This window comes from Affinundibacterium fentianense (genome assembly GCF_018139545.1).
GTDB classification, from domain to species: Bacteria; Pseudomonadota; Gammaproteobacteria; order Burkholderiales; family Burkholderiaceae_D; genus Undibacterium; species Undibacterium fentianense.
On sequence record NZ_JAGSPJ010000001.1, the window covers coordinates 785,677 to 1,016,362 of the forward strand.

Below are 230,686 nucleotides of genomic sequence, written 5' to 3' on the forward strand. Positions count from 1 at the left end.
GCAGGCGACCTGTGCTGCTCACAAAAAAACATCGCCCCTGCAATAATGTCTGTACTTGAATTTGGTTGACGATTTTCTGAGCACTTCCTATGTTGACACCCAAAAAAGGTAGATTAACTTATTTTATCGGATCGCCGATTTTTGGCGTATATCTGCTGGAATCGCATCCTTGTGAACCATAAAATAAATCGTTTTCATTCGAACATAGTTTCTACTCATATGCAAATGACCCTCGAATGGACCGCTGCTCACCCCATAGCTATTTTTTGTCAAGAAAAATGGATTACCTTTTTCATCTTTACTTAGGCCTACGATATGCATACTATGATCATCTGTACTGCGCCAGTCATCAAAAGCGTCTTGCCTAAAATCTTGCGTTATCAGCTTCGATTCATCGTCTAACACGGCATAACCTTCTTTCACGTTGAAACCTTTTTCGCTCGTATCGCCACCCCAGGAGATCGTGTATCCATTGCTTAGTGCATGATTCATAATTCTCTCCATATCATCAATCGGGACGTTGAGATACCGACTATCATGTGACCAATTGTCAGGAATTTCCAATCGAATGCGCTGATAGTAAGGGTGATGGCTAAAACTTGTTACCTCCACATAATCATCAGGATTCAATTTCAGTACCTGATCGCGGAAGGTTTGCGGTGTATAAACTCTGTTCTCAAATACAAAATTGCTTGGCGGCTTGCCAATATACGCGTCCAAAATTCCCTCGAAGGCAGCTCGCCAAGATTTACTGGGGCGCCCAGTTTTAATCACCGCATCTAAAAAAGCTTTGGTCGTTGCAGCCAACTCGGCATGATCGAGTTTTGTTTCCCCTTCTTTCAAACCCGTGTAATACGCTTTGGGGACTGCGCCATAGCGCTTCAACATCTCCATAGCGTCATGATTATTTCCCCCCTCCCAAAAAGTTGCTTTTCCCTGCACACGCAAGTAAGCATCTGCTTTCAAGGGATAAGCATGTCTTACCCCAAAAACTTCAGACAGTTCGATAAGCTTGCCACCTTGGCGAGCAACTTCACTTTCCATAAACGAGGCTGTCGCAAAATTCCAGCATGTATTCGTGCGAGCCTGATCCTTTGCCGCTGTGCGTTGCGCTTCGTGGGTGATTGTAAATACTTTCTTATTGGCGTTTGCAGCACTGCTTGAACTTGCTGCATTCGCACTATTCACAAGCGTACTTTGCGCAAAGCAAGTCGATGCAAATAGGTTCAAGACGCCCAGCACAAGCACGACAGATAAGGGTTTGGTATGCATTTTCTATCCTTGTTAGCAGATCTTTCAATTCGTTCGATTGCTGCAATGGCGTTTTCATCTCGTTTTATCGTCATTGCTTGCAACGACCGCTTCGCATCATAGCTTCGATCTTAAATTGAAAAAAGGCCTTAATTGAAAAACTCTTTCAATTAAAGAATGGTTTCTCATTTCTCGAAATTAAAAGAATCACGTGACGCACTCATCGGCTGAAATATCACGTTCAGACGAAGGTTCATGACAAAGTTTTTCTCTTGTGATAATTTGTGTCTATTCATCCAAGTATCCCTCACCAATACCATTGCAAAATTACTTTATATGCGCGTTCCTATGAAAAAAATACTCGGTTTCTCACTTTTAGAAGCAATGGTCGCGGTGGCAATTATTGCGATCTTGGCTGCAATGGCCCTCCCTTCCTATTTATTTAAGATCATTCGCGAACAAATAGAAACAGCAATTCCGCTTATCGAAATCGCAAAAACACCGATTGCAAACTCATGGCGATCCGACAAGATTTTGCTGGCTGATAATGCAGCTGCAATGCTTCCTCCACCAGACAAAATTGTGAACAATTTCGTTAAAAGTGTCACGATTGAAAATGGTGCCATTCACATCAAATTTGGAAATCGCGCAAACAAAGCAATCCAAAATAAGATCTTAACTTTCCGACCTGCAGTCATTGATGATGCCCAAGTTGTGCCTATCACTTGGGTATGTGCCAATGCGGGTGCACCGGACAAAATGACCTTAAAGGGAACAGATAGAACAAATATCGACCCACAAAACCTTCCACTAATTTGCCGTCCACGCGACAAAACACAATCAAATAACTAATTTCCATCCCATAAAAAAAGCACAGCGACTCTGACGTCGCTGTGCTTTTTTCACAAACAAATAGGCTATCCCTAGATTAGTAAATCCGCGATTAGAATTTGTATTCGTAGTTTAGTCGTAATGCTAAATGCGTTTCTGAAACATTTGTTCTAACAACAGAACCTAAACTATCTGTGTAAGTGCTCGAAGAAAGATTATCTTGATGCAGCGCGTTCCCGATTGCGACGCGTAAGTTCGATTTATTATCAAACTTCCAAAGTGCATAAACATCTAGGACGCGCTTAGGAATACCATAGGTTGTTTGATTAATCGATACTCGAACGGGGCCAGCACTTTGAAAACTCAAATTGCCACCAAGAGTTAATGGCACATCATCTAACTTGTAATCCAAACCCAAATTTGCACTTACAGGTGTTTGTGAATCAAGCCGATTATTCGGACCAGGCACGGAATTAACCGTTGACGAATTAAACGCCAAATTTGCACGGAAATCGATCGCTGGTGCATCTGCCATCAAACTGCGTAATGGAAATTTCGCATCAAATTCCACACCGCGTGTATTCGCCAAACCGTCATTGGTCGGCATCATCACCCAACGCCCATCATTCACAATTGAAGTACGTGTAAAGTCATCAATTCTGCGTAAGAAGAAATTCACGCTCAAGATTCCACCATCATTGAGATAGTGTTCAAATCCCGCGTCTAGTCCCCATGCAAGCTCAGGTTTCAAGTTCGGGTTACCCATCATATCTGGGTTGATTTCACTATTATTGGTCGATGTGAATCGACGTGGAATCAAGCGCCCAGTATCAGGCGCTTTATAAGTGCGAGTGAGCCCTAAACGAAGTTGATCATTTTTGCTTCCAGGAATCTTATACAAAGTTTGTAAGATCGGACTTAAAACACTGGATCGGTTATTGATTTCAGCATAGGTCGTTCCTTTGCTACTGGTATCGATTCCTTCCCAGCGTACCCCTGCATAAATCGACAATGCCTTCGAATAATTCCACTCGTCCTGTATGAACAAAGCAAGGCGATTGACATTCGCATCATACGACTCATCCGTTGGAATCCCGCGAATTGGGCCAGTTCCAGTAATGACGTCGTTACGTTTCGCACTATCGGTGCGCTTACTTAAGCCACCATCCCAGCCTGCAGCAAGTGCATGGTCTTCGACAAATGGTGCGGTATACTTACCACCATAGGTGAAACCATTATCCGTGCTCTCGGAGTAATAGGAACGATTCAAAACTTGCTTGCTTGTATTCGCGACCAACACATTTTCGCCATCACGTTGATTATAGTTGGCGCCCAATCGCACATCGAGCTTTGCACTATCAGCTAACTTGTGTACATAGTTTAAGTTAGTACGAATTGACGTGCTATCTGAGGTATTGCGGGAACGCTCATCCAGAAATAAAGCATCATTAGGTTTATCCGTCGATGTCAGGTTTGTACTCCGATTTGAAAAGCGATTTGCATTGACAAAACTCTGTGAAGTCAACACATCGCCGTTCTCCAACATCCAATTGATACGCGGCGAAATTCCAATCGATTCAAATTTTCCTTGTCCTTCGGTCTTCGTATGATTTGCGTAAACTGGCTTACCGGCTGCGTCATAGCGAATTTCTGAACTTGTATCAGGACGCTCAAATTCTCCATAATTGGCATTTCCTGAAATCGAATACGACATCTTTCCAACTTTGTCGGAAAGCTGCAAGCTGGCATTTACACCATACTGTCCGTTTTCCTCACTAGCACCCAACTTCAATTCGCGCTGCGCGGTCACAATCGCTTTTTTCAAAACGATATTAATTGCACCGGCAATCGACTGTGTACTTAATTCGGCCGTCGCAGCACGAATCACCTCGATCCGTTCAATATTGTCTGGCGAAATAGAATCGAGAGAAAATCCAGGAGGACTAGGTTCACCATTCAACATTATTTGCGTATAGCCAGCACCGAGTCCCCGCATACGAATTGCACCACCACGCCCTTGTACACCGCCAATCGTCACTCCAGGCAAACGCTTTAAGACGTCACCGATATTGGTGTCGCCATAGCGGACGATATCTTCCTGGGTCACAACAATCTTACTTGCCGTATCTTGGCGACGTTCGTCATATCCTTTTGCGCCACTGATTTCGACTTTCTGAACTGCGGCAGGTGCCGATGGTTTTACGGGTGCAACCTGTTTCTGCTTTGTCTTATCGACTTCCTCCTGAGTTTGTTGCGCATGAGCAGGCGCGCCATATGCCAACATGAGGGAAAGAGGAATTAAAGCCAAACGATAATGCGATGGGAGAAAAAACATAATGATTTCAAAAAGTTGATAAAGATGGTGCTTCGACTCAATCGAAATATCGAAAGTTCAGCATATAGCTAAAAGGAAACACTTTGATACATTAACAGGGAAATACACAGTACTTGGAGGGGTATCGAACCTGCAACTTCGTGGTTTGCAATTCGAGCGCGCGCATTATAACGTGAGAAAGCCAATTCGGTTTCATCGCCATCTTTTTGCAAAATAGGCAAAGTTTAACGAAATATAAATGCTAATATAACAACAAAATTGCATTACTAAGCAAGAATCGATTACAATCTCTTACTTAAAAGAAACTACTCAGTAAGGTTTGATGACATGGGTTCATCGTCTACCCAAATTAGCTTTTGCACGTCTTGCTGCAATCGGCTCTGGCAATTGCGTCAAACACTGGCACAAAACTTAGAGCAAATTCCGCAACCCCACAACATCGCTCTCGTTGATTTTGGATCAACCGATGGTTTGAGCGAATGGGTTTGGGGAAATTTCCGACGACAAATCGACAATGGGCATTTACATTTTTTTGAAGTGGAAAACAAGGTGCGTTGGAGTAGCCCTGTCGCGAAAAATCTCGCCCACCGAATCGCACCTGGCGACTATCTTTTTTCGCTCGATGCAGACAATTGGGTAACCGAAAACGACCTATCAGAAATTTCGAAAGCTGCGTCACAAAAGATCGCATCGCATCAATGGACAGAAACACATGGTGACGGCACATATGGTCGAATTGGACTAAGCCGAGAACTGTTCTATCAGCTGGGAGGCTATGACGAAGGTTTACTTCCGATGAGTCAACAAGATGTGGATTTACTCAAACGCATCATCAAATTGACTGGTGCGGTAGCAAAACTCAAGCCACCCGAGAAGCGACCGATTCAAAACGAACTAGCGCATAAAATTCAGTCAGTCGGAAAAATAGCAGCAAGCCCTTCCGATTTTTTTAAACATTTGAATCAAATCAATGCCGTTATTTCGCGCCTAAAAGAAGAATACGAAGGTCCAATACGGGTCGGTGGCTTTGCGACGTTTAAAGGCAAACTCAATGGGCAATCCGTCATTATTGACGGACTCAATCATATTCATCGACTTTGATCCTTAAAGTATCACCCACTCTCAATCTGCAATATCATACCTCACAATTTTTGCAGCGAGTCGAGCAAGGGTATGCAGGCGTCCGCAATTCTATCGATATTCTTCTCTCGCATTGCATTCAAATCGATCTGTTGATCGGACTGCAATCCGGCCCATTGCAAGATTGCTTGGCAGGCTTCGGGGTGATCGAACAAACCATGCAAGTAACTACCCATAATTAGATTATCCGGCGACACACAACCTTCCTCGTTCTTCGTGCTATCTTGCTCTAACAAAAACGCTGGGCGCGTGTTACTGCTCGCATAGCTTAGTCCCATGTGAATTTCATAGCCACGCACCCGCGCCGTCCCATGCGCATGAAAAGCGCATATTCCATGGACTTCCTGCAGACGCTTTTCTCGACTTAACTCCGTGGTGATATCTAGAAATCCTAAGCCTTCAGAGTCGCCCGGATGACCTTCTACTCCATGCGGGTCGCTGATCAGTTGCCCGAGCATCTGATATCCACCACAAATACCGATCAATTTTCCGCCATAGCGCACATGCCGTTCGAGAACTTGTTCCCAACCACCCGCTTTAAGAAACTGAAGGTCTTCACGCGTATTCTTACTACCTGGAAGAATAATCAAGTCGGCTGCAGGTATCGGTGAATCAGGACCGATAAACTGTAGATCCACATCAGGATGGGCGCGCAAGGCATCAAAGTCTGTATGGTTGGAGATCCTTGGGATCGCTGGAACGAGAATCTTGAATTTACCCTGTTGATGTTGATGCAAATGAATCGCATCTTCTGCATCAAGTATCAGGCCATGCAGATAAGGCAAGACAGCCAAAACTGGCTTACCAGTTTTTTGCTCTAGCCATTCCAAGCCGGGCTCTAACAAACTGATATCTCCCCGGAAGCGATTGATCACGAAACCGATAATTCGTTGTTGTTCAGACTCAGACAAGCACGCCAGGGTTCCGATAAAATGGGCAAAAACACCGCCACGATCAATATCAGCAACCAAAATCACGGGACAATCAACCGCTTCAGCAAAACCCATGTTCGCAATGTCGCGTTCGCGCAAATTCACTTCGGCTGGGCTTCCTGCCCCCTCAACAATGATCGCCTCATAATTTTGTTGAAGACGAGCATAAGACTCCAAAACCGCGCCCATCGCAATACTTTTATATTGGTGGTAATCGCGCGCATCCATATCTGCCCTTACCCTACCATGCACGATAATTTGCGCCCCAGTGTCGGAAGATGGCTTAATCAACACAGGATTCATGTCCGTATGTGCAGCAACTCCTGCTGCTTGAGCTTGGAGTGCTTGCGCCCTTCCTATCTCGCCCCCATCGATCGTTACTGCGCTATTGAGTGCCATATTTTGTGGCTTCATCGGTGCGACTTTGACGCCTTGTCGCTGCAATAGGCGGCATAGTGCAGCCACCACGGTCGTTTTACCTGCATCAGAGGTCGTCCCCTGCACCATGAGGGTTTGAATTTTCATCTTAAATTTTCCGTTGAATTGGGGTCTAGAAAAAGCCTCGCAGTCGCCGCTAAATTGGAGGGAAAGTAAGCGTGAAAATAGCTCGCTTGGATATTACCAAGACGATAAATGGGTTCGCCAGTTTGCTCAGTGTGTTGACGCAATGCATATTCATCGGACACGAGCGTCGTATCGAATCGCGAATAATGGAAAGTATGTCCACGCAATACTCCATGCCGCGTCACCCATGTTTGCATTCCTAAAGCCTGCAACTTTTTTTGAACGGACACAGTTCCCGGTAATAGACCCGCCATCGGCCAAGACATTCCGTCCAAATCGCATAAGGTATCAACCAAACTAATCATGCCGCCACATTCCGCATAAATAGGAGCGCTGCTTTGCGCAAACTCACGTAGGGAACCTAGCCAACAGCTCGCTTGAGTGAGAACCTTAGCATGAAGCTCAGGATATCCTCCGGGCAAATATAGCGCATCAACATTGTGCGGAATGGTTTGATCTGCACAAGGCGAAAAAAAGACAAGATCTGCGCCAAGGTCCTTTAGTGCTTGGATATTGGCGGGATAAATAAAAGCAAACGCATGATCACGCGCAATCGCAATACGCCTTCCCTTCAACCGACAATCAAGCTGTCCAGGCTTTACTATTTGTTGATAGGGTAGTCTCTCAGAACACAAAGGCTTCAAGCACTTCCAATCCTGACAATCCAATTGAAGCGAGTCAGCAAGTTTCTGAATAATTTGATCGAGTTGATCGATTTCGCCAGGTATGACTAGACCCAAATGCCGCTCTGGCAAGACCTCAGTTTGAGGTGGCAAACTCGCCATTATGGGGATATCCCCCAGTGCGCTCTTGATCAATTGTAAATGCGCGGAAGATGACACACGATTGGCAATCAAACCTGCCATGTGGACTGGGCCAAAATCGCGTAGCCCGTATACAATGGCGGCTGCTGTTTGCGCCATCGCCGAGGCGTCAATCACTGCGATCACTGGCACTTCAAGCGCATTCGCTAAATCTGCTGAGGATGGCGTGCCATCATACAAGCCCATCACACCTTCAATTAACACCAAATCAGATTCTTGTGCGGCTGCAATTAGCATGGCGCGACATGCTGCCAACCCGACCAACCATAGATCGAGCGACAGTACCGGCGCACCAACCGCTGTTTCCAACAACATAGGGTCGATAAAATCAGCGCCAGTTTTAAAAATCCGCACGCGCCAACCTAGATCACGGAAGTGCCGCGCCAATGCTGCAGTGACGCTCGTTTTTCCTTGTCCTGATGCGATCGCTGAAATCATCACGACCGGCGCGAGCTGAGTCTTCATTACCATTCAATGCACTCCTGCGCACCGACTCCACACTTGAATGCATGTTTCACTTCCCGCATCTCCGTGACAGTGTCTGCAATCTCTATGAGCGAGGGTAAAGCGCCCCGACCGGTCAGGATCACATGTTGCATCATCGGTCGATTCTGTAGATCTGCGATCACCATATCGACATCGAGATAATGGTATTTCAAAGCAATATTCACCTCGTCCAACAAAACCAAGGAAATAGAAGGATCACGCAAAAAACGCTGCGCTTGCAACCAAGCTAAATTGGCCTTCAACACATCGCGTTCACGATCCTGTGTATTCCATGTATAGCCTTCTCCCATCGCATGAAACTCGACTTCATCAGGAAATCGCCTCAAGAATTTTTCTTCGCCTGTCGACATTGCGCCTTTAATAAACTGGACTACGCCCACTTTTTTTTCATGCCCTAAAGCACGCATAACCATCCCCAAGCCACTCGAACTTTTGCCTTTTCCATTCCCGCAATTCATCACAATCAAACCGCGTTTTATGGTGGCACTTGCGATTTTTTCGTCGATTATTTTCTTTTTTCTCTGCATGCGAAGTTGATGACGTTGATTGGCGTCATCAACTTCAATCTCCGACGCTATGTTCTGACTCGAATCAGGTGTGTTTGATGGCATACATTATTCGCCTTAATTTTTTTTGACTAGATGGGTTGGAGCAAGGATCGAAGATCATTAAACGAAACACCTGCCCAACTTACATCTGAGGCAAGAACAAAACCTGTTGATGATGTTGTATAAGTTCGATAGGGTGGCCTAAACACAAGCTCAAATTATTGACTTGCATCATTGATTCTTTCAGACCACAAAGATACGACCCATCCGGCATGAGTAGTAAAGCGTGAGTCGAAATACTGTAAGATAAATTCAAATCATGACTCACCATAATCACGGCACTTTGTTGACGTCGACATTCGCGCGCCAAAATTTGCATGACACTGACTTGGTGACTTAAATCCAACGCATTAGCCGGTTCATCTAATAAGAGTAGCCGCGCGTCTTGTGCAATTAAGGCGGCGATAGCAACACGTTGCCGCTCACCACCGGACAAACTCCGAACATCGCGCTGAGCCAACTCGGCAACATCGAGTAAGTTCAACGCATCCATCGCAATTTCATGGTCTGCAGCGGACTCCCAATAATGGGTATCATGGTATGGATGGCGGGCACTTAGTACGGTTTCGATGACTCGATAACCAAACGCATCGACTCTGGATTGCGCTAAAAATGCACGCTCACGCGCCAATGCTTCCAAACTCCATTCGGAAAGCTCTTTTCCACGCAAGAGAATTTGCCCCTTGGAAGATTGATTCAAACCAGCCAAACAACGTAATAATGTGCTTTTTCCCGCACCATTGCGACCAATCACACACCAGCACTCTCCCGCATGCACTTCCCATTTCAAGTCCTGAATCAAGGTACGCTGGCCAGCGCGCAAGGTCAAATCCACCGTGCTTAACATGTTTGTCTGATTCATCTGCTTCTCCGCAACTGATGCAATTGCACAAGGAAGACCGGTACACCAATCATTGCGGTGATCACACCGACGGGTAATTGCTGGGGAGACATCACGGTGCGCGCCAAAGCGTCGGCAAAAACAAGGAAGCTTCCACCAGCAATACTTGCCACCGGAATCAATAATCGATGATCAGGTCCCAAGGCAAAGCGGCATGCGTGAGGAATGATAAGTCCGACAAATCCAATACTTCCTGCTGCACTGACCGCACTCGCGGTTAACAGCGCTGCGCAAACAAACAAAGTTTTGCGAAGACGACCAATATTAATCCCCAGTGTGCTCGCATTGTCTGCATGCATCGCTGCAATATTGATGGCTCGCGCGTTCTTCATCATCCATACACCGACACAAAAAAGTATCACCCACGATACATATCGAGGTTGCGTATTCGACAAATCGCCGATCATCCAAAACACCATCCCGCGCAAACTCGTATCAGGGGCGATGGACAATAAAAGAGTGACGATGGCACCACAACCGGAGGCCACAATCACTCCAGTTAATAACAGCAATGGCGCACTACCCTCTGAACTTCCCGCTCCCCGCAAATCACGATAGGCGAGCGCGAACAAGATGCAAGCAACTGAAATTGCCCCGCCAAATGCGGCAACATCAACCATGACGCCCGCCCCCCAAAACAGTATCGTGGAAAGCGCACCCACCGAAGCCCCACCGGAAAGGCCTAATACATAAGGATCCGCCAGTGGGTTACGCAAGAGAGCTTGCATCAACACACCAGACAAGGCTAAGGTCGCACCAGTCACGAAACCAGAAAGCGCTCGAGACAAACGTAGATCCAAGACACTACTTGCCAAGGTCCGAGGCTGATCGTTGATCAAATTCCAAGTTGCCTCTTTTAACTCTAGCAGTGATAACGGCACTGAGCCAATTAGACAGGCAAAAAGTAAGCTCGCGCAAGCCATCGCAAGCATGCACGTGATCAGATTGAATCTCGACTTTCGAGTATCTATCACCACTTCACTGTCCTTCACTGTTGACTGAGCGCCTTCGATCGACGGTATCGAGTATGAACCATTGTTGCACTGTGACATGTCACAATGGTTCAAGCCCAACAAACTAACATCACTTCTACTGGTTATTTCGCCCCGTAAGACAATCCCAAGAAAAAGTTCGATCCCGGAGTTCGATAATTCCGTGCCAATTCATAGTCTTTGTTGGTCAAATTATTCCAACGAGCTAGCAAAGACCAATCCGCCGAAAGTGGGTACTTGGCAATGAAATTCAAAATACCATAGCCTGCAAGTCGGTTACGGTTGGCCGCATCGTCAAACCGTTCCCCTGACACCAAACTTTCGAGACCCAGCGTCAAATCAGCGAAACGATAATCCATTCCAAAACTAGCATGTCGCTTCGCCCGCCGTGCCAAGCGTTTTCCAGTGGTGTCGTCTTGTGGATCTTGAATATCAACACTGGAACGTAAATCCCAGGTGCCGAGACGCACGGAGGCTCCCAGAGTTAATCCAGAAAGTGTCGCTTTATTCACGTTAAACGCACAACCATAACGGTGGGTAGAAACCTCCACGGGGCAAGGATTTGTGCTCACCAAGAGATCGGTAATTTTATTTTGGTAATAGACTGCGCTAAATTGTAGAACGTTGTCATCGTAGTAAACGCCAACTTCCTTATTTTTACCCAGCTCAGGACGGTTCGAAGCAACACCAAATCCCGGATAATATAATTCGTTAAAAGTGGGCGCCCTAAAGCTCGTGCCGTAGCTTGCATTCACACGCAAGGCGTCGTTCAACTTATATCCGTAGGCGATACCACCGGTTGAATGACGACCATATTGAGAACTATCATCCAAACGTGCTGAAATACTTGCTAAATGCCCATCCTGTTTCAATGTGTAACCAAGCGCATAAGACTGCGTATCGCGCTTGCCGTTCAAACCAACGGTATTGGTACGCACATCCTCTTCACGATCTTCGACTACAATTTGCAACACGTCTCGTCCAAAGTTGACATCATTTTGCCAGGTCCAGCCGCGCTGTGCTGTATCAGCCTGTCCTTTTCCGTAAGATGCATCGGTATAAACGCGATCGGTATTGCGTGAAAATTGCAAACTCGAATTCCAATTCGATGCCAACTTCCCTTTTACAAAGGTCGCCACATTGTCGAATTTTTGCTGTCCTCTATCGTTGTATGACGGACCTGCGTCAAAGTTAACGTCCAGTGTACTTTGCACAAAATTCACGCCAGCGGTTAACTCTGGGGTGAGTTTCCACGCGAGATTACCGTTAAAACTTTTTTGAGTATAACCATCATTATCGGCGTTATAGGTAAAGGCACCTGCTCCCGGTTTCGACGCAGAAAACCCGTCGCTACTCTCCTTAGCCGTGTTCAAACTATATTGGAAGTTGCTTGCCGAAGAACCAAAAATACCTATCTCAACTTTACGAAGATGATGGCTGCCTATCCCTGCGCTCAAACTGGTTCGCGACTGCGCACCGGATTTTTTTGTGAATAATTGTATGACACCGCCGATTGCATCCGCGCCATATAAACTAGATAATGGACCGTAGACGATTTCAATGCGCTCGATTTGAGACAATGGAATACTGCTCCAGGTTGCCCCGCCAGTCGTCGATGAGCCAATTCTCACGCCATCGACAAACACCACACTTTGTGAATTTGCGGCACCACGAATAAACACGGAAGACACCGAACCGGCGCCGCCTGTGCGGGAAATTTCAATCCCTCTTTGTTGCGCTAAAAGGTCGACAATACTGGTGGCACCGGAACGTAAAATTTGTTCTGAGCTAATCACAACATTGTCTGCCAACACATCTTTTGCTACTTGGGGTTGGCGCCCAGCAGTGATGATCACTTGCGGTTGAAGTTCATTGCTTTGTGCAAAAACAGAAGTCGAAAAACAAGAAGCCACAGCAAATGCAAGGCTGAGAGGTTTAGAAAATTGATTCATCATTGATTTCACTAGAAACGTCATGGCGTAGGAGCACATGAAATGTCGCAGGCCATCGAGATCCCCGTTGAGGCCTGAATACAAAGTAAACGAATACGACGATGTCTTAATTAGTCAGACCAATCGCAATGTGAACAAATTTAATGGAACTCAATTTTTTGAAAAAATCAGCGCAAGAAAATCATCACGGAACATCCCCGTTCGCAATACTTCACTTATCTTGGCCGGTATCCGGGCTGACAAACCTCACCATTTTACCTTCCCATGCAGCAAGCACAGTGGTTTTGAAGAATGGCTGACCTAGAGAGTCTCTAGTCGTTTGTACACCGTTGCGGGGGCAGCACACGTATGTTAAATCACATCGTGTTTCCCGTTTAACCGCCAGCATGATTATGCCAGCGAGCACCAAAACGCCGTCATTTTAACGTTTATCGGAGCGCGGGACAAGTTGTTCAATAAAAACTAGCGTTTTAGCTTGGCGGTGAATATTAGCGCCGATGATTTTCCTGTTTATTAGCCAGCGATACCCATGCGTTCAAAAGATCTTTGTGGAGTTCAGTTAATTCAATAAACCTGACCCCGACACGAAAATAGTCTCCACTTAATACCGAATGCAGAACCACAACTTTACAAGGCACTTTGTGCGGTGCCTGCCGCATATGGTCAATATTCGGCACTTCGAGCATCATTTGAAATTCGGCATTCAGCGGCAACGCTTGCGCACTTAATATCAGCACTCCTGACTCGGACACATTGATCACGCGTATCGGGACTATTTGACTCCCGCCCATTTTCATCAGGCCGCGCCATGTGACATTTATTCTAGGGCTTTTACGCAGTTCAATCATGGAATACTAAAGAAAGGAGTTCGACAAAACAGGACACAAAATACGATCGCATACTTGATATCAATCAATATTTTACGCTAATTTTGCCAATAGTCGCGTGAACCCGTGCCAGCACAGAATTCGATTCTGTCAAACTCCTTCATATCGAGTCGTCTCAAAATAGCCAACTCGCAAATAAACCCTATCTTGCACGCCAATGTGTGTAGACATAACCCACCAATAATACAATCAAGCCGATAACAAATTGAAGTTGTGCGTTGAGGTAGGTTGCCACGCCATTAAAGCCAAAAGTATCCATCAGCCCAAGCTTCGACGTTTGCGACACAATATACAAACCAAACAAATACAAAGACAAGAATGTCTTGGAAGTCAACGACAACTTCCCGAGTAGGCTCGCGCATGCTGAGTAACAGGCTATTCCCGACAGTAAGGTCAAGGCCAAATGCGGTGAGGTGAAACACAGTCGCCCCACAATGATGCCGACAAAAATCAAACCCAAACACCCTGCGCTTGCTACATGACGTAAGAATTGACGGGATGCACCTCCTGGTGTCGACGCCGTCATACTCTCTATCGCTGACTGAAAATCCCGCGTACTGATATCGCTGACAACAATCCCCCAACACAGCACTGCGAAGACCGTCAATCCGCTCAGCGAACTGATCGGTAAAAAAATAGACATTAAATTGACAACCAGAACAAGCAAAATAACAAACGGTGCTTGTACAAAACCGAGCGCGACATCGGCTAATACTTGTCCCATAAACCCGCGAGACCTCGCAGCAAAGACAAATAAAGGATGCACATATTTTGCCAATGGCTTGGTCCATTGATTCATGACCTCAAGTGGTGTACGGCGTCGACTAGCTTGTGAAGGTTTAATTTTGTCGACTGAAAATCGATGAAAAAAAACAAATGCCGGCAGCATGAGACTGAACGCTGTCAATGCTGAGCAAATCCGGATTAACACAAACTTTCCATTCCATAGATAGTTGGGTAAAGTGATCGCCGCTAATTTAGGATCAAATGAACTCGCACCAATCGAGATGTGATCGACCAACATATGCATTTTGAAAATCAAAACCGTCGTCACAAGGCCGCTAAAATCGACGAGTAGCCAAGACGAAATGGCTCCTGCAGCTAATGACTCAATTTTCGACAAGATCGAAATTTGCGCCATCCACATAAAGAAATAAAGAATGTCACCTAATTTCCCCAATAGAAACGGCACGCTATCAAATAATATCGCTGCACTGACAGAAAATACGATCATGGGCCCCATGATCAATAAATACGTCTGCAAATAGATCTGGATTTGTATCGGCCCATCGCCACGCAACAATTGCAAAAGCATGATCGAAATCATCGCAGTCAAAATTAGCGCAACCATATAACAGATACCACCGAGCCAACGACTAAAAAGAAACGCAACATTGCTCACTGGCGTCGCAGCGATTACTGCGCCTATGCCGCTACGCACATCCTCTGCTACTCGCCCCCTGACAAGATAAAAACCAATCAAGGCCATCAAGAAACAGAGCAAACTCGCACTCCCCATAGCGAGTGCAGAGCTCGTGTAGAGCACGCGTGCATTTTGTACTGATAGTAGACTCATGCCAGATTGCGGATCGACGATCATGGCCCAACTCAGTACAACCATGAGCATCACGGCAATCAAACTGCTCAAGCGACGCATACGCAAACGAACTTCGTTAAAACTCAATACGCCGATAAGATGAAAATAATTTGCCCAAGCATACGCGGACACTTTGTATGAGGCATTGCCCCCGACGATTGTTTGTCCAGACGGTACCGGTGTATTCAGCGAAGGTGCATTTCGCATCATGCCACCTCTTGGACTGAATAGCGTTGTGCCATCAAAGCATCTTCTAATGACGGAGTAAGCATCTGTGCATCCGGATAAGGTTGTTCTGAATGAGCAATTCTCACAACGAAGGCTTCACCTTGGCGTTGCGCATGTAAAACTTGCTTATGCTTTCTCGCTAACTCTAACTCAAGGGCGCTTAATTTCGTTACCCAGATTTTCCCGTGAGCAGAACGAATCACTGCCTCAGGCGTATCAAAGCCGATCAATTTTCCTGCACGCATAATAGCAAGTTCCGTCGCGACGCTTTCCACATCAGAAACAATATGGGTCGACATCAAAACCAGTTTACTTCCACCAACCTCTCCCAATAAATTTCGAAACCGCAAACGTTCTTCTGGATCTAAGCCCGCAGTTGGTTCATCGACGATCAAAATATCTGGATCATTCAGCAGTGCTTGCGCGATACCCAAACGCCGTCGCATTCCTCCCGAGAATCCTGCGGCGGAACGTTGCGCATGCTCAGTCAAATTAACCAAATCGAGAAGATAACGAATTCGACTCGGATCACGTACTCCTTTTAGCGCAGCAAAATACTGCATAAATTCCAAAGCGCTCAAGTTGGGATAAACACCAAAATCTTGTGGGAGATATCCTAATCGCGTCCGTATCGCATCGGGCGATTTCAAAATATCGACGCCTTGAAAAAAAATCTCTCCACTGCTTGGGCGACTCAGAGTCGCGATCATTTGCATCAAAGTCGTCTTACCTGCACCGTTGTGGCCAATGAGTCCCACAACTCCTTGCTTTAAATGCAGGCTAACATCGTTGACTGCGACGACATTTTGTCCGAATTTTTTTACGACATGGCGGATCTCTAACATCTCTCTTCTCCCGAGAAGCACTGACAAATTAGTTTGAAAGGTTTTGAGCGCGTTGAATTTGCGATCTGATGGGGAGTAGAATAAGAGCAACGGTGAATCAAGTCGTGCGATTTGAGATAAACCGCAGAAATGATAGCTCAGGCAGCAAAAAAAGCGACATCAAAAAAAATGAGATGAGCTCAGATTGAGATTCAACATGAGAAGTTTCATCCAAATTGTCGCTGATGGCATCCAGGCCAAGTGATCACAACATCAAAACAATCATGGGCAGGCGTCGAGGCAATATGCGTTCTAGTGGCTACGCCCTAGCGGTCGGTGCGAGTATAGACCCAAACTCGGTCGCATCAATCCTGAAGAATTGAATGGGATATCGCACCCAAATCGTGCGCAGGGACAGGAATTCAATGCTTTGCTATCTATTTTTTCTGCATAGACTACTTACATACAACATTTCAACGAGGAAATAACGCGAGATCGAGACATCCTTGAATGGATATGTTTGAATCTTAGAAATTCGTTTTTCTCGACTCCTATGAACTTTCCCTCACCTCGCCTTCTGGAACATGAGTCTCCAATTCGTCGTGCCTTGGCGCGCATCTTGCCAATCATTGTCTTCCTCGGGACAGGACTAGCAACCGAATTGATTTTATTTGAGGAGCAAAGTCGCCAAGACAGTGTCAACAAACAAAATACCCTCAGCCATGCTGGTGAAATTCGCGCACTCATTGAATCAGAACTCAATGCAAATATTCATTTGGCCTCGGGACTTGTCTCCTATATCAAAACACATCACGGCATTTACCAAACAAGTGATATCGAGCCGTGGCTCAATGAGTTACGTGGTCAACAGCAAAGTATACGCAATATTACTTTGGCACCCGGCAACAAAATCCAAACCGTCATTCCGCGCGATGGCAATGAGAGTGCGATCGGACTTTACTACCCAGATAACTTGCAGCAATGGCCAGCAATTGAAAAAATCATGCTGCAAAAAAAGCCCGTTTTGGTGGGGCCATTCGAGCTTAAACAAGGTGGCACGGGGATGGCTTATCGTGTCCCAATATATTTGCAAAATGGCGCATATTGGGGAATGCTGAGTACCGTCCTCAATGCGGATCTTGTTTTTGCAAATGCAAACAAGCGTGCACGCGAGCTTGATCTTAGCTATGCCATCGTTGATCTTGAGTTACCTGCAAATAGCCTTCCCATCTATGGTTCATGGAAAAACGCCAAGCAAGCAATCGAAAGATTAAATATCGACATTTCCGGTAGAAAAATCGAGCTACAGGTTGCGCATGATTCCACGCCCACACTAGATCCACAAATCATGACCCAACGGTTTGCGGGATGGGGCGTAGCGCTTTTACTTGGTTTCTTGATTGCGCGTACTTTTCATTCATACCGCATTCAGACTCGCTCTTATCTAGCTTTAAAGGAAAGCCAAGAACGATTTATGCGGATGTTCAATACGGCGCCACAAGGCATGGCGCTGGTTGATGAGGATGGGACTTGGCTGAGTGTGAATCCTATGCTTTGCAGCATTCTTGGCTACTCAGAATCCGAGCTGAGACAACTTCCGCTAGCACGTCTCTCGACCCAGCTCACCATTGATTCATTACAATCGAAATGGAAAGGAAAACATCAGACCAACCTGCAGTTCGAGCTTCATCTCGCCCATCGAGATGGGAGTGCCGTCACTTGTATAGTCAGCCTTGCCTTAATCGATCATGACAAACTCGAGAAGGCCTATTGGATTTTTCAAGTCATCGACATCAGCCGCAGCATCTCCGCAGAGAATTTAGTGCAGGACAAAGCGCAATACACACAGACTATTCTGGACAATCTAGAAGAAGCGATTCTCAGCGCAGATCTACAAGGCAAAGTTCTACGCTGCAACCCCGCTGCGATGGGCATTTGGAAGCAATCTGAAGCGGCACTGCTATCGACAACTATTTTTGCGCTCCTTGATAACAAGGATAGCAATGATGGCCTCGACTGGCGTGAAGATCTGGAGGCTTTTATTGGCTCGATCAATGAACAAATACGCCATCAAAAAAAGGTCGAGTCACGTTATTTTAAACGTGAAGGTAAAGTCATTGATCTCAACGAGAATATCATTCATATTGAATATAGCATTTCTGCAATTCAGCAAATCGAAGGCGTTGAACTCATCCTTGTTGTGCGCGATGTGAGTGAACGTAAACGCTTACAAATGATGCAGAGCGAGTTCGTTTCTATGGTTAGCCACGAACTGCGAACTCCTTTGACTTCGATCATCGGCTCACTGAAACTCATTGAAGGCGGAATATTCGGTCAACTTCCTGAGTCGCTCGCCCGAATGATTCATATCGCGCTTCAAAATGGCCAACAGCTCGCGCTAATTATCAATGACATTCTTGACATGGATAAATTGGCCGCAGGGAAAATGGATTTCCATTTGCAAGCAATGAGCCTAAACGATCTCATTCGAGAGTGTCTAGAGAATAACCAAAGCTATGCTCGACAATACCGAGTGCAGTTTGATTTCGTACCGGCTGAGGAGGATATTCTCGTTCGAGGTGATAGCATGCGCTTACAGCAAGTCATGTCGAATCTTCTATCCAATGCCGCAAAATTCTCAAAGTTGGACGATACGATTGATATCACCTTACGCAAAAATCAGGAGCACGCAACCGTGATCGTGCGTGACTATGGCGACGGCGTACCAGAATCACACCGCAAAAAATTATTTAAAAAGTTTTCTCAAGCAGACAGTAGCAGCACGCGTCAAAAAGGTGGAACGGGTTTAGGTTTAGCGATCTGCAAAGAATTAATGGAAGGGATGCATGGGTCGATTGGTTTCGAAGCCAGCGTCTCGCCTGGCGCTTGCTTTTACATCACGATACCGATCCAAAAATAAAGTTTTTGTGACCCATTGCCATGACATGAGCATGGGCGGGAACAAAAAAAAAGCGGTTCACCTGACCGCTTTTTTTAGATTGCAATCGACCTAAAGATTCGTCTGCTTTGCGATCCAAGCTTTGATCGTATCAACGTCGGGGGCCATGACTTCGAATCGTTGCGGCAATGTTTCGATATTTTCAAAGCCCACAGGACGCTCAGCATCACGGCCTAAGGCTTCGCGAATCGTTTCATTAAACTTTGCCGGCAAAGCCGTTTCCAACACTAGCATGGGAATATTTTCCTGCAAATGTTCGAGCGCAACCTTGATGCCATCTGCAGTGTGGGTATCAATTGTAATACCGTAATCTCTTTGCACATCTTGTATCGTTTTTAAGCGATCGATATGGACTGATTTTCCGGATACAAATCCAAATTGAGCGATCTTCTTGAACTCATCACCATCGCTGCCAGGCCCACCAGACAGATCAAATCCACCCGATGTTTCTACCTTTTGGAACAATGCCTTAACGCGTTGCGTATCACCATCCAACAAATCAAAAATAAAGCGTTCGAAGTTTGATGCCTTGGAAATATCCATGGATGGACTGGTCGTGTGGTAGGTTTCTGCTGATTTTCTTACACGATAAATTCCAGTACGGAAGAATTCATCCAACACATCATTCTCATTCGTTGCAACGACTAATTGGGCAATCGGCAAACCCATCATACGTGCGATATGCCCCGCACAAATATTGCCAAAATTTCCGGACGGAACTGTGAACGAAACACGTTGATCATTGTTGGTCGTAGCAGACAAATAACCACGGAAATAATAAACAACCTGTGCAACCACACGTGCCCAATTGATCGAATTCACAGTACCAATTTTGTGTCTATTTTTGAATTCAAGATCGTTAGAAACGGCTTTCACCATATCTTGGCAATCATCAAACACGCCGGTCACGGCAATATTGAAAATATTTTGGTCTTGCAAACTAAACATTTGTGCGGTTTGAAATGCACTCATTTTTTGATGGGGCGAAAGCATAAACACGCGAATACCCTGCTTTCCACGCATCGCATATTCCGCGGCGCTTCCTGTATCGCCAGAAGTCGCACCAAAAATATTCAGTTCAGCGTGTGTTTTCGCCAAAGCGTACTCAAACAGATTGCCCAGTAATTGCATGGCCATATCTTTGAAAGCCAACGTCGGGCCATTGGATAAAGCTTGGATGATCATTTTCTTGCCATCGCGTTCGAACAAAACACGAAGCGGTGTAATTGCTTCCGAAGCTTCATCTGGTCTGGCATTTTTATAAACTTCGGCAGTATAAGTTTTGCTCGTGATCGTTCGCAAATCTGACTCAGGAATATCGGTCGCAAATTTTCGTAGAACTTCAAAGGCCAGTTCCGCATAACTCAACGTACGCCAACGATCCAATTCTGCCAAACTCACTTGAGGGTATTGTTTAGGCAAAAATAAGCCTCCATCTGGAGCCAAGCCGCCTAAAAGGATTTCAGAAAATTGAACAGACGAGTCAGAGGATGCCGCGTAGCCGCGCGTTGAAAGGTAATGCATAATTAAATTGGGAAAGATAAAAATAAGCAAAGAAGGGATTTCGCTTAATTATATCTTGCAACGCAGCAGAAAGCTTGTCCAACTATGAATTTCAGAGCAAGATCGAGCAAATTTTCGATGGAAATAACGCGAATATACCAAAACCACCGTAATTTTGAAATTTTTTCAAACATGTCGGCAGAACAACCGCAGGAAAATTTTCAATTTTCATCTCCATATTTTCTTCTCAGGCGGTACGCCTGCCGCCGCATCGCGAGCCTTGCTGACACTACCGATGCGTCACCACCATCAACGCCTTTGCTTCTGTTTTACCCAAATTGCGAATAGCGTGAGGGCGATCGGCCTCGTATCTTGCAGTTCCGCCTAGTTTCATTTTTTTCTTGCTTCCATCCACTTCAACTTCGATACTGCCGGCAAGCACGGTTAAATGTTCGGATGTTCCTGGATCATGCGGATTTGACACCAAAGCGCCGCCCGGCGCTAGGCTGAGTTCATACCATTCAAACCGCCCAGCCAGCTCCATCGGGCCTAAGATGCGCAGCACGTAGCCAGAGTGCTCCCCTGGCAGAGTCGGCGTTTCGTGGGGTTCTAGAACACGAATCAGATCCAACTTAGGTGTTCCTGCTGTGAGCAGCTCAGCCATGCCTATTCCCAAGGCATTTGCCAAACGCCAAGCGACTGCAATCGTTGGGTTAGCCTTTTCTCTCTCGATCTGCGACAACATCGACTTTGAGACTCCCGCAGTGCGGGATAAGTCTTCCAAAGTTAACCCTCTTTCCAACCGTAAACGTTGCAAGCTGGCCCCCACTTCGGGTGGCGCTGCTGGCGTTATCAAATTTGTCTTTATTGCAATTACTTTTTTCATAGTTTCACTTGCCAAATCAAATAAGCATCGATAATATTCGTTATATTGAATTTTAGTTCAATATATTGAATATCAAAATATTGATTGAATTTTTTAAAACATCGCTTTACCCTTCATTATTCGATCATAACAGAACCCCAAAGATAAACCGTCACAGTAACCACAAATACTCTGTACTAGGAGACTAACTCATGAGCACAAACACAAAGAGAAGCACTTTCTTTACCGAATTGGCTGGCAAACTAGATGGTTTGCGCGAACAAGGTTTATACAAACCAGAACGCGTGATCTCGTCACGTCAAGGTTCCTTGGTGCAATGCGATGATGGACGTCAACTGATTAATCTGTGCGCTAACAATTATCTCGGTCTATCAGGTGACGAAGAAACGGTGCAAGCTTCAATTCAAGCAACCGAGCAGTATGGTTATGGTCTATCTTCCGTGCGTTTCATCTGCGGTACACAAACTGTACACAAACAATTAGAACGTGCAATCGCTGACTTCTTAGGGATGGAAGACACGATCTTGTATGCGGCGGCATTCGACGCCAACGGTGGTGTATTTGAACCGCTTTTTGACGAAAACGATGCGATTATTTCCGACGCCTTAAACCATGCCTCGATCATTGACGGCATTCGCCTATGCAAAGCAGCTCGCTTCCGATACACCCATAACGATATGGCCGACTTAGAGAAGCAATTGCAAGCAGCGGCAGACAAGCGTCACCGCATTATCGTCACCGACGGTGCTTTCTCGATGGACGGTACGATTGCCCAATTGGACAAAATCTGCGATCTGGCAGATAAGTATGATGCCTTAGTCATGATCGACGAATGCCACGCCTCTGGCTTCCTCGGCAAAACGGGTCGCGGTACGCACGAACACCATAACGTCATGGGGCGTATCGACATTATCACAGGTACCTTAGGCAAGGCATTGGGTGGTGCGATGGGTGGATTTACAGCTGCGCGCAAAGAAGTGATCGATACCTTGCGTCAAAAATCTCGTCCTTATTTGTTCTCAAATACCTTGGCACCATCTATCGCAGGTGCTTCCTTGGCCGTGTTAGAACGCCTTTCCAAGTCAACAGAATTGCGTGATCGTTTGCATGAAAACACTGCTTTCTTCCGCAAAGAAATTGCCGAACTAGGTTTCACGATAAAACCAGGTACCCACCCTGTTGTACCAGTAATGCTGTTCGATGCCCCAGTTGCGCAGAAATTTGCCGCGCGTATGTATGAACTCGGCGTTTTGGTGACGGGTTTCTTCTACCCTGTCGTACCAATGGGCCAAGCACGCGTGCGAGTTCAACTTTCGGCAGCGCATACCAAAGAACAACTACAGACAGCCTTGGCTGCTTTTGCGCAAGCGGGTCGTGAGTTGGGCTTAATCAAGTAAGCGACATTCAAAGCAAAAGATAATCAAAATTTTAAAAAATCAGGAAGTGATATGGAACGTATTTTAGTCATCGGTGCCAATGGTCAAATCGGTAGCGAATTGGTGGACGCTTTAGCGGCAAAACATGGTGCAGACAATGTAATTGCTGCTGACATCAGCCCAACAAGTTTATATGGTGCCAAAGTATATGAAGTAGTTGACGTATTGAACGCAGAACGTTTGGCTGAAATTCATGACAAGTATGAAATCACCCAAGTGTATCAACTTGCAGCACTGTTATCCGCGACTGGTGAAAAAGCACCATTGAAAGCCTGGACCTTGAACATGGATGGTCTGCTCAACATTCTCGAACTCGCACGAGTACGTGGTGAAACAGGTAAACCGTTAAAAGTATTCTGGCCATCCTCGATTGCCGCATTTGGCCCGAATACGGAAGCGGTCAATACGCCGCAATACACAGTCATGGATCCGAACACGATTTATGGTATCAGCAAATTAGCCGGTGAACGTCTGTGCGAATACTACTTCCAAAAATACAATGTCGACGTACGTAGTATTCGCTACCCAGGCATAATCAGCTACAAATCGCCTCCAGGCGGCGGCACCACGGACTACGCGATTGCGATTTTCCATTCTGCATTAAAAGGCGAGGCCTATTCCTGCTTCCTCGAAGCGCAGCAAAGTTTGCCGATGATTTACATGCCAGACGCAATCCGTGCCACGATCAGTTTGATGGAAGCGCCAGCAGAAAACGTTAAGATTCGCTCTTCTTATAACGTCAGCGGCATGAGCTTTAACCCACAAGAACTCACAGCTGAAATTACAAAAAATGTACCAAACTTTAAGGTACACTACGCGCCAGACAGCCGTCAGGCAATTGCAGCGAGTTGGCCTCAAAGTTTGAACGATGAGGCTGCGTTCAAAGACTGGGGCTGGAAAGCAGAAATCGATCTCGCTTCCTTGGTAAAAGACATGCTCAAGAACGTGCGCGTTACCAACTGAACAGCGCTTGCAACAGCTGTTCAGTGAGGTCGAAAAAAAAATATTACAGCTTTAACTTCTACCATCGTGATCGTAAAGAGCGATGGTAGAAGTCAAGCAGATCTCAAGAAAAAGGATACAAGTATGGACATGCGCGTTTTTGATTTATTTAAGATCGGTGTTGGGCCTTCGAGCTCTCATACGGTTGGCCCCATGATTGCGGCTCGCCGGTTTCTGCAAGAATGTCCCGATCTACAAAACGCGCAGCAAGTTCAAGTCGCTTTATATGGTTCTTTAGCCTTAACGGGTTTGGGCCATGCAACAGATAAAGCTGTATTACTCGGCCTGATGGGAGAAACACCACAAGATGTGGTTCCCGATACTGTTGATCAAAAACTCGAAGACTTAGCGCGCTCCGGCGTAATGTTGTTACTGGGCGAAGTCGAAGTCGATTTTGATATTCTCAATGATGTGCTATGGCATAAACAAGAAGTCTTACCGGGCCACCCTAACGGGCTGCGTTTTACGCTAACGCGCAAAGATGACAGCACGTATAGTAATACCTATTACTCAACGGGTGGCGGCTTTATCTATTCAGAAGCAGAACTTGCTCATAACGCGAATAGTGCGAGCGTTGCCAATGCAACGGTAGTCGCTTTACCTTACCCGTTCGCCACCATGGCCGAACTACTCGCACATGGTAAGCGCACCGGCCTCTCTTTGGCTGCCCTGTTACGCGCCAATGAGCTCTGTCATTGCAGCGAAGAAGAACTCGATGCTGGCCTCGACAAGATCTGGTCGGTGATGAATCAATGCATACAACGTGGTTTGAAAATTACGGGTGAACTACCCGGTGGTCTGCATGTACAGCGTCGAGCTGCCAAACTCTGGCTCACGGCCAACGAGTCGCACAATAGCTTGCCGCACGACGGCATGCATAAAGTCAGCTTGTACGCCATGGCAGTCAATGAAGAAAATGCGGCGGGTGGTCGTGTTGTGACAGCGCCAACCAATGGAGCAGCCGGTATTATTCCCGCCATCATTCAATACTATTCTCAAGATTGCCACCCTAGCGATCCGGTCAAAGGCATACGCGAATTCTTATTAGTCGCTGCCGCAGTTGGTATGCTGTGCAAGAAAAACGCATCCATCTCTGGTGCGGAAATCGGCTGCCAAGGCGAGGTCGGCGTGGCTTGCGCGATGGCAGCCGCTGGCTTAACTGCAGCATTAGGTGGCAGCAATGAGCAAATCGAATCCGCCGCGGAAATTGGTATCGAACATCACTTAGGCATGACCTGTGATCCGATTGGTGGCTTAGTGCAGATCCCATGTATCGAACGCAATGGTATGGGGGCAGTCAAAGCGATTACTGCAGCTTCGTTAGCCTTGAAGAGTGATGGCACTCACCACGTGAGTCTGGATCAAGTGATCGAAACCATGCGCGTAACCGGTTATGATATGCAAGCGAAATACAAAGAAACCTCGTTGGGCGGACTTGCCATTCACGTGGTCACGGTCAATCACGCTGCTTGCTAAAGAAAGCTCAAGTATCGACTGCTAGTTCCGCACTAGCAGTCAAAGGAATTTCAATCACAAACTCGGTTCCCTGACCTAATTGGCTCCGTACCTCAATACGGCCGCCCAACATTGCAGTCACAATATTATAGGCAATACTAAGGCCTAAGCCCGACCCGCCTTGCCCCAACTTCGTGGTAAAAAAAGGATCAAAGATTTTTTGTAGATGCTGCTCGCTAATGCCTATTCCATTGTCGGAAAATCGGATACGCACCCATTCATCATCAAGCAATTCTGCCCCTAAACGCATGATCCCGTTCACTCTTCCTTCGAAGGCGTGACGCAAAGCATTGTTCATCAAATTCATCAAAACTTGTTCTAGAGGACCAGGAAAACTATCCATCAAAATACCTTCGGGAACCTCATTCAGTACACGGTGCGTCGTCTTCTTCAAAGTTGGACTTTGCGTCACAATCACTTCATGTATGACATCATGTAATGCAAAATGTCTGCGTTGCTCACTTGTTTGGTCAACCGCAACTTGCTTGAAACTATTAATTAGGTCAGCTGTTCTACGCAAGTTCCGACTGAGAATATCGGAGGAATCTCTCACGGACATCAAGAAATGATTGAGTGCCGAGCGCGACAATCCAGATTCAAGGCCAGTTTCGAATTGAACTTGCTGGTCGACCAAGGCACTTGAAACCATTAATGCATTGCCGACTGGCGTATTAAGTTCATGCGCAATTCCTGCCACCATGGAGCCGAGCGATGCAAGCTTTTCAGACTGCACCAATTCACCTTGAGTGCGCTGCAATGACTGCAGCGCCTCGCTCAGCTCCTGTGTTCGAACCGCCACACGCTGCTCTAATTCAGCATTGAGATTTTGCTGTACCTGCTCCGCAGCTAAACGATCAGTCTGATCCAGGAACGACGCAACAAACCGCCAGCCACCAGATAACTCAAACGCGGCTGTACTAATAAGAAAATGGCGGATTTCACCGTTAGCTAATCGCAACATCACTGGATAGCCAACAACCCCCGTTTCCAAAGTGCGTTTGGCGATTGAACGTCGTTCTCGATCTTCGACAAATAGCCCCAAATCACCGACAGATTGACGAATTAATTGCTCACGCGAATAACCAAAACTACTGACAAAAGCATGGTTCACGTCGATCAAACGACCATCAATATCACCCGAAATGGAGGGTAATGGATTGGATAAAAACAAGGCTGAAAAGGATGCCTCAGAACGTTCTAACTCTTGCGTATTGCGTTGTAATGAATCGGCCAATTCACGTACCCGTGCAAATTCCAAACGAAGAGCACGAACCCCCACCAAGCCTAACAATAGAGCAATGATCGTGACGCCAACCAAAATGGTGAGTCGCGGCAATAGCTCTGGCTGCACTGGGACAATAACACCATACGTAATGAGAAAATAATAGGCAATGCAAGCGAGGCAAGCACAAAAAGTCATTGCGATTGCATGGCGCACAGACAAAGCCCAACTTGCTGCCATGATAGAAATTGGCAAACAAATGATGCCAGGAGCGTTAAATCCAAATGTTCGAAAACCGAAAACAATGGGGATGAGTGCAAATCCCCAGAGAATTAAACTTAATGCTAGTTTGAGCCGCCGATAGCGGACCAAAAAGACGATGATTGCTGCAACAACCAATCCCGCCATCGCCCCACTACTGCCAACCCCTTTACCAAAATATACATTTGCAATGAGCGCAATAAGGCAAATAAAAAAAGCGACAACACCGATACCCATCAACAGTTTGACGCCAGCCTCGTTAATTTGAATGCGATCTTTGCTTTCCTGTATCGTCAACTCATTACCTGATGGTAGTTCAGTTTGCATCAATGCCTCACTTTGGAATGATAGCGTTCAAGCCTTGCGACGAAAAATTACTGATTCGAAAAATTCAAACATTGAAATTGCCTATCAGCCCTCGTCGTTCACATCTAATAACTGGTCGCACCGATCGTTACCAAAATACTGTTCACAAAAAAAACATCCAAGATCTACCGCACTAAATTTTTGATCGTCGGCCATTGACGGCGAGAAATTGGTAAGCGTTCAGACGTTCCACGTAAGATAACTTGCCAAGACTCAGCTCCGCGCTCATTTTCTGTTTTATCTGCTGTTGCCACATCGGAAATGAGCGTCGCCCGCTCGACGCCTATAATTAATTCACGTGCAACTAGAGCGTTACGATGCACGCGAACAAATATCTCCCCGAGTTCAGACTCAATCGACACCAAAGACTCTTCTGTCAAATAAGCACGGTCTCGTGTTTGTATCGTTACATATTTTTGTTCGGCTTTTAAAAACAGCACATCCCGTACAGGAATTAGTAGCACTCTATTCTTTTCTAGCACGGAGAAATTTTGCCGCTGTTTGGGAAGTCCTCGGAGCGCCGACTGCAATTGCTCCTGCTGTTGATCGAATGTTGCCTGTTGACGAAATAATTGAATTCTCGTAATCGCTTCCTGCAATCGGGCAGCTCTCACTGGTTTCAGCAGATAGTCCATCGCATGTACTTCGAATGCTTGTACCGCATATTCATCGTAAGCGGTGACAAAAACAATTGAAGGTCGAACATCCATTTCAAGACTCGCAATGTGCTGCGCTAGTTCGATGCCGGTCATACCTGGCATTTGCACATCCAATAATAAAATATCGGCTTGCTCCGCAATTAACACATCTAAGGCTGCTTGACCATCACTTGCCTCAGCAATCAAAGAGAAAGGGCATGCGTCTTGAATATCAGCGAGCAAAGTTTTAAGTCGTTCGCGTGCAGGTGCTTCATCGTCGACGATTAAAATACGTGAACCAGTCATAGTTTTTGCACTTAAATATGCACAGGAAAAATTAATTGCACAACAAATTGACTATCAATCTGCTTAGTTTGCAATAGGGCTTCAATATCATAAAGCAAACGTAGACGCTGCCGTATATTGTCCAGGGCCATATGATTACCTTTTGAGAGTTGCGCATGAGGATAATAAAGATTGCTCACTTGAATTTCAATTTTATCCAGCACTTTTTGTATAGAAACATCAATCACACCGCCGGCGGCAGCAGGTTCGACGCCATAATGAATCGCATTCTCGATTAATGGCTGCAACAATAAAGTTGGTATTTTCGTTGCATTAAGTGTCTGCGTATCGAGGTTTTCGATTTGCCAATTAACCTTCAGACGTTCGCCAAGACGAATTTTCTCAATTGCTAAATACTGTTGGCAAAGCGTAATCTCCTCGCGTAAAGTCGACATATTCCGCGTATCCCGCATCAAGACCCGAAATAGATCGGCCAAGTCTTCCAGCGCAGTCTCGGCGCGTCGTGGTTCAGTTCGAATCAAAGAGAGAACCGCATTGAGACTATTGAATAAGAAGTGCGGCCGAATCCTAGCTTGCAGCGCTTGCAAACGAGCCTCTCCCAACGCAGGCGAAAACGCTCGCGTGCGCATTTCAAAATAATGTTGAAGGCCAATTCCAAAACAAAAGCAATACAAAACTGCCATTCCAATATTTAAGTTCGGAAAACTATATGCAAACCATTCGAATTGATTGAATACTAGGAAAACCATGAAACATACAATTGCCGGGACAGTGCCACAAACGACGCGCTGCATCCAAGCAAGCGCTGACTCGCGCTCTATCATTCGTCGAAATCCACAAAGTATCACCAAGGACAAAAGGCTAATCAATTCCACAAGCATGGATGCCTCAACGAACTCTTGAAAATTCTGTGCCAAACTTTGCCCACGCGAAAGCACAGCCAATAAAACCAGTAAATTAACCGACAGCAAGACACGGACGACGATTCCCAAATTGCAGCAATCTGGAATGAGTATCTCAAACTCAGAACTAGTCTTACTTTGCTTGTGCATGTGCGCTGTATTTTTTAAAGAGGAGTGGGAGTCTTTTACGTCTATCAAGCGAATCGCAGCATAAAGGGGCGATGAAAAACAAAAGTCACTAGCTTGTCGCGGTATAATCTGTGCTAGCTTAGCAATACCTAGCAATGATGTCATGCGGAAGTCTATTAATTGCGACACAATCGTCAAGACTTCGTCCCATATCAGAAGAACTTATCAACTCGACTGATCGTATGAGTCAGAAACATGACAGTCTGCCATTATCAAATCCATTTTCAATTCGAACAACACCATTATGACATCACAATTCTCAAAAAAAAGCGAGGCATGGTCGGCACGCTTTTCCGAACCTGTTTCTGATTTAGTTAAACGTTATACAGCGTCCGTATTTTTCGACAATCGGATGGCGACGTTTGACATTCAGGGCTCTTTAGCCCATGCAGAAATGCTTCAAGCGCAAAGCATTATTAGTGCTGAGGACTACGCCGCTATCCAAAAGGGCATGGCACAAATTAGCGCGGAAATTGAAAGTGGTCAATTTGAATGGTTGCTTGATTTAGAAGACGTCCATCTGAATATTGAAAAACGACTGACAGAGTTGGTCGGCGATGCAGGCAAGCGCCTGCACACTGGACGCTCCCGCAATGATCAGGTGGCGACAGACATTCGTTTATATATGCGCAATGCTATTGACCAAATCCTTGAGTTAATCACGCAATTTCGACTTGCTTTACTCGACTTAGCGGAAAAACACAGCGACACAATCTTACCTGGATTCACCCACATGCAGGTAGCACAACCGATTACTTTTGGTCATCACATCCTTGCTTACGTCGAAATGTTTGGCCGTGATGCGGAACGTATGCTCGACTGCCGCAAACGTGTTAACCGTTTACCACTAGGAGCTGCGGCCTTAGCAGGAACAAGCTTTCCGATTGATCGCTTGCGCGTTGCCAAGACGCTTGGTTTTGAGGATGTTTGCCACAACTCACTCGATGCAGTGTCCGACCGTGATTTTGCAATCGAATTTTGCGCAGCCGCTTCATTAATCATGACCCACATTTCTCGTATGTCAGAAGAGCTCATTATTTGGATGAGCCCACGGATTGGCTTTATTGATATTGCAGATCGTTTTTGCACTGGCTCTTCTATCATGCCGCAGAAAAAAAACCCGGATGTTCCAGAGCTCGCGCGAGGCAAAACTGGACGCGTCAACGGCAATTTAATCTCCTTACTTACTTTGATGAAGGGTCAGCCTTTGGCCTACAACAAAGACAACCAAGAAGACAAAGAACCCCTGTTCGATACCGTCGATACTTTAGTCGATACCTTAAGAATCTTCGCAGATATGGCGACCGGAATTAGTGTCAAACCTGATGCCATGCGTGCAGCGGCTTTGCAGGGCTACGCAACTGCCACGGATTTGGCCGATTACTTGGTGAAAAAGGGCTTACCTTTCCGTGATGCACATGAAGCTGTGGCATTGGCAGTCCGAACTTGCGTCGAAAGAAATCAAGATCTGAGTGATCTTTCCGTCGAGGAGTTACAAGTATTTTCACCTCTCATTACGCCAGATGTCTTCGCAGTACTCACGCTTGAGGGCTCCGTCGCCGCACGCAACCATATTGGAGGAACAGCACCTTCTCAAGTGCGTCTTGCTATTGCACGCTTACGTCAACAACTATCGAAGTAAGCTTCACCGTGGGCGCTAGGTTGGAATTATCAACCTAGTTGCCCAAAATTCAATTATCATTCCATTCCACTCATATTGGTGCATGTACCGAACTCGACATTGGATGGCGTTTTCCCCGAGACATTAGCCCTCGATCACGCCGACAGTCTCGCGAAATTCATACATGAACTAAGTCATTAAAATCGCTTCACCCAGAACAATCAAAAAAAGATCGGAAACATCTGAATCGATCGTCAACAGAGACAAAGGAGAGTGATCATGCATTTTCTGATTTATCTAGCCAGAAAAATTGATCAATTAAACGAGAAAATTGGCAGCCTGGTCAATTGGGCATTGCTGCTTGCTGTTTTAATTTGTGCCGGCAATGCAATTGTCCGTTATACGCTAAATAATAGTTCAAATGGTTGGCTGGAAATACAATGGTATCTTTTCGCAGCAGTATTTTTGTTGGGTGCACCATACACCCTACGTCGTAACGAACATGTCCGAATCGATGTGATCACAGGTCGGTTTTCAAAACGTACACAGGTATGGATTGATCTGTTTGGTTTTATTTTCTTCTTGCTGCCGATGGCTGGACTTATTCTCTTTTTGGGAGCCCCGTATGCTCTCCACTCATTTACGCGCAATGAGATGTCCAGCAATGCAGGCGGACTTATTGAATGGCCTGCCAAACTCTTAATCCCGCTAGGATTTGCCTTATTGGTATTGCAGGGCTGCTCAGAAATTATCAAACGAATTGGTTTCCTACGCGGTCTCGTGGATGCGAGTGAATTTGAAAAACAAACCAAAACACCAGAAGATGAAGTCGAAGACATGAAGCGCCAAATCGCTTCTACATCGGAGGACCGCGAATAATGGAAGCGTTTTTGATCGCGAACTTAGCACCGATTATGTTCGCTGCCTTAGTTTTATTCTTGTTGTCGGGTTTTCCTGTTGCATTTGCACTCGCAGCCAACGGGCTATTCTTTGGCCTGATTGGTGTCGAACTGGGACTTTTGCGTCCGGAATTGATGCAAGCTTTGCCAAATCGAATTTACGGCATTATGTCGAATGACACGCTACTTGCGATTCCATTCTTCACCTTCATGGGTTTGATCTTAGAGCGTTCAGGCATGGCGGAGGACTTGTTAGACACGATAGGTCAATTGTTCGGTCCCTTGCGTGGTGGCGTCGCCTATGCAGTAATTTTTGTTGGTGCGCTACTCGCGGCAACGACAGGTGTAGTGGCAGCCTCTGTTATCTCAATGGGATTGATCTCCTTACCGATCATGCTGAAATACGGCTACGACAAAAAAGTGGCATCAGGTGTGATTGCCGCATCTGGCACCCTTGCACAAATCATTCCCCCGTCGCTCGTTTTAATTGTCATGGCCGACCAACTTGGCCGATCTGTTGGCGATATGTATCAAGCTGCATTCCTGCCTGGTCTCTTGTTGACCGTTATGTATGCAGGCTATATTTTGATGCTGTCGATCTTGCGCCCCAAATGGGTTCCTGCACTACCACCCGAAGCGCGCAATTTGCGGCAATCAAATGGCGATAGTGGCGTCATATCATTACTCCTATTAATTGGAGTAAGCATTGCCGTTGCTTACGGATTTGCCCACCATTTCAAAAATGGACACCCAGAAATGGCCTCCGATGAATTGGGAATCTATGGTGCTTCTGTTGGAATTGCTTTTGCCTTCGTATTTGCATTGATCAATCGGCGCCTGAAAATTGGCTTGCTGTCACGCATGGCAGAACAAGTCACTTTCGTTTTGATTCCTCCACTGGCACTTATTTTTTTAGTCTTAGGCACTATTTTCCTTGGTGTCGCAACACCAACTGAAGGTGGTGGAATGGGTGCAGTCGGCGCAATATTGCTTGCTTTGATGAATGGTCGACTTGATCGCAAACTCACCAAGCAAGCACTCGATTCGACAACCCGCTTGTCAAGTTTTGTCATGTTCATTCTGATTGGCTCAACAGTCTTCTCACTCGTGTTCCGCGGCATCAACGGTGACTTGTGGGTTGAGCATTTGCTGACAGGATTACCCGGGGGGCAAATCGGTTTCCTTATCGTTGTCAATATTTTGTTCTTTGTATTGGCGTTCTTTCTCGATTTTTTTGAACTTGCTTTTATTCTTGTACCTCTAGTTGGCCCCGTTGCAGAAAAACTAGGAATTAATTTGATTTGGTTTGGCGTTTTACTTGGCGTCAATATGCAAACCTCGTTTATGCACCCTCCCTTTGGATTCGCACTATTCTATTTACGCTCGGTTGCTCCCAAAAGCGTCAAAACCAGCGATATCTATTGGGGCGCGATCCCTTTTGTGGTGGCGCAAATCATCATGGTCAGCCTAATCATCGCCTTTCCCAAACTGGTTTCGGTTGATAGCAAAGAAGCGCAAAAACAGGAATTACAATTGGAGCTCAGTGCCCCCCATGACCTCGATAACGAACCGCTTTTGTTGGATCCGCCAGCAGAACCCCATCTCGAAGAACAGATGGAAACACAATCGACACCTATTCATTCTTTAGAATAGAGTAAGGTTCAATAAATCAAGACAATAAAAAAGCATGATGACTTCAATCATCATGCTTTTTTTATGACACCATTTACCACCGAGGACTATTTCAATTTATGCATACTGTTAAAGCGTGAAAAAGTGTCTTCCGCAAAACTAAACCAAGTCGTTTGATTTTGTCTAAAAGCGACCCAATCAGTGTAAATCTTCTTAAACTTTGGATTTCCCGCAGCTTCTTCAGCAAAGACTTCTTGCGCCGCATTGAAACACGCTTCCATGACTGTTTGTGGAAATGGCTTCAAAACGATTTTACTTTGATTCAAACGCGCTAAAGCAGATGGATTACGCGCGTCGTACTTCGCTTGCATATTCAAGTGTGCTTCAAGGCTCGCCGTCTCGATGGCCGCTTGGTATAACTTCGGAAGTTTTTCCCATTCCTTTTTACCGACGTAAAACGACAATTGTGCTCCGCCTTCCCACCAGCCCGGGTAATGATAGACTTTGGCAACCTTATTAAATCCTAATTTTTCATCGTCATAAGGTCCTACCCATTCAGCTGCATCAATTGCGCCTTTTTCCAACGAAGTATAAATTTCGCCGCCAGCAACTTGCACTGGAACCACGCCCAATTTGGCTAGTACTTTCCCTGCAAATCCCCCAACGCGGAACTTCAAGCCCTTTAAGTCTTCAACACTCTTAATTTCTTTCCGAAACCAGCCGCCCATCTGAGTGCCCGTATTGCCTCCTAAAAAATTCACAATGTTATGGTCTGCGAAAAATTCACGCATTAATTTCATGCCATTGCCGTGCAACATCCAAGCGGTTTGTTGGCGTGAGTTCAGACCAAAAGGAACGGCGCAATCAAACGCAAACGCCGCGTCTTTTCCATAATAATAGTACGACGCAGTATGGCCCATTTCGACGGTACCATCTTTCACGGCATCCAACACTGCATTAAACGGAACTAACTCGGGTGCAGCGTAAGGGCGGATATTCAACTTGCCTTCAGTCAGCTCTTTAACCCGGTTACAGAAGGTTTCGGCAGCACCATAGATTGTGTCCAAATTTTTGGGAAAACTCGACGCCAAACGCCAATTTAAACTAGGCAATGCGTCCGCGGCCTCGCTTACACTCGGTGCTGCAGCACTTGCGATCGTTGCTCCGACTGCGGCTTTTTTCAAAAACGAACGACGTTCCATGTGATCTCCATTTATCTATTTTGTCTAATCATATCCAAGCTGTATCCAACTTCGCCCCAAGCTCCAAGCAAGCTATTGCCAACCACAGCGTTTGCCCCTTTGCACCACAAACACAACGTCCCTTCTAACGAATTCCTTTTAAGAATCGTCGGGTAGCGCATAGACCTTACATATCGTCCCTACGCATTTTATGAATAAATTACCAGTTTCACAATAGCACAATGTACTAGGTCAACTCGTCAATTAAGTCCCAGCAATCGTCATTGATTCAATCAAAATCGAACCGGTGGTTTTGGTTCCACGGGTCAAAGTGTCATTTCCGATCGTAATGATCTGTTGGAACATATCGCGCATATTGCCAGCGATCGTGATCTCTTCAACGGGATATTGAATCACACCGTTTTCAACCCAAAAACCCGATGCACCGCGCGAATAATCGCCAGTCACGTAATTCACACCCTGTCCCATGAGCTCGGTGACTAGTAAACCTGTTCCCATTTTTCTTAACATCTGTACGAAACCATCGCCGCGTTTCGTCAAGTTTGAAGTCAAAGTAAGATTATGTGAACCGCCAGCATTCCCAGTCGTTTGCATTCCTAGTTTTCGGGCCGAATAAGTCGACAAAAAATAGCCATTCACCACCCCGTTACTCACAATTTGGCGTTTCGAGGTCTTTACTCCTTCGTCATCAAATGGTGATGACCCCACTGCGCCAAGAACGTGCGGATCTTCGACAATTTGCAAATGTTCAGGAAACACTCGTTTTCCCAAACTATCTAATAGAAAACTCGATTTACGGTAAAGCGCTCCTCCCGAGACGGCTTGAACAAATGCCCCCAATAGTCCCGCTGCTAACGGCGCCTCAAACAAAACTGGGCATTTTCGAGTATCAATTGCACGTGCATTCAGGCGTGCCAAAGCGCGTTCCGCGGCGTAGCGTCCAATGGCCTCGGCTTCTGCAATTTTCTTCGGGTTACGGTGTGAACTATACCAATCATCACGTTGCATTTTTGCCCCCTTGCCTGCAATCGGAGCGACGGAAATGGTGTGGCGTGAGAACGGATAACCGCCGATAAATCCTCGCGAATTTGCCGCAACAAAATGAGATTGTTGCGCATGAACACTGGCCCCATCACAATTGCTGATACGTTTATCCACTGCGTAGGCAGCTGCCTCAGTACGGCAAGCCAAAGCAATGGCTTCTTCCGCGCTAATGCGCCAAGGATGAAATAATTGCAAATCGACGGGATGCATTTCCAACATTTCGGTATCAGGCAAACCGGCACATTCATCTTCTGCTGTAAAGCGTGCGATATTGTAGGCAGCCTCTACCGTATCTTCCAAAGACTTGATAGAAAAATCACTTGTGCTGGCATTTCCTCGCTTTTTGCCGACATAAACTGTTATTCCTATGCCTTTGTCGCGATTTTGCTCTATCGTCTCAACTTTGCCTTTCCGCACACTGATCGACAAACCACCACCTTCACTGACCTCGACCGCAGCATCCGTCGCACCTTTTCCCCGTGCGATTCGTAACATATCTTGCGTAATTTGTTTAAATTGATCCTGTGTATGGGTAAAAACTGGTTTGCTCATAGCTTCTGTTTCTTTAGCTGAAAGGATAAAAAGAGTATCATAGCAGTCGTTTCAATAAGTTTATAGAAGATTTACCAATGCCAAATCCCAATCGAGGCTCTTGCGGCTACCAGTCCAATGAGTTTGAACAAGAATACGACCGTCCCTCAAAATCGGAACTGAAGCGTCAAATGACCGCGCTGCAGAAGCTCGGACAAGAATTAGTGGACGCGCCACGCGACCGCGTCAAACGCGTTCCCATGCCGGAAGACGTCCGAGACGCCATTCTAGAATGTCAAACTATCACTAACCACGAAGGTCGACGTCGGCAAATGCAATTTGTCGGTAAGAAAATGCGGACTCTAGATGAAGAAGAAGTGGCGTTGATCCAAAAAACGATCGATAGTTGGAAAGGCGCGTCGAAAGCTGAAACCGCTGCCATGCATTCATTAGAACGCAAACGTGAGAAATTACTCACCGATGGCACCGCATTAACAGATCTATTAGCAGAGAATCCCGAACTTGATGTACAGCATCTCCGCACTTTGATCCGAAACGCGAAGAAAGAGCAAGCCGAGAATAAGCCACCGAAAGCCTATCGAGAAATTTTCCAAATTCTGAAAGAAATTCAAGCAAAACAGAAAAAGGCAAATGCCTCGGCGGAGAGTGAAGATCAAGATCAGAACGAAGCAGATGACGACTACTGATCTCGACCGCCCGCTGCGCATCGGCCTCGTTTCGATTTCTGATCGTGCATCGAGTGGTGTTTATCAAGATCAAGGCATCCCAGCTTTGGAAACTTGGTTTAATGCTGCTCTGGCTACACCTTGGGTGCTGGAAACCCGTTTAATCCCTGATGAACGCTCCGCAATCGAACATGCACTGATCGACTTGGTTGATCTTTCGCACTGTGATTTAGTTATTACGACAGGTGGTACTGGACCGGCTCGACGCGATGTAACCCCAGAAGCGACACTCGCTGTCGCAACGAAAGAGATGCCTGGTTTTGGTGAACAAATGCGCCAAATTAGTTTGCAATTTGTTCCGACCGCCATACTTTCTCGTCAGGTTGCAGTCATCCGCGAAACCACTGAACATGCAGCGCTAATTTTAAATCTACCTGGGCAACCGAAATCGATCAAAGAGACCCTAGAAGGTTTAAAGGATGTGGAAGGCAAACAAATTGTCGCCGGAATTTTTGCGGCGATTCCCTACTGCATCGACCTCATTGGAGGTCCGTACATCGAAACCCACGAATCGGTTTGCCAAGTTTTCCGACCCAAATCTGCTCTGCGAAAATAGCCCCCACCCGAACAACACAGGTCGACAGAATAATTCAACCATAACAAACTATGACAACAATCTTAGAAACCGTGGAGATTGAAAGCGGTACCAATCCCACAGCGGCAATTATCTGGATGCACGGCTTAGGAGCCGATGCCAATGACTTTGTACCCATCGTCAAAGAATTAGATTTACACCATTGTCCGGCGATTCGTTTTGTATTTCCAAACGCGCCGCAGATCCCAGTCACCCTCAATGGCGGCTATATTATGCGCGCTTGGTATGATATCGCAGCAGCGGGAACCGACATCAATAAAAGAGAAGATGAATCAGGTCTCCGCCACTCACAACAACAAATTGAAGCGCTGATTGCACGCGAAAATGCTCGCGGAATTCCCTCAGACAAAATAATTCTTGCGGGATTTTCGCAGGGATGCGCAATGAGCATTCAGACTGGCTTGCGCTATTCACAAAAGCTCGCCGGCATCATGGGCTTGTCAGGCTATGTTCCTCTAGCAGACAAAGTGAGCACCGAACGCCATGTCGCCAATCAAAACACATCCATCTTCTTGGTACATGGCACCGTCGATCCCGTCATTCCGATTCAACGTGCACAACAGTCAAGAGATCTATTGACCAGTTTAGGATATCAGGTGGAGTGGCACGACTATTGGATGCAACATTCAGTCTCACCACAAGAAATAATCGACATCGGGAATTGGCTGCGAAAAGTCCTTACTTAATTTGCCTTAATCGGCCACAATAAATATCTTCTATCAGCAATAAAAATGGCGCACGAATGTTAGTGCGCCATTTTTATTTTGACCGTTCACAAAATTCAAACTTTGAATTTCGGAATTTCCCAATAAGTGATTGCCCGCCACAACCATTCCACGGGACCAAAACGGAATTTTGCTAGCCACCAATGACTCAATGCAATTTGAAACAGAACAACCACAAACACAACCGCCACTTGATCAGCCCGCTGCATCCCATAGTATCCGAGTCCATAGCTGTAAAAAAGCAAGGAGCAGATGATCGACTGTGATAAATAATTCGTCAAAGCCATACGCCCATAGGGTGCTAGCACGCGAACTTTGGATAAATATCCACGACTATTAAACATTAAAATCAGTAGGCTCACGTAGGCCATACAAGCAGGCAAATTGCCCAAGTAAAGTAACGCCATTGAAATCAGATATGGATCTTGGGCTTGACCTTCCAAAGGCGCAGTACTCAGTAAACTTCCAGCAATCCCCATTCCCAATCCAATCGGCATTCCAAGCAAAACGATTTTTTTGAACATATCGCGATGCGCATGCGTATTCGCCATCACACCTGAACGTACAAACCAAAAACCGATCAAAAACATACAGTTAATCAGCACACTAAATATCGCGACGTCAGCCCACTTCCCTGCGAACTCATTCGCCCGAAAGAGCAACGCGTCCTTGTAACTACCTTTTGTTAAAATCTCCACTTCTCTTAGATTCGTATCTTTTTTCTTTTTTAGCCGTTCCGCTTCCTTTTGTTCCTGAGTTTGCTTGACGTCGCCTTGCTTTGTCGCGTCCGATTGCGTGAGAGTTTGAGAGTTCGAAGAACTACGCGTGTTATTCAACGCGGTTCCCTTCAATTCGCTTGCTGCAGGCGGATGCGATGCAGTGAGCGGATCAACTTTTTGATTGACCGATTGAGCCGGATCACTGACGGCAAAATATTGAGCAATGCCCCCCATTAACATCGATAGAAATAAACTCAAATAGATCAAACTACCGAGTTTCCACGGTCTATTCTCGATGGGCTGATGCAAACGCTGAAACACATAAGCACCCCCGACGCAAATCAGACTAAAGAGTAAAGCTGCTCGATATTTCATCAAGAATGGAACGACAAAGGCGAGCAATCCTAGGATGAACAAAAGCACTGCCAATATCACAAATGCGACACTCATAATTGCGATCGGTCGATGGAAAATGATCAGCGTTCTTTCACTTCGCAACAACCAAGCAATGCATCCATAGATCGCAAATGCAATTGCAAAAGTCCCAACAGAATGCATTGCTGGGATCGCAGAAAGGAATCCGACAACAATTGCCGCACCAAAAATCCAGCGCGGCTTCCCAAACAAAATCAACAAAAGGCCACACGCTGCAACTGCATAGCTATACAAAATATCGCCTGGCCAAATGAATATGTGATGCAAGATTCCAAATGCCGCCAAGGCGAATAGTCTTCGTAAATAAGTAGGAATAAACTCTTGGGTCTTTTGTTCGCTTCGACCTAACATCAATGCGAATCCCATCCCAAACAAGAGAGAAAATATCGTCCAAAATTTACCCGCGACAAAATAAGCGATCAGATAGCTCGCCATCCAGTTCCCACCACTCAGCCCCACTGGCATACCATCCCCTAACTCGCCAACAGGTCTGTTGAAGAATTCGATATTCATAAGGAAAATGCCTATCAACGCAAAGCCACGAATCACATCAAGGACAGCGATTCGTTCACCAGCTTGAACTGGTCTCAACGATCTCGATTCGTCTTCATTCGCGTGCGTTTCTGTTATCGCCGACATCATATAATCTCCCCCTAAATAAACCAAAAGCGCCTCAATCTAAATTGAAGCGCTTTCTCTATTATGCCCGAACAAGCCTAGCTTATACGGATTGAATTCAGCCTAACCAATTTGGGGTTTCAATTCCGGGGTTGCGATTTTCATCGCAGGGAATTGCCAATAAGTGATCGCACGCCATACCCACTCCATCGGTCCGTAACGGAAACGACCAAGCCACCAATGACTGAACAAGACTTGCATACAAATCACGCAAATAGCAAATCCCAACTGCTGTGCTCTGCCCATACCAAAATTACCTAAGCCCCACCCATAAAAGAAACTCGCCTGTACCAAAGATTGCGTCAAATAATTGGTCAAGGCCATACGACCAAACGGCGCCAATACCCGTATTTTCGAGAAGATTGAATTGCTATTCACCATTAGTACAATAATACTGACATAGGCCAAACACGCAGGCAAGTTACCCAAATTTAGCAACATCTGTGTTAATTGCCAACCATCACCAGAAACGCCAGGTGTGTGTGAAACCAAAATGCTGCTGGCGAACAGACTCAAGCCCCATCCTATAGGTAATCCGAACAGGGCGATCTGACGGAACAAGCCAAGATTGGCAACTGCATTGGTGATTATTTTTGCTCGGACAAACCAAACGCCCATGAGAAACAAAGCAATTGCAGAAAATGCCTGACCTGAGGCATTAAATGGACCATCAATGAACTCTTCCCAACGATGTTTAACAACATCCACATAGCTACCTTTGGTCAAGACCTGCACATCCTTTGCAATTTTCTCTTGATTTTCAGTGATACGATTAATGGTATCGGCATCGCGTTCAAGTTTCTTTTGCTCCTCTGTCTTTGCTTCCTTTTTATCGTCTTTCTTGTCATCTTTTTTCGGAACAACTTTACCGCTTTCCTTTGCTACTTTTTCGGCGAGTTCTTCCGCTTTTTTGATTTTCATTTTCTCCGCCGCGAGCTTGACAGCCTCTGGCGAATTGAACACGTTGCTAAGCGGCTTTTGATAGGCAATCATGCCAAACACGACGCCAATTGCAAACGGCAAACTGTAAATTAACGCGCCTGCACGCCAAAACCTTGCCTCGGCAGGTTGATGAAATTTAACCGACAACAAGGCAATCACAAAAAATGCCGCAGAACCACCAGTCAATGGATTGCGCGCTTCCTTCATGGCAGGAACAAGCCAACTTGCTATTGCGGCAATCAGCATTAAGACAGTCACGGCCGCCACAATGACAGAGAACAAAGGGAATTTCTTTCCAAACACAGTCACTTGTTTTTCATTCCGGATAAATAGTGCAATCAGCCCCATAAAGCCAATACCACTCACAACTGCCCAAATAGAATTCATACCCGGAATGAACGACAGCAACGCCAGTCCACCCATACTGGCTAATATCCACTTCCACTGTCCGAACAGAATAATGAGTAGGCCCGCCGCGGTAAAGGCATAGCTATATAAAATATCCCCAGGCCATAGCAACACGGTATGCAAAATGCCGAAAACCGCAAGCGCTAAAATTCTGCGAATATAGGGACGAATAAAAGCTCTCCCTGTCTCCTCAGACCGAGTCAACATAACGGCAAACCCCATACCAAACAAAAGTGAAAATATGGTCCAAAATTTACCCGCCACAAAAAAATTCACGAAATAAGTTGCCAACCAATCGAGGCCTTTCGCATGTGCTGGAATACCTGATCCAAAATCGAGAAACGATCGGTTGAACCATTCGACATTCATAAAGAAAATCCCGATCAATGCGAATCCGCGAATGACGTCCAAAGCCTGAATTCGTTCACTATCGGCAACCGGACGAAGCGCCGGAATACTGCTTGAAGCGGAATTGGATCCTGCTTCATTGGTCAAATTATGTTCCATATTGTTCATTTTCGTTGTTAGGTTGAACAATGACGCATTCTCTCAAACTTCGAGAACCCAAATCCGCGTCAGCGTATTGATCGCATACTAAACAGGCACCGTGATTAAAACAAACGAGATGCGACGAAATGCAAAAAATGCAGCACGAAGTTCAAATAAATCGCCTTATACTAGGATCACTTTGAATCGACTACACGAGTTATTAAGCGTCTAGGCTGTGCAACATAGCAATGACACCCTCAAATAATTCGCTTTCTTGAGTATCCATTTATGCACCGTCTAATTTCTTTAAGAATCATTCAGCCACTCCAGCTTAGTCTAGCCTTTCTTTGTTTGCAAACCGAAAGTTTTGCCCAAAGTCCACAAACAGCCGAGTTACCTGCAATCAAGCAGGAGTGGCGAATCGACCAGATTCAAAGTCCAGTGCAAATTCTCGTGGATACTTGGGGTGTTCCGCACATCTATGCGGAAAATGAAGCCGATTTGTTTTTTGCTCAAGGCTTCAATGCAGCACGTGATCGCTTATTTCAACTCGATCTTTGGCGTCGCCGAGGGCTAGGACAACTAGCGGAAGCCTTTGGATCAAGCTATCTTGAACAAGATCGTGCTGCGCGCCTGTTCCTATACCGAGGCGATATGCAAAAAGAGTGGAATTCTTATGGTAAGCAAGCAGCGACCTTAACCCAACATTTCGTCGCAGGTATTAATGCTTACATTGACTATGTCAATGCAAATCCTGAACGCCTTCCTAACGAATTTAAGATACTCAAATATCGCCCAGCAAAATGGCTCGCCACAGACGTAGTTCGTATTCGCAGCCACGGATTAACTAGAAACCTCAACTCGGAGGTTGCGCGTGCCAGGATGGCGTGTTCAGGCGACCTTGAATTAGACGAGGTAAGACAACGCCTTGCACCAGCCTGGAAAACAAAGATTCCTGCAGGTCTTTCCCCTTGTCTGCCCAATGAAGTCCTACGTCAATTTACTTTAGCAACACAAAATGTCAGCTTTGATGGATTGAATAGTCGTTTGAACGCTGCAATAGAGAGTAGCGTTTCAACCACTGACAACCTTCTCTCTCAAGCTTGGTTAGAAAAAAACACCGAGATTGATTCTTTGGAAGGTAGTAACAATTGGGTTTTAGCGCCCTCAAAGACAAGTACAGGTCGCGCAATAATGGCAAATGACCCGCATCGAGCATATTCTGCGCCTTCACTACGCTACATCGCGCATTTAAATGCTCCCGGCATCAATGTCATTGGCGCCGGCGAACCTGCATTGCCAGGCATCTCAATCGGACACAACGGAAGCATTGCATTTGGGCTCACAATCATGAGCATCGATCAAGAAGATCTTTACGTCTACGAGATGAATCCCCGCAATCCTATGCAGTACAAATATCGAGGAAAATGGGAGAATCTTCAAACTCAAAAAGAACTTTTTTTGGTCAAAAATCAAGCCGAGCAAAGTAGTGAACTCCTCTTCACACGTCACGGCCCATTGATCTATCAAGATAAACTCAACAATCGAGCCTATGCTGTTCGGACCGCTTGGCTGGAACCCGGTATGGCCCCCTATTTCGGCAGTGTCGACTACATGCGTGCAAAGAATTTTAGTCAATTCAAGAAAGCTATGTTGCACTGGGGCGCTCCCACTGAAAATCAGGTCTACGCAGACACCAAAGGCAATATCGGGTGGGTTCCCGGCGGTCTGACTCCCATACGCCCAAACTGGGATGGTTTGTTACCGGTGCCAGGTGACGGTCGGTTCGAGTGGGCTGGATTTTTATCAGGTGACAAACTGCCCTATAGTTACAATCCTAAATCCGCTTGGTTTGCCTCCGCGAATGAATTGAATCTGCCAGCAAGTTATCCTTATCAGCTTCGTAAATTAGGTTTCGAGTGGCCGCACGATGCCCGCTATCAAAGAATTGCATCTGTGCTTTCACAATCAAAGAAATTCTCCATTGAAGATTCCTTGCAATTGCAGAATGACATCGTTTCCTTACCGGCTACCCGATTAGTCAAACTGCTCATGTCGTTGCACAGCACAGATGAGACGGCGAACAAAGCCTTAGCCCTTTTCAAGACTTGGAATTATGTCGAATCGACTGATTCAGCGGCGGCTGGATTATTTCAAGTATGGTTGACACAAACACTGGCGCCTGCATACAAAGACTTGATGCTTGGAACCCGCGCCCATCTTGTCAATAGTATGCCAGACATGACCCGTATGCTGGACAATCTTGATCGCTCTAGTGCTTTCCCACGGCAATTTGGCAATACACTACAGCAAGCACAAAAAACCCGCGACCAACTTTTACTCAACAGTTTGTCACTGGCCTATCAACGCATGGAACATCTGCTAGGTAAAAATAGTCAGGAGTGGCGTTGGGGCAATATTCAAAAAACCGAATTTACCCATCCTTTGAGCAAGCTGTTGGACGCAACACAACGAGCACAATTCGACATTGGTCCTCTACCACGAGGAGGCAGTGCAAATACAGTCAATCAATCCACCTATCGCTTGAGTGACTTTGTGCAAATTAATGGGCCTACTTTTAGGGTCGTCGTTGACGTAGGAAATTGGGACAATTCAAGAGCAATCAATGCACCGGGACAATCTGGCGATCAAGATAGTCCTCATTACCGCGATTTAACGGAAAAATGGTCCAAAGGTCAGTACTTTCCTTTGCTCTACTCGAGAAGCGCAATCGAGAACAACACAAAGCAAAGCTTTTTATTGACCCCCAAGAAATAGGCAAATCGCGAGGTCGCGGTCCGCACAAATAATGCGATTAGTACAAATAGCGCGAGATGACCTTTTTCAATTCGCCAACCAAAATAAAGCCATCTTCACCCCTATCAAGCGCGACCACGTCCTTTCAATCATGCAATTCTCTCGCTTTCACTGTTAGTGGAAATTGAGAACGACTGGTCGCACTTATTTGCGCAGTGCCAAGGGCTTGTGTCCTTGTTTTCATATAAGAATATGCACTTATATTCTTTTGAGTTTATTCGCGTCTGGCTTATCCTGCTCTTCACTCAAGGTTTGCTCAATTGTACGCACCGAATTCGGGCGACTTCTTGCAAGCCATCGATTTTCAAAATACTTTTCCTTAACGAGGAACTTATGGCAATTTTCCAAAACAATGCGGACTCTATCGGTCGAACCCCACTGATTCAACTCAATCGTGTTATCGACGGCGCGAAAGCGACGGTACTCGCCAAGATAGAAGGACGCAATCCCGCCTATTCCGTCAAATGCAGAATTGGCGCTGCCATGGTTGCTGACGCTGAGGCGCGCGGCCTCTTAGGTCCTGGCAAAGAATTGATTGAACCGACAAGCGGCAATACAGGTATTGCATTGGCATTTGTCGCCGCAGCTAAAGGAATTCCATTAACGCTAACCATGCCTGAAACCATGAGTATTGAGCGACGGAAACTCTTGGTAGCATTTGGTGCAAAATTAATTTTGACTGAGGGCGCGAAAGGGATGAATGGCGCTATTGCCAAAGCGGAGGAAATCCGTGCAAGCGATCCAGAACGCTTTGTTCTACTCCAACAATTTAAGAACCCGGCGAACCCTGCCATCCACGAGAAAACGACAGGCCCGGAAATTTGGAACGATACGGATGGGACGGTTGATATTTTCGTCGCCGGTGTTGGAACTGGAGGCACAATTACAGGTGTTTCACGTTACATCAAACAGACACAAGGTAAAGCCATCCAAACCGTTGCAGTTGAACCAGCGACAAGCCCAGTACTAACGCAAAAACGTAACGGTGTGGAAATCAAACCAGCACCGCATAAGATACAAGGCATTGGTGCTGGCTTTGTTCCCGATGTTTTAGATCTTGCATTAGTCGATTCGATTGAACAAGTGACCAATGAAGAGGCTGTCGAGTTTGCGCAGCGACTCGCAAAAGAAGAAGGTATTTTGGCGGGGATCTCCTGCGGTGCAGCGACAGCAGTCGCTGTACGGCTAGCAAAGTTACCGGAAAATGAAGGAAAAACCATCGTCGTCGTCCTACCCGATTCCGGCGAACGCTATTTGAGCTCAATTCTGTTTGATGGCTACTTCGACGCAAGTGGGATTGCAGTATAAAACTGTGCAGAAGCAAGGCCAATTGTCTCCTAACTGCTGGATGAATTTTTTCAGCAGTTAGGCACATCAACTTGCGATTGTTGGATGAGCCAACTTCGATATCGGATCTTTGATTGCCGACGATGTAGCCATCCGATTACGCAACTACTGAAACGGGTGACTCGTTCGACTGTTAGTCGTGTTAGCTATACACTCCCTTTTTCTTCGACAAGCCCACTTTTGCGCTCTGGTGCGATTAATGGCAACACAATTTCAAATTGCGCCCCTAAACCCGGCTGACTTCTCACTGCAATTCGACCACCAAGCACAGAATGAATGATGTTGTAACAGATGTGCAAACCTAATCCACTGCCTCCCTGCCCTAATCGTGTCGTAAAAAACGGGTCGAAAATTTTACTTAAGTTCTCTTCTTTAATACCGTGACCGTTGTCACTAAATACCAGACTAACTTGTCTTTGGTCGATTAACTCAGCAGTCAAATTGAGCAGGCCTTGCTTGCGCCCATGAAAAGCATGGATGATTGCATTCATAATTAAATTACTGATCACTTGTCCAAATGGACCGGGAAAACTATCCATCACAATGGTTGCGGGCATATCGATCTGCAACACATGTTCCTCGCGTTTCAAACGATTCGACATCGTTAAAGCAACCTCTTCGCACACTGTTCGCAAATTGAATTGACGTCTTTGCTCGGAAACCTGATCGACCGCAATTTGTTTGAAACCAACAATCAAATCCGATGCCGAAGTCAGATTACGAAGGAGTAACTGACTTGAGGTTCCCGTCGCTTTTGCAAAGACCTCCAAACTTGAACGTCGCATCTTTCCAGTCTCAATTTCTTGCAAAAATTTTTCGCTCATTTCCATCATCGTTGTTGCTGTCAGGAGACTATTTCCCAAGGGCGTATTAAGCTCGTGTGCAACCCCAGCGACCAAGGAACCTAAGGCCGCCAATTTTTCTTGTTCGACCAATTTAGCCTGAGTCATTTGCAGGTATTGGTAAGCATCGGCATTATCAAATGCAATCGCTGCGTAAGCACTTAATGTCTTTAGAATATCGACTTCTCGTGTATCAAAAGCGTTTGCCTCAGCGCTCAATAATGTAATTAGGCCGAGTGTCTTGGATTGAACAATAAGAGGCGCAAACAAACCTGACAGGGTGCGCTCGTCAGACTCAAGTGAAAGATTCTTTCTATCTTGAATTGTCGGGCTCGCTTCTCGAAGCTTGATCAAACGTGATTCTGTCACGCAAGTTATCGCCGGCTCTACCCATTGTCGAGGCAAAATCGCTTGTGCTATCTGCGTACTGCCATCGAGTTTAAGCTGAAAACTCTCTAAGCTTATCCCTTCACGTACAACGAATTTAAATTCAATGAGGGTTTTGTCTAGATTTAATGTCCCAATCGCAAAGAACTGCGTTTGTATCAACTCCGACAAATGTTCATAAAGCACTTGTTGAATTGTCGTTGGATCTAAACTAGCGGTAATCTTCCGACCGATTTCACTTAAAAGTGCAATATCTCGTCTGGCACGTTCAGCAATCTCACGTTGTTCCACAACTTCGCTAGTACGATGCGCGACCTCTTGCTGAAGGTAAGCTTGATTTGCGTGAAACGACCTTACACGCAATCGATAAGATATCCAAATTAGCGCGCTTCCAAGCAGAAACGCGGTGGTGTACCACCACCAAGTACGCCAAAATGGCGGGGCTACGTCGACTTCCAAAAGGAGGACAGGATCACTCCAAACGCCATCTGGGTTCGCCGCTTTCGCATAGAAGCGATAATTCCCTGAACTTAGGTTGGTGTAGGTTGCCGTACCTTGTTCCGCTAATCCGTCAATCCAATCTGCATCTGATCCCTCTAATTTCCACGCATAGCGATTTTGCCCACGGTTGTAGAACTGCAATGCCGATAATTGAAAACTGACCATTGTGTGGCGGTGGGTCAAATAAATTTTCTTTGCCAAGTGCAAAGCCCCATGCACCCCTATATCCTCTAGTGTTGCATGGTCTGCACCCGTAGTCGAAAAGACATCCAACCCAACATCATTCATGCTGAGTTTAGCTTGTTGATCCTTTTCAGGCAGTGACTTACCTCTTTTTTGGCCAGGAGCAGTTTGAGTGCTCTGTAACGATCTGTTAAATAAGAGAATATCGCTCAAAACAACTTTGGGTGGAAATAAATTGTCTTTCAACTGCTCGGGATGAAATCGAATCAAGCCTTTAGTTCCAAAATACAGACTTCCATCTGGACCTTGAGCACTCGCGCCGAAATTGATACCTGCCCCGAAATGAGTCAGTGCAGGATAAAAGCGGGCTTTCTGCTGTTCCGGAATTAGTCTTGTCAGTCCGAGATCATTACCTAGCCAAATCTCTCCATTACGCGCAATTTCGATAGAATCAAAGCCACCTTGTGGCATGCCTTTTGTTTCAGACCATGAGTGCAAAGTCCAATATTGGTCTTGCTCTGTCAAATCAAATAATCCTGCCTCAGTTGCTAGCCAGAGCCGATGACGTGCATCTTCGCGCATCGATTGAATCGCTAGTTTCTCGGGATGAGGGACTATACGATCTGGTTGGATCATTTGGTCGAATCGATAATGCTCGGGTCGCCAAAGATATAAACCTCCTTTGGTTCCAATCCACAAACGCCCTCGGTGATCAAGCAACAAGCTATCAATCACGTCATGCCCAATCGCACCTCGCACTTGGCTGTCTGTTCTGAAGGTATCAACCGCCCACTCTTCCGTGAGTGATCGTCCCACTGCACTGCGGATTCGATATAAACCCAATGCACTTCCGGCCCAGACATCTCCATTTCGATCGGCGACAATCGAGCTAATTGAAGCCCCCGCTGCAATTTGACTATTCAGTGCAATCTCTCGACTCTTTCTCGACGTAGGATCAAATACAAACAAACCACCGTCACCGCCTATCCATAACTTTCCATCAGAGGCAAGAAACTGCGCTTTAATTTTAGTCAAGGGCATTTCACTGGGAAGTATCCTCTGAACAGCCCCCGATTCTAAATTTAATCTCACTAAGCCGTTGCTATACGTTCCGACCCATGCAAATTGATCAGATACAAAACTAATTGCCATCACAACAGGCGAAGCTAAATTTTTATTGTCAATTGCCTCATTCAAATACAGATTAAAACGTTTACTACGCAGATCAGCCTGAGCTGCACCTCCATCACTTGTGCCAACCCACAAACTACCATTGCTGTCTTGTACTAAACTTTGAATTGCCCCTGAATTCAAACTACTTGCGACAGCGCGACTGTGTGTATATGTTTCTAACAATTTCCTTCCGTCAGTCCACTTACGTAAGCCCGCATCGCCGCCAAGACCTATCCATATCGCGTTGTCTGTATCACGTAACATGGAGCGAATAACGCCTTTTGGTAAATCAAAATCACTTCCAAGCTGTTCTCGATCCATTTTTTCACGATCAACTTTCCAGATCTGTAGACCGTTTTCCATACCGACCCAAATTCGGCCTTGGACGTCGAGAACTAAACTACGCACTTGAAATTGAATAGGATCGAGCAATTGTTCTGCCACTCGACTCTGCGTATTAAAGAAATGCAAGAGCTGACCGTCCTTACTCACATGGGCGACGAATTGACCTTGTCCTAGCCACACTCCGCCGAGGCCATCAGCAATGATCGTGAACACGCGCCCTTGAAGTTCGGGGTCGGGACTGTCCCAACGCTCGAATTGTGCTCGGCGGGTATCAAATCGATATAAGCCACCATACATTGCCACCCATAATTTTTCGTTGGTATTCAAAACAAGCCCGCTGACACGTCGATTCTGCAGAGAAATATCAGCCGGCATCACCTGCCGCTGTATCGTTTCTGACTGAAGATCCAATCGATCGAGTCCAGCTCTCGTTCCTATCCAAAGAAACTTACCTTGATCCTGTAAGATCGCTGTCACCAAAGGATTGCTGATACTTGCTAAATTATTCTCTTGATACTCGAATGTTTTGATCTGCCGACCATCAAAACGCGCTAGGCCGTTTGCGGTTCCTAGCCACATAAAGCCCTGCTTATCTTGAAACATACTCATCACGCTGCTACTGGGTAGACCATGTTCCTGCGTCAAATGACTAAAACGTAAGGACTGAATGTTGTCAGCCAGGGCAAAATTTGAAATTGAGAGAAAGATGAGAGGAAAGAGATGGAGCAGGCATTCTTTAAAACTAAATACCATCCTAGCAGCGCTATGCAAAAGTAATCGGGATCGATTCACAACACGAAATGAATAAGCAAAGCGACGCATCGACTAGCCTTTTCTCGAAATTGCTTTTTTGGTTGGCACTACATTATTAGAAGAAATGCGATAGAGCGGTCGCATCATTGTTCGCTAAACATACAATGTATTAACTTTACAGTCGAGAATACAGCAGAACACGAATCGACTGCGAATCAATCACGGTTTGACCAACGTGGTTCGAGCACATTGTAGGCACAAACCAAGCATCTGTGAAACAGCTTAGAGCAATTCTCACTTTTTTGCGACAAAACGCAATTGACCCATATTTTTTGACCTCGACGATATTTTCTTGTTCTTCTATATCGAGAACGTGTTCAAACACCTCGATTAAAATACTCGACATTAAATTTCAATACGACGAGTTGATTAGCCGAATTCTTTAAAAACTTCCAAATCAATTTGAACCGATTTGTCGCCAGCTGACATCCAAATTTGTCCATCTTGAATAGTGCATTGCAACTGCATGGTTCGTTCTGCAAGTTTAGCCAATTCTTGACTTGCCTCGGATGCGATATTTTTTACACACAAATTTTTTGCACGATCCAAACGGCTATTCATTTGTTTCCACCAAATTTGGCTCGCATGAGCAAAGCTGTAAACAAAAACCTGTTCTGCACGGCCACATGCCTTCAAGAGGCGCCGATCATCCGGCTGTCCCACTTCGCCCCACAGCAAAATCGCGTCTGTATAGTCTTTTTCCCAAAAATCTGGCTCTTCCGTGTCCGAGATTCCTTTACCAAATGCTAAACGCTCACTCGCATGAATTGCAAATGCCAGCACTCGGACCATCATCCTTTCATCCGTCTCAGAAGGATGTCGAGCAATCGTCAAACTATGATCTGCATAGTAGCCGCGGTCCATATCAGAGATATTCAATTCCGCTTTGTAAATTGTTGATTTTAGTGCCATTCAAGTTCTTCAAAATTATTTAAAAACGACTGTCTTGTGACCATTCAACAAGATTCGATGTTCAACAAAATAGTTGACTGCCCGTGCAAGTACAACACATTCAACATCTCGTCCGATTGCCGTCAACTTTTCGGGGTCCATAGCGTGATCGACGCGCTCAACATCCTGTTCAATAATCGGTCCTTCATCCAAATCAGCTGTCACAAAATGTGCGGTTGCGCCTATCAATTTAACACCACGTTCATGTGCCTGATAATAGGGTTTCGCACCTTTAAAGCTTGGCAAGAATGAGTGGTGAATATTAATTGCTCTTCCATTTAGCGCGAGACACATTGGGTTCGACAAAATCTGCATATAGCGTGCCAGAACCACCAATTCCGCATGATGATCATTGATGACATCAAGCACTCTACGTTCTTGCTGAAGCTTTTCTTCTGCCGACGCTCCCAGCGCAAGGGGAAAATGATGAAAGGGAATATTATAACTCGCGGCTAATTGATAAAACTCGGTGTGATTCGAGACGATAGCCTTAATTTCCACTGGCAACAAACCACTCTTATAACGAAAAAGTAAGTCGTTTAAACAGTGTCCAATTTTCGATACCAAAATCACGACTCTGGGCTTATGGTGGGCATCATGTAATTGCCAAACCATCTTCATAGAATCGGCCACCTGTCCAAACGCGATCCGTAATTCGGCCTCAGTGATGGCTTGGCTCTCCATTGCAAAATGCACTCGCATAAAAAAAAGCTGTGAGTGCGCATCGCCAAATTGGGCTGAATCAATGATGTTGCAGCCATTCGCAGCCAAAAATCCGGAAACCCCATGAACAATGCCGCGTTGATCGGGGCACGACAAAGTCAAAATATATTCTGCTTGCATCACTCTTCGGACCGTAAAGATTTTATTGAGAACACCTCCATTGTCTCACGCTTGGAGCAATTTATGCCGACGCAAAATAAAAGCACGTTCGTACTTTTTGAGATATAGTCACGGTGCTCAAATAAACTTAGAGGAAACTCATGTCAGATCACATTATCAACCGTCAAATTCGTTTGGCAGCACGTCCAATTGGTTATCCGCAAGCGAGCGACTGGCGCCATACGGAGGAAGAGTTAAGAGAACTCGAAGAAGGAGAAATTCAAGTCAAGGCTTTATATCTTTCTATTGACCCAGCAATGCGAGGTTGGATGAATGGTGGCAAATCTTACATACGACCTGTAGAAATTGATGAGGTGATGCGTGCAGGTGGGATAGGACAGGTCACTGCGACCAAGTCGGATCGCTTCAAAGTTGGTGACTTTGTCTCGGGCAGCATCGGTGTTCAAGAATTTTGGACAGGCCAAGCGGACGACAAATACGCAGGCTTCTATCGCGTCGATCCAGCGTTGGCTGCCTTACCCAAATATCTAAATGCTCTCGGTATGCCTGGCATGACTGCGTATTTTGGCTTACTCGATGTTGGCCAACCGAAGCCGGGTGAGACAGTCGTCGTTTCGGGTGCAGCAGGCGCCGTTGGGCAGACGGTAGGACAAGTCGCCAAGCAAAAAGGCTGTCGCGTAGTTGGTATCGCTGGTGGCAAAGAAAAATGTGACTTCGTTGTGAACGAACTCGGATTCGATGCCTGCATTGACTACAAGAATGGATCAGTAAAAGACGGCTTGAAAGAATTTTGCCCGAATGGCGTGGATGTTTACTTTGACAACGTTGGGGGCGACATCCTCGATACAGTGCTGACGCGCATCAATATGAAGGCGAGAATTATTATTTGCGGTGCGATTTCCCAATACAACAACACGACACCAGTCAAGGGGCCTGCAAATTATTTATCCTTGCTCGTCAATCGCGCACGTATGGAAGGGATCGTCGTCTTTGACTATGTTAAACGTTATCCGGAAGCTGTCCGTGAAATGAGTGCTTGGATGGCGCAAGGACAATTTCAAACCCGCGAAGACATTGTCATTGGATTAGATCGCTTCCCCGATGCACTTATGATGTTATTCAAAGGTGAAAATTTTGGCAAACTTATTTTGCAAGTTGGTGACACAGAGGAATTGAGTAAGCACTAAAATTTCAGCATCGCGATAAACCAAAATAAATACGGCGACGGCGCGCAATCATTCCCTTGCTCGCTGTCGTTTTCCTCCAATATGGAAAAAGAAGAGATTGCCAGCCTAGTTTCTACTGTGTAATATGAATCTGGGCATATTTGACATTGAGCAATTTTGTTCCATGTGAGGGGTGATGCGAGACACTTCAAACCACGGTTGGCATCGTTTGCGATTTGCCTCGGCTTACGCGCCCGCAATTCAACTTTTTCGCTCGCGCCTGAATTTCAAACAGGTCGCTCTTGTTTTGCTCCTGCTCATGACTAGGTTCCCTGTCAATGCACAAGAAGCAATCGAGCACTCTCAATTAGAAGAAAAACCTATCCAATTGAGTGGATTTGGTAGCCTTGGTTTTGCCTATAACACGAGCCAAGATTTTGACTATTTGCGCGACTTACTGCAATCAAAGGGCGTAGGGAAAACTCATCAATTTGGTTTTGGTTTAGATTCACTGATTGGCTTGCAAGTCGTAGGCAAATACAACGATGCATTAGAGGCGAGTCTACAAACCATCGTGCGCCATCATGAAAACAACTACCGGCCTGAAATCAACTGGGCATTTCTTAAATATCTACCTGACGACAATCTTGACTTACGGATAGGTCGGTTGGGCTTTGATGTTTACCCACTTGCAGATTCGCGGAATGTGGCTTTCTCTTACATTTGGGTGCGCCCACCAGTCGAATATTTTGGCGGTTTAATAGTCAGCTATCTCGATGGTGCTGACGCGGTGTATCGATTTGATCTCAAGGACAGTCAAATCAAAATAAAACTATTTACCGGACAAGCGAAGGAACGGGCGATCACCAGCAAAGACAACTCTTATTTTTCGCTGAAAGGCTCTCGCATTATTGGTGGGCACGTGGAATATCAGAGGCAAAATTGGCTAGGACGCTTGGGCATATCGCAACTCCGATTTAAGAATGACTTTCCCGATATTCAAGGGCTCATCGCCGCGTTGAATTCAGCAGATATCCGAAATCTAAGCCCGACTGCCGCTAATTTAGCAACGCAACTTTCTTTCAAAGACAAGACAATACAATACTTATCCGCTGGGCTAGTGTACGACGATGGGCCATTTCAAGCACAATTCATGCTCAGCAAATTAGACTCGAAAACCTTAAGTTTCGATTCAAACTTGGCTGGCTTTTTTACCGCTGCATATCGAGTTAAAAACTGGACACCCTATTTTACGCTTGCGAAAACCCGTCCTCGTGACCAGTCAATAACCAGTCTAGGCATTCCGCTTGGCATCAATCCTGAAATCGATCGAGTTGACGCTGAATTTAAGAGTTTTTTAAAGGCAACCCGTAACGAGCAAAGCTCAATTGCAATTGGTCTACGCTATAACCTAAACGCCACTAGCGACTTGAAGGTACAAATTGATCACATCCATAATCAGCAACGTTTAATCGTTCGCAGTGCGTCACCCAACTGGAATGGTAAGGGAACGATACTTAGCGCCACCTACAACTTCATTTTCAATTGAGGTCGATTGACGATGAAAGGCAAACGCGGCATTCACCTAATTAGCTCCCTTCTGATGTTGGGCTGGAGCATCTGTTCAATTTGTTACGCGACGGGTGACTTTGTTGTGATCGCGAATTTGCAAGCGGAAGTCGACAAAATGAGTAAAGATGAGGTGATTAATGTATATATGGGGAGAAATCGACGACTGCCATCGGGTATTAAAGCCTTACCCATCGATCTTGAAAATCCTCTAGCAGAGAAAGCAAATTTTTATAATTTTATGGTCAACAAAGAGCTAGCTGAAATTAGCTCGTATTGGGCTCGCCTTATGTTTTCAGGCCAAGGCTCACCGCCACGTCAAGTGATGAGCGTCGAACAAGCCTTAGAAATCGTAATCAATGAGAAAGGCGCCATTGCTTATATCGATCGAAGAAAGATCGATAAGCGGGTCAAAATTGTTTTTGACCCAAGCAAATCTTAATCGCCATATCGACTTCTTCTACCACGACCAATCCATGCCCAATTTACTTCGAACTAGTATCGTTTACCGAAGCAGCGCACTGGTGCTGGGTATCGCGCTCTTCGTCGGTAGTATTTTTGCGGCCTTTACCTTTTTTTCAGAAACCAATTCCGAGCAAGATCACGTCAAAATTCGCATGACGAGTTTGCTTAGCACAGTTGAAAACACGGTCAGTATCGCTTGCTACCTATCCGATGCGAACTTAGCGAAAGAAGTCGGACAAGGTTTATTAAAGAATGACGAACTCGCGAGTGTGAAGATTTTTTCTGCCAATACTGTCCTCGCAGATCTTCAAAAAAAACATTTCTCGCCCCAAGTTAAAAAGCTCACGCCGCTCATGAGGGCAAAGCTACAGATTCAACGGCAGGTTTACTCTCCATTCAATCCCCAGGAGGAAGTCTGCCAAATTGAAGTGATTCCAGACATCGAATTCATTCGCCACCAAGTCAATCAGAAAGCGCTTTTTACGTCCTGCCTTTTGATGCTGCAAACACTCATCATGGCAGGCACTCTGGTATTGATAGTCATGAATCTCATCACACGTCCCATCAAAAATATCTCAGATCGATTACATCATCTCGCGCCCGATGCCAACGCTAGCCTACCGCTACCACCTGGAAATGAGAGAGATGAAATCGGTCAACTAGTCCGAGATGTCAATACCCTGTTTTCGAAATTATTTCATATTCTTGAAGATGAACGTGATTTGCGAATCCGACACCAAATCGGCGAACGCAAATTTCGAGCTATTTTCGACAATTCTGAAACTGGTATTTTTCTCTTGAATTCGCGTGGCGAAGTCTTGTCCTCAAATCCAGCCTATGCCCGTCTGTTCGCCCTACCCAACACCCCGGACGCAGCTACCATGCAAGCAAGTCTCATCAGTCGCTTAAGTGACTACGCTCTTCGCTTACAAACGATGATAGAACATGCCGCCCATGAAGACGTCGTTTCATCAGAAGATTTTGCAATTGAGGTTGGTCAACCGCCTCAGCAAAAATGGATTAATCTCGTCTTGAGTCGGGTTGAAAACGACATTTTGCAAGGTCTTGTGAACGATATAACGGAGCGAAAAATGCGCGAGGAATCCGCCAATCAGTTGGCGATGACTGACCACCTCACTGGCATTGGCAATCGTCTCGGATTTGAAAAAGCGATCGCTCGCATACAATTTGAAATGCACGCAACCTTGATCAAACAATTTTACATCTTGATGATCGATCTTGATGGATTTAAACAAGTCAATGACCAACATGGACATGAAATTGGCGACCAAGTATTGATACGCTTCACTCAAATTCTCACTAAGCTAGTTCGCCGTTCAGATTTCATCGCACGGACAGGTGGAGATGAATTTGTTGTGCTTTTGAAGAATATAGAGGATGTAGAAAAAGTAAAAAGCATCGCTAACAAAATCATCTTCGAGGCGGGCCAAACAATCACGTTTAACGGCAATGTCCAGATTAGAATCGGCGCGAGTATTGGCATTCGCAACGTCGACATGGCTGACTTCGACTTGGCGAAAGTCTTGCATCAAGCCGATGAGGCGATGTATGAGGCAAAAAAATCTGGCAAGAATCAGTTTTGTTTTTACAAAGAATATTAGAAAAGGCGCATTAATCAATACAACTGGTCGCACCGAACGAGCCTTTTCAAAGTTGACTGGAGCAGCTTGGACTTATTTAGAATAACGCTTATGCTAGCGATTTGTCGAGTAGTCCCATTCCTATTTCAGTTCGCATGACATTACTCCACCTTACCGCTCCTCAGGAATTTCAATTCAGTTCAATCACGCAACATCTCGTTGCAGCGATCAGCGCAATCGCCATGACTGCCCTATTTCTGATTCAGTTGAACTTAAATTTCGTTCGACCTAGCGCAGTGACGCGCTTCAACATGCAATTATTCAATATCAGTTTGCCAAAAACTATTGAACCTAGCGTTGCCGAGATCCCCCCAAAAAAGCTCGTCGATAACAAAATTCAAAAAGTAGACTCTGGAAAGCGCATAAAAAAGACAGAAACGGCGAGCACACCTCCACCCACTTCCCATGACTCTAGTAATACGCCAACGCCTACGGACACAACCGCACGTTTGGACAGTCCTTTTGATACAGCCGGATCTGCAAATACATTCAAGCCTGATGGCGCAACTGTTCGCGACGCTTACCACGCCAGTAAATCCGACATCCAAAAAATGGCAGAGAAGCGAGGGCTTGCTCTGAACGACCCTAAAGCGAGCAAGTATGAAAAGTTTCAGGACGCAGCGACGAGGGCTGCGAAGCCGGATTGTCTGCGCCAAGGTGGCAGCATCCTCTCATTGTTTGTCGTGGCATATCAAGTCGCGACCGATCACTGTAAATGAGCACTTTACATGAGGCATCTTCGAAATTCGCCAATTTCACCAAGCTTCCCTTCCAATGAACCAGTAATGCGTTTCTTTCTGCGCAGCGCTGTAGACGCAGCACAAACGCCGATATGAAAGACATGATTCGAGCAGAACAATGCACGCGAACAATGCATAGAAAACGACGAATTGATTTCATCGCTTAAGACTAGTACAGTGATGCAGCACATACTTCAACATGACTTACATAAGCGTACTCCTCGAAAATGGATCTCCAGCACATACTGCAATCAGGTTTTGAATTACATCAAGCTGGACAACTCAGTGAGGCGCGCGCCAAATATCAAGACGTGTTAAAGCACGATCCAGCAAACTTTGATGCCTTACAGCTTTCTGGTGTCATTGCGGCGCAGTTAGGCGAACTCAATCTCGCACTCGAACTCCTTATAAAAGCCAATGCAATCAAACCACAGGATCTCGCTGTGGCGACCAATCTCGCAAAAGCTGCTTCTGATTTGGGCAACTATGCCGTCGCCATTCAAGCACTGCGCACTATTCTGCAGACAAAGAATAATGATCCCCATCTGATTTTTGCTTTGGCACTGAATTACTTTCATGTACAAGACTATCGTCAATCTATCCAGTATTTTGACTTCGCATTACAATTGCGCCCCAATTGGGCCGAGGCCCATTGCAATCGCGCTAACGCCTATGATGAAATGCATGAACATGAGAAGGCGTTAGTTGACCTTAATATGGCGATTGAGCTCGATCCAGACTACGCAATTGCACATTTTAATCGCGGCAACATCCTACAAAAAATGCGCCAACTCGACCTTGCACAAAGTAATTTCGAACGCGCCATCAACATTCAGCCTTCACTCAAACAAGCTCACCTCAATTTGAGCCAACTTTACTTTCATCGCGGCGACTACCATGCTGCCTACGCAGCCAGCGATACCGCGCTTGCGCTCGATCCACACCATGTCTCCGGATATAACTGTCGAGGCCTCGCAGCGATGGAATTAGGAGACTACGCCACAGCACGGAAAGATTTTGAATCGGCAATCGCGATCCAACCAGATTTTATTCATGCCTACACCAATCTTGGAAAACTTTTTCGTTACACCAATCAACATGCAGCTGCAATCGCCAGCTATCGGACCGCTTTGGCGATCGATCCAACATCCGCAATCGCCCTTTTCGGATTGGGTTTGTGCGAGCTACAAATTGGCGACTTTTTTAATGGATGGGCACACTACGAGGAGCGTTGGCATCCTGACGTTCTTTCCGACCCTAAGCTAATAAAAAACTTCAGCCAAACTCGTTGGGATGGGCATCGCACACTGAGCGGAAAATGCATATTACTCTATGCTGAACAAGGCTATGGCGACACTATTCAGTTTTGTCGTTACGCACGCAAGATCAAAGCACTCGGTGCGCACGTCGTGCTTGAAATTCCCAGCGCGCTATTCGCTCTCTTTGAAAACTTAGAAGGCGTTGATCAATTGGTCGCGCGTGGAGAAGCGCTACCCCATTTTGACTTTCATCTCCCACTGATGAGCTTACCGTACGTACTACGGTCTAACATTGCCGGAATTTTTGCATTACCCCCGTACTTAAGCGTATCGCAATCGAAGAAAGACCAGTGGCAAAAACTATTGAGCGATTGTCTCGGCAAAGAAATCGATACACGTCATAGAAAAAAGCAAAAAAGAATAGGCCTCGTATGGAGCGGCAATCCCCAATTTAAGAACGATAGCAGCCGCAGCATCTCGCTCGAACAACTGATCCACTATCTACCGCAAGAAGCTGTCTATTTCTGCTTGCAAAAAGAAGTCTCCATCAAAGACAAGGTCTACTTAAATACGCGTCCTGAAATCCAACAATTCTCAAACCAGCTACACGACTTTTCAGATACCGCCGCGCTCTGCTCGCACCTCGACCTCGTGGTCACCGTAGATACGAGCGTTGCTCATCTCGCTGGCGCTTTGGGTATTCCAACCATAATCTTACTTGCGGCAAATTCAGATTGGCGTTGGTTGCTCCATCATGACAAAACACCTTGGTATGAATCTGTCAGCCTAATCAGACAAGCACGCGTAGGTCAATGGATAGAGGCACTCAGTATGCTCGCGAACAAACTGCGAGATTTTATTCGTGCGTGAATCTGAGCATCGAATTTGATCCTTCTCGACCTCCTTAGGTTTTGTCGACCTCAGGACCAAACGCACCATACCGATTTTGGCCGCCTCGTCGTAACAAGCTTATTGCGAATCGACGTCACACTTCACTACCATCACTGACATCTTCAATTCCCAGCACACTTTTCGCTGTATCATTCGGCAGCACTTCCACCATTTTCAATTTTCTCGTCATCTGACGCGTACGCACTTCAGCTTTATCAATATTGTCGGCTGCTTTCACTAATGCACTTTTCGTCGCTGCCAACACATCCCCAAATTTACTAAATTCGGTCTTAACTGCGCTTAGTACTTGCCAGACTTCGGACGAGCGTTTTTCAAGAACCAAGGTTCTAAAACCCATTTGTAAGCTATTTAATAAGGCAGATAAAGTTGAAGGCCCCGAAATCGAAACCCGATAAACACGTTGTAATTCATCCGCCAAGCCTGGCCTACGCATGACTTCCGCATACAACCCCTCTGTCGGTAAAAACATAATGGCAAAATCGGTCGTCAATGGCGGTGACAAGTATTTTTCCGCTATCGTCTTCGCCTCATTGCGAATCGCACGTTCCAACTCTTTCCCAGCCTGCGCTAACGCTTCCGCATCTGCACGTTCAGCGGCATCGATTAATCTTTCGTACTGTTCTTTCGGAAACTTCGCATCAATCGGCATCCAAACCGGTGCGCGATCGTCTTCTTTTCCTGGCAATTTGATAGCAAACTCAACTCGCTCTCCACTATGCGGTATGGTCTCGACATTTTTTGCATATTGGTCAGGCGTGAGCATTTGTTCCAAGATCATTTCCAATTGCACTTCACCCCAGGTGCCGCGCGTTTTCACATTGGTCAAGACCCGCTTCAAATCACCCACTCCGATTGCAAGCTGCTGCATTTCGCCCAAACCTTGATGCACTTTTTCCAAGCGCTCCGATACTTGTTTAAACGACTCGCCTAAACGTTGCTCCAGAGTTGCATGTAATTTTTCATCGACTGTCTTCCGCATCTCCTCCAGCTTGCTTGCATTGTCGGCTTGCAGTTGTTGAATTTTTTGTTCGAGTGTGGAACGAATTTCGAGCATACGTTGCGCGTTCGACTCTGTCATATTCGACAGCGTTTGATTCAAAGTCTCTGCAAAGCGTTGAAGACTCAAACCTTGTTCATCCCGCGCAGTTTGACTCTGTTGCACGAGGGAAAAACGCATTTGTTCGAGTTGCTGTGCATTGCTCTCATTGAGTTTCACTAGTTGCTGCGAAAACGTATCAATCTGTGTGTTTTGTATTGTCGCAACGCTCGTTAATTGCGCAGTCAAACTTTGTTGAAATTGCGAGAAATTCACACCAATCTCTTGCCGTGTCGCTTGGTTTGTCGACTGGAGTTGCTCACGTAGACTGCGTTCAGATCTTTCATCCGTTTGCTGTTGTTGCAAAAAATTTTGCTGCAACTGGGCTTGCAATGCCAAGATTTGAGCGTTGCCTTGAGCGTGTTTTTGACGAACAAGGAGCATTACTTGAAGAATCAAGATAATGACGCCGAACAGGAATAGGAATATTTCTAGTGTGCTCATGAATGGAAAATCCCGAAATAATGATACAGATCATGCAAAGCACGCGATGCGCAAATTCTACTAACCCGGAGTATTCCGCATCCAATCTGCCGTTTGGTAAAACGAGTGCATTAAATGTTCCTGCAAAGACTGCGCAAGTCCAATATCCTGCATCGCCCAAGCCATACATCGTAGCCACTGATCGCGCTCAGCGATACCGATCGCATAGGGCAAATGCCGAGCGCGCAAGCGCGGATGACCGAATTGACTAATGTATAAATCCGGTCCTCCCATCCAACCGGACAAGAACCAAAACAATTTATCGCGTGAACTGTCGTTTGGTTGCGGATGCAATTGATGAATACCAGCGAACTCTTGTTCAAGCTGCATCAAGTCATAAAACCTGTCCACTAATTCACGTAGTTTGTCTGCGCCACCGATTAACGCATACAGATTCGATTTTTCTTCTTCCATTTTTCAAGAAAACAAATAAGCGTCACGATTGATAGGATTTGGCCTCCCGGATTGAAGCATCCCGCGACCAAACTTGCCCCCTTGCCTCTAGCTATTACGCAACGATAGCAGAGGTGGTTGATTTAAAACATTCCGCAATCCCAACCATCCGCCCAATAAGGCACAAATTGCTCCAACCCCTACACCTGCAATCATTACCAATGGAGAAAAAGACCATGCGAACTTAAAAGCATAGGTAGCGAGAGCCCAACCAATAACCGTAGCTCCACTCGCAGCCAATAAACCAGCTAAGCCCCCCACTAAGGTGAACTCCAACCACTGTGCTTTCGACAGTTGCGAGCGTGTCGCACCGAGCGCACGCAACAAGGCTGCTTCGCGCATGCGCAAATCTTGCGATCCCGCCAATGCTGCATACAAAACCAACACGCCTGAGGCTAAGGTGAACATAAACAAAAACTCTACCGCCAAAATAACTTGATCAAGAATGTCTTGAAGTTGTTTCAAAATGGCGCCGACATCCATCACGGTCAAGTTCGGATAATCCAAAGTCAATTGATTAGCAAACTGCTTTTGATCGTCGGGAATACGCATTGCCGTAATATAAGTTGCGGGCATATTACGCATCGCATTCGGGCTTATCACGACAAAAAAATTAACACGCATTGAGCCCCAATCCAATTTTCGCAAACTCGTTATTTTGGCGCTTACTTTCTGTCCAGCGATATCAAAGCTCATGATGTCACCTAGTTGCAACTTCAGGGTTTTCGCCAGCCCTTCTTCGACCGAGGCCTCTGCCTCCGTTTGGCCATTTGCTTGAAACCACTCGCCTGCTGTTATTTTATTCAAAGGCGGCAACTCGCTCATCGTTGATAAATTAAACTCCCGTTCGACGAGCGCGTTGGCCCTTTCTTCTTGATAGCTATCCGGCTTTAAGACGCGATCATTTATCTGTATCAAGCGGCCGCGCATCATGGGATAAATTTGTGGCTGAGAAAAATCATTGATGCGTTTCGCGATCGCATCTTTTTGGTCAGGTTGAATATTGATGACAAAATGATTGGGGGCATCCGCTGGGGTCGATTGCTTCCACGCAGCGATCAAGTCACCTCGCACAACTGTGAGTAACAAAAGTGCCATTAGGCCCAATGAAAGTGAAACGACTTGGATGACGGTCGCGCCAGGTCGTCTCTGCAATGCAGTCATGGCGAAACGCCAAGCAGCAAAATTAAAACTCGACCGTAAATGTTTGAGTAAATAAATACTCGCACGTGCGATCAGCGAAAACAACAAAAGTCCGAGCATAAAGCCCACGGCGACCATCAGTCCGACTTTAATATTGCCAGACTGCCACAGCATGATGCCAACAAAAACCAATAAACCAAAACCATAGGTCAATATCGCCATTGGCTTAGGCGCATCTTGTTCACGTCGAATTACTTGATTATGAGGCACGTTCCGTAATTGCAATATAGGGGGCATTGCAAACCCAACTAGCAACAGAATGCCGATCAATACCCCTTGCCAAGCAGGCAGGATTGTGGGTAAAGGAAGGTCGTTGCTGACCAATTTACCCAACCATTCTAGTAATAGAAAATGACTGAGGTAGCCAAAAAGAACACCAAGTAAACTTCCCAATAAACCCAGCAACAAGAATTCGATCAAGTACATCTTAGTGACTTGATTTTGTGTCAGTCCAAGACAGCGCAACATTGCGCATGCATCAATATGCCGTAACATATAACGACGCGCGGCCATCGCGACGGCAACCGCTGCCAGCATGGCCGACAACATACTCACCATCGCCAAGAATTGTTCGGCGCGATCGAGGGTTGCACGCAATTGTTCATTGCCATTCTCTATCGTCTCAATCCGAACTCCTTTTAACCCAGCCACATCGATTTCTTTTTCCAGTTTTGTCTTGAAATTCACCACGGCAGTCTGATCACCTGCGACAAGCAGTCGATAGGTGACTCGCGAACCATCCTGTACCAATTCCGTCGCAGCGAGATCATCAAAGGCAATCATCACGCGCGGTGAAAATCCGAGGAACCCGGAGCCGCGGTCTGGTTCAGAGGCGATACTTTGTTCCACCACAAATTCTCGTTCCCCTAAACGTAGCGTGTCACCCAAACGAATATTTAAGCTACCGAATAATGCTGGGTCGATCCAAGCCGTGCCTCGCCTTGGAATTGATGTCGTAGCGACTTCGCGTGTACCTTGCTGAAGTTTGAGTTGACCGCGTAAAGGATAGGAATCGGTAACGGCTTTGAGCGTGACCAATTTCGCACGGCCAGATTCTCCGGTTCCTGTTAAAGCCATACTTGGGAACACCACCGTCTGGGCTTGACGCAACTGATAGGTACTGGCTAATTCTTTCCAACTAGTCGGAATCTCCTTCGTCGATGTCACGAGTAAATCTGCTCCGAGAACTTGATGTGCATCGCGTTCCAAGCCGCTACGTAAGCGATCAACAAAAAAACCGACTGAAGACAAAGAAGCGACCGCGACAATCAGCGCTATCAGTAAAAAACGCAATTCCCCTGCACGCCAATCTCGCTGCAACATCTTCAGTGCAAAACGCCAAATTGAAAATTGCATATCGTCCCTCATTTTTCACACACACTATCGACTGAAAAAATTGCATTTTTGGTCGTTGCAACCGCAGACTCGTGGTCAATGCAATCCCAGAACTGGTTGATTGTCAGAGATTAAAACTGTGCAAGTGCACGTCCAAAATCCGCCATCAAATCCTCGGTATCTTCAATCCCAACAGAAACGCGGATCAATGAATCAACAATACCCATCTCGGCTCTGCGCTCTGGTCCCATCTCGAAAAATATCGTATGCGCAACTGGAATCACCAATGTTCGGGTATCCCCCAAATGGGTCGCATTAATTGCCAATTGCAAATGACTGAGGAAGTCAAAGCAATCTATTTCAGGTTTTAATTCAAAACTGAGCAATGCGCCAAATGCACGAAACAATCGTTTCGCTAACTCATGTTGGGGGTGAGAATGTAAGCCTGGATAATGCACGACTGCTACGCGTGGATCGGATTCCAACATTTGCGCCAACGCCAATGCATTCGCGCTTTCACGCTCCATCCTTAACGCAAGTGTCTCGGCACCCACCGCAATTTGATGTGCTGCTTCAGGCGACAACGATGCACCGAAATCCCGTAACGCCTTTGCGCGAAGTTGCGCCATGCCCTGTTGGAATCTATCCAGCTTACGGAAATTCGCAGCGATATGCGGGTATGCACTCCAATCAAAAACACCGGTATCTGTGATCGCACCACCGAGTACATTGCCGTGGCCCGCAATGGATTTTGTTAATGAGTTGATGACAAGTCCAGCGCCCACTTCTTTTGCACGAAATAGATACGGTGAGGTCATTGTATTGTCTACGACATACAAAATACCCCGAGCACGGCATAGCTCACCGATACGCAGCAAATCTGCCACTTGCGTACGCGGATTTGCGATTGTTTCCGCGAATACCATGCGCGTCTGTGGCGTGATCGCAGCTTCGACTTCCGCGACATTGGTCGCATCGACCAACGCTAATTGTATGCCTTGCTCAGAACAAGTTTGCCAAACACTGTTCGTGTTCCCAAACAAAAACCGTGAGGAAATAATCTGATCACCCTGTCGCAATAGACCTTGAAACACGGCACCAATTGCGGCCATCCCACTTGCAAAACAAAGACTTGCCACACCGTCTTCCATTTTACTAATCTTCTCCTCCAACGCAGCAACCGTGGGATTTCCTTGGCGGCCATAGCGAAATCCAGGTTTTTTACCTTGAAAGACATCGGCTAACTCGCGGGCATTGTGATAACCATAGGTTACCGAAGTGTGAATTGGCTTGTGGGGAGAACCATGTTCAATCTCTTTTTGGCGGTCGCTATGCAAAATCGTGGTGGTAAAGCCGTAGTTGGATGAAGTGCTCATATTCTATGAATGACAAAGGATTAAAACGGATCAAACTAAAACGAGAGTTTAACCTAGTTTAAGGATGTCAAAGTGGAGCACATACTGATTTTCAGTTTTCTTGGCTAGACTCGAGACGAAACAATAAAACACAAAAAAAAGGCGAATTGACCGCCGGTCAATTCACCTATGCTTTGGCTAAGCAAAATAAATCCATTTTTAAAGGAAAACGAAGAAAATTACTCGATCAAGGAAATAATTAGTTGAGATCGTTTTTTAATTAGTAAATTCTATTTTTTTTCAATTTTTATCTCGCGCTCTATCTTCATTTCTTTTTCGCCCTTTTCGTTGAGATCGAGGCTTACCCCTTTTGACGTCATTTTTCCTAAGTCACGAATCTTGTAATCTGACGGCACGACAAACATGGCAGCTGGAATGTCATCGCGTTTGAGATTATTCAAACGATAAATTCTCTCACCACTACGAGGATCACTATGTTTCGAATACACGGTGATTTGCAATTCCGGTGATGTCCAGACTTCATCGCTGACCAAAATAGCTTGGGTATTGCCGATTTCTCCAGCAGGAATTTCATAACTCGTGACTTTTCCTTCGGACTTAATGCCATCAATTTCTTTGCTGCCTAATGATTTCGTTTGACGCTTCGCTGCCCATTTAGCATCGCCAAAAAACCGCGCGAATCCTGGTTCCAAGGCCCCATTCGAAAACATTTCAATCCTAGGCGCGCCTTCCGGTCCTCGAACGTCAACCGTCACAGTTTTGAAAGCATCACCATTCACTTTGCTCTCGTCTCTTTCAACGCGCCGAACGAGCACATGCCGCTCATTCTTTTTGTCACCGCTCTCCGCTAACTTCAGTTCAATGACGTTTTTTCCGTCCTTTGATTTCGAGATGTTTTCGGTCACGATATCCATCGGCATTTTATTGCCATCTTTTCCAAGAATGTGAATACGCGTAGCAAGTATCGTTGCAGTCTTTGACCTTGGATTTAAGATGATTCGACGATCGGCCTGGTCTGAAATCACCACCTCCCGCACCTCACCTTTGGCATCGCGGATATCTTCTCGGGTGCGTCCCTGCGTGTCTCGATACCAGTTACTACTTATTTTGCTAGATAGAGTATTTCCATCTGCTAGCCTCTGAATCGATTCGACGATGACTTCGGCACTATAGGGTGCATTCTTCACGGTCTTGTCGCCCATACGAATAATTTGTGCACCGTGCGATAAATTACTCATCCCAGCCAAGTCAGTCCCTAAAGGCAATCGATTCAAGATCACTTCACGGCGGATTTCCGTTTTTTTCGCGCCTTCTTTTGTCACTCTAAGCTCCGCATTTTCTTGATCGAGGTCTTGCATTGAAGAACCCAAAACAAGATGAGTCTGTCCTCCGCTCTCAACTTGTCGTGCATACACTTGCGGTACAGATGACAAAACCAATCCTGCCAACACTGTGGCCAACAAACATTTTTTCGTATTCAACATATTCCATCTCCTCTTACACAAAATGACAATGCAATGATCGTTCGATTGCGACTCAATTTATCGCTTTCGAGACCAGAATAAACCCTACTCACTCGGAACAAAACGTACAGCGAGATATTCATCATCCTCACCAATTAACACTTCCGCCCTAGCGTATTCACCTGCCGTTTGAGGGCTAACAGATACGCCGTAGGATGCCAAAAATGATTGCGGCACCTCGGTCTCAACGATTCGCATTGTTCCTTGCTTTAAAATCGCCTCGCCGCTATTGAGGGCAATAAACGGAATTTCTTCATAATCACCAAGATCAGACCTAGACACGTCGCTATCATTGTGCATGGGGGAAACAGATCGACCAGTGAGGCTCATTGGATCTGCCAGAATAAGCATCAACACCAAGCTCGCGATCACCGTCAATCCGGCTAACTGCGAAGGTTCGCGCCACCATCTTTTCCACCAAGGCTTGCTTGGAAATTGTTGAGAAAAAGCCGCAAGAAGTCGCGCCTCGACTTCGATTGGCGTATTGAGTTGCAACATTTCCTGTTTCAAATTGCTTAAAGCTGGTCGCAAAGTCTGATTGATTTGGTCGGTAGTTAACATTGACTTTCCCGTATTCACTAGCAATTTTTTATCGTTCCAAGATCACGTGAGCGATAGGTCTGCATCTTATCCGCAAGTGCCGCACGCGCCCTCGCAAGACGCGATCGCACTGTTCCTACATTGATCTCACATATGTCGGCAATATCGAGATAAGATAATTCTTGTATTTCAAAGAGAATCAAAACATCGCGATAATGTGGAGCCAATCCCGCGATCGCCAACCGTAAGTCTTCTGCCATTTGATTGGTTAACACGCGTTCCAATGGCCCTTGTTCATCACTTGGGATTTCGACTTCATCCACGTTTTCCAAGCTGTCCAATTCTTCATCGCTTGACGGCAATTTGCTCAAGTGACGAAGTGCTATCGCATCGCGTTTCATTGACAAATTTCTTACAATACCGAACAAAAAATTCAAGAACTGCCCTTTCAAAGCATCAAATACAAACTTCCCTGTTAAGAGTCCCATGAAGACATCTTGCACAAGATCCGCTGCGCTCGCAGCTGATCCGCAGCGAAACAGCGCATACCGGTACAGTGCAGCTTGGTGACGGCGATAGAGTTCTGCGAAGGCTACTTGTTCACCTTGGCGCATACGTCTTACTAATTCGGTGTCGCTGATTAGTTCATTCATTCTTCATCAGTTCGCAAATCATGCCTCGATTGGTTATACCTATATTCCCATCAAGAGGTCGAAAAGTTCCCACCTATTTCGTTATTTTTTAAAAAAATTTGAAGATCACTGACAATCTCACGACAAAAAAAAGCCAGTGCTTTATTCGCACTGGCTCTTCAATCCAAAAATTTTTCCTTATTTTGTCACACTATCTTCACGTAGAAACGCCTCTACACACTGCGCCAAAATTTCCGGTTGATCATGATGCAGCATATGTCCTGCATCAAGAATTACTTTGGTTTGTAACTTGGGAATGAATTGCATACGACGATCAATTTCAACTCTCGCCTCATCCTTAGAACCAATCATGCGCCAAATATCAGTCTCGCTTGCCTCTACCCACAAGACTGGTGCACTAATATTTTGCCAACATTCCAAGACCTCATCGACATGATAAAGCAAAGGGCTAGAATTTTTATGCGCTGGGTCAGCCAAAAGCTCCCATCGACCCGCCTGATTTTGACGCGACCAGTGTTGCGCGAGAAAATCGGCACGCACATCTGACAAACGGGGATTAGTCTTTTGTAAACGTCCCGCAACTTCAGACAAATTAGCGTAATCACGCAAAGTGGGCGTTTCACGCAATTCATCCAACCATTTGCGATAGCGACCCGGTGCCTGTTTGGCTTGTGTCATTGGCATCCCAAAGCCTTCCAAATTCACCAAACGTGCGATCCGCTCAGGTCTCACACCAGCATAAATCATCGATATATTCCCACCCATGCTGTGCCCCAATAAATTGACCGCTTGCTCAGGAGAGTAGTGCTGCAAAATCGCATCAAGATCCGCGATGTAGTCTGGAAACCAATAGCTCTCCACTTTAGGATATTCTGTTAAACCAAACCCCCGCCAATCTGGGGCAATCACATGCCATTCTTGTGCCAAGCAGTCAACAATGAATTGGAAAGAGGCTGCGACATCCATCCAGCCATGAACCATAAATAAAATGGGAGCGTCGGGATTTCCCCAATGACGAACGTGCATGTTCAAACCGCGCAAGGCGATAAATTCAGAACGACTGGATTTCATAGCATTAACCTTTAGACAAAAATAGTACGACCGTTCGATAATTATAACTGAATCGTTCCATTTTGCTGCAGTACACAAAAATAAAAAGGGAATGCTGCCTTATTCACGTCAGCATTCCCTTTCATTTTTTTGACTTACTTCGGTTTCGGCGACTAAGATGATGCTTGCCCCACTACAAAGCTTTGATCGCAACGCAAAAAACCAAGGCTATCCCTAATTTGCTTTTAATGCATCAAATCGAATGACGTCACCGACTTTGACTTTCACAGCCTCAATTTCCGTTTCACCAAGCAGTTCGGCAACGGCGAATTGCATTTGCACCTGATGGATTTTAATTTTACCCATCGTCGCTTGCGGGATTCCCAAATTTGCTGGGCGCGCTTGTTGCGAACTGAGACCTAATACTGGCAATTGATCAAAATCCGAGAGGAGCAAAGCTTCATCACCGACCATCAAATTTGACGTCACCCCAGTATCTAACACAATTTGCTTCCCATTCACCTGTAAAATTTTTGCCATCATGGGCATCGGTGCCAAATCTTTACGTATCCACGCGACCGATTCCTCAACTAACAAATCGATTGCTTTACCAAAATTGGTCGCATAGAAAGCCACACTGCCAAACGGTTTATCACGCCCCACTTTACTGTCGTCCTCAGAAGGCCGATACAAGTGATGTCGACTCAAAAACGCGCCACTGATACCATCATAAATAGAAAACTCAATTTCTAAATGACGTTGCCGATTTTCCCACAGTCCCCAATACTTTTTATCAGCACGCACACCCGCATTCTTGATTTCACCAGCGATCACAAATTGCGCATCATTTTCCGCTGCGACTTGTTGGACTAATTTTGCCGATGGCGTACTTTGTTGATAATCAAACGATAACAATCCTTTTGACTGACGCACTAAAAAATTTCCAGACCGGTCAAGGCGATTCAACATCTCACGAGGCAGTCCTAGCGAAATATCGTCTAAATCCTGAACTTGCATAGGAACATTTACTGCAAATCCTGTGATAACGACTTTTTTCTTCAAAATTCTCTGCTCTGGCAATGGAGCTGGCTTTGCTTTTGAGAATAAGCCGCAACCAGTTTGAACTGAACTTAGTATTAAGATCAGCAAGCAAACACAAATAGTTTTGGTAGACTCAAGCCAAGTAGCAGCAAGCATTTGTCGTCTGTTCTCAGCATGAAAAAGCATTCCGGTTCCCTTCGTCAATTAAGCGGAAATTAGTTTATTTTCATCGCATGCAATTCTTCTGCTGTAAATCCCGCTGCTAAACGCGCAGAGACATTAAAAGGAGCTCGAAGTTGCGGCGCTCGATATTGCTCTGCCAATTTTGCAAAACACACGATTGGGTCCAATTGTCGCATCTGGCAGAGAAATCCAAACCATCGATTACCGATGGCAACATGGCCTATTTCATCACGTAGAATAATGTCGAGGATTTCAGCCGCCGCGAAATCTTTGGCTTGCGCCAACTTCGCTCTTAGCGCCGGTGTTGCATCAAGTCCTCTTGCCTCCATCGTGCGAGGAACGAGCGCCATTCTTGCTAACACATCTGACTGCGTCTTTTCAGCCAATTCCCATAAACTATTGTGGGCGGAAAAATCACCGTAATGAAAACCCATGGTTTCCAAGTGATTGGCGAGCAGACTGAAATGATAAGCTTCTTCTTGGGCCACTTGTAACCAATCCACATAGTAGGCTTCAGGCATATCGGTGAAACGCCACACCGCATCAAGTGCTAAATTAATCGCGTTAAATTCAATGTGAGCCAACGCATGAATCAAACTTGCACGCCCTTCATGGGTATTCATTGCACGACGTTTAACATCCAGAGGAGGTACCAATTCTGGCTTTTGCGGGCGTCCTGGAATACTGGCTGGCGCGTCAATTGCTTGTACATTATCGAGACTCAGTTGTCCCTCTAACCAAGCAGTTCTCAGTGCGGTAACCTTATGCGCCTTCACTTTCGCATCGGACTCCTTCAAGCACATTAATGCCAGTTGGCGTAGCTCTCGCTCTTTAATCGATAGCAATTCAATATCAAATATATGTTCAGGGGTCGGTGAATTCATGCGTTGAGCGTTAAAATAGCGATTATTTTGGAATACCTCTATTTTACGGAAGATTCATGGCTATTTATCAGTTAGGTGAGATTTCTCCTGAAATCGACCCAAGTGCTTACATTACCGACAGTGCAAAGGTCATCGGTCACGTCAAAATCGATGCGAATGCGAGTATCTGGTTTGGCAGTGTCATTCGTGGCGACAACGAACTCATCCACATCGGTGAAAACAGCAATGTGCAAGAATCATGCACTTTGCATACCGATCCTGGATTTCCGCTCACAATTGAGAATAATGTCACGATCGGACACCACGCAATGCTACACGGCTGTCGTGTCGGAGAAGGAAGCCTAATTGGCATTCAAGCAGTGCTATTAAACGGTGCAAAAATCGGAAAGAATTGTCTAGTTGGCGCCGGTGCATTGGTCACTGAAGGCAAAGAATTTCCCGACAATTCTTTGATCGTCGGCTCGCCAGCCAAAGTGGTACGCACACTGACACCAGAAGCGATTGCTCAAATGCATAGCAATACCCAAAACTACGTCGATCGCGCACGAGCGTATCGCGTCAATTTGAAGCGCATAGACCAAGAATAGGAAAACGCAGTGAAAGATCAATTACAAAAATTTATGTTTGAACACGCGGGTGTGCGTGGCGAGTTAGTCGAGTTACCCAATACTTGGCAAGAAATTCTATCGCACCAAGACTATCCAAAGCCAGTCGCAGCAATGTTAGGCGAATTGTTGGCAGCCGCATCTTTACTTAGTGCCAATTTGAAATTTAACGGTACGATGGTGATGCAGATTCACGGAGACGGCCCAGTCCGACTCATGGTGGTGGAATGTGATGCAGAACTAAAACTTCGAGCAACAGCGAAGTTAGCACCAGACATGGTGATTCAAGACGATGCAACGCTGACTGAACTTGTTCATCGGCATGGACAAGGACGCTTTGTTATCACTTTGGATCCCAATGACAAATTACCAGGACAACAGGCTTATCAAGGAATAGTTCCGCTCGATGGGGATTCGATTTCTACGATTATTGAGAATTATATGATGCGTTCTGAGCAACTTGATACTAAGCTCTGGCTCGCTGCAGATCAGCACCAAACCCGCGGACTTTTATTACAAAAACTCCCTAAACATGGCGGTACTGAGTCGACGGTCGAAGACGAAACTGAAGCATGGAACCGAGCGGTCATCTTAGGAAGTACCCTTAAAAGGGAAGAGTTGCTGAGCACGGATATTCAAACGCTCATGACTCGGCTATTTTGGGAAGAAACGATTCGCGTCTTTGATCCCGTGTTTCCGCAGTTTCATTGCAGTTGTACGCGCGAAAAAGTGGGCGATATGTTGAAGATGTTAGGCGAAGAAGAAGTCTCAAGCGCGCTCAACGAACTAAATAAACTCGAAATCAACTGTGATTTTTGTGGTCAACATTACAGCTTCGATCAGATCGATTGCGCACAGTTATTCAAGGCATCGACCTTAAGTGAAGGTGTTGTTTCACCGAGTCAACATCAGCATTAGCCACAACCTCCCTCAAAGCACAGCCACAGCGACAGTCTGGCCTTACTCCAACTTATATTGGAGCCTGCCTTGACTCAGCGCTGTGGTGATCGCCCCCCCCTGAAATCTCATCGCACGATATTCAATAGTCAACATTGTAAGCGTAGGTAAAATATTTAACGCGAACGATGATCACTCCCTACAATCACTTTCACATTTATTTTGAATTTGCCAATTTCTGTGACATCCAAATTGAGGTCGAGTGCGTTAGCACCCTACAGGTAAATTCACATCGCTCTTTCAATCGATACAGAACTCGAAAGACCTATCATGACTAAATTCAAACCAGCGAAAACACTATTACAATTGACCACAGTGGGATTGGCTGCCTCACTCTTAATTCATACAGCACAAGCGCAATCTGTGTCTCCAGCAAATCCTCCTATCGAAGCTGAAAACAATGACCAATACGAGCCACCGGGTAGGATTGCTCGTATCGGCTATGCATTCGGCACCATTAACTTTGCTGACGCAGGAAGTAATGAATGGGTTCCACTTTTGCCAAATCGACCGATTTCTAGCGGTGACAGTGTTTTTGTCGCTGATGCAGGTCGGGCGGAATTACAAGTGGGTGCCAATGCTTTAAGAATGCATGAACGAACACGACTCAGCTTTATCAGCCTCACCGACGACAACACACAAATCCAACTATCACAAGGAACAATTGTCGTGCGAGTCCGTGCACTGCAGGACCGTGAAAATTTTGAAATTAGTACACCAAACATGCGCTTATCGATCCAAGAACCAGGTGAATATCGGATCAATGTGAATGACGACCAAACAACTTCGGTCATCGTACGTCGCGGGGTCGCGGTTGCGCAAGGGGATCGCGACATCATCACCTTACGTGAGAACGAACAAACTCGCTTTTCGGGCACCAACCTCAACCACACCCAAATCACTCGTGTTCCACCGTTCGATACTTTCGATCAATGGGCATCAGACCGCGATCGAGCGGAAGACAATTCAATTTCAGCGCGCTACGTTCCCCGTGATATGGTTGGTTACCAGCAGTTGGACGAATATGGCAATTGGGAAACGCATCTTGAATACGGTGCTGTTTGGTATCCGCGTGGACTGTCCGTTGGATGGGCACCTTATCGAGATGGTAAGTGGGTATGGGTTTCGCCTTGGGGATGGACTTGGGTCGATCGTTCCCCGTGGGGATTTGCCCCCTACCACTACGGTCGCTGGGCCTATGTTGGGCATCGGTGGGGTTGGATACCTGGACGCTATGAACGGCACCATCGTGCCATTTACGCCCCAGCCCTAGTCGCGTTTGTCGGGGTTGGAAGTGGCGGCCTAAGTGCGGGCATTAGTTTAAGCAATCGACATACTTTTGGACCGAATGTATCGTGGTTCCCGCTCGGACCTGGGGAAGCCTATCGCCCTTATTACACCCGCAACTCCCGCTATGTTCAGAATATCAACCAAACTGTCATTATCAATCATACGACAGTTGTACAGCGCGATCGTCGTACGGATAAGTATAGGCAAGAAGATGAACGCGGGCATACAAATTATCGCAATCAATATGTTCACAATGCAATTACATCGGTCCCGACACAAAGCTTTGTGCGTGGCGAACACGTGTTTCCGGTGTCAACCAGCATTCGTGCGAATGAGGTCAAGAATCTTCGCGTCAACGACGAAGTGAGCAAACTCACTCCCGATAGAAATAATCGATTTGGTGATGCGCGTCCAAGAAATTGGCAAGAAAATGACCAATTCCGAGCTCGCCCCGTAGTTTCGGGCGCAAACATCAGCGATCACAACCGCCCCGAAATCAATCGGAATGATGGCGGTCGTCGTTCGGACGCCGTGAGCAATCGTGTTGGAAACAATCATCCTGCTGGATTCAATACGCCACTCACTCCAATTCAAGATCAACCTAGGCCTACGAACAATGCGATAAACAGTGGCAATGGCGCAATCACGACACCACCAAATCGTAGTAGCAGCGAGCGAAACACGAATCGCTTTGAACGAGCCATTTCGTCGGATCCCCGAAGCACGAATTCGGTGACGAACAACGCGGACTCAACCAGCACCATTAGCGCACCGAATAACGCACAAATTAACACGGGAATTCGCACCACCGATGAAATGCAGCAGGAACGTAACGCGAATCGTATTCGTACTGAACGCTTTGACCCAACTAGCCCGAATTCACCTGAACGCTGGAATGAGACCAACCGGGGTAATTGGAATTCAAACAGAATGGATACAAATCGTGAACTTAGGGGCAATAATGTTCCCACTTCGAGCAGTTCTGGATCAAATAACACCATAATTGCGGCACCCATCGCTCGCCCCGTGGAGAACAGCAACGAGCGTCCAATTGAGCGGAATATGGATAGGTTTGAGCGTAGGAATGAACGAACTGTTGATCGCCCAGCCACAATAATCCGCGAAGTACCGCAGTCAAACTCACGTGAGACCGCTATGCCTCGCCCCATCGAACAGAAAATAGCAACGCCTGAGCCACGTCGAGAGTCTGCCCCCATCAAGGCAGAACGCCATGAGCGCGAAAAATCGTCTGACGAACGCAAAGAATCAAAGCGTGAAGTTCGAGAGCGCTAAGCAAGTCATTCGCAACTTAAAAAAAGAAAAGACTTCGCTCGGCACGAAGTCTTTTCTAACTTTTGGCGTCCGCATTGAGCTGGCCGAATAAGATATACCTCTCTGGCACCAAGATTTACTTTGGATTATTCGTCGAAGATATCTGCAATGCATCTCGAAAAGCAGCCGCACCTCGTGCTAATCCTAATGGATATTCATCAATCCAACTCGCAACGATTAACATAAAATCATCGCATCCAACTGCGCGGTGATAATCGGATAGGCCATTCGGATGTTTACCTCCCTGCAAAATGGGCAACATCGGTTTTTTTATTGTTTCGCGCGAATCACGACAAGCCGATAAAAATTCTTCGCCTTGATAGTTTGCTTCGCCAAAGTTACCTGGAGTGACAAACATATCAGCACCGAGCGCTCGCAAACATTTAAAAATCACACGATCACTTACTCGCCAATCAGGATGCCGATTAAATATTTCAAGAAATGTATTGTGTGCCAAGATGAACATCTTTTTTTGTTCAGCTAAATATTGTAAGAAACCGAGTCCCTGTATCCAGGGAGCAATCAATACACCGTCCACCCCCTGCTCACAACAAAAATCCCAGCGCTCTTGCAATTCCCAAGGCTCACACAGTAAATTCGCAATGTAGAGTTTCTTCTCGTTGCTTGCAGCACGTGCACGGTCGCGAGCAGCCAACATTGCAAGCACATGGACTTTAAATTTTTCAAAATTTTCGAACAGCATGAGTTCATCATCTTTTACCAGATGAAAACCACCTACTAACGTATCCTGATTCAACGCGGCCATGGTTTCCGTGTCCAAGCCAAGCGCTGGTCGCATCGAACGACACAATAAAGGGCCATGCTGTACCCCACTCAATTGACGAATTCCTTCTATCCCAAAAGCGGGGCCTGGACCAAAGTCATCTCCGAGTTGTATGTCCTTGAACCGAAATCGCGTGAGGAATCCAAGGCGAGGCAATTCACCAACCAAAATATTCCAAAATTGAACTGGCTTATTCATTAATATTTTCTTTGGAATCGCCAATCGAATTGCATAAGTGTGCTGATCACGCGCCTCTTGTGGATACACTGCCGTGACCAATGAATAGGCGGATACAGGAGAACAGACCTCCTCTGGCAATTGCTCAATATCTCGAACACGGATCGTAAATGTACTTAATTCAATCCCGTCTAAATAGTGTTGAATCTTACTAGTCCCAACACTCTGTTCCATTGCCATCGCAACTGCCGCGTGTTGTGGCTGAATATTCGTTGTGACTTCGTATTCGGCAATGATGTAATCATCTAAAGGAAGCGCATCATCCCACAAGTAGAGCGCGATATTTTGTTGGTCTATTTTGCCTGCAGAACTCATTGCAAATAATCCTTTAAAATCTGTGCCCGTTGCCAATCGGTCTCAGTCGTTATTTTGATGTTTTCGCGCTCACCCATGACAGTAGCGATTTGGATACCTTGCTTGCTTGCGATTTCCAAAAACGACTGGCACTCCCAGTCTTGCGCATTCATTTGACCCATCATCTTTAAAAATAATCCGCGCTGATACGCATTTGGCCCTTGCAAGATACCGCTTATGTGACGAGACAAGATACGTGTAATCTTACCGTTTCTTATTTCTGCCACCGGCAAGTCAGGCGGCATATACGCTGCTGCGACACCATGCAAGCACGCTGCCTCATAAACAGAGCGAATTAATTGACGACTCATCATTGGCATCGCGACGTTCAAATTAATCAAAAATTGTCGCGTACTTGCCATCACCAACTCGCGCATCGAAAGTAAATGTGTATCACCACCTGCAACCACACGACAATCTGGATACTCGTTTCGCCATTGCTCCACAAAACGCAAAGGTGCAGCAATCACGACTTCTGAAGATATCGATAAGGCTTTTCGGCTAAGGTGTCGCAACAGAGTCTCGCCATCTATTTCAAGCAATGCTTTGGGACCTCGCCCAAGACGCTCGCCAATCCCACAGGCTGGGATAAGGATACTAAGATCCGCGATTAAGTTATGCGTCATTCATGACCTTCTGCCCCTGGCACCAGGTTGCAATATCTTCCAAAATAGCGTCTTGATTTCGAGCGAGAAGCTGCCGACAATACGCCGCAGCTCGCAAGTAATCGCCAGAACTTAAAGCACCACACAATTTTGCATATCCATAGCATAAGACGACGGGAATCGCGGCTTGCACACGTCCTGGATTCGAAATCATCGTATCAAAATAAGGGTCCGGCTTACGCCAATCTTTACCATACACATCTTGCAGATACTGTTCGGGCTCCGACGGAACAGACCAACTTGCATCTTTCCAACGAATTTGTTTGAATTCAAAACGTCTAACCCGCGCTAAGACATCCTGACCAATATGCTCCACGCCCGAAATAAAATGATGATCGCCATCAGGTCGCAAGAAAAAACAATCGATCACGATTTTCGATGCTTGATGCACCAGACTCATAGAACTCATATAAGGACGTTCATTATTCATCTTCCGCGATGGCAAAACACGAAAAACATGGCGTGCCATTAAGATTTGCATCAATCTATCGCGGTCAACATCGTAGTGTATTGCGATATCAAGATCCTTGTCACCCTCGATCAACGCGCCGTCGCGCACAATACCCAACAAGGTTCCTGCATATAAACACCACTCGATTTGCGCATCTTGTAAGCATCTCCTCACATCACCTAAGGCCTGCAATGCAAGATCTGGGTCGAGGATCTTTGTTTTCGGGATAAACAATTTAGGCGACACTAGTACCTGACTGCCATCCGATTTCAATTTAAAAAACTGAATTCTCAATGCGTTGCGGATTGAATGAAGGCTCTCAGCAAATCGACCTAAGTCTTTCAAAGCCAGACCCAAGTTCAACAACAAATGATCTGAATCCTTCAGCATGGGAATTAATTGCAAATAAATTCTTGCAGCCTCTTCCACATGATGATTCGCTCGCAACGCGTCGGCACGGTGTAATTGCATGGTTGGATTCGAAGGAAAAACTTCGCAAGCTTTTTCGAAAAAATCGAGACTTTGTTGTGCTTTACCTTGTTGCATCAAACCTAGGCCAAAGGCGAAATAGGCTGGCATTAGCTCGGGGTTATCGAGAATCGCCTGATGCAGTAAATGGTCTGCTTCTGGATATCGGCACTGCCGTTGACGCAAGACGGCGAAATTATAGCGAACGGTTGAGGCAGTCTTGTCGTGCTCTAGCGCCTGTAAGAATAATTGTTCTGCAATCACAAACAGATGATGATTTAAGTAGGTTACCCCCAATTGCTCTAATACTGCCGTGTCGTTTGAGGGCAGTAAATAATTTGCTAGAAACTCGAATATCGCCTGTGACTTATTTTGTCGTATCAAGGATTGCGCTAGCCATTTCCACAAAACCGTATCATGTCCATCGTGCTTCAAAAGCTGACTGACCGTTTCTTCCAAGCGAAGATAGTCCCCTCGCTGCCATAGCATCTGCAGCAGATCTCGATCATATTGTTGCGATACAGTGGACAATGTGGATTCTCAAAAACACCAAAAAAGAAACAAATAATCGACGATAAACTTACAAAAGATACTCTTAAGCAATTTTGAACGCTATTATAGTGTCTGCCTGTTCGATCAATCTCTTAGCGTTGTCTTTTAATTACAGTTTTCGTTGAAGCGAACTCAATACTGATACGCTAGCTCCCCAAAATGCCTCATTTTCTACAGGGAAAATATGGAAACCAACAGTCTGAGCTGCCCAGAATTTCTTGCGATGGAACGGACCATCATCGATGACTTCGTCGCATGCACAAGAGAAAGTTGTGCGGAAACGGAAATTTGCGTCAAGGCTTTAGACCAAGGTGGCAGCAATGATCATGTGCATCGATTATTTAGAGCCCTCCACTCCCTGAAGGGCAATTGCCAGATGGTTGGACTAACGCCCTTCACAGAACCTCTACATAAAGTCGAAGACATCGTCGCAAAAATTCGTTCAAACCAAATTCCCTATGCTCCCGCCGTCGGTGAATTTCTCTTGTTGGCTTGCGACGAAATTGAAGACTTGTTAGCGGAACTCATCAACACACGTCAAACAAATAACGCGCGCCGCCTCTTGCTGTGTGAAGTCAGCTCCGGTCTTTTGAGTCGGTTAAATCCTTTCAATGTTGTTCCCGAGTTTCAGCAAGCTATTCTCCAGCTCGATAAAAAAGATCGGAATATCGCGCCGGAAAGCAAATCAAGAAAAATCCTGCTTGAAGTTCCTCCTGATTTAGAGCTCATGCGCAATTTATCGGAACATATCGACAACTTAAGCATTTACAGGAAAAATCGCAGTGATCAAGTCGTCCAAATGACGGAACAATTGAATCAAGCATTGGGATTACCTGTCGATCCCGTTCAACTACAGGCAGCGTCATTAATGCATGATGTAGGGATGAGTTTTATTCCACATAATATTTTTAATAAAGAAGGCTCACTCTCCAAAGAGGAGCTCAGAAAAATACAAGAACACGTCGTCATTGGTAGCCAGTTTTTACTCCGCTTTGGCGGATGGGAGCAAGCTGCCAGAATGGTTCTCGATCATCATGAACGCTTTGACGGATCTGGCTATCCGAATGGTGCCAAAGCGCATCAAATCCATCCGGGAGGTCGCATGCTTGCAATCGTCGACACATTTTGCTCAATCACAACTGAACGTTCAGATCGCACGTTCAAGAAAAGTTTGCTCAGTGCGATTTCGGAAATTAATGCGAACAGCGACACCCAGTTCGATCCGGACATGGTTCAAGTATTTAATGATGTCGTCCGAAAAATCATGTTGCGCCCAACGACTTAGGGCTACCATTTGGTTGATCGCGACATGAATTGATTGCCCAACAAAAAAAGCACAGGATGTGATCCTGTGCTTTTTTTACGCTTTGCTTATTAATACTTCGCGGCCTGCCCATTCGCAGGCGTGGCTTTTTTAATGAACTCGCGGATATGCTCATTCGACGTGGCCAAATCCTCCGAGCGCAAGTACATCATATGACCACTACGATACCCTTTGAACTCCATACGGTCTTTCATCTTGCCACTTGGATCGACTTGCCACATCGTATATTTGGCGTCAAAGTAATTGGTCGCACCATCATAGTAACCTGATTGAACCATCAAACGCATATACGGATTTTCCGCCATCGCCAATCGCAGATTTTCGCCAGTACGGTCATTACTATTATCCCAAGGGTGAACTGGTCCAAACATATTGTATTTCACATCGGTTTTATACTTCAAAACGTCGCGAAGATAGTAATTGATCGCTGGTGTGAACGAATGCAACCAAGAGGTCAACTCAGCATTGTAGTCAGGTCCAGTCCCTGCATCCATACGATCTATGCCGAGATAACGGGAATCCAGTCGCCCTACGGTTTGTCCGCGAGTCCGCAACAGCTCTTTCCAAAAGAATGATGGTGGCATCGCTAAATTATGCTGCAACACGGCGGTCTCAGATACACCTGCATAACGCGCAACTTTCGCCGCAATTTGCTGACGTTGTTGTGCATCGATGAAACCACCTTTTGCCAATGCAGGAATGAATTCGTTCAAGGTGAAATTTTCGACTTCTGGCAATAGCTCATTCAAATCACGTTTCTGCAAATCCGCCGGCAACACTTTGTGATGCCATGCAGTCGCAGCATAGTAAGGCAAGCTGAGCGCATCATTCACTGGACCTTCGCGTTTGATACCTAAACCAGTCGGAGACACCAATATCACGCCATTAAGATACATCCAATGGTTATTTTGCAACTCTTTCGCCAAACCTGAAACACGTGCAGTTCCATAGCTTTCGCCAATCAAATATTTTGGTGAATTCCACCGGCTGCTACGCGACACAAAGGTATTGAGCCACTCCGCCAAATAAGCGATATCTGCGTTAACACCAAAAAATTGCGTACGATCCGCTTTCGGATCCAGGACCCGAGAAAAACCGGTATTGACGGGATCGATATACACAATATCAGCGACATCCAGCACAGAATGGGGATTATCGCGAATGCCATAAGGCTGCACCGGATAACCTTCATCATCGATGTTCAACATTTTTGGTCCAGTATAAGCGACGTGCATCCATACCGAGGCAGAACCTGGCCCGCCATTAAACGAAATGAGCAATGGACGCTTGTCTTTGTTCGATACATCACTACGTTGATAATAGGTATAGAACAAGGAAGCAATGACCTTTCCGTCTTTGTCCCAAACTGGCTGCGTCCCCGCTGTCACTTTGTAAGGAACCGCTTTTCCTTTGATCATCACCTGACCATTTGAGTGAACCGCCGATTCCGCCGACAGGATACGCTCATTTGCGGAAGCGACCGATTTACTCTTTTCGACTGGCGTCGGTGGTGGATTGGATGCCGAATTATTCGAATCTTGTGCATAGGCATTGGCCACGCAGAGCGCCATGCTTGCAAGTATCAGTTTTGAAAATTTCATAGTATCGGAATGTGTCTATTGTCGTTATTCTTAAAAACGAAATGGCAATCGCTGTATTTAAAAAGCCAATTTAGCCTATTATTTAGCCTATTAAATACTGACCATTGCCGCCCAGAGTTTCTGCTCTGCTTTGAGCAGCGAATGCGCTAAAAAGTTCAACACTATGCCGCTGAATATCGGCCAACAAAGGGGGATTTTACGAGGCATCAATGATCTTGCGTATAATCCGTATCATTAGCTAGAAGATTTTCACATTGAAGCACTTGCTCAAAAGACAAAGGATAAGATGATGAGTGAAAACAACGATATTGAAATTAGTGGAAGCTTTACAGTGCAAGACGGCAATGGCCGCGAACAGATCGTCAAATCCATTCGCATTTATGACGAAACCTACGGGGTGATTGATGTCTTTGTTGACTTCACCGTGGCATTGGAGAAAGGCAGTTTTCGAGACCACAAACTCATTAGCGGAATTCTTAATCGGCTACGTAGTTTAGGCTACGTCGGGCCTGATTTTGGTGCAACCGATCCGACGATCCAAGAACGCAAAATGATAGTTCTCGAAGCGACAGAAGAATTTTGCCAATTCGCAAAAACCAAGGGCTGGAAGAATTTAGCAGAAGAGTACGAATAATATCCAATGACATTCACGCCCGAACGAATGATGTAAATGACCGTCGGGCTACCCACAAAAATACATCACTTCTCAAGATTCCATGCTGTGTGGAGTATTGATAGAACTTAAGGAACGGTGTTATTTGCTGGTTCAAGCGACAACACCGCCTTACTTAGAATTTTTCTTTCAGCGCTAAACTTTCCCATTAGGATTGCCATTTCATTCTCCGACTGAAAATTATGTTCCGCATTTATCTCCGTGCTTTCGCAAGAATTCACACTACCCGTTGATGGCATAGCAGCGCGGATGAATGACGCACGTTGAGCATCTCTCGCCAGCCACAATCGCGAAGATCAATCAAACATGTAAAGTTTACTTGACATTTTATTTGAAAAGCCTGATGATTCCCGTATGTCTTCAAGCAAGCATGACGTAAGCTTGGAACGTGTCCAGACGACTATTAATGTTGATGCAGACCAAACAGAATCACCGTGTTTGGAATGGAAGACATGAAACAATAGAGATAACTTTGTCAGAAACGAATGAAATGCCCGATCTATTTCTTCCTTGGATAACGGAGTAATGATGAGAAGAACAGCTCATTCTTTTCGCGACACAAATTAAAAACAGAAAGAAACTATGTTCAAACAAGACTATTCCAAAAAAGACCGCGCAGACGCGAAGATCTATTTGAATGAACTCGGCGTCAGTATGGTTTTGTATATCGTCACACTTTTCGTTTCGATCTATTTCGGAAAGAAAACGGAGCCTGGGCTCATTCAAAACCTGATTGTGATGACACCAACTATCCCTGCATTCGGAGCGCTTTGGGCAATTATTCGCAGCTTCAAACGAATGGATGAGTATATGCGCATATCCCTGCTTGAGGTCATGGCGATTGCTGGCGGTTGTACGGCATTTTTTAATTTTAGTTACGGCTTCCTCGAAGGGATAGGCTTCCCACGGTTGAGTGGATTCGCCAACTACGGCATATTTATGGGCGTTTGGCTTCTCGTGCAATGCGGAAGAAAACTCATGATGGAGCGTGAATGATGCGAAACATCGTCAAAGAACTAAGAACAGAAAAAGAATGGAGTCAGGCAAATTTAGCCGACCATTTGGCTGTTTCGCGTCAAACAGTGAATGCGATTGAGACAGGTCGATATGATCCTAGTCTACCTCTCGCTTTTACAATCAGTAAGATATTTGGAAAGCCGATCGAGAAGATTTTTTTCGAAGATGAATAAATATTGCTTAACCGCGACATACCAAGACACAGAATCAAACACCCCACAATTCGAACGAAATGAACGGCAATTTCGTTCGACAGTCTAAGTAAAATTCTGCCATCAGAGCTGGTTGCGAATTAAATGGATCGTGAAGCAACATCGCTCATTTTAGCCAATGAAATTAGGCTAAGTGAGCGAATTTGGTATCTTCATTTTTGATAATCAAAATTCCCTCACACAAGATACATTGCGCTTAAAAAATAGAATGACGCAAAGCATGGCTCATGCCATTCAATCTAAAGCCACATTGTGGTTAAAGTGCTGCTGACAATTTCCTTTCAGAACAATTTAGCATAAGCTAAGTCCTCGACGCATTCAACAAGGAATTAGTTGTCTATGAATAATCGATTGCAACGTTTGGAAGCTGTACAGGACATGGTGTTGGAAATAGGAAAAATTTCATCCAACACCAACGACATCCGTGAATTTTTACAAGCCATTCATATGGCATTAAGTAAAATCATGTATGCAAAAAATTTCTATATCGCGCTCTATGACGCAGACGATGAATCGATTCAATTCGCATATTTTCTGGATGAAGTCGATCCACCACCTAACCCGACTCAAAAATTTAAACTTGAGGCACCAGGCTCATCCTTCACGAAATGGGTAATTCAAAATCAAAAACCGCTGGTCGCCGATGCCATTGAAATGTCCAGAATTACTGAGGATGAAAAGAATACCGTCTCGGGAGCGCCATCAGAGCATTGGATGGGATACCCACTAATCGATCACCAAAAACGAACACTTGGTGCAATGGTCATACAGAGTTATGACAAGCAAGCGATGTATAGCAACGAAGATCAAGCTCTCTTCGAGATGATCGCGCATCACGTATCCAATGCACTAGAAGCCTTCCAGAGCGTCGACCGACTCGAGCGCGCAGTGCAGGAGAGAACTGCCCTACTCGCGCATGAAATAGCAGAACGACGACGTTCAGAAAAAATTCAAAGTGCATTGTATGCAATCGCAGAATTATCTTTTTCCGGTGAAGAAGGCGACCTGCTTTATCGAAAACTCCATTGGATTGTTGAGAACCTGATTGTTGCAAAAAATTTTTTAGTTGCGCTGTACCACCCTGAATCAGAAGAGATCAGCATCCAGTACTTCATTGATGAAAAAGATCCAATCCCTAGTCATGAAAGATTTCCGCTGGGGGTTGGCATGACTTCTTACGTCGTGAGAACGGGACGCGCTCAATTAATCGACAAAGATAGACTAAAACAGTTAATTCAAGACGGAGAGATAAAGCAAGTATTGGGAGATCAAGATATTGAAAGTTGGCTCGGCGTGCCCATCCTCATCAAAGACAAGATATATGGCGTAATTATCGTCCAAAGTTATGACTTACATCATACCTACGGTGCCGGCGATCTTGAATTACTCGCTTTTGTCGCCAACCATATTGCAGTCGCGATTTCCCGAATGAATGCAGACCGCGAATTACGTCAAACCAAAGTCAATCTTGAACATCAAAACAATGCTATTAACGATGCGTTACTCGCACTAAAAGAAGCTCAATCTGAACTAGTTCGACAAGAAAAACTCGCTTCACTAGGTAGTTTGGTCGCTGGGGTCGCACACGAAATTAACACACCACTCGGAATTTGCGTCACTGCGACTAGCCATCTTGTCGAAGAAGTGCGATTAACAAGGAAAGATATGGCGGATGGTAAATTTGAAGTCAGCCAACTCGAACCCTTCTTAGATATCGTCGATCAAAGCTTGCGCATACTTAGTACCAATACAAAACGTGCCGCATCGCTAGTGCGAAGCTTCAAACAAGTGGCTGTCGATCAAACTTCAAACGATCGCCGTCAATTTCAATTACTGCCTTATTTAAATGAAACCCTTGTTTCACTACAACCAAAATTAAAAGGTAGAAATATCACGATTGATATTCTTTGCCCAACAGATCTGGTGCTAGACAGTTATCCCGGAGCCATATCGCAAATATTAACGAATTTCATCATGAATTCCCTGCACCATGGATTCGAGAATCGTCCAAACGGACATATCACGATCAAGTTCGAATTGAGTGATGGTGAACTCATATTTGACTATCTCGATGACGGCAACGGGATGAACCAAGAGTCACTCGGCAAACTATTTGATCCCTTCTATACAACCAAACGCGGACAAGGTGGCAGTGGTCTAGGCACGCACATTGTTTACAATCTCGTTACCAGCTTACTTGGCGGCACGATCAAAGCGCAATCCTCACTGGGAAATGGCCTCGCCTATTCGATTCGTTTCCCCCTGCTTTCGAAACAAGTCAACGCTCCTCAAAAGGCTAATCAGGATACCTTAAGTTGATTTCAACAGCCTTGTCGACATGCTGAATCATCAATTCGACGAATTCAGGATCGAGATGGCTGCCGCTGACATTTTTCAGATGTGCAATCACTTGCTCAACGGGCCAAGCGGATTTATACACACGCGCATGCATAAGCGCATCAAATACGTCAGCTACGGCGACAATACGTGCGTAGACATGTATGTTCTTTCCAACGAGTCCTTGCGGATAGCCAGATCCGTCAAATTTTTCATGATGTTGGTGAGCAATAATGGAGGCCGCGCGCAATATAGGGCGTTGCGACCCATCTAAGATAGACATACCCACTTCTGGATGCATCTTCATGATATCCCACTCACCTTGGTCTAATTTTCCAGGCTTCAGCAACACTGCATCAGGGGTCGCAATTTTTCCGATATCATGCATCGGCGCAGCTTGTTTTAAGATTGCCGCCTCTTCTGGATCCATACCTGACGCAATTGCGATGAGATGACAGACTTCTGCCATCCTCCGTACATGATTGCCCGCTTCCGGCGAACGTGATTCAACGACATCACCTAGACGCATAATCAGTTCACCTTGGGTGTCACTGATCTCCTGATTTAGCAAGATATTGTCGAACGCAATTGCGACACCCGATGAAAATACTTCCAATAATTTTGCATCAATTTCACTCACGCTCTCCACACCCTTCAATACCAACAACGATGCTTTGCCACTCTCGTTGGGGAAATAGCCAACATAGGTGTCGCCAAAAAGATGGGATATGCGATTCACCGCAACTTGATTTAGATGCTCTAAAAGTTCTGGGCTGAATAGTTGTTCATTCTCTTCAAAATCGCCAATCTTTGCTAACACTTCGTAACTATTTTCGCCAGATACGCCACTTGCACCACGTAGCCGTAGCAGCATGCTCTTTTCAAGTCGCAATAAGGCCACAACTTGTTGTAGCAAACCATTCGCAAAATCATGCATGTTCCTTTGCTGATGTATATGCGCAGAAGCCTCAATCACCCGCTCTAAGCCTTCTCGATAAGTTACTTGAAAGCGACGGGCTTCTTCAACAGTATAAATGTCGCGATAAGCACGCAGTGCTGCAAACGTCGTGGTGAATAATTTCGTTCTATCTAATTCTGTTTTTTCTTTATAGTCATTGATATCATAATCAACAATTACACTTTCTTCGGGTGCTTGACCAGGCTGACCTGTTCTTAGCACGATGCGCGTAAACTGATTTTTCAAATCCTGTCGCATCCATCGTGCAACTTCCAAGCCACTGTTTTCGGCTTCCATCACAACGTCCAAAAAAACGAGCGCGATATCGGGTTCGCGGCTCAAAATCTCCTTCGCCTCCGGACCACTGTAGGCATCAAGAAATTGCAAACGACGGCCATCCAGCTCAAAACGATGGAGCGTCAATTTGGTGACATCATGGATATCTGGCTCATCATCCACCAACAAGATTTTCCATGGGTTGGACTTGGAGGATACCAGCGGAATATTCGACATAGACGGCACTTCCCTTTTTATCAAATGAAGCGACAAAATGACTGAAAACGGCGTTTCAAAAACTTGGGATTGATTCGACCATCATTCACTCCTTTATATTACACCGAAGCAATTACTAAGCGTCAAAATTATTGTTTCTCGTACTGACTAAAGCGAAATCGAATGAATAAAAAAGCAATCGTTCTAATCGATCCAGATCACCATCGTGCGACAACCGCAGCAACGAAGTTAAAAATTAGAGCCACCAAATCAACACAGAGATTTCACATCATGGTATAAAGAGATTTATTGCAATGCACCATTCACATTATGAAAAACGATCTCCCGATTTCTGCCGAAAAAACGTCGATTCAGGTCATCGAACGTATGGTTTCTTTGTTAGATGCGCTCTCTCGCTATCATGATCCTGTCAGTCTAAAAGAGCTCGCCAGTGTTACAGGCCTTCACCCGTCAACAGCCCACCGTATTTTGAACGATCTCTGCATTACGAGATTTGTCGACCGCGCGGATACGGGGACTTATCGATTGGGAATGCGCCTATTAGAACTCGGCAATATCGTCAAGAGTCGACTTGATGTGCGCGAAGCAGCACTCGAGTTTATGCGTAATCTGCACCGCATCACCAACCAAACAATTAACCTATCCGTGCGCCAAGGAGATGAAATCGTCTATATCGATAGAGCATTTTCTGAACGTTCTGGAATGCAGGTTGTTCGCGCAATTGGCGGACGAGCGCCCTTGCACTTAACCTCAACTGGCAAATTATTTTTGTCGATAGACGAGCCCAAAGCGCTGCGTGCTTACATTACACGGACGGGTTTAGCTGGCCACAATAAGAATTCAATCACCGACGTAACGAAGTTTGAACGTGAGCTAGCATCAGTGCGTATGAACGGCTACGCTCGCGACAACGAGGAATTAGAACTGGGTGTGCGTTGCATGGCTGCTGGAATTCATGATGACACTGGAAAAATGATCGCTGGACTATCAATTTCAGCACCAGCGGATCGCCTACAAGAGGCTTGGCTTGGCGATTTAATTAGCACCGCCGAACAGATCTCAGCGGCGCTCGGTTATGTCGCAAAATCAAAATAATGATCTGACTAAGTGATTTCCTTCTACATCAAGGATTCAATTTTGCGCCGATTCTGTCAATTCTCGGCATGTAGTAATTGTCGTAATCCAATGAAAACATCAAGCGGCTAACGCGACCTGTGATCAACTCTCGCTTCACGAAGCCATAAAAACGTGAATCATTGCTGTTATCTCGGTTATCACCCAACATCATATAATGTCCGAGTGGCACCGTAACAGGATCGAAAGAACGCAATGCTGAACGTTCTGGCATCACGATAATATTGTGTTGAAAACTTCCAAACGACTCGGTAAACATCAATTGCTGATTCGGGTATTCACGTTTTGGCGTGAGAAAATTTGGATCGGGTTCTTGTATTTGCGCATAGTCGGCTGGCTGACCATTAATGATCAATTTTTGATCTCGCATTTCGACCACATCGCCAGGCAAACCAATAACGCGTTTAATCAAACGTACGCCGTCCGCTGGTGAACTAAATGTCACAATATCGCCCCGTTGTGGCTCCCCAACATGCTTCAAAATGACATCGGTAAATGGCACTTTGATATCGTATGCAATCCGGTTCGCAATCACGCGATCGCCCTCCAATAAATGTGGATACATCGAACTGGAAGGGACGACATACCAATCAGCAAGCGCGCTACGCATCAATATCATGCCAGCAACAAATAACAAGAAAGTCTTATTATCAGCAATTAATTTACGGGGATTTAAGTCCATCTCGGATTCCTATTGTTCAAACAAGAACGTTTGACATACAAAAGCCCCGAAAGTTCGGGGCTCCTATTTACATCGATACTGCGGCCAAACTAAAAGAATACAAATTACTTCGCACTCATCAATGCAACAGTGGTATCCAACATACGGTTGGAGAAGCCCCACTCATTGTCGTACCAGCTAGATACTTTGACCAAACGACCATTTACTTTGGTCAATGTTTCGTCATATGTAGAAGATGCTGGGTTGTGGTTGAAGTCAACAGAAACCAATGGTGCTTTGTTGTAATCCAAAATACCTTTCAAGGCGCCTTCGGATGCTTCTTTCAGTACTTTATTGATTTCTTCAACAGTAGTGTCGCGCTTAGCGATGAACGTCAAATCAACTACGGACACGTTGATCGTTGGTACACGCATTGCGTAGCCGTCCAATTTACCGTTCAACTCTGGCAATACCAAACCTACCGCTGCAGCCGCACCAGTTTTGGTTGGGATCATGCTCATGGTTGCAGAGCGCGCACGACGCAAATCTTCATGCATCACGTCTGTCAACACTTGGTCATTGGTGTAAGCGTGGATCGTTGTCATCAAACCGCTTTCGATACCGATCGCGTCGTTCAATGGTTTCGCTAATGGTGCTAAGCAGTTAGTGGTGCAAGATGCGTTAGAAATAACGGTATCAGTTGCTTTCAATACGCCGTGGTTCACGCCATAAACTACGGTTGCGTCCACATCTTTGCCGCCTGGTGCGGAGATGATGACTTTCTTTGCGCCGCCAGCCAAATGCGCAGATGCTTTTTCTTTGGTAGTGAAGAAGCCTGTGCATTCCAACACGACGTCTACATTCAATTCACCCCAAGGGATATTCGCTGGATTACGTTCTGCGAATACTTTGATCTTGTCGCCATTAACGATCATCGTGTCGCCTTCAACACTCACCGTGCCAGGGAACTTACCGTGTGCTGTATCGTAACGTGTCAAATGCGCGTTCGATTCTGCGTTACCCAAATCGTTAATCGCAACGATTTGAATTTCATTTTTAAACTTACCACCTTCGTAATGTGCACGTAGGATGTTACGACCGATACGGCCATAGCCGTTAATTGCGACGCGAATCGTCATGGTTCAATCTCCAAAAAGACAAACAGCAACAAAAAATAAAACACAAAAAAACTTAAAATCCTTTGAACGAGGTTTATAGAAACCTCTTAGTCGGGATGCAGCGCTAGGCCGAGTCTCCAACCCTCCTGAGCAATAAATCGATATTGCGAGGAACGTGGTTACAGCGCCTACGACGCGATGCGCCCGAATATGAGGTTTATAAAAACCGCTATTGCATAGCACGCGGAAACGGCAGCGCATCCGCCGATGCCATCATCACGCTCAAATCATTCCAACCGTAACCTACTTCGGTCAGATCCAATCCATCCCAACTAAAATCTTGCTCGATGAGGATCTCTCCACCGAGCTCTTCGTAAAAATTGCGTGCTTGTGCATTGCCGTCAATCACCCAAATCACGCAACTGGTGCAGCCCATCGCTTGTAGAGAACGGGCTGCCTTGTGCAACATACGTTTACCGATCCCACAACGTTGCCATTGCGGACGAATATAAATCGCATTGATTTCACCATCTTTGCCCAGCTTAGGCTCGGGCAACTTCATTGCCGAGACAAACCCAACAATTTCATCTTCACTGACGGCAACATACACGCACAGGCTGTCTTCTTTTGCTGGCAATGCCTGCAAAATTGTACGCCAGTGCAGTACATTTTCGTTCATGTCCATCTCATCGAGATAGCTATCAGGAATCATGCCACGATAAGTCGTGCGCCAACCCTCGATACGGATCGCGGCAATCGCTTCCGCATCTGCGACTGTGGCACGACGTAATTGGATTTCCTTGATTTTATTCATATGGATTTAGGCTTACTTGCGCAGCGTCAAATTAAGCAAATTTAAGCCAAAACAGCTTTAACTTTAGCCACCACGTTTTCTACCGTGAAGCCAAAGTGTTTAAACAGGACAGGAGCAGGCGCAGATTCACCGAAAGTATCAATACCCACTACCGCACCTTCTAAGCCAACATACTTATGCCAGAAAGCAGTCACGCCTGCTTCGATCGCCACACGTGGCAAGCCTTTACCCAACACACTCAATTGATAAGCTTTATCTTGACGATCAAACACGTCAGTCGAAGGCATAGACACCACACGCGCTGGAATACCTTGTGCAGCTAATTCAGCAGCTGACTTCACCGCGAGTTCAATTTCAGAGCCTGTTGCGATCAACACGACTTTCGCATCTGCTGCGTCCTGCAAGATATAGCCGCCGCGAGCGATATCAGCAACTTGCTGCGCGCTACGTTCTTGGAAAGGCAAATTTTGACGGGAGAAAATCAAAGTCGATGGACCATCTGTACGCTTGATCGCTTCTGCCCAAGCGACTGTGGATTCTGTTGTATCGCATGGACGCCAGTTATCCAAATTTGGAATCAAACGCATACTGGAAATATGCTCAACCGATTGATGCGTAGGACCATCTTCACCGAGACCGATAGAGTCATGCGTGAAGACAAACAAACTACGAATCTTCATCAAAGCCGCCATACGAATGGCATTACGACTGTAATCAGAGAAGGTCAAGAAAGTGGCGCCGAACGGCAAGTAACCACCATGCAAAGCGATACCATTCATGATGGCGCTCATACCAAATTCGCGCACGCCGTAGTTGATGTGATTGCCTGCTTGGTTAGCGCGCACCGCGACACATTCTTTCCAGTTAGTTAAATTGGAACCAGTCAAATCAGCAGAGCCGCCCAAGAATTCTGGCAAGCTTGGGGCGAATGCTTGAATCGCGTTTTGGCTGGCTTTACGTGTTGCAATGGTTTCTTTTTTCTCTACCACAGTGGAAATCACTGCTTTGACTACTTCATCGAAATTCGCTGGCAAGCCATTGTTCATACGACGTTTCAATTCAGCAGCTTTGGCTGGATGCGCTGCGCTATAGGCAGCAAATGCGGCATTCCATTCTGCTTCTGCTTTTGCACCATCGGCTTTCGCGTCCCATGCGCTATACACATAGTCTGGCACTTCGAATGGTGGATAGTTCCAATCAATGTTTGCTCGTACAGCAGCGACTTCTTTATCACCGAGTGCAGCACCGTGTACGTTGTGTGTGCCTTCCATATTTGGAGAACCTTTACCGATCACGGTACGGCAACAGATCAAAGTTGGCTTATCCGATGCTTTGGCTGCGATGATTGCTTGATTGACAGCAGCGACGTTATGACCATCCACACCGCGAATCACATTCCAACCATAAGATTCAAAACGCGCTGGTGTATCGTCGGTGAACCAGCCTTCAACATGACCGTCGATAGAAATACCGTTATCGTCCCAGAATGCGGTTAATTTGTTCAGCTTCCATGTGCCTGCTAGGGAACAAGCTTCATGCGAAATACCTTCCATCAAACAGCCGTCGCCCATGAACACATACGTACGATGGTCAACAATATTCGCACCATCCACATTGAACTCTGCAGCGAGTAATTTCTCTGCTAATGCCATACCAACCGCATTGGTGATGCCTTGACCAAGTGGACCTGTGGTTGTTTCCACGCCTGGTGTGATGTGCACTTCTGGATGACCAGCCGTTTTGGAATGCAATTGGCGGAAATTGCTGATTTCAGACATCGGCAAATCGTAACCAGTCAGATGCAGTAAAGAATAATGCAACATCGAGCCATGGCCGTTAGACAAAACGAAACGATCGCGATTCACCCATGATGGATTGGTCGGATTGTGACGATAGTGCCCCGCCCACAATGCCACTGCAATTTCCGCCATGCCCATAGGCGCACCTGGATGACCAGAATTGGCTTTTTGAACAGCGTCCATAGACAATGCGCGAATGGCATTGGCCATCTTAGAGGTATTTTCAGGCTGGAATGTGGATGTCATAGCGGCAGAGGAGAAAAGTTTATAAAAATCGTGCGGGGGACAACGATGTCATTTTGAGGCTATGACTAGGCTTTAGTCACAAAACATTGCCCAAAATCATCGTTTTATTCATCAAAAGTCCGTTATTTTACCAGAGCAGCGCGCCTCAGAATACAATTGCGACTTTCACATCATTTTTAGACGAATTTATGGAAGGTTTACACCTTACTGCGGATTGTTACGCGTGCCAATGTGATCATGAGCTTTTGATTGACCAAACAAAACTAAGCGACTCAACCCGCGCAATGGCATCTGAAGCGGGTTTAACTATTGTAGGAGAGAAATTTTATCCTTTTAAACATGCCGATGGCGCGCCCGCTGGCGTCACTGGGGCATTGCTCTTAGCAGAGTCACACATTGCCATTCATACTTGGCCCGAACGCCGCACCGTCACGTTAGACATTTACGTTTGTAATTTTGAGAAAGACAATAGCGACAAAGCAAGGATCATTCTCCAACAACTCATTAATCATTTCCAACCCGAACAGATATCAAAAAACGAATTAATGCGCGGCTTGCCTATTCAATCATCCACTCCGGCGAGTCCAATTGCCATTGAACATCTCAGCGCTAATACTTCGATGCAAACGAAAATTAGTGCAACGCTCGTCCAGATTCAAAGCGAATTTCAATTGATAGAAATTGCAGAAACACCAGAATTTGGAAAAATTATGCGGATTGATGGCGCAATGATGACCTCTGAAGCCGATGAATTCTACTATCACGAAAGCCTGGTTCACCCAGCAGCTATAACACATGAGAAGCTCGAGACGGTACTAATTATTGGCGGTGGAGATGGAGGATCAACTGAAGAATTATTGAAGTATCCAAGTATTCGGTCGATCACGTTATGCGAAATTGACCCGATGGTTATTGCACTCGCCAAAGAGTATTTTCAACAGATACATCGGAACGCCTTTGATTCAGAAAAAGTTAGCGTTATTCATACGGATGGTTACGATTTTATCAAAACACAAGAAGCACAATTTGATCTCATTGTGCTAGATCTCACCGACCCCATCTCGCCAAACGGGAACAATATTGCCGAATCATGCTCAAGCAAAGCATTTTATGAAAGTTGCTATTCGCGCCTCAAGCCAGGCGGTTCGATAGTCCTGCATTTAGGCAGTCCCTTTTACCATCAGGAGCGTTACCAAGCGACACTTTCTTGCTTACATAAAGTGTTTGATCTCGTCCGTCCCTATTCAGTCTTCATACCAATTTATGGAGCGCAATGGGGAATGGCGATCGCGTGCAAAGCAAACATTCGCAATCAATGCTTCGACCCTAAAAATATTGACCGCCAGACTGTCGATACCCGTCTAACTGCACATAATCTTCGCGAACTGCAGTTTTACAATGGCGCCGTGCACGTTAACTTTTTCAATTCCTAATTCGATCCTGCAACACGATCCAGATTAAATACAACGGAACTTCAGCAACGGTAAAACAAAAATGCAAAGACCATCACAAGTCGGCAACCCAGCATTACAATAAGCCAGCAATGAACCAATCAAGCTAAAATTTTCAGTCGAATTAGGGTTGTTAATGAGTACTAAATTAAAACCACAGCGCCGTGTCTCGCACTCTCTTCCACTCGTTTTGGCGACCTCTGCGGCGGTCGTCGGTTTAACAAGTTGCAATCGAAATGAATCGAATGGAAGTCTGACCAGCGTTAGAGATGAATACAACAGTCTCGAAGACTGTCAACAAGATTGGGGCAGTTCTGACCCTTGTCAGCCACAGCCAGCCTCAGCCAATAGCAACACCATAGCGCATACCGGAAACACCTCAGGTGATCATGTCTATACAGGCCGTTATTGGGGGCCACAATATAGCGAAGGTCAGCGCGATATAGCACAGCGTAACTTTCTTGGAAGTCGCTATTTAGGCGGCACCTCGCAGTTGACCGATCGAGCGGTTAGTCGCAGTGTCACACGTAGCATTAGTCGCGGTGGTTTTGGATCCAGTTCGCGTGGCTTTTCTGGTGGAGGATAAGCAATGGAACGCGAATCGCTCAGCCCACGACTGGGCTGGCAAAAACAATTTGAAGAACTGGGCTTTAGCTATCACTCGATCGACGGACTATACTGGGACGAGCGCTACGCTTATCGATTTACCTCGCAACAAATCGACCTACTGGAACAGGCGACGATCGAACTTCATCAAATGAGTCTTGAAGCGGTCGATTTTGTTATTCGACATGGTCAATTTGAACAGTTTGCCATTCCTAAACAATTTTGGTCACAGGTGGAGGAAAGCTGGAGAGAGAAAGAGTTTTCCTTATTTGGGCGTTTTGATCTGAGTTGGGATGGGACTGGCGCGCCGAAAATGCTGGAATACAATGCGGATACCCCAACAGGCCTAGTAGAATCATCTGTGGCCCAGTGGTATTGGTTGCAGGATGTGCATCCCAATGCGGATCAATTTAATTCAATTCACGAAAAATTAATTGGCCAATGGGGTCGTTTTCGTCAAAAGGGTTTGGTCCATTTTGTTTGTGCAGACAGTGAAGAAGATATAGGTAACTTAAACTATCTCAGAGACACGGCGATTCAAGCCGGTTTAACGACCAAGCAATGCTCGATCAACGAACTTGGTTGGGACGACAGCAATGCGGAACTCGTCGACAATAACGACATCAAGATCGAAAACCTATTCAAACTTTATCCTTGGGAATGGCTTTGCCGTGAACAATTTGCACCGCATCTGCTAATTCGCCCAGCCAACATCATCGAACCAGCATGGAAAATGCTATTGTCGAACAAAGCAATTCTCCCCGTTCTTTGGGAAATGTTTACTGGTCATCCTAACCTCCTTCCAGCCTTCCACGAGGCGTGGCGAATAAACGGCAATTTTGTTAAGAAACCGCTACTTTCCCGTGAAGGCGAAAACATCTCAATTTATGCGGATGGTGAGGTGATTCGCAGTGCTGGCGAATACGGTAACGAGGGATACATTTATCAAGCCTTTGCGCCCCAACCGAAATTCGATGACGGCATCACCCCCGCCTATACGTCGATTGGTTCATGGGTCATTGGCGATACAGCAGCGGGCATTGGCATTAGAGAAGACGAAACCTTGATTACCAAGAACACTAGCCGTTTTATCCCACACTATTTTGTCGATTAATCCTTTTAACGCTTGACCGAAGACGAGGTCATTTTTATCAATCGCTATTCAATGAAAGCGCCTATGATTGCTCAATATTTCAATGACGGATTCATCGCATTTATTAGCCATTTTGGAACTGCCTTGGCATTCCTATTCATTTTTATCACCATTTATATCCGCATTACCCCCTACAAAGAAATAAGCCTTATTCGTCAGGGCAATACCGCCGCCGCGGCGAGCTTGTCAGGCGCAATGTTGGGCTACTGCGTCGCACTTGCTTCGTCCGTCGCGCACAGTGTCGACCTAGTCGATATGTTGATATGGGGCGGTATCGCTTTGCTCATTCAATTGCTCGCATTTTTTGCAGCGCGGCTGATTCTCCCCGGATTAATAAGTGACGTACCTGAAAATAAATTATCGTCTGGAATTTTTCTCGGTGCCCTGAGCCTTGGAATGGGTATACTGAACGCAGCCTGTCAAACTTATTGAAGACAACCAAACAACATCTAACATGCCTCGTTTCTATTACCCACACGCCATTCAAATCGGACATCATATTGATTTACCGAGCGCCACGGCTCATCATATTCTTGTGCTTCGTCTGAATCTAGGTGATCAGATTGAAATCTTCAATGGCGAAGGCGGCAGCTATATCGCGACACTTGACCACATCAATAAAAAGCAAGTGTGTATTACGGTGAAAGCTTATCATCCAGAAGAGGTTGAGTTGCCGTTTCAACTTGGATTAGCGCAAGCATTGCCCGAAGCTTCGAAGATGGACTGGATTATAGAAAAGGCTGTTGAGCTCGGGGTTAGTTACATTCAGCCGCTTGCAGCACAACGTAGCGTCGTCAAACTGAGTCAAGAGCGGGCAGAAAAGAAAATTCTACACTGGCGAGGAATTGTGCAAGCAGCGACCGAACAATCGGGTCGAACTCGGCTAACAAGCATAGCAGAACCCTGCGATGTAAAAAAATGGTTGGCGCAAACTGATTTACATAAACGTATTCTGCTGTCACCACGAGCACATCTTTCACTTGCTGATTGGTCGCGTCATCATCCTGCCCAAGCGATTACTTTAATGGTAGGCCCAGAAGGTGGCTTTTCGGACGCTGAGGAGGAGTTGGCGATCGAACAAGGTGCGATTGCTCTAAAAATGGGACCAAGAATTCTACGTACCGAAACGGCAGGACTTACTGCGATTAGCATCCTTAGCGCAAATTGGGGCGGCATATAGCGGTATCCTTGGTTGGTATTTTCGACCGCTAACGTCTTGGTTAACTAGCTTAAATTGTTACAACTTGGAACATTTTTCACACGATTTTATTCATTTGCTCTAGTTGTTCATCGCTATAATGGCGCTTTTGCACCATCAACTTTGAGCATAGCACAATGAGAAAACAACTTTTTAACCGCCTATTTATCAGTGCAGCATTAGGCCTCTGTTTAACCCTTGCGGGCTGCGGTGGTGACAATCAAACAAGTACGAATGCAGGCGTGTCGGTAGCCATGCCCCCAAGCGCCGCACCTGCAGAAAGCACAATAAATTTTCCTAAAACGCGCGACTCCTTCCTTATTAAACGCACGAGTACGAGCTATGCCGTTACTGACAAAGGTATTGCTGGAACTGTCACCAGTTTGCAAACGAGTCAAACAAGTATTAAGTTCACCGACTTTACAGTCAGTTTGCTGGCCGGCGACAAATCCAAGACGATCGCAGCAGCAGATTTAAATTCTTTAATTGAGCTATACATCGCTTTTTTTAATCGGGTTCCTGACGCGGAAGGTATGATCTATTGGATAAGTGAAATCAAGGCGGGTAAAACGATAGAACAACTCGCGGACAATTTTTATTCAGCGGCAATCACCCTAACCGAGGTAACAGGCTATTCAGATAGCATGTCAAATAGCGATTTTGTAAAGAAGATTTATAAAAATGTACTAGGGCGCGATGAAGTTGATCAAGAAGGCCTCAACTACTGGACCACCGAATTAAATCGAGGAAGCAAGACTCGCGGAAACTTAATTCGCACTATCGTTGGCGTCGCGCATGGCTTTAAAGGCGATAGCCAATATGGATGGGTTGCCGATTTACTCGACAATAAAGTCACGATCGGAACCTATTTTTCGATCCAACAAGGACTCAACTATAACACCCCAACGGAATCAATCACGAAAGGCGTGGCAATTGCAGCTGCAGTGACTCCGACCGATATCAGCTCTGCAAAAAATCTGATTGGCGTTAATGATAGCCAGTTTGACCTACGTAATGCCGCGCCCGCGCCACAAGTCAGTATTAATACATCCGTTGGTAATGTGATCGTCGAACTCAACCCAAGCAAGGCACCGATTACGGTTGCCAATTTCTTGCGCTATACCGATGTTGGCTTTTATAGCAATAAAATATTCCATCGCGTCATTAGTAACTTCATGATTCAAGGTGGTGGCTTCACCGTGGATATGATCCAAGCTTCGACCTATGCCCCCATCCAATTAGAAGTCAACAATGGTCTTAGCAATGTGCGCGGCACAATAGCAATGGCGAGAACCAGTGTATTAAATTCTGCTACGTCGCAGTTTTTTATTAACGTCGTTGACAATGTTTTTTTAGATACAAGCGGTGGCGGTTATGCTGTATTTGGCCAAGTAATCTCGGGGATGGACATTGTGGATAAAATTAAGGTGGTCTCAACCACGACAAAGAGTGGTTATGCAGATGTCCCGGTCACACCAATCATTATCACTTCAGTGACGCGTGTCAATTAATTACTCAAAGTAATAGGAGACTCGAAGGCGCTTCGGCGCCTTTGCTTTTTCATAATTTAAGCTATCAGCGATAGCGAACTAACCGCACTCTTGCTTGTTTCAATATATCAGAGTTACTTGAGGTTACTTTGATACACTGCGATTTCTAGTGAATCAGATTTCAATTCACACTTCGATTTTTTACTCCATTCAAAAGAAATCAACAATGACTACACTTAACTCGACGCTAAACTGGGTTGAAAATGACGCTCAGCAAAGTCTACTTTGGCGTTCTGAAAATCTGCAACGTGCACCAAAACAAGTGCAAGTTGCCGACGACACCATGAAAGCAGAAAATGCTTATCGACTAGCCTGTGAAGGCACAGCGTTACTTTGGCGAGGCGACTTTCAAAACGCAAAGAATCTTTTACAGGCAATCGCGCGTCGAATCGATCGTCGCCCATCAAAAACAAAAGTAAAGCCAGAACACGAGACTTTGCATCCGAGCCAAATTTTTCATTTACATCGACAAGCGCAAGCGCATCGCGCTCGTGTGCTTTCCATGCTTATCATTCCAATTCAGGCTGATTTTTTCATACCACTAAGAAGAGCACCAAATGTCGTTGAAGCTTGTATCGAGGCATATGGAAGTAGCGCGGAGGATTTCGCCATTTCATTGCGCGAATTACTAGGTGTAATCGGTGCGCATGAATGGCGTAAAAACGGTGTTCATATCCCTGCATTGAATGCAAAGATACACCCGCATTACGCTGTATTCTCCCCAGTGCGAGGTGAATATTTAGACTTAATTTCAAAGGCGCCACTCCCCTCTTTGGAACTGGCATTTGATATTGGGACTGGATCAGGAGTCATCGCTGCTTTACTTGCCCATCGCGGTGTAAAGAAAATCCTCGCCACCGACCAAGATCAACGCGCTCTCGCTTGCGCTGAAGAAAATCTAAGTAAACTAGGATTATTGGCGCAAGTTGAGCTATTGCAGCAAGACATGTTTCCTGAGGGACTAGCACCACTGATCGTTTGCAATCCCCCATGGATTCCTGCAAGGCCTAACGCACCGATCGAATACGCAATTTACGATCCTGAGAGTCGTATGCTCAAACGATTTCTACTGGAAGTTGGTAAGCATTTGGAAAGAAATGGCGAAGCATGGCTTGTGATGTCTGATCTAGCAGAACATTTAGGATTGCGAACAACCAGCGATCTATGGACTTGGATTGATGCTGGGGAACTTGAAGTCATCGGCAAACTAGACATACGTCCAAGTCATCACAAGAGTCAGCAGAGTCAAGACCCACTTCAAAAGGCACGCCAAGCAGAAATCACTTCACTTTGGAGACTACGTCGAAAACAAAATCGATAGGTTTCACAAACACGACAAAAGAGCATGCGCAAAATCAGGGACAGAAACGGCACAGACAACAACGAGAATCAACAACAATCCATTACCAAATAAAAAGAGCTACCGAATTAACGGCAGCTCTTTTTGCAGTTTCAATTGAAGTTCAAGATGCTCACGAGTTACCAGCATCTTGAACCATCATCAAATCGAACAACTAAGTTAATTCAACAAGAATTAATCCTAATATTACTGCACAACTGCTTTAACACTTGCACCGCTTACTGCAGCATAAGCATTCACTAACAAGTAGTAAGTACCAGCTGCAGGTGCACTGAAAGTAATAGTCTCAGTATTCGATGCGCCATCAGACTTCTTCGTGTAGCTAGTTGTTGTTGGCGCTGTCGTCATACGTGCATACAAATCACCGTCACCAGTTCCACCAGATAATGTGAAAGTCAGGCTCGTTTTGCCAGATGGAACAACAATACTATACAACTTGGAAGCATTTGTTGCTAAAGCGACAGATTGCGCAACACCGCTTACCAATACATTACCGCCTGTCGAACCTGTTTGGTAACTCGCAACGATGGATGCACCACTTACCGCAGCATCTGCCCGCGCCAACAAGTAATACGTACCTGCGGTTGGAGCGGCAATCGTAATTGTTTCGGTATTTGTCGTACCATCAGATTTTGCCAAGTAAGAAGTCGTTGTTGGTGCAGAACCTAAGCTTGTATAAATATCACCATCACCGGTACCACCAGACATTTTGAAAGTCAAGTTGCTTGCACCAGTTGGGACCACAAACGTGTAAGTTGCGGTTTGACCTGTACCAGCGGCAAAACTCACAGCAACATCCTTGGTCAACACGCCACCACCTGATGGAGGCGTTGTACCACCGCAACCACCAGTGACACCCACCGATGCGAAAGCTGCGGTTACGTCAGCAACAGTGTAACCACGATTAATTGCTGCTTTTTCTACACCGCAGGCGCCTTGGTTAAATGTACTATTTGCAGTCCAATACAAACGGTTCGCGTCTGCCATAACTTCGAATGCTTTGCGTACTGTCCAGCCCGATTTCGTTGCCAGCAAATAGAATGCCTTATTGAATACGCCGCTTGTATGATGCACGTCCATGCTGCTGGTGTACTTGCTAGCATTGCCAATCGAAATACCATCTAACTCTGGGTTGTACATGTAACGCATCGCACCAGAACCTTTTTTGATATCGTCACCGACCATAAAAGTGCCAGTACCACGCATGTACCATGCCGCAGCCTCGCCTGCCATGTCGGAGAACGCTTCGTTCATGCCGCCAGACATACCAGAATATACCAAACCAGAATTTTGCTCGGTAAAGCCATGACTCACTTCATGTGAAGTCACACCCAAAGAGACCAAAGGATGGAATGTTGAACCACCATCACCGTAACTCATTGCAGTACCATCCCAGAATGCATTTTCGTAATTCGTACCGTAGTGAATACGCATTTGCAATTTTTGAGAAATTGGACGTAAGCCCAACCAAGCTTGATACATGTTGAAAACAACATTTCCAAAGAAATGTCCATCATTCAAAGGTGAATACGCACCATTAATCGCTTTATATGTGTTTGTTGGGCATGTGAATTGAAACAAGGAGCCTGATCCAGATGTCGCACCATTCATGTTGTATGTATCGACATTTGTGCTCGTCATTTGGCATGAACTAGACACGACCAAAGGACCATAAGTCGCGCCACTGCCTGCTGGACCATAAGTATATTGACCAATACGTTGGTTTCCGCCTGGACCACCTGCATCTAAATGTGTAATGCCTTCCCATTGTTCGAGAACCGCACCAGTGTTCGCATCAATGAACGCGTGAGGACGGCTAGGATTGCCTTTGGAATCTATAGTTACGTAAGAAGTCAAATAGACCAGCTTTGCAACATTGTTAGCACCCATTTTTACGAACAATTTAGATTGTTCGTTATATGAATTGTTTGGATTTTTTAAATTTTTTGCTAAACCCAAAGCTTGCGTTGCATTGTATAAAGGTTTAACAGATGGCAAATCACGAGATAAGTTACTCAACAATGTACCGTGGAAAGAACGTGCAGCGTTCGACGCCAACGATTTTGTGCTATCCACATGCTCAACGATTGCTTCGCCCCAAACTGGCACGCCTTGATGCAATTGTTCATAGCGGGTCACCGATTTCGTGCCGTACTTTTGACTACGCAAAGCCTTCAGATCATTCGCGCCCAAACCCAACAATTCATTTGTTTTTGCCGATGTGCCGATCAATGATTTATTTAAACCAGCACCGACAGTGCTCAGATCAACTCGGTCCGCAGCCGCAACGCCAAAAGATGTTGCAACCAAAGTGGCCAACAATGTTGGACGAATGACAGCTTGCAATTTGATACTTTTTTTCATCTTATTTCCTACCTTCTAGTCGAAAACTCCCTAAGTATTGAATCGACCAAAGCTTATGGCTCAGGTCCCCATTTTTATTATTGCCAGTTTAACTACATAAAGTATGGGCTGTAGCGGCAACACGCTCTTCTTATTTGAGAATGTCCTTACTTCTAGGAATCTTTGACTAATCTCAATTGGCGTGTGCAAGTAGAACAGAGCCCGCTTCACTTGAAAACATATAAAATTAACTATACAAGTAGCTTTTTTTCTTAACCTTTAAGCAACAACAGAAGGAAATTCGGCAGAACTCGATAAACTTAAATAAAAAACAGCGAAAAATGCAGAAAACTAAGTTTTTAAATTTAGATTAACAAATAAAATGTATCAGCTGTTTGCACATTTTGTTACGGATTAAAAATACAACACTATGAGTGGTATCTACTAAAAACAAGAGAAGAATTTATTTCCCATAGAGAACAATATCCAGACTTAAAATTAGAAAGAGAAAGTGGTATTAGAATTCTTCAATCACTGCAACGAAGAATTTATCTTCAACAAACAAAAAAAAACCGCCAAATAATTGGCGGTTTCCAAAATATGCTGAGGTAAAACTATCGCTGTGCAACGGCATCTACAACACAAAGCGCTGTCATATTTACAATTCTTCGAACCGTTGCCGACGATGTGAGTATATGCACTGGTTTTGCACAACCCAGTAAGATCGGTCCAATTGCGATGTTATTGCCAGCTGTTGTCTTCAATAAATTATATGCAATATTGGCAGCATCAATATTCGGCATAACCAATAAATTTGCATCACCTTTTAATGTCGACATGGGCATCATCTTTTGGCGATAATCAGAATCAAGCGCGGTATCACCATGCATTTCGCCATCAATCTCCAGATCAGGTGCATCTCGCTGAATAATCGCCAAGGCTGCGCGCATTTTCTTCGCGGATTCGCTATTGCTCGATCCAAAGTTGGAATGTGAGAGCAAAGCGGCTTTGGGTTGCAAACCAAAACGTCGCATTTCCTCTGCCGCCAAGATCGTAATTTCTGCAATTTGTTCAGCACTAGGATTCTCATTAATATGGGTGTCCACCAACACCAATTGACGATCAGGCAAAACTAGCCCATTCATCGCTGCATAGACATTGACACCCGCCCGCTTACCCAGCACTTGATTAATGTAAAATAAATGCAAGCTACCGATTCCAAATGTCCCGCAAATCATGCCATCCGCATCGCCTTTGTGCACCATCATTGCCCCAATCAAAGTGTGACGACGGCGCATTTCTAACTTCGCATATTGCTCTGTAATACCTTGTCGACACGTCATTTGGTGATAAGTTTGCCAATAATCACGATAACGAACATCCATTTCCGGATTAATTGCCTCAAAATCTATCCCTGGGCGCAAACGCAAACCAAACTTCTCTATCCTTTTTTCCAGTATATGCGGCCGACCTACCAAAATTGGCTTTGCTAATTTTTCGTCAACAACGACTTGTACTGCACGTAACACACGTTCCTCTTCACCCTCGGCATAAACGATACGCTTACGGGCATCTGGCGCTTTCTTTGCTATTTGGAAAAGCGGCTTCATGAAAGTACCGCTGTGATAGACGAACTGCTGTAACTTATCACTATAAGCTTGCATGTCTTGGATAGGTCGGGCAGCCACGCCACACATTTCCGCAGCCTTTGCAACAGCAGGTGCAATTTTAATCATCAACCGCGGATCAAACGGCTTGGGGATAAGGTATTCAGGACCAAAAGATAAATTCGAAATGCCGTAAGCGGACGCCACCACATCGGACTGTTCCGCTTGCGCCAACTCGGCGATAGCGTGAACAACCGCAATTTCCATCTCGCGCGTTATGGTCGTCGCACCACAATCGAGCGCACCTCGGAAAATATACGGGAAGCACAGCACATTATTCACTTGATTTGGGAAGTCAGAACGGCCAGTGGCCATCACTGCGTCGTCTCGTACTGCTTTGACTTCTTCAGGCAAAATTTCAGGCGTAGGGTTAGCGAGTGCCAAAATCAAAGGCTTTTGCGCCATGACGCGGACCATTTCTTGCTTAAGGACTCCGCCAGCGGACAACCCTAAGAAAATATCTGCATCTACGATGACTTCTTTCAAACTCCTCGCCGTTGTATCTTGCGCAAATCGCTCTTTGTCTGGATCCATCAACTCAGTGCGTCCCTTGTAGACGACGCCTGCTAAGTCTGTAACAAAGATATTTTCGATTGGAAAACCAAGATCAACGATAAGATCAAGGCAAGCCAGCGCCGCGGCTCCCGCACCGGACACCACCAACTTACATGAGCGAATATCTTTTTCAACAACTTTGAGTCCATTTAGAATTGCAGCGCCAACGATGATGGCCGTACCATGTTGATCGTCGTGAAAAACGGGAATTTTCATCCTATCCCGCAATTTACGCTCGATATAAAAACACTCAGGCGCCTTTATATCCTCTAGATTAATACCGCCAAAAGTTGGTTCCAAAGAAGCAATGATGTCCACCAATTTGTCAGGATCTGCTTCATTAATTTCTATATCAAATACATCGATTCCAGCAAATTTCTTGAACAATACGCCCTTTCCTTCCATCACAGGCTTTGAAGCAAGGGGCCCGATATTGCCCAATCCAAGTACTGCAGTTCCATTTGTAATAACACCGACCAAATTTCCTCTCGCAGTATATTTAAATGCTGCCGCAGGATCGGCAACGATTTCTTCGCAAGGAGAGGCGACACCGGGGGAGTATGCAAGCGCCAGATCACGCTGATTTGTGAGTTGCTTAGTTGGAGTGACGCTAATCTTGCCTGGTGTTGGGAACTCATGGTATTCCAAGGCGGCTTGACGTAGTTGTTGACGTAATAATTCTTTTTGATCTGGCGAATCCATGCGTGTCGATTCCTTCAATAGCTAACAAAATGGGGTAGATGATTCTAGCAGACAGGCAACACTTGCTTCATACGTATTTTTACGTGTTCCATTACTTTTTTGCATAAGTAAGCAAAATAGGTCTCCAAAACATGCGGTAAATCCTTAGTGATTTGAACATGAACATCAGTTTATAAGCTGAATCCGCCATCTTTTCGATACCGATATGCCACATCTATTCGAAAAATAACCGATTATTCGAATTGAAAGCTAAGTGGAAATTGCCTACGACGACAATTTGCAGTATTTTTGCGAAGCAAATCCAGCTTAATAAAAACGTAATGGGTGAAATTCATCATTTAAAAACGCGGATCGTATTTCTAGAATACCTTCTTGGATTAAGCATTACACAGATGAATTGGCGGAACAAAAATAATAAAAAAATAAAAATAAGAGGGACAAAAAAAAGATGGCAAAACTATTTTCAGATGAGAAAAATCTCGATGCATTCATTGCAGCGAGCGCGGACGAAGCCCAAATTGCCAATATGTTACATAACTCAACTTGGCGTTTAGGGGAGGAAAAATCTTGGCATCTCGATCAAAACAGCGGGCAATTGCTGCTCACCTTTGATGATGGTACCTTTGCCTTGGCCCCTGCCCAAATCATTGGCACTTTTCACCATCAAAATGAAACTTTTATGTGGGGGTGGGATCACCCATCGGTCGTTCCAGCTTTACAGCGAAATGCAGCTGCGGTCAAAACATTTGGAAAGGAGCAGAGAGTCAAAGAACTCACCAAGAGCCAAGTGACATGCACAGAACAACGAGCTTGGGAGTTGACCGCGCTGGCAATGCGTCTCAGCCATGCAAAGGGAGCTTACCGAGTAGAAGTGAAGCCCGGGGTCAGCTTGTTTTTAAATTTCGGCGATGTTCAACTCGCCCAAGAGGCACTGAACGCAACAATTTCTTGACCGACACGTGATGGCATTCGATACAATGCCACATGCTCTCTGAATTTGACCTTATAAAGCGGTATTTTCATCGACAATACCCATCCGACCCTCGTTTTGCCTTAGGCAACGGTGATGATTGCGCCCTGATCGCGCCAACAAAAGGGACACAATTAGCCATCTCTAGCGATATGCTGGTTTCTGGGCGTCATTTTTTCGCCGACGCAGACCCTGCAATGCTGGGACATAAATGTCTTGCAGTGAACCTCTCCGATTTGGCAGCGATGGGTGCAAAGCCATTAGGATTTACTCTAGCAATCGCGCTCCCCGAAGCTGATGAATCATGGCTTGCCCCATTTTCTGAGGGGATGCTACGTCTTGCAGATCAATACCAATGCCGCCTCATTGGAGGAGATACAACGAAGGGACCATTGACGATATCCATCACAATATTTGGCGAAATACCGCCAACAACAGCAATGCGGCGCGATGCCGCCAAGGTTGATGATGATATTTGGATCTCAGGCACACTAGGCGATGCTAGACTCGCCTTAGCAGCCTACTGGAATGAACTGGCACTGAGCGATTCGGCACATTTAGCGGCAGCTAGACGGATGCACATGCCGGCACCAAGAATCGAACTGGGTATGGCTTTACGCGGAATTGCGCATGCTGCCTTAGATATTTCGGATGGTTTAGTCGGCGACCTTAACCATATTCTCACAAGCTCGCAAGTGGGTGCGAGTTTGGACGTAGATACCCTACCCGCTGGACCCATATTAACCCAGCAGACGCAAGAAATCCAAAGACAATTCTGCTTAGCTGGTGGCGACGACTACGAATTATGTTTTACAGCACCGCCTGAACTGCGCGAAGCGGTATTGGAGGCGGGCAGACGTTCCCAAACACCCGTTACTCGGGTCGGTAAAATTCTCGCGAGCCGAGGCCTTCAAATATTCGATCGTGCGGGTAATCCACTCGACCTGAGACCATCTAGTTTTGATCACTTCACATCGGCATAAATCATATGGAAGTTACTTCACACTCCGATCCACTTCACACCATTCCGATCAAAAATCCCACATCGGGATTTATGTTAAGGCATCCTGCACACATTTTATCGCAAGGTTTTGGAAGTGGGCTCTCCCCTATCATGCCGGGCACTGTAGGGACTTTGTTTGCTTGGCTCAGCTTTACTGTTTTAACTCAAAGATGGCCAAGCATTTTCAATACTTTCACATGGTGTGGAATCATCGTGATCGGCTATTTTATCGGGGTTTGGGCGTGTGAGATCACAGGTAAACATATGGGAATTGCAGACCATGGAAGCATGGTTTGGGACGAAATCATTGCATTTTGGTTAGTCCTTCTATTTGTCACGCCGGCCTCATTCAAAATACAACTTTGTGCATTTATTCTTTTCCGCTTTTTTGATATGGTGAAGCCTCCGCCGATTGGCTATTTTGATGCGCAATTTAAAGGAGGCTTTGGCGTCATGTTGGATGACATCGTCGCAGCGTTTTTCACTTTATTATTTTTTTCGCTTTGGTACCGCTGGTGAGTGTATTCAGGAAGAATAACCCAACACCTTGCGCCACAGTTTCAAATGAAAAACTGCCCAACTGCAATAGCAGATGCTACAGTTATTACAAATTTCTACAACTTACATCAACCGAATGGTAGCAAAGGAGACCACCATGAACGATATGTTAGAACTGGCAGAAAAAGTTGGCGTAGCACTCAAGGCAAAAAAATTACTCCTTTCAGTGGCCGAATCTTGCACCGGCGGTGGCGTTTCGTGCGCATTGACAGAGATGCCTGGATCTTCGGAATGGTTCGACTGTGGATTTGTGTCGTATTCCAACTCTGCAAAGTCGGAAATGCTAAATATCCCCGCGTCTTTAATAGCACAGCATGGAGCCGTAAGTGAGGAAATCGCTGCGGCTATGGCGGAGGGTGCGTTAGCAAATTCAGAGGCACATGCGTCTCTTTCCACCACAGGAATCGCTGGGCCAGGTGGTGCTGTTCCTGGTAAGCCTGTTGGAACTGTTTGTTTTGGTTGGCGTGTCGGAGGTATCACTCACACAGAACGCAAAGTGTTTAGTGGTGATCGCCATGCTGTGCGCGAACAGACTGTTGCCCATGCATTGACTAAGTTATTGCGTTACGTGGATGAGATCTAAACACACAGACTAGTCGCATTCACAGAATAAAAAAGCGCGAGAAATCGATTCTCGCGCTTTTTAAATTTGTGGCCGCAATAAAGGCACTAACAAGCTATTACCGAAACCGATTAATCGCATCCCGCGTTTCCAAAGCAACCCGGCGTGCTGCTTGCGCATAGCTTTCATCCGCCACAGGCTTTGCATACAAAATCGCCCGTGAAGAATTAATCATCATGCCAGTACCGTTCGCCGTACGCCCCGCACGCACTGTGGATTCCACATCGCCACCCTGCGCACCAACACCCGGAATCAACAATGGCATGTCACCAATCAAAGCACGTACTTGCGCGATTTCATTCGGGAATGTAGCGCCAACCACAAGCGCACATTGACCATTGGTATTCCATTTATCCGCCACCAATTGCGCGACGTGTTGATATAGAGGTTTACCGCCCACATCCAAAAATTGCAGATCGGAGCCACCTGCATTCGAGGTACGACACAACACAATCGCACCGCGATCTTTCCATTCCAAATACGGCGCGACGGAATCAAAGCCCATGTAAGGATTGACCGTGACCGCATCGGCGTCATAGCGTTCAAACGCTTCACGCGCATATTGCTCTGCAGTCGCACCTATATCTCCGCGCTTCGCATCCAACACGATAGGAATTGCCGGATAAGTCGTTTTAATGTAACGGCAAATGGCTTCTAACTGATCTTCAGCGCGCAAGGCGGCAAAGTAAGCGATTTGCGGTTTAAAGCTACAAGTCAAGTTGGCAGTCGCATCGACAATCGCTTTACAAAAGGCGTAAATCGCATCTGGCTGTCCAGCTAACTCCGCAGGAAATCTATTCACGTCTGGATCTAAACCTACGCATAACAAAGAATTATTCGTAGTCCAAGCGCTGGAAAGTTTTTGCAAAAAAGTCACGGTATATCTCTATCGTTTGGAATGAAATCAAGTCGATGATCTCAATAAAAAAGGGACAAAACCCACTGTATCAGCAAGTTTTTATCCCTTCATTATAAACCATCGCTTTTTCTGCTTTGGATTGCCAGCCGAAATACGATTAAAAAGCTGCAATCCCCGTCTGCGCACGACCCAAAATCAGTGCATGAATATCGTGCGTTCCTTCATAGGTATTCACCACCTCTAAGTTCACTAAGTGACGCACGATGCCAAATTCGTCTGAAATGCCGTTACCACCCAGCATATCGCGCGCGGTTCTGGCGATATCGAGCGATTTTCCGCAAGAATTACGCTTCATAATAGACGTAATTTCTACCGCAGCCGTGCCCTCATCTTTCATGCGACCGAGGCGCAAACAGCCTTGCAATGCCAAGGTAATTTCGGTTTGCATGTCAGCCAGCTTCTTTTGCACTAACTGATTCGCCGCGAGAGGACGGCCAAATTGCATGCGATCCATCGTGTATTGCCGTGCTGTATGCCAACAAAATTCTGCTGCCCCCAATGCACCCCAAGCAATGCCATAACGCGCCGAGTTTAAACAGGTAAAGGGACCTTTTAAGCCTTCGACATGCGGCATCAAATTTTCTTCTGGGACGAACACTTCGTCCATCACGATTTCACCCGTGATCGAAGCGCGCAAACCCACTTTTCCATGGATTGCTGGCGCGGATAATCCTTCCCAACCGCGTTCCAAAATAAACCCACGGATACGACCATCATCGGTTTTCGCCCACACCACAAACACGTCTGCAATCGGACTATTTGTGATCCACATCTTAGAACCAGTGAGCAAATAACCACCATCCACCGTTTTTGCACGCGTGACCATGCTACCAGGATCAGAACCATGATTCGGCTCGGTCAAGCCAAAACAACCGATCCACTCGCCCGTCGCTAATTTAGGTAAATATTTGCGTTTTTGCGCTTCACTACCAAATTCATTGATAGGCACCATCACCAGCGAGGATTGCACACTCATCATCGAACGATAGCCAGAATCGATACGCTCGACTTCACGCGCGACCAAGCCATAACAAACATAATTCAAACCTGCTCCACCGTATTCTGTCGGAATCATGGAGCCCAACATCCCCAGTTCTCCCATCTCACGGAAAATTGCTGGATCGGTACGTTCATTTCGGAATGCATCCAAAATTCGCGGTGCGAGTTTTTCCTCGCAATACACACGTGCCGCTTCTTGCACCATGCGCTCGTCGTCGCTTAATTGGGAATTCAACAATAATGGGTCGTCCCATTGGAATGATGCTTTTGCCATCGTAGTCTCTCAAATTCTTGTGGTCGGTATTTGCGCGACGGCATGCAGGATTGCTGACAAGATCATCGCTGTTTTATTAGACCAACATGCTAACCGATTTATGCTTGGGAGGAAATTTGAACTGTGCCAATTTAACAATTAAAACTGACATAAATAGAAAAATCTGGTCCCTCCGACAAGAATCGAACTTGTATCCCACGCTTAGGAGGGAAAGATTACTTTAAAAATTTACCCATATTTATCAATCAGTTATAGACATTAAAATCAAGAAAACGCTAAAATGGGACAAATTTGGGACAAATTGATACTTAGCGACAACACGGGACAGCATGGGACTGCAAACAAAACCACTAGAAACAAGCATGAAGGTCGGCTCAGGCACCATCGTGAAACGAGCAAAGAAAAATGGCAGCTTCTCCTTTCAAGCCAAAGTTCGTAAAAATGGTGTCAACGTCTCGCAAACCTTTGCGACCCTGAAAGAAGCAAAAGAGTTCATCACCCTCACCGACTCTAAAATTCTGAAAGGTGAAAGTGTTTCGGCATTGAAGGCGAAGAAAATCACCTTGGGTGAAATTTTTCAGGACTACATTGAAGGCGGACCATCAATGCCTTTAATCAAGAAGCAGAGATTGGCAAAAATCACCCAAGAAATTGGCAATGTCCCATTAGCCAATTTCAAAACAAAAGGTTTTCAGGACTACATCAATTTCAAACTAGCGCAAGAAATCCCCGACCAGAAAACCAAGAAAAAAGAGACCAAAGGTTTTGATGGAAATCGTACGACAAACACAGACGGTGAAGTCGTGAAGAAGACCTACAAGTCATCTACCATTCGCAAGTTCTACTACGATATTAGAACCGCGTTGAAGTGGCACAGCAAAATCAATGACTACCACTTTGACTCTAAGCCTTTTGACGATGTAGACCCGCCACCAAGTTGGGAAAATCCACGAACCAGGCGACTGGAAGATGGGGAGCTAGACAGATTGGTTCAAGCCTGCGACCAGCTTTATGTGAATGCAGAAGCATCAAAATGCCTAATCCAATTCCTGACGTTTTCCGCATTCAGGATTGGCGAAACAATGCTTATTCGCTGGAAAGATATCAAGCTGAACGAGAAGAAGCCCGAAGAGTCGTATATTTTCATTCCGAAGGCACATCAAAAAACCGCCAACAAAAAAGGAGCGGAAGATCGTTACGCCTCGATGCGCCCAGAGCTATTTCATCTCATCAAAAATCAAATGATGAAATGGAAAAAATCAGACGAAGATCTTATTTTCCCATTCTGGGCAGGACCACATTATTTCTACACCCGCTTCCGCATCATCTGTAAAAATGCGAAATCAAAGAATTTAACCTTACATGATTTGAGGCACGAAGGCTGTTCGTGGTTCTTTGAAAATAGCACCTTATCCGACATTGAAATCTCAAAAATAACTGGGCATATTGAACTGGATACGTTGAAACGATATGCCAACCTTCGTCCGCATAAGGTCGGCGCGAAATTGTGGGCGTCGCTAGAAAAATAACTCTACAATTTGAAGGAGGCGCACCAATGCGCCCTCTTCGATCAAACCACCTTCATCATAAACTCGATGCATTCGTACATGTCCAGGTAGTGCCGTTAAAATCAAATTCGCACAAGTCACCACCAAGTTCACAGTCACGAGCATATTTTTCGTAATCAATGTATGCGCGCACTGATTCTGGTACATCGCTTAAATAGAATTCGTCAAACAGGGTCTCGGCTACATCCTTCAAATTACCCTCTGATAAATTCACGTCTTCCAGTTTATCCAAAGCATTTTCCAAGTTGTAGCCCAAAATACTGCACAGATAAAACAAGGCTGTCTTTTCTTGATCTCTCAAATCTAAAACATCTTCAAACCATGTGTGCAAATTGCCTTGGTTGATCCCACAAGCTGAAAATAGCTCGCAGTCGTCACCATCAATAAACTGGATTTCGAACTCTTCCACAGGATTGCCAAAAGTGTCCAGCAAACTTTCCGATTTCTCGGCGTATGCCTCCAAAGTGTCAAAGTAAAAACCAACTGCATCTAAGCTATAAGGCTGTGCGAATAATGTGCTCATGGTGTTCTCTGCTTTCGTATCGTTTTTAGGCTGGTTGAGCCTGAAGTTGATTGAAGACTTGCTCTGTTTTTGCAGACTTCACAACTCGTTTATCTGCATCATTTTTGAGTCGTTTCGCCTAAGCCACGAATGGCATGGCTGGACAAGAGGCAATGCAAGCAATTTGTCAAAATCGCAGTCGCAACGAAGTGAGAACCGATTGCAGAAAATCCCGAAGGGGAATGCTTGTTTTGATTCGCAGACATGCAAATCTTGGCGTTTTTAGCGAGACGGGGAAAAGGTGGTGCAGATAAATTGACGGGTAAATAACAGAGATGCTGTGGAAAATGATTTCGCAGTTATGCCGGGGGACGTTGCAGGGATTTAAAACGACTTGGACAGCATGGACAAACTGAATAATGGCTTAGATTTGCGTTTCGTCAGAAACCGCAGAACCGTGAAAACCTTGCTGCATAAGGCTCATTTTTCAAAACCTTTACTGGCATTAGATTTCAGCCGAGTAGAACCATGAAAACCTTATGCATCAATTGCTTTCAACAAAAAAATAGGTTCTGCGCGAATGATGGAAGCTAGGTACATATAAAAAGCGCAGTAGCCTTTCCTCTTTTTTCTCTATATGAATTATCGAGAGTGGAACCGCAGAACCCATAAGGAAAGCTATGCGGGATAAGGCTTACAATGTTCTGCTCAAATATTTTTCAGATCAGAACCGCGCAGAACTATTGCCAAACATAACAGGTTTGCTATTTCTAATTTTGAATGCCGAACAATCAACAACTAAGGGGGTGGTAAAGCAGGGATACTGGGGACGCCACTCACCATCAATTAATTTAGGAAATCGTCTTTACTGACTCTCGACGACTACCTGATTTGACATCTCAAAGTGAATAGTGTTGTAACACATTATTGAGTCTAATCTCGTATGCGGGGTTATTTCTGCAGTTATTTACAAGGTCAGCGTAGAAATTTTTTAGCCCATCAAGAAACGCAAGGTAAGTATCTTCAATATGCGCCGAAACATGAATTCCATTATCAATATCCTTTGTGGCAGCAACAAATGCCAGTGCCATTGGACTATTTTTAGGACCGGAAAAATACTGGATTTGCCTAGCATCTCCTTTTCTTGACAAGTCCGATTGTGAAGTAAAAGTGTGCAAAACAGCACATCGCGCTCCCCATAAATCAACGTCATTGAAATCCAAACCAGGATAGACGAGAATATATTTCTTAACCCAATTTTTAAAAGTATGACCAGAAGCACTCGTTATACTTGGCTCCGCGTCCAAGAGTCCCATTGAATCGATTGATGAATATATAAGCACTAAAAGATGCCCAAACAAATTGTTCTCGTACAGTAAACGAGTAGCATCAACGGTATTACTGATATATTTTCCAATAAGTACTTCTGTGCTTTTTGGCATGATTATTTCCATTGCAAAGGAAGCTTCACTTTTACTCTACAAAATCTCACCTAGAAATCTCTCCACCACTTTCCTATCCTTGGCATTCAGCTTGCCCATAGCCAGTGCGACCTTACCGAATAAATCCAGCAAGATAGTCTGCTGACCATCGCTTAAATTTTCCATGCGGTTCATTAGTGCCAATGCCCGGTCACTTACATCAGGTGTGCTGATTTTCAGCAAGTCGCTGATTTCACAGTCCAGTAATTTAGCGATTTGAGCTAGGCGTGCCAAGGTGGGTGCAATGTGACCAGTTTCAATTCTGCTAACAGTTTCTTTTTCGATTTCCATCCTTTCTGCTAACTCAGCCTGCGTGAATTTCATCGCTTTCCTTCTAGTTGCAATAATTTGACCGACTTCACGAGCCAATTGTTTTTCTGGGCTAATTTCTTCTTGTGGCATGACACACCCCGTCATAGTAGAGCATGAAGTGTGATCTTTTTACGTCAACCTTGGAATGACTCAATGCGTCATTATAAAATGACATATTCAATCATTTTTAATTGATTTTTTAGGTCTACCACTTAACGATAGAACTTTGCTACCAAATCAAGCGCGAGGAAAATATGGCTAAAAATTTTAGAAAAATTAGCGGTGTTATCACAATGCTGGGGAATGCAATCGCAACCAATCTGGCAAAAAACTACACCGTAATTGAGATTAAAGAAAAAAGCGGTCGTACAACAGTCATTCAGAACGTTGCCATCAGATCTACTCTTGATAACTACTTAAATGTTGGCGATGAAGTGGAACTGTATTTGGTGAAGTTTTACGATAAAGCAAGTTATCCATTGTATATCTATGGAATAAAAGCCGAAGGCAGGACACCAATTGGTTTTATTCCATCTGCATTCTCAAAACAAAAAAATGGCTTGATCATCATAGGAATAATCATGCTCGGTTTTATGTTGACTATGCCAGTCAGCCTGTATCTGTTTTGGCTTGCGTCAAAAAAATCAAAATTGATTCAGCAAATGAAAGCAGAAGTTGGTCATTAAAAATTTTGGTGTCATGAAGAAGTATGTCTGTGGCAAAGGCGGACACTCCCAAACTTTCTATGTTCATGCAAAACTAGAATTTGGTATTCGCAAGGACGGCGAGTTCAAGACGTTTTTCTTCCTCGACTCTGATCAGTTGAAGCGCTCAAAGAGCTAATACAAATCACCACTCCGATTTTCAAAGATTAATTTAAACCCAAGGATCACAACATGAAATTCAGCTTCATGGCAGCAACTCTATTTGCTGTCGCATTATCAGCATGCGGCGGTGGTAATTCAGGCAGCGGTAATGGCAATAATCAGCCTACCGTCACCACCGCAAGTGATACCGAGATTATTGCCAATCTCAAATTCAGCAATATTGATTTCTTCTCGAACTTTATTTCACTGCAAAAACCACCAGGAACTTGGAGGTGGCTATCAACACCAAACCGACATGTTCTCGTCTATATTCCAGCACCGACGAATGGGAATACGACAGAACAGGACTATGCGAACAAGGTGAACAATGCCATATTACAAATCAACACGAAGTTGAGGAACGTCTTGGTTTTAGAACCAGTTTCAGTGAAGCCAGCTAATGAAAATTTCATTCAGATCAGCTATGGCACATCTTATGTCCCGCTGGGATCGACCAATTATCAAGGCTACTGCGCGAATGTTTCAGAAGGTCCCGGTATCGGAAATATGATCCAACCCAACAGCGAGTATGGAATTGCATCAAATCCTGTCTTCGTCAATCTTGGAAATGGCCACTGCGACGTGACACAAGACATTGTGACTCACGAGTTTGGGCATGCATTGGGGCTTGCTAATCACTTCAAGGGGTTTGGAACTGGCGATGCAATTTCACCTGCATTTTGGGACGTGCTGGCGACCTTGTATGGCAATCCGCAATCAACAATCGCACAAAATCTGATTGTTCGTCGGGCAGCGAATTAACTGAATGAAGACATTTTTCCAAAGTGCAATTCAATTGAGTCAGTTATTTCGACAAATTAAATATGTTCGGCAAAGTTTTTCGAAAATTTCCTTCGCCATCTGACGCTTGAAAAAATCCTCTTCTCTCATTTTGATCGACAAGGCTTATAGAGATCATATGGGTTTGGCTTGACGGAACAACATCGGAGAAGAGCGCAAGTGGGGAGTCAGTAATATCAAGGGATACAATCAACCCTGAAAAATCGAGATGAAAACATTCAGCAAGAACTTTTACATCACGCGAGGGAAATTTTTTCTTAAATTTATCATTGTAATGAGGTTGAAAATATCGAATCAACGCGGCTTCTACCAAAGAAATCTGCTGACCTTTTTTAAGTGGATTTTCTAGAATGCTCTTAAAACGACGATCATCACGTTCATCCGATATTGCTTCTTTATCCCTTCCATCCATACTTGTCATAAACCCATAAGGCTCATATCGAACAGTCACCAAAATAATCTCGCTGTCTGGTGACGAATAGCAAGTATCAGCCAAAATCTTCTGGAAAGTTGAGTGACTTCGTAGTCGCTCAATTGCCGTACGTTTACCGCTTCCAAACGACTGACCGATATACAGAACTTTAAGATCAGATAGGTCTGCTATCGATCCATCCCACGCAAGTTTATGCGCTAAGAAGTTAGCAGGTAGCCTGCGCACTTGATTACCTTGCTCATCAAATGTTTGCACTTCGCGATGAGGATAATTGGAGAGCCTAACTTCAATAACTCCATCCAATAGCGGAAACTCCTGTTTGAAGGGAATCTTCTCTTCTTTCTCATTTTTTGTGTAGAGCAAATTTCCAATGAGATGACCATCTAAGTATTCAAAACTACTTTTCTCAAATGATAGTGATGGACGTTGGCAAATTAGGTAGATATGAGAATCTTTGGATATTTGACTTTCCTCCTCACTCATCATTCCGTCCGACAGAAGTTGGTCTGCCGAAATAAATAATGCAGCAGAGCTATGAAACGTAACTACGTGTTCTGACACATACTTATCTTTCTTCTTTAGTTTATTCATTTTAATGTCATCATCTACAAACTGGATAAAGGCAAATCGATCAACACAAACAAATCAATATTGTTCGTATTCAATACCCCCAACTCTCATGCCGCACAGGCAAACGATTAAGTTCATCCTTGTGAAACCGCCACTTTGGCATAAACTTGTCCATCAGTGCCACAAATCGGTCGTTGTGGCTAGGCTCCAGCAAATGGGTCATCTCATGCACGACGATATATTCCAGGCATTCAGGTGGCTTCTTTGCCAGTTCCAAATTAAGCCAGAGTCGTTTGGCATTCGGGTTGCATGTGCCCCATTTGGTTTTCATTTTTTTGATACCAAATTCCGCGACTTCTACCTTCATCATTTTTTGATATTTGGCGATGATACTTGGCACGGCTAGTTTCAATTGTTGCCGATACCATTCACTGACAACTGTCGCTCGTGATTCCATACTGGCATCGGGGCGTATATGCAACTCCATGGTTTTGTGTTTGAGTTGAACATGTGCAGCACCTTGCGAGGGTGCGAGAGGCACTACTCTTAGCAGGTATCGTTCACCATTGAAGTAATGGCTTTCACGATTAATAAATTCTCTTGGTGCTTCGCGTTCTTGCTGCCTGAGTTTGGCTTGTTGGCGTTTAATCCACCCCAGTTTAGAAATCACAAACACACGTATCGTATCTTTCGCCATCCCCAACGGCGCAGACACACTCACCCGTCCTTCTGGCGGGTGTACGCTCAAATGCACGTTCTTAATATCTTTCATGCTCACGGCAACGGGAATATTGCCCAGCTTGAATTGATGTGTGGCTGTTCTCATGCTTACTTATTTTTAAAATGCGTCAATACTCATGCTGTTGCTTCAATATCGGGAAAATCGCTTCCACTTTTTCCACATCACCCAATACCTCGTACAACTTGCCTTTGACGATCTGCTCTTTTGCCCGATTATCTTTCCAATTATCGGGTGCATAGTCTGCCATCACTTGGTGAACAGCTAATGCAATGCCTTCATCTTGTCCCAAATTATTGTAGATTGCCCGTTTGCCTTGGGTGTTTAAAGCTGGTGGTGTAGTCGGTGCATAACCTTGTGCGACTTTCTTGGCAAGCTCCGCGATATTGTTGAGATAGTCCTCGTAATCTAAGGCACCTTGCTTACGCTGTTTGATAATTTCATCCAGCAGCTTAGACATCTTTTCAAAATACGCAGGGTCTAGCAAATGGTCTTTGATGATTTTGCTACGCACATTGTTCTCAATGGTTTCAGCCACCGCGTCTTTATTGCCCTTAATACCGTCAGGCTGGGCATTGATTGCCGCTGCGATACCACTATTGACGATAATATCAATCAGGGGCATCTCACCAAAAGGTGAAATCACTTCTGGCACTTCTGCTTGAATGTAGTTATCAATCAAATGCCGCATATCGGCTTCATAGGCTTTTAAGTCCAACACTTCATTGCTAGCATGGCGGATTAACTCACGCAATTTCAGATAGTGATCCACCAAAGCCTTGATGTCTTGAATCTGCGTTTCGCTGTATCCAGCTTCTTGCATTTCGTCAGCGATGTTCGCATAGGCACGAATCAAGGTAACGATTGCTTTATAAAGTGAGGTGCGTTGTACTTCGCGTTCCTTTAAGTCACTGGCGACCTCAGTATTTCCGCAGAAATAATGAATATGTTCCAGATCGCCTTTGGGTGGCTTGACTGGTTCACACAACAAAGCCAGTTCTTCAATGGCAGTGTCTAAACGTTCGCGTCCTGTTTCAAGACGATTCTTCAACAAAATATCGCAATCATCCTTTTCAAAACCGTCATAGTCCAGCTCTGAGGTGTAGACGGCGACCGCATTCTCAACCTTCTCAAACAGCTTTTTATAGTCAACGATGTAGCCGAATTCTTTGTCGTCCGTATCTAGGCGATTGACACGGCAAATCGCTTGAAACAAGCCGTGGTCTTGCATTTGCTTATCAATATAAAGATAAGTACAACTTGGCGCGTCAAAGCCCGTTAATAATTTATCGACTACCACTAAAAGCTTCATGTTAGCTGGCTGTTTCAGAAACAATTCTTTCGCTGTCTCTTCATAGCTTTCAGTCTTGTTCATACCCGGCTTGGCAGCGACATCTTTCAATAGCTCGGTATAAATCTTGTAAATGGTTTCTTTATCGGTTTCGGTATTCGCACCCGTATCTTCCGTGGTGATGTCTTTGGTCTGTGGATTGTAAGAAGTGATGACCGCGCATTTGTTTTTTAGTGAAGTGCCTTGAAATAACTCGTAATAGCGGCAGGCTTCGTAAATACTGGATGCCACTAAAATCGCATTACCTGCCTGCGAACTTAAACGCGGCTTCACACCAAAATCAAAAATAATATCGGCAACAACTTTTTCCATGCGTGAACGTGAACTCAGCACATTTTGCATCGTGCCCCATTGTTTTTTCAATTCAAACTTTTGGAAGTCATTTAAACCACGGGTTTTTGCAGCAAACCATTCATCGACCTTTTTCTGCGATGACAGCTTTTGGTCAATATCACGTGCTTCATAGACTAAATCCAATACCACCTTATCTTCTACCGCCTCGTTGAATTTGTAGGTATGAATGTATTTGCCAAACACTTCCAGGCTGGTGGATTTGTCTTTTTTCAGCAAAGGTGTGCCCGTAAAACCGATAAATACCGCATTGGGTAATAAAGCTTTCATCACACGATGCAATCTGCCGCTTTGGGTGCGGTGGCACTCATCCACAAACACAAACAACTCACCAACGGCTTGGGTAGGTTGGCTTTCTAATTCTTTGATGAATTGCTCAAAATTCTCTACGTCTTTTTTACCAAACTTATGCACTAAGGAACAAATCAAACGTGGGCTGGGGCTAGCAAGCAAGCTCATCAAATCGCGACCACTCTTGGCTTGTTCTATCTTTTCTTCGGCATCAGTGAAAACACGCTTAATCTGCTTGTCTAACTCATCCCTATCAGTAATTACTACCACACGGGCTTTGGCATTATTTTCTAAAATCCATTTCGCCAGCAACACCATCAAAATACTTTTACCGCTGCCTTGGGTATGCCACAAAATGCCGCCCTCACGCCGTCGCACATGCTCTTGCGCCGCCTTGATGCCAAAGTATTGATGCACACGCGGTAGCTTTTTCACACCGCCATCAAACAAGACAAAATCATGCATCAGCTCGATCAGCCTTTGCTTGTTGCAGATTTTAGCTAGGTATTTATCCAGCTTATAGCCGTCGTTGTCTTGTTCGTCTTCCTTCCACTTCAAGAAGAATTTTTCTGGTGTGCCAATGGTGCCGTATTGCAGTCCTTCGGAATCATTGCCAGCAAATACAAATTGCACCGTGCTAAAAAAATCACCGATAAATTCAGGCTTTTGATTTACCAAACTTTGGCGTATGCCATCGCCAATAGAGACACGGCTGTTTTTGAGTTCCAGCACCGCAATCGCGATGCCGTTCACATACAGCACTATGTCAGGGCGTTTCTCATGATTGCCATACACCGTCACTTCTTCGGCAATATAAAAATCATTTTGGTGAGGCTGTTTCCAGTTAATCAGTTGCACCGTATCGGTCGGTGCGCTGGCTTCGGTTTTGACATCCACTCCATAGCGTAATAAGCCATATACGGCTTTGTTATTGGTGTACAGGTTCTGGCTATGGTTATTGGCGGCGATGCGCAAAGCATAGATGGCACGGTTGATTTGCTCAGTGGTGTATGCCTGTTTGCGCAGATACGTGCTCAGCAAGCCTTCATCAATATTGCTGTTATCAGCCTTGTCTTCCAGATTGCCCAGATAGATATAACCTAAGGTGTTCTGGCACAAAGCCACCACACGATTTTGTGTGGCACGTTCTGGCTTACCGATAGCACCGCTAGAAGATGGGGCGAGACTCATACTAAGCGTATCCTTCCTGTCAGCAGGTTTTGCATCATGCCTTGTTTGATTTGCTGGTATTTTGCGAGTTTAGTTTCGAGAACTTCTAATTCAGAGTCCATATCACTCAGAATCTTCGCAATTTTAATTTGCTCTGAAACATCAATCGGCAAGAACACATCCATTTCCGTCAATGTTCCCATAACGATATATGGTGTATTTCCCGCATTGACCTCAATTCGGATTCGCTCTTGCAAATTTCGCGCCATATAGAGTTTCAAGAAATGGATATGGTTGCTGAAGCCACTCAAAACGTAAGTTCGTTGGTAGGCATTAAATTTTCCGTTGTAGTAGTGAATATATCCAACATTTGCGCCATTTCCTGAAACCAAAAGCGCCTCAGTATCAAATGCGTACTTATCTATCCAATAGTGTTCCTTTGCACATGTAAAAAAAGGATAATCGCCATGCGTTACCATTGCATTTGCATCCAACTTTCCAGTAGTGATTTTTTCACACATCTCGCCCAACTTTTGAACCGTCCAGCCCGTTTTTAGCTTTCCATTTTCATAAGGATTAAGCAAGGTCTGCATCGCCCCTTGTTTGATCTGGCGTTTTTTTGCAATGAGTTTTTGCAGCGAGCCTATCAAGGCATCGGCATCGCTTAGGGCATTGGCTATGGCGGTTTGTTCTGCGTATGATTTCGGCAGAGGAAGCGGATAGCCTTTTAATTCATTCAGGTCAATACCCGTTTGCCCAGAAGATCTTTGAGAAAGCTTCTCAACAAATGAAAAGAGCGAGTCTTGTTTTAGAAAAAAATAGGCATACAGATTGCTCAATTTCGATTTGGGTGTCGCCTTAATGAGGGCGACATTATATGCACCTTCAATTCCTTTCAGAATTTGAAATATTGGTGGGCCATATCTGCCAATCATTATGTCTTCTTGCGTACAGAATTTTCTTGCTAAATTTATCGGTACATAAGTTTCATATTTATCAGATTTGTAGTCTCTAATCTGAATTAGACGCACATATCCATTCCTCGCAGAAAATACAAAAGTAGATTTATCTGGCTGTGAGCCACCTTCGAACGTTATCAGATCATTGACGGTATACATATCCCAATCATTTGGAATTATTCTTCCTTCAATTTTCTTATATCCTGCTCTCAATTCCATACAAACCCCATCTTCGCCAAATGCATTTGAACGGCTTTTTCTAAATCTGCCACTTCTTGTGTTTGCACAGGCAATGGCGTTTCATAGCGCTCCGCCAGCTCTTTAATTCTGTGTGTTAATCGCTGGCTGATTCTGTCCATCTCGGTATAAATATCTTTGGCAATGGTCGCGATCCATTTATCATCCACCACCAAAGTCTTAATTTGTTCGGTGGTCAATGTCGGATAATGCGCCAGCACTGCGGCGTCCAATTTGGCTTGTGCCTCTTTGATTTTTTTATTGGTCGTGGCTAAGTCTTCTGTTACATCCAGATATTTTTTCAGAACGACGATTTCATCTTTTGCTTCTGCATCGCCTTTGATTTCTTTCAGGCGTGCGGCGACATTGGCTTTATTGACTTTTTCGAGTTCCGCAAAATAGCCATCTTCGCCACCGTGCTCTTCTTCCAGTTCGGTGATCTGACTGCTGAGGTTTTCGCTCTCTGCTTCCAAAGCTTGAATCGCTGCTTTTTCTGCTGCGAAGTAACGGTTAATCACCAAGTCTTTCGGCACCAGATCACAAGTCCAGCCTTTGTCGCTGACTTTCTTGGTGGTTTTATTTTCGACCAAGATACGATAAGTGTCTGCCTTCCAGCCATCACTGGCAATCAGGTAGCAATCATCTTGCATAACCGCAAACCAGTAATTCATTAAATGCTGATAGACGTCGTATTTGTTCAGCAAAGCTTTATCAGTGTAAGCAGCGAGCAGGCTTTCACCTATAGCATGAATAACTTGTTTGGGATGATGCCCTGGCTGTAAATCTTTGAGCGTTGTGGTAGTGCTGGTTTGCCATTGCTCAAACACGCTGTTCATCTGTGCCATGAATTGCACGAATTCTGGGTGCTGATAGATCGTGGTTTTGATGGCATCCTTATTGACCGTGAGCGCATAAAAATGTGGGCTACGGCTGGACGCTGTAAATAAACTTGCTTTGAGATTCGGGTAAACATCCCAATAGGCTTTGAGTGCATCGACGTCCGCCTTGGGAATATCACCAAGCAGGTGGGCATCAATATGCTGCAAGTCTTCTGGTTCTGAACTATCAATATAGCGTGGGATGTTCAGGTTGAACTCGTTCTTTTCGATTTCATCAAAAGGCACGATACGGCTGTATTTGTCGATCTCTGTTTGCTTGTTGAATACATCCACAATCTGATGAATATCCATATCACGCAAGCGATTTTTATTGCCGTCTTTGATAAAACCTTTACTCGCATCGATCATGAAAATGGCTTTGCGATTATTTGCACCCTCTTTATCAATAACGATGATGCAAGCAGGAATGCCTGTGCCGTAAAACAAATTGGCAGGCAAACCAATGATGCCTTTAATGATGCCTTTGCGAATCAAGGCTTCACGAATCACGGCTTCGGCATTGCCCCGGAATAAAACTCCATGCGGCAAAATACAAGCGCCTTTGCCATTGCTCTTGAGCGAACGAATAATATGTAGCAAATAGGCGTAGTCACCATTCTTGGCAGGTGGGACACCGTATTCTTGAAAGCGCGTATGGATGTCATGCAAGGCATCTACACCCGTGCCCCAGCGTTTATCTGAGAATGGGGGATTGGCGACGACATAATCAAAGGTTTTTAGGCTGCCTTGCTCATTCAAGAACAAGGGATTCGCCAGTGTATTGCCTTGCTTGATTTCAGCGGTTGGGTTGTCGTGCAAGATCATGTTCATGCGTGCCAAGCCACTAGTGGCAGCATCTTTTTCCTGTCCGTACAAAGTCACTTCTGTTTTGGCTTCGTCGGCAATTTTCAAGAGCAATGAGCCTGAACCACAGGTCGGGTCATACACGGTGGTATTGGCACTGGTGTTCGCATTGGCGATACCGAGAATTTGTGCCAACACTTTTGAAACTTCGGCAGGTGTATAAAACTGACCTTTGCTCTTGCCGCTTTCAGTAGCAAAGTGGCGCATCAGGTATTCGTAAGCATCGCCTAGAATATCGTCGCCCTCGGCACGGTTGCTACTGAAATCGAGTTCTTTCTTTTCAAAGATAGCGATCAGGTTGGTCAGGCGCTCCACTTTTTCTTTGCCGTCACCCAGCTTAGTGGCATCGTTGAAGTCGGGCATGTCCGACAATTTATTTGCATCTGCTAAGGGTGCAATAATTTTCTTGTTGATGTCGTCGCCAATGGTGCTTGTTCCTTTGAGTGCCACCATATCTTTAAAGCTGGCACCTGCTGGAATGCTAATCGGCGCGAACGGCACACCTGCATATTTATCGCTGACGTACTTAATAAACAGCATGACCAGAACATAGTCTTTATATTGGCTGGCATCCATACCGCCACGTAGTTCATCGCAGCTTTGCCATAGGGAGGAGTAGAGTTCTGATTTTTTGATTGCCATAGATTTTTATATTTGAATGTTAAAACACGGTGTTTGTACGGTATCAATGATTTTTTTGTTACCAGATTGGTATTTCGATTAATTTGAGCAATTATCTGCTCATTAGCCTATCGTAAAGAACACTGGGAAAATCTCTGTTCGTATCGACAAACATATGGACGAAAATTTCCTCTTCTTTTATCTGATAGATAATTCTTGTTTGTCCTACTAGTCGTTGACGATAATGAACAAGTCCAATTGCTTCAATTTCTTCAGGAACAGAGCCAGCAAGTGGCATCTCGGCTATCTGTTTGAGCACTTTCTTGAAGTCTGATTCGACAGCCACCCAAACCTGATCGCCAAATTTTCTCTTCACATAGCCGCGTATTTCACGATAGTCGTCCTTGGCATAAGCTAAGACTTGGACTTTGTAGCTCATTGCTGATTTTCCTTGTCCATCTCAGCAAAGAAAGAATCGGCATCTTGGAACTTACCCTCTTCAATTTGTTTGTTGCCTAGTGCGAGGATTTTTAGAAGTGCCATGGTTTCTTGTTGCTTCTGATAACTATCGATATCCATGACGACCATCTTCGCTTCGCCGTTCTGAGTAATAATCAGAGGGTTGCTGTGGTTTTCGCTGAAATCCCTTGCTATCTCAGCGGCATTTGCCTTCAAGAATGAGATTGGTTTGATTTGCTCGGACAGCTTCATGATTGCTCCTAGTGCTAAATTAGCAATAAATCCAATTTTGGACTAAATTTAGTCTTATTATGAGACTGTCCAGCAATCTAAGTCAAATTTTCAATCGTGGAAGGTGAGCTTGTTCAGCACTACTTGTGCCACTGCCATCTGATTTCTCAACGACATAGCTTTTTATCACACTGCTGTCGTTGGCAATCTTTAATGCTGGCTTACAATCGCGAATGATTTCAAGATCGGCTTTGCTAGGTTTATAGCCCGTGATTTTTTCTGGTGAAAATGCACCTGATAAAACGGCTTCAACAAACACTTTTGACTTGAATTCATCACTACCCGTTAGGTGAATTCCTTGCCAGCCTTTTTCCACAGCTAATTTGATCGCAACCTTGACTTCTTCCTCAGTACCACTCGCGACTTTGATTTGACTCCCGTAGTCAAAAACTTTTCCACCACCATTGAGATTTATTCGAAAGCATGTGCCGATTTCGGTTTCAATCTCATCTACCCCAGTGCAGTAGTCTGCAAATATCTCCAACAAAATTGGAATGTAGGTTCTCGCAAAAATCGCCTCACGGTATTTTTTACTGTTATTGAAATCGGTAGGGTTTAAGAACAAGTGCTTAGATTTTTTTGCTTGAACAATTTCTTGTTGAATTAGATCTGCCTCACTCTCTAAATTTAATGAAGCGATGAATTGTTTATTTTTTTCGTTACTCATATTTTTCTCCTTGATTAGTGTGTTGAGTTCCTTTCGTTTTGATGTTGTGATACCTCGTTTGTCCATTGCATGACAGATTGCACCGACATGCACGGTTGGGATTTGGTCTAGTCCTTGTTCTTGTAGACTGCGGTGGTCTATTCGGCTTTTACTAGAAGCGATAGATAATCGCCTGTTGCAGTGTTTCGCCCACTGCTCGCGCCATTCTTCCAATTGATCTTTGCTATTCCAGTCACGGTTCTTCTTGCCAAAACCATCGTTGGTGATATTAATTTCACGAGTGGTCAGTAAAATGTGGGCATGTGGATTTCCCTTCTTGTTATGTATGACGACATCGGCAATCATGCCTTTGCTGATGAGCTGAGTATGCACAAATCGTTCTAGCAAAATAATGTGCTGTGAAGGGCTTAATTCAATCGGTAAAGCGACGATAATTTCTTTGGCGGTTTGTGAGTCCTTTCTGGTTTCAGACTGTTCTACGGCGTTCCAAAGCTGTTCTCGCTCTTTCATCCATTGCGGTGCATTCGGTGGTGTAAAGATACGGCGGTAAGACACTTCCTTTTTGCGGGTGTAATCAAAAGTTTGACCAGTGCGATGATCGTGAATTTTTTCGCCTGCACGATATGCGGCGGCTGCGGTTGCACTTCTTCCAGTGGTGCGGGTGATGAGTTTTACACTCAAATGGTAAATCGCCATATTTCATTTCTCCTGAACGTTTTCGCTTTCAGCTTTTGAGCACACGTCGAGTAACGACGTATAAGTGCGCATTTCGCTGTTTTGCTCTTGACGTTTCTTTTTTGTTTGTTATTTGTAGTACTACTGCGTGAATTTGAAATGTCAACGCCAAAACAATAAAAATAGGAGATGAAAAAAATGAGCAAACCGAATTTGAATAAATTACTTCAACAAAAAGCAGAGCTTGAAGCCCGAATTCAGCAAACGAGAAATCGTGAGGCGATAGAAGAGAGAAAACGCGATACCAGACGAAAAATTCTGGCAGGTGCTTATGTGATTAAGCTGGCAGATAACGATTTGAAAAAACTGGGGAATGAATTGATTTCGGCTGGCATGTTAGAGCCAAGAGACTATGCATTATTCGGAGTGGAAAATGATTCTTCTGACTTTGAATCTAATCGTTTGCCTTCGGACTGAACGGATGATTTGATCGCATAAAAAGAACATCTTACCCAAAATTAAATAGGCTAAATGTGCAACTAATCCACTACAAGGAGAAATTATTTACTGAATGTCATGTTATTCTGCGATTTTAGTTTATGTTAAATCCACCTGAATCATATGAGTGGTTTGAGCAAAGTGAAAAGAATAAAGGCGCAAAATGAAAACGGCAGTGGTGTTCATTCATGGATTTACTGGGAGCGGAAGTACTTGGGTAAATGCTACCGGAAATAGTTTTTTAGATTTATTACAGACTGATCCAACTGTAAACGGTTTCGATTTTTTTGAGTTCAGCTATTTCACAAAGCTTACGGATTTTTTTAATTCCGCGCCATTTCAAAAAATCATGAGTGCAATACCATTTATAAATCGCTTACCTGGCGTCACTGGCAAAGTAAGGATGAATAGACCGATTGCACAATTAAGCGAAGAGCTGGCTACTTACCTGAATTTGACTTTGGAAGGATACGATGAAGTAATCCTTATAGCCCACAGCATGGGAGGATTGATTGCGAAAGATCATATTTTAAATTCTCAGCCTGGGCACGGACCAAAACCTGTGGGCTACATTTCCATAGCGGTTCCACATAAAGGATCATTAGGTGCGCAATTGTTAGGTCCACTCAACAATATCAATGCAAAAGAACTCGTACCATTATCGGAACAATGCGATAAGTTGAATAATGAATGGATTGAGCAACGCAATAATTTGCCCCCCGCAATCTATATGTTGGCACAACACGATGAAGTTGTGGTGAAAGAAAGTGCACTGCCTTACTCCGTGAAGAAGGAACAGAAAATTGTGGTGAGTCACGATCACACATCAATTTGCAAACCTGTGGATAGAACTGATCTTTCCTATCTCGCAGTGAGAAAATTTTTGGATACTTTTACATATGAAAAAACGATGGGAATTTTATCAAATGAATCTTCACTATTGCCGACACCAGAATACGATAAGGAAATCTTTGTTTTAAAGATGATTGTTTGCGATATCGGAAGAAAAGGAATTGCAGATGCAAAAGATTGCTTTTTTAGTGCCGAAATCATCTCAAAGGCAGCGAATAAAAAAGATGCGGCAGAACTACGGGCGTTGCAGAGAAAGGTTCTAAGTTTATATCAGCAAAAATTTAATGCATGCAATGGAAAAAAGATGTCATCTAATGACATTTTCGCTGAGGTTCATTCGGAAATTACCACACAAGATTCAGGTGTACTTAAATCCACTGTCAAATATCTTAACTTCTTACATAAGAAAGGATTACTTCATCAATTGGCCAATAATTTAACTGATGATGTAGTCTGGGCTGATGATACCGACTTTGAAAAAATTCGGAGCACAATCAAATGAGTGCCGCTGAAGTTTTTGACTATCGAGACGAGTTTTATTTAAAAACATTCCGAAGATGGTATGTGATTAAGCTGCTTTGCTCTAATAAAAAATTTGTCGCAGGAGTTCCATTACAGAAAGCTGGATTTGTTGATTTTCTCATTTGTAATCCATTAATTTTAAGGAAGTTCTTAATGCATTTCGACAAAGCGGCACCTTCTTTGAATTTAGACGACTTGCTGTATAAAGATAATATTGATTCCGACGGCGGACAGGACATTACCGACTTCTCCAGAACATGCACTCTTCTAATATCGCAAGGGCATATCAAGTTCATGAGACAAGAAGGTGAAATTTTTTTAGTCTCAAATGATGTGGATTTTAGCGTGGCTAGTGAACTAGCGAATCGCTGGAAAAAAGAAATAGATCTAATTCAACCGCTCTTGGGTAAATCATTAGCAGTACTGTCAACAGGAATTTTACGGGGCTAAAATGGAAAACAGTCCATACTTAATCGTCAATCAAGTTATAGTTCAAGGGTTCAAAAAAAATTACGAGGCAAATTTTAAAGAGGGACTTAACTTAATATGGGGTGATATGGACTCTGGTAAGTCTAGCATCCTTATGCTGATTGACTACTGCTTAGGTGGTAGCAATGAAAAATTACTTTATGGAGAAATGAAGACATATGGTCGAATCGCATTTTTAGAAGCAAATCTGAACGGGAAAATTTATACATTTGAACGAGACATTTTATCTTCTGACTCCTTCATCAGAATCTACACTGGCACTTACATCGAGCGCACATCGCATTTTCCACTACTAGTATCTGCTGCATCAACCGACAAAACTGCCCCAGACGGTTGGATATCTGATTTTTTACTTGACAACCTTAGCATTCCAAAAGTGACGATCAAGGAATCTAGACAGCGAGAAGATGCGTCATCCGATCGCCTTAGCTTTCGAGACTTGATGAAGCTTTTGTATCTTAAACAAACTCGCGTCGGTTCCGATAATCTTCTGGATTATCAATCGCCTGTACTATTCAATAAAAATATTGAAATTCAGAAATTTGTCTTCAACATATATGACGATAAATTGGCTGCATTAGAGTCCAATCTAGCCGCAGAAATAGCGGAGGCAAACGATTTAGAAAGAAACGAAAGATCTATTCGAAAGTTTTTGGCAGACATCAATATTCAACCGAATGAATTCGGCAATGAGAAAAATAGAGCTGCACAAAACGAAGCTGACCTTGAAGAGTTGGAGATAGGGCTAAACCAACTTAAGCAGGACATATTTTTGGCAAATGATATTGCTTCTTCTATTGCTGACGCGATAAAGATACTTCGTCAAGAGGCTCAAAATGTTGATAATCAACTTAATCAGCTAGAAATTAAGTATGAGAGTTTCGCAAAACTTAGCAACACATATCGATTTGACATCGACGCACTAAAACTGTCTAAAATATCTCGGTCAATTTTGGGCATTCAAAATCCAAAGCAGGAACACATACCTTGTGCACTATGTCAAACACCTTTGGAAATCAACGCACCTACGGTGGCAGATGAAGATGTCGATTTTCAACTCAAATCGTTACGAAATCGCGAAGTAGGTTTGCAGACCGCCCTATCTGAAATCCGTTCGTCTCAACGCGAATTATTGAAGAAAAAAGAAACTATCGAGAATAATCTCAAAGAGGCTACTCGCAGTTTTGACGAAAATAGCATCGAAAGTATCTCTCCGCTGATTACTGCGATCCAAAGCGTTGAACTATCCCGCACACAATTAAAAATTGATTTGGCACAAGCTGAGAGAAACGTAGCAATCGTTAATAAATTTGAGGATATAGGTACAAAACGCGACTCCAAAGCTGCCCTGATCTCGCAGTTACGGCGAGCAATTAAAATTATTAAAGACGGTCTCGTTGGAATAGAAGAAGTTACAAATGAATTACGCTCGTTACTTGATCAGTACTTACAAAATAGCGGACTTCTAAACGTGAGCGACATATCAATCGACAAGAAATTTACAGCTCATCTAAGAGGAATTTCATACTACAACACATCTTCTGGAGGAGTTCGAACTATTACCTCCATTGCGACGTTTGTAATCCGATTGCAATACTTGTTAAAACACGCCTGCAATCTTCCAACTTTTTTAATGATCGATACACCTGGACAAAACATTGGCAGATATAGAGCACCAGATGATTCTCCTGAGGAATCTAATCTCTCTGATCCGAAATTATATGAAAGAATTTTTACGCAAATAATTAGCGTATTGAATGAAGCGACAGTGTCTGAGAGAAAGTGCCAAGTCATTATTGTCGATAATGATCTCCCCGATTCTTTGGTAGAAGGCGTGAATTTTCATTTGGTAAAACGTTTTAGTAAGCAAGGTGGGAAATTCGAAAAAGGACTCATCAACGATGCAGAAATGGGGTAGCTGAACTACGAAGACTAATCTTAACCAATTTTTTAAGGTAGGTATTAATGAATTGGCTCTGCACGATTCTACTTTTCCATAAAGTTGCGTAGAACCTTGAAACAGTTGACAGACATTTCACTTCTCATAGGTTCTGCGGTTCTACTCTAATTTATTTATATAAGGAAGAAAGAACAGAACATCCATAGCGCTTTTTACCTGTGCTGAAATTCAATCATTCGCGCAGAACCTACTTTTTGCGCGAAGAACCTCATGGATATTAACTTTCCCGACTCTACTCACCTGAGAGTCAATGCCAGCAATGGTTTCTCGATAAGTTTGTTACTGGCATTGGTTTTTGCGGTTCTGCCCATTTCGTATAATTAGGTACGACTAACCCAGAAATGCAAGAAGAGCCGAAAGGCTCTTCTTGCATCGGAGGTTAAATGTGACTATGCCTGTTTCTGAAAACTGACAACATTAGATTTGTCGTCGCTGAATTCCGATGTACATTCGTCTTCATAGTCAAAGAAAACCATCGCTGGCTCAGCCCTGCAAATATTTTGAGCGAATCGCTTCATACTTTCTGCTCGGCTTGGCAATTGGTAAAAATATCCTTGTGTTTTACTCTTCCAGTTGGATCGCCAGTTAGGATTGTCCTGCTCAAAGGCAAATACCTTGCTCATGGCTTTCCCCATTTCATCTGCACTAGGCATAAACCGAAAACCTTGGCTGTCGCACCATTCTAGGCAATCGGTATAGATGGCATTGCGATAACAACGGCTATGGGAGCCATCAGGAGTCTTCACAATCGTTTTTTCTTCCACCAAGGCTGTACCATTCAAGACTTCATAAATGAATCGCTCTGGCATCGGTAAGCTACGAATCATTAACGCCATACGTGCTTTTGTATTTGGAAAATCTCGTGGTGAAAATCCTGAGATGTCACGATGTTTAAGGGCATAAAAAATCGCTTCACGACCGCCATTTTTAATCCATTCATTGTATTGATGAAAGAATTCACCTGGCTTTGTTTTTCCCTTATAGCGAGGGCTACCATCAATCACAAAGAAACGACGATCTTCCTCACCCACAGGTACACACCACTCCTCATTGGAAGCGACAAAAATACGAGAATAATTACGAACTTGAATTTCAGGTCGTCCTTTGTCGTTAATAGTATTCGTGCCTTCGGTAATCATAGCTTTCAATCGTCCTTCTGCTGATTTATCACCACCCCACACGGCTTCATCAGCAAAAATAACGAAAGCATTCAAGAGATGACCATTAAATGTGCCAGTTAAGCTGTTGGTTGAAGATAAGTGTTTATAGTTATCGGTGAATTCGCCAATCGTTTTCATAAGTGAGCCTTTACCGATACCCTGAGTTCCTCGCATTACGATGGCAACCTCTGGCAATTCGGCAGGCTTTTGAACCATGTGTGCCAAATAGTTCAATAGATACGTGATACAAGCTTGATCGTCATTGCATAAGGCGGAAATCAAGTCCAAGAAAAGGGAAATTTCACCTTGCTTGGCATGCACCTTAAATCCTCGCCACAAATTCCAGTAATGCTTACCGCAGGTTTCAGAGGGATCAAAGACGATTCCTTCATAGCGCGTCGTCAATTTATCTTCAAGGAAGGCTTGTGTGACAAGCACCTTTTTGTCTTCACGCACTTTGCCCGATTTCGCTTTTCCTTGTGGGATAAAATGAAAATGGTGGGCATGAAAGTTGTGAAAGTCTGCGATGTTTTGGAACTCCAATTGTTGTAAAAATTTGTCTTCCCAGCAGACATAAGTCTTTCCTGTCCGATTGATAATCGCATATTTTTTACGGAATTCTTGCAAGTCACGAAGCAAAGCCAATTCGCTTGCAATCCCACTGAATTTATCGGCAGTTTTACCATCTTTAACATCCCTATTTGACACTCCTACGGTGGGAGGCGTATCGCCAAATGGATCAAAAAATTCTTCGTTCAAATTGTCTGTTGTGTTCATAATGTTCTCCAATATTTTGAGTTTTTGTTTTCCATGGATACGGTGGAACTTCAAAGCCTGCACCCGCAGACCTGAACCGTTGTGTCACCATGAACCCTGCGGCAACAGGATTCTACACATAGGTGCGTCGCTGAGATTGTGAGTGAATCGCTTTTAGTGGAAAGTCGCTGAACATTCGGATTCGTCCTTGAAGTACAACTTCAAAGAAAAATTATTCCCCGACTGATTGCACTGGATAGACTGAATATCAGTAACGGAATAGCCCTTATGGGCGATATCAATAATCAAGGCAAACATAATGCCCATTGCTTCGCCAGTCATGTGCTCATATAACCCCTCGATCAAATTTGCCCAAAGTGATAGGCTGATAGGTGAAAGGTTTTTATCCAAGACAATGCCTGCCGCATCAGCGATATCTTTGATTGTTTGAATACCTGAAATGGCAGAACGGACTGGGTGCTTTTTGTGTTTGATAGACATAATTTCTCCTTTAAAAATAGTGGATTGTTTTCTTTTTGTTTTTCCAGATCTCAGGTCTGATTTTGAGATTTTGGATTGCCGCTACTCCCGGCAAAGTCGCTCTATTTTTTGGAAATTTCGTCGCTGTATTTTGTTGCGGATTTCTGCAACCAATAACCCACTTTCATTGTTACCTGTCGTGGGTTAATTATTTCTATGCTGTTTTACACCTGCGCATAGACGGTGGTGATTGCTGGGTCGTTTCTGACGTAACCTTGCCTTGGTTTGGCAAAATGCTGGTCAGGAATGATAGTAACAGCTTGGATTTTTCTGACATCCAATAGCTTCCAACCTACTTCGTCAGTACAGCTTGTCCCACCAATTTGATAGCCTCGCACGAATTCATATCCTGCTGAATTTGCGCCATAAACATGGGCTTCAATGATTCTTGGCAATCCCTTGTAACAGATCATCAAAGTTTGTTTATTTTTTATTGCTTCTTTAATTACTTGCATACTATTTCCTTTCGTTTAAATGTTGATTTACTTCTCCTTGTGCTACAAACTACCTTGTTAAGCGATGATTCTTTATCGCTGAATGTGCTGCTTAATCAGTTGTATAGTGCCTCGTAATAGGCATTGCCAAAATTTTCAAATCGATCTGTTTGTCCGTCATACGGAAGGTCGGTATCACCTGATTTAATACGTCTTTCCGATTCGCAAAATGTTTCACAACGGGCGATATAGGGCGCGTAGCGATTTCTGGGCTGATAATTTTCCAAAAAGCACTCTATGGCTAATTCTTCGTTGAATGCACTTAAAATGACCTCGTTGAACTCTCCCATATCCCAGTAACCAATCACATATTTCCTTAACTCCCCAAAGTCTTTTTCGCATTCATATTTGCAGGATGGGCAGCCGTTTTTCGTGAATTCGTCTTCGGTTACGGTGTTGTAATGGTCGTTCCATTCGTCTTCGGTCAACCTACAAGTTTCAATGAATTCAAATGCACTAAGCCAGAGATCAAAATCAAAGTCGTCATTATTTTCAGTGTTCATTTATTTCTCCTCGTCGTTAAAAAGTAGAGTCATGATATTCCGTTGTTTGCTTGATTCACACGGTACGTTTTCCAAAACGTGCGACTCGGTTTTTCTCTCTTCTTATTCAAGAATTGTTGAGCATATTAATGGAGCCATACAGAAATTGAATCGGCATGTTTTGCAAAACGTGCGTCTCGGTCATCCTCTTGTATTATCAAAATTCGCCGCAAAGCGAAGCGTATCTAATCGTGCGAAAAATTGAGTCCGCATGTTTTGCAAAACGTGCGTCCCTGCTATAGTTTCGCAAAAATGTATCGATCAGAAAAAAGGCAAGCATGGTAAAGACAAGCTCAAAGGTTGGCGGAAAATTGGTAGGAGTCAAAAGGTTGAAAGTGGATACTTGGTTCGCGGCGGTTATGCAGGCAAGTCAACAAACTAAGATTGAACCGCTCGTCGAATTTCTGTCAATAAACGGACTCAATACGAATCGTGATAAGTGGGATCGCTGCAAAAACTCTGAGGCTGTCCCGTTGGTGAGTTTTGTCTTGGAGGTGGATAAGGTCTTACCCGGCACAGCAAGCATTCTTCTGGCTGGTGTGGATAATCTACCAATGTGGAAGGTGTTGGATAAAGAAGAGAGTGTTTGCAAGCGAACGGTATCCAGCTTGCTTGCTGATGCGAGGCTATATCAATCTGGAAAAAACGTGGCGCAAAAATGCCATACTTTGCTTCAATATATGGTTGAGTACCAATTTGAAGAAGCATGGTGCGGTTCGCCTGTGGATTTAGATAAGTTAGTGGCTAGACCTACCAGAAATGCGATTGCCGAAAGCTGCAAGACTAAAAATTTGGATAGTCGCACTATGCTAGCAATTGTCGCCCTATGGATTCTTGCTCAATCAGGAGAGGACCAAAAGGCGATCAATTACACGGACTATTTTTTGCTGGGAATTTTGGAGCAGCCGTTGACCGAGCGATTTGGCAAGCCGATTGCAGACTTTATTCGTGAAATGTATCACGAGGCTGGGGAAATAGAACAGCTTCACACTTGATAAGGCTGTCTTGGCTGTTTCCCTAAACCGTTTATCAAGCTAACTTAGATTTTTCCATCGCTCTCTTCATCACTATCTTTGGGTGTGCCTTTGGGCTTGAATTTTTCGCTAAATCGCTCAACCATTTCGGCAGAATTTTGGTACTTCAAAATATTTTCAGCAAGATTTGTAATCTCTTCTGCCTGAGCGAATAGATTTCCAGCGAATGCCCTGAGCAAAAATAAGTGCGACAAATTCACACTGGAAGTTTGAGGGCTTACCTTCTTCGGCGCTGGTTTTTCTTTTTTGAGTTTAGCTTCTGGCTCCGCAGTTTGCTGCACCGAGCCAGTCAACAAAAAATCAGCGATATGGAAAATGGAATAGTAAACATTGCGTCCAATGTTTTGATGTGGAATCGGGAACTTCTTTTCTTCCCTGAGTTTGCTTTGCTGTTTTGGTGAGATGGGGATTTCTTCCGCCAACTGCTTGGGGGTCATCACAAGTTTGCCATTGGTCTTACCTTTGAGATGTTCAATTAGTTGGTTCTGAATTTCCATTCTCTCTCACTCATAAAACTGCTGAAAAGGTTATAATGATGGGCTTGGGGTCGCCATCGCACAATGGATAGTGCAATCCCCTCCTAAGGGATAGATGCAGGTTCGATTCCTGCTGGCGATACCATTTCATATCTAGCCAAACATCCGCAGCAAATTCCATTCGCAATACTTGTTATTTTAATCGTCAATGATATGTCTTGGCGAATTTCACTCGTCCAAACAAAATAAATTAAATTTTTTGGGACAAATTTGGGACAAAATGGGACACGAAATTAGGGGAAACGACGGGACTTAAACGGATTTAAATGCTTGAATTTATTCAGTTTTTTATTTTTTCAAGCGTAGAATAGTTCGCTTAGGAGGCATGTGCACTATCCATTGTGCTACGGAGAGACTCTTGAAATCCGTTTCAGGATTCCTACGACTTCATTACGCACTACAGATTATTAAAAACCCCAGCGAACGAAGCCCGCCATCTTACCTGAGCGACCAATAACAATCAATTGCAATCCCGCTGAAACGATGAAACTACAGGCAACTAGCGTACAATAACGCCTTTCCTCGTTTTTAACGATATTCCTCTACACGCATCGGCTCTCTTTAGCTCGACAGAAGTTTTTTATGGCAGTCATCTCTCTTAGCAATGCGCAACTGGCTTTTGGTCACGTTGCCCTCCTCGATCACGCAGAATTCTCAATTGAAACCTCGGAACGCGTCGGTTTAATTGGCCGCAACGGTACGGGTAAATCCTCATTACTCAAAATCATCGCGGGCAAATTCAAACTCGATGATGGCCTGTTGGTCATGCAACAAAACATCAAAATTGCGTATGTCGAACAAGAGCCGCAATTTGACCCTGATCAAACGGTATTTGATGCGGTTGCTTCTGGCCTAGGTGATTTACCAAAGCTACTGCAAGAGTACGAGGCGATCACGGGCCAATTTGGCGGTGATAATGACGAAGCGCTGATGGAACGCATGCACGATATTCAAGTTCAACTTGATGCCGCCGACGCGTGGAGCTTGGGCAACACGGTGGAGACGACTTTAGATAAGTTGAATCTCTCCAAAGACGCCATCATGAGCACGCTGTCTGGCGGTATGAAAAAGCGCGTTGCGCTGGCCTGTGCATTGGTCAGCGCACCAGATGTTTTGTTACTTGATGAGCCCACCAACCATTTGGATTTCTCGTCAATTAAATGGCTCGAAGCCTTATTAAAAGACTTCAAAGGCAGCGTGCTGTTTATCACGCATGATCGTAGTTTCCTCGACAATGTCACGACGCGTATTATCGAACTTGATCGCGGCAAGATCACTTCTTTCCCAGGTAACTTCTCAACGTATCAAGTACGCAAAGCTGAGCAATTAGAAATAGAAGAAGTCGAAGCAGCGAAATTTGATAAATTCTTAGCGCAAGAAGAAGTCTGGATACGCAAAGGCGTCAAAGCACGTCGCGTACGCGATGAAGGTCGGGTTAAACGACTTGAACAATTACGCTTACAACGTGCGGCGCGTCGTGAGCAACAAGGACAAGTACGTCTGGATGTCACCACCGGTGAACGCTCGGGTAAAATCGTGGCGGAATTGGAAAACGTCTGCAAGAGTTTTGGTCCTAAAAATATCGTCAATGATTTCTCCAGCATCATTATGCGTGGCGATAAGATTGGTTTGATTGGTCAAAACGGTGCGGGCAAAACCACGTTACTCAAATTAATCTTGGGTGAGGATCAACCAGATAGCGGCACAGTCAAACAAGGTAGCAAATTACAAATCGCTTACTTCGACCAAATGCGTACGCAACTCAATGAAGAAGTCAGTCTGGCAGAAACGATTTCTCCGGGTAGCGATTTTGTTGAAATTAATGGTCAGCGTAAGCACGTCATGTCTTATCTTGGCGACTTTTTATTCGCACCAGAGCGCGCTCGCTCTCCTGTCAAAACCTTGTCTGGTGGTGAACGCAACCGTCTGCTCTTAGCACGCTTATTTGCGAAACCGGCGAATGTCTTGGTGCTCGACGAACCAACCAATGATCTTGACATCGACACACTGGAATTACTCGAAGAACTGCTAGAGGATTACGAAGGTACGGTGTTTTTAGTTAGCCACGACCGCATGTTCTTAGATAACGTGGTCACGCAAGTGATCGCGTCTGAAGGCAATGGTTTATGGAAAGAATACATAGGTGGTTACACCGATTGGGAAACGTATAAAAATTCTCCAGCAGGTAAAGCCGTCGCAACACCAGTGAAAGCGAAAACCGATAACAAATCACCGGTCAGCAGTATGACCGCACCTACGCCAAAAGCAGAGGCAAAACCAAAGAAACTTAGCTACAAAGAGCAGAAAGAATTAGATGAATTGCCGAATTTAATCAGTAATTTAGAAGCGGAGCAAAAGACGATTTCTGAAAAACTAGCTGATGGTGATTTCTACAAAGATGCAAGCCCAGATGACATCAAAAAGTTGAATGAGCGCTTTGCCGAGATCGACGAATTGTTGATGGCAGCGTTAGAAAAATGGGAAGCGATTGGCGGGTAGTTTGCCGCTAGTCGTAACACGGCAGCGAGGATAACAACGAATTGAGCGCTAAGGCGCCCCTGACTAAATTTATGTAACCAAAAGCATTCTTTACTTTTAAAAAAATGCTTTTGGTACTTCGATCAGGTTACGGGCTTCCTTTGAGCAAGCGCGTTACATTTTTTGCCCATTGAATGTACCTTGCCCTGCCTGATTTCCTTCAAACTGCCACATACCTACGACAGTCCCAGTTTGAAGATCAACATTACCCATAAATTTAGCATTTCCTGCTTTACCGCTACCAGCAAGGTGTATTTCACCTTCTTGACTAACGGTTCCACTGACATTGAAATTATAATTATATTTCGTTGATTTACCCATTCCTGTGACGCTACCGTTCTTGTTAATCATCACGTTCACCGTACCTTCATCGTCACCCGTAAATTTCACACTGTACATACCGACCAATCCAGGCGCTGCGCTTGATTTAGGACTAGTAGGGCTTGCCGGTTGCGCATATTGCTGTGCTGCGACTTGGGACGGAGACGTCGCCTGAATAGAATTTGCTGCATTGTTTTTCGATGCTTGAGACGTCGCTTGAACTAACAAATCTTTATTTCGAATCGTTTGCACAATTTTATTGTAGTTATCGAGCAAGCTCGCTGCAATCAGCTTACCTTCTGGGGTTTTACTATAGCCCCCTGCGCTCGCCCAACCGAAGCCACCCCACCCCCAACCACCTAAACTAAAATCCATCTTACTCGCTTGCCCCTCAGCGCTTGCTACTTGAATTCCAGATCGAACATCAGCGAGCAGCAACGTAGTTTCAGCTTCTTTGAATTTGACACCACCAGCTAAACCACCCAATGCGCCAAGAGCACCACCAAATCGCCCCAATAATCCACCCACCGCGCCACCGACGCCACCAGTATCGCTAGCAAATTGTACCGACGGGGTCATCACAAAATCAGCCGCCTGCAATTGTCCACCACCAACATTTGAGCCTTGCTGAAGCTGGCCTGCAGCGGCCAACTCACGCTCTTGACGAATGTTTTGCATCGCAACGCCACGCTCAACTACAGTAAAACAGGCTGATTCTTCGACAATCATCCTCAACATCGTAGAGGGAGAGCCCAATTTGTAATTGGACAAAGACGCTAACATATGGCTCTGCGGCTCAACAACGGCCAAAGTGCCAAAATTTTTCGTACATTTTTCAATCGCACCTTTTTGCACACTTTGTGCATGGGCTAATCCAACTCCTGACAGACAAATAGCAAGAACAGCACTTGCGACAGAAATGCGTGAATTCATTATTGGGTTTCCTTAAATATTGCTTCAAGCTTGACCGAAGACCGATGTAAAAAAATCAAAGCACGAAGTATAACTTAAACAAACACCAACACTGAATTTCGTCCGATAAGAGGTTCGGAAATCACGATGGTAGTCAATAAAAAATAGAATACGGCAACGGCGCAGTGCTTTTTCACAAATTGCAGTGATGACTCCAACACTCTCACGACTCTGCACCACTAGCGACTGTTCCTTGCAGCCTTTGCACGCGCAGCCGTATCGGCTGCCCATTCCACAATATTGGGTTCATGCTTCAGAATCTTCGAACCCGGATCAATGGTGAAAGTCGCATGAGCAGGCAAATGCACGCTCCCCTGCCCATTCTCCATCGGCACTTTGACGAGTTTATCGTTAACTAAAACTTCCACTGGCAAGGGAAAGTTGCTACCATCTGCGACCTTCCAGCTAAGCTTTAAAATATTTCCGTCCCTATTTGACACTAAACTTGGCAATGTCGCGTGCCGCAAATAAGCATGGAAAAACCATGTCCAATCTTTTTTCGTCAATCCATTGACGATTTCAATAAATTCCCGACTCGTGCTATATCTTGGTGTAAAGTTTCCGGGCTTAGGATCTAAACGACCGTAGACTAAAAGTCGAACTGCTTTGAAAAAGTTTTGATCACCGATTTGTCCACGCAAAGTATGCAATATATTTGATCCTTTAAAGTACACGTCATTCCCAGGTCCATTCGATACGTCATGCTCGCTCATTGAATGTCCCGTGACCATCGGAAACTTATTCACAATGCGAATACGTTGCTCGTGCAAACTAACCTGATAGTCCCGTTCACCGCGCAAATACTGTAGGTAAAGAGGCTGCATATACGATGCGAAGCCTTCATGCAACCAGAAATCATCCCAATTTTCATTGGTCATTTGGTTTCCGAACCACTCATGAGAGAACTCATGATGCAACAGCCAGTCGTAGCCATGCGGTGACTTTTTATAATCATTGCCATAGGCATTGATTGTTTGATGCTCCATCCCCAGGTGGGGAGTTTCAACAACTCCCATTTTTTCATCGCCAAATGGATAGGGACCAAATCGACTTTCAAAAAAATCGAGCATCGGTCCGAATTCGCTCATTAATCCCTTCGCCTTTTCACGATTCCCAGCCAGGTACCACATCTTGAGTGCGATTTGATTACCAAAACGACTCTGGTAACTTTCTTCCAATACTTCATAGGGTGCGACATTGATTGCAATTCCATAGGTACTCGGATGTTTAATTTTCCAGTGGTAGGTTCGCCATCCATCCTTCTCTTCTGAGCCTTGACTCATACCATTTCCCGCAACCACCAACGGCGCTGGGACGCTGATATGTAAACTCATCTGTTTCGGCTTGCCCATCGGATGATCGATGCATGGCCAAAATAGATCGCACCCCTCTCCTTGCACTGCAGACGCTATCCAAGGCGCTCCTGCCGGGGTCTTACTCCACACAAATCCACCATCCCAAGGTGCACGCTGTGCGATTCTTGGAATACCTCGGTAGGAGATACTAAGTTCTACTTGCTCCCCTTTTCGCAATTCCTGCTGTAAACTTAAATAAAGACGCCCTTCTGGATTGCTAATCGCATCTGATCCAAGTACGACTTGGTTGATTTTTACATCATCAACTTCAAAATTTTTATCTAATTCAACGGCCAATTTTTGTAGATTCGACTTCGCTGTAAAACGTAGAATCGCCGTTCCCTTAATACTGCGGGTTTCAGGGTCCAAACGTAAAGTCAAATCCGCATTCTCAAATATGACTGCTAGTTGTTCTGGACTACGCTGTGTCCCCGAGCTCATCGTAAATGGGGTCGGAACGGACGACACAGGCAAAGGTTTGGGTGCTTGTGCTTGTGCTTGTGCTTGTGCTTGAACGAAAAATGTTGTTGCAATTAAAACAGACAAAAAACTTGATTTCATATTGATTTCTTTAGAAAAAATTAAGCTGACATAACACTGAGAACATTCGAGAATTCTCTGCGTCTGTTGTTTAGTCACATTAAAGCTAAATAGATATATTTAGATCCTATCCGAGACCAATAAGTTCGTCCAAAAATAAAAATTTATTCGCTGAAGGCGTCGACACGTTCAAAAATACAGTTAGTTCCGTACAACCGGTGAGGAGGCGATTTAAATACTAATTTTTACAAATTGGATAATGAAGTTAAATTGAATCCTTACTTCGACTTTTTTCGCACTGACTAGTACAAATTCAATCATCCATTAAGTAGCTTTTAAAAGAAGTCCAGAAGAAATCCAATTCGCCAGAAATAAAAAAGCCCAAAAAGTGAAGCTCACTTTTTGGGCTTTTTGCAAATTCAATCTAGTGTCAACACTAGATTGAACTTATTTACTTAGAAGCGGTGACGAATACCAAACTGGATGGCACGGCCTGGCTGGCCAGGAACTTCTGTGAATCCACCTGATGCACTAGCAGCACCTGGTGCATATTGACCATCATTTTGGTTTTTCACATAAGCATAGACCGCATATATATCTGTACGTTTGGACAAGTTGTAATCGTAGCCCAAGCCATATTGAGTCACATCACTGTTGGACAAAGTCTTATCATCTTGATGGCTATATGATGCCATCACACGCCCATTACCCACCTTATAGTGCATACCTAAACTGTAACTATCTGCATTCAGTTTAAAATTCTTAGTGATGTTCGTACGGAAGATCGAAGTCCATGCAGCAATGACAGGAGCTGGAACACCACCAGCCTTTAAGCCTGGGGTAATTTCCAAGTCCCATGCGTCATAAAATACTGGTAACAAAATCGAATTTTCATTCTTCATGTTTTGAAAACCAGCGAAGAATTTGAAATCATCGAATGAGTAAGAGCCACCAACTGTTGTGGTAACCAAACCTGTCGATCCATCTGTGTTTGTACCACGGTTATACCCGATACCAACGTCAAATCCATTTGCTTTGTATTTGACATTACCAGCTATAAAATCTTTATCTAATCCAATGTAGCCCGAATTCTTGAAGCCATACATCAAAGCAGCACCAATACCATTTGGCAATTCAATGCGATACTGGACCGATTTATTAGAGCGGATGGCCATGCCTGTCGTCAATAAACCTCCTGTACCGCCAGTGATACCACCCCAACTACCTGCCATACCACTTTCAAATGCGTCAGCCGAATTAAAAATCTCATAGGCTGGCGTATACATACGCCCTGCCAACACCGCACCAACGGGGGTAATCAAACCAACCATCGCTGTGCGATCAAATAAACCGCCATCTGGACCACCGCCTCGAGCCAAAACCAATGGAGACGTTGCATTGACATTATATTTAGGTTGCAATGCAGAGCGAACACCCGCCAAGGTTTGTGCGGCAGCACCTTTTAAAGCAGCGCTACCAAAATCAGGAAAATCCATTCCTTTTGTCAAGGCAAACCCTTGATAGTCACTGAGATTACCCGCTTTGTTGCTGCCGGTATCAACTTCCACGCGAGCTTCTAAATTAAATATGGCCTTATAACCGCCGCCCATATCTTCTGTGCCTTTGAAACCAATCCGTGAACCGTCAGCAATACCACTGACCATTTTTGTTTGTGTGCCTTTACCACTGTTACTGACTTGGATACCTGCATCCAAAATTCCGTACAAAGTCACATTGGTCTGCGCGAAACTTGGTGCAGCGAAACAAGCGCCAAGTGCAATTGCTAAAAGTTTTACTTTCATTTTTTTGTCTCCAGAATATTTCTATCAATCTCGGTGAAACGAACGTACGTACTAATTTGATTTATCAAAATATGACATTGATCTTGAAACTTGTATAGGATCAATCATGGAATTAAAACGAATGTCGCATATTTGTCACTCACAAAAAACGAGTTTGCCAAACTGCTTTTCAGATTCAAAATTTACCGATTTCTTCTATGAAGAGCCAACCCAAAGCGCAAAAAAACAAGCGCACAAAAAAGAGCTTTGAAAATGCATTTCCTGTCATTTTTTTCGAGTAATTGTTCTAATTTTGAGTGTCGTTTAATTGCACCTCACATTCCCTAACTTGAGTGCAATGGCATATAGTGAAGCTCTGAAATAGCACCATCGTTCGTTTAGCATCTACTAATAATTGACCAGGAGACAAAATGCGTCATCTAAAATATTCCCTCACCCTCATTGCAGCTGCAGTTGTCGCGGGTTGCGGCGGCGGCAGCAATGGCGCGGCAAAAGATCCAGCGCCAACAATCAAATTCAGCTCACAAGTATCGTTTGGCGACAGTCTCAGTGACGTCGGCACATACAAGGTGGGAACAGTTGCGGCACTCGGTGGTGGAAAGTACACGATCAATAGTGCGACTGCCAAAAACTGGACTGAAATTATCGCAGCCGAATTGGGACTAAGTGCTCCTTGCGCGGCACAGACAGGACTCGACGGACTAGCAAGTCAAGGTTTTAGTGTCCCTGTAAAAAACAATGCTGGCTGCACAAGCTACGCTCAAGGCGGAGCTCGCGTTACGAATCCTGTTGGACCTGGCAACAAATTGTTGGGCGGTGGGAATGCGGTACTCGGTCAGCTGACTGTCCCAGTTGTGAAACAAATTCAAAACCACTTAGATGCAAACGGCGGTAAATTTTCTGGTACAGAGATTGTATTTGTCAGCGGTGGTCCGAATGATGCGTTTATCCAAGCGAGCACTTTATCTGCTGCAGCGACTGCTGCCGCTACAGCAGCTGTGACAGCCGCAGTACCAGGGCAAATCCAGAAAGATATTGCAAGTGGTGCGTGTAAGCCTGCTGACTCTCAAGCCTCAAACTGCATTCCTGCAGCAGTTGCAGCACTGACTCCGACAGTCGGTGCAACGGCGGGCGCTGCGTATGCCAAAGCAAACGCACAAACCTATGTCGATGCAATGGGCACAGCAGGAACGGAACTGGCAAGTTACGTCAACAACTTGATTTTGGCGAAGGGTGCGAAGTATGTTGTCGTAGTCAATATGCCTGACCTAAGCAAAACTCCTGATGCTTTAAAACAAAGCACCGATACCCAAACTTTGTTAAATGGCATGACAGTGACTTTCAATGCACGCCTATTAGCTGGATTAGCTGGTAACGATAACGTTTTGTTTGTTGATTTGTTTACTCGTTTCCGCGACCACGCAGCGAATCCAAGCGCCTATGGCATCAGTAATGTCACAACTCCAGCGTGTGACCTCACTCCTGCTAAAAATCCTTTAGGATCATCTTTGGTATGTAGTGCTAACAATCTGATCGCCGGCGATACCAGCAAATACTACTTCGCGGATAACGTTCATCCAACACCACTCGGTCAATCATTGTTTGCAAGCTACGTGTCTGAACAGCTAAGCAAACGCAAGTGGAAGTAATTTCGCTCCTCAATAAAAAAACGGGATTTACTCCCGTTTTTTTATTTCAGTTTCCGTTCATTTATTGACACCCCAACGATGCATGAAGTAAGTATCAAGGCTCCATTTCCCCGCTCCTCCAACAAACAACACGGCAAGCAATACGCCCCAATAAAAGTGATCATTCAGGGCAGCCGGACAATCTAAAGTCCAGAGAATCGGATAAGACATGATAGCAACAAGATTGAGTACAAATAATCCCAAGGCACTAAACCTCGATACCAAGCCAACAACCAAGAGTATCGGTAAAATTAACTCACCCGCCGTACCAATCAATGCAGCTATTTCAGGTGACAAAACAGGCACATGATACTCATCCACAAACAAAGAAACTGTAGACTGCCAATCCTCAAACTTTACCAGCCCAGAGCGAAAAAATTGCCATGCGACATAGACTCGAACAAGAGTCATCACGAGATCTTTCAGATAGACTTGAATCTGCTTCTCTAACCACCAATATCGTTGAAACCAATTTAAGATCATTTTCATACTTAGCTCTCCAGTTCCAACATTATGGGATATAGGAAAATTAGTCTTTTTATTGGCTTAATCCTTACAGCATGCCCCAACAAAAAAACCAGCATCGAACCATGACTGTAAAGATGCCGCTATCGGAAAATTTGCATCGCGCTTCAAACCCACTTCGATTGAAGTCTCCAAGGTATTCCCGCTCGATAATGCCTGCAAAATAAGAAAATCTATTTCAGACACTCTCGTCACTAACGACTTCCATTGAGGTCTATGCACAATCGCATAACAAGGTGTGGTAATTGACACTTGAAGCTCTGGCACAACGGCGTACTGATGTGCATAGAAGATATCAACTGCCGCGTATTCCGATGAGAAGAAATGCAATGTTGGGTGTACTTTCAAGCAGAACCCGCCAGGGTCGTCTGCCGAGGTAGACAAGAATTCCGCGATTCCTAGTACCTCTTGATCCCTCTCGTAATAAGCCAGATGCAAGAGCCACTCCAATTCGGCGATCGAAGAGAAATAAGGATAGGAACTGACTGATTTCTCATGCAGTAAAAACTCTGCGAATCGTTCACCAAATAAATTCAAATTACCAGTAGTCGAAGGAAATGCAAGACCATATTCTTGAGCTAAATACGAAAAAAATTCATTCCCAACTAATCGTCGTAAAACCGGAAAAGCATTTCCCAGTGTATTCGACCAAATCGCTGCTCGATTATTTCGATAGATCTCGACGCGTTCAAACAAAACCTGCGACTTTGTCGAAAACAATGGATGGTCATTAATTTGAGTTGAATTCAAAAGAAGATCGGCAAATGCCTGCTGAATATCGCGTAATTGCATTGTCAACTCAAAAAAATTTTGACCTCGATTGATAACGATGCTGTTCGACTTTGTACGCTTCGTCCAATAAAACCGAAAGCGCTGGAACATCGGTGTCCCATTCAATCAGCGTTGGGATCTGCGGAGAAATTCCCTTACAAACGTCTTCGTACAATGCCCACACTTCAGGACTTACGCAGCTGCCATGATCGTCAATTAGACCCGATTCATTCCGACTATGCCCCGCCAAATGAATCTCACCAATAACATTGGCCTGAGCCCGAGAAAATAAAGCGATAGCATCCCGCGCATCTTCACCGTGGTTACACTGATTCACATATAAATTATTTACGTCCAAGAGAACGCCACATCCGGTCTTTCGACTCAAAGCAAGAAGAAACTCTGCTTCAGACATACAGTCTTCTTTAAACCTAACATAAGTTGAAACATTCTCGATCAAAACAGAACGTTGCAAAAATTCCTGCATAAAATCGACCCGTTCAACCATCAAAGTTAAGGCATCTTCAGAGAGCGGAAGTGGGAGTAAATCATTAAAATGACGTCCAGAAATGCTACCCCAACATAAATGTTCGGATACCAATCCAGGCTGAATCCTCGTGATCAAGTCACGCAACTGTTTCAAATGTTGTTCTGAGTGGTTAATTGCGGAACCTAAGCCCAGCCCTACTCCGTGTAAGCTTATCGGATAATCACGGGCTAATCGTTCTAAAACATGCAAATCAAAACCACCGCGCCCAAAATAGTTCTCGGAGTGAACTTCAATCCAATCAATCGCGACCTTCTTTTCTAGGAACTCAGCATAGTGCGGAGTCCGTAAACCAATACCATTTCCCGTTATTTTACGCATAGTCTACGGACATCTTTATGACTCTTTATAAACAGATAATTTCAATTTAGCATAGTCACCTAATCCTCAGGACTTCGGGGCTTCTAGTTTGCCACCCATTTTTTCACAGGTTCCCGCTGGTACTTTTTTCCATTCCGCTGGATCGTTATCTTTCTTGCTCATACCAGCGCAAGAATGACTGCCACTCTTTGTGGCACAATCATTTTGACCGGCTTTTGCAATGCCAAAACACTTCTCTGTTTTTACGGGCTCTGCAGCCAACGCCGCTGTCGAACCCATCAATCCTGCCAACGCGACTGCTATCATCGTTTTGTTACTCATGATCTTTCTCCTCAATTTTAAATTTCCAAACTAACATGCCGAAATGAGCGGCAAACTCAAACTACCAGCAGTAGTCGCTAGACTCTCGGCTTCCTTACATCGATTTAAAAAAATTTTCTGCAAAAACATTCTGCCTCGATTCTTGAGGTCCGTAAAGTGATTAAAATACTGTATTCTGCTGGCTTTCTATGCCGAAGCGACGGCAGTAACCATACCAATATAAAGAGAACACAATGCAAGAAATTTCATTCATCGTCGAAGGCGAATATGTCGAGCTGAATCAACTACTCAAACTTGTGGGCCTATGTGACAGTGGCGGTGCTGGGAAAGTGATCGTTGCGAGCGGTGATGTTCGCGTTGATGGCGAACAAGAATTGAGAAAAACAGCAAAGATTCGAGCAGGCCAGGTGGTACAACTCGGGAATATCAAAATACAGGTCTTGGAAAACCAAGCGCCTTAATCACCTTCCCCAAGAAGATCCGGCCTAACGCGGTCCGGATCTGAAGTAGAGGATAAATAAAATTTACTCCGTCACCACTGCGAGTGAGCCTTTCTCTTCCTCGGTCATTGCTAGTTGATTACTGATCATAAATTGAGCAAGCATATTATCCATGGTGTCAACATGGTGCTCAAACCACAATGGCAATTCTTCCGCCAAACTTTGCCCCAAGTCCTTTTCTCCCTCGGCAAAACGACGACGCACTTCTTGCATCACTTGCAAAACAGCGTCATGCTCTCCCTGATGACAAGCCGCAGGCGGAAAGCCGAAATCACGCATCCATTGATTTTCTTGCTCGAAATGTTCAATGGAATGTTGAATTAACATATCCAAACGCACAAGAAATGGCTCACCATCTTCATGCATAGATAAAGCAGCACACAAGGTTACAAATTCTTGATGCGTTGCATCCATCAATTGGTGTTTTAACCGCAAACGATCAGACCATTCCCACTTTTGTGTTGCCATCATATTCCCCTATTAATCTTCACTTTGGCCAAAAGAACTATCAAATCCAGTCCTAATCTAGAATTATTGCTGATTACAATGAAGTCTGCTTGAAACACCGCAAACCTATCGCGATTATTGCCAAGCAAAATAAAAAACAGCGCAAATATGCGCTGTTTTTTGTCATTAAATTCTATTTTAAATTAATACGTCTATTCTTTTGCCTGCTAAAAAATCATCGCTTTAATAATTAACGGATTAATTAATCAAGTAAATAATTAATAAAGCAAGCAATGCAGAATGATATCCATGTCTCAGTATGGAACTAAGCCGTTGTATTAATATTACGTCCTAAATTAGGGGGCAAATTAGGTACGTTCGGACTCGAGTTCGGAATCGCTTCAATCAATGCAGTGGCACTCTCTTTGCTGACATCAAGTGCTTTTTTTAAGACGGCAATACTAACTTCTTGACTAACGCCGACGTCAGCCATTGTCGTTGCAAATCTTGCTATACTTGATACGTCCATGACACTTCTCCTTATCTACATTGAGAATAACGGCAGAGTTCGTTCGCTACTTTATAGTCAAGCTGAAATAAATTAATTGCGCTTGCCATGTGAACTTGAAGTATCGAAAACAAAAATATCTTTCAGCAAACTAGTTAAACGGCTGTGATATATCTTTGTTTAATCCAAATCAACACATCCTCTGGCGAATTCAAGTCGAGCCAAGCCAATTCACTGGGGCAATCGATCGGGCGCGCAACATCCGAAGCGACCGCGACGACATGAGGATCATCTGGATAGAGTGGGAGCTTGCCCAAACTGGGGCGCAACACTTCAATTTTATCAATCGCCTCCCATTTAAAACCTTCCACCAAGGTAATGTCAGCGTCATCAAGTTTTGTCAATAATTCATGCAATGTGGGTTCAGGTGAGTTGCGTAATTCTTCCATAATTGCAAAGCGATATGGTGAAGCTAGCACTACCTGACCTGCACCCGCGCTTCGAAACCGTGCGCTGTCTTTGTGTGCAGGCTCTAAGATGACATCGTGATGACTATGTTTTATCACATTCACTTTCATTCGATGTTTCACCAAACCTTGAATTACATACTCCAGTAAACTTGTTTTTCCACTACCGGACCAACCGACTATCCCTAAGAGCGCTGAATCCATAATCAATTCCCAAGAAAGAAAGGGGAAAAGTATACCTAAATACTTTTCCCCTTTCGTATCCGACTTAGAGCACCAATAACTTATGCATGTTCCAAGTCAATTTTTATCAATGAATTTACTAACCACTATTCCGCAAACCCGCAGCAATGCCATTGATTGAAAGATGAATTCCCCGACGGACTCTCTCATCCTGATCACCTTGCCGATATCGTTTCAACAATTCAACTTGTACGTGGTTCAAGGGCGATAAATAAGGGAAACGATTAACGATAGAACGCTTAAGCAATGGATTGTCAGACAAGAGATCATCACGACCTGAAATCTGCTTCAAAACAGCAATTGTCAAAGCATGCTCGGCTTCTAGGCGCGGGAAAATGCGATTACGTAATTCCTCATCTTTCACCAATCGCGCATAACGACTCGCAATTCCTATATCGCTCTTCGCCAACACCATTTCCATATTCGACAACACAGTCGAGAAGAACGACCAATCTTTAAACATCGCTTGCAGAGTCTGCAAACCGGTGCTTGGATTCGTCTCCAGATACTGTTTCACTGCACTACCAAATCCAAACCAGCCTGGTAGCATCAAACGGCATTGTGACCAGCTAAACACCCAAGGAATCGCACGCAAATCCTCAATCGCAGTCGATTTCTTACGTGACGCAGGACGGCTACCAATATTCAAACCAGCAATTTCAGAAATCACGGTCGATTCCCAGAAATACTGTTCGAAACCTTCAGTCTCATACACCATATTCCGATACGCTTTAAAAGCGTTTTCGGACAAGGCTTCCATGGTTTTGAGAAATTCTGGACGTGGTGCTAATTCTGTGTGCGAGAGCAAACTCGCTTCCATCGTTGCGGCTGCCAAGACTTCTAAATTACGACGCCCTACTTCGGGATTCGCGTATTTTGCAGTGATGACTTCGCCTTGCTCAGTCAAACGGATTTGACCTTGGACCGCTCCCGCTGGTTGCGCCAAAATCGCTTGATAGCTTGGACCGCCTCCGCGACCAACGGAGCCGCCACGACCGTGGAATAAACGCAAACGCACTTGATGTTTGGCGAAGACTTCGACCAAATCAATTTCAGCTTTGTACAATTCCCAACCAGAGGTTAAGAAGCCGCCGTCTTTATTACTATCGGAATAACCGAGCATCACTTCTTGCGCATTATTCCGACTCGCTAGCAAACGTGCATAAGCCGGAATTGCAAACAATCTATCCATCGCTGGCGCGCTATTTTGCAAATCGCCTATCGTTTCAAACAGTGGAATAATATTCACATCGAGACGCGCTTCGGCTGGATGCAATAAACCAGATTCTTTCAAAAGCAATGCGAGTTCCAACATATCGGAAACACCATCAGTTTTCGAGATGATGCAATTCGGCACTGCGCCCTTACCGTAACGTTGTTGCGCTGTACAAGCCGCACGATAAATCGCTAATTCAGATTGAGTTTCTTCGGAATACGTTAAATACGGTGACGCTAATGGGCGCGAAGAACTGATTTCCGCCACCAAGACTTCAATCCGTTGATCTTCATTCAATGACAAATAATCCATAGTTGGATTCGCTGCTTTAAGCAACTCTGCCACCACGCGCTCATGTACATCCGAATTTTGACGCAAGTCGATCGGTGCGAGGTAGAAACCAAACACACGAACTGCACGACGCAGATGACGCAAGCGACCACGAGTAATGCCGATCGAGCCATTGTCGGATAAAGATTGATGAATCACATCGAGATCAGCGACCAATTCTTCTGCGCTAGCATACGCAGCGGCGACACCACACGGTGCGATGACAGGATCAAGTCCCAGCAAGTTTTTAAAGGTACTCGCCAAACGCGCATAGACGCCGCTGACTGCCAAACGATACGGTTCATCCGCACGATGTGGTGAGTGATCGGGAGATCGTTCAGACAATGCCACCAATTCTGGAGATACTTTCACCAGCAAGGTCGCCATCGACAATTGCGAACCCAGCGTGTGTAACTCTTCCAAATAGAATTTGAAAGCACGCGTCGATTGCATGGTTAGCGTTTTTTCTAGCACGCTGGCTGTCACAAATGGATTACCGTCGCGATCGCCACCAATCCAACTGCCCAATCGCATAAAACTTGGCAATTCCGTTTTCTCGAAACGCTTATCTTTACTTGCGAGTAAATCTTCCAAGCCTGCATACAAATGCGGCAATTCACGCAAGAATGTGTAGTCGTAAAAACTCAGACCATTTTCGACTTCATCGAGCACGGACAGTTTCGACATACGCAACATGCGTGTCTGCCATAAGGTCAATACCGCACGCTGCAAGGCATCTTCGTTAGCGCGCGATTCTTCTGGGGTTAATTGTATACGATCACGTTCATCCAATAAACGCGTGATCACCATTTGACAATTCAAAATACTCTTACGCTGAACTTCTGTAGGATGCGCGGTCAATACCGGACTGACTTCGGCGGTTTGAAAAAAGTTGGTCAGATTTTCAGTCGCATTGTCGCCCGAAAATAAGGTCTCTATCGTGTGCGCCAAACTACCACGACGCGGCGCCGAGCCCGCGATCAAGTGGGCGCGGGTACGACGAATATGATGCTGATCTTCCGCTAAATTCACTAAGTGGGAAAAATAACTGAAGGCACGAATCAAATGCGTAGTCTGATCATTGGTCAGTGTATCTAAGGTATTTTCCAATTCTGCACGCGCCGCGACATCGGCATCGCGACGAAAACGAATGGAGTTTTGACGTACCGTTTCAATCAGTGAAAAAACTTCCTCACCGTGTTGATTTCGCACCGTGTCACCCAAAATGCGCCCAAGGCGGCGGATGTCTTCACGGAGGCTCTGGTCTTTATCGTCAGCGATATCGTTCATGATCAGCTTTAAATGGTTTTAGGGAATATGAAAAATGATTAGTTTATGCGAATTGATGCAAATAAAAAGTTAAAACATCTTAACAAAGCTCATCGCGCTTTGGCTGGTATATCAGCTTCATTCAATATAAATCAAATGCCTACAATTCTTGTTGAGGAAAATGGCCATAGATCAAAAAGAAACTCCTCGTTTTTTTGGACTGGAACAACTGGCAATTCCAATTTCGGTTAGTCGTTTTCTCGAGGGTCTCCGCGTCTACTCCCTTCTCCCGCGAGCGGGAGAAGGGTTGGGGATGAGGGTGATCCAGAAAATGGCCCACTGTTAAAGTCGTCTAAGCTGACTATTGACAATTTATAGTGTCGATATAGCGTGTATCACCTGCTGAACCGCCCTCACCCTAGCCCTCTCCCGCTTGCGGGAGAGGGAATTGCTCACGTCAACGATGGCGCTTGGTCAATGCTTTTAACAAACCCTTGGTTGAACTATCGTATTCTTCTTTCACCGCCGCAGGATCGAGGCTAATCAATTGTTGCGCCAAGGATTTACCCAACTCGACGCCCCACTGGTCAAACGCATTAATATCCCAGATCACCGATTGCACAAATACTTTATGTTCGTATAGCGCGATCAATGCGCCAAGTGAGCGCGGCGTCAAGGAATCGAGCAGCAAAGTCGAGGTCGGACGATTGCCTTCAAACACACGTGGCGCCAACATTTTTTCAGGTAAATCACCTAATTCTGCACGCACTTCATCGATGTTCTTACCCCATGCCATCGCTTTTGATTGCGCGAAGCAATTCGCTAACAGAGCTTGGTTATGACCTGGCAAGCCCGCATCATCATCGGCGACGACGATAAAATCAGTAGGAATAATCGTCGCGCCTTGATGCAACAATTGGAAGTAAGCATGCTGACCATTGGTACCCGCTTCGCCGAACAAAATCGGTGAGGTTGTGTAGTCCACGCGCTGACCTTCACGCGTCACTGACTTACCGTTACTTTCCATTTCTAATTGTTGCAAGTAGGCTGGCAAGCGTGTCATGCGTTGGTGATACGGCGCGATGGACAAAGCTTGTAAGCCGAGGAAGTTGATATTCCAAACGCCAATCAATGCCATCAAGACGGGCAAATTCTGCTCTAACGGCGCTTGCGCAAAATGCAAATCCATCTCGTGTGCGCCAGCCAACATCTCTTCAAAACGATCTGCGCCAACGTACAAGGCAATCGACAAGCCAATCGCACTCCACATCGAGTAACGACCACCCGCCCAATTCCAAAATGGGAACACATTTTCTTCTGCGATACCGAAAGCAGCCGCCGCTTTCACATTGGTACTTAAAGCGACAAAGTGTTGACGAATTTGATCTTCAGGACAACCGTGATTCAACATCCACTCACGTGCCGTGCGAGCATTGGTCAAGGTTTCCATCGTCGTGAAAGTTTTGGAAGCGACAACGATCAGTGTTGTTTCTGGATCGGCGTTTTCTAAAGAATCAGCTACGTGGCGACCATCGACATTCGAGACAAAATGTAGCGACAGATTTTTTTGCGACCACGGTGCCAAAGCGATGCAAGCCATTTGTGGACCGAGATCTGAACCACCAATACCGATATTGATAATTGTGCGAATTGGCTTGCCGGTATAACCCAACCAACGACCTTCGCGCACGGCGTCGCTGAAGCTACGCATCTGCGCTAAAACACTGTGCACATCTGCCGCAATATTTTCGCCGTTGAGCATGAATTTCTCGCCCTTAGGCAAGCGCAATACCGTGTGTAAGACGGCGCGATTTTCCGTATTATTAATCGCTTCACCACGTAGCATCGCGTCACGACGCGACTCCACTTCTTGTTGGCGCGCCAGAGCTAACAAATTGAGTTTCGCCGTCGTGTCCATGCGTTGTTTCGAATAGTCCAACAACATACCGCAAGCAGAAGCCGAAAAGTGTGTAAAGCGCTGCGGATCCGCGCGGAACAACTCTTTCAAGCTAGGCATATTATTTGCGCGCTGCTGTAATAAACACCACAATGGAGTACGGGAAACTGAGATAGCCATGATCAAACAATCTGAGAAAAATGAATTAAAAACCGAACTACTAAATTTACTTACCTGCCGCTGCTGCCTGTGCTGCCAATTGTCCAATTGCCGCCCAATCATTTGTACTGATCAAATTCGCTGGGCACATCCAAGAACCACCTACGCACAAAACATTCGATTGCTGCAATAAAGTTGGTGTCGATTCCACCGTAACACCGCCAGTCAAACAAAACTTCACATCAGGAAATGGTCCACCAAGTGCTTTGGCCATCTTCACGCTACCGACGATATCAGAGGGAAATAATTTGACGACATTAAATCCATTTTCCAAGGCCAGCATCAAATCACTCGCACCACCCACACCCGGGAAATAAGGCAAACCAGATTCGGCAGCTGCTTTTGCTAATACTGGCGTAATGCCTGGACTGATACCAAACGCCGCCCCCGTATTGCGTACCGCATCGAGTTGCGCTGGCGTCAAAATCGTCCCCGCACCAACGGTCACTGTTGGACATGCCTTTACCACTTCACGCAGGACTGTCATGGCGTTTGGCGTGCGCAAAGTAATTTCAACCGCAGGCAAACCATTTTCTGCCAAGGTCGTCACGCAACGAATCGCTTGATCCACGTCATCGGTTACTAAGATAGGCAGCACGCGTACCTGTGCCAGTTGAGAAATAATCGTTGCTGTCGTTGTCATAGTCGTCTCAATATGAAAATTAAATTAGCCTGAATTAAATAAACAAAGTCGAAGCACCCTGCTCTGGCGATGTGACGACGCGTCGTTGCGCGACGAACAAATCACGTCCATAGCCGTAACTACTATCGATACTGATACTAGGATTGGTACGACTTGCCCACACTGCGTCATCGACCAAAACACGCAATTCACCGGTATGCACGTTCAGTTCAATCATGTCACCGTCACGTACTTTACCGAGTGGTCCACCTTGTGCGACTTCAGGACTCACATGCAAAGCGGCTGGAACTTTGCCCGACGCGCCAGACATACGGCCATCGGTGACCAAAGCAACTTTATAACCCGCCGACATCAGACTGCCGAGCACAGGTGTGAAGTGATGCAGTTCCGGCATACCGTTCGCTTGCGGACCTTGGAAGATCACCACCGCGACGAAATCTTGGTTCAATTGTCCAGCTTTATAGGCATTCACCAGTGCGTCTTGTGATTCAAATACTTTTGCTGGTGCGCGCACTATCCAAGCGTCTTCCGGCACAGCGGAAGCTTTCACGATGGCACGACCTAAATTGCCTTGCAATAAACGAAGGCCACCTGTTGCAGCAAATGGCTCATCGACATTACGAACAACCGCTGGGTCGCTGGATTTTTCGGGATGCGCAACAAATGCTACTTTTCCATCTTTTAATTCTGGACGTGTTGTATGCGAGGCCAAACCTTGGTCGCCAAATATCGTCATCACATCCGCATGCATCAAGCCTTGCGATAACAACTCACGGATCACGAAGGTTGGACCACCTGCATCTTCGAAGGCATTGACGTCCGCAGTGCCGTTCGGATAAACCCGTGTCAACAATGGAATCACTGAAGACAATTCATCAAAATCTTGCCAATCAATGAGGATGCCTGCCGCACGTGCTACAGCAATCCAGTGAATTGTGTGATTGGTTGAACCGCCCGTCGCTAACAAGGCAATCACCGCATTCACTATGGTTTTTTCATTCACCACGTGACCGATAGGGCGATAGTCGCCACCCGCTTCTGTCAACTTCAATACTTGCTCAACCGCTGCATCAGTCAAGGCATGGCGTAAAGGATCGGATGGGTGTACGAACGCTGAACCTGGCAAATGCAAGCCCATCGCTTCTAACAACATTTGATTACTGTTCGCAGTACCGTAGAAGGTGCAGGTGCCTGCGCTATGATAGGCAGCACTCTCTGCCGCCAACAATTCTTCTTTGGTCGCTTTACCTTGGGCATAGCGCTCGCGTACTGCGGCTTTTTCTTTATTTGACAAACCTGATCCCATCGGCCCTGCAGGAATAAATACTGTTGGCAAATGACCAAAAGCCAAAGCGCCAATGAGCAAACCCGGCACGATCTTGTCGCAAATACCCAAACACAAAGTCGCATCAAAGGCGTCGTGCGACAATGCAATCGCGGTCGCTTGCGCAATCACATCACGCGAGAACAAAGACAATTCCATACCGGGTCGGCCTTGCGTTACACCATCACACATCGCTGGCACGCCGCCTGCCACCTGTGCCGTTGCATTAAAACGCAATGCGGCTTCCTTAATCTGATCAGGGTAAGTGGCGTAGGGCTGATGGGCGGACAACATATCATTGTAGGCCGTCACGATACCGATATTCGGTTTTTGCGCCTGATTCAGCCAGATTTTGCTTTTGCTATCCGCAGCCGCATTCGCATGCGCTTGATTGGCGCATGACAAGCTGGCGCGGCGTGGACCACGATTGCGTAATTGCTCTAGGCGAGCCAAGTATTCCGCACGCAAAGTTTTGCTACGCTCAGTAATGCGCTGCGTGACTGCATCAACCACCGTGTTGATTGCAACTTGTTGAGTTTGTTGTCCAGAAGTCGTCATAGTTTTGTGGGGGTATCTAATTCGAATAAGTGAAAGATAGCACAAAAACAGAAAAATACTGTAACAAACTTTCAGAAAAGCGATATTTTTTCATTTAAAACATAAAAACCATCAAAAAAATCGTAATGAAACTACATTTTTGAAGAAATATGGTTTAAGCTATGGCATAATTTATGACGTTAACTAGGCATCAAACGAATCTAAAATTTAAACCTCTCGACACAGAGACACAGAGTTATGGAGAAAAGCAAGAGATCAACAAAGGGATTTCTCTTGTCTTTCTTTGTGCCTACTGAAGGCATGCCTTTACCCCTATGTTGAGCGGCTTGAAGAATCTTTTCACCCATTAAAATTATTCGGAGTCCACATGACTACATTTGTATTGTTTGGCGGTACTGGCGATCTGGCAAAACGCAAGATCATTCCTGCACTGTACAGCGCGTTCGTCAATGGACGTCTCGATCCCGAATTTAGTTTTATTGGCGCAGCACGTGAAGCCTTAAGCGACGATGACTTCCGTACCCGCGTTGCAGCTAGCATAGAAACCTATGCGGCAAAAGCAAATGGCACGGCCGAGCAATTGGCCGCCTTTTTAGCACTCACTGGCTACGCAAAAATTGATGCAAAAGTACCGACTGACTTCGACGCATTGAAAGCGCGTGTCAACGCTGACACCACCAAAGCAAAACTATTTTATTTGGCGATCGGCCCCGATATTTTTATTCCCGTGGTCGAGCAATTATCTAAACACGGTTTGGTGGAAGGCAATGCCCGTGTCGTGGTTGAAAAACCTTTGGGTCGTGACGCCAAATCTGCCAAAGAAATCAATACCGCACTGCGCACGTATCTAAACGAAAACCAAATCTATCGTATCGATCATTACCTCGGTAAAGAAATGGTACAAAACTTATTTGCACTGCGTTTTGCCAATTCCTTCCTCGAGCCATTGTGGAACCGTAAGTGGATACAAGACGTACAAATTTCGATTTCCGAACAAGTCGGGGTAGAAACTCGTGGTGACTTCTACGATAAGACTGGTGCCTTGCGCGACATGGTGCAAAACCACTTATTGCAATTGGTGTCTATCGTGGCGATGGAACCGCCAGTCAACGCCAATCCTGATGCGATCCGCGATGAGAAAGTTAAAGTCTTACGCGCACTACGCAAATTCACAGCCGACGATGTCGCAAAGAAAACCGTACGTGGACAATACCGCGCTGGTGCTGTGGACGGCAAACCCGTCATCGGCTATCAACATGAACCAGGTGTACCTGCTTCTAGTCGCGCTGAAACCTTTGTCGCGATTCGTGCTGAGATTGATAACTGGCGTTGGGCGGGCGTGCCGTTCTACTTACGCACCGGTAAACGTATGGCAAGTCGTTGCGCAGAAATCACGATTAATTTCAAACCAATTCCTTATTCCATTTTCGGTAAAGGCCAAGGTCCCCTCCGTTCGAATCGTTTGGTCATCACTTTGCAACCAGAAGAAAGCGTGCAATTGTTTATGAAGGCGAAAGAACCGGGCGAAGGTATACGCTTATCCGACGTGGCGTTGAATTTGGATTTTGCTGAAGCATCCAATTTGCGCCGTGTCGAATCCTACGAGCGCTTGTTGCTCGACGCCTTGCATGGCGATTTGACTTTGTTCGTACGTGACGATGAATTGGGTGCGGCATGGGAATGGATCGATCCCATTATGTCTGCTTGGGACAATGATGCAGAAGGTTTGAAATCCTATATCGCAGGAAGTTGGGGTCCAGCGGCAGCAAGTTACTTATTAGCGCAACACGGAGCAGCGTGGGGCGAAGAGTATGTGGAAGGCTAAGTAAATAATGGAAGCCGTAATCAACACAAGTACCAGCACGCAAGCAGCTCACAATAGCAATAGGAATAGCTTTCTCATGGCCAAGCACCAACTCGACAATCAAGCGCAATTCCGCCGCTTTGAGAATTTTACTGAACTCACTCACACATTGGTGAGTGAATGGATGCATTTAATTGACGATGCCAGCCTAAGCAAGCGCACTGCGGCGTTCGCCTTAGCGGGCGGCTCCACGCCAGCACCTATCTATCGCGAACTCGACCAAGCGCTGGCGCAACGCGCAACGGCGAATGTGTTATTAACCGCCACCGATGAGCGCTGGGTGCACGACAATGATCCACAAAGTAATGAAGGTTTGTTTAAAAAATGTTTGTCGCAAAGTGTTGGCAAACAATGGCATTTAGTCTCCTTAAAAAATGCTGCGAACACGCCGGAAGTGGCAATGGAAGCGATTAACGAGCGCTTACAAAAACAACTCCCAGAACGCTTTAGCGCAGTTTTGTTAGGCATGGGCGCTGACGGCCATATCGCTTCATTATTTCCGGGTGCACCAGTACAAGCCGATGGTTTAGATTGCCTCGCTGCAGTCCATCCGCAAACCCATCAAACACGTATTTCTTTGTCTTTGCCGCGCATATTACAAACTGAAAAAATCTGGTTGGTCATTACCGGCAATGAAAAACGCGAGGTCTTTGAAAACGCATTGAGCAGTGATCTGCCTATCGGTAATTTATTAAAACAGGCACAATGTCAGATTGAGGTTTTTTGGTGCCCATAAGCATCAGGTCTGCTTTCAATTTTGACCTCAATAGCAAACAAAGTGCGTTCCACAAGTTCGCACTTTCAATCAACGAATATTCATTTTGACTTGATCTGCAAAACAAATCGTCAGAGACAAAAGGCAATCACACTATGGTCAACGTTCTTTCCAATAAAAATACCACGACCAATAATCCTCCAGAAAAAGGTTTATTAGCACGCATACGTGTCGCCAGCACAGCACTGAGTCGCGCTGAACGTCAAGTGGCTGATTTTCTTTTACAGAAACCGCACGATGCATTAGAGATGTCGATACGCGTGTTAGCCCAAGTATGTAATGTGAGTGAACCGACCGTAGCACGCTTTGCGCAGTCTTTAGGTTTCGATGGTTTTAAATCCTTCAAACTCGCCTTCGCAAAAAGCTTGGCAACGGGCATTCCCTACTTGCATCTCGACGTGAATCAAGCGGATCAAGTCAAAGACGTTTTACCCAAAGTATTTGATCGCACCATCGCCGCCTTAATGGAAGCGCGCAATAACGCGAATAGCGCGACCTTTGAAGCAGCGGTCAATTTGTTAGCACGTGCTCGTCGCATTGAATGTTATGGCCTTGGTTATTCGGGCGCGTTGGCCATTGATGCGCAACTCAAATTCTTCCGCTTCGGCATTCCCACGACCGTATTTTGCGATGCCCATTTACAAGCACAATCAGCGAGCTTGCTCAATAGCGATTGCCTCGTCGTCGCCTTCTCTCGCACTGGTCGCACACGTGATTTGATCCGCAGCGTACAGCTGGCAAAAGATACTGGAGCCAAAGTCTTGGTCTTATGCGCCAGCGGTGGTCCACTCGCCGAATTGGCCGATGTACATATCAGCGTGGACGTCGAAGAAGATCCTGATATCTATACGCCAATGACTTCACGCTTGGCGCATTTAACTTACATCGACGCCTTGGCAGTCGCAGTCACTTTGCTACGTGGACCAGCTGCCATTGATATGTTGGAGCGCGCGAAAGCAAGTATTTCAGAAAAACGCTTGGTATCAAAATTAGATGAAGTGAACTAAGTGCACTAAGGGCAGTACGATTACAACAATGTCTCTGTAATTATCAAAAAAAACATGCACTAAAACTGTAATTTCTGGCAAGCTATTCACATCAACAAAAAGGAATAGCCGTTTATGACACAACTCAGTTTGCAGCAAGTTACGGATAACCTCAAAGACCTCCCTACTTTGCCAGCTGTTGTAATGGAATTGCTGAATAATCTTGAGCAAGAGGACGCAGACATTTCGGTACTGGCAAAGAAAGTTACGCAGGATCTTGCCTTAACTGCAAAAACGCTACGCTACGCAAATTCCCCGTTTTACTCCACACTGATTAAAGTCACGACAATTCAACAAGCGATTTCATTGCTTGGGATGGAAACCGTCAAACAAATGGTGCTCTCTGCAGCGCTATCAGGATGTTTTCCTGAGAACAATTGCCAAGGCTTCGATCACAAGGCTTTTTGGAAACATTCAAATGCCGTCGCCTACGTATCAAAGCTAATTGCACGGCGCATGAACTTTAATGAAGATGTTGCATTTACAGCCGGACTACTACATGACATTGGATTATTGGCTTTGGTGACACTTTATCCCAAACAATTTGAACAAGTGATTCAATACCGCCAATCGGGTCTTGCAACCCAGTTTGAAGCAGAGAGAAAAATTCTAGGAATTGATCATGCCGCAGTAGGCGAAGCACTTGCGGTCGAGTGGAATTTTTCAGATGTGATGAAAAATGCGATTGCTGGGCATCACCATCCCGATCAACCTGGAATCGGTTTTTTAGCATCAATCATCCACGTCGCTGACGGCATCGCCCACATGCTAAATCGGAACGATGCGCCAGCAACGCAAACCATCTCTGTCTCAGTTGTGTCATGGAATAGCTTGAATTTGGACCAAGCGTCGCTCGATACACTGATCGAAGAAGCGACAATCAAATTCAAGAAGCTAGAACAAATCGATTTGTGATTAGCCAGTCGGTGCAAAATTAGCGTTGATCCTGCAACAAAATCTCCGTCACCATCACAGCTTGGATTTTGTCCGTTTTAAATACGAGATTAAAACGACGCTTGAGTTCATCTTGCAATTCGACAAAACCTTCCTTTGTCCGCAAACTGCTCAAATCAATCGACGTTAATTCCTTCTTGAACTGTGCATTTAGCTGTTCCTCATTATCACTCAGCCAGCCCTCATCGCCATTATTGACCTGCACAGTCACCGCAAGTCGAGCGACCATTCCTTGATCATTCACAATCGTCTGTTTTAGCTCAACGTAAGATAATTCTGCATCGTTTTTGCCTGGCATACGGCTTTGATAAATAAAATACGTCACAATCCCAAAAAATACGAGCACAACCACCGCTGCATAGATTGCGAATCGATCAGAGGATGTCTTACCCGATTTATCACCGTTATTCTTGACACTTGATTTCAAAACCAACTCCTCGCCAACCCAATATTAATGTCTATTTTTTTGTTGATTAACTTGAATATGCTCGGCATCAAACTGTTGCGGATTTTTTCCTGTAAAGCCTGCATAGAACTCGCGGAGCAAAATCATATCCTCGTCAATGTTGCCACTAGGATAGAACAATTTCCCAACACCGCCAATCTTTTCTTTAAAATCGACATAGCCTAGTCCAAGCGGCACTTTAGCTCCGACCGCGATATAGTAAAAACCGGTCTTCCAGCGTGTCACTTTACCACGCGTGCCTTCTGGTGGAACGATCACCAACAACTTCTCATTTTGATCAAAGGCATCGATGGTGCCTTGTACTAAATTGCCAGACTGAGAGCGATCAACTGGAATGCCGCCTAACCAGCGCATGATCGCACCCAAAATCGGCGGGAACAGACTTGCCTTCCCCATCCAATAAACATCTAAACGTAATACAAAGCAAATCATGAGGGCGATTGGAAAATCCCAGTTACTTGTATGCGGTGCTCCGATCAACACACACTTTTGTACATCGGCCGCGCTGCTATCGACACGCCAACCTAAAAGACGCAATATCGCAGCGGAAATCCAACGCATCAAAGTATTGATGACAGGGGTCTTAAATATCGTGAAATGCATAATGTCTCGCTTGGTGGGTTCTATTATCAAGATGATGTTGAAATCGACACGGGCTTTCAGAGTCTTGCGGTGGTCACAAACTTAGCGTCAAATCGCACTACGATCGAAACCGCAAATGACTCCTAAAGAACGTCAATATTCATCCAACTCTTGCTTTTATCGTTGTATGGCAAATCTATTTTTATTTGAATCTGTAACTGTCGGAGACAAGTTAACCTAGATCGTAGTTATCTCTTTTGAATCCAAACGAGAAGATCTTCCCATTGCGCTAAATCTTTTTCAACCTTTGACGCCGCAACATCCCATAGCGTCGCGCCATGGGCGGCGAGTTGAATATAATTTTGTGTATCGCGCAAATATCCGAGTACCGGGAGCCCTAGTTGAGAAACATAGTGAGCCAATTGATCAGCAGCTTTTGTTCTTGCATTCACTCGCATACCGACTATTCCTAGTTCATACGGATATTCACGCTTCTTGAGTTTCTGCAAAAATTCTTCTGTAGCCAAAATGTCGAACATTGATGCCTGCAATGGAACGACAACTTTGTTTGCAATCTTTAAAATCGCATCTAACTTTGCACCACCTAGTCCTGCTGGTGTATCGATCACTACATGCGTCGTGCCTTTTGGCGGCTTCGCGATATGGCCATCAACAATATCCCAGCCTGCGATCGGCGGTAATTGACTTGGGCGGAGTGACAGCCAAGATTTCGAGGATTGTTGCACATCCGCATCGCCGAGCATCACTTGCTTACCTTGTGCAGCAAAATAGCCAGCCAAGTTGGTGGAAAAAGTACTCTTACCGACGCCACCTTTCGGGTTTATCACCGCAATTACTAACATAGGAATTTCCTTTCAAATCACTTTGTATCTTGATTCGACCTGCCTTCATTCCTCGCCGCAAAGAGGCATTTGGGAGCTATTTGACGTCATCTGGCACAAGAAGCGCCAACTGCTCTGGCTCTAAATAACACCATTCGCCTTCTTCAAGACCAAGGCTCTCGAGACTCAATTGTCCAATGGTCGTTCTTGCTAACGCAGAACAATGGTTACCCGCGGCAGCTAACATGCGTTTAACTTGGTGATATTTTCCCTGTTCCAATACAATTTGCAACTGAAAGTCGCCAATCTTCTCGCAGCGCAACGCCGCTAGGGGAGCAGGTTCATCGTGCAATTGTACGCCAGATAAAAGTTGTTCAATGAGATCTGAGGTTACTGGCTCAGCCGTGGTCGCCACATAAAGCTTAGGAATATGACGTTTAGGTGAGGATTGCGCATGGATAAACGGACCATCGTCTGACATAAGCAGCATCCCTGTCGTGTCATGATCCAAACGTCCTACAGGCTGCACATCCCGCCACGCGAGTTGTTCCGGTAGTAAAGTCAATACTCCCGGATGATGCGATGGCTTACGCGAACACTCAAAGTTTGCCGGTTTATTCAAACACAAATAGACATGCTCGCGAAATGTCCATTCTTCCCCAAAGACCGTAAAAACCAGATCTTTGGTCTCTATCAAGGCCTTGAAGTTATCATGGACCACCCCTTGAATCGTTACTTCGCCATCTTCAATCAGCTCGCGACAATATTTACGGGTTCCAAATCCTTGCGATTGGAGGATGCGATCAAAAGAAAGTTTGCTCATAGTAAATGCTCTGTAAATCCAAACGACATTTTACCCGCTATAGCGCAGAGCCGAGTAGTTTCTAAGGCGTAGACAACAAAAAGCCCGCAAAATAACCGATTTTGCGGGCTTCAATAGACTAAGTCGAAAACAAAAACGATTCAGCGCCTCATTTTCCAAACGGAGCATCTACCGCATGACTCTGTCCTGTGAACCATCGCGGTCCCTGTTCAGTCATATAAAAATGATCCTCTAGGCGAATCCCAAATTCACCATCCAGGCAGATCATCGGTTCGTTACTAAAACACATGCCAGCAGCCAACGGGGTTTTATTCCCCTTGACTAAATAAGTCCACTCGTGAATATCAAGTCCGATTCCATGTCCAGTCCGGTGCGGCAAACCCGGGGTTTTATAACCGGGCCCTAGCCCTGCAGCCTCGAGAATTCGACGTGCAGCCGCGTCAACTTCTTCACATGGAACGCCAATTTGGGCAGCCTCAAATGCTGCTGCTTGCGCTGCTTTTTCCAACTCCCACATAGTACGTTGGCGCTCAGTAGGCTCGCCAAAAACATAACTGCGGGTAATATCAGAATGATAGCGTTCTATCATGCAACCGGTATCGATCAAGACCATATCGCCATCTTTTAAATACTGCACGCCGTCTGGACCGTGTGGAATCGAGGTAGGCAGGCCAAAGCTTACGATACAAAAAGTCGAACTACTACCACCAAAAGCGCGATGTGCCTGATTGATAAATTCCGCAACCTCAGTCGAGGAAATACCTTCACGCAAAATTTTTGCGGTCCGTCTTTGTACTTCCAGTGTGATGTTCTTTGCCGCCTGCATTAATGCAATTTCATTGGCAGATTTATGCATACGGCATTCAGCGGTAATGACCATCCCATTCACAATGGTGTAAGCGCTTAATGCTTGACGTAATCCATCTGCGATAAAAAATGGTGCGGCTTCGTCTAGCGCAATAGTTCCACTGAGCGCCACATCCCGCAACACTTGTGCTACGAGTGTGTACGGGCTTTCATCTTCTTCCCACAACCGAATATCCGCTTGATTCCCTAGGGTTTCGCGCAACTTAGATTCTTCAAATGCAGGGCTAATAAAAATCAACTTCCCATTACAGGTCAATACCGCGCCCACCAAACGTTCACTTTGGTACCAAGATAGTCCCGTGAAATAGTACAAACTGGTACTTGCACTCAATATTAATGCCGCAATTCCGCGCTCCTGCATCAATACTGCGGCTTTATCACGTCGTTGTTGCCGTTCATCGTCAGTTATCAGACGGACATGCGACAAGTCTCTCGTAATACTCGCCAATTCTCTTTCGGCACTCGAACCGCCTATTGTGGAATTCATGGATAATCCTCAGTGTAATGTGAATAAAATCGACTATTTTCAATACTGTAGACAATTTCTAGCATTCCGTCTTGATGAGCCAAAATCGATCGATGACGAATTCTGCACAATAAAAAAGGCTTGCTATTCGATAGCAAGCCTTCTAAATTAAAATTGTAATCAGATGTGCAAGTGAATACCGCAACCTCGTTTTACAAACGCGCCTTAATCAAATTGCCGATCTTCTCGACGCCTTCATTAATTTTCTCTGGTGATACCGTAACAAAACTCAAACGGAATGTATTAGTCTCGGCTTGGTTTGCGTAAAAAGGGCCACCTGGAACAAAAGCGACATTATTCGCAATAGCATCTGCTAACAAATCTTGACTATGGATATGCTTCGGCAAAGTCACCCAAATAAACATACCTCCCATTGGGCGGGTCCAAGTCACACAATCTGGGAAAAATTTTGTCATCGCCGCCAACATCACATCACATTGCGCAGAATAGAAACGACGAATACTAGGAATATGCTCATCTAAGAATCCATCTTTAATGACTTCATAGACCGCCATTTGCGTCAAAGTGGATGTATGCAAATCCGTCGCTTGTTTTGCTTGCTCTAATTTGCGAATCAAGGGCACCGGTGCAACCATGTAGCCTAAGCGTATCCCGGGCGTGAGGATTTTTGAGAATGAGCCCAAATATATGACTCCATTCGGATTCATATTCAATAATTTTGGCAAGGGTTCACCGCTGTAACATAAATCCCCGTAAGGATTATCTTCGATCAAGGGGATACCCATGCGCGCGCAGGTTTCAACCAATTCTTGGCGACGGTCAACCGACAACGTGCGACCCGTTGGATTTTGGAAATTTGGCAAGGCATAAAACAATTTTGCCCCTTCACCCTTAGCCGCAACAGAAGCCGGTACGACGCCGTTATCGTCCATGTCGACAGATACAAATTCAGGGCGATAAACAGAAAATGCCTGCAACGCACCAAGGTAGCTCGGCGTCTCAACTAAGATTTTGCTGCCCTCATCGACCAAGACTTTCGCCAACAAATCTAAGCCTTGTTGGGAGCCTGAAACCATCATGACTTGTTCTGCCGTGATCGTACAATCTTCCGTCGACAGCGACTTTGCAATGAATTCGCGTAAAGGCGCGTAACCATCAGTGGTGCCGTATTGCAACGCGGTCTTCCCATTTTCTGACAAGACTTTGTCAAAAGCAGCGCGCATGCGGTCTACAGGAAACGTCTCAGGTGACGGGAGACCGCCTGCAAAAGAAATCACTTCAGGACGCATCGTTACTTTGAGAATTTCACGAATTGCCGAGCTTTGTAGTTGCTCAGCGCGTTCTGAAAACTTCCACTCTATTGATTTTAAATTCTGCAGGCTCATACTTGATTCAATTCAAAAAAAGTTTTACAACAATTCAATCGCTTTCAACTATGTATCGCAAGATGAAAGTAATCGTCTTTCGTGTTTCGTTAAGTTTAGATTTGTGCTCAGGCTTAGGTGATCTCAGCAATCATTTCAATTTCGACGCAAGCTCCTAATGGAATTTGTGCCACGCCAAATGCAGAACGGGCATGCTTGCCCTGCTCGCCAAAAATCTCGCCGATCAGCTCCGAAGCACCATTCGTCACCAAATGTTGTTCCGTAAAGTCTGCCGTTGAATTGACCAAACTCATTAACTTAACGATACGCTTAACCCGTGTTAAGTCGCCCCCACACGCATCTTGCAAAGTCGCAAGCAAATCAATTGCAATCAGACGGGCGGCTTCTTTGCCTTCTGCGGTTTCCATATCCTTACCCAATTGTCCAACCCAAACCTTGCCATCTTTCTTCGCAATGTGACCAGACAGGAACACGGTATTACCTGTTTGAGCATGCATCACATAGGCTGCAGCAGGAGTCGCTACGGCTGGCAATTGAATGTTGAGAGCTTTAAGTTTTTCGTAAACTGACATGACATTTCCTAATCTGAATTATGGTACGTAAATTGGGGCGATGATAAGAGACTCCGTGCATAAGGGCTCACCGAAGTCAACATTGTACGGGGCAGGCAAGAGCAAAACTATATACGGATTCAAAAACAACTTATATTGACGTGCAAATTGAAGCTATTTTGAGTAAAAACGCATCAAATAGATCGATCAAACTGCCAAAAGATCAATATTTTTGTATTCTACGTCCCAATCTCTCTCATCATAAGCCTCTTGCATTTGCCTGTTACTAGGGCTTTGGTTAATTATTTTTTATGCTATGCTACTCGCAAAAAACAATACAGTACCAATACAGTTAAAAAATAGAATTCACACTGTCATGGAACTTTCACCAATACACTGTCACTACTGACAACAAAAAGGCTATCAAGATGCGATCAAGTTCCAAACTAAGTATTGGCAATGTCGTCTCACGCGATTCTGGTGGTTCATTGGTTGAACAAATAGTCCGATCGGTGGCGTGTAGGATTGATGACAAGTTATTGCGGACTGGCGCGCGCATGCCATCCATCAGGCAATTTGCTGACGAACAAAAAGTTTCGCGCTTCACCGTGGTGGAAGCCTATGACCGCTTGGTTGCCAATGGCTACCTCGAGTCACGTCGAGGCTCAGGATTTTTCGTCAAAGAAAGGGCATCGTTGCTGAACGCAGCCAACCCGGCTATGCATGAGATTCCGAGCTCACAACAGCCCGATGTTGTCTGGTTAGTACGCAATATGTTGCGTCAATTACCACCTCAAAAGATGCCGGGTTCGGGACTATTGCCACACGAGTGGCTCGACGGAGAACTGGTCGCGAATGGTCTACGTTCGGTCAGTCGATTAAATCAAAGCCTATTGCTACACTACGGAACACAACAAGGTTTTTTGCCGTTTCGCCAGCAATTACAGCTCAAGTTAGCCGAACTGGAAATCGCTGCGGCGCCAGAGCAAATCGTGACAACAAATGGTGTCACCCAAGCGCTCGATCTTGTCGCACGTGAATTCACCCAACCAGGCGATACTATCTTTGTCGATGATCCTGCTTGGTTCTTAATGTTTGGTACATTCGCGACTTTAGGGACAAAAGTCATTGGCATTCCGCGGCTCCATGATGGTCCAGATGTGACGAAACTTGCTGAACTCGCCGCATTACACAAGCCCAAGCTCTACATCATTCATTCAGTCCTTCACAATCCGACTTCGACCTCACTTTCCGCAGCTAAGGCTTTCCAAGTATTGAAGACAGCGGAACAACACGACTTCATGATCGTCGAAGATGACATTTATTGCGATATGCACCCCGGCACTTCGGTGCAAGCTGCAACCCGCCTATCCGCGCTAGACCAACTCAATCGCGTCATTTATTTAGGGGGATTTTCTAAAACGCTTGCAGCCAATCTACGGGTCGGCTTTATCGCAACATCAAGAGAAACTGCAATTCGACTTGCTGATCGCAAAATGCTATCAACGCTCACAACAAATGAAATTAGCGAACGTGTCGTACATAAGATTTTGTCCGAAGGGCATTATCGCAAGCATGTTGATCGGATTCGTACAAAACTTGATAATGCGCGCGAAGATGTGACGACCCGTGTCGAGCGCTTAGGAATGAAAGTTGAATATCGAACCCCCGCTGGTATGTTCCTATGGGTCGATACCGGCACAGACACACTCGCTTTAACGGAAAAAGCACTGGAAAAAGGCTTCTTGCTTGCGCCGGGAAGTTTGTTTTCACCGCATCAATTACCATCCAACCATATGCGCCTAAACGTCGCAGCCATGTCAGATAAGGGAATTTGGGGCTTCTTGGAAAATGAACTCAGCTCGTCTTTCTAGTATAGGGTTTCTCGCGAGGAAGCAAAGTGCCACTAGATCGTTACTTAGCTTGAGCAAGACGGCTTCAATCAGACCAACACGTCTCTCGTGACAAAAGCCGATCAAGGTAGGCAGAATTCAACGGATTGACACGACTATTGCAATCAAGCATAGACAAGATTGGCTGATTCGGTTGGAACATTCACTGGCGCTAACTGGATACGATGTAAATCGTCTTCTGCTCGTTTAAGTAACGTGGTCAATTGATCCGTTTGTAGACTCGTTGCCACACCGATACTTGCTCTAATTTTGACTTCTTGTCCACCAGCGGCGATCGGGATACCGCAAATGGTCCTGACTGCCCGCTCCGCAATTCGATGGCTCACCTCAGAGCTCGCTTCTGGCAATAAAATCAGAAACTCCTCTGTACCATAGCGTGCAAGGCAATCATAGTTGCGGGTTACTCTTTGCAAACGCTTACTAACTTCGACCAACACCACATCCGATGTACCCGCTCCATATTGCGCATTGACTTGTTTTAATTGCTCCAAGTCGACCAACAAAACTGAGAGTGGCTTTTCCAAACGTAAGTGCCGTTGAAATTCATGCTCTGCAATCCGCATCAACTCCCGACGATTTGCCACGCCTGTCAATGGATCCGTGACTTCTTTTCGTTGCAATTCAAATTCTGCGCTCAGTAATCGGCGTCGGAATTGATGTACATGTCGCGCCACGGTAAATCCCGTGTACGCACTCAATAACAACGTGACGAACACAGTCATTTGTATTGCAAAAGACGTAAACAATTTGGTCAAACATAAAGAGATTGAAACGAACAAATAGGCAAAGACCAGCCGACGCTGAACTTCTAGGCTAAAAGGCAAAATAATCGGTAATGCCAAACAGATCCAAGCATCAAAAAAGAAATGGCCGCTGTAATTCATTGGCAATAAAAAATTCGCGATTCCTTGAATCGCAATGACGCTAGCAGCCCAAACCACCAAATAATTTTCAAGTTGCGCAAATTGCAGAATACGATTGCTGCGCCTCAACATAAGAACAGAATAAATAGCAGCGACAAGCCGCAATCCTGCAATAACTGCGAATCCCAAAGACCAACCAAGTACCACATAATCAAGGTATAACATTGGAAAACTAATCCATAGCATCCACCTTAAGATTCGGCGCGCTTGGGCTAGATCTTGTTTTTGATATTGCGCACGAAACTCTGATTCCGTTACTTCTGGATAAGACGACATAATCCCCCCCAACCGTACATTCTTTGATAGCGAATTTGCGAGCACAAAATCATGTCTCTGTGCTATTCAAACCATTCTTAGATCAGTTTAACGCTTTGACTACTATTTTCAATCCCAATGAGGTGAAATTACAAATTTCAAAATCTACAGAAATCGGCAACAAATCCTCCGAACCACATCAATTTCGAGCGCAATCGCTCTCTTCATCTCTGATTTCAATCACTTTCAGCCACTAAAACAAGTCGCAAGCCTAAAAAAAAAGAAGTTTTAAGCGATAATACCGCTTTGGTCGTTGAGTTCCTTTACGTGTCGCATGCAGCTTCACTCAAAACGAACACAAGCCAAAGCGAAACACTTCGTACTAGATCCTATTCAACTTAACAATCACTAGCCGTCAACAATGAACATGCAACTCTACGACAACTGGGAACGTTCCCTGCGCCCTTTCACTCCGATTCACCAGGACTGGGTTGGCTTGTACTGTTGCGGCCCTACCGTATATGACTACGCGCATATCGGCAATTTACGCACCTATCTGTTCGAAGATGTCTTGCGCCGCGCCCTAGAGCTCAACGGCTACAATGTGCGTCACGTGGTCAATATCACTGACGTTGGCCATTTAGTGTCTGATGGCGATGATGGCGAAGACAAGATGGAAAAAGGTTCACGTCGTACCGGCCAAACCGCATGGGAAATCGCTGAGAAATATACGCTTGCATTCAAAGAAGATGTGCAACGCTTAAATATCTTGGAACCTAAAATTTGGTGCAAGGCGACTGACCATATCGTTGAACAAATCGACTTCATCAGCGTCATCGAAGAAAAAGGCTATACCTACCGCACTTCGGATGGCATCTATTTCGACACTTCCAAACAAGATGACTACGGCTATCTGGCGCGCCTCAATCGCGAGGGATTAGAAGCTGGTAAACGCGTTGAGCTCGGCGAAAAGAAAAGCCCCACCGATTTCGCCTTGTGGAAGTTCAGCCCAGAAGGCAGCACGCGTCAAATGGAATGGGATAGCCCATGGGGTCGCGGTTTCCCAGGCTGGCACATCGAATGTTCCGCCATGTCAGCCAAATATTTGGAACCGTGGTTTGATATTCACTGCGGTGGCGAAGACCATATCGCGATTCACCACAGTAATGAAATCGCCCAAAACCAAGCCTGCCACGGCACACGTTTAGCCAACTTCTGGATGCACGGCTATTTCTTGCAAATCGACGCAGGCAAAATGTCTAAATCTAGCGGCGACTTTTTGCGCCTACAAACGCTAATCGATGACAATATCGACCCACTTGCCTATCGTTGGCTATGTTTATCTGCGCACTATCGCAGCCAACTCAACTTCAGTTGGGAATCTTTAAAAGCCTCACAAACTGGCCTCAATCGTCTGCGCGAAACTTACTTCAAGTTGCCAGCCGGCGGCAGCATCAATCAAGAATATGCCGACCGATTCAAAGCTGAAGTCAATCAAGATTTGAACTTACCCAAGGCGATTGCCGTCATGTGGGAAATGTTGAAATCGAATGTCAGCGATGCCGACAAGAAAGCCACGCTTGATTATTTCGATCAAATGTTAGGTTTGAACTTGAAGACCTGGGAGCCAAAGAAAACGGAAATCCCTGCACACATTTTAGAACTCGTCGAACAACGTAAGATTGCGCGTCAGAACAAGGTATGGGCGGAGTCAGATCGCTTACGTGATGCGATTAAGGCTGCGGGTTTTGAGGTGGAGGATACGCCTGCTGGGATGGTGGTGAAGGTGGCGGGGTAAGATTCCGATTTGCTAGCAACTCAATTATCCTGCGCTAGACATGTAAAACAACCACTGTAAATTGCTGTCGTCCCTGCGCAGGCAGGGATCCAGCGCCTTCCACTTTTAGAGATTCAAGAAACATTGTCTTATTTCCCTGCTTATTACGTCACTGGATTCCCACCTTCGCGGGAATGGGGTCTGTCGTTTCATGTAGGGCGGGTAAAACCCGCGCTGTGATATATCTCAACGATCTATTGTTCAAATAGATACCTTTCGTTTGAATACCATTACGTCATTTTGAGATCCCGCCGCCCCGCCAGCAACACAAAATACCCCAAAACCGGCCCAGCCCCAAACCCCAATAAAGGCATAGGCGTCAAACCAATGTAGGCGCAAATCATGATGACAATATAATACAGCGCAATCGGGATTATTTCAGGTGAACCGCGTTTGATGCCGATGTAAAACAAGCCCGTCGGTACCAAGGCGATACTCAACACCGCAGCAAACATCGCCACGATGCCCGCGCGCATTGCTAGTTGAATTACGCCTTCCACGTAAGCTACCGGTTGCAGCGTATCCGCTTGTTGTTGGCACCACGAGCACAACAAAACTAGCGCTGCTGTGAACACGATTTTTTGCACCACACTACCAGGTCGATGCCAAACGATGAAAACACCTGCAAACGAAAAAGCGGCGAGTTGAGAAAAGTCGGGTTGCAACGCTAATAGCACAGCAAAGGCCAGCATCAGTGCCATATTCGCCATCGCAGAAAAGGGTGTACGCCAATGCAATCTCGCAAATAAAAATAAAGCGAGAGGCAAAACGGCTGCTGAGAAATACAAACGTAGCGGGCCAAGTTTTAGCCAACGACTTGGGTTTCCAGTTTCAGAAAAGACGAAGCATGCTAGTAAGCCGACTAACATTGGCACCAGCATTACAACAGCATTGCGAATTTGTTGCACTGTTAAGGCGCTCGTTTCAGTCTTATGTTGACGCTTCGCCCTATCCATCCATAGCACGGCTGCGATGCCTATCAATGCCACAACGATCTGCTGCACTTGTAGCGACTGCACAGCGCCAGCTAAACGCATTAAGAGCACACTGCCCAATAGGCTCGGAATTGCCAACAGTATCAACATCGAGTTGGACCGCATCAACGCTCTCCTCTGATTCAAAACAAGTGAAATGATTCTCTATTTGCCGGCAGCACGCACAGATCGCATCGCAGGTGTACTTATCCAACGCTCTAAAGCCGCGCCTAAATACAAACAAGCAAGCACTACTGGCACATAGACAGCAAAGGTCCAGCGCATGTTCTCACCAAAGTAAGCGCGATACGCCGTGCAGACAGACAAGACCACGAACATATGGCTCAAGTAGATCTCATAGCTTAGACGCCCCATCTTCGCCAACCATTGCCAACCCCAACTTGGTCGCAGCACGATTCTTTGGGCAGCGAAAACAAGCAAACATGCCGACAAACACAGCATCAACATGCTGTAGCTATGTATCACTTTCCATACTTCGCTACCGAAGAAATAAATCGCCACCAGGCCTATGCCGCCCAAGATGGCAATCGAGCGGGCGAATGCTTCGCTGGTTTTCCAGACTTGTGCGAGCAACGCTGTCAGCACGCCGAAGGCAATTGCTGACATGCCAGGAAGATAGGCCTTCTCTTGCCAGATTTCATTACCGACGATGGCATCACGTGTCCATGGCAAAGAAAATGCCAACACCAACAATACCAACACCAAGTATTTTCGTGGGAGAGCCAAACACAGCAAAGGGAACGCGAGGTAGAAAACCTCTTCAATCGACAACGACCACAAGACATCCCAAGCCGCGGGTAACCACGTTGTTTGGCCTTCGTACCAATTCAAATGTAAACCCAGCGCAGACAACAAAGCACGTCCTAAAGTCTGCCCTTTCTCATGCACGACATAGCCATCAACACCCATCAAATGCAAAACGCTAAGCAAGGTCAACAACAAGGCCAATAACGGGAAAATGCGACTAAAGCGTTGACGATAAAATTCACGCCAATTGATCGCAGCAAGTTCGCCATAAGTTTGCAAACAGCGTTGAGTGATCAAAAAGCCTGATAGAACAAAAAACAGAAATACAGATTCATAGCCGTTAAAGCTAATACCATTGATGATGCGCTTACTCAGGAAATCGCCTACCCAACTTGGCTGCAAAGGCAAGCGAAAGTTCATCGCGAGATGATGAATGACCACGAACAAAATGGACAATCCTCGCAAAAGATCGATGCCAAAATTGCGTTGCGTGGAAGGGTTTGAGAAATTGCTGCTGGGGTTCAGAGTATGACGAGCAGGCATGCGAATGAATAATTAAATGCAAAATCGCATCCTACACAAATCAACTTTATAAACCAAGCACTAAAGTGAATTCTAAATAAGCGATAGACGCGCCGCTATTCAGCGATGCTACTGCTTCCCTAGCGCATCAGGAGCGCCAGTGACTTCCTTATCATAAAGCGGCTTACTCTTATCGACAATGTGGACAGTGAACAATTTCAAAGAACTGTCACCAACAACTTTAAAACCACCATGCTGCACCATACGCAAATTCATTAAACTTGCTCCCGTGGGCAGCGTTTGTGGATCTTTACCGGGCATTTGAATTTGCGCGCCTTGCACGACATACAGTGCCTCGATCCCATGATGTAGGTGCAAATCAATGCCTTCACCTGGTTTGTATTCAGCGACCGATGAAATGACTTCCATACCTGTAGGAGCGCCATTGGGGCCTGGTAGTTCCACTCTTTGTTTTTCTTGGCGCTGCGGCGAATCACTCAAAGCTTGTGCCAGTAATGTGCCCGCGCTACCAAGCGCAATGAGGGCGCCGGCGACAAGATACTGATTAAGTGTAAAAGCTCGCATAGCGTTCTCCTGCAATTTTCAAAGAATAAGTTTAAAAACTCGATCCATCTTCTTTCAGAAACTCAATTTCTTCTGCTGTCGATTCACGCCCCAAAATGGCATTGCGGTGTGGGTAGCGACCAAATCGATCGATGATCGCTTTGTGCTTTAACTCAAACTCATAATTCGCTTTTGGTGCATTTTCATGAAACAACTTCTCGGCATAGGCGTGAATAACGCGAGATTCGCTATGCATGAAAGGCATATACAAAAAGTTTTTTTCGATAGGCGTCAAACCTTGATCTGCCTGCATACGAATCGCTTCTTGCGCCAAGACAAGCGCCATCGCATCTTGCGCAAATGCCTTTGGCGTATGGCGATACACATTGCGTGAGAACTGATCTAAGACGATGATCTCCGCTAAGCGGCCGTGATCGTCGGTACGCCATTGATAAAGTTCGCCGGCAGCCGCCTGCAACATCAAACCTTGAAAACGACTTTGTATGAGTTGATCAAATTCTGGATCAACACGCCACCATTGTTTGCTATCGATTTCTTCGAACCAAAAGTGGATAATTTCTTGAAACATCGTCGGCCTCTCAATAATGAACTGGTAGATTCTATGTCTAAAGTTTTCCGCATCAAAGCGTCGCAAGAAATTAAGTCGCAGCTTGGTCCACGGTTGAAATCAAGCGCTCAGGTGCCAGCACCCCATACTCTTGCAATTGAGCAGAACCTAATAAATATCGGGAATCCTTATCAGGTTCAACTTTATATACCCGTACCCTACCCATTTGTTGAGGGTACACGACTTGCTCTTTATCGAGGGAAATACGCTGCCCTTGCAGGAAACGCTTGGCGAGATCGGCATTTAACAATACTTCTGGAAAACTCGACAGCAAAGCGTCAACTGGCGCCAATAGTTCAAGACGTTGCATTTCTTCCATGGCGATCAATTGATCGAGCGTAACGGTGTTTTCTAAAATCAAATGTCCCACATGGGTACGACGCAAGGCGTTTAAATGTGCCCCACAACCCAAGGCCGTGCCGATGTCTTCGCCGAGTACACGAATATAGGTGCCTTTACTGCAACGCACATTTAAGGTCAAAAATGGCGCTTCATATTTGACGAATTCGAGCATGTGAATTGTTACGGGGCGCGCTTCGCGTTCTAAGGTGATGCCTTCGCGCGCATATTCGTACAACGCCTTTCCGTCGCGTTTCAAAGCTGAATACATGGGCGGTACTTGCATGATATCGCCGCGAAACTGGGCCAGCGCTTGTTGAATCTGTTCGACGCTGACATTCACGTCTTTGTGCTCAATGACTTCGCCCTCGGTATCACCCGTATTGGTACGCTGTCCGAGGTGCACCACGGTTTGATACGTCTTATCGGCATCAAGTAAGTCGGCAGAAAACTTCGTCGCCTCGCCAAAACACAAAGGCAATAAACCGGTCGCGAACGGATCAAGGGTGCCTGTATGCCCTGCTTTAATCGCATTCAATAAGCGTTTTGCTTTAATTAAAGCATCATTGCTTGACCAACCGACCGGTTTATCCAATAGCAGTACGCCGTTGATCGGAAGACGTGTTTTTTTCTTGATGACTTGATTCATTCGTTATTCTTCAAACTCAAAACAAATATCGGAGCACAAAAGCAAAAGACGCAGAGTATTTGACTATGCTCTCTGCGTCTTTCAATTTCCCAACCAAACAAAGAAATTAATCTTCGCTCTTTTCTTTATCGTCGCGATGATCAGCTTCTTCGACGTCACTATCTTTAGCACGCGTCGCATTCGCTTCATCGATCAACTTCGACATCGCCATACCGCGCACGGTCGAGGTGTCGTGGACAAAGTGAAGTTGTGGCAAAGTGTGAATACGCAATTTCAAACCAAGCTGATTCCGCAAAAAGCCAGCGGCTTTGTTCAGACCTTCTTGTGTTAATTTGATTGCTGTTGGCTCGTCTGCCAGAGTTGTGAAATACACTTTTGCATGAGCGTAATCTGGCGTCAGCTGCACTTCAGTGAGAGTGATCATGCCAACGCGTGGATCTTTGAGTTCAGCCCAAATGATTTCAGACAGATCGCGTTGAATTTGATCCGCAACGCGCAAGCCGCGAGCTGGGATAGATTTACTATTTTTAGCCATATAAAAAACAAAACCTTCTACTTACATCATCACCCCGTTTGATCGAGGCTTTAAGTTCGGTAGCAGAAAACGCAATGTTTTCGCTGCCTTTAAAATGAAAGAGGAAGCTCGCGCTTCCTCTTTTTTACCTCATTACAGAGTACGAGCAATTTCTTGGATTTCGAAGACTTCGAGGAAGTCTCCAACTTGAATATCGTTGTAGGCTTTGAGTGAGAGACCACACTCCATACCTGCACGAACTTCTTTTGCATCGTCTTTGTAACGCTTGAGCGAATCGAGTTCGCCTGTCCACGTCACCACATTGTTGCGCAACAAGCGGACAGAAGACGTGCGTTTGACCATACCTTCGGTGACCAAGCAACCCGCGATAGAACCAACTTTGGAGACCGTAAATACTTGACGGATCTCGACCATACCGATCACTGTTTCACGTTTTTCTGGTGCCAACATACCGGACAAAGCTGCCTTCACTTCATCTACTGCATCGTAAATGATGTTGTAGTAGCGAATATCCACGCCATTGGTTTCAGCCAACTTACGTGCGGATGCATCTGCACGTGTGTTAAAGCCGATGATGACCGCTTTCGATGCCACCGCCAAGTTGACGTCGGATTCGGAGATACCACCGACCGCCGCATGCACCACTTGAACGCGAACTTCGTTGTTGGACAATTTGACCAAAGATTGAACCAAAGCTTCTTGCGAACCTTGCACGTCCGTTTTGACGATGATAGGCAAGTTTTTGAGTTCGCCTTCGCCCATGTTTTCGAACATGTTCTCGAGCTTCGCTGCTTGTTGCTTCGCCAATTTAACGTCACGGAATTTACCTTGACGGAACAAGGCGATTTCACGTGCTTTACGTTCGTCTACCATCACCATCACTTCTTCACCCGCGGCTGGTACTTCTGTCAGGCCTTGGATTTCGACTGGGATAGATGGACCCGCTTCGTTAATGTTCTTACCGTTTTCATCCAACATCGCACGAACACGACCATAAGACGAACCCGCCAATACAACGTCACCACGCTTCAAAGTACCGGATTGAACCAAGATCGTCGCTACAGTACCGCGACCTTTATCCAAACGAGATTCAACAACCAAGCCCTTTGCAGGCGCATCAATTGGTGCTTGCAACTCCAAGACTTCGGCTTGCAACAAAACGTTTTCAAGCAGGGAATCAATACCTTGACCTGTCTTCGCAGAGACTGGCACGAATGGTGAGTCACCACCGTATTCTTCAGGCACAACGCTTTCAGCGATCAACTCTTGTGTCACGCGGTCTGCATTCGCTGCTGGTTTATCGATCTTATTGATGGCGACGACCAAAGGAACGCCCGCTGCTTTCGCATGTGCAATCGCTTCCTTCGTTTGCGGCATCACGCCGTCGTCCGCTGCCACAACAAGAATAACAATATCCGTTGCCTTCGCACCACGAGCACGCATCGCCGTAAAGGCTTCGTGACCTGGGGTATCGAGGAAAGTGATCATGCCACGTGGTGTTTCAACGTGGTAAGCACCAATGTGCTGGGTAATACCACCGGCTTCGCCGGAAGCCACTTTGGCACGACGAATATAATCGAGCAAAGAAGTTTTACCGTGATCAACGTGACCCATCACCGTCACAACTGGTGCACGTGGTGAAGATTCGTAGTCTGCGTGTTCTGCAACGTCGGTGAGCATCGCTTCTGGATCGTCGATCTTCGCTGCGAACGCTTTATGCCCCATTTCCTCAACCAGAATCATTGCTGTTTCTTGATCGAGAACTTGGTTAATCGTGCACATTTGACCCAATTTCATCAAATGTTTAATGACTTCAGATGCCTTGACAGACATCTTGTGCGCCAATTCAGCCACCGTCAATGTTTCAGGAACGTAGACATCTTTTACCACAGCCTCAACTGGCACTTGGAAATTCGATTCTCGTTCTTCGTGATGCTGGTTACGACGACCTTTTGGACCACTCTTCCAACCTTCACGGCCAACGGGTGCCGCGCCACGGGTTTTCAAACCACCACTACGTTTTTTCGCGGCATCTTCTTGCCATGTAGAAGACACATTGGCAGATTTGATTGCCTTCTTGTCGCCACTCGGTGCGGCCGTCGTCGCGGGTTTTGCTTCTTTCTTATCGCCAGCAGGCTTTTTATCGCCCGCCTTTTTGTCGGCTGGTTTGTGCAAAGTACCTTCTGCGACTTTAGATGGGGCTGGTGCTTCAACTGGTTTTGGCTTGCGTGCAGCCAACATCATCTCTTTAATTTGCGCAACTTCGTCTGCGACTTTTTTACGCGCGCTTTCCGCGTTCGCAGCGCGGGCTGCAGCTTCTTTTGCCGCTTCTTTCGCTTCAGACGCAGCTTTTTTCTTCGCCTCTTCAACAGCTAAACGTTTTACTTCATCATCAACTGCGGGCGTTTCAATCACTGCAGCCGATTTCGTTGCTTTCGCACGTTTCTCTTCTGCTTGCTTCGCTTTTTCTGCTTCTGCTTTTTCTCGAGCCGCGGCTTCGGCTTCACGAGCTGCTTTCGCTTCCGCTTCTTTTTCAGCTTCAAGCTTAGCAAGTTGAGCTTGCTTCTCTAATAACTCAGCTTCACGACGTGCAGCCAATTCTGCTTCGGCTTGCGCCTCTGCTTCACGACGTGCAATTTCCACTGGATCAATCGCAGCTACCGCTGGTTTCACATTCTCTTCAGGCGAACTTTCATCACGCTTGACGAATGTGCGTTTCTTCCGCACTTCAACTTGTACAGTACGTGTTTTGCCAGTTGCATCAGCTTGCTTGATCTCGGTTGTTTCTTTACGAGTCAAAGTGATTTTTTTCTTTTCGGCATCAGGAGCCACGCCGTGTGAACGACGTAAATGTTCTAATAGTTTGTCTTTATCTTCTTTCGACAAAGTATCAGACGCAGACGCTTTTGTAACGCCTGCGGCATTCAATTGCGTGAGCAGTAAATCCGCTGACATTTTCAGCTCGGTGGCAAATTGAGCTACATTATTACTCGCCATTCAGTCCTCTTTCCTTGTTTTGTGCTGCGATTTAACGATTAATTAAGTTAAATCTACACTTCAATATGGGTTATTCACTCGTGATTATTTTGCTTCAACGAGTTTCCATGCTTTTTCCAATAAGGCTTTCGCATGTTCATCATATTTAGCGTCGATGAGTTTCATCTCATCATCAGTCACATCTTCAAATGCATTATCAATTAATTGACGCGCACGGTCGGTAGACAGAGCCAATATCGCGCCAAATTCATCGTAAGCCAAGCCACCGAAAGCAGCGAGGGTCTTAATACCAGCCAAGCCCAATTTACCTGCTGTTGCGCGGCTCATACCTTCCAGATTAATCAATGCGTCTTCCACACCTTCCACGCCTTCTTCAGAAGCAATCGCTTCTGTCAAAAGCGCGTCACGTGCACGATTACGCAATTCATTTACTGTATCTTCATCCAAGGCATCGATTTCCAGCATTTCGCTAATTGGTACATAAGCGATTTCTTCTAAGCTGGAGAAGCCTTCGTCTACCAAAATATCGGCAACTTCTTGATCAACGTCGAGTTTTTCCATAAATAATTTACGGATACCCGCAGTTTCTTGCTCCGCTTTATCGGCGGACTGCTCAGCTGTCATAATATTGATTTGCCAGCCAGTTAATTCTGCTGCTAAACGCACGTTTTGACCACTACGGCCAATCGCGATCGCCAAATTTTCATCGTCAACCACAACGTCCATTGCATGCTTTTCTTCATCAACCATAATAGAAGAAACATTCGCTGGCGCTAAAGCACCGATCACGAATTGTGCTGGATCTTCAGACCACAACACGATGTCAACGCGTTCACCACCGAGTTCACCGGTGACTGCTTGTACGCGAGATCCACGCATACCAACGCAAGTGCCGATCGGATCAATACGTTTGTCGTCTGTATGCACCGCAATCTTAGCGCGCACGCCTGGATCACGTGCTGCAGATTTGATGACCAAAGAACCTTGTTCGATTTCTGGCACTTCCAATTCAAACAATTTCATGATGAATTCTGGTGCTGTACGAGACAAGATGACTTGTGGACCGCGTGCATTGCGATCGATACGCAAAATGTAGGCACGAACGCGATCGCCAACACGCAAGTTTTCTTTTGGGATCATTTGATCGCGCGGCAAACGTGCCTCGATGCGACCCGATTCCACCACTGCCTCACCACGTTCCATGCGTTTGATGGTCCCCATCACAAGGGAATCACCACGCTCTAAGAATTCAGCCAAAATTTGTTCACGTTCTGCGTCACGAATACGTTGCAATACAATTTGCTTCGTATCCTGCGCGAAACGACGACCTAACTCAACGGATTCAACTGGTTCTTCGATGTATTCATCCACCTCGATATCAGCGTATTGTTCCACTGCTTCGAAATGCAAAATTTCTTGATCTGGCAATTGCAAGCCAGCTTCATCCGCCACAACATGCCAACGACGGAAAGTACGGTACTCACCCGTATCGCGATCGATCTCTACGCGAATATCCACTTCACCGTCATAACGTTTCTTGGTAGCCGTTGCCAAAGCATGTTCCAATGCGCCAAAAACGATATCTTCATCCACGTTCTTTTCACGTGCCAGCACATCAACCAATAATAAAACTTCGCGACTCATGCTTTGCGACTCCTAAAATCCACTTGCGGCACTAAACGTGCCTTATCTAAATCAGCGAGCGTAAACTCCAGCATCGCCGCGCCATCTTTTGTTTCAATTTCGAGCTTCAGAGTGTCCCCTTCAGGCTCATGCAAAATACCATCAAAATTCTTCCGATTTGCCATACCAGGCATAGGCAAGCGCAATTTGACTGTCGCTTTCTCACCAGCAAAACGCGCAAAGTCTGCGATTTTTTTCAATGGTCGATCTAAGCCCGGAGACGAAATCTCTAAGCGTTCGTAATTCACTTCTTCCACAGTCAATACGTGCGACAATTGGTGACTGACTTTTGCACAGTCTTCCACTGTCACATGACCTTTTTCCTCAACATCCTCAGGCAAAAGATCAATATACACACGAAACAAACCACGCTCTGCTCGTTCGAAGTCGACCAGATCATACCCCGTCCCATTGACAGTCTTTTCAATTAATTCCAACAATTGCAAGACAATTCTCCGATAAACGCAGTTCGTTTTTTTGATGTTGCTTTACTTTAAGCAGAGCACATTCATTTTCAAAAAACGATTTGCCAAAAAAAAATGGGCACCTGCCCATCTTTCTTAGCGCCTTAAACATTCGTCGTTTATTTAATAACGCATCAAATAAACGCCAATTTAAGGAAAAAACTGCTAACTACAAGATTATAAACGATTAATTACTCAATCGCAATGAGAAGTCGGTGAAAATCATGGCAAGCACCACATCTTTCACCCACTTCCGGACAAGTTAATTTAAGCACCGCGACGACGACGCGCAGCGATCGCTTGACCTATCGCAGGCCCACTACCACGCACTGTCGGCCCGCGACGATTTTGATCGCGCGTCGGGAAACCTAAAGCAGTTTGCAAAGGATCAGGTTGGCGGCTACGTGGCTTAGCATTTTTATTATTTTGCTTAGTAGCTTGACCATTTCCCTGAGCACTAGCATAACCCGAATTTCCAGAATGACGCCCACCACGCGGATTTTGCGGATTGGCAAAACCACCACGAACAGTAGGTTCAAAGCTTCTTTGCACTGGCGCATCAAACGGATTGACGTTGCGCGGCACTTTTCCACCCTGAACACGATTGCCATTTGGCTTACCGACTGGTTTGTCGGCCTTCTCACCGACGGATTTTTCCAATCCACTTACTTTAAGCAAGCTGCGGACCGCATCTTCACCCAACTCGTCCCAACGACCGCGCTTCAAGCCAGAAGGCAGCGTCATCACACCATAGCGGGTGCGGATCAAACGTGAAACGGTCAAACCAACCGCCTCAAACATACGGCGCACTTCGCGATTACGGCCTTCACCAATGATCACTCGATACCACTTATTAACGCCTTCACCACCACCATCCGAAATCTTAGAAAACTGTGCCATACCATCTTCCAACTCGACCCCAGCCAATAATTTTTGACGCATACCTTCTTCTAATTCGCCCAAGGTACGCACTGCATACTCACGCTCGATACCGTAACGAGGATGCATCAAACGATTGGCGAGATCACCTGAAGTCGTAAACAACAGCAATCCTTCGGTGTTGTAATCCAAGCGACCAACCGCTAACCATTTACCGACTTTCATTTGCGGCAAACTATCGAATACCGACGCACGTCCCTCAGGGTCGCTCGTACTGACAATTTCCCCAGCTGGCTTATGATAAATCAAAACACGTGGTGGCTTTTTCGTCACTTTGCGCTGTATCAATTTACCATTAATACGCACTTGATCTTGCGGCAAAATACGCTGACCGATATGCGCTGGCTCGCCATTCACCGATACGCGACCCGCAATAATTAGTTCTTCCATATCGCGGCGAGAACCTAAACCAGCCTCTGCCAATACCTTGTGCAATTTAGGAGCATCATCATCTGCAGTCAGATCACGACGCGGCTTTTTATTTTTTTCAGGACGAGAAGATTTCACATCATCCATGGAGTCGTACGCATCTGAGGTCACAAAAGAAAACACGTCGTCGGCATCATACCCGCCAGAGCGACTATTTTGCTGCGTTTGTTTGCGTGGATTCTTTTGATTGCGTTGCTCACCTTGACGATGTTGCGCTGACTGTGAATTTTTACCCTGCGACCTACGTTGCTGACCGTCATGAGATTTTGAATTACGTGAATTATTTCTATCACCATGCTGACGGCGAGGGGTGGAGTTTGTCGAGTTTGACTCAGTTCGATCTGATGAAAATTCTACACTTGCGTCGTTAGCTGAGTTCGCCGCACCCTGTACGGTGCTAGTCGATTCTGAACTTGAAACTCTTGACTGCTTTGTAGGACGAGGCTGACGTGGCATTTTTGGCCTAACATCACTAGGCTCCGCAGATTCTTTGACTTCACTAGAAACGGAAATATTTTGCGCTTCAACATTTTTAGCTGCACTTCCGCGCGGCTTACGTGGCGCTTTTGCTGCGCTTGCAACTGGCGCATCCGATGAACTTGCACTTGCCAAGTCACCCCCAATTTTCTCTGCTTTGGGACGCGCAACGCGTTTTGCACGAGGACGTTGGGTTGCATTATCTGCACCAGCATTTGACTGGCCTGCGATATCGTCTGAATTATTTGTGTTCATTATCTGATTCTGTTTGTAAAGGTGTGAGTGCATCGGCTTCAGCAATTGCCTGAACATCTACTTCAGCGTCCACATTTTCATCTGTATTCATATCAGCCAAGGTCGCAACATCATCCAAAATCACATCACTGGCTGTTTCAATTTCAAGAGTTTCCGTAGCCTCATCCATTTCCGGCACGACAGAACTCGATTCTTCCTGCATTCCACTTTGCATATCGACCTGCATCTCGGCCTTTAAAATTGCAACTTCGTCAATCGCAACTTCTGGAGCCTGTACAATCTCCACGTCCGACGAAGACAACGGACTTCCCAATTCAACATCAGCCACTGGAGGCTCCGTCGCCTCCACCAAGGGAACATCTGCGGCTTCAAGCAACGTTTCCACACCATCGAACATATTCAATTCTGGGGATGCGTCATCGGCTGGTGTATTTTCGAGACCTTCCTCTTGCCCAATCTGCTGTAAAGGAGGGAGTTGATCCAAGGAAGCCAAACCTAAATCATCTAAAAACTGCTTTGTCGTCGCAAATAAAGCGGGCCGTCCAGGCACTTCGCGATGGCCAATGGTTTCTATCCAACCACGATCTTCCAAAGTTTTGATCATTTGAGACGCAACCGCCACACCGCGAATTTCTTCGATATCACCACGCGTCACCGGTTGGCGATACGCAATAATAGCCAAGGTTTCCAAGGTCGCACGCGAATATTTAGGCGGCTTTTCAGGATTCAATCGATCAATAAACGCCCGCATTTCCGGGCGGCTTTGAAAACGCCAACCCGTCGACAACGAGACCAACATAATCCCCTTATCCGACCAATCCTGGCGCACTTCCTCTAACAATAATTTGATCGTATCAGCACCAATCAAATCCGCTTGATCGACACTATCGACAAACAATTTCTTCATTGTATTAATGGTCAGCGGCTCATGCGCGCACAGGAGTGCGGTTTCAAGTATACGCTTGGCATCTGCAGTATTCATGCAAACTCTTTAACTAACAAGTTATGTTGATCTTAAGAAGTATTCAGTGAAGCACGCGGGAAAATATTATCCCTACCAGTCTCGTCTTGTAAGACACTGCGCAGCACGATTGAACGACGTGCACCTGGTGGACCAGTCCGCCGCCAGCTAGTGTGCATTTCACACATTGCGCTAAGCAAAACGGTCGATCAAATTAGTAGATGCCCGATTGTAGTCTAGAAATAAGCTCTAAACCCAAACCAATTAAAAAAAATTGCCAAGCTAACGAAAAAGCCACGATGAAACGTGGCTTTATTCTTGCATTCTGGTTGCGGGGGCAGGATTTGAACCTACGACCTTCGGGTTATGAGCCCGACGAGCTGCCAGACTGCTCCACCCCGCGTCTGATAAGTAGAACTATACAGTACTTTGCTGCTTTGCGCAATTTCTTTCTATGTTTAGATGAATTTATACGTAAATAGGCAGCATGATTGAAATTGAAATCGACTAGAAAAAACGCTAGTCATGAATCCTAGGTTTTTTTCGATGGTAAGCAAAACGCTGAGCAATGATACACTTTCACTGATAGCCAATCTCTTCTACTAGACTGCCCGCGAAAGATTTAAAACATGAAATTTTGTTCCAGCTGCGCTGCACCTGTCGCACTAAAAATTCCTGACGACGATACTCGTGAGCGCTTCGTATGCACTCAATGCGGCATGATTCATTATCAAAATCCGAATATGGTCGTTGGCAGCGTGCCGGTATGGGATATCCAAGGTGAAGTTAAAGTGCTGCTGTGCAAGCGAGCAATCGAACCGCGCTATGGTTATTGGACACTCCCTGCGGGATTCATGGAAAATCAAGAATCCTGTAGACAAGCAGCACAACGAGAGACTATCGAAGAGGCTGGTGCAAATATTGAACTGCACGAATTATTTTCGGTATTAAGTGTGCCACATGTTGATCAAGTACACCTTTTTTATCGAGCGAGCCTAATCGACACGAATTTCCACGCTGGTACGGAAAGTTTAGCCGTACAGCTATTTAGTGAAAAAGAAATTCCTTGGGACGAAATCGCATTTCCGACCGTTGCGCAAACTCTGAAATTCTTCTTTGAAGACTTGCGCCAAACACGACTTGGATCGCCTTTCCGCTTACATGAGCATGACTTTCATCGATCGATCCAAACCGACTAAATTCTGCAAATTATCGAGATATGATTCCTTGGCTAGAAAATCACAGCCCTTTTCCTCCGGTCGAACAAGCCCTAAGTGCAGAGCAAGGAGCCGCAGGCTTGCTTGCAGCGGGCGCCGACTTATCCCCCTATCGCTTATTGAATGCCTACCAGCACGGCATTTTTCCTTGGTTTTCTGAAGGTCAACCCATTTTATGGTGGTCAACCGATCCTCGGATGATATTGAAGACAAATGCGTTGAAAATTTCTAACAGCTTAAAAAAGACACTTAAACGTTCGCTCGGAGATCGGCGCTGGGCATTTCGTTTCAACACTGCGTTTGAGCAAGTGATGCGCAACTGTTCAGCACCCCGCAGAGGTCAAGACGGTACTTGGATTTCCGAAGACATTATCACTGGCTATACCAAGCTGCACTATATGGGTTACGCACACAGCTCGGAAATTTGGCTAGATAATCAGTTGGTCGGGGGGGGCTATGGAATTTGCATCGGTAAAATGTTCTATGGCGAATCCATGTTTGCAAAGGTTAGTGATGCGTCCAAAATGGCCTTGGTGCAGCTCGTTGTTTTCTTGCGCCAACAGGGTGTAGAAATGATAGACTGCCAGCAAGAAACCTCGCATTTGGCCAGTTTCGGGGCGAGACCGGTTCGACGAGCTGATTTCGTAAAACACATGAACAAAGCAATTTTAGAAGACCCGATACAAGAATGGATCCCACTCAATTCGCAAAATTTCCAAGAATATTTAGTTGATAAACAACTTCACAAGAGTGACGAACTGAAAAGCAATGCAGAACCGGACTAATTCAACCGCACCGACTTTAACTGAAACAGACCAGCTTTTGTCCGATGAGGACCAACGAGATGGCTATGTCCGATTGCACTATTACGCAACGGCACCCTATTCTTGTAGCTATCTAGAGGGTCGTCAAGCTCGATCACAAGTCGCAACGCCCGCGCATTTAATTGGCAATGAAGTCTATTCTGAATTGATCAGTCAAGGCTTTCGCCGTAGTGGCGTTTTCATTTATCGACCTTATTGTGACAATTGCACAGAGTGCATACCAGTACGCACGCCTGTCGATCAATTTAAGCCCAATCGCAGCCAGCGCCGCGCACTTGATCAACACGCTGACTTACATGCTGAAATCCTTCCCCTAGAGTTCAATGAAGAACATTTTTCGCTCTACCAACGCTACCAAACTCAGCGTCATGCGGGAGGAGGTATGGATCAAGATGGACGCGACCAATACGCACAATTCTTATTGCAAAGTCGCGTTAACACTCGACTGGTTGCCTTTCGTGATTCGAATGATATTTTACGTATGATCAGCATCATTGATATTTTAAGTGATGGACTTTCTTCCGTTTATACATTCTTCGACCCCCACGTCGCACACAGTTCATACGGGACGTTTAATGTTCTTTGGCAAATAGCACAAGCAAAAATATCACAACTTCCTTATCTCTATCTTGGCTATTGGATCAAAGATAGTCGGAAGATGTCGTACAAAACTAATTTCAAACCGCTGCAAGCTCTCATTAATCGCAGTTGGCAAAATCTTTAACATCAACTTCACGGTTCAAATTTATATGTCAGATCAATTGCTCTACTCTCTCGTCCGACCATTTCTATTTTTTATGGACCCTGAAAGTGCGCACGACCTCACCCTCCCCAGCTTAAAGCGCGCCCACGAAATGGGATTGACGCGCTTACTACCCAAACCTGCAACTGACTTAAGAAAAGTCATGGGAATTGACTTTCCCAATCCTGTAGGCTTAGCGGCTGGGCTAGATAAAGATGGTCGCTACATTGATGGATTGGCTTCATTAGGATTCGGCTCAATTGAAATTGGTACGGTGACACCTCGCGCGCAAGCTGGCAATCCCAAACCTCGGATGTTTCGATTGCCGCAAGCGAACGCCATCATCAATCGAATGGGCTTTAATAATGGTGGCGTCGACGCATTCGTCGCAAATGTCCAAGCATCGCGTTTTTACCAAGAAAGACAAGGTGTATTGGGTCTCAATATTGGTAAAAATGCCGATACGCCAATCGAAAAAGCCGCCGACGACTACTTACTTTGCCTGAGTAAAGTCTATCCGTTTGCGAGCTATGTTACCGTCAATATTTCTTCGCCCAATACAAAGAATTTGCGCCAATTACAAGGAGCATCTGAACTAGATGACCTCCTTGCAAAACTCAAGGATTCCCAGCAACGATTGGCAGATCAACATAAACGCTATGTACCAATTACCCTAAAAATTGCGCCAGATATCGATAGCGAACAAATAAAAAATATTGCTGACTCACTTATTCGCCACAAAATAGATGGCGTTATCGCTACCAACACCACAATAACAAGGGATGCGGTAAAAGGCTTAAGTCATGGCGATGAGACGGGAGGATTATCTGGTGAACCTGTCTTTGAGTTATCAAATAAGGTCATTCGGGGATTGAAAGCGGAGTTGGGTGATACATTGCCGATTATTGGTGTGGGCGGAATCTTTAAAGGACAAGATGCTCTCGCAAAAATCCAAGCAGGCGCGTCTCTCGTTCAAGTCTATTCCGGATTGATTTATCGCGGGCCGGCCTTGGTGCGAGAATGCGCCTTAGCATTGCGCAATCAAAATACATCGATCTAAAGGAAATCGTGATCATTTTTTGGACTTAGCGAAAGATTATTGCCATCAACAAGATTTCCAAGGTCTATTCAAGCTAAAGCAATGGAAAGTATAGAATGAAATTAAAAAAACTCGGCAGTAGTGATTTGATGGTTTCCGAAGTCTGCTTAGGCACAATGACATTTGGCGAACAAAATTCCGAAACAGAGGCTCACGCGCAACTCGATTTTTCAATCGCAAGCGGTATCAATTTTATCGATACAGCCGAAATGTATCCTGTCATGCCGCGCGCTGAAACAGTCAATAGAACCGAACAATTCATTGGAAGTTGGCTCAAAAAATCTGGCCATCGCCAAAACATCATTTTGGCGACAAAAGTCGCAGGGCCATCTCGAGGCATGCCTTGGATACGCGGAGGTCAAAACGACCTTGATGAATTCAACATTCGAAGCGCCGTTGAAGCAAGCCTTACTCGCCTGAATACAGACTATATTGATCTCTATCAGTTACATTGGCCCAGTCGGAATGCACCGATTTTTGGTCAAAAAGAGTTCAATCCTGAACTGGAGCGTTCTTCCATCTCTATCGCAGAGACCTTGGATACCTTAGATCGCTTAGTAAAGGAAGGAAAAATTCGACATATTGGGGTCTCCAATGAAACACCTTGGGGGGTTAGCGAATTCATTCATACCGCTTGTCAAAACCAACAAGCGCGAATCGTATCAATACAGAATCCCTATCACTTAATGAACCGTAGTTTTGAGCAAGGTTTAACCGAAACATGCTACCGTGAACAAGTTGGCCTATTGGCGTATAGTCCATTGGCGTTCGGGCGTCTAACGGGAAAATATACCGACAATCCCTCCTCTCAAGGACGCCTCAATCAATTCCCGCCAACTTGGAGTCCGCGTTATATGCGCCCTGAGGTGATCAATGCGAGCGCGGAATATACGAAACTCGCGCGCGACTTTGGCATCAGCCCAACACAGCTTGCATTAGCATGGTGTTATTCGCGCTGGTTTGTCACAAGCACAATCATTGGCGCCACCAATTTACAACAGCTGGACGAAAATATTCGGGCATTAGATGTTCAGCTGACTGAGGAGATGATTATCGCTATTCAAGCAATTCATGCTAGAACCAATAACCCAGCACAATAATCCCAAACGCTCCTCGATGGCTCGCAACTAGAATGCTAATTAAGCAACTTACTCAACGCTTTAAACAGCTTGTTCTGCTCGAAAAGACAGCCGAGCCAGGCGAGGTAATCCTAAAACAAAGGCGCGTGTTTACCTTGCCAGGTCGAGCAGGAGTCGTGTTCGGATTGATGCTTATTTTGCTGTTTTTGACCTCCACAAATTACAACCTTAATTTAGGTTTTGGTATGACCTATTTGTTGGCTGGACTGGCGGTAGTCAACACATTGTTCACGTTTAGAAATCTTGCCTACCTTCGACTCAACACGGGACAAGGCGAGGCGGTTTTTTTGGGTGAAGTGGCGGAATTTCCGATACGTATTCAAAATACGCAGAACCTCGCACGCTATGCGATTCATATCGGTTTTTTGCAATCCTCGGCAATCGAACAGATTATCGACTTGCCACCCAACCAAATCATCAACCTCAAGCTCCGCACTATCGCAACACAACGAGGCTACCTAACTTGTCCGCGGATTCGTCTGCAAACTTGGTTTCCCCTCGGTCTTTTACGCGCTTGGAGTACATGGTTGCCCGACGCAAAAATCATCGTGTACCCAACACCAGAAGAGACGCCGCCACCGTTGCCAAGTTCAAATGAAGGCCAGTCAGAAACCTCACAGAATTCAGGCAATGAAGATTTTTCGGGTGTCCGCAGCTATCAACTTGGGGACCCATTGAAACATCTCTCTTGGAAGCATATCGCGAGAGTCGATCTAGACATGGGTGGTAAATTGGTGTCAAAACAATTTGCTGGCGCGAATGGCGGCAAAGTTATTCTCGATTTTGCCGCAACTGCTTCCCTGCTAAATTTAGAACAAAGACTGTCTCGTTTAAGCGCTTGGGTACTCGCAGCGGAACGGGCTCAAATGCAATATGGATTGCGTTTAGGAGGACTCGAGATTGAGGAAAATCAAGGCGAATCACATCGCAATGCCTGTCTGACTGCGTTAGCGCTTTTTGGTTTGGACGAACAGCATGTTTAGAAAAATACGTACATTTTTTGTCGCCAAATTCGCCATCGAAAAAAAAGAGAGCCTTTTGCTAGTGCTCGCCTGTTTTCTTGTACTGAGCAATCATTTTAATAATCTGTCAGCGTGGATAAGTGTCAGTACTGTTGGACTCATGCTATGGCGCGCTTGGCTCACATTACTTGGTCGAAAGCTACCTCCCCGATGGATTCTAATTCCTATCGCACTCGCCTTAATGGCAGGAATTTTCTGGCAATTCCGCAGTTTTTTCGGACGCGAGACGGGTGTCGCGATGTTGGCTCTGCTACTATCCTGCAAACTCCTTGAAATGCATGCAAAACGCGACCTCTTTGTGATTTTATTTCTTGGATTCTTTCTCTTACTCACGAGTTTTTTCGAATCACAATCGATAGGAACCGCGCTCCAGGTCGCGGTTGCCGCATTTGTTCTACTGTTGGCGCAATTAAGTTTTCAATTCAACAGCCACATTCCCAGTCTTTGGCAACGATCTGTGATACTTTTGAAAATGCTTGCTTTTGCCATACCGTTAACAATTATTAGCTTCTACTTGTTTCCCAGAATCCAAGGTCCGCTTTGGGGACTGCCTGGCGACGCGAATACCTCGCGCAGTGGGTTGTCTGATTCTATGGCTCCAGGAAATATCAGTAAATTAGCAATGTCAGAAGAGCTTGTTTTTAGGGTCAAATTTCTTCAAGAAGTCCCCCAAAAATCTGACTTGTATTGGCGCGCGATTGTATTAAGTAGCTTTGATGGTCGTCGCTGGACTGAAGGGCGAGGAACGAAGGAAGTCAAAGAACGCGAATTGGAAGTATTTGGGAAAGGAATCTCGCAAGAAATAACTCTGGAACCGGCAAATTCACATTTACTCTTCGGATTAGACAGTGTGCTTAAACCACCTTTCATCGAGAACAAACCGACGGAAATCAATTTTGAAGGAGAAATGTTCAGCCCCGCTTTGATCAATCATCGAATTCGTTATCAAGTGGTATCGCACACGAGATATCGACACAATGTCAATGAAGATCCTTTGATTTTGCGCCATAACTTGAGAATCCCAGCCAATCTGAACCCAGAAACAAAACAATTTGCGCAGAACTTGAGCTTAAAATTCAACGAGACGCAAGCAAAAGTCAATGCAGTGTTGCGGCACTTTCGTGAGGAAAAATTCTATTACACATTAGAACCGCCTTTATTGGGGCGCAACAGCATAGACGATTTTCTTTTCAATACGAAGACTGGTTTCTGTGAACACTACGCGAGCGCATTTGTGGTGTTAATGCGCGCGATGGGTGTCCCTGCTCGCGTCGTAACGGGCTACCAAGGAGGAACGCTCAATACGCAAGATCAGTATTATGAGGTGCGCCAATCCGATGCACATGCATGGGCCGAAGTTTGGGAATCAGGTCAAGGTTGGATTCGAGTTGACCCGACGGCAGCCGTCGCACCTGAACGTATTTTACAAAATCTGAGTGCAACTCAAAAAAGCACTGGATTCGCAGGCTTAGTCGGTGACTTGATAAAAGAAAACGCCTGGAGCAAAGCACTACGCATGCGCTGGAGCGCGATCAATAACTCTTGGAATCAATGGGTTCTCAACTACAACCAGGCACAACAATCGCGCCTATTAGAGATATTGGGTCTCCATCAGATCGATTGGAGCAAAGCACTCACTTCACTCTTCTTTATCGGTATTGTTGTAGTAGGCTTGTTGGCAATCCCATTAATTCCAAAGGCTGTTCCAATGTCCGCCCAAGACAAGCTCTATGCAAAGTTCTGCGCGAAATTTAAAAACTTTGGAATCGAACGCGCCATACATGAACCGCCCTCTAGCTATTTAGAACGAATCAAGCCAGTTCTTGAAAAAACAAAATATAAGCATGCAGAACAATTTATCGCCTACTATGTTGCGTTAAAATATGGAAAAATGACCAATTCAAATCTTGTCTTAAAAGACATGCGCGCTTTGCTCAAAAAACTTTGATCGACCTTTTCTTCTGACGCTATTTTGAACCATATTTCTCGCCTCCTCGTTGTTTGCGTTTTACTTTGCTTTGGTTTGTGTTTTGAATGGAACCCCACAGGAATAATGCTGTTCAAAACGGCATACGCGGCCACCAAGCAATCGAACAATTCAAATCAATCGACAAAATCAAAAAAGACTTCGGCAAAGAAGAACGCCAAGAAGACTTTAGGTAATCCAGCTCTCAATCGAACCGATAATGTGCACTACCTTGAATGGCAAGAGGTGCAAAGCTTTATCAAAGAGATGCAAAGCGAGCATCAGTTTCCTGCTCAGCAATTGACGCAGATTTTTGACAATGCGCGTTATGTCGAATCCGCGATTCAACTTATGAAACCTGCACCGGCAGGCAAGCCCAAAAATTGGAAAGCCTACCGAGCGAGATTCGTTGAAAATGGTCGCATCAATTCCGGTGTTTTGTTTTGGAATCGCAATCTTGAAAGTCTCAATCGCGCTGAGAATTTATTTGGTGTACCAGCAGAAATTATCGTCGGCTTAATAGGCGTCGAAACAATTTATGGCAAAAATATGGGGGGCTTTCGGGCCCTCGATGCCCTCTGTACACTCGCATTTTCATATCCAGATACGCCAAATCGCGTTGCTCGTATGGCTTTCTTCCGTTCGGAATTGGCCCAACTCTTACTCTGGAGCCGCGACACTGGTACCGACATTTATACTGTGAAGGCATCCTATGCTGGCGCCGTCGGACTAAGCCAATTCATGCCAAGTAGTTTGCGTCAATTTGCGATCGACTTTGATCAAGACGGTAAAATTGATTTGAGAGAGTCCGAAACCGATGCGATCGGGAGCGTAGCAAACTATCTAGCGAAGCACGGCTGGAAAAAAGGAGTCCCCTATGCATATCCAGCAACCTTCACGAGTGCAGAACCGAATGTTACGCAATTAGAAACGACACTTGGGCGCGGCCTTCAAGCAACTTTTTCATTATCCGAGCTAAAAGACTTGGTTAGCACCTCAGATGAATCCGCTCCCAAGCAAATTAGATACGGACTGATCGATCTCCAAAATGGCGAAGATCCCACTGAATATTGGTTAGCAACAGATAATTTTTTTGCGATTACGAAATACAATCGGAGTTACTTCTATGCCATGTCTGTGATTGATTTGGGGCGAGTCGTTGCGCAGACCCGTAGAATAGAGTAGCAAATTTGATAATATCCAAATGTTATGCTGCAAATAAAGAACTTCTCAATAATAAATATTGCAAATAAGAATTTTTTGGTCTAAAGTAATGTTATCTAATGATACATTTATGATGGCTTCGAGGAAAGTGTCAATAGATTTAACAATTTTCTTACTTTATTTCTCTGGCAAGAAGTAGATAAATTTATTTTAAAGATATAGTATTACTGTTTGATTAATTTACACAGTGCCCTCCTGCAACATCAATCATCATCAATAACGAGGTAATGATGCCAAACTTGACACAACTAGAATCAGATGAAATCGACTACGATCCAAATAATCTTTTGGATACATTGATCAAACAATTGCATCTGAAAAATGATGCTGCACTGTCCAGAGCACTGGAAGTTGCTCCACCGGTGATCAGTAAAATTCGTCATCGTCGTTTGCCAGTTGGCGCATCTTTATTGATACGTATGCATGAAATCAGTGATGTCAGCATTAAAGATTTGCGCGCACTGATGGGTGATCGCCGCGCTAAATTCCGCATTAGCGACAAGCAATTCAAACCTAAAGATGCCGAGAACAATGGCTAAATTGGTGTGAAATTGGTTTAGAAAAATCGAAGCTTAGTGAAATGCTAGCTTCGATTTTTTATTATTTGTTGTATTTTTGCTGCGGTTCATTTCTCTTGGTACGGCTGCGCTGCGAGATCACGCAAGCGCACTTACACTGTTGTTAAGCCGCTTCGAGTTGACTCTGATATATCTGTCGAGTCAAGATGCAACTGCGCAACTCACACGTTGTTCGCACTTTGGACAAAGCCCAATATTAGGCAGGAAAAACCCCTGTCGACAAATAGCGATCGCCTCGATCGCAAACAATAAACACGATAGTTGCATTCTCCACGGTTTCAGCCAGACGCAAGGCGACTTCGCATGCGCCAGCAGCCGAGATACCACAGAAAATTCCTTCCTCTACAGCTAATCTACGTGCCATCGCTTCTGCCGTTGATTGACTGACTGATTCCAGTCGGTCGATTTGCTCATGATTGAAAATTTTCGGCAAATACGCTTCTGGCCACTTACGAATGCCTGGAATTTGAGATCCGTCCTCAGGCTGCACACCAACGATTTGTATCTGTGGATTTTGTTCTTTCAGATATTTTGAGACGCCCATAATCGTACCGGTCGTTCCCATCGCACTGACAAAATGACTGACTTGTTCCTCAGTATCTCGCCAAATTTCCGGCCCAGTACTCTCGTAATGCGCAAGAGGATTATCGGCATTAGCAAATTGATCCAAAATTAGACCTTTGCCCTCTTTTTGCATTTGTTCAGCCAAATCACGGGCGGTTTCCATTCCACCCGCTTGCGGTGTCAGCACAATTTGTGCTCCGTATGCCGCCATACTCTGACGCCGTTCAACACTCAAATGCTCTGGCATTAACAAAACCATTTTGTATCCACGCATTGCCGCAGCCATCGCTAAGGCAATACCTGTATTTCCGCTGGTCGCTTCAATTAATGTATCGCCTGGTTTAATTTGGCCACGTTGTTCTGCCCGCTTAATCATGGACAGCGCTGGACGATCTTTTACCGACCCAGCAGGATTATTTCCTTCGAGTTTTCCAAGCACAATATTATTTCGCGCTTGCGCCTCTGCGCTCAAAAGTCTTTGCAAGCGCACTAAAGGCGTGTTTCCTATTGTGTCTTCAATCGTGATATAGGCCATATTGAGCGGTAATCTTAAAAGGCAAAATGCTATTTTAATCTCTTGCCAAGAATTCTGCTTATTTCCATTTAAACTGACGACGTTTTATAACAGCGTCTTATAAATGCGTTTTATAAATGCGTTAATAACTGCCTCTAAATTGATTTATCTTGGAAGTACGTCATCAGCAATCTTGTTTCGCATTAAATCGAGATCTCGCAAAACTCAAAGCCCGCTGGAACACCGAGCGGGCTTTGAACAATGATGCTGAATCTACACTTTCTCGTTTCACTCTCTGGAATGAATTAGAGTCGGAGAATTCAAACTTACTTCCGCGCTTACCAAACTAGACCAACTTAGTCTGGTATTTACTTCACGCTTATTTTTTACTTGCTGCACTGGCTGCACTTGCTGCGGATGCAGCAGCCGGCTCTGTCGATTTAAGAACAGGTTGATGTTGCCGTTTGCCGCTTGCCATGCCTGTCGCCACATCACGAGGTGTGGCTGCCGTCGCTGCACTTGCTGTCGCACTCGCTTTTTCAGTGACGGCAGGTGCCGCAGCCTTGACCGATGCAGCTTTACTCGCCGCAGCAGCTTCGACGGCGACAGCAGGCTTTGCTGGGGTTTGTGCGAAAGCGGCGCTAATGGTGATTGAGGCAACCGCGAGAGTCATCAATAATTTGTTCATAATTAGTCCGATCAGAAAAATGAGATTAATTGCCGTAGAAATCACTACGCCTTTCCACAACGCTGCCGAGGAAATTCATGTTGACACAGATTTGAAAATATCTAAGGAAATCGATAGTGAGCAGCACTCGCAGATCAATCAAGTCGCAAGCTCGATTTTTATTTGAATAGATGCCTTGTCGGCGCGATGCATTCACTGTTAACATCGACGCCCTAGGCAGTATTTCAGCCGAAATTATGCAGCTATGATTCGGCTCTTATTCAGTTGATTTATTTCACATCACAACGATCAGAAAACATTATGTTATTCACTGAAGTCTTATCGGGACTCCCCAAAGTCGATCATCTCGAGGCGATTGAACTCTACGAAAACGAAGCATTGTCGGCTCGCGTTGAAAATCAACCAGGATCATCAGGAAGCGTCCGAGTTTACTTTGCATTATTCCAAGAATTCCATTGTATCGATGCACGCGCTGCTAGCAAGGGCTTAGAGCTCTATTCTGAACACACCGCTGACGCGACACAATTTCCGGGAAAACACCCGAACATTGACAGACTTATTCAACTTATTCACGTCGCCGAGAGCAATACCTCGTATTGCCCTCTACAAGTCAAGCTAATTGAAAAATAAAAGGAGAAAGGAATTTCGCTGTCGAGTACAAGTCATTACATACATAACTTTGACTGCACTCGCAGTCCATGGGATTCCTACGCATGCGGTCCTTAATCTAATTTGGCAATCGCCAATTTCAGCGCCTCAAAACAGCGAACATCAATTGCTGTATGGAGATTTTCCGCCATCATTTCCAAGGTCTTTGGGATAGGAATGGCACCGCGATAGGGACGCTCAGCAGTAATCGCATCAAAAATATCTGCCGTCGTAATAATACGGGTTTCCAAAGTAATTTCCTCCGACTTCAGACCCTTAGGATAGCCAGTGCCATCAAGTTTTTCGTGATGTGCAGCCGCTACCTTTGCCAATTCAGAGAATGCTGCTATGCGCGACAAAATTGTCTCGGTATAACTAGCATGTAGTTTCACTGCATCCCACTCAGAGATATCCAATTTGCCAGCTTTGTCCAGGACACTATTGCTCACACCGAGTTTCCCAACATCATGCAAAAGTGCGCCACGTTTTAACCATCGACGTCGCTCAGGGCTTAAATCCAACGCCTCCGCGATCATATCGGTATAGAGCGCGACACGTGCACTGTGGCCACTGGTGTAAGGGCTTTTCGAATCGACGACCTGACCAAATGCAGCAGCGATATCGTCTAAATAATCATCATCGAGTGGCACTTCATTCGATTTTGGTTCAAGCGCCAACACTTTTTGTGTAATCTCTTGCGACTGTAAATCATCCCAAAATGCCTGATTTTGTGCAATCCGTTCAAATGCATCGACCAGCAGAGGATCAAACCAAACTCCTGAGCGATCACGAATTTCATTCAGAGCAGCAGCAGGACCATCTGCGATTTGGAACACATCAATGACCTGTGATAACAATGCGATTCTGGAGAACATAGGTATCGCTTCAGCTTTCAATTGATCTGGACGCCCTTGCCCATTGAAATGCTCATCAAGGCTGTAGATACCTTGAGCAACTTCTTCTGAAAATCGTAAAAGACGTGCAATTTCAGCACCGCGATGACAACGCGTTGCAATCAGCTCCTGCGCTATATTTCTTCCGTCACGTAAGATCGTCAAAACACTACGAAATCGCTCAGCTAAACCCGCTTTCAAACCAGTATGTTTTAAAACAAAATGCAAAACTTGAGGAAGACTATCCCCTACCGTTTTGAAATCGCGCTTAAATTGCAAATCGTCTGCCAGATACAGTTCACAAATACGCGCAGCATTACTGCTGCATCCGAGATCCTTCAGCAGCAAGGTGTAATACAAATCCCAGAGTTGATCTTCAGGAAGTCGAATCTCACGCCCGATATGCATTCCGATCCAACAACACCGAATACAATGTCCCTCTGGCTGTCCCTCGGTAATATCTAGAGCATGGCTGAGCGCGCTGATCAGCTCGGACAACTTCAGCCCGGGCGCTGATTGAATTGTGCCATTTGCATTGTGACTACACTCTGACATGAAGAATCCCTCCCTGACAACCTGCCAAGCCGATTGAGTCCAATCCGGCACCAGAACAGAGAATACTCTAAATCAAAAAAAAATGCCGCGATGAAACTATCACGGCATTTTTTAGTATCCAATTTATTTGGAGAAACGACTATTTTCCAATTGCAAACAATACAGCATTGTTGATTGCATACACCTTACCGTCCGGACCAACCGCAGTCGGTGTATAAGACTCGCCTAAGCCACTCGTTAACCGTATTTTTTCACTGAGTTTATTGCTCGTCAAATCCCATCGATACAAAATGCCATCCTCACTATTGACCACCACAGATTTAGTAAAAGGATCTACCGCTGCCGTATTCACACACCATTCAATAAAGCCACCTGGTACATTCGGATCAGGAGTTGGGCCAAGTAAGGTTAACACTTCCGTCATTACTTTTAATGGAGAGATTCGATCTAACTGCTCATTGTGTGGATCAAGAATCGCAATTTCGTTCATCCCGTTTCCAGAACCAGCTCGCTCATAATTATTGTATTTAACCATCAATAAATAGGAAGATGAGCCTTTATAACTCGGTACCAAATTCGCAGGAACTATTGATGGCGTGTCATCCCACCCAAACGATCCGGGAGTTTTAGTTTGGGACAAGTCCGCATTAAAATGCAAAAGCCAACCACGCGCATTATGTGACCCATAGGTCGCCTCCAGAACACCAATATAAACGTCACCATCCGGCGCAATTAAAGGTGAGGCAGTACTGTCATCAGAAATGTTCGCCGGTGCTTTTTCAAATGGATCGATGAGCTGTACTTTCGATTTCAATGCCAGCGTGCCACTATCCAACGCCAACATATAGCCTGTTTGGCGAACGCCCGTTGCGATATTATCGTTGGCGACAACATAGATCGTCTTTTGATCTTTCGAAACAGCGATCGCACTATTCGTGGCAGCTTTAGCAATCCCTGGTGCGAGACCCGCAATACTGACAGTGGTGACTTTGCCATCGGGTGTGATTTTTGTAATTCCGCTAGTTAGATTCGCAGCATTGCCTGGTGCTGCAATAAAGCCGAAATAGACGTTATTTTGTGAATCACTTGTAATCGGCGTATTGATAATAATGCTGCGATCTAAGCTTGCCTTATTGGCGGAATAAACGGCATCGCCATAAAATACAATATTCTTTAGCGTACCCGTACTCGCGTCGACATCATCGCGATAATAAACTTTACCACCGGCACCGGGCGCGTATACGCGATTGTTGGCTGTCAAGGTCACGTTATAAGTCGGTGTCCAACGATAAGGTGGCATGATGTAGTCGGTGTTTTCAGACCATATGACTTTTCCATCGTTTCCATTTCTAGCCTCAAACCGATACACTGGATCCGAGGCGATTTTAACTGGCATGACGACTGTGTTTTTCGCGCTAATGACTGGTGAGCCATAGTGCACTAACAAATAGCCCTGCGCAGAATATTTGGGAGCGAGATCCACTGGCGCCTGCCAAACTATTTTTGAAAACGATTGCGTTGCGACAGCGGACAATGCCTCATGCTGTGCGTTCCCCGCATGACTTAACCATGGCGGCCCAACCACACCTGAATTTCCATTGCCAGTACCCGTACCGGTTCCAGTCCCTGTTCCTGAACCGGAACTCGATGAGCTCGTCCCGGTACCAGAGCCACCACAAGCAACAATTATCGAAGAAGTGAACACAGCCAAAACCAAGCTTAGTAAAATTTTATTGTGTTTCGCTGTATTTCTATCTGTATTTCTATCTTTATTTTTATGTTTATCTAGCATTTTGATGGTCTCGATTATTTCATTATATGGATACGATTCTTCCACTTTTCAGATGAAGCACGCAAATGAAAAGTCAAAGAATTTAATGTTTTTATTAATAAACCGAGTAAGATTGACCCAATTCAAAGAAAAATTCAAGTGGTCTTGAAAGATAATCAAAGTCAATGCATTTTGGTGAATTTTTCCAAGACAAAATCGCGAGCAGTGATCGACTTGATATGAATTACGAAGCGTCTAAGAACGTCACGCACAAGCCCACGACCTCCATCATTTTTTTCATGTTCAATGCTGTAATGAATACATTTCTGTCCCGTCTTGCTCTGCCCACTTTTTTCTTACTTTTGCTGATTGGATGCCAAGACAAAACAGCGTCAACAGCGCAGCAAGCAAGTGCAGAAGATCAGCAAGTTCTCCAACAACCAGATCAAATGGGATCAGGCGTCAAACACGCTCCCACTCCACACATAGAAAAAAGAACTTACCCCATCGTATTCATCACCCAAGTTCCAACCCAGCATGACCTCAACACGCGACTATCTGCATTTGCCAATCATCGAACCAGCGTGATCGACGTACCACGTGGCGGTGATCTCATGTTGCGCTACCCCGACGGTGTACTACGCAATCTCAGTGCAGAAGCGGGGCTCGGGATGCAAGGGATACAATTGAACAAAGCGATCGCAGTGCGCGAACCTTCTGTGCATCCAAACGGACAGACGATCTTAGTCAGCATTTTGATAGGATCACCGCACAAAAACCAAAGCAGCGCAAACTACAAATGGCAAATTTACGAAGTCACGCAGCTAGGGCGAAACGAAAAACCGCGCTTCCAGAGAGTTGCGGGTCAACCGACTGAATATAATCAACTCTCTCCAATTTATGCCGATAACGGAGATATCATTTTCACCTCGGATCGTCCTAGAACAGGTGAACCGCACCTATATCCACAACTTGATGAATACGAAGCAACGCCGAGCGTCAGTGGAATTTGGAAACTAAATCGCAAGAGCGGTAAATTGCAATTGCTGACGCACACACCGAGCGGTGCGTTCAGTCCTATGATCGATAGTTTTGGGCGCGTACTGTTTACTCGCTGGGATCATTTACAGCAAGATCAACTCGCTGATCGTGATCGCGATGCGGAACGCAATCGAGTACAGTTGCCCTTCGCTTCTTTCAATTTTAACGACGAGTCTGTACAGGCAAAGCGTTTGAACCATCGCAATGAAATTTTTCCTGAATCACGCGTTGGTAGTACCAGCACCTACGGGCAAGTGAACGCATTCCGTAGTAATTTTTTTTCGCTTTGGCAAGTTGATCAATCAGGTGGCAACGAAGAAACCATCAATCATCTTGGCTTACATGAGCTCAATTTTGGATATCTAATGCCTAGCTTCAGCGAGGATCCTAATTTGAGCAAGCAAACCAATTTATCACTGCACGAAAATCGCATCCCCATGCGACGTGAAGGGGGTTTTTTTCATCCTCGCGAAGACCCACTTCACCCTGGTACCTACTATGGAATTAATGCTCGAGAATCAGGGTCGTTTACGACAGATAGCATTATTAAACTCATCGCGCCGCCGCACGCTAATCCCGAACAGATTCGCGTTGTTGCTGTTACGAAAATGGAGAAAAACGATCAATTGCATGATGGGCGTTACCGCAACCCGCTCCCACTATCAGATGGCCGCTTGTTAGCCAGCCGTACCAGTGATCAACTTCCCCCGCAAGCTGAGACTAGCCTGCGCGATCTACGTTTGACTTTTTTAGAAGAGGATCTACAAACTGGCTATTTTAAGCCCACCAAGCCACTCACATCGGGTATTCGTAAGAAACTAAGCTGGTGGGAAGGAGAAAAACTTCGGCACTTTGATGGCGAGTTATGGGAGTTAGAAGCAGTGGAATTGAGGCCACGAACAATCAGTCCTCCTACAACAATGACACTAGAACGCCCAGAACAAGCCGTTTTTGAAGAAGAACAAGTCAATGTGAAGGAACTTCAAGCATGGTTGGAAAATGAACGGCTTGCACTCATCGTGACACGAAATCAAACTAGTCGTGATCGCGCTGATCGACAACAACCGTTCAATTTAGAAATAGAGAATGGCACAAAGACAGTGTCAAACGAATTCTCTAAAGGCAAAATCTATCAGCTTCAACACTTTCAAATTTTGCAGGCCGAACAAATTCGTGCGTATCCAGATCGCGCTGGTAGGCGCAATCTTGCACAGACAATTCCGAATTTTCACCCTGTCAATAAAGTCCCATCCACCCTAAATGAAAACTTACAGAGCAGCGTCATCATCGAAAAAGATGGTTCGACCGCAGTGATTGTGCCAGCAGAGAGAGCACTAACCTGGCAGACAACAGACTCGAAGGGAACGCCCGTTGTACGCGAGCGAAATTGGGTGACATTCAAATCGGGAGAAATTCGCGTCTGCGCTTCATGTCACGGTGTGAATCAGCGCGATCAAGCCGGATTTTTGGCTCCAACCAATAAGCCTGAGGCTTTACGTGAACTTCTCAGACGATGGAAGAAAACAAGCCAACTCCGCGCATCTTCACTCAACTCACCGATAAAATAACAAGTTAAAGCGATCAATGGAGCCACCCTAGGGCGAAAAGCGCCCTTTTCTGTGATACACAATCGTGCGAACGCCGGAAAACACTGAAATAGCAGAGTTTTTAGAGTGAAAAGCCTTTATAATCAAAGGTTTTTCGAGAGCATCTTTATCCTAAAGACTCTCGGAACCAAAGCTGCAAAATAAAGCAGCATGATTCGATCAAATTGGCATTTTCAAAAAGAATTAAAAGAATGAAGGTTTTCCGCGGTCTTCCCAATATGACATCACGCGCTCCATGCGCACTGGCTATTGGCAACTTTGATGGCGTCCATCTTGGACATCAAGCCTTGCTGTCTGATTTACGTGCGGCTGCAACACGCCTACAAATTGACGCGGCAGTCATGAGCTTCGAGCCACATCCGCGCGCTTTTTTTGCACAAAAGCTCGGCGACCTTTCAAAAGCGCCGACTCGCATTGCGAATTTGCGCGACAATTTATCCGCCCTTGATCTCGCCGGGATAGATCGTGTCATCGTCGAACACTTTAATGCGCACTTTGCTGCGCTCAGCCCAGAAGAATTTATCAAAAACATTTTAGTCGATGGACTACACGTCAAGCTAGTCATGGTCGGCGACGACTTCCGCTTTGGTGCGAAACGGGCTGGCGATATCCATACATTAAAAGAAGCAGGCGAGCGTTATGGTTTTGTTGTGCAAACCATGAATACCGTCGAGCGTAATGGCGAGAGAATTTCTTCGTCTGCCGTACGTGCTGCTTTAGCTGCAGGCGATTTTGACGAAGCCAAACATTTACTTGGTCGCCCATATCAAATTTCTGGTCACGTTGTGCACGGTCAAAAACTTGGTCGGACTTTAGGTTTTCCGACTTTGAACTTGCGCATCGCGCACCATAAACCTGCCGTGATGGGCATTTTTGTGGTGCAAGTACATGGCTTGAGTGAACAGCCTTTGCCAGCGGTCGCAAGTATGGGTGTGCGTCCAACGGTGGATGATAGTGGTCGGGTTTTACTTGAAACTCACATCCTTGATCAGCATGTGGATGCATATGGCAAGGTTATTCACGTCGAGTTTTTACAAAAGCTGCGCGACGAAGAAAAGTATGTGGACTTACCGACCTTAACTGCCGCGATCAACCGCGACGCCGATCAAGCGCGTAGCTATTTTAAGCAACGCAATGGCTCCGCTACAGACCGAATTTGAAGGACGCCTAGCGTCCTCTCTCATCCAACATTTTTTATACCGATTTTAGATTTCAAATTGAAGCGAAACGACTATGTCTAACGATAAGCAAGCAAAAAAAGAATCCGCAAAACCTGCAAGTAAGTACCCGGTCAACATGACGGAAACTCCCTTCCCTATGCGTGGCGATCTCGCTAAGCGCGAGCCACAATGGGTGAAGAACTGGCAAGAAAAGAAAATTTACGAACGTGTACGCAAAGCAGCCAAAGGTCGCCCAACATTCATCTTGCATGATGGTCCTCCATACGCCAACGGTGACATCCACATCGGTCACGCTGTCAACAAAATCTTGAAAGACATGATCATCAAAGCGCGCACCTTGGGTGGCTTTGATGCGCCTTACGTACCGGGCTGGGATTGCCACGGTATGCCGATCGAAATCCAAATCGAAAAACTGCACGGCAAGAATTTACCTGTCGCCGAAGTGCAAGCCAAGGCACGTGCGTATGCAGAAGAACAAATCGAACGTCAAAAAGCCGACTTCATCCGGCTAGGTGTGTTGGGCGAATGGGACAATCCCTACAAGACCATGGCTTTCGGTAACGAAGCGGACGAAATCCGTGCGCTCGGTCAGTTGTTCGACAAAGGCTATGTGTATCGTGGTTTGAAACCAGTGAACTGGTGTTTCGATTGCGGCTCCGCTTTGGCTGAAGCTGAAGTCGAATACGAAAACAAGCGCGATCCATCGATCGACGTTGGTTTCCCATTTGTAGGCGGTGAAGAAAACGCCAAAATTGCCAAAGCTTTCGGCTTAGACAAACTACCACTCGACAAAGGTTATTGCGTGATCTGGACCACGACCCCGTGGACCATTCCATCCAACCAAGCCTTGAACATGCATCCAGAAATCACTTACGCTTTGGTGAAAACCGAGCGTGATGGTGAACCTTGCTTGATCTTGATGGCGAAAGATTTGGTTGAAGCGGCGTTCACGAATTGGAATTTGCAACCAGAAATCATCGCAACTTGCTTGGGTGAAGCTTTATCACTGGTTCAATTCAAACATCCTTTAGCAGCTACGCATGAAGGCTACGATCGTACGTCTCCCGTGTACTTGGGCGATTACGTTAGCACCGAAACCGGTACTGGGGTAGTCCACTCCGCTCCGTCTTACGGTATCGAAGACTTTTTGTCTTGCAAAGCGCATGGTATGAAAGACGACGCCATGCTCAACCCAGTCATGGGTGATGGCCGCTACGCATCATGGTTACCGTTCTTCGCAGGCATGACCATCTGGGAAGCCTCCAAGCCTATCTGCGACAAATTGCGTGAGGCAGGTACCTTGTTCTCACTCAAAATGTTTGACCACAGCTACATGCATTGCTGGCGTCATAAAACACCGATCGTCTATCGTGCTACCTCACAATGGTTTGCCAGCATGGATAACGCGCCTAAAGCGGGCGGTGCTAGTTTGCGCGAAACAGCTTTGGCAGCGATCGATCAAACCGCCTTCTACCCATCTTGGGGTAAAGCACGTTTGCATGGCATGATCGCGAATCGTCCTGATTGGACCTTGTCGCGCCAACGTCAATGGGGCGTGCCGATGGCCTTCCTCTTGCACAAAGAAACTGGACAAATCCATCCACGCACGCCAGAGTTGTTAGAAGTAATTGCGAAGCGCGTCGAAAAAGAAGGTATCGAAGCTTGGCAAAACATCATGGTTGAAGAATTGATCGGCGATGAAGCAGCGATGTATGAAAAAAATCGCGATACGCTAGACGTGTGGTTCGATTCCGGCGCAACGCATTTCACGGTCTTGCGCGGCTCACACAAAGAACAATCTGCCTACCCTGCTGATCTCTACCTCGAAGGTTCCGATCAACATCGCGGCTGGTTCCACTCTTCTTTGTTGACTGCATCCATGCTCGACGGCCACGCGCCCTACAAAGCTTTGTTGACACACGGTTTCGTGGTCGATGGCGAAGGCAAAAAAATGTCTAAGTCCAAAGGCAATGTGATCGCGCCTCAAAAAGTGTTCGACACTTTGGGTGCTGACATCTTGCGTTTGTGGGTGGCATCAACCGATTACTCCGGCGAACTCTCGATCTCCGATGAAATCTTGAAACGCGTAACGGAAGCCTATCGTCGTATCCGTAACACCTTGCGTTTCTTATTGGCGAACACTTCAGACTTCGACTTCAGCAAAGACGCTGTGGCGACAAGCGAGTTGCTCGAAATCGATCAATACGCAATCGCCCACACGGCAGCTCTGCAGAAAGAAATCTTGGCGCACTACGATGCCTTCGAGTTCCACCCTGTGATCAGCAAATTGCAATCCTTCTGCTCTGAAGATTTGGGCGGTTTCTACCTCGACATCTTGAAAGATCGTTTGTACACCAGCGGCACAACATCATTTGCACGTCGCTCTGCACAAACCGCCATCTGGCACATCACACAAAGCTTGTTGCGTTTGATGGCACCAACTTTGTCGTTCACCGCCGAAGAAGCATGGCAAAGTTTTGCGAGCGCAGAAGCGTTCAAAGGCAGCGACGAGACTATCTTTACACAAACTTACTACGAGCTGCCAGCCATCGCCAATAGCGAAGCCTTGGAAGCGAAATACGCAAGTTTGCGTGCCGTGCGTGCTGACGTGACTAAGCAATTAGAAGAAGTGCGTGTCTCTGGCGCGATCGGTTCTTCTTTGCAAGCAGAAGTCTCGATCAAAGCCAGCGGCGATAAATTCAATGTTTTGAGTAGCCTCGAAGACGATTTGAAATTTGCGCTAATCACTTCCGCTGCTAGCGTCGAACAAGTGGCAAGTGAAGCTGAAGAAACGGTAGTAGTCAACGCATCCAAGTACCAAAAATGCGAACGCTGCTGGCACTATCGCGCAGATGTGGGTGTGAATACTGAACATCCAACTTTGTGCGGCCGTTGCAATAGCAATTTGTTTGGTGCGGGCGAAAAGCGTAAGTTTGCTTAATTTGAAAATGCAGTAAAAAAATGTAGGGCAGGTGCAACTCGCCCTGCGAACGAACAAATCCCCTCTCCCGCAAGCGGGAGAGGGTTAGGGTGAGGGTGGTTCAGAAGCTGCAAAGCCTAAAAGTATAGATCAGTGAAATTGATTGAATCAAAAAATGACGAAGCCTAAATTCACTTTATACGAACCTGAACACCCCTCATCCCCTACCCTTCTCCCGCTTGCGGGAGAAGGGAGATAACAACGAAAGCTGGCAAACCTATGGCAACCAAAAAAACCAATACCTTCTCAAGCAAACCCAAATCCTCCAATGGATTATTCGGCATCTGGTTAGGCCTTTCTGCCATCGTAATTCTGCTGGATCAAATCAGCAAAATTACGATTGAACGCACATTTCAATTTGCGGAACTCTATCCTGTCACCTCTTTCTTTAATTTAACGCTCGCTTACAACAAAGGCGCAGCCTTTAGTTTCCTCGCGAGCGAAAGCGGCTGGCAACGTTATATGTTCACGGCGATTGGTGTTGTGGCCTCATTAGTGATTACCTATTTACTCAAGAAACATGCGGCACAGAAGCTCTTTTGCTGGGCACTCGCACTGATCATGGGCGGTGCCATTGGCAACGTGATCGACCGTGTTATGTATGGCCACGTCATCGATTTTCTCGATTTCCATTACAAAGACATGTACCACTTCGCGGCATTTAACTTAGCCGATAGCGCGATTTGTTTAGGTGCGGCTTTGTTCATTCTCGACGAATTACGCCGCGTCAAAAAATAAGGAAACAATCATGGCTTCCCGACTCGCTGGTAAAAAAATCGTCCTAGGTTTAACTGGTGGCGTAGCCTGTTACAAGGTCGCCGATCTTTGTCGCTCATTAGGAAAACTCGGTGCTAAAGTGCAAGTGGTGATGACACAAAGTGCCACACAATTCATTACGCCAGTCACGATGCAAGCCTTGTCGGGTAATACCGTTTACACCGATCAATGGGATGCGCGCATTGCCAACAACATGCCGCACATTGATCTAACGCGCGACGCTGATGCGATTTTGATCGCACCTTGCAGCACCAATTTCATCTACAAATTAGCACATGGCGCTTGTGACGATCTACTCTCAACACTGTGCATCGCCCGCCCTGCCCACCTTCCTTTATTCATCGCACCTGCAATGAACGTAGAAATGTGGAGCAACCCAGCGACGCAACGCAATGTGGCGCAAGTCAAACAAGACGGCATTCAAGTCTTCGGCCCCGCTGCTGGTGAACAAGCCTGTGGCGAAGTCGGCATGGGCCGCATGTTAGAACCAGCGCAAATTTTGGCAGAACTCGAAGCGGCGTTTCAAAGCAAAACAATGGCAGGGAAACGAGTACTGATCACCGCCGGTCCCACCTTTGAACCTATCGACCCCGTACGTGGCATCACCAATTTATCCTCAGGAAAAATGGGCTATGCCATCGCGCAAGCAGCATGGGAAGCAGGTGCGCATGTCACGCTAGTCTCTGGCCCAACAGCCTTAGACGCACCGTATGGCGTACAACGCCAACAAGTCCAAACCGCCCAGCAAATGCACGATGCGGTGATGGCGCAGGTCAATACGCAAGATATTTTTATCGCCGTAGCAGCGGTAGCCGATTGGCGCGTAGCAAATGCCAGCAATCAAAAAATCAAGAAGTCCAGCGACAGCGATACGCCACAACTACAGTTCGCGCAAAACCCAGACATCCTCGCCAGCGTCGCCGCGCTAGCAAAAGCCCCATACTGCGTAGGCTTCGCAGCAGAATCAGAAAACCTACTCGAATACGGCGCAGCCAAACGCATAAAGAAAAATATCCCACTCTTAGTCGGCAATATCGGCCACCAGACCTTTGGTAAAGATGAGAATGAGTTGGTGTTGTTTGATGCGAACGGACATCAGGCTTTGCCTAAGGCGGATAAGCAGAGCTTGGCGAAGCAGCTCGTCTCAGAAATTGCAAAACGAATTCAAACGAACTAAAACAACATGAAAAACATAGACCTAAAAATCCTAGACCCACGCATGAAAGACCAACTCCCTGCCTACGGCACACCGGGCAGCGCTGGCCTTGATTTGCGTGCTTGCATAGACGAAGCCATCACGATTCAACCTGGCGAAACGGTATTGATTCCAACAGGTTTGGCGATTCACATTGGCGACCCTGCGTATGCAGCAATGATCTTGCCACGCAGCGGCATGGGCCACAAAAACGGCATCGTACTTGGCAACTTAGTTGGCTTGATTGATTCTGATTACCAAGGCCAGCTGATGATCTCAACATGGAACCGTGGACAAAACGCTTTCACACTCAACCCTATGGAGCGCTTAGCACAATTGATCATCGTGCCAGTGCTACAAGTTGGATTTAACATCGTTGAAGAATTTGGCGAAAGCGAACGTGGCGAAGGTGGATTTGGTAGTACGGGCAAACACTAAAGTCTGCACCGAAGAATATTGTAGGGCGGGTGCAACCCGCGCCAACAGAAGGTTGAACACCTGAGCAGCGCGGCTTCCACCCGCCCTACGAAAAATAACAATCGAATTAGAGAAGGCTAGAAATGAAAGAATATAAGACCGTCAATCTTGAGTTCAAAAGCGGTTTTCTCAGCAAGGGTGACCCCGATATACAAACCGCTCTCAACGAACAAGCTAGCGAAGGATGGAGATTGATCCAAGTTTTGGAGCCCTCAAATACAATGGGTGAGACAAGCAAATACATCTTGATCTTGGAGAGAGATCGGTAATGCAATAAATTTGTAGGGCGGGTGCAACCCGCGCCGCCAACCCGTTAAGCACCTGAGCACCGCGTGTTCCGCCCGCCCTACGATACTACCGTCACTCCTGCGAAGGCAGGAGTCCAGCGTCTTTTCTTGATCAAGCAAAGCCTCTGGATTCCCGCCAAAAACATGCGGGAATGACGAACTTAACACTAGGCTTAACCCACGTCAGCACGTCAAACTGGAAACAAAAGAAGCAAGCATAAGCAACAAGAAACAAAGCAACATCCAAGCCTCACTTAACAAAAACTGAAGCAAACACCAACCAACAAAATTGGTTTTAACGGCGCAAACAGCTATCATATGCGCCACTAGAGAATTTCACGAAATAGCATTACGAAATGCCTTTTCAAGAGTACTCGTCGAAATATTGGAGAAAACAAACATGACAACTTTCAGCGTCAAAGACGTCCTCAATGGCAAAGCCCCAAGTGACACTAGCGTCACCGTTCAAGGTTGGGTACGTACCCGCCGCGATTCCAAGGCGGGCGTGTCTTTCTTGGCACTCACCGATGGCTCTTGCTTCGGCACTTTGCAAATCGTGGTACCGAATACTTTGTCTAACTACGATGCCGAAGTCTTGCACTTAACTGCAGGTGCATCGTTTGCTGCAACAGGCAATATCGTGCCATCGCAAGGCGGCGGTCAAAGTTTTGAGATGCAGGCAGAAAGCGTGCAGGTATTTGGCTTGGTGGAAGACCCAGACACCTACCCTATTCAACCAAAACCGCACAGCATGGAATTCTTACGCGAGAACGCTCACTTGCGCGCGCGTACCAACATCATGGGCGCCGTAGCTCGTACACGTCACTCCATCGCACAAGCTATTCACCGCTTCTTCCACGAGCAAGATTTTTACTGGGTTAACACACCAATCTTGACTGCGTCTGACTGCGAAGGTGCAGGCGAAATGTTCCGCGTATCCACCTTGGATATGATGAACTTCCCGAAAACACCAGAAGGCAAGCCAGACTTCTCTAAAGACTTCTTCGGCAAAGAAACCTTCTTGACAGTTTCTGGTCAGCTGAACGTCGAAACGTATTGCATGGCCTTGTCTAAGGTCTACACTTTCGGCCCAACCTTCCGTGCGGAAAACTCCAACACCAGCCGTCACTTGGCTGAGTTCTGGATGATAGAACCTGAAGTCGCATTCGCTGATTTGGCACAAAATGCCGACCTCGCTGAAGCGATGTTGAAATATGTGTTCACAGCAGTATTGAACGAACGTGCTGACGATATGGCCTTCTTCGAAGAGCGCGTAGAAAAAGGCGTGATCGCGAAATTGCAAAACATCATCGCCAAACCATTCGTACGTATGGACTACACCGAAGCGGTCAATATCTTGCAAAACTGCGGTCAAAAATTTGAATACCCAGTGTCATGGGGTACCGATCTGCAATCGGAACACGAACGCTACCTCGCTGAAAAACACGTCAACGGCCCAGTGGTTCTGCAAAACTATCCGAAGGACATCAAGTCTTTCTACATGCGCATGAACGACGACGGCAAAACCGTCGCAGCGATGGATATTTTAGCCCCAGGCATAGGCGAAATCATCGGCGGCTCACAACGTGAAGAGCGCTTAGACGTATTAGACGCGCGCATGGAAGAAGTCGGCTTGGCGAAAGAACCGTACTACTGGTACCGCGACCTGCGCCGCTACGGCACAGTGCCACATGCAGGTTTCGGCTTAGGCTTCGAACGCGCGGTGTCTTACATCACTGGTGTGGGTAATGTGCGGGATGTGATTCCGTTTCCGCGTACTCCGGGGAATGTGCGGTTCTAATTTTTTGGTTTGATCAGAAAGGTGGGCAAATGCTCACCTTTTTGATTTTTAATTTTAAATGGTTAGACCAACGCCGAAACATTCGTGTCAATGTATCTTCTTGAGAATGATGACGGCTAGATGTGATTTGTTTTTCGCCATACAGTATGTAAGCCTTCAGAAATGAAAGCATACAAAAGCGGGAAGTCAAGAAAGTGCATAAGAAGCTGTATTTTTTCAAATCCTATTAAGGAGATTACGATGAAAAACTTCATCGAACACATCGTCAAGATACTCACAGCAATAATGGCGATCTCGCTCGCCGCGTGCGGTGGTGGGGGTGGCGGAGGAAGCCCGGTTTCGGGTGGTGGCAATACCTGTGCTAACGGCGCAACCAACTACCCGACCTGCACCTTGCCGGTTCCAAAACCAGCATTCACATCATTTGTTTTCACCCAAATTCCTACCCTTATCGACAAGGATGCTGCATTTCCAATGACGGCAAACTATACGGGTAATGTGACATCGCTCAAATCATCAGTGGTCGCGAAATGTAATAACGCAGATGTCCCCGCAAGCATCGCAGCATGGTCAACAACATCCACATCAGCAACGTCGTCAATGACAACAACGACCTCCTACGGTGCCAATTGCACCGCGGAGGTGACTCTGATCGCAAGTGGTCCTGACGGCGATTCATTGCCTTCAAAAGCATCGATTAGCTGGAAGGTCAAAGATGCACCAATTACTACATGGTGGCCACCAAAAACTTCTATTCCGATGGGAACAAGAGTTGATGGAACAGAATTCAAACAGCTTCCTGCAGGTTGCACTTCGGTCAACATGCAATGTTGGAAAGATTTTGTGACAAACGGTCAAGCAGTATTTGTGCAAACAAGCGCAAAGATGGATGGTTCTGGTGCAGGGGTCGAAAATCGTCCAATTATTTTCGGTGTAATCCTGCGTCCGGATGGTAAAACCAATATTATGACATTTTTTGCTGATACAGGTGAACTAATGAACCCGTCCGCAGAAATTACTCAAAGTTGGTCTCCAGAACTATCCTATGTTATAGGGAACGATAAAGGATACATCATTAAAGAAAAAAATTCCGGTGCCTGCTATCAATGGCGATGGAATGGCCCAGCATCAACCAACGGATCGGTAAATGTTTGGGATTACGCAGTTGTCTCCTGTCCTTTCTAATAGAAAGTCTTACGTTAAATAGGGTCTTTATGATTTTTTGTTTCAACTATCGCGTACACATACTCTGTGCGCGCGATTTTCTTTCTTTTCATATATAAGCCATGTAGGGTGGGCACGCTTTATGTGCCCACGCGGATTGCTTGGAATGCCGACTAAAACCTCACCTCGCTTTTTATCTTTTTCACCTTTTTCAACCATAACGCGCGGGCACGATGAAGCTGTGCCCACCCTACGAATTTGCCGATGAATTCGCGATGATTTCCCTAACCCTAAACACCAGAAATCAAAAAATCCAAAGCCCCAACAATCTCAGCTCGTGCATGCGAAAGTTCGAGAGCAAACTTGCCTAACTCTTTCCTCTGTATACTTGCCAATTGCGACGTTAGCATGACAAAGTCTTATTGATCGAGTGAAAAAATCGGCGTGAGTCCCGTGAGAATTTTGGTTTTGTTTTTTCAAATTTGACGAGTGGCACGACCACGGTGGTGGCTAGATCCTGCGATAGATTACTTTGCATTTCCAACAAATAAGGACAGGTCTTTTTGCTTTGCGTATTCCTGTTGTGATAAACACAAAACTGCGCCATCAAAAACTCCGCAAGCTATCGCTATATACGCCGTCTTTTTCGACAGACTCGTTGTAAGCTGAAATAGAAGCTTGATTTTCTTCTTGCCATTTTTGTGCTTGAAACTCTCTTACCTTTACTACCAATGCCGTCTCTAGGGTCGCAGATAGATTGATGTCTAAGGCTTTCGCTTGCCTTAACAAATCGCTGTTAATGCTCAGGTTACTCGCTTTTTTCGAGGCGCTCTTATCGTATATAGATTGCATGATCAATTCCCTTAAAACACTATGCGTATAAAACGCGTTAGTCCAACCCAATTATCACGTGGATAAGGTTTTTTTGTCACTCAAGAACAGCAAGTGCATCAGACTTCATCAATCACACAATCGAATTGCCGAAATTGAATGAACCGACTTTATTCATCTCAAACCCATGTTCGTCCTTAGCCCAAAAAAAATACGGGCGATTGATGAAGCCTAATCGCTCCTACCTGCCGCCAATCGATGATTGCGTCGCAAACCCCAAATTTCACGTATACTCCACCACCCTCTTCGCGGTTTCATCACTCTTTTTCGAATTCTCGATGCTATTTGAATACCGAAAAAGGAAGCAGCGCCGAATAGACAATCATCGCATCACTCTCCTCAAGGAATCCCCATGTCACAAGTTCAATCGTGGTCTGACATTTCAGACACTAGCATTTCTGAAGTCGCCGTACGCCAACAGCATCGTCCTTCTGAAAATTTTAAGTTCTATAGCAATACCTACGAAGCCAATCAAAGCATCACGATTAAGGCATCACACGGATTTCGTCTGTATGTTTTGACTGGTAGCTGTGCTTTGAACGTCAACGGTCAAGTCGTGGAATTGGAAGCGGAGCAATTCATCCAGTTGAAAGACGGTAGTTATGTTTGCGACACAGGCAGCGAAGGCGTGAGTATTGTGAAGGTGTTTAACGCGGCGAAATCTACCGCAGCGAAGAAATAACAGAGCAAATAAAAGAGCAAAACCATGTCTGATCAAGAAGTTCAGCTGATTCAAGAAGACCGCGTGTGGCAAGGCAAAGAATGGACCGCCCGAGTCATCAAAAATGAAGATGACGATGGCTGGGCGGTGGCAATGTATAAAGACGGCCACGCTGAGCCAGCGTTGGTTGGTCCCTGGACCATGGGTCGCGACAAGAAGAACCCTAAACCCTTAGATCACAACGCCTTCAATACTTTGGTCAAAACCGCCAATGAATTTGTACGCCGTCATGAGCAACAACTACATGCGACTTTGAACAAAAGTTTGATCATCGCCAGCGACGGAATGGATTACAAAATCTGCTTACAAATCATTCCGGATGAAGATGAGCCGTATGCGTATTTGAGTGCACTGGATATGGCTGGCGAACAAATCGCGAAAGTGAAAGTTCGACCTGATTTCAAGTTGAATCAGACTTCAGCGATGAAGTGGGTGCAGAGCGAATTTGCTCGAATGGATTGATAAAATCGCTCTGCTAAACAACGCATTTGACCGGGTTTAGAGCTATCATGGGTAACAGACAATCTAGCTTGGCGCGAATGCACCGACTATAATCGCTCATCGATTTTGGCGGCAAAGTATTGCCTGAAAAATTTAGAGAAGCACTAAGTGAGATTACTCACTCGAGCAAACCACTCACTCTCAAAGGGGATGGATCATGAAAAAAAGCATACAAGTAACGGCTCTCTTGGCTGCATTTAGTGGAGGCATGTTCGTAAATTGGGCGCTTGCACAAGTGACCGCCTCCGAGGATCCACTCATCATAGAGCCGACCCACTACAAAGTCCGTTTCGAAAACGATAGGGTTCGAGTGTTGGAGGGCTTTGATGCTCCCGGAGAAAAGATCGCCATGCATGGACACCCTGACACGCTAATGGTGGTCCTTTCCCCCTTCAAACGTAAGCTTACTTTGGGAAACGGGCGGATCATCGAGACAGAATCCAAACCCGGTGACGTGAGATGGATGCCGAAGCAATCCCATGCTGGCGAGAACATCGGAGATACGGAAACTCGCGCTTTGTTTATCGAGTTCAAACAACCAGCGCGCTAACAAAAACCTCAAACCGAATGAGCCCCAATTTATATTGTAGTCTCGGGGCTAACGTGAAAAAACGGAGGTTTTTGATTTAAGATAGGGAAACATCCTGGCAATCTTTCTCAGAATGCAGAGTATTTTTGCCATACCAATTTACCCTGCAATTTAGCTAATCTAGAAAATCACATTTCTATACTGCGTCACAGTTTAGGATTCTAATCCGCAATCATCTGCAACACCACTTTGCCCTTCGCCCTGCCTTGCTCAAGATAAGCCAAACCTTGTAACGCATCATCAAAACCAAATACTTTATCGACCACAGAGCGAATCTTGCCCGCTTCGAGTAGTGCTGCGATGGCACTTAATTGTTGGCCGTCTGGTCGTACGAACATAAAACTATAATTGGCGTTACGGCTCTTGGCGAGGCGTCGAATCTTGCTGCTGATTAGACTAAAGAGGAGAGGCATAATGACATTCATGCCACGGGCGCGGGCGAAGTTGGCGTCTGGCGGACCAACTAGCGAGACTACATTGCTGCCTGGGGCGAGAATCTTGAATGTTTTTTCTAGCTCCGCGTCTCTCATGGTTCCTAATACCGCGTCATAGCCTTGTAAGACATTTTCAAACTCTTGTTTCTTGTAATCGACGACTTCATCGGCGCCAAGTTCGCGTACCAATTCAACATTGCCGGTGCTGGTGGTGGTCGCTACGAAGGCGCCAATTTGTTTTGCTAATTGAATCGCGATAGTACCAATGCCGCCAGCGCCGGCCGGAATAAAAATCTTCTGGCCGCGTTTTAATTGCATACGCTCATGCAAAGCTTGCCACGCCGTCAGCGCAACCATAGGCAGAACCGCAGCTTCAACAAAACTGATGTTGCTCGGTTTGTGGGCAACTGCGCTTTCGGGTACTGCGACGAATTCGGCAAAGCTGCCTCTATCCATGTCGAAGACACTGGCGAATACCGCATCGCCTACCTTGAAGTGTCGCACAGCTCCGCCCACTTGAACCACGACGCCAGCCAGATCACTACCCATCACAGCGGGAAGCTGAAACTTGAGGATAGGTTTAAACATACCTTTCGGGATCATATTGTCGATTGGGTTGATGCCCGCTGCATGAATTTGAACGAGTACTTCATTCGATTTGATCGTTGGACGGGCTAGTTCGGCAAATTCCAATGTTTGCTTTGCGCCATAGCCTTTGAGGACAAGTGCTTTCATGTTGTGCTTTCTGAATAGGAAGAAGGTAGATTGAATTAAGCCAGCCGCAAATCTTTGCGCAGACCTGCGTCGAGCAAAGCCGCTGGTGCATAGCTGCGTAATAAGCGTAAGCGCGCCGCCATCACGCCTGCGGTATAGCGCAATTTAGGCTTGCGAGCCTGCGCTGCTTTGAGCACGATTTGAGCGACTAGCTCTGGACTATCGGCACTTGCCAATACGGCTCGCAGATGCGCATCGACGGCAGTACGTACCTCGTGGTAATCGCCCAGTAAAGCATCGCCCTCCACCACATTCGCACCAAATGCTGTATTGGTGTAGGCAGGTTCGACCACAATGGAACGGATGCCCCATTGGCGAATTTCATGATCGAGCGATTCTGAATAGCCTTCGATCGCATGTTTGCTTGCCGAGTAGAGAGCACCATAAGGCATTGGCAAAAATCCCAACACTGAGCCGATCTGAATGATGCGACCAGCACGCTGGCGTCGCATGTGCGGCAATACTGCACGCGTCATCCGCACGGCACCAAAGAAATTGGTGTCGAACAGCGACTGTGCTTGTGCCAATGAACTTTCTTCTGCACCAGCAGGTGCAATACCAAATCCGGCATTATTCACCAGTAAGTCGATGCGCCCTTCTTTCTGTATCACCGCATCCACCGCTTGCTGTACTGAGACGTCGTCAGTGACATCCAAGCTCAGCATGGCATATGGGCGTTGACCGCCTTTTGCACCATGACGGCTGGTGCCATACACGGTGTAACCCGAGGCGGTAAGTTGTTTGGCGACCGCTTCACCAATACCGGATGAGGCACCGGTGACCAAAGCTATTTGTTTGTTCATCTTAATTTCCTTTATTTCTTTGGGTCTTACGCAAAACAGACGCTAACGTCGTTGTTGTCGCCTCGCCCCTCTGCCTCCGCAGAGGCAGTCCAAGCAAGCGTACTGTCTTCGACGACGCGCCTAGCTAGCGCAATTTTTCGTAAGCCCTATCCTTCATTAATTGAGACATTTTTCAATGCATTCTTTAAAACACTACTAAGTTGATCATTCAAACTGCAAATTTCCACAAATATGACGATCATCATATTTTTTATTAAAAAAAACGAGATTCTTACATCTGAATCTCTTTTTTGGATCTTGTATGGATCTCGCATCGAGATCCAACATTTAAATCTTCAAATTACTGCGACTGTTGCCCTGCTTTATTTTTCAAGCACTGCCAAATGCTTAAGTGCAGCCTGACGCAAAGCCGCAGACAACTTGGGATCATCCACTGCGCGTGAAACAATCGTCGTACCAATCAAACTACACAGCAACAGCATCGCTCTTTCATGCGCGACAGACTGCCCCCAATCTGGCATCTGTCTGGCAATCAAATCAATCATCTCTTTAATATGCACCGTCGCCGCGCGACGTACCTCTGGCGCTTGACGCGGCATCTCAGAACCGAGTGCAGACACGGGGCAACCTGTCTCAATCAACTGCATATGTTCTTCAGACAAATAAGCCTGGATAATGTGTTGCAGGGCCTCGCCAGGTGGTGCTGCTGCGGCAATCTGCGCCGCGATCGCCACCGACTCCGCACCAGCACGATCCCCCGCCTCCGCCAACAAGGCATCTCGCGATGGAAAGTGCGCATAAAAACCACCATGCGTTAAACCAGCTTCTTTCATGATATCCGCCACGCCAGTGCCGTCATAGCCACTACGCCGAATCGCACGCGATGCGACCTCGACAATACGCTCATGGCTCGCTTCTTTGCGAGATTGCGTCGTTGAATTGCTTGAAGAACGGCTGGATTTAGTTTTCATGATGGTCATCATATCACAATGAATTCAAACATGCTCGTCAATACGCAATATCGCCAAATTACTTACTTATTATACAAATTCATTGCGTCACTTCATTAGAGTAAAAAGTGATGAGCACTATCATCCTGCGATCAACACTACGCGGTGAAAGACACTATTTCTTCAAGCCAAATGCGACTGTCGTATGGCAAAATGCGCAACTCAAACTCTATTGAGAGTAGATTCCCTATTGCACATCGTCTGCATGACGCGCATTGCTTTCGACTATACGTAGGTGAAAAAAGCATTATTTGCAGCCCGAATCCAGTTGCTCGCAAACTTCCTTTAATTTTAGCAAGCCAATTCTTTCAACTTTCAACCTTCACTCATGCCCGCTATTGCTTCATTCGTCACATCAGGATTTTCTCGTTGGTGAATGTCAACGACACTTCTATCAACGCCAACAGCGTCATCTTTACGAGAAAACAAAACAAGCAGACGTTTCATTCATTGAGGAGCAAGACCCTATGACCACCCCTATTTCATCCCTAAGCAAACGTGAGCGATTATTTCGCCTTGGTTACTTATTGTTCGGTATCAACTTACCTGAGCAAGATCAATCGACTTCAGCAAATTCCTCACTGTCGACAAGCTCGGCAAGCGAACTGAAGAAACTTGTACTCCGCATTTTCTTGGCCGTCGCATTCGCGCTGGCTTGTGTTTATTTGATTTCAAGCTTCGAGGATTTTGTAAGCGGTTTTATCGATGGCTGGAATATGGCAGGCAATGCGGACGATTTGAAATTCGAGACGTGGCGCATGTCGCAACAATTGCTGTTGAGCTTGCTCGCTGTCATGTGGTTCCTAACACATAACTTCTTATTGAAACGTGCCATCGCACAAACAATCGCACGTCACGATGCTGAACGTGAACGCGCCAATCGATTGGAAATCACCAGCACGCTGCAGTTACTCAAAGCGCAAATTGAGCCACACTTTTTGTTCAATACATTGGGTCTGGTACAACACTTAGCCGAACCCACCGCACCGCAAGCCGCAGCGCTCACCGCTGATTTGATTCAGTTTTTGCGCGCCACACTGGAGAGCTTAAGGTCAGATACGATTTCACTGGAAGACGATTGCAAAACTTGCGATGCCTACCTCAAAATTATGCAAACGCGCTTACCTCGTCGTTTAAGTTATGCCATCGATTGCGAGCCCAGATTACAGCAATTTCGATTGCCATCGGCTTTACTACTCACTTTGGTCGAAAACGCAATCAAACATGGGATTGAGCCCGCCGTTGATGGTGGTCATATCAACATCGTCGCGCATCAAGTCGATCAACAAGTCCACATTACCGTTATCGATACAGGGCTTGGATTTGGAGACGATATTGGACATGGTTTAGGTCTCGAGCATATTCGCAATCGATTGGCGCTTAGCTATGGCGACAAGGCAAAGCTAGAACTAGAAGAAAATGAACCGCGTGGCGTGATTGCACGCTTGGTATTGCCAACATAATTTCAGACTATCCACCGAATAGAAAATATATGAATCATTTAGTCCAATCCACGTTTACAGTGCTAATCGCCGAAGATGAAGACATGATGCGCGAACGCCTTGTCTCGCAATTGAAACAGTGCTGCCCGCAAGCCCAAATTGTCGCGATTGCTGAGAATGGCAATGATGCCTGGGACTTGTGGTTAAAGCATGAACCGGATGTGGTATTCCTCGATATTCAAATGCCTGGATTAAGCGGGCTGGCCGTTGCAGAACGAATTCGCGCACGTTCACACATCGTCTTTGTCACCGCCTACGATCAACATGCGTTGCAAGCGTTTGAACATGCAGCGCTCGATTACCTGCTTAAACCCGTGACCCTAGAACGCTTAGAGCAAACGATCAAGCGTCTCGTTGAACGCATTCAAAGTTCAGGCAAGCTCATTTCGCAAACGGTAGAAAGTAGTATCTCAAAATCACAGACGGAAGCACTAAATAGCATTGCTCATGAAAACCAAGCGAACGAAAAAAAGACCAAACCAAAATGGCTCAGGGCCAGTGTTGGCAAGCAAATTCGCTTGATTCATCTCAATGATATTTTATTCTTGCAATCAGATACCAAGTACACACGCATCGTAACCAAAGACGGTGAAGCTTATATTCGCACGGCACTCAAAGATTTAATCGAGATGCTGGATCCAGAAATTTTCTGGCAAATTCATCGCGGCACGGTGGTGAACGCACACGCGATTGAATCAGCAGAAAGAATCGATAGCGAACGCTTAGAAGTGAATCTAAAGAACTGTACGGAACGCTTAACGGTAAGCAGAAGCTTCGGCTATTTATTCAGAGAATCCAGTTGAGTCGAAGCAGAGTTTCACTTCGCAGAAGTGTCTGACCTCACTAAGCTAAAGTTGCGCATCCAATCTAGCAAATTTAAATTGATTTTTTAATTACTTTCAGTGTCTAATATGCGCCTACTTTAAGGGGGGGGAATTAATGCGTTTTGTTTTTAGACTTGTCGCTTTCGTACTTTCATGTGTGCTGGCCGGCTGCGGTGGCGCTGGCTCAAATCAGGTAAGCGAATACAGCAGCCACGCACCTGCTCCAAGCAATTTAATCATCCCGTTTATTGGTCAACGTGCAGACTATGTAATCACCAAAACAAACACGGGGTACGCAGTTCAACATATCAAGACGCAGACGACTACGACAGTATCAGATTCGAGCGTTCTAAAATTTGACGATGTTTCCGTCACTCTTTCAACACAACTTCAAGCAGCTAAGCTCAAATCTTCCGATTTAAACAGCTTGCTCGAACTCTATGTTGCCTTTTTCAATCGAGTTCCAGACGCAGACGGCTTAAACTATTGGATCGATCAATTGCGCGGTGGCGCGAGTCTAGAACAGATTGCAGACAGCTTTTACCAAGCTGCGATTCAATATGCATCGATCACTGGCTACTCAAATAGTATGAGTAACGTCGATTTCGTCAAAGTCATTTACAAAAACGTTCTTGGCCGCTCCGGTGCAACGGCACCACCTGATGCTGACGTGAACTATTGGGCCGATTTGCTTCGTTCTGGCCAAGTGACCAAAGGAAAATTAGTCAGCACCATGCTATCGGTCGCGCATAATTTTAAAGGTGATGTGACATGGGGTTGGGTCGACCAATTATTGACAAACAAAATCAAAATAGCGCATTACTTTAGTGTCGAGCACGGCCTATCCTATAACTCGGCAGAAGATTCGATCAAGAAAGGGATGGCGATCGCCGCCGCGGTCACGGCCAGTGATACGGAGACTGCCAAAGCAATGATCGGTATTGAATCCTATCCTTCACGCGACCCAAACACACCTTCGAATTTATGGTCGCCGAACCCGACTTCATTACCTGCTAGTGGCAACTACATCTATCTTCAAAGTGACGGCGGTGATTACATTGGCGGAGGACAAACCTACCTCTATACCAATACAGATACGATATTTTCTGTGCGTAATTCGACCGACACAATTCATATCGGTGTCACTGGCAACCAATCTTGGAGTGGTGATTTTCAAGTGATGGCCTCACAAAATAAATTACTCAAAGGCTATTACGGTGGTTTAACCCGTTATCCTTTTAATAGTAACGGGCAAGGCGGTCTATCGTGGTCTGGTCAAGGTCGTGGATGCAATCAATTAACTGGATGGTTCGTTATCGATAAAATTGAAATCACCTCCGGGGCCATCTCCCAACTTGACATGCGCTTTGAACAGCATTGCGAAGGCGGAACATACGCCTTGCGTGGTGCCATTCATTGGAGTCAAAAAGACGATACTGCCAATCCACTCGGACCTGTTTTACCGATCCCCTCCGATCTATGGCAACCACAATCAGGCATGACACCCTCTACTGGTAACTATGTATATCTGCAAAGTGACTCAGGAGATTACATTGGAGGTGGAAAAACTTACACTTACACCAATGACGATACAAACTTCGTATTGAATTCCGGTTCAGACTTTCTGTCAATTAACGTTGGCGGGGATCAAGCTTGGCGAGGCGAATTCAAAGCGATGCAAGGTCTGTCTCAAATGCAAGTTGGGTACTACGGGAAACTAACGCGCTACCCTTTCAACAATCCTATGATTGGCGGTATCTCATGGAGCGGCGAAGGACGAGGCTGCAACACGCTCAATGGTTGGTTTGCGATTGATAGCATTAGCTTTAGTGGTGGGCAACTGCAATCGATCGAAATGCGCTTTGCACAGTATTGTGAAGGTGGCTCATCGGCGTTACGCGGAAAGATCAAATGGGATAAAAACGCCGTTGCCTCTTCATTAGGTCCCGTATTCCCAATCCCAGCGACACTCTGGCGCCCACAAACAAACATGGTGCCGAGTACTGGCAATTACGTCTATCTTCAAAGTGATTCCAACGACTACATTGGCGCCGGGCGCACCTACACTTATACTGACACCAATGCCAAGATTTCTTTGGATATTGGAACAGGGAGAATTAACCTTGGCATCAGTGGTCAAGAATATTGGAGTGCGACTTTCCAAGCAATGAATTCTTTAGAACTTTTGAAGCCAGGCTACTATGGTGGCCTCCAACGCTATCCATTTCATAATGCAGCCAAAGGCGGATTAAGCTTTTCTGGCAATGGCCGAGGTTGCAACACTTTAACGGGCTGGTTTGCAATCGATAAAATTACATGGTCCGCTGGCTCAGTCGCCGCGTTAGAAATGCGCTTTGAGCAGCACTGCGAAGGCGGAACCAGTGCACTCAAAGGGCAAATTCATTGGTATCGCCAATGATATAGGCGCATCGATTACAATCAACCATTGTCATTCCTTAGTAAGCTTAGTAAGGCGGCTGTTTTTGCCAAGCCGCCATTTCATCAGCAGATCTCGGTGAATTGGTTCACAATCCAATGCACATGTACTTTCCGAGCGACGAGTCTCTCCAGCCCGAATTTTCTTATAAAGATTTGCTCTGGGATGTACATGTGAATAACGACTAAGCATTCTCTTACATTGTCCTGCATTCACAGCGAGACACAGGTTTGCAAGAATAGAATTTAAACATAGAAGGAATGAGATGAGTTTTGAAACGATGTTAGAACAAGCCGAGCAATCTTCTACCGTGATAATGGAGTCTGGTTGGGGACAAGGTCGCGCTCTATTTGGAGGCATTTTAGGTGCCTTAGTGGTTGCGCATTTGCAAGCGCGCTCAACGAGTGATGCAAAGCTGCGCGCCCTGACAATTTCATTTGTTGCGCCAGTTGAAGTAGGCGAAGTTGAATTCAAAGCTGAGGTGCTACGCGCAGGAAAATCGGTCACGCAAATGCAATGTCATGTAATGCAACAAGATAAGGTCGTTGTAAGCGCACTCGCCAGTTTTGGTGCGGCACGCAGTTCGCAAGTCGTCGTCACGAGTGAGGCGGCGCCGAATATTGGTGCGATCAAAGATGGCCTAAGCTTCCCGTATATCGACGGAATCGTGCCCGAGTTCACGCGCAAGATCGACTTTCTTTATACCGATTGTGATTTGCCATTCAGCGCCTCATCGAAGTCGCACATCAATGGCTGGATGCGTTGGAAGGACAGCGCGGAAGTGAGCGCTGCATGTGCGCCACTATTGAGTTTGATTGCACTCATCGACGCGTGGCCGCCAGCAATTTTGCAAATGCTGGAACGTCCCAGCCCTGCCAGCAGCTTAACGTGGACTTTGGAATTTCCCAGCATAGACGCGGCGGCCTTGTCACAACAAACTAATCCATGGTGGCAATACCGCGCACAGACGGATGCCGCGCACAACGGTTATGGTCATATTGCGGCTGAGGTCTGGAATGAAGATGGCCAACTCGTTGCGATTAGCCGTCAAACCGTCACTGTCTTTGCTTGACGCCACTTAAATAGTGCGAAGAAAGTGCTTAGAACTAGACTTAGGACTAAGCTTCAAGCCAAAAGAAATACACTTCGGCTTTGCTCTATTTTGCTCTGTTTTGTTCTGTTGGATTTTGAGTTTATGAAAGAGCTTGAGGCCATCACCAAACGAATTAAGTGTGCTAAGCATGGTCTTGTAGCATTCTCGACAGATTGACGATCCACACCTTTTAGTTATTGATACGAACGGTTTCTTGCATTTGTCCGACATTGCCATTCTGATCGCTTGCAATGACGATGACGGAATACAGTCCATTCGGAAATACAGCGTCGCCTTGTGCATTCTTGGCAGCGGTATCCCAGTATAAATCTTCGTCGCGCGCATTGATTTTTTGCGGCACGGTATGATTCGGTAAATTTGTTAGCACCCACCAAAGATAGGCCTTCTTAGTCCACGAGCCAGCCTCGAGTAAATCGGGGCGTTTAAATAACAAATTGGCCTCTGCTTTTGCTGTGTTTATGTCACCCAGAAATGGTGGCGTCAACTGAATATTCTGCAGCTGTGATTGATGTTGCCATTTTATTTGGCCTTGTAAATCACTGATGCGAATCTCGAATTTTTCTGGCGCGCTTCGACTAACATAATTGCTTGGATGATTTGGACTCAAGTCGCGTATGGCGAGGACGATATCAACTTTGCCGTAAATGCCTTGGCTGGGATTGATCTCCACTTCACTCGCATTCTTGAAATAACGCAATCCGCTATTAAACTCGGGCTTTTGTTCGTCCGGAAGCGTGAATAAATGATTGGGATAGAGTGAAATCGTATCGCGAAACCATGAGCCAGTTGCGGCACGTTGTACGTAATTGAAATGGGTATGCGAATTCCCTTTTAATATGCGCCCTACATACTGGCCTTGCCATACTTGCGAGCCGACTTTGAGGCGTGGATCAACCACCAAGTGCGCCATTTGCCATGCTGTTTCAGGCTTGGCTGGATCATCCACTGTAATAATGTCACCACTTATATCGCGAATCACACCAGTTTGAACTGCATACACTGGACTACCGTCAGCTAGCATAAAGTCTAAACCATCATGCAAATACATACTACTGCGCCCGTCATCACTGCCTTGGTACATCGCAAAATTGTTTAGTACCCACAAGCTAGATCGCATCTGCTCATATTCCATTGCCGTCATATTGGGAGCATGTTGCGGAAATGGTAGTTTCCCACTTGGTGGTGGCACCAGATAAGTTGGTGCCACTGTAGGAATGGCGGGCAGATCATTTCCTGTACTGGGATTATTTGGTAGCGCTGGGTTTGAACTAGCGTTCGTTCCGCCAGAGCCGCCGCAAGAAACCCCACTCGCACATAAGATGATACCGGCACAAAAACGAAGTAAGCTGTATGGTAATGAACGCATACATCCATCCTAAAGTTTGATCTTCTTCATCGATCGTCAGTGCCAAACAATCTGCCGCACCGAAATCAATATGCTTGTGATCGTATGGTTAGTCGTAATCGCCATGAAAAAAAGAATCAATAGAGGCAGTATTTTGTGCGATGCTAGCCAGTACAATTCGATTTAATTTCAAGCCGCACATTAGGTTAAAAAGTAACAAAAATAAAAGATAACGAGAAAATATAAAATAATACATTGCAATAGATCTTCGGGAAAGTATGCGGGGCCTTGTGGAATAGATTTCAACCTACCAAGGAATCAATCGATGATGCGATACGCCTAAATTTTTGGTCTTTATTCAAATTGGTACACACTATGCACGCTCATCACGATCACATTAGAGACACAATTGACCAGATCTACCGTGGTTCATCGCGACACATTTTCGCCACATTGGTGCGCCTTTTAGGTGACTTCGATTGGGCAGAAGAAGCGCTACACGAGGCCTTTCGCGCAGCTATCGAGAAATGGCCCACACAAGGACTTCCTGCTAATCCGAATGCTTGGTTAGTCTCCGCAGGTCGCTTTAAAGCGATTGATGGGATACGACGTAACCAACGGCTTACTGCATGGGACGATGCAGCCGAACAGGCCGAAAACATAGCAGACGAGACCCCAACATGGGACGAAATCCAAGAGCACCAAATACTGGAAGACGATCGCTTACGATTGGTGTTCACCTGCTGTCACCCTAGCCTCTCATTTGATGCGCAAGTCGCGCTGACTTTACGTGAAGTTTGCGGACTCACGACCGAAGAAATTGCCAACGCATTTTTGCTACCCGCCCCAACTTTGGCGCAACGGATTGTTCGTGCCAAAACCAAAATTCGCGATGCACGGATTCCATATCAAGTGCCAGAAGCAGCGCAGCTTCCAGAAAGACTCGCGAGTGTATTACGTGTAATTTATTTGGTATTTAACGAGGGTTACTCTGCTTCAAGTGGCGATTCTCTCACTCGTAGTGAACTGTCGAATGAAGCAATTCGATTGGCTCGCTTACTACGTGATCTACTACCTGAACAAGCGGAAATAATGGGCATATTGGCTCTGATGTTGTTACATGAGTCTCGCCGCACCGCTAGGTTAAGGACACAAGATTCAACCCAACATGATCTCATCCCACTCGACGAACAAGATCGGAGTCTGTGGCATGCCGCATTGATTGACGAGGGATGTAGCTTAGCGGAGCAAGCACTACGCACAGGACAATTCGGTATTTATAGTTTGCAAGCAGCAATCTCTGCCGTGCACGCGGAAGCCAAAACCAGCAAGGACACCGATTGGATTCAAATCATCGGACTCTATGACGCTTTGTTTCGTCTAGAGCCTAGTGCGATTGTGAGCCTCAATCGCTCGGTCGCTGTTGCCATGCACGAAGGACCAGCGCGAGGATTATCCATAGTGACCACACTTTTGCAAGACGAGTCGATGCGAAAGTACCATTTAGCTCATGCCGCACAAGCGGATATGTATCGGCGTTTAGCTTATTTTCAAGAAGCCAAGGCAGCATATGAACAAGCGTTAAGCTTAAGCAAACAAGGTGCAGAACAACGATTTCTGAAACGACGTATCGCTGAGATGCAGACACTTTCTCAAGGAATCGCATAAACAAATCTCGCCTTAATAAAGACTCGCGTACGAGTCTTCACTCAAAAACCAAACAATATAAAAAAAAATTTTAAGTTCGTGTCGAATTGGGCTTCCTCGGTTCGACTAAGTAAAGAAAAGGAGAGCAGTCATGCTAAGAACACAAGTGACACGGGCAGTTCGCGTTCCATGCATCCGATTCAACATCATTCAACATGAGGAGAACCTTCAATGACAACAGGTACAGTTCAACTACACCGTATTCTCAAAGCGAGTCCCGACAAAGTTTATCGCGCTTTTTTGGACAAAGCGGCCACCGCGAAATGGATAGCGCCCTACGGGTTCACTTGCACGGTGCACCACATGGATACCAAAGTCGGTGGCACCTTTAGGATGTCATTCGAGAATTTTTCAACAGGACATTCACATGCTTTTGGGGGTGAGTATTTAGAACTCATTCCAGGCGAATTGCTGCGCTATACCGACAAATTTGAAGATCCCAATCTTCCAGGCGAGTTGCTCGTCACGATTACACTCAAAGCAGT

Annotated in this window: 192 protein-coding genes, 2 tRNA genes and 1 riboswitch (1 of these 195 cut by a window edge); of the genes, 86 read left to right on the top strand and 108 right to left on the bottom strand. The window is 45.5% G+C overall.

The features are described from left to right. Positions 1–123: 123 nt before the first annotated feature. Positions 124–1,272 carry a C1 family peptidase gene (locus tag KDM90_RS03500; RefSeq protein ID WP_212674162.1) on the bottom strand — a complete coding sequence of 383 codons (1,149 nt, stop codon included), beginning with the start codon at positions 1,270–1,272 and terminating at the stop codon, positions 124–126. 327 nt (positions 1,273–1,599) lie between these two features. On the opposite strand from KDM90_RS03500, the gene KDM90_RS03505 reads away from it, so the two are divergent. Further along, a complete protein-coding gene (locus KDM90_RS03505; RefSeq protein ID WP_212674163.1) occupies positions 1,600–2,103 on the top strand; it encodes a pilin in 504 nt (167 codons plus the stop codon). 91 nt (positions 2,104–2,194) lie between these two features. Here the strand turns inward: KDM90_RS03505 and KDM90_RS03510 are convergent, their stop codons facing one another. Next, on the bottom strand, positions 2,195–4,417 hold the full coding sequence (locus KDM90_RS03510; protein ID WP_212674164.1) for a TonB-dependent receptor plug domain-containing protein: 2,223 nt from the start codon (positions 4,415–4,417) through the stop codon (positions 2,195–2,197). 327 nt (positions 4,418–4,744) lie between these two features. Between KDM90_RS03510 and KDM90_RS03515 the strand changes: the two genes are divergently transcribed. After that, on the top strand, positions 4,745–5,518 hold the full coding sequence (locus tag KDM90_RS03515) for a glycosyltransferase family 2 protein (RefSeq protein ID WP_212674165.1): 774 nt from the start codon (positions 4,745–4,747) through the stop codon (positions 5,516–5,518). A gap of 41 nt (positions 5,519–5,559) precedes the next feature. On the opposite strand, the gene KDM90_RS03520 is transcribed toward KDM90_RS03515, so the two are convergent. The 9 genes from KDM90_RS03520 to KDM90_RS03560 form a co-directional block, all read right to left on the bottom strand. Next, positions 5,560–7,014, bottom strand: coding sequence for a cobyric acid synthase (locus KDM90_RS03520; protein WP_230409570.1), 1,455 nt, complete (start codon positions 7,012–7,014; stop codon positions 5,560–5,562). Continuing rightward, positions 7,011–8,342, bottom strand: a complete 1,332-nt coding sequence (locus KDM90_RS03525; protein ID WP_329605288.1) for a cobyrinate a,c-diamide synthase — start codon at positions 8,340–8,342, stop codon at positions 7,011–7,013. The genes KDM90_RS03520 and KDM90_RS03525 overlap by 4 nt, the downstream gene beginning before the upstream one ends. Beyond that, entirely contained in the window at positions 8,342–8,995 is a 654-nt protein-coding gene (cobO, locus tag KDM90_RS03530) for a cob(I)yrinic acid a,c-diamide adenosyltransferase (protein WP_212674167.1), read from the bottom strand. The genes KDM90_RS03525 and cobO overlap by 1 nt, the downstream gene beginning before the upstream one ends. A gap of 79 nt (positions 8,996–9,074) precedes the next feature. Further along, on the bottom strand, positions 9,075–9,854 hold the full coding sequence (locus KDM90_RS03535) for an ABC transporter ATP-binding protein (RefSeq protein WP_230409571.1): 780 nt from the start codon (positions 9,852–9,854) through the stop codon (positions 9,075–9,077). Continuing rightward, positions 9,851–10,825, bottom strand: a complete 975-nt coding sequence (locus tag KDM90_RS03540) for a FecCD family ABC transporter permease (protein ID WP_230409572.1) — start codon at positions 10,823–10,825, stop codon at positions 9,851–9,853. The genes KDM90_RS03535 and KDM90_RS03540 overlap by 4 nt, the downstream gene beginning before the upstream one ends. 164 nt (positions 10,826–10,989) lie before the next feature. Then, positions 10,990–12,840 (bottom strand): TonB-dependent receptor domain-containing protein, encoded by a 1,851-nt coding sequence (locus tag KDM90_RS03545; protein ID WP_230409573.1) that lies wholly within the window; start codon positions 12,838–12,840, stop codon positions 10,990–10,992. A gap of 202 nt (positions 12,841–13,042) precedes the next feature. Further along, positions 13,043–13,262: riboswitch (cobalamin riboswitch) on the bottom strand. Positions 13,263–13,325: 63 nt separating this feature from the next. After that, on the bottom strand, positions 13,326–13,685 hold the full coding sequence (locus tag KDM90_RS03550; protein ID WP_212674170.1) for a PilZ domain-containing protein: 360 nt from the start codon (positions 13,683–13,685) through the stop codon (positions 13,326–13,328). A gap of 181 nt (positions 13,686–13,866) precedes the next feature. Continuing rightward, the gene (locus KDM90_RS03555; RefSeq protein WP_212674171.1) at positions 13,867–15,531 is read right to left on the bottom strand and encodes a hypothetical protein; all 1,665 of its coding nucleotides are present in this window, start codon (positions 15,529–15,531) and stop codon (positions 13,867–13,869) included. Then, positions 15,528–16,394 carry an ABC transporter ATP-binding protein gene (locus KDM90_RS03560; RefSeq protein WP_212674172.1) on the bottom strand — a complete coding sequence of 289 codons (867 nt, stop codon included), beginning with the start codon at positions 16,392–16,394 and terminating at the stop codon, positions 15,528–15,530. The genes KDM90_RS03555 and KDM90_RS03560 overlap by 4 nt, the downstream gene beginning before the upstream one ends. 532 nt (positions 16,395–16,926) lie before the next feature. Here KDM90_RS03560 and KDM90_RS03565 point away from each other — a divergent pair. Continuing rightward, positions 16,927–19,293 carry an ATP-binding protein gene (locus tag KDM90_RS03565; protein WP_212674173.1) on the top strand — a complete coding sequence of 789 codons (2,367 nt, stop codon included), beginning with the start codon at positions 16,927–16,929 and terminating at the stop codon, positions 19,291–19,293. Between the two features lie 90 nt (positions 19,294–19,383). On the opposite strand, the gene thrC is transcribed toward KDM90_RS03565, so the two are convergent. Continuing rightward, a complete protein-coding gene (gene thrC / locus KDM90_RS03570) occupies positions 19,384–20,856 on the bottom strand; it encodes a threonine synthase (protein ID WP_212674174.1) in 1,473 nt (490 codons plus the stop codon). 268 nt (positions 20,857–21,124) lie between these two features. Further along, complete coding sequence (locus tag KDM90_RS03575; RefSeq protein ID WP_438947422.1) at positions 21,125–21,736, bottom strand: helix-turn-helix domain-containing protein; 612 nt, start codon at positions 21,734–21,736, stop codon at positions 21,125–21,127. A 176-nt stretch (positions 21,737–21,912) separates the two neighbouring features. On the opposite strand from KDM90_RS03575, the gene kbl reads away from it, so the two are divergent. The 3 genes from kbl to KDM90_RS03590 all read left to right on the top strand — a co-directional run bounded on the left by kbl (position 21,913) and on the right by KDM90_RS03590 (position 25,635). Further along, positions 21,913–23,118, top strand: a complete 1,206-nt coding sequence (kbl, locus tag KDM90_RS03580) for a glycine C-acetyltransferase (protein WP_212674176.1) — start codon at positions 21,913–21,915, stop codon at positions 23,116–23,118. A gap of 51 nt (positions 23,119–23,169) precedes the next feature. Beyond that, complete coding sequence (locus tag KDM90_RS03585; protein WP_212674177.1) at positions 23,170–24,120, top strand: NAD-dependent epimerase/dehydratase family protein; 951 nt, start codon at positions 23,170–23,172, stop codon at positions 24,118–24,120. Positions 24,121–24,243: 123 nt separating this feature from the next. Next, positions 24,244–25,635, top strand: coding sequence for an L-serine ammonia-lyase (locus KDM90_RS03590; RefSeq protein WP_212674178.1), 1,392 nt, complete (start codon positions 24,244–24,246; stop codon positions 25,633–25,635). Between the two features lie 7 nt (positions 25,636–25,642). Here KDM90_RS03590 and KDM90_RS03595 read toward each other — a convergent pair whose 3' ends face one another. The 3 genes from KDM90_RS03595 to KDM90_RS03605 form a co-directional block, all read right to left on the bottom strand. Beyond that, positions 25,643–27,484, bottom strand: a complete 1,842-nt coding sequence (locus KDM90_RS03595; protein WP_212674179.1) for a sensor histidine kinase — start codon at positions 27,482–27,484, stop codon at positions 25,643–25,645. A 164-nt stretch (positions 27,485–27,648) separates the two neighbouring features. Next, entirely contained in the window at positions 27,649–28,467 is an 819-nt protein-coding gene (locus tag KDM90_RS03600) for a LytR/AlgR family response regulator transcription factor (protein WP_212674180.1), read from the bottom strand. 11 nt (positions 28,468–28,478) lie between these two features. Then, positions 28,479–29,519, bottom strand: coding sequence for a sensor histidine kinase (locus tag KDM90_RS03605; protein WP_212674181.1), 1,041 nt, complete (start codon positions 29,517–29,519; stop codon positions 28,479–28,481). A gap of 283 nt (positions 29,520–29,802) precedes the next feature. On the opposite strand from KDM90_RS03605, the gene argH reads away from it, so the two are divergent. From argH to KDM90_RS03620, 3 genes are all read left to right on the top strand, one after another. Then, positions 29,803–31,200, top strand: a complete 1,398-nt coding sequence (gene argH / locus KDM90_RS03610; RefSeq protein ID WP_212674182.1) for an argininosuccinate lyase — start codon at positions 29,803–29,805, stop codon at positions 31,198–31,200. Positions 31,201–31,458: 258 nt separating this feature from the next. Then, complete coding sequence (locus KDM90_RS03615; RefSeq protein WP_212674183.1) at positions 31,459–32,058, top strand: TRAP transporter small permease subunit; 600 nt, start codon at positions 31,459–31,461, stop codon at positions 32,056–32,058. Then, positions 32,058–33,731 carry a TRAP transporter large permease gene (locus KDM90_RS03620; protein ID WP_212674184.1) on the top strand — a complete coding sequence of 558 codons (1,674 nt, stop codon included), beginning with the start codon at positions 32,058–32,060 and terminating at the stop codon, positions 33,729–33,731. Before KDM90_RS03615 ends, KDM90_RS03620 begins: the two co-directional genes overlap by 1 nt. An 86-nt stretch (positions 33,732–33,817) precedes the next feature. Here KDM90_RS03620 and KDM90_RS03625 read toward each other — a convergent pair whose 3' ends face one another. After that, positions 33,818–34,912 carry a TRAP transporter substrate-binding protein gene (locus tag KDM90_RS03625; protein ID WP_212674185.1) on the bottom strand — a complete coding sequence of 365 codons (1,095 nt, stop codon included), beginning with the start codon at positions 34,910–34,912 and terminating at the stop codon, positions 33,818–33,820. A gap of 243 nt (positions 34,913–35,155) precedes the next feature. After that, the gene (gene pmbA, locus KDM90_RS03630) at positions 35,156–36,508 is read right to left on the bottom strand and encodes a metalloprotease PmbA (RefSeq protein WP_212674186.1); all 1,353 of its coding nucleotides are present in this window, start codon (positions 36,506–36,508) and stop codon (positions 35,156–35,158) included. Between the two features lie 77 nt (positions 36,509–36,585). Between pmbA and yjgA the strand changes: the two genes are divergently transcribed. From yjgA to KDM90_RS03645, 3 genes are read left to right on the top strand one after another with little or no spacing between them, the layout of a single operon-like run. Further along, positions 36,586–37,194 carry a ribosome biogenesis factor YjgA gene (yjgA, locus tag KDM90_RS03635; protein ID WP_212674187.1) on the top strand — a complete coding sequence of 203 codons (609 nt, stop codon included), beginning with the start codon at positions 36,586–36,588 and terminating at the stop codon, positions 37,192–37,194. After that, on the top strand, positions 37,181–37,789 hold the full coding sequence (gene mog, locus KDM90_RS03640; protein ID WP_212674188.1) for a molybdopterin adenylyltransferase: 609 nt from the start codon (positions 37,181–37,183) through the stop codon (positions 37,787–37,789). Before yjgA ends, mog begins: the two co-directional genes overlap by 14 nt. Positions 37,790–37,839: 50 nt before the next feature. Then, on the top strand, positions 37,840–38,514 hold the full coding sequence (locus KDM90_RS03645; RefSeq protein ID WP_212674189.1) for an alpha/beta hydrolase: 675 nt from the start codon (positions 37,840–37,842) through the stop codon (positions 38,512–38,514). A 95-nt stretch (positions 38,515–38,609) separates the two neighbouring features. On the opposite strand, the gene KDM90_RS03650 is transcribed toward KDM90_RS03645, so the two are convergent. Both KDM90_RS03650 and KDM90_RS03655 read right to left on the bottom strand, forming a co-directional pair. Further along, positions 38,610–40,349, bottom strand: coding sequence for a DUF418 domain-containing protein (locus KDM90_RS03650; protein ID WP_212674190.1), 1,740 nt, complete (start codon positions 40,347–40,349; stop codon positions 38,610–38,612). 99 nt (positions 40,350–40,448) lie between these two features. Next, positions 40,449–42,242, bottom strand: a complete 1,794-nt coding sequence (locus KDM90_RS03655; RefSeq protein WP_212674191.1) for a DUF418 domain-containing protein — start codon at positions 42,240–42,242, stop codon at positions 40,449–40,451. Between the two features lie 270 nt (positions 42,243–42,512). Between KDM90_RS03655 and KDM90_RS03660 the strand changes: the two genes are divergently transcribed. Both KDM90_RS03660 and cysK read left to right on the top strand, forming a co-directional pair. After that, positions 42,513–45,002, top strand: a complete 2,490-nt coding sequence (locus KDM90_RS03660; RefSeq protein WP_212674192.1) for a penicillin acylase family protein — start codon at positions 42,513–42,515, stop codon at positions 45,000–45,002. Between the two features lie 372 nt (positions 45,003–45,374). Then, on the top strand, positions 45,375–46,349 hold the full coding sequence (gene cysK, locus KDM90_RS03665) for a cysteine synthase A (protein ID WP_212674193.1): 975 nt from the start codon (positions 45,375–45,377) through the stop codon (positions 46,347–46,349). 185 nt (positions 46,350–46,534) lie between these two features. Here the strand turns inward: cysK and KDM90_RS03670 are convergent, their stop codons facing one another. The 3 genes from KDM90_RS03670 to purU form a co-directional block, all read right to left on the bottom strand. Further along, positions 46,535–50,641, bottom strand: a complete 4,107-nt coding sequence (locus KDM90_RS03670; protein WP_329605289.1) for a two-component regulator propeller domain-containing protein — start codon at positions 50,639–50,641, stop codon at positions 46,535–46,537. A 360-nt stretch (positions 50,642–51,001) separates the two neighbouring features. After that, positions 51,002–51,544, bottom strand: coding sequence for a YaeQ family protein (locus KDM90_RS03675; protein WP_212674195.1), 543 nt, complete (start codon positions 51,542–51,544; stop codon positions 51,002–51,004). A 15-nt stretch (positions 51,545–51,559) separates the two neighbouring features. Further along, positions 51,560–52,429, bottom strand: a complete 870-nt coding sequence (gene purU / locus KDM90_RS03680) for a formyltetrahydrofolate deformylase (RefSeq protein ID WP_212674196.1) — start codon at positions 52,427–52,429, stop codon at positions 51,560–51,562. A 137-nt stretch (positions 52,430–52,566) separates the two neighbouring features. Here purU and KDM90_RS03685 point away from each other — a divergent pair, with 137 nt between their 5' ends. From KDM90_RS03685 to KDM90_RS03710, 6 genes are all read left to right on the top strand, one after another. After that, positions 52,567–53,613: an NADP-dependent oxidoreductase gene (locus tag KDM90_RS03685; RefSeq protein ID WP_212674197.1), complete on the top strand. Its 1,047-nt coding sequence runs from the start codon at positions 52,567–52,569 to the stop codon at positions 53,611–53,613. A gap of 298 nt (positions 53,614–53,911) precedes the next feature. After that, complete coding sequence (locus KDM90_RS03690; protein ID WP_212674198.1) at positions 53,912–55,141, top strand: hypothetical protein; 1,230 nt, start codon at positions 53,912–53,914, stop codon at positions 55,139–55,141. A 12-nt stretch (positions 55,142–55,153) separates the two neighbouring features. Next, positions 55,154–55,603 (top strand): hypothetical protein, encoded by a 450-nt coding sequence (locus KDM90_RS03695; RefSeq protein WP_212674199.1) that lies wholly within the window; start codon positions 55,154–55,156, stop codon positions 55,601–55,603. A 34-nt stretch (positions 55,604–55,637) separates the two neighbouring features. Then, on the top strand, positions 55,638–57,248 hold the full coding sequence (locus KDM90_RS03700) for a diguanylate cyclase (protein ID WP_212674200.1): 1,611 nt from the start codon (positions 55,638–55,640) through the stop codon (positions 57,246–57,248). Between the two features lie 134 nt (positions 57,249–57,382). Then, on the top strand, positions 57,383–58,006 hold the full coding sequence (locus KDM90_RS03705) for a hypothetical protein (RefSeq protein WP_212674201.1): 624 nt from the start codon (positions 57,383–57,385) through the stop codon (positions 58,004–58,006). Between the two features lie 248 nt (positions 58,007–58,254). Further along, complete coding sequence (locus KDM90_RS03710; protein ID WP_212674202.1) at positions 58,255–60,156, top strand: tetratricopeptide repeat protein; 1,902 nt, start codon at positions 58,255–58,257, stop codon at positions 60,154–60,156. A 115-nt stretch (positions 60,157–60,271) separates the two neighbouring features. Here the strand turns inward: KDM90_RS03710 and KDM90_RS03715 are convergent, their stop codons facing one another. The 10 genes from KDM90_RS03715 to KDM90_RS03760 all read right to left on the bottom strand — a co-directional run bounded on the left by KDM90_RS03715 (position 60,272) and on the right by KDM90_RS03760 (position 72,018). Next, positions 60,272–61,738 carry a DNA recombination protein RmuC gene (locus KDM90_RS03715; protein WP_212674203.1) on the bottom strand — a complete coding sequence of 489 codons (1,467 nt, stop codon included), beginning with the start codon at positions 61,736–61,738 and terminating at the stop codon, positions 60,272–60,274. A gap of 60 nt (positions 61,739–61,798) precedes the next feature. Continuing rightward, a complete protein-coding gene (locus KDM90_RS03720) occupies positions 61,799–62,191 on the bottom strand; it encodes a group II truncated hemoglobin (protein WP_212674204.1) in 393 nt (130 codons plus the stop codon). Positions 62,192–62,278: 87 nt separating this feature from the next. Next, the gene (locus KDM90_RS03725) at positions 62,279–64,789 is read right to left on the bottom strand and encodes an ABC transporter permease (RefSeq protein ID WP_230409575.1); all 2,511 of its coding nucleotides are present in this window, start codon (positions 64,787–64,789) and stop codon (positions 62,279–62,281) included. 110 nt (positions 64,790–64,899) lie between these two features. Beyond that, positions 64,900–66,144 (bottom strand): cystathionine gamma-synthase family protein, encoded by a 1,245-nt coding sequence (locus KDM90_RS03730; RefSeq protein WP_212674205.1) that lies wholly within the window; start codon positions 66,142–66,144, stop codon positions 64,900–64,902. Positions 66,145–66,413: 269 nt separating this feature from the next. After that, a complete protein-coding gene (locus KDM90_RS03735) occupies positions 66,414–67,628 on the bottom strand; it encodes a hypothetical protein (protein WP_212674206.1) in 1,215 nt (404 codons plus the stop codon). 84 nt (positions 67,629–67,712) lie between these two features. Further along, a complete protein-coding gene (locus tag KDM90_RS03740) occupies positions 67,713–68,228 on the bottom strand; it encodes a hypothetical protein (protein ID WP_212674207.1) in 516 nt (171 codons plus the stop codon). A 17-nt stretch (positions 68,229–68,245) separates the two neighbouring features. Next, the gene (locus KDM90_RS03745) at positions 68,246–68,860 is read right to left on the bottom strand and encodes an RNA polymerase sigma factor (RefSeq protein ID WP_212674208.1); all 615 of its coding nucleotides are present in this window, start codon (positions 68,858–68,860) and stop codon (positions 68,246–68,248) included. Positions 68,861–69,037: 177 nt separating this feature from the next. After that, positions 69,038–69,931: an alpha/beta fold hydrolase gene (locus KDM90_RS03750; protein WP_212674209.1), complete on the bottom strand. Its 894-nt coding sequence runs from the start codon at positions 69,929–69,931 to the stop codon at positions 69,038–69,040. Positions 69,932–70,144: 213 nt separating this feature from the next. Beyond that, positions 70,145–71,137, bottom strand: coding sequence for a flagella assembly protein FlgT middle domain-containing protein (locus KDM90_RS03755; protein WP_212674210.1), 993 nt, complete (start codon positions 71,135–71,137; stop codon positions 70,145–70,147). Positions 71,138–71,166: 29 nt separating this feature from the next. Next, positions 71,167–72,018 carry a ferritin-like domain-containing protein gene (locus KDM90_RS03760; RefSeq protein WP_212674211.1) on the bottom strand — a complete coding sequence of 284 codons (852 nt, stop codon included), beginning with the start codon at positions 72,016–72,018 and terminating at the stop codon, positions 71,167–71,169. 56 nt (positions 72,019–72,074) lie between these two features. Here KDM90_RS03760 and KDM90_RS03765 point away from each other — a divergent pair, with 56 nt between their 5' ends. The 3 genes from KDM90_RS03765 to KDM90_RS03775 all read left to right on the top strand — a co-directional run bounded on the left by KDM90_RS03765 (position 72,075) and on the right by KDM90_RS03775 (position 76,163). Continuing rightward, positions 72,075–72,605 (top strand): gamma carbonic anhydrase family protein, encoded by a 531-nt coding sequence (locus KDM90_RS03765; protein ID WP_212674212.1) that lies wholly within the window; start codon positions 72,075–72,077, stop codon positions 72,603–72,605. A 9-nt stretch (positions 72,606–72,614) separates the two neighbouring features. Continuing rightward, complete coding sequence (gene hslO, locus KDM90_RS03770) at positions 72,615–73,541, top strand: Hsp33 family molecular chaperone HslO (RefSeq protein WP_212674213.1); 927 nt, start codon at positions 72,615–72,617, stop codon at positions 73,539–73,541. A gap of 309 nt (positions 73,542–73,850) precedes the next feature. After that, on the top strand, positions 73,851–76,163 hold the full coding sequence (locus tag KDM90_RS03775; protein WP_212674214.1) for a DUF6600 domain-containing protein: 2,313 nt from the start codon (positions 73,851–73,853) through the stop codon (positions 76,161–76,163). A gap of 115 nt (positions 76,164–76,278) precedes the next feature. Here the strand turns inward: KDM90_RS03775 and KDM90_RS03780 are convergent, their stop codons facing one another. The 3 genes from KDM90_RS03780 to KDM90_RS03790 are packed head-to-tail and all read right to left on the bottom strand — an operon-like array spanning position 76,279 to position 79,692. Continuing rightward, positions 76,279–77,538: a RuBisCO large subunit C-terminal-like domain-containing protein gene (locus KDM90_RS03780; RefSeq protein ID WP_212674215.1), complete on the bottom strand. Its 1,260-nt coding sequence runs from the start codon at positions 77,536–77,538 to the stop codon at positions 76,279–76,281. Next, entirely contained in the window at positions 77,535–78,203 is a 669-nt protein-coding gene (locus tag KDM90_RS03785; protein WP_212674216.1) for an IspD/TarI family cytidylyltransferase, read from the bottom strand. The genes KDM90_RS03780 and KDM90_RS03785 overlap by 4 nt, the downstream gene beginning before the upstream one ends. Beyond that, complete coding sequence (locus tag KDM90_RS03790; RefSeq protein ID WP_212674217.1) at positions 78,193–79,692, bottom strand: tetratricopeptide repeat protein; 1,500 nt, start codon at positions 79,690–79,692, stop codon at positions 78,193–78,195. Before KDM90_RS03790 ends, KDM90_RS03785 begins: the two co-directional genes overlap by 11 nt. A gap of 205 nt (positions 79,693–79,897) precedes the next feature. Between KDM90_RS03790 and KDM90_RS03795 the strand changes: the two genes are divergently transcribed. Continuing rightward, positions 79,898–80,998 (top strand): HD-GYP domain-containing protein, encoded by a 1,101-nt coding sequence (locus tag KDM90_RS03795; RefSeq protein WP_212674218.1) that lies wholly within the window; start codon positions 79,898–79,900, stop codon positions 80,996–80,998. 89 nt (positions 80,999–81,087) lie between these two features. Here the strand turns inward: KDM90_RS03795 and KDM90_RS03800 are convergent, their stop codons facing one another. Further along, positions 81,088–82,638, bottom strand: coding sequence for a S10 family peptidase (locus KDM90_RS03800; protein WP_230409576.1), 1,551 nt, complete (start codon positions 82,636–82,638; stop codon positions 81,088–81,090). 286 nt (positions 82,639–82,924) lie between these two features. Between KDM90_RS03800 and KDM90_RS03805 the strand changes: the two genes are divergently transcribed. The 4 genes from KDM90_RS03805 to KDM90_RS03820 all read left to right on the top strand — a co-directional run bounded on the left by KDM90_RS03805 (position 82,925) and on the right by KDM90_RS03820 (position 86,859). Continuing rightward, positions 82,925–83,272 (top strand): hypothetical protein, encoded by a 348-nt coding sequence (locus KDM90_RS03805; protein WP_230409577.1) that lies wholly within the window; start codon positions 82,925–82,927, stop codon positions 83,270–83,272. 621 nt (positions 83,273–83,893) lie between these two features. Next, positions 83,894–84,307, top strand: a complete 414-nt coding sequence (locus tag KDM90_RS03810; RefSeq protein WP_212674219.1) for a hypothetical protein — start codon at positions 83,894–83,896, stop codon at positions 84,305–84,307. Beyond that, a complete protein-coding gene (locus KDM90_RS03815; RefSeq protein ID WP_212674497.1) occupies positions 84,307–84,501 on the top strand; it encodes a helix-turn-helix transcriptional regulator in 195 nt (64 codons plus the stop codon). Before KDM90_RS03810 ends, KDM90_RS03815 begins: the two co-directional genes overlap by 1 nt. 378 nt (positions 84,502–84,879) lie before the next feature. Continuing rightward, positions 84,880–86,859, top strand: a complete 1,980-nt coding sequence (locus tag KDM90_RS03820) for a GAF domain-containing sensor histidine kinase (RefSeq protein WP_212674220.1) — start codon at positions 84,880–84,882, stop codon at positions 86,857–86,859. On the opposite strand, the gene KDM90_RS03825 is transcribed toward KDM90_RS03820, so the two are convergent. After that, complete coding sequence (locus tag KDM90_RS03825; protein ID WP_212674221.1) at positions 86,837–88,348, bottom strand: DUF3369 domain-containing protein; 1,512 nt, start codon at positions 88,346–88,348, stop codon at positions 86,837–86,839. The two genes, KDM90_RS03820 and KDM90_RS03825, sit on opposite strands and share 23 nt — an antisense overlap. Positions 88,349–88,657: 309 nt before the next feature. Here KDM90_RS03825 and KDM90_RS03830 point away from each other — a divergent pair, with 309 nt between their 5' ends. Then, entirely contained in the window at positions 88,658–89,443 is a 786-nt protein-coding gene (locus tag KDM90_RS03830) for an IclR family transcriptional regulator (protein WP_212674222.1), read from the top strand. Between the two features lie 28 nt (positions 89,444–89,471). Here the strand turns inward: KDM90_RS03830 and lepB are convergent, their stop codons facing one another. The 4 genes from lepB to tkt form a co-directional block, all read right to left on the bottom strand. Further along, positions 89,472–90,164 (bottom strand): signal peptidase I, encoded by a 693-nt coding sequence (gene lepB, locus KDM90_RS03835; protein WP_212674223.1) that lies wholly within the window; start codon positions 90,162–90,164, stop codon positions 89,472–89,474. Positions 90,165–90,268: 104 nt separating this feature from the next. Further along, entirely contained in the window at positions 90,269–91,282 is a 1,014-nt protein-coding gene (gene gap / locus KDM90_RS03840) for a type I glyceraldehyde-3-phosphate dehydrogenase (protein ID WP_212674224.1), read from the bottom strand. A 208-nt stretch (positions 91,283–91,490) separates the two neighbouring features. Beyond that, on the bottom strand, positions 91,491–92,075 hold the full coding sequence (locus KDM90_RS03845) for a GNAT family N-acetyltransferase (protein WP_230409578.1): 585 nt from the start codon (positions 92,073–92,075) through the stop codon (positions 91,491–91,493). A gap of 41 nt (positions 92,076–92,116) precedes the next feature. Beyond that, positions 92,117–94,120: a transketolase gene (gene tkt, locus KDM90_RS03850; RefSeq protein WP_212674225.1), complete on the bottom strand. Its 2,004-nt coding sequence runs from the start codon at positions 94,118–94,120 to the stop codon at positions 92,117–92,119. A 188-nt stretch (positions 94,121–94,308) separates the two neighbouring features. On the opposite strand from tkt, the gene speE reads away from it, so the two are divergent. From speE to KDM90_RS03885, 7 genes are all read left to right on the top strand, one after another. Continuing rightward, on the top strand, positions 94,309–95,553 hold the full coding sequence (speE, locus tag KDM90_RS03855) for a polyamine aminopropyltransferase (RefSeq protein ID WP_212674226.1): 1,245 nt from the start codon (positions 94,309–94,311) through the stop codon (positions 95,551–95,553). 154 nt (positions 95,554–95,707) lie between these two features. Then, on the top strand, positions 95,708–96,157 hold the full coding sequence (locus KDM90_RS03860) for a hypothetical protein (RefSeq protein ID WP_212674227.1): 450 nt from the start codon (positions 95,708–95,710) through the stop codon (positions 96,155–96,157). Positions 96,158–96,160: 3 nt separating this feature from the next. Next, complete coding sequence (locus tag KDM90_RS03865) at positions 96,161–97,291, top strand: glutathionylspermidine synthase family protein (RefSeq protein WP_212674228.1); 1,131 nt, start codon at positions 96,161–96,163, stop codon at positions 97,289–97,291. Positions 97,292–97,354: 63 nt separating this feature from the next. Next, positions 97,355–97,762, top strand: a complete 408-nt coding sequence (locus KDM90_RS03870; protein WP_212674229.1) for a DUF350 domain-containing protein — start codon at positions 97,355–97,357, stop codon at positions 97,760–97,762. 22 nt (positions 97,763–97,784) lie between these two features. Next, positions 97,785–98,510, top strand: coding sequence for a 16S rRNA (uracil(1498)-N(3))-methyltransferase (locus tag KDM90_RS03875; protein ID WP_212674230.1), 726 nt, complete (start codon positions 97,785–97,787; stop codon positions 98,508–98,510). Between the two features lie 155 nt (positions 98,511–98,665). Beyond that, the gene (locus KDM90_RS18520; RefSeq protein ID WP_212674231.1) at positions 98,666–100,039 is read left to right on the top strand and encodes a peptidylprolyl isomerase; all 1,374 of its coding nucleotides are present in this window, start codon (positions 98,666–98,668) and stop codon (positions 100,037–100,039) included. Between the two features lie 205 nt (positions 100,040–100,244). Further along, positions 100,245–101,399: a methyltransferase gene (locus tag KDM90_RS03885; protein WP_212674232.1), complete on the top strand. Its 1,155-nt coding sequence runs from the start codon at positions 100,245–100,247 to the stop codon at positions 101,397–101,399. A gap of 225 nt (positions 101,400–101,624) precedes the next feature. Here KDM90_RS03885 and KDM90_RS03890 read toward each other — a convergent pair whose 3' ends face one another. Together KDM90_RS03890 and KDM90_RS03895 are read right to left on the bottom strand one after the other, a co-directional pair. Beyond that, complete coding sequence (locus KDM90_RS03890; protein WP_212674233.1) at positions 101,625–103,802, bottom strand: M4 family metallopeptidase; 2,178 nt, start codon at positions 103,800–103,802, stop codon at positions 101,625–101,627. A gap of 593 nt (positions 103,803–104,395) precedes the next feature. Then, the gene (locus KDM90_RS03895) at positions 104,396–106,705 is read right to left on the bottom strand and encodes an NADP-dependent malic enzyme (protein ID WP_212674234.1); all 2,310 of its coding nucleotides are present in this window, start codon (positions 106,703–106,705) and stop codon (positions 104,396–104,398) included. Positions 106,706–107,153: 448 nt separating this feature from the next. Here KDM90_RS03895 and KDM90_RS03900 point away from each other — a divergent pair, with 448 nt between their 5' ends. From KDM90_RS03900 to KDM90_RS03915, 4 genes are all read left to right on the top strand, one after another. Then, positions 107,154–107,657 carry a DUF6882 domain-containing protein gene (locus KDM90_RS03900; RefSeq protein WP_212674235.1) on the top strand — a complete coding sequence of 168 codons (504 nt, stop codon included), beginning with the start codon at positions 107,154–107,156 and terminating at the stop codon, positions 107,655–107,657. Positions 107,658–107,689: 32 nt separating this feature from the next. After that, positions 107,690–108,658 (top strand): thiamine-phosphate kinase, encoded by a 969-nt coding sequence (gene thiL, locus KDM90_RS03905; protein ID WP_212674236.1) that lies wholly within the window; start codon positions 107,690–107,692, stop codon positions 108,656–108,658. A gap of 5 nt (positions 108,659–108,663) precedes the next feature. Continuing rightward, positions 108,664–109,197, top strand: a complete 534-nt coding sequence (locus KDM90_RS03910; protein WP_230409580.1) for a phosphatidylglycerophosphatase A family protein — start codon at positions 108,664–108,666, stop codon at positions 109,195–109,197. 136 nt (positions 109,198–109,333) lie between these two features. Continuing rightward, positions 109,334–109,819 (top strand): CinA family protein, encoded by a 486-nt coding sequence (locus tag KDM90_RS03915; protein WP_212674237.1) that lies wholly within the window; start codon positions 109,334–109,336, stop codon positions 109,817–109,819. 97 nt (positions 109,820–109,916) lie between these two features. Here KDM90_RS03915 and pyrF read toward each other — a convergent pair whose 3' ends face one another. Both pyrF and KDM90_RS03925 read right to left on the bottom strand, forming a co-directional pair. Continuing rightward, on the bottom strand, positions 109,917–110,735 hold the full coding sequence (gene pyrF / locus KDM90_RS03920; RefSeq protein ID WP_212674238.1) for an orotidine-5'-phosphate decarboxylase: 819 nt from the start codon (positions 110,733–110,735) through the stop codon (positions 109,917–109,919). A gap of 139 nt (positions 110,736–110,874) precedes the next feature. Beyond that, positions 110,875–112,050 carry an acyl-CoA dehydrogenase gene (locus KDM90_RS03925; RefSeq protein ID WP_212674239.1) on the bottom strand — a complete coding sequence of 392 codons (1,176 nt, stop codon included), beginning with the start codon at positions 112,048–112,050 and terminating at the stop codon, positions 110,875–110,877. A gap of 329 nt (positions 112,051–112,379) precedes the next feature. Between KDM90_RS03925 and KDM90_RS03930 the strand changes: the two genes are divergently transcribed. Continuing rightward, complete coding sequence (locus KDM90_RS03930) at positions 112,380–113,579, top strand: site-specific integrase (protein ID WP_212674240.1); 1,200 nt, start codon at positions 112,380–112,382, stop codon at positions 113,577–113,579. 55 nt (positions 113,580–113,634) lie between these two features. Here KDM90_RS03930 and KDM90_RS03935 read toward each other — a convergent pair whose 3' ends face one another. From KDM90_RS03935 to KDM90_RS03945, 3 genes are all read right to left on the bottom strand, one after another. Continuing rightward, positions 113,635–114,141 carry an antirestriction protein ArdA gene (locus KDM90_RS03935; protein ID WP_212674241.1) on the bottom strand — a complete coding sequence of 169 codons (507 nt, stop codon included), beginning with the start codon at positions 114,139–114,141 and terminating at the stop codon, positions 113,635–113,637. 878 nt (positions 114,142–115,019) lie between these two features. Beyond that, positions 115,020–115,562: a hypothetical protein gene (locus KDM90_RS03940; RefSeq protein ID WP_212674242.1), complete on the bottom strand. Its 543-nt coding sequence runs from the start codon at positions 115,560–115,562 to the stop codon at positions 115,020–115,022. A gap of 36 nt (positions 115,563–115,598) precedes the next feature. Then, the gene (locus KDM90_RS03945) at positions 115,599–116,003 is read right to left on the bottom strand and encodes a helix-turn-helix domain-containing protein (RefSeq protein WP_212674243.1); all 405 of its coding nucleotides are present in this window, start codon (positions 116,001–116,003) and stop codon (positions 115,599–115,601) included. 164 nt (positions 116,004–116,167) lie between these two features. On the opposite strand from KDM90_RS03945, the gene KDM90_RS03950 reads away from it, so the two are divergent. Both KDM90_RS03950 and KDM90_RS03955 read left to right on the top strand, forming a co-directional pair. After that, positions 116,168–116,599 (top strand): hypothetical protein, encoded by a 432-nt coding sequence (locus KDM90_RS03950; protein WP_212674244.1) that lies wholly within the window; start codon positions 116,168–116,170, stop codon positions 116,597–116,599. A gap of 210 nt (positions 116,600–116,809) precedes the next feature. Continuing rightward, on the top strand, positions 116,810–117,541 hold the full coding sequence (locus KDM90_RS03955; RefSeq protein WP_212674245.1) for a zinc metalloprotease: 732 nt from the start codon (positions 116,810–116,812) through the stop codon (positions 117,539–117,541). Positions 117,542–117,584: 43 nt separating this feature from the next. Here KDM90_RS03955 and KDM90_RS03960 read toward each other — a convergent pair whose 3' ends face one another. The 8 genes from KDM90_RS03960 to mobQ form a co-directional block, all read right to left on the bottom strand. Beyond that, positions 117,585–118,604: a hypothetical protein gene (locus tag KDM90_RS03960; protein WP_212674246.1), complete on the bottom strand. Its 1,020-nt coding sequence runs from the start codon at positions 118,602–118,604 to the stop codon at positions 117,585–117,587. Between the two features lie 70 nt (positions 118,605–118,674). After that, positions 118,675–119,409, bottom strand: coding sequence for a M48 family metallopeptidase (locus tag KDM90_RS03965; RefSeq protein WP_212674247.1), 735 nt, complete (start codon positions 119,407–119,409; stop codon positions 118,675–118,677). Positions 119,410–119,431: 22 nt separating this feature from the next. Next, on the bottom strand, positions 119,432–122,506 hold the full coding sequence (locus tag KDM90_RS03970) for a type I restriction endonuclease subunit R (RefSeq protein WP_212674248.1): 3,075 nt from the start codon (positions 122,504–122,506) through the stop codon (positions 119,432–119,434). Further along, entirely contained in the window at positions 122,503–123,663 is a 1,161-nt protein-coding gene (locus KDM90_RS03975; protein WP_212674249.1) for a restriction endonuclease subunit S, read from the bottom strand. The genes KDM90_RS03970 and KDM90_RS03975 overlap by 4 nt, the downstream gene beginning before the upstream one ends. After that, on the bottom strand, positions 123,654–126,065 hold the full coding sequence (locus KDM90_RS03980) for a type I restriction-modification system subunit M (RefSeq protein WP_212674250.1): 2,412 nt from the start codon (positions 126,063–126,065) through the stop codon (positions 123,654–123,656). The genes KDM90_RS03975 and KDM90_RS03980 overlap by 10 nt, the downstream gene beginning before the upstream one ends. Before the next feature lie 91 nt (positions 126,066–126,156). Continuing rightward, positions 126,157–126,483 carry a type II toxin-antitoxin system RelE/ParE family toxin gene (locus KDM90_RS03985; RefSeq protein ID WP_212674251.1) on the bottom strand — a complete coding sequence of 109 codons (327 nt, stop codon included), beginning with the start codon at positions 126,481–126,483 and terminating at the stop codon, positions 126,157–126,159. Further along, complete coding sequence (locus tag KDM90_RS03990; protein ID WP_186940042.1) at positions 126,480–126,755, bottom strand: type II toxin-antitoxin system Phd/YefM family antitoxin; 276 nt, start codon at positions 126,753–126,755, stop codon at positions 126,480–126,482. The genes KDM90_RS03985 and KDM90_RS03990 overlap by 4 nt, the downstream gene beginning before the upstream one ends. Positions 126,756–126,837: 82 nt before the next feature. Further along, positions 126,838–128,157 (bottom strand): MobQ family relaxase, encoded by a 1,320-nt coding sequence (gene mobQ / locus KDM90_RS03995; protein ID WP_212674252.1) that lies wholly within the window; start codon positions 128,155–128,157, stop codon positions 126,838–126,840. A 177-nt stretch (positions 128,158–128,334) separates the two neighbouring features. Here mobQ and KDM90_RS04000 point away from each other — a divergent pair, with 177 nt between their 5' ends. The 4 genes from KDM90_RS04000 to KDM90_RS04015 all read left to right on the top strand — a co-directional run bounded on the left by KDM90_RS04000 (position 128,335) and on the right by KDM90_RS04015 (position 132,415). Beyond that, the gene (locus KDM90_RS04000) at positions 128,335–128,613 is read left to right on the top strand and encodes a mobilization protein (RefSeq protein ID WP_212674253.1); all 279 of its coding nucleotides are present in this window, start codon (positions 128,335–128,337) and stop codon (positions 128,611–128,613) included. 184 nt (positions 128,614–128,797) lie between these two features. Beyond that, complete coding sequence (locus KDM90_RS04005) at positions 128,798–129,988, top strand: ABC-three component system protein (RefSeq protein WP_212674254.1); 1,191 nt, start codon at positions 128,798–128,800, stop codon at positions 129,986–129,988. Next, entirely contained in the window at positions 129,985–130,458 is a 474-nt protein-coding gene (locus KDM90_RS04010; RefSeq protein ID WP_212674255.1) for a hypothetical protein, read from the top strand. The genes KDM90_RS04005 and KDM90_RS04010 overlap by 4 nt, the downstream gene beginning before the upstream one ends. Position 130,459: 1 nt before the next feature. Continuing rightward, positions 130,460–132,415, top strand: coding sequence for a hypothetical protein (locus KDM90_RS04015; protein WP_212674256.1), 1,956 nt, complete (start codon positions 130,460–130,462; stop codon positions 132,413–132,415). A gap of 431 nt (positions 132,416–132,846) precedes the next feature. On the opposite strand, the gene KDM90_RS04020 is transcribed toward KDM90_RS04015, so the two are convergent. From KDM90_RS04020 to KDM90_RS04035, 4 genes are all read right to left on the bottom strand, one after another. Continuing rightward, entirely contained in the window at positions 132,847–134,394 is a 1,548-nt protein-coding gene (locus tag KDM90_RS04020) for a primase-helicase family protein (protein ID WP_212674257.1), read from the bottom strand. 153 nt (positions 134,395–134,547) lie between these two features. Further along, positions 134,548–134,874, bottom strand: coding sequence for a hypothetical protein (locus KDM90_RS04025; protein ID WP_212674258.1), 327 nt, complete (start codon positions 134,872–134,874; stop codon positions 134,548–134,550). 203 nt (positions 134,875–135,077) lie between these two features. Beyond that, the gene (locus KDM90_RS04030) at positions 135,078–135,368 is read right to left on the bottom strand and encodes a hypothetical protein (protein WP_212674259.1); all 291 of its coding nucleotides are present in this window, start codon (positions 135,366–135,368) and stop codon (positions 135,078–135,080) included. A 95-nt stretch (positions 135,369–135,463) separates the two neighbouring features. Further along, a complete protein-coding gene (locus KDM90_RS04035; protein WP_212674260.1) occupies positions 135,464–135,910 on the bottom strand; it encodes a hypothetical protein in 447 nt (148 codons plus the stop codon). A gap of 374 nt (positions 135,911–136,284) precedes the next feature. Here KDM90_RS04035 and KDM90_RS04040 point away from each other — a divergent pair, with 374 nt between their 5' ends. Then, the gene (locus KDM90_RS04040; protein WP_212674261.1) at positions 136,285–136,944 is read left to right on the top strand and encodes a hypothetical protein; all 660 of its coding nucleotides are present in this window, start codon (positions 136,285–136,287) and stop codon (positions 136,942–136,944) included. A gap of 44 nt (positions 136,945–136,988) precedes the next feature. Here the strand turns inward: KDM90_RS04040 and KDM90_RS04045 are convergent, their stop codons facing one another. Then, positions 136,989–137,480, bottom strand: a complete 492-nt coding sequence (locus tag KDM90_RS04045) for a hypothetical protein (RefSeq protein ID WP_212674262.1) — start codon at positions 137,478–137,480, stop codon at positions 136,989–136,991. Positions 137,481–137,529: 49 nt separating this feature from the next. Between KDM90_RS04045 and KDM90_RS04050 the strand changes: the two genes are divergently transcribed. Together KDM90_RS04050 and KDM90_RS04055 are read left to right on the top strand one after the other, a co-directional pair. Beyond that, positions 137,530–137,604: transfer RNA gene (locus tag KDM90_RS04050), tRNA-Arg, on the top strand. A 497-nt stretch (positions 137,605–138,101) separates the two neighbouring features. Beyond that, positions 138,102–140,018, top strand: coding sequence for an ATP-binding cassette domain-containing protein (locus KDM90_RS04055; RefSeq protein WP_212674263.1), 1,917 nt, complete (start codon positions 138,102–138,104; stop codon positions 140,016–140,018). A 153-nt stretch (positions 140,019–140,171) separates the two neighbouring features. Here KDM90_RS04055 and KDM90_RS04060 read toward each other — a convergent pair whose 3' ends face one another. The 3 genes from KDM90_RS04060 to KDM90_RS04070 form a co-directional block, all read right to left on the bottom strand. After that, the gene (locus KDM90_RS04060; protein ID WP_212674264.1) at positions 140,172–141,311 is read right to left on the bottom strand and encodes a CsgG/HfaB family protein; all 1,140 of its coding nucleotides are present in this window, start codon (positions 141,309–141,311) and stop codon (positions 140,172–140,174) included. Between the two features lie 218 nt (positions 141,312–141,529). Continuing rightward, entirely contained in the window at positions 141,530–143,266 is a 1,737-nt protein-coding gene (locus tag KDM90_RS04065) for a M1 family metallopeptidase (RefSeq protein ID WP_212674265.1), read from the bottom strand. A gap of 434 nt (positions 143,267–143,700) precedes the next feature. After that, positions 143,701–145,047 carry a porin gene (locus KDM90_RS04070; protein ID WP_212674266.1) on the bottom strand — a complete coding sequence of 449 codons (1,347 nt, stop codon included), beginning with the start codon at positions 145,045–145,047 and terminating at the stop codon, positions 143,701–143,703. Between the two features lie 410 nt (positions 145,048–145,457). On the opposite strand from KDM90_RS04070, the gene KDM90_RS04075 reads away from it, so the two are divergent. After that, positions 145,458–146,696 carry an SGNH/GDSL hydrolase family protein gene (locus KDM90_RS04075; RefSeq protein ID WP_212674267.1) on the top strand — a complete coding sequence of 413 codons (1,239 nt, stop codon included), beginning with the start codon at positions 145,458–145,460 and terminating at the stop codon, positions 146,694–146,696. 57 nt (positions 146,697–146,753) lie between these two features. On the opposite strand, the gene KDM90_RS04080 is transcribed toward KDM90_RS04075, so the two are convergent. The 4 genes from KDM90_RS04080 to KDM90_RS04095 form a co-directional block, all read right to left on the bottom strand. Then, complete coding sequence (locus tag KDM90_RS04080; protein ID WP_212674268.1) at positions 146,754–147,224, bottom strand: DoxX family protein; 471 nt, start codon at positions 147,222–147,224, stop codon at positions 146,754–146,756. Between the two features lie 57 nt (positions 147,225–147,281). Next, positions 147,282–148,052 carry an HvfC/BufC N-terminal domain-containing protein gene (locus KDM90_RS04085; RefSeq protein ID WP_212674269.1) on the bottom strand — a complete coding sequence of 257 codons (771 nt, stop codon included), beginning with the start codon at positions 148,050–148,052 and terminating at the stop codon, positions 147,282–147,284. A gap of 7 nt (positions 148,053–148,059) precedes the next feature. After that, on the bottom strand, positions 148,060–148,899 hold the full coding sequence (gene bufB / locus KDM90_RS04090; RefSeq protein ID WP_212674270.1) for an MNIO family bufferin maturase: 840 nt from the start codon (positions 148,897–148,899) through the stop codon (positions 148,060–148,062). A gap of 66 nt (positions 148,900–148,965) precedes the next feature. Next, the gene (locus tag KDM90_RS04095; protein ID WP_212674271.1) at positions 148,966–149,220 is read right to left on the bottom strand and encodes a BufA1 family periplasmic bufferin-type metallophore; all 255 of its coding nucleotides are present in this window, start codon (positions 149,218–149,220) and stop codon (positions 148,966–148,968) included. A 233-nt stretch (positions 149,221–149,453) separates the two neighbouring features. Between KDM90_RS04095 and KDM90_RS04100 the strand changes: the two genes are divergently transcribed. Continuing rightward, on the top strand, positions 149,454–149,681 hold the full coding sequence (locus KDM90_RS04100) for an RNA-binding S4 domain-containing protein (RefSeq protein ID WP_212674272.1): 228 nt from the start codon (positions 149,454–149,456) through the stop codon (positions 149,679–149,681). 63 nt (positions 149,682–149,744) lie between these two features. Here KDM90_RS04100 and KDM90_RS04105 read toward each other — a convergent pair whose 3' ends face one another. From KDM90_RS04105 to edd, 7 genes are all read right to left on the bottom strand, one after another. Continuing rightward, positions 149,745–150,191, bottom strand: a complete 447-nt coding sequence (locus KDM90_RS04105; RefSeq protein WP_212674273.1) for a hemerythrin domain-containing protein — start codon at positions 150,189–150,191, stop codon at positions 149,745–149,747. Positions 150,192–150,492: 301 nt separating this feature from the next. Next, positions 150,493–150,696, bottom strand: coding sequence for a YjfB family protein (locus KDM90_RS04110; RefSeq protein ID WP_212674274.1), 204 nt, complete (start codon positions 150,694–150,696; stop codon positions 150,493–150,495). Between the two features lie 134 nt (positions 150,697–150,830). Beyond that, a complete protein-coding gene (gene mobB, locus KDM90_RS04115; RefSeq protein ID WP_212674275.1) occupies positions 150,831–151,346 on the bottom strand; it encodes a molybdopterin-guanine dinucleotide biosynthesis protein B in 516 nt (171 codons plus the stop codon). 118 nt (positions 151,347–151,464) lie between these two features. Beyond that, on the bottom strand, positions 151,465–154,221 hold the full coding sequence (gene ppc, locus KDM90_RS04120) for a phosphoenolpyruvate carboxylase (RefSeq protein WP_212674276.1): 2,757 nt from the start codon (positions 154,219–154,221) through the stop codon (positions 151,465–151,467). 436 nt (positions 154,222–154,657) lie between these two features. After that, positions 154,658–156,271, bottom strand: coding sequence for a glucose-6-phosphate isomerase (gene pgi / locus KDM90_RS04125; RefSeq protein ID WP_438947423.1), 1,614 nt, complete (start codon positions 156,269–156,271; stop codon positions 154,658–154,660). 52 nt (positions 156,272–156,323) lie between these two features. Further along, positions 156,324–156,959: a bifunctional 4-hydroxy-2-oxoglutarate aldolase/2-dehydro-3-deoxy-phosphogluconate aldolase gene (eda, locus tag KDM90_RS04130; RefSeq protein WP_212674278.1), complete on the bottom strand. Its 636-nt coding sequence runs from the start codon at positions 156,957–156,959 to the stop codon at positions 156,324–156,326. 34 nt (positions 156,960–156,993) lie between these two features. After that, positions 156,994–158,841, bottom strand: coding sequence for a phosphogluconate dehydratase (gene edd / locus KDM90_RS04135; protein WP_212674279.1), 1,848 nt, complete (start codon positions 158,839–158,841; stop codon positions 156,994–156,996). Positions 158,842–159,208: 367 nt separating this feature from the next. Between edd and zwf the strand changes: the two genes are divergently transcribed. The 4 genes from zwf (at position 159,209) to KDM90_RS04155 (ending at position 163,441) form a co-directional block, all read left to right on the top strand. Then, a complete protein-coding gene (gene zwf, locus KDM90_RS04140) occupies positions 159,209–160,666 on the top strand; it encodes a glucose-6-phosphate dehydrogenase (RefSeq protein WP_212674280.1) in 1,458 nt (485 codons plus the stop codon). 76 nt (positions 160,667–160,742) lie between these two features. Then, positions 160,743–161,441: a 6-phosphogluconolactonase gene (gene pgl / locus KDM90_RS04145; protein ID WP_212674281.1), complete on the top strand. Its 699-nt coding sequence runs from the start codon at positions 160,743–160,745 to the stop codon at positions 161,439–161,441. A gap of 134 nt (positions 161,442–161,575) precedes the next feature. Next, positions 161,576–162,487, top strand: coding sequence for an SIS domain-containing protein (locus KDM90_RS04150; RefSeq protein WP_212674282.1), 912 nt, complete (start codon positions 161,576–161,578; stop codon positions 162,485–162,487). Positions 162,488–162,601: 114 nt separating this feature from the next. Then, on the top strand, positions 162,602–163,441 hold the full coding sequence (locus KDM90_RS04155) for an HDOD domain-containing protein (protein ID WP_212674283.1): 840 nt from the start codon (positions 162,602–162,604) through the stop codon (positions 163,439–163,441). 19 nt (positions 163,442–163,460) lie between these two features. On the opposite strand, the gene KDM90_RS04160 is transcribed toward KDM90_RS04155, so the two are convergent. The 7 genes from KDM90_RS04160 to KDM90_RS04190 form a co-directional block, all read right to left on the bottom strand. Next, positions 163,461–163,907 (bottom strand): flagellar basal body-associated FliL family protein, encoded by a 447-nt coding sequence (locus KDM90_RS04160; protein WP_212674284.1) that lies wholly within the window; start codon positions 163,905–163,907, stop codon positions 163,461–163,463. 24 nt (positions 163,908–163,931) lie between these two features. Beyond that, positions 163,932–164,549, bottom strand: a complete 618-nt coding sequence (locus KDM90_RS04165) for a lysophospholipid acyltransferase family protein (RefSeq protein WP_212674285.1) — start codon at positions 164,547–164,549, stop codon at positions 163,932–163,934. A gap of 227 nt (positions 164,550–164,776) precedes the next feature. Further along, positions 164,777–165,391, bottom strand: coding sequence for a ParA family protein (locus KDM90_RS04170; protein WP_212674286.1), 615 nt, complete (start codon positions 165,389–165,391; stop codon positions 164,777–164,779). A gap of 76 nt (positions 165,392–165,467) precedes the next feature. Further along, complete coding sequence (locus KDM90_RS04175) at positions 165,468–166,193, bottom strand: pseudouridine synthase (RefSeq protein WP_212674287.1); 726 nt, start codon at positions 166,191–166,193, stop codon at positions 165,468–165,470. A 148-nt stretch (positions 166,194–166,341) separates the two neighbouring features. Continuing rightward, positions 166,342–167,547, bottom strand: a complete 1,206-nt coding sequence (locus KDM90_RS04180; RefSeq protein WP_212674288.1) for a M24 family metallopeptidase — start codon at positions 167,545–167,547, stop codon at positions 166,342–166,344. A gap of 191 nt (positions 167,548–167,738) precedes the next feature. Then, the gene (locus tag KDM90_RS04185; protein WP_212674289.1) at positions 167,739–168,932 is read right to left on the bottom strand and encodes an aminotransferase-like domain-containing protein; all 1,194 of its coding nucleotides are present in this window, start codon (positions 168,930–168,932) and stop codon (positions 167,739–167,741) included. A gap of 113 nt (positions 168,933–169,045) precedes the next feature. Further along, on the bottom strand, positions 169,046–169,504 hold the full coding sequence (locus KDM90_RS04190; RefSeq protein ID WP_212674290.1) for a RidA family protein: 459 nt from the start codon (positions 169,502–169,504) through the stop codon (positions 169,046–169,048). 407 nt (positions 169,505–169,911) lie between these two features. Here KDM90_RS04190 and KDM90_RS04195 point away from each other — a divergent pair, with 407 nt between their 5' ends. Further along, positions 169,912–171,357 carry an aminotransferase-like domain-containing protein gene (locus KDM90_RS04195; protein WP_212674291.1) on the top strand — a complete coding sequence of 482 codons (1,446 nt, stop codon included), beginning with the start codon at positions 169,912–169,914 and terminating at the stop codon, positions 171,355–171,357. Positions 171,358–171,500: 143 nt separating this feature from the next. On the opposite strand, the gene KDM90_RS04200 is transcribed toward KDM90_RS04195, so the two are convergent. Further along, positions 171,501–172,595 carry a GGDEF domain-containing protein gene (locus KDM90_RS04200; protein WP_212674292.1) on the bottom strand — a complete coding sequence of 365 codons (1,095 nt, stop codon included), beginning with the start codon at positions 172,593–172,595 and terminating at the stop codon, positions 171,501–171,503. A gap of 400 nt (positions 172,596–172,995) precedes the next feature. Between KDM90_RS04200 and cysS the strand changes: the two genes are divergently transcribed. Next, positions 172,996–174,372, top strand: a complete 1,377-nt coding sequence (gene cysS / locus KDM90_RS04205) for a cysteine--tRNA ligase (RefSeq protein WP_212674293.1) — start codon at positions 172,996–172,998, stop codon at positions 174,370–174,372. A gap of 269 nt (positions 174,373–174,641) precedes the next feature. On the opposite strand, the gene KDM90_RS04210 is transcribed toward cysS, so the two are convergent. The 12 genes from KDM90_RS04210 to KDM90_RS04265 form a co-directional block, all read right to left on the bottom strand. Beyond that, positions 174,642–175,511, bottom strand: coding sequence for a hypothetical protein (locus KDM90_RS04210; protein WP_212674294.1), 870 nt, complete (start codon positions 175,509–175,511; stop codon positions 174,642–174,644). A gap of 39 nt (positions 175,512–175,550) precedes the next feature. After that, positions 175,551–176,696, bottom strand: coding sequence for an acyltransferase family protein (locus KDM90_RS04215; protein ID WP_212674295.1), 1,146 nt, complete (start codon positions 176,694–176,696; stop codon positions 175,551–175,553). A gap of 108 nt (positions 176,697–176,804) precedes the next feature. Then, positions 176,805–177,260, bottom strand: coding sequence for a cupin domain-containing protein (locus KDM90_RS04220; RefSeq protein ID WP_230409581.1), 456 nt, complete (start codon positions 177,258–177,260; stop codon positions 176,805–176,807). Between the two features lie 31 nt (positions 177,261–177,291). After that, a complete protein-coding gene (locus KDM90_RS04225) occupies positions 177,292–177,828 on the bottom strand; it encodes a DUF924 family protein (RefSeq protein WP_212674296.1) in 537 nt (178 codons plus the stop codon). 70 nt (positions 177,829–177,898) lie between these two features. Then, a complete protein-coding gene (gene truB / locus KDM90_RS04230) occupies positions 177,899–178,855 on the bottom strand; it encodes a tRNA pseudouridine(55) synthase TruB (RefSeq protein WP_212674297.1) in 957 nt (318 codons plus the stop codon). Positions 178,856–178,961: 106 nt separating this feature from the next. Beyond that, on the bottom strand, positions 178,962–179,390 hold the full coding sequence (gene rbfA, locus KDM90_RS04235) for a 30S ribosome-binding factor RbfA (RefSeq protein WP_212674298.1): 429 nt from the start codon (positions 179,388–179,390) through the stop codon (positions 178,962–178,964). A 132-nt stretch (positions 179,391–179,522) separates the two neighbouring features. Next, positions 179,523–182,387 (bottom strand): translation initiation factor IF-2, encoded by a 2,865-nt coding sequence (gene infB, locus KDM90_RS04240; RefSeq protein ID WP_212674299.1) that lies wholly within the window; start codon positions 182,385–182,387, stop codon positions 179,523–179,525. An 84-nt stretch (positions 182,388–182,471) separates the two neighbouring features. Beyond that, the gene (gene nusA / locus KDM90_RS04245) at positions 182,472–184,031 is read right to left on the bottom strand and encodes a transcription termination factor NusA (RefSeq protein ID WP_212674300.1); all 1,560 of its coding nucleotides are present in this window, start codon (positions 184,029–184,031) and stop codon (positions 182,472–182,474) included. Further along, complete coding sequence (gene rimP / locus KDM90_RS04250) at positions 184,028–184,516, bottom strand: ribosome maturation factor RimP (RefSeq protein ID WP_212674301.1); 489 nt, start codon at positions 184,514–184,516, stop codon at positions 184,028–184,030. The genes nusA and rimP overlap by 4 nt, the downstream gene beginning before the upstream one ends. Before the next feature lie 285 nt (positions 184,517–184,801). Continuing rightward, positions 184,802–186,634, bottom strand: a complete 1,833-nt coding sequence (locus KDM90_RS04255; protein ID WP_212674302.1) for a pseudouridine synthase — start codon at positions 186,632–186,634, stop codon at positions 184,802–184,804. Further along, entirely contained in the window at positions 186,621–187,616 is a 996-nt protein-coding gene (gene scpB, locus KDM90_RS04260) for an SMC-Scp complex subunit ScpB (RefSeq protein WP_212674303.1), read from the bottom strand. The genes KDM90_RS04255 and scpB overlap by 14 nt, the downstream gene beginning before the upstream one ends. Positions 187,617–187,921: 305 nt before the next feature. Then, a tRNA-Met gene (locus tag KDM90_RS04265) sits at positions 187,922–187,998 on the bottom strand. A 226-nt stretch (positions 187,999–188,224) separates the two neighbouring features. On the opposite strand from KDM90_RS04265, the gene KDM90_RS04270 reads away from it, so the two are divergent. The 9 genes from KDM90_RS04270 (at position 188,225) to KDM90_RS04310 (ending at position 197,367) form a co-directional block, all read left to right on the top strand. After that, complete coding sequence (locus tag KDM90_RS04270; protein WP_212674304.1) at positions 188,225–188,794, top strand: NUDIX hydrolase; 570 nt, start codon at positions 188,225–188,227, stop codon at positions 188,792–188,794. A 20-nt stretch (positions 188,795–188,814) separates the two neighbouring features. Next, on the top strand, positions 188,815–189,597 hold the full coding sequence (aat, locus tag KDM90_RS04275) for a leucyl/phenylalanyl-tRNA--protein transferase (RefSeq protein WP_212674305.1): 783 nt from the start codon (positions 188,815–188,817) through the stop codon (positions 189,595–189,597). Beyond that, positions 189,581–190,360 (top strand): arginyltransferase, encoded by a 780-nt coding sequence (locus KDM90_RS04280; protein ID WP_212674306.1) that lies wholly within the window; start codon positions 189,581–189,583, stop codon positions 190,358–190,360. Before aat ends, KDM90_RS04280 begins: the two co-directional genes overlap by 17 nt. A gap of 25 nt (positions 190,361–190,385) precedes the next feature. Next, positions 190,386–191,438: a quinone-dependent dihydroorotate dehydrogenase gene (locus tag KDM90_RS04285; protein WP_212674307.1), complete on the top strand. Its 1,053-nt coding sequence runs from the start codon at positions 190,386–190,388 to the stop codon at positions 191,436–191,438. Between the two features lie 95 nt (positions 191,439–191,533). Next, positions 191,534–192,577 (top strand): aldo/keto reductase, encoded by a 1,044-nt coding sequence (locus tag KDM90_RS04290; RefSeq protein WP_212674308.1) that lies wholly within the window; start codon positions 191,534–191,536, stop codon positions 192,575–192,577. A 32-nt stretch (positions 192,578–192,609) separates the two neighbouring features. Continuing rightward, the gene (locus KDM90_RS04295) at positions 192,610–193,599 is read left to right on the top strand and encodes a DUF58 domain-containing protein (protein WP_212674309.1); all 990 of its coding nucleotides are present in this window, start codon (positions 192,610–192,612) and stop codon (positions 193,597–193,599) included. Continuing rightward, positions 193,592–195,586 carry a transglutaminase TgpA family protein gene (locus KDM90_RS04300; RefSeq protein WP_212674310.1) on the top strand — a complete coding sequence of 665 codons (1,995 nt, stop codon included), beginning with the start codon at positions 193,592–193,594 and terminating at the stop codon, positions 195,584–195,586. Before KDM90_RS04295 ends, KDM90_RS04300 begins: the two co-directional genes overlap by 8 nt. 105 nt (positions 195,587–195,691) lie before the next feature. Further along, positions 195,692–196,789: a lytic murein transglycosylase B gene (mltB, locus tag KDM90_RS04305; RefSeq protein WP_212674311.1), complete on the top strand. Its 1,098-nt coding sequence runs from the start codon at positions 195,692–195,694 to the stop codon at positions 196,787–196,789. Between the two features lie 266 nt (positions 196,790–197,055). Then, positions 197,056–197,367 carry a hypothetical protein gene (locus tag KDM90_RS04310; protein WP_212674312.1) on the top strand — a complete coding sequence of 104 codons (312 nt, stop codon included), beginning with the start codon at positions 197,056–197,058 and terminating at the stop codon, positions 197,365–197,367. Between the two features lie 235 nt (positions 197,368–197,602). Here the strand turns inward: KDM90_RS04310 and cysM are convergent, their stop codons facing one another. Beyond that, positions 197,603–198,505 carry a cysteine synthase CysM gene (gene cysM / locus KDM90_RS04315; protein ID WP_212674313.1) on the bottom strand — a complete coding sequence of 301 codons (903 nt, stop codon included), beginning with the start codon at positions 198,503–198,505 and terminating at the stop codon, positions 197,603–197,605. A gap of 358 nt (positions 198,506–198,863) precedes the next feature. Then, a complete protein-coding gene (locus KDM90_RS04320) occupies positions 198,864–199,172 on the bottom strand; it encodes a hypothetical protein (RefSeq protein WP_212674314.1) in 309 nt (102 codons plus the stop codon). 300 nt (positions 199,173–199,472) lie between these two features. Here KDM90_RS04320 and KDM90_RS04325 point away from each other — a divergent pair, with 300 nt between their 5' ends. Next, entirely contained in the window at positions 199,473–199,802 is a 330-nt protein-coding gene (locus tag KDM90_RS04325) for a DUF2322 family protein (protein WP_212674315.1), read from the top strand. Positions 199,803–199,894: 92 nt separating this feature from the next. On the opposite strand, the gene KDM90_RS04330 is transcribed toward KDM90_RS04325, so the two are convergent. Both KDM90_RS04330 and KDM90_RS04335 read right to left on the bottom strand, forming a co-directional pair. Then, a complete protein-coding gene (locus tag KDM90_RS04330) occupies positions 199,895–201,268 on the bottom strand; it encodes an HD-GYP domain-containing protein (protein WP_212674316.1) in 1,374 nt (457 codons plus the stop codon). A 139-nt stretch (positions 201,269–201,407) separates the two neighbouring features. Further along, positions 201,408–203,060 (bottom strand): hypothetical protein, encoded by a 1,653-nt coding sequence (locus tag KDM90_RS04335; RefSeq protein ID WP_212674317.1) that lies wholly within the window; start codon positions 203,058–203,060, stop codon positions 201,408–201,410. Positions 203,061–203,353: 293 nt separating this feature from the next. Between KDM90_RS04335 and KDM90_RS04340 the strand changes: the two genes are divergently transcribed. The 9 genes from KDM90_RS04340 to KDM90_RS04380 all read left to right on the top strand — a co-directional run bounded on the left by KDM90_RS04340 (position 203,354) and on the right by KDM90_RS04380 (position 215,570). Continuing rightward, positions 203,354–205,648 (top strand): HzsA-related protein, encoded by a 2,295-nt coding sequence (locus KDM90_RS04340; RefSeq protein WP_212674318.1) that lies wholly within the window; start codon positions 203,354–203,356, stop codon positions 205,646–205,648. Positions 205,649–205,878: 230 nt separating this feature from the next. Then, positions 205,879–206,847 carry a bifunctional riboflavin kinase/FAD synthetase gene (locus KDM90_RS04345; RefSeq protein ID WP_212674319.1) on the top strand — a complete coding sequence of 323 codons (969 nt, stop codon included), beginning with the start codon at positions 205,879–205,881 and terminating at the stop codon, positions 206,845–206,847. Between the two features lie 73 nt (positions 206,848–206,920). Then, positions 206,921–209,809, top strand: a complete 2,889-nt coding sequence (gene ileS / locus KDM90_RS04350; RefSeq protein WP_212674320.1) for an isoleucine--tRNA ligase — start codon at positions 206,921–206,923, stop codon at positions 209,807–209,809. Positions 209,810–210,067: 258 nt separating this feature from the next. After that, positions 210,068–210,586, top strand: coding sequence for a signal peptidase II (gene lspA, locus KDM90_RS04355; protein ID WP_212674321.1), 519 nt, complete (start codon positions 210,068–210,070; stop codon positions 210,584–210,586). 10 nt (positions 210,587–210,596) lie between these two features. Then, on the top strand, positions 210,597–211,802 hold the full coding sequence (coaBC, locus tag KDM90_RS04360) for a bifunctional phosphopantothenoylcysteine decarboxylase/phosphopantothenate--cysteine ligase CoaBC (protein WP_212674322.1): 1,206 nt from the start codon (positions 210,597–210,599) through the stop codon (positions 211,800–211,802). Positions 211,803–211,808: 6 nt separating this feature from the next. Next, positions 211,809–212,258: a dUTP diphosphatase gene (gene dut / locus KDM90_RS04365; protein WP_212674323.1), complete on the top strand. Its 450-nt coding sequence runs from the start codon at positions 211,809–211,811 to the stop codon at positions 212,256–212,258. 122 nt (positions 212,259–212,380) lie between these two features. After that, entirely contained in the window at positions 212,381–212,566 is a 186-nt protein-coding gene (locus KDM90_RS18420) for a DUF4177 domain-containing protein (protein ID WP_212674324.1), read from the top strand. Between the two features lie 418 nt (positions 212,567–212,984). Further along, positions 212,985–214,385 carry an asparagine--tRNA ligase gene (gene asnS / locus KDM90_RS04375; RefSeq protein WP_212674325.1) on the top strand — a complete coding sequence of 467 codons (1,401 nt, stop codon included), beginning with the start codon at positions 212,985–212,987 and terminating at the stop codon, positions 214,383–214,385. 240 nt (positions 214,386–214,625) lie between these two features. Then, the gene (locus KDM90_RS04380) at positions 214,626–215,570 is read left to right on the top strand and encodes a PQQ-binding-like beta-propeller repeat protein (protein ID WP_212674326.1); all 945 of its coding nucleotides are present in this window, start codon (positions 214,626–214,628) and stop codon (positions 215,568–215,570) included. 269 nt (positions 215,571–215,839) lie between these two features. Here KDM90_RS04380 and KDM90_RS18425 read toward each other — a convergent pair whose 3' ends face one another. Genes KDM90_RS18425 through KDM90_RS04395 form a run of 3 tightly spaced genes read right to left on the bottom strand, consistent with a single transcriptional unit; the run spans position 215,840 to position 216,401 of the window. Further along, positions 215,840–215,959: a CcdB family protein gene (locus KDM90_RS18425; protein WP_212674327.1), complete on the bottom strand. Its 120-nt coding sequence runs from the start codon at positions 215,957–215,959 to the stop codon at positions 215,840–215,842. Further along, positions 215,953–216,156 carry a CcdB family protein gene (locus KDM90_RS18430; RefSeq protein WP_212674328.1) on the bottom strand — a complete coding sequence of 68 codons (204 nt, stop codon included), beginning with the start codon at positions 216,154–216,156 and terminating at the stop codon, positions 215,953–215,955. Before KDM90_RS18430 ends, KDM90_RS18425 begins: the two co-directional genes overlap by 7 nt. Beyond that, positions 216,156–216,401 carry a type II toxin-antitoxin system CcdA family antitoxin gene (locus tag KDM90_RS04395; protein ID WP_212674329.1) on the bottom strand — a complete coding sequence of 82 codons (246 nt, stop codon included), beginning with the start codon at positions 216,399–216,401 and terminating at the stop codon, positions 216,156–216,158. Before KDM90_RS04395 ends, KDM90_RS18430 begins: the two co-directional genes overlap by 1 nt. Positions 216,402–216,792: 391 nt before the next feature. Between KDM90_RS04395 and KDM90_RS04400 the strand changes: the two genes are divergently transcribed. The 3 genes from KDM90_RS04400 to KDM90_RS04410 all read left to right on the top strand — a co-directional run bounded on the left by KDM90_RS04400 (position 216,793) and on the right by KDM90_RS04410 (position 218,212). Continuing rightward, the gene (locus KDM90_RS04400; RefSeq protein WP_212674330.1) at positions 216,793–217,122 is read left to right on the top strand and encodes a hypothetical protein; all 330 of its coding nucleotides are present in this window, start codon (positions 216,793–216,795) and stop codon (positions 217,120–217,122) included. 24 nt (positions 217,123–217,146) lie between these two features. Further along, positions 217,147–217,623, top strand: coding sequence for a hypothetical protein (locus tag KDM90_RS04405; protein WP_212674331.1), 477 nt, complete (start codon positions 217,147–217,149; stop codon positions 217,621–217,623). 196 nt (positions 217,624–217,819) lie between these two features. After that, positions 217,820–218,212, top strand: a complete 393-nt coding sequence (locus KDM90_RS04410) for a cupin domain-containing protein (protein ID WP_212674332.1) — start codon at positions 217,820–217,822, stop codon at positions 218,210–218,212. Positions 218,213–218,412: 200 nt separating this feature from the next. On the opposite strand, the gene KDM90_RS04415 is transcribed toward KDM90_RS04410, so the two are convergent. The 4 genes from KDM90_RS04415 to KDM90_RS18135 all read right to left on the bottom strand — a co-directional run bounded on the left by KDM90_RS04415 (position 218,413) and on the right by KDM90_RS18135 (position 221,719). Then, positions 218,413–219,420, bottom strand: a complete 1,008-nt coding sequence (locus tag KDM90_RS04415) for an NADP-dependent oxidoreductase (RefSeq protein ID WP_212674333.1) — start codon at positions 219,418–219,420, stop codon at positions 218,413–218,415. Between the two features lie 35 nt (positions 219,421–219,455). Beyond that, the gene (locus tag KDM90_RS04420; protein WP_212674334.1) at positions 219,456–220,262 is read right to left on the bottom strand and encodes an oxidoreductase; all 807 of its coding nucleotides are present in this window, start codon (positions 220,260–220,262) and stop codon (positions 219,456–219,458) included. 362 nt (positions 220,263–220,624) lie between these two features. Further along, the gene (locus KDM90_RS04425; protein ID WP_212674335.1) at positions 220,625–221,245 is read right to left on the bottom strand and encodes a TetR/AcrR family transcriptional regulator; all 621 of its coding nucleotides are present in this window, start codon (positions 221,243–221,245) and stop codon (positions 220,625–220,627) included. 342 nt (positions 221,246–221,587) lie between these two features. Next, positions 221,588–221,719, bottom strand: a complete 132-nt coding sequence (locus tag KDM90_RS18135; protein ID WP_268977726.1) for a hypothetical protein — start codon at positions 221,717–221,719, stop codon at positions 221,588–221,590. Between the two features lie 20 nt (positions 221,720–221,739). On the opposite strand from KDM90_RS18135, the gene KDM90_RS04430 reads away from it, so the two are divergent. From KDM90_RS04430 to KDM90_RS04445, 4 genes are all read left to right on the top strand, one after another. After that, positions 221,740–222,735, top strand: a complete 996-nt coding sequence (locus tag KDM90_RS04430; RefSeq protein ID WP_212674336.1) for a sensor histidine kinase — start codon at positions 221,740–221,742, stop codon at positions 222,733–222,735. Between the two features lie 29 nt (positions 222,736–222,764). Then, positions 222,765–223,577 (top strand): LytR/AlgR family response regulator transcription factor, encoded by an 813-nt coding sequence (locus KDM90_RS04435; protein WP_212674337.1) that lies wholly within the window; start codon positions 222,765–222,767, stop codon positions 223,575–223,577. Positions 223,578–223,713: 136 nt separating this feature from the next. Continuing rightward, on the top strand, positions 223,714–226,017 hold the full coding sequence (locus KDM90_RS04440) for a DUF4214 domain-containing protein (protein WP_212674338.1): 2,304 nt from the start codon (positions 223,714–223,716) through the stop codon (positions 226,015–226,017). A gap of 283 nt (positions 226,018–226,300) precedes the next feature. Beyond that, a complete protein-coding gene (locus tag KDM90_RS04445; protein ID WP_212674339.1) occupies positions 226,301–227,107 on the top strand; it encodes a thioesterase family protein in 807 nt (268 codons plus the stop codon). Positions 227,108–227,318: 211 nt separating this feature from the next. Here the strand turns inward: KDM90_RS04445 and KDM90_RS04450 are convergent, their stop codons facing one another. After that, positions 227,319–228,515 carry a M23 family metallopeptidase gene (locus tag KDM90_RS04450; protein ID WP_212674340.1) on the bottom strand — a complete coding sequence of 399 codons (1,197 nt, stop codon included), beginning with the start codon at positions 228,513–228,515 and terminating at the stop codon, positions 227,319–227,321. Between the two features lie 354 nt (positions 228,516–228,869). Between KDM90_RS04450 and KDM90_RS04455 the strand changes: the two genes are divergently transcribed. Together KDM90_RS04455 and KDM90_RS04460 are read left to right on the top strand one after the other, a co-directional pair. Beyond that, positions 228,870–230,162 (top strand): RNA polymerase sigma factor, encoded by a 1,293-nt coding sequence (locus tag KDM90_RS04455; protein ID WP_212674341.1) that lies wholly within the window; start codon positions 228,870–228,872, stop codon positions 230,160–230,162. 210 nt (positions 230,163–230,372) lie between these two features. Next, positions 230,373–230,686, top strand: partial view of an SRPBCC family protein gene (locus KDM90_RS04460; protein ID WP_212674342.1) — the 5' portion only. 133 nt of this gene lie beyond the right edge of the window; only the first 314 of its 447 coding nucleotides appear in the window; its start codon is at positions 230,373–230,375; its stop codon lies beyond the right edge, outside the window.

What these genes read in the sequence shown, in the direction of transcription:
- KDM90_RS03500 (WP_212674162.1), bottom strand. Translation starts at nt 1,272, where the DNA reads ATGCATACCAAACCCTTATCTGTCGTGCTTGTGCTGGGCGTCTTGAAC.
- KDM90_RS03505 (WP_212674163.1), top strand. Translation starts at nt 1,600, where the DNA reads ATGAAAAAAATACTCGGTTTCTCACTTTTAGAAGCAATGGTCGCGGTG.
- KDM90_RS03510 (WP_212674164.1), bottom strand. Translation starts at nt 4,417, where the DNA reads ATGTTTTTTCTCCCATCGCATTATCGTTTGGCTTTAATTCCTCTTTCC.
- KDM90_RS03515 (WP_212674165.1), top strand. Translation starts at nt 4,745, where the DNA reads ATGGGTTCATCGTCTACCCAAATTAGCTTTTGCACGTCTTGCTGCAAT.
- KDM90_RS03520 (WP_230409570.1), bottom strand. Translation starts at nt 7,014, where the DNA reads ATGAAAATTCAAACCCTCATGGTGCAGGGGACGACCTCTGATGCAGGT.
- KDM90_RS03525 (WP_329605288.1), bottom strand. Translation starts at nt 8,342, where the DNA reads ATGAAGACTCAGCTCGCGCCGGTCGTGATGATTTCAGCGATCGCATCA.
- cobO (WP_212674167.1), bottom strand. Translation starts at nt 8,995, where the DNA reads ATGCCATCAAACACACCTGATTCGAGTCAGAACATAGCGTCGGAGATT.
- KDM90_RS03535 (WP_230409571.1), bottom strand. Translation starts at nt 9,854, where the DNA reads ATGAATCAGACAAACATGTTAAGCACGGTGGATTTGACCTTGCGCGCT.
- KDM90_RS03540 (WP_230409572.1), bottom strand. Translation starts at nt 10,825, where the DNA reads ATGCTTGCGATGGCTTGCGCGAGCTTACTTTTTGCCTGTCTAATTGGC.
- KDM90_RS03545 (WP_230409573.1), bottom strand. Translation starts at nt 12,840, where the DNA reads ATGATGAATCAATTTTCTAAACCTCTCAGCCTTGCATTTGCTGTGGCT.
- KDM90_RS03550 (WP_212674170.1), bottom strand. Translation starts at nt 13,685, where the DNA reads ATGATTGAACTGCGTAAAAGCCCTAGAATAAATGTCACATGGCGCGGC.
- KDM90_RS03555 (WP_212674171.1), bottom strand. Translation starts at nt 15,531, where the DNA reads ATGATGCGAAATGCACCTTCGCTGAATACACCGGTACCGTCTGGACAA.
- KDM90_RS03560 (WP_212674172.1), bottom strand. Translation starts at nt 16,394, where the DNA reads ATGTTAGAGATCCGCCATGTCGTAAAAAAATTCGGACAAAATGTCGTC.
- KDM90_RS03565 (WP_212674173.1), top strand. Translation starts at nt 16,927, where the DNA reads ATGAACTTTCCCTCACCTCGCCTTCTGGAACATGAGTCTCCAATTCGT.
- thrC (WP_212674174.1), bottom strand. Translation starts at nt 20,856, where the DNA reads ATGCATTACCTTTCAACGCGCGGCTACGCGGCATCCTCTGACTCGTCT.
- kbl (WP_212674176.1), top strand. Translation starts at nt 21,913, where the DNA reads ATGAGCACAAACACAAAGAGAAGCACTTTCTTTACCGAATTGGCTGGC.
- KDM90_RS03585 (WP_212674177.1), top strand. Translation starts at nt 23,170, where the DNA reads ATGGAACGTATTTTAGTCATCGGTGCCAATGGTCAAATCGGTAGCGAA.
- KDM90_RS03590 (WP_212674178.1), top strand. Translation starts at nt 24,244, where the DNA reads ATGGACATGCGCGTTTTTGATTTATTTAAGATCGGTGTTGGGCCTTCG.
- KDM90_RS03595 (WP_212674179.1), bottom strand. Translation starts at nt 27,484, where the DNA reads ATGCAAACTGAACTACCATCAGGTAATGAGTTGACGATACAGGAAAGC.
- KDM90_RS03600 (WP_212674180.1), bottom strand. Translation starts at nt 28,467, where the DNA reads ATGACTGGTTCACGTATTTTAATCGTCGACGATGAAGCACCTGCACGC.
- KDM90_RS03605 (WP_212674181.1), bottom strand. Translation starts at nt 29,519, where the DNA reads ATGCACAAGCAAAGTAAGACTAGTTCTGAGTTTGAGATACTCATTCCA.
- argH (WP_212674182.1), top strand. Translation starts at nt 29,803, where the DNA reads ATGACATCACAATTCTCAAAAAAAAGCGAGGCATGGTCGGCACGCTTT.
- KDM90_RS03615 (WP_212674183.1), top strand. Translation starts at nt 31,459, where the DNA reads ATGCATTTTCTGATTTATCTAGCCAGAAAAATTGATCAATTAAACGAG.
- KDM90_RS03620 (WP_212674184.1), top strand. Translation starts at nt 32,058, where the DNA reads ATGGAAGCGTTTTTGATCGCGAACTTAGCACCGATTATGTTCGCTGCC.
- KDM90_RS03625 (WP_212674185.1), bottom strand. Translation starts at nt 34,912, where the DNA reads ATGGAACGTCGTTCGTTTTTGAAAAAAGCCGCAGTCGGAGCAACGATC.
- pmbA (WP_212674186.1), bottom strand. Translation starts at nt 36,508, where the DNA reads ATGAGCAAACCAGTTTTTACCCATACACAGGATCAATTTAAACAAATT.
- yjgA (WP_212674187.1), top strand. Translation starts at nt 36,586, where the DNA reads ATGCCAAATCCCAATCGAGGCTCTTGCGGCTACCAGTCCAATGAGTTT.
- mog (WP_212674188.1), top strand. Translation starts at nt 37,181, where the DNA reads ATGACGACTACTGATCTCGACCGCCCGCTGCGCATCGGCCTCGTTTCG.
- KDM90_RS03645 (WP_212674189.1), top strand. Translation starts at nt 37,840, where the DNA reads ATGACAACAATCTTAGAAACCGTGGAGATTGAAAGCGGTACCAATCCC.
- KDM90_RS03650 (WP_212674190.1), bottom strand. Translation starts at nt 40,349, where the DNA reads ATGATGTCGGCGATAACAGAAACGCACGCGAATGAAGACGAATCGAGA.
- KDM90_RS03655 (WP_212674191.1), bottom strand. Translation starts at nt 42,242, where the DNA reads ATGGAACATAATTTGACCAATGAAGCAGGATCCAATTCCGCTTCAAGC.
- KDM90_RS03660 (WP_212674192.1), top strand. Translation starts at nt 42,513, where the DNA reads ATGCACCGTCTAATTTCTTTAAGAATCATTCAGCCACTCCAGCTTAGT.
- cysK (WP_212674193.1), top strand. Translation starts at nt 45,375, where the DNA reads ATGGCAATTTTCCAAAACAATGCGGACTCTATCGGTCGAACCCCACTG.
- KDM90_RS03670 (WP_329605289.1), bottom strand. Translation starts at nt 50,641, where the DNA reads ATGCGTCGCTTTGCTTATTCATTTCGTGTTGTGAATCGATCCCGATTA.
- KDM90_RS03675 (WP_212674195.1), bottom strand. Translation starts at nt 51,544, where the DNA reads ATGGCACTAAAATCAACAATTTACAAAGCGGAATTGAATATCTCTGAT.
- KDM90_RS03685 (WP_212674197.1), top strand. Translation starts at nt 52,567, where the DNA reads ATGTCAGATCACATTATCAACCGTCAAATTCGTTTGGCAGCACGTCCA.
- KDM90_RS03690 (WP_212674198.1), top strand. Translation starts at nt 53,912, where the DNA reads ATGACTAGGTTCCCTGTCAATGCACAAGAAGCAATCGAGCACTCTCAA.
- KDM90_RS03695 (WP_212674199.1), top strand. Translation starts at nt 55,154, where the DNA reads ATGAAAGGCAAACGCGGCATTCACCTAATTAGCTCCCTTCTGATGTTG.
- KDM90_RS03700 (WP_212674200.1), top strand. Translation starts at nt 55,638, where the DNA reads ATGCCCAATTTACTTCGAACTAGTATCGTTTACCGAAGCAGCGCACTG.
- KDM90_RS03705 (WP_212674201.1), top strand. Translation starts at nt 57,383, where the DNA reads ATGACATTACTCCACCTTACCGCTCCTCAGGAATTTCAATTCAGTTCA.
- KDM90_RS03710 (WP_212674202.1), top strand. Translation starts at nt 58,255, where the DNA reads ATGGATCTCCAGCACATACTGCAATCAGGTTTTGAATTACATCAAGCT.
- KDM90_RS03715 (WP_212674203.1), bottom strand. Translation starts at nt 61,738, where the DNA reads ATGAGCACACTAGAAATATTCCTATTCCTGTTCGGCGTCATTATCTTG.
- KDM90_RS03720 (WP_212674204.1), bottom strand. Translation starts at nt 62,191, where the DNA reads ATGGAAGAAGAAAAATCGAATCTGTATGCGTTAATCGGTGGCGCAGAC.
- KDM90_RS03725 (WP_230409575.1), bottom strand. Translation starts at nt 64,789, where the DNA reads ATGCAATTTTCAATTTGGCGTTTTGCACTGAAGATGTTGCAGCGAGAT.
- KDM90_RS03730 (WP_212674205.1), bottom strand. Translation starts at nt 66,144, where the DNA reads ATGAGCACTTCATCCAACTACGGCTTTACCACCACGATTTTGCATAGC.
- KDM90_RS03735 (WP_212674206.1), bottom strand. Translation starts at nt 67,628, where the DNA reads ATGTTGAATACGAAAAAATGTTTGTTGGCCACAGTGTTGGCAGGATTG.
- KDM90_RS03740 (WP_212674207.1), bottom strand. Translation starts at nt 68,228, where the DNA reads ATGTTAACTACCGACCAAATCAATCAGACTTTGCGACCAGCTTTAAGC.
- KDM90_RS03745 (WP_212674208.1), bottom strand. Translation starts at nt 68,860, where the DNA reads ATGAATGAACTAATCAGCGACACCGAATTAGTAAGACGTATGCGCCAA.
- KDM90_RS03750 (WP_212674209.1), bottom strand. Translation starts at nt 69,931, where the DNA reads ATGAAATCCAGTCGTTCTGAATTTATCGCCTTGCGCGGTTTGAACATG.
- KDM90_RS03755 (WP_212674210.1), bottom strand. Translation starts at nt 71,137, where the DNA reads ATGCTTTTTCATGCTGAGAACAGACGACAAATGCTTGCTGCTACTTGG.
- KDM90_RS03760 (WP_212674211.1), bottom strand. Translation starts at nt 72,018, where the DNA reads ATGAATTCACCGACCCCTGAACATATATTTGATATTGAATTGCTATCG.
- KDM90_RS03765 (WP_212674212.1), top strand. Translation starts at nt 72,075, where the DNA reads ATGGCTATTTATCAGTTAGGTGAGATTTCTCCTGAAATCGACCCAAGT.
- KDM90_RS03775 (WP_212674214.1), top strand. Translation starts at nt 73,851, where the DNA reads ATGACTAAATTCAAACCAGCGAAAACACTATTACAATTGACCACAGTG.
- KDM90_RS03780 (WP_212674215.1), bottom strand. Translation starts at nt 77,538, where the DNA reads ATGAGTTCTGCAGGCAAAATAGACCAACAAAATATCGCGCTCTACTTG.
- KDM90_RS03785 (WP_212674216.1), bottom strand. Translation starts at nt 78,203, where the DNA reads ATGACGCATAACTTAATCGCGGATCTTAGTATCCTTATCCCAGCCTGT.
- KDM90_RS03795 (WP_212674218.1), top strand. Translation starts at nt 79,898, where the DNA reads ATGGAAACCAACAGTCTGAGCTGCCCAGAATTTCTTGCGATGGAACGG.
- KDM90_RS03800 (WP_230409576.1), bottom strand. Translation starts at nt 82,638, where the DNA reads ATGAAATTTTCAAAACTGATACTTGCAAGCATGGCGCTCTGCGTGGCC.
- KDM90_RS03805 (WP_230409577.1), top strand. Translation starts at nt 82,925, where the DNA reads ATGATGAGTGAAAACAACGATATTGAAATTAGTGGAAGCTTTACAGTG.
- KDM90_RS03810 (WP_212674219.1), top strand. Translation starts at nt 83,894, where the DNA reads ATGTTCAAACAAGACTATTCCAAAAAAGACCGCGCAGACGCGAAGATC.
- KDM90_RS03815 (WP_212674497.1), top strand. Translation starts at nt 84,307, where the DNA reads ATGCGAAACATCGTCAAAGAACTAAGAACAGAAAAAGAATGGAGTCAG.
- KDM90_RS03820 (WP_212674220.1), top strand. Translation starts at nt 84,880, where the DNA reads ATGAATAATCGATTGCAACGTTTGGAAGCTGTACAGGACATGGTGTTG.
- KDM90_RS03825 (WP_212674221.1), bottom strand. Translation starts at nt 88,348, where the DNA reads ATGTCGAATATTCCGCTGGTATCCTCCAAGTCCAACCCATGGAAAATC.
- KDM90_RS03830 (WP_212674222.1), top strand. Translation starts at nt 88,658, where the DNA reads ATGAAAAACGATCTCCCGATTTCTGCCGAAAAAACGTCGATTCAGGTC.
- lepB (WP_212674223.1), bottom strand. Translation starts at nt 90,164, where the DNA reads ATGGACTTAAATCCCCGTAAATTAATTGCTGATAATAAGACTTTCTTG.
- gap (WP_212674224.1), bottom strand. Translation starts at nt 91,282, where the DNA reads ATGACGATTCGCGTCGCAATTAACGGCTATGGCCGTATCGGTCGTAAC.
- KDM90_RS03845 (WP_230409578.1), bottom strand. Translation starts at nt 92,075, where the DNA reads ATGAATAAAATCAAGGAAATCCAATTACGTCGTGCCACAGTCGCAGAT.
- tkt (WP_212674225.1), bottom strand. Translation starts at nt 94,120, where the DNA reads ATGACATCCACATTCCAGCCTGAAAATACCTCTAAGATGGCCAATGCC.
- speE (WP_212674226.1), top strand. Translation starts at nt 94,309, where the DNA reads ATGGAAGGTTTACACCTTACTGCGGATTGTTACGCGTGCCAATGTGAT.
- KDM90_RS03860 (WP_212674227.1), top strand. Translation starts at nt 95,708, where the DNA reads ATGAGTACTAAATTAAAACCACAGCGCCGTGTCTCGCACTCTCTTCCA.
- KDM90_RS03865 (WP_212674228.1), top strand. Translation starts at nt 96,161, where the DNA reads ATGGAACGCGAATCGCTCAGCCCACGACTGGGCTGGCAAAAACAATTT.
- KDM90_RS03870 (WP_212674229.1), top strand. Translation starts at nt 97,355, where the DNA reads ATGATTGCTCAATATTTCAATGACGGATTCATCGCATTTATTAGCCAT.
- KDM90_RS03875 (WP_212674230.1), top strand. Translation starts at nt 97,785, where the DNA reads ATGCCTCGTTTCTATTACCCACACGCCATTCAAATCGGACATCATATT.
- KDM90_RS18520 (WP_212674231.1), top strand. Translation starts at nt 98,666, where the DNA reads ATGAGAAAACAACTTTTTAACCGCCTATTTATCAGTGCAGCATTAGGC.
- KDM90_RS03885 (WP_212674232.1), top strand. Translation starts at nt 100,245, where the DNA reads ATGACTACACTTAACTCGACGCTAAACTGGGTTGAAAATGACGCTCAG.
- KDM90_RS03890 (WP_212674233.1), bottom strand. Translation starts at nt 103,802, where the DNA reads ATGAAAAAAAGTATCAAATTGCAAGCTGTCATTCGTCCAACATTGTTG.
- KDM90_RS03895 (WP_212674234.1), bottom strand. Translation starts at nt 106,705, where the DNA reads ATGGATTCGCCAGATCAAAAAGAATTATTACGTCAACAACTACGTCAA.
- KDM90_RS03900 (WP_212674235.1), top strand. Translation starts at nt 107,154, where the DNA reads ATGGCAAAACTATTTTCAGATGAGAAAAATCTCGATGCATTCATTGCA.
- thiL (WP_212674236.1), top strand. Translation starts at nt 107,690, where the DNA reads ATGCTCTCTGAATTTGACCTTATAAAGCGGTATTTTCATCGACAATAC.
- KDM90_RS03910 (WP_230409580.1), top strand. Translation starts at nt 108,664, where the DNA reads ATGGAAGTTACTTCACACTCCGATCCACTTCACACCATTCCGATCAAA.
- KDM90_RS03915 (WP_212674237.1), top strand. Translation starts at nt 109,334, where the DNA reads ATGAACGATATGTTAGAACTGGCAGAAAAAGTTGGCGTAGCACTCAAG.
- KDM90_RS03925 (WP_212674239.1), bottom strand. Translation starts at nt 112,050, where the DNA reads ATGGCAAAAGCATCATTCCAATGGGACGACCCATTATTGTTGAATTCC.
- KDM90_RS03930 (WP_212674240.1), top strand. Translation starts at nt 112,380, where the DNA reads ATGGGACTGCAAACAAAACCACTAGAAACAAGCATGAAGGTCGGCTCA.
- KDM90_RS03935 (WP_212674241.1), bottom strand. Translation starts at nt 114,141, where the DNA reads ATGAGCACATTATTCGCACAGCCTTATAGCTTAGATGCAGTTGGTTTT.
- KDM90_RS03940 (WP_212674242.1), bottom strand. Translation starts at nt 115,562, where the DNA reads ATGCCAAAAAGCACAGAAGTACTTATTGGAAAATATATCAGTAATACC.
- KDM90_RS03945 (WP_212674243.1), bottom strand. Translation starts at nt 116,003, where the DNA reads ATGCCACAAGAAGAAATTAGCCCAGAAAAACAATTGGCTCGTGAAGTC.
- KDM90_RS03950 (WP_212674244.1), top strand. Translation starts at nt 116,168, where the DNA reads ATGGCTAAAAATTTTAGAAAAATTAGCGGTGTTATCACAATGCTGGGG.
- KDM90_RS03955 (WP_212674245.1), top strand. Translation starts at nt 116,810, where the DNA reads ATGAAATTCAGCTTCATGGCAGCAACTCTATTTGCTGTCGCATTATCA.
- KDM90_RS03960 (WP_212674246.1), bottom strand. Translation starts at nt 118,604, where the DNA reads ATGAATAAACTAAAGAAGAAAGATAAGTATGTGTCAGAACACGTAGTT.
- KDM90_RS03965 (WP_212674247.1), bottom strand. Translation starts at nt 119,409, where the DNA reads ATGAGAACAGCCACACATCAATTCAAGCTGGGCAATATTCCCGTTGCC.
- KDM90_RS03970 (WP_212674248.1), bottom strand. Translation starts at nt 122,506, where the DNA reads ATGAGTCTCGCCCCATCTTCTAGCGGTGCTATCGGTAAGCCAGAACGT.
- KDM90_RS03975 (WP_212674249.1), bottom strand. Translation starts at nt 123,663, where the DNA reads ATGGAATTGAGAGCAGGATATAAGAAAATTGAAGGAAGAATAATTCCA.
- KDM90_RS03980 (WP_212674250.1), bottom strand. Translation starts at nt 126,065, where the DNA reads ATGGCAATCAAAAAATCAGAACTCTACTCCTCCCTATGGCAAAGCTGC.
- KDM90_RS03985 (WP_212674251.1), bottom strand. Translation starts at nt 126,483, where the DNA reads ATGAGCTACAAAGTCCAAGTCTTAGCTTATGCCAAGGACGACTATCGT.
- KDM90_RS03990 (WP_186940042.1), bottom strand. Translation starts at nt 126,755, where the DNA reads ATGAAGCTGTCCGAGCAAATCAAACCAATCTCATTCTTGAAGGCAAAT.
- mobQ (WP_212674252.1), bottom strand. Translation starts at nt 128,157, where the DNA reads ATGGCGATTTACCATTTGAGTGTAAAACTCATCACCCGCACCACTGGA.
- KDM90_RS04000 (WP_212674253.1), top strand. Translation starts at nt 128,335, where the DNA reads ATGAGCAAACCGAATTTGAATAAATTACTTCAACAAAAAGCAGAGCTT.
- KDM90_RS04005 (WP_212674254.1), top strand. Translation starts at nt 128,798, where the DNA reads ATGAAAACGGCAGTGGTGTTCATTCATGGATTTACTGGGAGCGGAAGT.
- KDM90_RS04010 (WP_212674255.1), top strand. Translation starts at nt 129,985, where the DNA reads ATGAGTGCCGCTGAAGTTTTTGACTATCGAGACGAGTTTTATTTAAAA.
- KDM90_RS04015 (WP_212674256.1), top strand. Translation starts at nt 130,460, where the DNA reads ATGGAAAACAGTCCATACTTAATCGTCAATCAAGTTATAGTTCAAGGG.
- KDM90_RS04020 (WP_212674257.1), bottom strand. Translation starts at nt 134,394, where the DNA reads ATGAACACAACAGACAATTTGAACGAAGAATTTTTTGATCCATTTGGC.
- KDM90_RS04025 (WP_212674258.1), bottom strand. Translation starts at nt 134,874, where the DNA reads ATGTCTATCAAACACAAAAAGCACCCAGTCCGTTCTGCCATTTCAGGT.
- KDM90_RS04030 (WP_212674259.1), bottom strand. Translation starts at nt 135,368, where the DNA reads ATGCAAGTAATTAAAGAAGCAATAAAAAATAAACAAACTTTGATGATC.
- KDM90_RS04035 (WP_212674260.1), bottom strand. Translation starts at nt 135,910, where the DNA reads ATGAACACTGAAAATAATGACGACTTTGATTTTGATCTCTGGCTTAGT.
- KDM90_RS04045 (WP_212674262.1), bottom strand. Translation starts at nt 137,480, where the DNA reads ATGGAAATTCAGAACCAACTAATTGAACATCTCAAAGGTAAGACCAAT.
- KDM90_RS04055 (WP_212674263.1), top strand. Translation starts at nt 138,102, where the DNA reads ATGGCAGTCATCTCTCTTAGCAATGCGCAACTGGCTTTTGGTCACGTT.
- KDM90_RS04060 (WP_212674264.1), bottom strand. Translation starts at nt 141,311, where the DNA reads ATGAATTCACGCATTTCTGTCGCAAGTGCTGTTCTTGCTATTTGTCTG.
- KDM90_RS04065 (WP_212674265.1), bottom strand. Translation starts at nt 143,266, where the DNA reads ATGAAATCAAGTTTTTTGTCTGTTTTAATTGCAACAACATTTTTCGTT.
- KDM90_RS04070 (WP_212674266.1), bottom strand. Translation starts at nt 145,047, where the DNA reads ATGAAAGTAAAACTTTTAGCAATTGCACTTGGCGCTTGTTTCGCTGCA.
- KDM90_RS04075 (WP_212674267.1), top strand. Translation starts at nt 145,458, where the DNA reads ATGCGTCATCTAAAATATTCCCTCACCCTCATTGCAGCTGCAGTTGTC.
- KDM90_RS04080 (WP_212674268.1), bottom strand. Translation starts at nt 147,224, where the DNA reads ATGAAAATGATCTTAAATTGGTTTCAACGATATTGGTGGTTAGAGAAG.
- KDM90_RS04085 (WP_212674269.1), bottom strand. Translation starts at nt 148,052, where the DNA reads ATGCAATTACGCGATATTCAGCAGGCATTTGCCGATCTTCTTTTGAAT.
- bufB (WP_212674270.1), bottom strand. Translation starts at nt 148,899, where the DNA reads ATGCGTAAAATAACGGGAAATGGTATTGGTTTACGGACTCCGCACTAT.
- KDM90_RS04095 (WP_212674271.1), bottom strand. Translation starts at nt 149,220, where the DNA reads ATGAGTAACAAAACGATGATAGCAGTCGCGTTGGCAGGATTGATGGGT.
- KDM90_RS04100 (WP_212674272.1), top strand. Translation starts at nt 149,454, where the DNA reads ATGCAAGAAATTTCATTCATCGTCGAAGGCGAATATGTCGAGCTGAAT.
- KDM90_RS04105 (WP_212674273.1), bottom strand. Translation starts at nt 150,191, where the DNA reads ATGATGGCAACACAAAAGTGGGAATGGTCTGATCGTTTGCGGTTAAAA.
- KDM90_RS04110 (WP_212674274.1), bottom strand. Translation starts at nt 150,696, where the DNA reads ATGGACGTATCAAGTATAGCAAGATTTGCAACGACAATGGCTGACGTC.
- mobB (WP_212674275.1), bottom strand. Translation starts at nt 151,346, where the DNA reads ATGGATTCAGCGCTCTTAGGGATAGTCGGTTGGTCCGGTAGTGGAAAA.
- ppc (WP_212674276.1), bottom strand. Translation starts at nt 154,221, where the DNA reads ATGAACGATATCGCTGACGATAAAGACCAGAGCCTCCGTGAAGACATC.
- eda (WP_212674278.1), bottom strand. Translation starts at nt 156,959, where the DNA reads ATGACAACGACAGCAACGATTATTTCTCAACTGGCACAGGTACGCGTG.
- edd (WP_212674279.1), bottom strand. Translation starts at nt 158,841, where the DNA reads ATGACGACTTCTGGACAACAAACTCAACAAGTTGCAATCAACACGGTG.
- zwf (WP_212674280.1), top strand. Translation starts at nt 159,209, where the DNA reads ATGACTACATTTGTATTGTTTGGCGGTACTGGCGATCTGGCAAAACGC.
- pgl (WP_212674281.1), top strand. Translation starts at nt 160,743, where the DNA reads ATGGCCAAGCACCAACTCGACAATCAAGCGCAATTCCGCCGCTTTGAG.
- KDM90_RS04150 (WP_212674282.1), top strand. Translation starts at nt 161,576, where the DNA reads ATGGTCAACGTTCTTTCCAATAAAAATACCACGACCAATAATCCTCCA.
- KDM90_RS04155 (WP_212674283.1), top strand. Translation starts at nt 162,602, where the DNA reads ATGACACAACTCAGTTTGCAGCAAGTTACGGATAACCTCAAAGACCTC.
- KDM90_RS04165 (WP_212674285.1), bottom strand. Translation starts at nt 164,549, where the DNA reads ATGCATTTCACGATATTTAAGACCCCTGTCATCAATACTTTGATGCGT.
- KDM90_RS04170 (WP_212674286.1), bottom strand. Translation starts at nt 165,391, where the DNA reads ATGTTAGTAATTGCGGTGATAAACCCGAAAGGTGGCGTCGGTAAGAGT.
- KDM90_RS04175 (WP_212674287.1), bottom strand. Translation starts at nt 166,193, where the DNA reads ATGAGCAAACTTTCTTTTGATCGCATCCTCCAATCGCAAGGATTTGGA.
- KDM90_RS04180 (WP_212674288.1), bottom strand. Translation starts at nt 167,547, where the DNA reads ATGAATTCCACAATAGGCGGTTCGAGTGCCGAAAGAGAATTGGCGAGT.
- KDM90_RS04185 (WP_212674289.1), bottom strand. Translation starts at nt 168,932, where the DNA reads ATGAGCCTGCAGAATTTAAAATCAATAGAGTGGAAGTTTTCAGAACGC.
- KDM90_RS04190 (WP_212674290.1), bottom strand. Translation starts at nt 169,504, where the DNA reads ATGTCAGTTTACGAAAAACTTAAAGCTCTCAACATTCAATTGCCAGCC.
- KDM90_RS04195 (WP_212674291.1), top strand. Translation starts at nt 169,912, where the DNA reads ATGCGATCAAGTTCCAAACTAAGTATTGGCAATGTCGTCTCACGCGAT.
- KDM90_RS04200 (WP_212674292.1), bottom strand. Translation starts at nt 172,595, where the DNA reads ATGTCGTCTTATCCAGAAGTAACGGAATCAGAGTTTCGTGCGCAATAT.
- cysS (WP_212674293.1), top strand. Translation starts at nt 172,996, where the DNA reads ATGAACATGCAACTCTACGACAACTGGGAACGTTCCCTGCGCCCTTTC.
- KDM90_RS04210 (WP_212674294.1), bottom strand. Translation starts at nt 175,511, where the DNA reads ATGCGGTCCAACTCGATGTTGATACTGTTGGCAATTCCGAGCCTATTG.
- KDM90_RS04215 (WP_212674295.1), bottom strand. Translation starts at nt 176,696, where the DNA reads ATGCCTGCTCGTCATACTCTGAACCCCAGCAGCAATTTCTCAAACCCT.
- KDM90_RS04220 (WP_230409581.1), bottom strand. Translation starts at nt 177,260, where the DNA reads ATGCGAGCTTTTACACTTAATCAGTATCTTGTCGCCGGCGCCCTCATT.
- KDM90_RS04225 (WP_212674296.1), bottom strand. Translation starts at nt 177,828, where the DNA reads ATGTTTCAAGAAATTATCCACTTTTGGTTCGAAGAAATCGATAGCAAA.
- truB (WP_212674297.1), bottom strand. Translation starts at nt 178,855, where the DNA reads ATGAATCAAGTCATCAAGAAAAAAACACGTCTTCCGATCAACGGCGTA.
- rbfA (WP_212674298.1), bottom strand. Translation starts at nt 179,390, where the DNA reads ATGGCTAAAAATAGTAAATCTATCCCAGCTCGCGGCTTGCGCGTTGCG.
- infB (WP_212674299.1), bottom strand. Translation starts at nt 182,387, where the DNA reads ATGGCGAGTAATAATGTAGCTCAATTTGCCACCGAGCTGAAAATGTCA.
- nusA (WP_212674300.1), bottom strand. Translation starts at nt 184,031, where the DNA reads ATGAGTCGCGAAGTTTTATTATTGGTTGATGTGCTGGCACGTGAAAAG.
- KDM90_RS04255 (WP_212674302.1), bottom strand. Translation starts at nt 186,634, where the DNA reads ATGAACACAAATAATTCAGACGATATCGCAGGCCAGTCAAATGCTGGT.
- scpB (WP_212674303.1), bottom strand. Translation starts at nt 187,616, where the DNA reads ATGAATACTGCAGATGCCAAGCGTATACTTGAAACCGCACTCCTGTGC.
- KDM90_RS04270 (WP_212674304.1), top strand. Translation starts at nt 188,225, where the DNA reads ATGAAATTTTGTTCCAGCTGCGCTGCACCTGTCGCACTAAAAATTCCT.
- aat (WP_212674305.1), top strand. Translation starts at nt 188,815, where the DNA reads ATGATTCCTTGGCTAGAAAATCACAGCCCTTTTCCTCCGGTCGAACAA.
- KDM90_RS04280 (WP_212674306.1), top strand. Translation starts at nt 189,581, where the DNA reads ATGCAGAACCGGACTAATTCAACCGCACCGACTTTAACTGAAACAGAC.
- KDM90_RS04285 (WP_212674307.1), top strand. Translation starts at nt 190,386, where the DNA reads ATGTCAGATCAATTGCTCTACTCTCTCGTCCGACCATTTCTATTTTTT.
- KDM90_RS04290 (WP_212674308.1), top strand. Translation starts at nt 191,534, where the DNA reads ATGAAATTAAAAAAACTCGGCAGTAGTGATTTGATGGTTTCCGAAGTC.
- KDM90_RS04295 (WP_212674309.1), top strand. Translation starts at nt 192,610, where the DNA reads ATGCTAATTAAGCAACTTACTCAACGCTTTAAACAGCTTGTTCTGCTC.
- KDM90_RS04300 (WP_212674310.1), top strand. Translation starts at nt 193,592, where the DNA reads ATGTTTAGAAAAATACGTACATTTTTTGTCGCCAAATTCGCCATCGAA.
- mltB (WP_212674311.1), top strand. Translation starts at nt 195,692, where the DNA reads ATGCTGTTCAAAACGGCATACGCGGCCACCAAGCAATCGAACAATTCA.
- KDM90_RS04310 (WP_212674312.1), top strand. Translation starts at nt 197,056, where the DNA reads ATGATGCCAAACTTGACACAACTAGAATCAGATGAAATCGACTACGAT.
- cysM (WP_212674313.1), bottom strand. Translation starts at nt 198,505, where the DNA reads ATGGCCTATATCACGATTGAAGACACAATAGGAAACACGCCTTTAGTG.
- KDM90_RS04320 (WP_212674314.1), bottom strand. Translation starts at nt 199,172, where the DNA reads ATGAACAAATTATTGATGACTCTCGCGGTTGCCTCAATCACCATTAGC.
- KDM90_RS04325 (WP_212674315.1), top strand. Translation starts at nt 199,473, where the DNA reads ATGTTATTCACTGAAGTCTTATCGGGACTCCCCAAAGTCGATCATCTC.
- KDM90_RS04330 (WP_212674316.1), bottom strand. Translation starts at nt 201,268, where the DNA reads ATGTCAGAGTGTAGTCACAATGCAAATGGCACAATTCAATCAGCGCCC.
- KDM90_RS04335 (WP_212674317.1), bottom strand. Translation starts at nt 203,060, where the DNA reads ATGCTAGATAAACATAAAAATAAAGATAGAAATACAGATAGAAATACA.
- KDM90_RS04340 (WP_212674318.1), top strand. Translation starts at nt 203,354, where the DNA reads ATGAATACATTTCTGTCCCGTCTTGCTCTGCCCACTTTTTTCTTACTT.
- KDM90_RS04345 (WP_212674319.1), top strand. Translation starts at nt 205,879, where the DNA reads ATGAAGGTTTTCCGCGGTCTTCCCAATATGACATCACGCGCTCCATGC.
- ileS (WP_212674320.1), top strand. Translation starts at nt 206,921, where the DNA reads ATGTCTAACGATAAGCAAGCAAAAAAAGAATCCGCAAAACCTGCAAGT.
- lspA (WP_212674321.1), top strand. Translation starts at nt 210,068, where the DNA reads ATGGCAACCAAAAAAACCAATACCTTCTCAAGCAAACCCAAATCCTCC.
- coaBC (WP_212674322.1), top strand. Translation starts at nt 210,597, where the DNA reads ATGGCTTCCCGACTCGCTGGTAAAAAAATCGTCCTAGGTTTAACTGGT.
- dut (WP_212674323.1), top strand. Translation starts at nt 211,809, where the DNA reads ATGAAAAACATAGACCTAAAAATCCTAGACCCACGCATGAAAGACCAA.
- KDM90_RS18420 (WP_212674324.1), top strand. Translation starts at nt 212,381, where the DNA reads ATGAAAGAATATAAGACCGTCAATCTTGAGTTCAAAAGCGGTTTTCTC.
- asnS (WP_212674325.1), top strand. Translation starts at nt 212,985, where the DNA reads ATGACAACTTTCAGCGTCAAAGACGTCCTCAATGGCAAAGCCCCAAGT.
- KDM90_RS04380 (WP_212674326.1), top strand. Translation starts at nt 214,626, where the DNA reads ATGAAAAACTTCATCGAACACATCGTCAAGATACTCACAGCAATAATG.
- KDM90_RS18425 (WP_212674327.1), bottom strand. Translation starts at nt 215,959, where the DNA reads ATGCTAACGTCGCAATTGGCAAGTATACAGAGGAAAGAGTTAGGCAAG.
- KDM90_RS18430 (WP_212674328.1), bottom strand. Translation starts at nt 216,156, where the DNA reads ATGGCGCAGTTTTGTGTTTATCACAACAGGAATACGCAAAGCAAAAAG.
- KDM90_RS04395 (WP_212674329.1), bottom strand. Translation starts at nt 216,401, where the DNA reads ATGCAATCTATATACGATAAGAGCGCCTCGAAAAAAGCGAGTAACCTG.
- KDM90_RS04400 (WP_212674330.1), top strand. Translation starts at nt 216,793, where the DNA reads ATGTCACAAGTTCAATCGTGGTCTGACATTTCAGACACTAGCATTTCT.
- KDM90_RS04405 (WP_212674331.1), top strand. Translation starts at nt 217,147, where the DNA reads ATGTCTGATCAAGAAGTTCAGCTGATTCAAGAAGACCGCGTGTGGCAA.
- KDM90_RS04410 (WP_212674332.1), top strand. Translation starts at nt 217,820, where the DNA reads ATGAAAAAAAGCATACAAGTAACGGCTCTCTTGGCTGCATTTAGTGGA.
- KDM90_RS04415 (WP_212674333.1), bottom strand. Translation starts at nt 219,420, where the DNA reads ATGAAAGCACTTGTCCTCAAAGGCTATGGCGCAAAGCAAACATTGGAA.
- KDM90_RS04420 (WP_212674334.1), bottom strand. Translation starts at nt 220,262, where the DNA reads ATGAACAAACAAATAGCTTTGGTCACCGGTGCCTCATCCGGTATTGGT.
- KDM90_RS04425 (WP_212674335.1), bottom strand. Translation starts at nt 221,245, where the DNA reads ATGATGACCATCATGAAAACTAAATCCAGCCGTTCTTCAAGCAATTCA.
- KDM90_RS18135 (WP_268977726.1), bottom strand. Translation starts at nt 221,719, where the DNA reads ATGAAACGTCTGCTTGTTTTGTTTTCTCGTAAAGATGACGCTGTTGGC.
- KDM90_RS04430 (WP_212674336.1), top strand. Translation starts at nt 221,740, where the DNA reads ATGACCACCCCTATTTCATCCCTAAGCAAACGTGAGCGATTATTTCGC.
- KDM90_RS04435 (WP_212674337.1), top strand. Translation starts at nt 222,765, where the DNA reads ATGAATCATTTAGTCCAATCCACGTTTACAGTGCTAATCGCCGAAGAT.
- KDM90_RS04440 (WP_212674338.1), top strand. Translation starts at nt 223,714, where the DNA reads ATGCGTTTTGTTTTTAGACTTGTCGCTTTCGTACTTTCATGTGTGCTG.
- KDM90_RS04445 (WP_212674339.1), top strand. Translation starts at nt 226,301, where the DNA reads ATGAGTTTTGAAACGATGTTAGAACAAGCCGAGCAATCTTCTACCGTG.
- KDM90_RS04450 (WP_212674340.1), bottom strand. Translation starts at nt 228,515, where the DNA reads ATGCGTTCATTACCATACAGCTTACTTCGTTTTTGTGCCGGTATCATC.
- KDM90_RS04455 (WP_212674341.1), top strand. Translation starts at nt 228,870, where the DNA reads ATGCACGCTCATCACGATCACATTAGAGACACAATTGACCAGATCTAC.